Annotated in this window: 208 protein-coding genes, 1 tRNA gene and 9 pseudogenes (1 of these 218 running past the window's edge); 100 read left to right on the top strand and 118 right to left on the bottom strand. The window is 58.3% G+C overall.

Annotation, left to right across the window (positions count from 1 at the left end; all coding sequences use genetic code 11):
• The 9 genes from ACM6IQ_RS28090 to arnB form a co-directional block, all read right to left on the bottom strand.
• A partial coding sequence (locus tag ACM6IQ_RS28090) for a type VI secretion system tip protein VgrG (protein ID WP_414880375.1) occupies positions 1–1962 on the bottom strand: 1962 nt, incomplete at its 3' end.
• 292 nt (positions 1963–2254) lie between these two features.
• Complete coding sequence (locus ACM6IQ_RS28095; protein WP_017339032.1) at positions 2255–3634, bottom strand: UDP-glucose dehydrogenase family protein; 1380 nt, start codon at positions 3632–3634, stop codon at positions 2255–2257.
• Positions 3631–4032, bottom strand: a complete 402-nt coding sequence (gene arnF / locus ACM6IQ_RS28100; protein ID WP_414880376.1) for a 4-amino-4-deoxy-L-arabinose-phosphoundecaprenol flippase subunit ArnF — start codon at positions 4030–4032, stop codon at positions 3631–3633. The genes ACM6IQ_RS28095 and arnF overlap by 4 nt, the downstream gene beginning before the upstream one ends.
• On the bottom strand, positions 4029–4373 hold the full coding sequence (arnE, locus tag ACM6IQ_RS28105; protein WP_414880377.1) for a 4-amino-4-deoxy-L-arabinose-phosphoundecaprenol flippase subunit ArnE: 345 nt from the start codon (positions 4371–4373) through the stop codon (positions 4029–4031). Before arnE ends, arnF begins: the two co-directional genes overlap by 4 nt.
• Positions 4370–6019: a lipid IV(A) 4-amino-4-deoxy-L-arabinosyltransferase gene (arnT, locus tag ACM6IQ_RS28110; protein WP_414880378.1), complete on the bottom strand. Its 1650-nt coding sequence runs from the start codon at positions 6017–6019 to the stop codon at positions 4370–4372. The genes arnE and arnT overlap by 4 nt, the downstream gene beginning before the upstream one ends.
• Positions 6016–6900, bottom strand: a complete 885-nt coding sequence (gene arnD, locus ACM6IQ_RS28115; protein ID WP_414880379.1) for a 4-deoxy-4-formamido-L-arabinose-phosphoundecaprenol deformylase — start codon at positions 6898–6900, stop codon at positions 6016–6018. Before arnD ends, arnT begins: the two co-directional genes overlap by 4 nt.
• Positions 6900–8891, bottom strand: a complete 1992-nt coding sequence (arnA, locus tag ACM6IQ_RS28120) for a bifunctional UDP-4-amino-4-deoxy-L-arabinose formyltransferase/UDP-glucuronic acid oxidase ArnA (RefSeq protein ID WP_414880380.1) — start codon at positions 8889–8891, stop codon at positions 6900–6902. The genes arnD and arnA overlap by 1 nt, the downstream gene beginning before the upstream one ends.
• Positions 8888–9907 carry an undecaprenyl-phosphate 4-deoxy-4-formamido-L-arabinose transferase gene (arnC, locus tag ACM6IQ_RS28125; RefSeq protein WP_414880381.1) on the bottom strand — a complete coding sequence of 340 codons (1020 nt, stop codon included), beginning with the start codon at positions 9905–9907 and terminating at the stop codon, positions 8888–8890. Before arnC ends, arnA begins: the two co-directional genes overlap by 4 nt.
• Positions 9904–11052 (bottom strand): UDP-4-amino-4-deoxy-L-arabinose aminotransferase, encoded by a 1149-nt coding sequence (gene arnB / locus ACM6IQ_RS28130; RefSeq protein ID WP_414880382.1) that lies wholly within the window; start codon positions 11050–11052, stop codon positions 9904–9906. Before arnB ends, arnC begins: the two co-directional genes overlap by 4 nt.
• A 404-nt stretch (positions 11053–11456) precedes the next feature.
• Between arnB and xerC the strand changes: the two genes are divergently transcribed.
• The gene (gene xerC / locus ACM6IQ_RS28135; protein ID WP_414880383.1) at positions 11457–12347 is read left to right on the top strand and encodes a site-specific integrase; all 891 of its coding nucleotides are present in this window, start codon (positions 11457–11459) and stop codon (positions 12345–12347) included.
• On the opposite strand, the gene ACM6IQ_RS28140 is transcribed toward xerC, so the two are convergent.
• The 10 genes from ACM6IQ_RS28140 to ACM6IQ_RS28185 form a co-directional block, all read right to left on the bottom strand.
• Positions 12344–13414, bottom strand: coding sequence for an ABC transporter ATP-binding protein (locus ACM6IQ_RS28140; protein WP_017339023.1), 1071 nt, complete (start codon positions 13412–13414; stop codon positions 12344–12346). The genes xerC and ACM6IQ_RS28140 overlap by 4 nt on opposite strands.
• Positions 13411–15009, bottom strand: coding sequence for an ABC transporter permease (locus tag ACM6IQ_RS28145; protein WP_031318954.1), 1599 nt, complete (start codon positions 15007–15009; stop codon positions 13411–13413). The genes ACM6IQ_RS28140 and ACM6IQ_RS28145 overlap by 4 nt, the downstream gene beginning before the upstream one ends.
• Before the next feature lie 3 nt (positions 15010–15012).
• A complete protein-coding gene (locus ACM6IQ_RS28150) occupies positions 15013–16026 on the bottom strand; it encodes an iron ABC transporter substrate-binding protein (protein WP_414880384.1) in 1014 nt (337 codons plus the stop codon).
• Between the two features lie 140 nt (positions 16027–16166).
• Complete coding sequence (locus tag ACM6IQ_RS28155) at positions 16167–16727, bottom strand: membrane integrity-associated transporter subunit PqiC (protein WP_017339020.1); 561 nt, start codon at positions 16725–16727, stop codon at positions 16167–16169.
• An 18-nt stretch (positions 16728–16745) separates the two neighbouring features.
• Positions 16746–18401: an intermembrane transport protein PqiB gene (locus ACM6IQ_RS28160; protein WP_017339019.1), complete on the bottom strand. Its 1656-nt coding sequence runs from the start codon at positions 18399–18401 to the stop codon at positions 16746–16748.
• Positions 18382–19032, bottom strand: a complete 651-nt coding sequence (locus ACM6IQ_RS28165; RefSeq protein WP_017339018.1) for a paraquat-inducible protein A — start codon at positions 19030–19032, stop codon at positions 18382–18384. The genes ACM6IQ_RS28160 and ACM6IQ_RS28165 overlap by 20 nt, the downstream gene beginning before the upstream one ends.
• Positions 19029–19625, bottom strand: a complete 597-nt coding sequence (locus ACM6IQ_RS28170) for a paraquat-inducible protein A (RefSeq protein WP_017339017.1) — start codon at positions 19623–19625, stop codon at positions 19029–19031. Before ACM6IQ_RS28170 ends, ACM6IQ_RS28165 begins: the two co-directional genes overlap by 4 nt.
• A 267-nt stretch (positions 19626–19892) precedes the next feature.
• Positions 19893–21194, bottom strand: coding sequence for an NAD(P)/FAD-dependent oxidoreductase (locus ACM6IQ_RS28175; RefSeq protein WP_414880385.1), 1302 nt, complete (start codon positions 21192–21194; stop codon positions 19893–19895).
• Positions 21191–22279: a polyamine ABC transporter substrate-binding protein gene (locus ACM6IQ_RS28180; RefSeq protein ID WP_017339015.1), complete on the bottom strand. Its 1089-nt coding sequence runs from the start codon at positions 22277–22279 to the stop codon at positions 21191–21193. The genes ACM6IQ_RS28175 and ACM6IQ_RS28180 overlap by 4 nt, the downstream gene beginning before the upstream one ends.
• A gap of 155 nt (positions 22280–22434) precedes the next feature.
• Complete coding sequence (locus tag ACM6IQ_RS28185; RefSeq protein ID WP_017339014.1) at positions 22435–23793, bottom strand: glutamine synthetase family protein; 1359 nt, start codon at positions 23791–23793, stop codon at positions 22435–22437.
• Between the two features lie 161 nt (positions 23794–23954).
• Between ACM6IQ_RS28185 and ACM6IQ_RS28190 the strand changes: the two genes are divergently transcribed.
• Both ACM6IQ_RS28190 and ACM6IQ_RS28195 read left to right on the top strand, forming a co-directional pair.
• Positions 23955–24866: a helix-turn-helix domain-containing protein gene (locus ACM6IQ_RS28190; protein WP_414880386.1), complete on the top strand. Its 912-nt coding sequence runs from the start codon at positions 23955–23957 to the stop codon at positions 24864–24866.
• 63 nt (positions 24867–24929) lie between these two features.
• A complete protein-coding gene (locus ACM6IQ_RS28195) occupies positions 24930–25382 on the top strand; it encodes a YMGG-like glycine zipper-containing protein (protein WP_031318953.1) in 453 nt (150 codons plus the stop codon).
• On the opposite strand, the gene ACM6IQ_RS28200 is transcribed toward ACM6IQ_RS28195, so the two are convergent.
• The 4 genes from ACM6IQ_RS28200 to ACM6IQ_RS28215 all read right to left on the bottom strand — a co-directional run bounded on the left by ACM6IQ_RS28200 (position 25367) and on the right by ACM6IQ_RS28215 (position 30330).
• Positions 25367–26392, bottom strand: a complete 1026-nt coding sequence (locus ACM6IQ_RS28200; RefSeq protein WP_414880387.1) for a DUF2955 domain-containing protein — start codon at positions 26390–26392, stop codon at positions 25367–25369. The genes ACM6IQ_RS28195 and ACM6IQ_RS28200 overlap by 16 nt on opposite strands.
• Positions 26382–27506, bottom strand: coding sequence for an HlyD family secretion protein (locus tag ACM6IQ_RS28205; RefSeq protein ID WP_414880388.1), 1125 nt, complete (start codon positions 27504–27506; stop codon positions 26382–26384). The genes ACM6IQ_RS28200 and ACM6IQ_RS28205 overlap by 11 nt, the downstream gene beginning before the upstream one ends.
• Complete coding sequence (locus tag ACM6IQ_RS28210; protein WP_414880389.1) at positions 27499–29025, bottom strand: efflux transporter outer membrane subunit; 1527 nt, start codon at positions 29023–29025, stop codon at positions 27499–27501. The genes ACM6IQ_RS28205 and ACM6IQ_RS28210 overlap by 8 nt, the downstream gene beginning before the upstream one ends.
• Before the next feature lie 435 nt (positions 29026–29460).
• Positions 29461–30330 (bottom strand): NmrA family NAD(P)-binding protein, encoded by an 870-nt coding sequence (locus ACM6IQ_RS28215; protein ID WP_414880390.1) that lies wholly within the window; start codon positions 30328–30330, stop codon positions 29461–29463.
• A gap of 114 nt (positions 30331–30444) precedes the next feature.
• Here ACM6IQ_RS28215 and ACM6IQ_RS28220 point away from each other — a divergent pair, with 114 nt between their 5' ends.
• The gene (locus ACM6IQ_RS28220; RefSeq protein WP_031318951.1) at positions 30445–31365 is read left to right on the top strand and encodes a LysR family transcriptional regulator; all 921 of its coding nucleotides are present in this window, start codon (positions 30445–30447) and stop codon (positions 31363–31365) included.
• A gap of 89 nt (positions 31366–31454) precedes the next feature.
• Here the strand turns inward: ACM6IQ_RS28220 and ACM6IQ_RS28225 are convergent, their stop codons facing one another.
• From ACM6IQ_RS28225 to ACM6IQ_RS28250, 6 genes are all read right to left on the bottom strand, one after another.
• A complete protein-coding gene (locus ACM6IQ_RS28225; RefSeq protein WP_017339005.1) occupies positions 31455–31994 on the bottom strand; it encodes a cytochrome P460 family protein in 540 nt (179 codons plus the stop codon).
• A 135-nt stretch (positions 31995–32129) separates the two neighbouring features.
• A complete protein-coding gene (locus ACM6IQ_RS28230) occupies positions 32130–32906 on the bottom strand; it encodes an alpha/beta fold hydrolase (RefSeq protein ID WP_414880502.1) in 777 nt (258 codons plus the stop codon).
• Between the two features lie 468 nt (positions 32907–33374).
• Positions 33375–33623 (bottom strand): DUF2790 domain-containing protein, encoded by a 249-nt coding sequence (locus tag ACM6IQ_RS28235; protein WP_017339003.1) that lies wholly within the window; start codon positions 33621–33623, stop codon positions 33375–33377.
• A gap of 86 nt (positions 33624–33709) precedes the next feature.
• On the bottom strand, positions 33710–34177 hold the full coding sequence (gene cynS, locus ACM6IQ_RS28240) for a cyanase (RefSeq protein WP_017339002.1): 468 nt from the start codon (positions 34175–34177) through the stop codon (positions 33710–33712).
• A 471-nt stretch (positions 34178–34648) separates the two neighbouring features.
• A complete protein-coding gene (locus ACM6IQ_RS28245) occupies positions 34649–35299 on the bottom strand; it encodes a response regulator transcription factor (RefSeq protein WP_414880391.1) in 651 nt (216 codons plus the stop codon).
• A 317-nt stretch (positions 35300–35616) separates the two neighbouring features.
• Complete coding sequence (locus ACM6IQ_RS28250; RefSeq protein WP_031318950.1) at positions 35617–36513, bottom strand: AraC family transcriptional regulator; 897 nt, start codon at positions 36511–36513, stop codon at positions 35617–35619.
• A 111-nt stretch (positions 36514–36624) separates the two neighbouring features.
• Between ACM6IQ_RS28250 and ACM6IQ_RS28255 the strand changes: the two genes are divergently transcribed.
• The 12 genes from ACM6IQ_RS28255 to ACM6IQ_RS28310 all read left to right on the top strand — a co-directional run bounded on the left by ACM6IQ_RS28255 (position 36625) and on the right by ACM6IQ_RS28310 (position 47870).
• On the top strand, positions 36625–36966 hold the full coding sequence (locus tag ACM6IQ_RS28255) for a carboxymuconolactone decarboxylase family protein (protein ID WP_017338998.1): 342 nt from the start codon (positions 36625–36627) through the stop codon (positions 36964–36966).
• A 173-nt stretch (positions 36967–37139) separates the two neighbouring features.
• Entirely contained in the window at positions 37140–37715 is a 576-nt protein-coding gene (gene rclC, locus ACM6IQ_RS28260; protein WP_017338996.1) for a reactive chlorine resistance membrane protein RclC, read from the top strand.
• A complete protein-coding gene (locus ACM6IQ_RS28265; RefSeq protein WP_414880392.1) occupies positions 37712–37969 on the top strand; it encodes a DUF2790 domain-containing protein in 258 nt (85 codons plus the stop codon). The genes rclC and ACM6IQ_RS28265 overlap by 4 nt, the downstream gene beginning before the upstream one ends.
• Before the next feature lie 293 nt (positions 37970–38262).
• On the top strand, positions 38263–38496 hold the full coding sequence (locus ACM6IQ_RS28270; RefSeq protein WP_414880393.1) for a hypothetical protein: 234 nt from the start codon (positions 38263–38265) through the stop codon (positions 38494–38496).
• A gap of 46 nt (positions 38497–38542) precedes the next feature.
• Positions 38543–39904: a glutathione-disulfide reductase gene (gene gorA / locus ACM6IQ_RS28275; RefSeq protein WP_414880394.1), complete on the top strand. Its 1362-nt coding sequence runs from the start codon at positions 38543–38545 to the stop codon at positions 39902–39904.
• A 333-nt stretch (positions 39905–40237) separates the two neighbouring features.
• Positions 40238–41155 carry a transcriptional regulator CynR gene (gene cynR / locus ACM6IQ_RS28280; RefSeq protein WP_414880395.1) on the top strand — a complete coding sequence of 306 codons (918 nt, stop codon included), beginning with the start codon at positions 40238–40240 and terminating at the stop codon, positions 41153–41155.
• Between the two features lie 107 nt (positions 41156–41262).
• Entirely contained in the window at positions 41263–41892 is a 630-nt protein-coding gene (locus ACM6IQ_RS28285) for a glutathione S-transferase family protein (RefSeq protein WP_017338991.1), read from the top strand.
• 204 nt (positions 41893–42096) lie between these two features.
• Positions 42097–43017 carry a LysR substrate-binding domain-containing protein gene (locus ACM6IQ_RS28290; RefSeq protein WP_017338990.1) on the top strand — a complete coding sequence of 307 codons (921 nt, stop codon included), beginning with the start codon at positions 42097–42099 and terminating at the stop codon, positions 43015–43017.
• A complete protein-coding gene (locus tag ACM6IQ_RS28295; RefSeq protein ID WP_414880396.1) occupies positions 43017–43928 on the top strand; it encodes a LysR family transcriptional regulator in 912 nt (303 codons plus the stop codon). Before ACM6IQ_RS28290 ends, ACM6IQ_RS28295 begins: the two co-directional genes overlap by 1 nt.
• A 270-nt stretch (positions 43929–44198) precedes the next feature.
• Positions 44199–44822 carry a DJ-1/PfpI family protein gene (locus ACM6IQ_RS28300; RefSeq protein ID WP_414880397.1) on the top strand — a complete coding sequence of 208 codons (624 nt, stop codon included), beginning with the start codon at positions 44199–44201 and terminating at the stop codon, positions 44820–44822.
• Between the two features lie 100 nt (positions 44823–44922).
• Positions 44923–45603: a glutathione S-transferase family protein gene (locus tag ACM6IQ_RS28305; RefSeq protein WP_017338986.1), complete on the top strand. Its 681-nt coding sequence runs from the start codon at positions 44923–44925 to the stop codon at positions 45601–45603.
• Between the two features lie 194 nt (positions 45604–45797).
• Positions 45798–47870 (top strand): pyridoxamine 5'-phosphate oxidase family protein, encoded by a 2073-nt coding sequence (locus ACM6IQ_RS28310; RefSeq protein ID WP_414880398.1) that lies wholly within the window; start codon positions 45798–45800, stop codon positions 47868–47870.
• 17 nt (positions 47871–47887) lie between these two features.
• On the opposite strand, the gene grxC is transcribed toward ACM6IQ_RS28310, so the two are convergent.
• From grxC to cynS (ACM6IQ_RS28330), 4 genes are all read right to left on the bottom strand, one after another.
• Complete coding sequence (gene grxC / locus ACM6IQ_RS28315; protein ID WP_414880399.1) at positions 47888–48151, bottom strand: glutaredoxin 3; 264 nt, start codon at positions 48149–48151, stop codon at positions 47888–47890.
• Positions 48152–48181: 30 nt separating this feature from the next.
• Positions 48182–48844, bottom strand: a complete 663-nt coding sequence (locus tag ACM6IQ_RS28320) for a carbonic anhydrase (RefSeq protein WP_414880400.1) — start codon at positions 48842–48844, stop codon at positions 48182–48184.
• 38 nt (positions 48845–48882) lie between these two features.
• Positions 48883–49131 carry a DUF2790 domain-containing protein gene (locus ACM6IQ_RS28325; protein ID WP_017338982.1) on the bottom strand — a complete coding sequence of 83 codons (249 nt, stop codon included), beginning with the start codon at positions 49129–49131 and terminating at the stop codon, positions 48883–48885.
• A gap of 104 nt (positions 49132–49235) precedes the next feature.
• Positions 49236–49703, bottom strand: coding sequence for a cyanase (cynS, locus tag ACM6IQ_RS28330; RefSeq protein WP_017338981.1), 468 nt, complete (start codon positions 49701–49703; stop codon positions 49236–49238).
• A 151-nt stretch (positions 49704–49854) separates the two neighbouring features.
• Between cynS (ACM6IQ_RS28330) and ACM6IQ_RS28335 the strand changes: the two genes are divergently transcribed.
• Entirely contained in the window at positions 49855–50397 is a 543-nt protein-coding gene (locus ACM6IQ_RS28335; RefSeq protein ID WP_414880401.1) for a hypothetical protein, read from the top strand.
• Between the two features lie 210 nt (positions 50398–50607).
• Here ACM6IQ_RS28335 and ACM6IQ_RS28340 read toward each other — a convergent pair whose 3' ends face one another.
• The 8 genes and pseudogenes from ACM6IQ_RS28340 to ACM6IQ_RS28375 form a co-directional block, all read right to left on the bottom strand.
• Complete coding sequence (locus tag ACM6IQ_RS28340; protein WP_017338979.1) at positions 50608–51084, bottom strand: DUF1348 family protein; 477 nt, start codon at positions 51082–51084, stop codon at positions 50608–50610.
• A 68-nt stretch (positions 51085–51152) separates the two neighbouring features.
• A complete protein-coding gene (locus ACM6IQ_RS28345) occupies positions 51153–51785 on the bottom strand; it encodes a carbonic anhydrase (RefSeq protein WP_414880402.1) in 633 nt (210 codons plus the stop codon).
• A gap of 230 nt (positions 51786–52015) precedes the next feature.
• A complete protein-coding gene (locus ACM6IQ_RS28350) occupies positions 52016–52963 on the bottom strand; it encodes a LysR substrate-binding domain-containing protein (protein WP_414880403.1) in 948 nt (315 codons plus the stop codon).
• A gap of 359 nt (positions 52964–53322) precedes the next feature.
• Entirely contained in the window at positions 53323–53715 is a 393-nt protein-coding gene (locus ACM6IQ_RS28355) for a response regulator transcription factor (protein ID WP_414880404.1), read from the bottom strand.
• Between the two features lie 113 nt (positions 53716–53828).
• Entirely contained in the window at positions 53829–54470 is a 642-nt protein-coding gene (locus ACM6IQ_RS28360) for a response regulator transcription factor (RefSeq protein ID WP_414880405.1), read from the bottom strand.
• Complete coding sequence (locus ACM6IQ_RS28365; RefSeq protein ID WP_414880406.1) at positions 54467–56305, bottom strand: ATP-binding protein; 1839 nt, start codon at positions 56303–56305, stop codon at positions 54467–54469. The genes ACM6IQ_RS28360 and ACM6IQ_RS28365 overlap by 4 nt, the downstream gene beginning before the upstream one ends.
• Before the next feature lie 189 nt (positions 56306–56494).
• Positions 56495–57094, bottom strand: a complete 600-nt coding sequence (locus tag ACM6IQ_RS28370; protein ID WP_414880407.1) for a lecithin retinol acyltransferase family protein — start codon at positions 57092–57094, stop codon at positions 56495–56497.
• A 305-nt stretch (positions 57095–57399) separates the two neighbouring features.
• A pseudogene (locus ACM6IQ_RS28375) lies at positions 57400–57585 on the bottom strand (LysE family translocator); the annotation flags it as partial.
• 6 nt (positions 57586–57591) lie between these two features.
• On the opposite strand from ACM6IQ_RS28375, the gene ACM6IQ_RS28380 reads away from it, so the two are divergent.
• The 11 genes from ACM6IQ_RS28380 (at position 57592) to ACM6IQ_RS28430 (ending at position 69946) form a co-directional block, all read left to right on the top strand.
• Positions 57592–57789: a hypothetical protein gene (locus ACM6IQ_RS28380; RefSeq protein WP_414880513.1), complete on the top strand. Its 198-nt coding sequence runs from the start codon at positions 57592–57594 to the stop codon at positions 57787–57789.
• Positions 57790–57907: 118 nt separating this feature from the next.
• Positions 57908–58351, top strand: coding sequence for a CopD family copper resistance protein (locus tag ACM6IQ_RS28385; RefSeq protein WP_414880408.1), 444 nt, complete (start codon positions 57908–57910; stop codon positions 58349–58351).
• Between the two features lie 117 nt (positions 58352–58468).
• A complete protein-coding gene (locus ACM6IQ_RS28390; protein WP_414880409.1) occupies positions 58469–59815 on the top strand; it encodes a coproporphyrinogen III oxidase in 1347 nt (448 codons plus the stop codon).
• Between the two features lie 22 nt (positions 59816–59837).
• Positions 59838–61226, top strand: coding sequence for an oxygen-independent coproporphyrinogen III oxidase (hemN, locus tag ACM6IQ_RS28395; RefSeq protein ID WP_414880410.1), 1389 nt, complete (start codon positions 59838–59840; stop codon positions 61224–61226).
• A 110-nt stretch (positions 61227–61336) separates the two neighbouring features.
• The gene (gene nosR, locus ACM6IQ_RS28400; protein ID WP_414880411.1) at positions 61337–63517 is read left to right on the top strand and encodes a transcriptional regulator NosR; all 2181 of its coding nucleotides are present in this window, start codon (positions 61337–61339) and stop codon (positions 63515–63517) included.
• Positions 63518–63573: 56 nt separating this feature from the next.
• Positions 63574–65493: a TAT-dependent nitrous-oxide reductase gene (gene nosZ, locus ACM6IQ_RS28405; protein ID WP_414880412.1), complete on the top strand. Its 1920-nt coding sequence runs from the start codon at positions 63574–63576 to the stop codon at positions 65491–65493.
• A gap of 27 nt (positions 65494–65520) precedes the next feature.
• Positions 65521–66810 carry a nitrous oxide reductase family maturation protein NosD gene (locus ACM6IQ_RS28410; protein WP_414880413.1) on the top strand — a complete coding sequence of 430 codons (1290 nt, stop codon included), beginning with the start codon at positions 65521–65523 and terminating at the stop codon, positions 66808–66810.
• Positions 66807–67730, top strand: coding sequence for an ABC transporter ATP-binding protein (locus ACM6IQ_RS28415; protein ID WP_414880414.1), 924 nt, complete (start codon positions 66807–66809; stop codon positions 67728–67730). Before ACM6IQ_RS28410 ends, ACM6IQ_RS28415 begins: the two co-directional genes overlap by 4 nt.
• The gene (locus ACM6IQ_RS28420) at positions 67727–68557 is read left to right on the top strand and encodes an ABC transporter permease (RefSeq protein ID WP_414880415.1); all 831 of its coding nucleotides are present in this window, start codon (positions 67727–67729) and stop codon (positions 68555–68557) included. The genes ACM6IQ_RS28415 and ACM6IQ_RS28420 overlap by 4 nt, the downstream gene beginning before the upstream one ends.
• A 33-nt stretch (positions 68558–68590) precedes the next feature.
• Positions 68591–69094 carry a nitrous oxide reductase accessory protein NosL gene (locus ACM6IQ_RS28425; RefSeq protein ID WP_414880416.1) on the top strand — a complete coding sequence of 168 codons (504 nt, stop codon included), beginning with the start codon at positions 68591–68593 and terminating at the stop codon, positions 69092–69094.
• A 108-nt stretch (positions 69095–69202) separates the two neighbouring features.
• Positions 69203–69946, top strand: a complete 744-nt coding sequence (locus ACM6IQ_RS28430; RefSeq protein WP_414880417.1) for an SDR family NAD(P)-dependent oxidoreductase — start codon at positions 69203–69205, stop codon at positions 69944–69946.
• Positions 69947–70130: 184 nt separating this feature from the next.
• Here ACM6IQ_RS28430 and ACM6IQ_RS28435 read toward each other — a convergent pair whose 3' ends face one another.
• From ACM6IQ_RS28435 to ACM6IQ_RS28485, 11 genes are all read right to left on the bottom strand, one after another.
• Positions 70131–71624 (bottom strand): cytochrome D1 domain-containing protein, encoded by a 1494-nt coding sequence (locus ACM6IQ_RS28435; protein ID WP_414880418.1) that lies wholly within the window; start codon positions 71622–71624, stop codon positions 70131–70133.
• Complete coding sequence (gene cobA / locus ACM6IQ_RS28440; RefSeq protein WP_017338902.1) at positions 71621–72460, bottom strand: uroporphyrinogen-III C-methyltransferase; 840 nt, start codon at positions 72458–72460, stop codon at positions 71621–71623. The genes ACM6IQ_RS28435 and cobA overlap by 4 nt, the downstream gene beginning before the upstream one ends.
• A gap of 70 nt (positions 72461–72530) precedes the next feature.
• Positions 72531–73709, bottom strand: a complete 1179-nt coding sequence (gene nirJ / locus ACM6IQ_RS28445; RefSeq protein ID WP_414880419.1) for a heme d1 biosynthesis radical SAM protein NirJ — start codon at positions 73707–73709, stop codon at positions 72531–72533.
• A 26-nt stretch (positions 73710–73735) separates the two neighbouring features.
• Entirely contained in the window at positions 73736–74239 is a 504-nt protein-coding gene (locus ACM6IQ_RS28450) for a nitrite reductase (RefSeq protein WP_414880420.1), read from the bottom strand.
• A complete protein-coding gene (locus tag ACM6IQ_RS28455; protein ID WP_010460162.1) occupies positions 74214–74657 on the bottom strand; it encodes an Lrp/AsnC family transcriptional regulator in 444 nt (147 codons plus the stop codon). Before ACM6IQ_RS28455 ends, ACM6IQ_RS28450 begins: the two co-directional genes overlap by 26 nt.
• Positions 74650–75165: an AsnC family protein gene (locus tag ACM6IQ_RS28460; protein ID WP_414880421.1), complete on the bottom strand. Its 516-nt coding sequence runs from the start codon at positions 75163–75165 to the stop codon at positions 74650–74652. Before ACM6IQ_RS28460 ends, ACM6IQ_RS28455 begins: the two co-directional genes overlap by 8 nt.
• Positions 75162–75620 carry an Lrp/AsnC family transcriptional regulator gene (locus ACM6IQ_RS28465; RefSeq protein ID WP_414880422.1) on the bottom strand — a complete coding sequence of 153 codons (459 nt, stop codon included), beginning with the start codon at positions 75618–75620 and terminating at the stop codon, positions 75162–75164. The genes ACM6IQ_RS28460 and ACM6IQ_RS28465 overlap by 4 nt, the downstream gene beginning before the upstream one ends.
• A 1-nt stretch (position 75621) precedes the next feature.
• Complete coding sequence (locus ACM6IQ_RS28470) at positions 75622–76800, bottom strand: cytochrome D1 domain-containing protein (RefSeq protein ID WP_414880423.1); 1179 nt, start codon at positions 76798–76800, stop codon at positions 75622–75624.
• Positions 76797–77120 carry a c-type cytochrome gene (locus ACM6IQ_RS28475; protein ID WP_017338897.1) on the bottom strand — a complete coding sequence of 108 codons (324 nt, stop codon included), beginning with the start codon at positions 77118–77120 and terminating at the stop codon, positions 76797–76799. Before ACM6IQ_RS28475 ends, ACM6IQ_RS28470 begins: the two co-directional genes overlap by 4 nt.
• A gap of 19 nt (positions 77121–77139) precedes the next feature.
• Positions 77140–77454, bottom strand: coding sequence for a c-type cytochrome (locus tag ACM6IQ_RS28480; RefSeq protein WP_102593701.1), 315 nt, complete (start codon positions 77452–77454; stop codon positions 77140–77142).
• Between the two features lie 24 nt (positions 77455–77478).
• Positions 77479–79170 carry a cytochrome D1 domain-containing protein gene (locus ACM6IQ_RS28485; RefSeq protein ID WP_414880424.1) on the bottom strand — a complete coding sequence of 564 codons (1692 nt, stop codon included), beginning with the start codon at positions 79168–79170 and terminating at the stop codon, positions 77479–77481.
• A gap of 199 nt (positions 79171–79369) precedes the next feature.
• On the opposite strand from ACM6IQ_RS28485, the gene ACM6IQ_RS28490 reads away from it, so the two are divergent.
• The 6 genes from ACM6IQ_RS28490 (at position 79370) to ACM6IQ_RS28515 (ending at position 84947) form a co-directional block, all read left to right on the top strand.
• Entirely contained in the window at positions 79370–80161 is a 792-nt protein-coding gene (locus tag ACM6IQ_RS28490; RefSeq protein ID WP_414880425.1) for a CbbQ/NirQ/NorQ/GpvN family protein, read from the top strand.
• The gene (locus tag ACM6IQ_RS28495; protein WP_414880426.1) at positions 80145–80732 is read left to right on the top strand and encodes a cytochrome c oxidase subunit 3 family protein; all 588 of its coding nucleotides are present in this window, start codon (positions 80145–80147) and stop codon (positions 80730–80732) included. Before ACM6IQ_RS28490 ends, ACM6IQ_RS28495 begins: the two co-directional genes overlap by 17 nt.
• 10 nt (positions 80733–80742) lie before the next feature.
• Complete coding sequence (locus ACM6IQ_RS28500) at positions 80743–81000, top strand: cytochrome C oxidase subunit IV family protein (RefSeq protein WP_031318934.1); 258 nt, start codon at positions 80743–80745, stop codon at positions 80998–81000.
• A 155-nt stretch (positions 81001–81155) separates the two neighbouring features.
• A complete protein-coding gene (locus ACM6IQ_RS28505; protein WP_414880503.1) occupies positions 81156–81596 on the top strand; it encodes a c-type cytochrome in 441 nt (146 codons plus the stop codon).
• A 3-nt stretch (positions 81597–81599) separates the two neighbouring features.
• Positions 81600–83027 carry a cbb3-type cytochrome c oxidase subunit I gene (locus ACM6IQ_RS28510; protein WP_414880427.1) on the top strand — a complete coding sequence of 476 codons (1428 nt, stop codon included), beginning with the start codon at positions 81600–81602 and terminating at the stop codon, positions 83025–83027.
• 78 nt (positions 83028–83105) lie between these two features.
• Entirely contained in the window at positions 83106–84947 is a 1842-nt protein-coding gene (locus ACM6IQ_RS28515) for a nitric oxide reductase activation protein NorD (RefSeq protein WP_414880428.1), read from the top strand.
• 15 nt (positions 84948–84962) lie between these two features.
• Here ACM6IQ_RS28515 and ACM6IQ_RS28520 read toward each other — a convergent pair whose 3' ends face one another.
• Together ACM6IQ_RS28520 and ACM6IQ_RS28525 are read right to left on the bottom strand one after the other, a co-directional pair.
• The gene (locus ACM6IQ_RS28520) at positions 84963–85163 is read right to left on the bottom strand and encodes a hypothetical protein (protein WP_017338889.1); all 201 of its coding nucleotides are present in this window, start codon (positions 85161–85163) and stop codon (positions 84963–84965) included.
• Positions 85160–85843 (bottom strand): Crp/Fnr family transcriptional regulator, encoded by a 684-nt coding sequence (locus tag ACM6IQ_RS28525; protein ID WP_059182808.1) that lies wholly within the window; start codon positions 85841–85843, stop codon positions 85160–85162. Before ACM6IQ_RS28525 ends, ACM6IQ_RS28520 begins: the two co-directional genes overlap by 4 nt.
• Positions 85844–86327: 484 nt before the next feature.
• On the opposite strand from ACM6IQ_RS28525, the gene ACM6IQ_RS28530 reads away from it, so the two are divergent.
• Together ACM6IQ_RS28530 and ACM6IQ_RS28535 are read left to right on the top strand one after the other, a co-directional pair.
• Entirely contained in the window at positions 86328–87518 is a 1191-nt protein-coding gene (locus tag ACM6IQ_RS28530) for an NnrS family protein (RefSeq protein ID WP_414880429.1), read from the top strand.
• A gap of 28 nt (positions 87519–87546) precedes the next feature.
• Entirely contained in the window at positions 87547–87984 is a 438-nt protein-coding gene (locus tag ACM6IQ_RS28535) for a CopD family copper resistance protein (protein WP_145307128.1), read from the top strand.
• A gap of 135 nt (positions 87985–88119) precedes the next feature.
• On the opposite strand, the gene ytfE is transcribed toward ACM6IQ_RS28535, so the two are convergent.
• Complete coding sequence (ytfE, locus tag ACM6IQ_RS28540) at positions 88120–88794, bottom strand: iron-sulfur cluster repair protein YtfE (protein WP_017338886.1); 675 nt, start codon at positions 88792–88794, stop codon at positions 88120–88122.
• 155 nt (positions 88795–88949) lie between these two features.
• Here ytfE and norR point away from each other — a divergent pair, with 155 nt between their 5' ends.
• The 7 genes from norR (at position 88950) to ubiT (ending at position 95725) form a co-directional block, all read left to right on the top strand.
• Positions 88950–90479, top strand: coding sequence for a nitric oxide reductase transcriptional regulator NorR (gene norR / locus ACM6IQ_RS28545; RefSeq protein ID WP_414880430.1), 1530 nt, complete (start codon positions 88950–88952; stop codon positions 90477–90479).
• A gap of 88 nt (positions 90480–90567) precedes the next feature.
• Positions 90568–91215 carry a pyridoxamine 5'-phosphate oxidase gene (gene pdxH / locus ACM6IQ_RS28550; protein WP_414880431.1) on the top strand — a complete coding sequence of 216 codons (648 nt, stop codon included), beginning with the start codon at positions 90568–90570 and terminating at the stop codon, positions 91213–91215.
• A 243-nt stretch (positions 91216–91458) separates the two neighbouring features.
• Complete coding sequence (moaB, locus tag ACM6IQ_RS28555; protein ID WP_017338883.1) at positions 91459–92013, top strand: molybdenum cofactor biosynthesis protein B; 555 nt, start codon at positions 91459–91461, stop codon at positions 92011–92013.
• Positions 92010–93245, top strand: coding sequence for a gephyrin-like molybdotransferase Glp (gene glp, locus ACM6IQ_RS28560; RefSeq protein WP_017338882.1), 1236 nt, complete (start codon positions 92010–92012; stop codon positions 93243–93245). The genes moaB and glp overlap by 4 nt, the downstream gene beginning before the upstream one ends.
• Positions 93246–93367: 122 nt before the next feature.
• Positions 93368–94363: a ubiquinone anaerobic biosynthesis protein UbiU gene (gene ubiU, locus ACM6IQ_RS28565; protein ID WP_414880432.1), complete on the top strand. Its 996-nt coding sequence runs from the start codon at positions 93368–93370 to the stop codon at positions 94361–94363.
• A gap of 10 nt (positions 94364–94373) precedes the next feature.
• Positions 94374–95261 (top strand): U32 family peptidase, encoded by an 888-nt coding sequence (locus ACM6IQ_RS28570; RefSeq protein ID WP_414880433.1) that lies wholly within the window; start codon positions 94374–94376, stop codon positions 95259–95261.
• A complete protein-coding gene (ubiT, locus tag ACM6IQ_RS28575) occupies positions 95258–95725 on the top strand; it encodes a ubiquinone anaerobic biosynthesis accessory factor UbiT (RefSeq protein WP_414880434.1) in 468 nt (155 codons plus the stop codon). The genes ACM6IQ_RS28570 and ubiT overlap by 4 nt, the downstream gene beginning before the upstream one ends.
• Before the next feature lie 75 nt (positions 95726–95800).
• Here ubiT and ACM6IQ_RS28580 read toward each other — a convergent pair whose 3' ends face one another.
• The 4 genes from ACM6IQ_RS28580 to ACM6IQ_RS28595 form a co-directional block, all read right to left on the bottom strand.
• Positions 95801–96226: a putative zinc-binding protein gene (locus ACM6IQ_RS28580; protein WP_017338878.1), complete on the bottom strand. Its 426-nt coding sequence runs from the start codon at positions 96224–96226 to the stop codon at positions 95801–95803.
• A 74-nt stretch (positions 96227–96300) separates the two neighbouring features.
• Positions 96301–96975, bottom strand: a complete 675-nt coding sequence (locus tag ACM6IQ_RS28585) for a Crp/Fnr family transcriptional regulator (protein WP_414880435.1) — start codon at positions 96973–96975, stop codon at positions 96301–96303.
• A gap of 86 nt (positions 96976–97061) precedes the next feature.
• Positions 97062–97709, bottom strand: coding sequence for a two-component system response regulator NarL (gene narL, locus ACM6IQ_RS28590; protein WP_414880436.1), 648 nt, complete (start codon positions 97707–97709; stop codon positions 97062–97064).
• The gene (locus ACM6IQ_RS28595; RefSeq protein WP_414880437.1) at positions 97706–99508 is read right to left on the bottom strand and encodes a HAMP domain-containing protein; all 1803 of its coding nucleotides are present in this window, start codon (positions 99506–99508) and stop codon (positions 97706–97708) included. Before ACM6IQ_RS28595 ends, narL begins: the two co-directional genes overlap by 4 nt.
• Positions 99509–99812: 304 nt before the next feature.
• Here ACM6IQ_RS28595 and ACM6IQ_RS28600 point away from each other — a divergent pair, with 304 nt between their 5' ends.
• The 13 genes and pseudogenes from ACM6IQ_RS28600 (at position 99813) to ACM6IQ_RS28660 (ending at position 116178) form a co-directional block, all read left to right on the top strand.
• Positions 99813–101117: an MFS transporter gene (locus tag ACM6IQ_RS28600; RefSeq protein ID WP_017338875.1), complete on the top strand. Its 1305-nt coding sequence runs from the start codon at positions 99813–99815 to the stop codon at positions 101115–101117.
• Entirely contained in the window at positions 101095–102492 is a 1398-nt protein-coding gene (locus ACM6IQ_RS28605; protein ID WP_414880438.1) for a NarK family nitrate/nitrite MFS transporter, read from the top strand. The genes ACM6IQ_RS28600 and ACM6IQ_RS28605 overlap by 23 nt, the downstream gene beginning before the upstream one ends.
• A gap of 69 nt (positions 102493–102561) precedes the next feature.
• Positions 102562–106335, top strand: coding sequence for a nitrate reductase subunit alpha (locus tag ACM6IQ_RS28610; RefSeq protein WP_414880439.1), 3774 nt, complete (start codon positions 102562–102564; stop codon positions 106333–106335).
• Between the two features lies 1 nt (position 106336).
• On the top strand, positions 106337–107875 hold the full coding sequence (narH, locus tag ACM6IQ_RS28615; RefSeq protein ID WP_010460230.1) for a nitrate reductase subunit beta: 1539 nt from the start codon (positions 106337–106339) through the stop codon (positions 107873–107875).
• A gap of 2 nt (positions 107876–107877) precedes the next feature.
• Positions 107878–108633, top strand: a complete 756-nt coding sequence (gene narJ, locus ACM6IQ_RS28620; RefSeq protein WP_017338872.1) for a nitrate reductase molybdenum cofactor assembly chaperone — start codon at positions 107878–107880, stop codon at positions 108631–108633.
• On the top strand, positions 108626–109306 hold the full coding sequence (gene narI / locus ACM6IQ_RS28625; protein WP_017338871.1) for a respiratory nitrate reductase subunit gamma: 681 nt from the start codon (positions 108626–108628) through the stop codon (positions 109304–109306). The genes narJ and narI overlap by 8 nt, the downstream gene beginning before the upstream one ends.
• Before the next feature lie 10 nt (positions 109307–109316).
• Entirely contained in the window at positions 109317–110276 is a 960-nt protein-coding gene (locus ACM6IQ_RS28630) for a peptidylprolyl isomerase (RefSeq protein WP_414880440.1), read from the top strand.
• A 25-nt stretch (positions 110277–110301) separates the two neighbouring features.
• Positions 110302–111294, top strand: coding sequence for a GTP 3',8-cyclase MoaA (gene moaA, locus ACM6IQ_RS28635; RefSeq protein ID WP_414880441.1), 993 nt, complete (start codon positions 110302–110304; stop codon positions 111292–111294).
• A 263-nt stretch (positions 111295–111557) separates the two neighbouring features.
• Entirely contained in the window at positions 111558–113573 is a 2016-nt protein-coding gene (locus ACM6IQ_RS28640; RefSeq protein ID WP_017338868.1) for a ribonucleoside triphosphate reductase, read from the top strand.
• Between the two features lie 32 nt (positions 113574–113605).
• Entirely contained in the window at positions 113606–113773 is a 168-nt protein-coding gene (nrdD, locus tag ACM6IQ_RS28645; RefSeq protein ID WP_017338867.1) for an anaerobic ribonucleoside-triphosphate reductase, read from the top strand.
• Between the two features lie 23 nt (positions 113774–113796).
• Positions 113797–114465 carry an anaerobic ribonucleoside-triphosphate reductase activating protein gene (locus ACM6IQ_RS28650; protein ID WP_414880442.1) on the top strand — a complete coding sequence of 223 codons (669 nt, stop codon included), beginning with the start codon at positions 113797–113799 and terminating at the stop codon, positions 114463–114465.
• A gap of 93 nt (positions 114466–114558) precedes the next feature.
• A pseudogene (locus tag ACM6IQ_RS28655) lies at positions 114559–115086 on the top strand (MCP four helix bundle domain-containing protein); the annotation flags it as partial.
• Positions 115087–115473: 387 nt separating this feature from the next.
• Positions 115474–116178, top strand: a complete 705-nt coding sequence (locus tag ACM6IQ_RS28660) for a methyl-accepting chemotaxis protein (RefSeq protein ID WP_370655155.1) — start codon at positions 115474–115476, stop codon at positions 116176–116178.
• A gap of 33 nt (positions 116179–116211) precedes the next feature.
• Here ACM6IQ_RS28660 and ACM6IQ_RS28665 read toward each other — a convergent pair whose 3' ends face one another.
• From ACM6IQ_RS28665 to ACM6IQ_RS28685, 5 genes are all read right to left on the bottom strand, one after another.
• Entirely contained in the window at positions 116212–117591 is a 1380-nt protein-coding gene (locus ACM6IQ_RS28665; protein ID WP_414880443.1) for a 4Fe-4S binding protein, read from the bottom strand.
• Positions 117579–118433, bottom strand: a complete 855-nt coding sequence (locus ACM6IQ_RS28670) for an FTR1 family iron permease (RefSeq protein WP_031318930.1) — start codon at positions 118431–118433, stop codon at positions 117579–117581. The genes ACM6IQ_RS28665 and ACM6IQ_RS28670 overlap by 13 nt, the downstream gene beginning before the upstream one ends.
• Before the next feature lie 22 nt (positions 118434–118455).
• Positions 118456–118788, bottom strand: a complete 333-nt coding sequence (locus ACM6IQ_RS28675; protein ID WP_017338862.1) for a cupredoxin domain-containing protein — start codon at positions 118786–118788, stop codon at positions 118456–118458.
• Positions 118789–119319, bottom strand: a complete 531-nt coding sequence (locus tag ACM6IQ_RS28680; RefSeq protein ID WP_017338861.1) for an iron transporter — start codon at positions 119317–119319, stop codon at positions 118789–118791.
• An 87-nt stretch (positions 119320–119406) separates the two neighbouring features.
• Positions 119407–119745 carry a hypothetical protein gene (locus ACM6IQ_RS28685; RefSeq protein WP_017338860.1) on the bottom strand — a complete coding sequence of 113 codons (339 nt, stop codon included), beginning with the start codon at positions 119743–119745 and terminating at the stop codon, positions 119407–119409.
• 157 nt (positions 119746–119902) lie between these two features.
• Between ACM6IQ_RS28685 and ACM6IQ_RS28690 the strand changes: the two genes are divergently transcribed.
• Positions 119903–120157, top strand: coding sequence for a DUF3079 domain-containing protein (locus ACM6IQ_RS28690; RefSeq protein WP_017338859.1), 255 nt, complete (start codon positions 119903–119905; stop codon positions 120155–120157).
• Positions 120158–120412: 255 nt separating this feature from the next.
• On the opposite strand, the pseudogene ACM6IQ_RS28695 reads toward ACM6IQ_RS28690, so the two are convergent.
• Positions 120413–120691 (bottom strand): annotated as a pseudogene (locus ACM6IQ_RS28695) (tryptophan-rich sensory protein); the annotation flags it as partial.
• Positions 120692–120774: 83 nt separating this feature from the next.
• On the opposite strand from ACM6IQ_RS28695, the gene ACM6IQ_RS28700 reads away from it, so the two are divergent.
• Entirely contained in the window at positions 120775–121554 is a 780-nt protein-coding gene (locus ACM6IQ_RS28700; RefSeq protein WP_414880444.1) for an SDR family NAD(P)-dependent oxidoreductase, read from the top strand.
• A gap of 429 nt (positions 121555–121983) precedes the next feature.
• On the opposite strand, the gene ACM6IQ_RS28705 is transcribed toward ACM6IQ_RS28700, so the two are convergent.
• From ACM6IQ_RS28705 to ACM6IQ_RS28720, 4 genes and pseudogenes are all read right to left on the bottom strand, one after another.
• Positions 121984–122436 (bottom strand): PAS domain-containing protein, encoded by a 453-nt coding sequence (locus ACM6IQ_RS28705; RefSeq protein ID WP_017338856.1) that lies wholly within the window; start codon positions 122434–122436, stop codon positions 121984–121986.
• A gap of 72 nt (positions 122437–122508) precedes the next feature.
• Positions 122509–122689: pseudogene (locus ACM6IQ_RS28710) on the bottom strand (alkene reductase); the annotation flags it as partial.
• A gap of 207 nt (positions 122690–122896) precedes the next feature.
• The gene (gene uraH / locus ACM6IQ_RS28715; RefSeq protein ID WP_017338855.1) at positions 122897–123307 is read right to left on the bottom strand and encodes a hydroxyisourate hydrolase; all 411 of its coding nucleotides are present in this window, start codon (positions 123305–123307) and stop codon (positions 122897–122899) included.
• Between the two features lie 10 nt (positions 123308–123317).
• Complete coding sequence (locus ACM6IQ_RS28720) at positions 123318–123821, bottom strand: GlcG/HbpS family heme-binding protein (protein ID WP_414880504.1); 504 nt, start codon at positions 123819–123821, stop codon at positions 123318–123320.
• A gap of 150 nt (positions 123822–123971) precedes the next feature.
• Here ACM6IQ_RS28720 and ACM6IQ_RS28725 point away from each other — a divergent pair, with 150 nt between their 5' ends.
• From ACM6IQ_RS28725 to ACM6IQ_RS28735, 3 genes are all read left to right on the top strand, one after another.
• Positions 123972–124643, top strand: coding sequence for a heavy metal response regulator transcription factor (locus ACM6IQ_RS28725; RefSeq protein WP_017338853.1), 672 nt, complete (start codon positions 123972–123974; stop codon positions 124641–124643).
• A complete protein-coding gene (locus tag ACM6IQ_RS28730; protein ID WP_031318923.1) occupies positions 124640–126010 on the top strand; it encodes a heavy metal sensor histidine kinase in 1371 nt (456 codons plus the stop codon). Before ACM6IQ_RS28725 ends, ACM6IQ_RS28730 begins: the two co-directional genes overlap by 4 nt.
• A gap of 309 nt (positions 126011–126319) precedes the next feature.
• The gene (locus ACM6IQ_RS28735) at positions 126320–127864 is read left to right on the top strand and encodes a diguanylate cyclase domain-containing protein (protein WP_414880505.1); all 1545 of its coding nucleotides are present in this window, start codon (positions 126320–126322) and stop codon (positions 127862–127864) included.
• 653 nt (positions 127865–128517) lie between these two features.
• On the opposite strand, the gene ACM6IQ_RS28740 is transcribed toward ACM6IQ_RS28735, so the two are convergent.
• The 9 genes and pseudogenes from ACM6IQ_RS28740 to ACM6IQ_RS28780 form a co-directional block, all read right to left on the bottom strand.
• On the bottom strand, positions 128518–129495 hold the full coding sequence (locus ACM6IQ_RS28740) for a DMT family transporter (protein WP_017338849.1): 978 nt from the start codon (positions 129493–129495) through the stop codon (positions 128518–128520).
• Positions 129492–130064 carry a TetR/AcrR family transcriptional regulator gene (locus tag ACM6IQ_RS28745; RefSeq protein ID WP_017338848.1) on the bottom strand — a complete coding sequence of 191 codons (573 nt, stop codon included), beginning with the start codon at positions 130062–130064 and terminating at the stop codon, positions 129492–129494. The genes ACM6IQ_RS28740 and ACM6IQ_RS28745 overlap by 4 nt, the downstream gene beginning before the upstream one ends.
• A gap of 204 nt (positions 130065–130268) precedes the next feature.
• Positions 130269–130409 (bottom strand): DUF2256 domain-containing protein, encoded by a 141-nt coding sequence (locus ACM6IQ_RS28750; RefSeq protein WP_080995142.1) that lies wholly within the window; start codon positions 130407–130409, stop codon positions 130269–130271.
• Positions 130406–131944: a cryptochrome/photolyase family protein gene (locus tag ACM6IQ_RS28755; RefSeq protein ID WP_414880445.1), complete on the bottom strand. Its 1539-nt coding sequence runs from the start codon at positions 131942–131944 to the stop codon at positions 130406–130408. Before ACM6IQ_RS28755 ends, ACM6IQ_RS28750 begins: the two co-directional genes overlap by 4 nt.
• Positions 131945–131969: 25 nt before the next feature.
• On the bottom strand, positions 131970–132275 hold the full coding sequence (locus ACM6IQ_RS28760) for a DUF6482 family protein (protein WP_017338846.1): 306 nt from the start codon (positions 132273–132275) through the stop codon (positions 131970–131972).
• A gap of 14 nt (positions 132276–132289) precedes the next feature.
• Entirely contained in the window at positions 132290–133000 is a 711-nt protein-coding gene (locus ACM6IQ_RS28765; RefSeq protein WP_017338845.1) for an SDR family oxidoreductase, read from the bottom strand.
• Positions 133001–133035: 35 nt separating this feature from the next.
• Complete coding sequence (gene folE / locus ACM6IQ_RS28770) at positions 133036–133596, bottom strand: GTP cyclohydrolase I FolE (protein WP_414880446.1); 561 nt, start codon at positions 133594–133596, stop codon at positions 133036–133038.
• Positions 133597–133741: 145 nt separating this feature from the next.
• Entirely contained in the window at positions 133742–134206 is a 465-nt protein-coding gene (locus ACM6IQ_RS28775; protein ID WP_414880447.1) for a thiol-disulfide oxidoreductase DCC family protein, read from the bottom strand.
• 67 nt (positions 134207–134273) lie between these two features.
• Positions 134274–134801 (bottom strand): annotated as a pseudogene (locus tag ACM6IQ_RS28780) (methyl-accepting chemotaxis protein); the annotation flags it as partial.
• 1932 nt (positions 134802–136733) lie between these two features.
• Between ACM6IQ_RS28780 and ACM6IQ_RS28785 the strand changes: the two are divergent.
• Both ACM6IQ_RS28785 and ACM6IQ_RS28790 read left to right on the top strand, forming a co-directional pair.
• Positions 136734–137198, top strand: a complete 465-nt coding sequence (locus tag ACM6IQ_RS28785) for a DUF3429 domain-containing protein (RefSeq protein ID WP_414880448.1) — start codon at positions 136734–136736, stop codon at positions 137196–137198.
• Positions 137195–138514: an ABC1 kinase family protein gene (locus ACM6IQ_RS28790; RefSeq protein WP_414880449.1), complete on the top strand. Its 1320-nt coding sequence runs from the start codon at positions 137195–137197 to the stop codon at positions 138512–138514. The genes ACM6IQ_RS28785 and ACM6IQ_RS28790 overlap by 4 nt, the downstream gene beginning before the upstream one ends.
• Before the next feature lie 250 nt (positions 138515–138764).
• On the opposite strand, the gene ACM6IQ_RS28795 is transcribed toward ACM6IQ_RS28790, so the two are convergent.
• On the bottom strand, positions 138765–139007 hold the full coding sequence (locus tag ACM6IQ_RS28795) for an AbrB/MazE/SpoVT family DNA-binding domain-containing protein (RefSeq protein ID WP_414880506.1): 243 nt from the start codon (positions 139005–139007) through the stop codon (positions 138765–138767).
• A complete protein-coding gene (locus tag ACM6IQ_RS28800; protein ID WP_414880450.1) occupies positions 139000–140823 on the bottom strand; it encodes an NAD(P)/FAD-dependent oxidoreductase in 1824 nt (607 codons plus the stop codon). The genes ACM6IQ_RS28795 and ACM6IQ_RS28800 overlap by 8 nt, the downstream gene beginning before the upstream one ends.
• Before the next feature lie 243 nt (positions 140824–141066).
• On the opposite strand from ACM6IQ_RS28800, the gene ACM6IQ_RS28805 reads away from it, so the two are divergent.
• From ACM6IQ_RS28805 to ACM6IQ_RS28820, 4 genes and pseudogenes are all read left to right on the top strand, one after another.
• The gene (locus tag ACM6IQ_RS28805) at positions 141067–142962 is read left to right on the top strand and encodes a sigma-54-dependent Fis family transcriptional regulator (RefSeq protein WP_017338838.1); all 1896 of its coding nucleotides are present in this window, start codon (positions 141067–141069) and stop codon (positions 142960–142962) included.
• Between the two features lie 370 nt (positions 142963–143332).
• Positions 143333–143548, top strand: a complete 216-nt coding sequence (locus ACM6IQ_RS28810) for a hypothetical protein (protein WP_017338837.1) — start codon at positions 143333–143335, stop codon at positions 143546–143548.
• A 63-nt stretch (positions 143549–143611) separates the two neighbouring features.
• A pseudogene (locus ACM6IQ_RS28815) lies at positions 143612–143704 on the top strand (LysE family translocator); the annotation flags it as partial.
• A 501-nt stretch (positions 143705–144205) separates the two neighbouring features.
• The gene (locus ACM6IQ_RS28820) at positions 144206–144460 is read left to right on the top strand and encodes a hypothetical protein (RefSeq protein WP_414880451.1); all 255 of its coding nucleotides are present in this window, start codon (positions 144206–144208) and stop codon (positions 144458–144460) included.
• Between the two features lie 348 nt (positions 144461–144808).
• On the opposite strand, the pseudogene ACM6IQ_RS28825 reads toward ACM6IQ_RS28820, so the two are convergent.
• Positions 144809–144940: pseudogene (locus tag ACM6IQ_RS28825) on the bottom strand (AraC family transcriptional regulator); the annotation flags it as partial.
• A 131-nt stretch (positions 144941–145071) separates the two neighbouring features.
• The gene (locus tag ACM6IQ_RS28830; RefSeq protein WP_017338835.1) at positions 145072–146061 is read right to left on the bottom strand and encodes an isopenicillin N synthase family dioxygenase; all 990 of its coding nucleotides are present in this window, start codon (positions 146059–146061) and stop codon (positions 145072–145074) included.
• Positions 146062–146232: 171 nt separating this feature from the next.
• On the opposite strand from ACM6IQ_RS28830, the gene ACM6IQ_RS28835 reads away from it, so the two are divergent.
• Entirely contained in the window at positions 146233–148269 is a 2037-nt protein-coding gene (locus tag ACM6IQ_RS28835) for an FAD-dependent oxidoreductase (RefSeq protein ID WP_414880507.1), read from the top strand.
• A 53-nt stretch (positions 148270–148322) separates the two neighbouring features.
• Here the strand turns inward: ACM6IQ_RS28835 and ACM6IQ_RS28840 are convergent, their stop codons facing one another.
• Both ACM6IQ_RS28840 and ACM6IQ_RS28845 read right to left on the bottom strand, forming a co-directional pair.
• On the bottom strand, positions 148323–149099 hold the full coding sequence (locus ACM6IQ_RS28840; RefSeq protein ID WP_414880508.1) for a pyrroline-5-carboxylate reductase family protein: 777 nt from the start codon (positions 149097–149099) through the stop codon (positions 148323–148325).
• On the bottom strand, positions 149089–149796 hold the full coding sequence (locus ACM6IQ_RS28845; RefSeq protein WP_017338832.1) for a TetR/AcrR family transcriptional regulator: 708 nt from the start codon (positions 149794–149796) through the stop codon (positions 149089–149091). Before ACM6IQ_RS28845 ends, ACM6IQ_RS28840 begins: the two co-directional genes overlap by 11 nt.
• A gap of 292 nt (positions 149797–150088) precedes the next feature.
• Here ACM6IQ_RS28845 and ACM6IQ_RS28850 point away from each other — a divergent pair, with 292 nt between their 5' ends.
• Together ACM6IQ_RS28850 and ACM6IQ_RS28855 are read left to right on the top strand one after the other, a co-directional pair.
• Positions 150089–150856 (top strand): SDR family NAD(P)-dependent oxidoreductase, encoded by a 768-nt coding sequence (locus tag ACM6IQ_RS28850; RefSeq protein ID WP_414880452.1) that lies wholly within the window; start codon positions 150089–150091, stop codon positions 150854–150856.
• Positions 150857–150868: 12 nt separating this feature from the next.
• Positions 150869–151624 carry an SDR family NAD(P)-dependent oxidoreductase gene (locus ACM6IQ_RS28855; protein ID WP_017338830.1) on the top strand — a complete coding sequence of 252 codons (756 nt, stop codon included), beginning with the start codon at positions 150869–150871 and terminating at the stop codon, positions 151622–151624.
• 107 nt (positions 151625–151731) lie between these two features.
• On the opposite strand, the gene ACM6IQ_RS28860 is transcribed toward ACM6IQ_RS28855, so the two are convergent.
• The 4 genes from ACM6IQ_RS28860 to ACM6IQ_RS28875 form a co-directional block, all read right to left on the bottom strand.
• Positions 151732–152646, bottom strand: a complete 915-nt coding sequence (locus ACM6IQ_RS28860; RefSeq protein WP_414880453.1) for a DMT family transporter — start codon at positions 152644–152646, stop codon at positions 151732–151734.
• Between the two features lie 69 nt (positions 152647–152715).
• Positions 152716–154062, bottom strand: coding sequence for an NAD(P)/FAD-dependent oxidoreductase (locus ACM6IQ_RS28865; RefSeq protein WP_414880454.1), 1347 nt, complete (start codon positions 154060–154062; stop codon positions 152716–152718).
• Positions 154059–155576: an aldehyde dehydrogenase gene (locus ACM6IQ_RS28870; protein ID WP_414880455.1), complete on the bottom strand. Its 1518-nt coding sequence runs from the start codon at positions 155574–155576 to the stop codon at positions 154059–154061. The genes ACM6IQ_RS28865 and ACM6IQ_RS28870 overlap by 4 nt, the downstream gene beginning before the upstream one ends.
• On the bottom strand, positions 155569–156480 hold the full coding sequence (locus ACM6IQ_RS28875) for a dihydrodipicolinate synthase family protein (RefSeq protein WP_031318920.1): 912 nt from the start codon (positions 156478–156480) through the stop codon (positions 155569–155571). The genes ACM6IQ_RS28870 and ACM6IQ_RS28875 overlap by 8 nt, the downstream gene beginning before the upstream one ends.
• Positions 156481–157225: 745 nt before the next feature.
• Between ACM6IQ_RS28875 and ACM6IQ_RS28880 the strand changes: the two genes are divergently transcribed.
• A complete protein-coding gene (locus ACM6IQ_RS28880) occupies positions 157226–158461 on the top strand; it encodes an aromatic ring-hydroxylating oxygenase subunit alpha (protein ID WP_017338825.1) in 1236 nt (411 codons plus the stop codon).
• A gap of 132 nt (positions 158462–158593) precedes the next feature.
• Here the strand turns inward: ACM6IQ_RS28880 and ACM6IQ_RS28885 are convergent, their stop codons facing one another.
• Positions 158594–159547: a LysR family transcriptional regulator gene (locus ACM6IQ_RS28885; RefSeq protein ID WP_031318919.1), complete on the bottom strand. Its 954-nt coding sequence runs from the start codon at positions 159545–159547 to the stop codon at positions 158594–158596.
• Positions 159548–159995: 448 nt separating this feature from the next.
• On the opposite strand from ACM6IQ_RS28885, the gene ACM6IQ_RS28890 reads away from it, so the two are divergent.
• The 6 genes from ACM6IQ_RS28890 to ACM6IQ_RS28915 all read left to right on the top strand — a co-directional run bounded on the left by ACM6IQ_RS28890 (position 159996) and on the right by ACM6IQ_RS28915 (position 166924).
• Complete coding sequence (locus tag ACM6IQ_RS28890) at positions 159996–161033, top strand: quaternary amine ABC transporter ATP-binding protein (RefSeq protein ID WP_017338823.1); 1038 nt, start codon at positions 159996–159998, stop codon at positions 161031–161033.
• 8 nt (positions 161034–161041) lie between these two features.
• Positions 161042–162046, top strand: a complete 1005-nt coding sequence (gene proW / locus ACM6IQ_RS28895; protein WP_274521491.1) for a glycine betaine/L-proline ABC transporter permease ProW — start codon at positions 161042–161044, stop codon at positions 162044–162046.
• A 66-nt stretch (positions 162047–162112) separates the two neighbouring features.
• A complete protein-coding gene (gene proX / locus ACM6IQ_RS28900) occupies positions 162113–163156 on the top strand; it encodes a glycine betaine/L-proline ABC transporter substrate-binding protein ProX (RefSeq protein WP_080995141.1) in 1044 nt (347 codons plus the stop codon).
• Between the two features lie 87 nt (positions 163157–163243).
• Positions 163244–164593 (top strand): MmgE/PrpD family protein, encoded by a 1350-nt coding sequence (locus ACM6IQ_RS28905; protein ID WP_017338820.1) that lies wholly within the window; start codon positions 163244–163246, stop codon positions 164591–164593.
• 48 nt (positions 164594–164641) lie between these two features.
• Entirely contained in the window at positions 164642–165676 is a 1035-nt protein-coding gene (locus ACM6IQ_RS28910; RefSeq protein WP_414880456.1) for a GlxA family transcriptional regulator, read from the top strand.
• 96 nt (positions 165677–165772) lie between these two features.
• Positions 165773–166924 carry an MFS transporter gene (locus tag ACM6IQ_RS28915; protein ID WP_414880457.1) on the top strand — a complete coding sequence of 384 codons (1152 nt, stop codon included), beginning with the start codon at positions 165773–165775 and terminating at the stop codon, positions 166922–166924.
• Between the two features lie 55 nt (positions 166925–166979).
• On the opposite strand, the gene ACM6IQ_RS28920 is transcribed toward ACM6IQ_RS28915, so the two are convergent.
• Positions 166980–167642 carry a dTMP kinase gene (locus ACM6IQ_RS28920; protein WP_017338817.1) on the bottom strand — a complete coding sequence of 221 codons (663 nt, stop codon included), beginning with the start codon at positions 167640–167642 and terminating at the stop codon, positions 166980–166982.
• A gap of 444 nt (positions 167643–168086) precedes the next feature.
• On the opposite strand from ACM6IQ_RS28920, the gene ACM6IQ_RS28925 reads away from it, so the two are divergent.
• From ACM6IQ_RS28925 to ACM6IQ_RS28935, 3 genes are read left to right on the top strand one after another with little or no spacing between them, the layout of a single operon-like run.
• Positions 168087–169385, top strand: coding sequence for a sialidase family protein (locus ACM6IQ_RS28925; protein ID WP_414880509.1), 1299 nt, complete (start codon positions 168087–168089; stop codon positions 169383–169385).
• Complete coding sequence (locus tag ACM6IQ_RS28930; RefSeq protein WP_414880458.1) at positions 169382–169996, top strand: hypothetical protein; 615 nt, start codon at positions 169382–169384, stop codon at positions 169994–169996. Before ACM6IQ_RS28925 ends, ACM6IQ_RS28930 begins: the two co-directional genes overlap by 4 nt.
• 32 nt (positions 169997–170028) lie before the next feature.
• The gene (locus ACM6IQ_RS28935) at positions 170029–172065 is read left to right on the top strand and encodes an LTA synthase family protein (RefSeq protein WP_414880459.1); all 2037 of its coding nucleotides are present in this window, start codon (positions 170029–170031) and stop codon (positions 172063–172065) included.
• A 72-nt stretch (positions 172066–172137) separates the two neighbouring features.
• Here the strand turns inward: ACM6IQ_RS28935 and ACM6IQ_RS28940 are convergent, their stop codons facing one another.
• On the bottom strand, positions 172138–173925 hold the full coding sequence (locus ACM6IQ_RS28940; protein ID WP_414880460.1) for a SulP family inorganic anion transporter: 1788 nt from the start codon (positions 173923–173925) through the stop codon (positions 172138–172140).
• 213 nt (positions 173926–174138) lie between these two features.
• Between ACM6IQ_RS28940 and ACM6IQ_RS28945 the strand changes: the two genes are divergently transcribed.
• Positions 174139–175764: a methyl-accepting chemotaxis protein gene (locus ACM6IQ_RS28945; RefSeq protein ID WP_414880461.1), complete on the top strand. Its 1626-nt coding sequence runs from the start codon at positions 174139–174141 to the stop codon at positions 175762–175764.
• A 161-nt stretch (positions 175765–175925) separates the two neighbouring features.
• Here ACM6IQ_RS28945 and ACM6IQ_RS28950 read toward each other — a convergent pair whose 3' ends face one another.
• From ACM6IQ_RS28950 to ACM6IQ_RS28970, 5 genes are all read right to left on the bottom strand, one after another.
• On the bottom strand, positions 175926–176390 hold the full coding sequence (locus tag ACM6IQ_RS28950) for a MaoC family dehydratase (RefSeq protein WP_017338811.1): 465 nt from the start codon (positions 176388–176390) through the stop codon (positions 175926–175928).
• 21 nt (positions 176391–176411) lie between these two features.
• The gene (locus ACM6IQ_RS28955; RefSeq protein ID WP_414880462.1) at positions 176412–176576 is read right to left on the bottom strand and encodes a hypothetical protein; all 165 of its coding nucleotides are present in this window, start codon (positions 176574–176576) and stop codon (positions 176412–176414) included.
• Between the two features lie 147 nt (positions 176577–176723).
• Positions 176724–177806, bottom strand: a complete 1083-nt coding sequence (locus tag ACM6IQ_RS28960; protein WP_414880463.1) for an AI-2E family transporter — start codon at positions 177804–177806, stop codon at positions 176724–176726.
• A 75-nt stretch (positions 177807–177881) separates the two neighbouring features.
• Positions 177882–178517, bottom strand: coding sequence for a response regulator transcription factor (locus tag ACM6IQ_RS28965; RefSeq protein ID WP_414880464.1), 636 nt, complete (start codon positions 178515–178517; stop codon positions 177882–177884).
• Between the two features lie 4 nt (positions 178518–178521).
• Positions 178522–180798 carry a PAS domain S-box protein gene (locus ACM6IQ_RS28970; RefSeq protein ID WP_414880465.1) on the bottom strand — a complete coding sequence of 759 codons (2277 nt, stop codon included), beginning with the start codon at positions 180796–180798 and terminating at the stop codon, positions 178522–178524.
• Between the two features lie 230 nt (positions 180799–181028).
• Between ACM6IQ_RS28970 and ACM6IQ_RS28975 the strand changes: the two genes are divergently transcribed.
• The 5 genes from ACM6IQ_RS28975 (at position 181029) to ACM6IQ_RS28995 (ending at position 187994) form a co-directional block, all read left to right on the top strand.
• Positions 181029–182651, top strand: coding sequence for an acyl-CoA synthetase (locus tag ACM6IQ_RS28975; RefSeq protein WP_017338806.1), 1623 nt, complete (start codon positions 181029–181031; stop codon positions 182649–182651).
• A 126-nt stretch (positions 182652–182777) separates the two neighbouring features.
• Positions 182778–183104, top strand: coding sequence for a DUF485 domain-containing protein (locus ACM6IQ_RS28980; RefSeq protein WP_031318916.1), 327 nt, complete (start codon positions 182778–182780; stop codon positions 183102–183104).
• The gene (locus ACM6IQ_RS28985) at positions 183104–184765 is read left to right on the top strand and encodes a cation acetate symporter (RefSeq protein WP_414880466.1); all 1662 of its coding nucleotides are present in this window, start codon (positions 183104–183106) and stop codon (positions 184763–184765) included. Before ACM6IQ_RS28980 ends, ACM6IQ_RS28985 begins: the two co-directional genes overlap by 1 nt.
• Positions 184766–184825: 60 nt before the next feature.
• The gene (locus ACM6IQ_RS28990; protein ID WP_414880467.1) at positions 184826–186598 is read left to right on the top strand and encodes an acyl-CoA dehydrogenase C-terminal domain-containing protein; all 1773 of its coding nucleotides are present in this window, start codon (positions 184826–184828) and stop codon (positions 186596–186598) included.
• Positions 186599–186725: 127 nt separating this feature from the next.
• Positions 186726–187994 carry an OprD family porin gene (locus tag ACM6IQ_RS28995; protein WP_414880468.1) on the top strand — a complete coding sequence of 423 codons (1269 nt, stop codon included), beginning with the start codon at positions 186726–186728 and terminating at the stop codon, positions 187992–187994.
• Between the two features lie 72 nt (positions 187995–188066).
• On the opposite strand, the gene ACM6IQ_RS29000 is transcribed toward ACM6IQ_RS28995, so the two are convergent.
• The 3 genes and pseudogenes from ACM6IQ_RS29000 to tssI all read right to left on the bottom strand — a co-directional run.
• Positions 188067–188915 (bottom strand): hypothetical protein, encoded by an 849-nt coding sequence (locus ACM6IQ_RS29000; RefSeq protein WP_414880469.1) that lies wholly within the window; start codon positions 188913–188915, stop codon positions 188067–188069.
• Positions 188916–189180: 265 nt separating this feature from the next.
• On the bottom strand, positions 189181–189705 hold the full coding sequence (locus tag ACM6IQ_RS29005) for a hypothetical protein (protein WP_414880470.1): 525 nt from the start codon (positions 189703–189705) through the stop codon (positions 189181–189183).
• Between the two features lie 173 nt (positions 189706–189878).
• A pseudogene (gene tssI, locus ACM6IQ_RS29010) lies at positions 189879–190643 on the bottom strand (type VI secretion system tip protein TssI/VgrG); the annotation flags it as partial.
• A 446-nt stretch (positions 190644–191089) separates the two neighbouring features.
• Between tssI and phaR the strand changes: the two are divergent.
• Positions 191090–191611 carry a polyhydroxyalkanoate synthesis repressor PhaR gene (gene phaR, locus ACM6IQ_RS29015; protein ID WP_414880471.1) on the top strand — a complete coding sequence of 174 codons (522 nt, stop codon included), beginning with the start codon at positions 191090–191092 and terminating at the stop codon, positions 191609–191611.
• Between the two features lie 38 nt (positions 191612–191649).
• Here phaR and phaP read toward each other — a convergent pair whose 3' ends face one another.
• Positions 191650–192219, bottom strand: a complete 570-nt coding sequence (gene phaP / locus ACM6IQ_RS29020) for a TIGR01841 family phasin (RefSeq protein WP_017338800.1) — start codon at positions 192217–192219, stop codon at positions 191650–191652.
• Between the two features lie 242 nt (positions 192220–192461).
• Here phaP and ACM6IQ_RS29025 point away from each other — a divergent pair, with 242 nt between their 5' ends.
• Positions 192462–194846, top strand: coding sequence for a DUF3141 domain-containing protein (locus ACM6IQ_RS29025; RefSeq protein WP_414880472.1), 2385 nt, complete (start codon positions 192462–192464; stop codon positions 194844–194846).
• A 151-nt stretch (positions 194847–194997) separates the two neighbouring features.
• Here the strand turns inward: ACM6IQ_RS29025 and ACM6IQ_RS29030 are convergent, their stop codons facing one another.
• Entirely contained in the window at positions 194998–196035 is a 1038-nt protein-coding gene (locus ACM6IQ_RS29030; RefSeq protein WP_017338798.1) for an AraC family transcriptional regulator, read from the bottom strand.
• Positions 196036–196316: 281 nt separating this feature from the next.
• Here ACM6IQ_RS29030 and phbB point away from each other — a divergent pair, with 281 nt between their 5' ends.
• The 5 genes from phbB (at position 196317) to ACM6IQ_RS29055 (ending at position 202291) form a co-directional block, all read left to right on the top strand.
• Positions 196317–197063, top strand: coding sequence for an acetoacetyl-CoA reductase (gene phbB, locus ACM6IQ_RS29035; protein ID WP_017338797.1), 747 nt, complete (start codon positions 196317–196319; stop codon positions 197061–197063).
• Positions 197064–197120: 57 nt separating this feature from the next.
• The gene (locus tag ACM6IQ_RS29040) at positions 197121–198299 is read left to right on the top strand and encodes an acetyl-CoA C-acetyltransferase (RefSeq protein ID WP_414880473.1); all 1179 of its coding nucleotides are present in this window, start codon (positions 197121–197123) and stop codon (positions 198297–198299) included.
• 99 nt (positions 198300–198398) lie between these two features.
• Positions 198399–200102: a class I poly(R)-hydroxyalkanoic acid synthase gene (phaC, locus tag ACM6IQ_RS29045; RefSeq protein WP_414880474.1), complete on the top strand. Its 1704-nt coding sequence runs from the start codon at positions 198399–198401 to the stop codon at positions 200100–200102.
• Positions 200103–200249: 147 nt separating this feature from the next.
• On the top strand, positions 200250–200903 hold the full coding sequence (locus tag ACM6IQ_RS29050; RefSeq protein WP_017338794.1) for a hydrolase: 654 nt from the start codon (positions 200250–200252) through the stop codon (positions 200901–200903).
• Positions 200904–200968: 65 nt separating this feature from the next.
• Entirely contained in the window at positions 200969–202291 is a 1323-nt protein-coding gene (locus ACM6IQ_RS29055) for an OprD family porin (protein WP_414880475.1), read from the top strand.
• A gap of 8 nt (positions 202292–202299) precedes the next feature.
• On the opposite strand, the gene ACM6IQ_RS29060 is transcribed toward ACM6IQ_RS29055, so the two are convergent.
• From ACM6IQ_RS29060 to fdnG, 7 genes are all read right to left on the bottom strand, one after another.
• Positions 202300–202395 (bottom strand) — tRNA-Sec (locus ACM6IQ_RS29060).
• 6 nt (positions 202396–202401) lie between these two features.
• On the bottom strand, positions 202402–204309 hold the full coding sequence (selB, locus tag ACM6IQ_RS29065; protein ID WP_414880510.1) for a selenocysteine-specific translation elongation factor: 1908 nt from the start codon (positions 204307–204309) through the stop codon (positions 202402–202404).
• Positions 204306–205727 carry an L-seryl-tRNA(Sec) selenium transferase gene (selA, locus tag ACM6IQ_RS29070; RefSeq protein WP_414880476.1) on the bottom strand — a complete coding sequence of 474 codons (1422 nt, stop codon included), beginning with the start codon at positions 205725–205727 and terminating at the stop codon, positions 204306–204308. The genes selB and selA overlap by 4 nt, the downstream gene beginning before the upstream one ends.
• A 502-nt stretch (positions 205728–206229) precedes the next feature.
• Complete coding sequence (fdhE, locus tag ACM6IQ_RS29075; RefSeq protein WP_414880477.1) at positions 206230–207156, bottom strand: formate dehydrogenase accessory protein FdhE; 927 nt, start codon at positions 207154–207156, stop codon at positions 206230–206232.
• Between the two features lie 5 nt (positions 207157–207161).
• On the bottom strand, positions 207162–207815 hold the full coding sequence (locus ACM6IQ_RS29080; protein ID WP_414880478.1) for a formate dehydrogenase subunit gamma: 654 nt from the start codon (positions 207813–207815) through the stop codon (positions 207162–207164).
• Positions 207812–208747 carry a formate dehydrogenase subunit beta gene (gene fdxH, locus ACM6IQ_RS29085; protein WP_017338788.1) on the bottom strand — a complete coding sequence of 312 codons (936 nt, stop codon included), beginning with the start codon at positions 208745–208747 and terminating at the stop codon, positions 207812–207814. The genes ACM6IQ_RS29080 and fdxH overlap by 4 nt, the downstream gene beginning before the upstream one ends.
• A complete protein-coding gene (gene fdnG / locus ACM6IQ_RS29090; RefSeq protein WP_414880479.1) occupies positions 208748–211813 on the bottom strand; it encodes a formate dehydrogenase-N subunit alpha in 3066 nt (1021 codons plus the stop codon).
• 384 nt (positions 211814–212197) lie between these two features.
• Here fdnG and ACM6IQ_RS29095 point away from each other — a divergent pair, with 384 nt between their 5' ends.
• Both ACM6IQ_RS29095 and ACM6IQ_RS29100 read left to right on the top strand, forming a co-directional pair.
• Positions 212198–213352 carry a MalY/PatB family protein gene (locus ACM6IQ_RS29095; RefSeq protein ID WP_414880480.1) on the top strand — a complete coding sequence of 385 codons (1155 nt, stop codon included), beginning with the start codon at positions 212198–212200 and terminating at the stop codon, positions 213350–213352.
• A 231-nt stretch (positions 213353–213583) separates the two neighbouring features.
• Positions 213584–214441 (top strand): SDR family oxidoreductase, encoded by an 858-nt coding sequence (locus ACM6IQ_RS29100; RefSeq protein ID WP_017338784.1) that lies wholly within the window; start codon positions 213584–213586, stop codon positions 214439–214441.
• 194 nt (positions 214442–214635) lie between these two features.
• Here the strand turns inward: ACM6IQ_RS29100 and ACM6IQ_RS29105 are convergent, their stop codons facing one another.
• Positions 214636–215157, bottom strand: coding sequence for a CinA family protein (locus ACM6IQ_RS29105; protein ID WP_414880481.1), 522 nt, complete (start codon positions 215155–215157; stop codon positions 214636–214638).
• A 171-nt stretch (positions 215158–215328) separates the two neighbouring features.
• Between ACM6IQ_RS29105 and ACM6IQ_RS29110 the strand changes: the two genes are divergently transcribed.
• Positions 215329–215940, top strand: coding sequence for a Yip1 family protein (locus ACM6IQ_RS29110; protein ID WP_017338782.1), 612 nt, complete (start codon positions 215329–215331; stop codon positions 215938–215940).
• A gap of 46 nt (positions 215941–215986) precedes the next feature.
• Entirely contained in the window at positions 215987–217330 is a 1344-nt protein-coding gene (locus tag ACM6IQ_RS29115; RefSeq protein ID WP_414880482.1) for a cation:proton antiporter, read from the top strand.
• A gap of 148 nt (positions 217331–217478) precedes the next feature.
• Here the strand turns inward: ACM6IQ_RS29115 and ACM6IQ_RS29120 are convergent.
• A pseudogene (locus ACM6IQ_RS29120) lies at positions 217479–217553 on the bottom strand (hypothetical protein); the annotation flags it as partial.
• 351 nt (positions 217554–217904) lie between these two features.
• Between ACM6IQ_RS29120 and ACM6IQ_RS29125 the strand changes: the two are divergent.
• Positions 217905–218381, top strand: coding sequence for a hemerythrin domain-containing protein (locus tag ACM6IQ_RS29125; RefSeq protein ID WP_017338779.1), 477 nt, complete (start codon positions 217905–217907; stop codon positions 218379–218381).
• 57 nt (positions 218382–218438) lie between these two features.
• Here ACM6IQ_RS29125 and ACM6IQ_RS29130 read toward each other — a convergent pair whose 3' ends face one another.
• Positions 218439–218975: a hypothetical protein gene (locus tag ACM6IQ_RS29130; RefSeq protein ID WP_017338778.1), complete on the bottom strand. Its 537-nt coding sequence runs from the start codon at positions 218973–218975 to the stop codon at positions 218439–218441.
• Positions 218976–219058: 83 nt separating this feature from the next.
• On the opposite strand from ACM6IQ_RS29130, the gene ACM6IQ_RS29135 reads away from it, so the two are divergent.
• Positions 219059–219304 carry a hypothetical protein gene (locus ACM6IQ_RS29135; protein WP_414880483.1) on the top strand — a complete coding sequence of 82 codons (246 nt, stop codon included), beginning with the start codon at positions 219059–219061 and terminating at the stop codon, positions 219302–219304.
• 1 nt (position 219305) lies between these two features.
• Here the strand turns inward: ACM6IQ_RS29135 and ACM6IQ_RS29140 are convergent, their stop codons facing one another.
• From ACM6IQ_RS29140 to ACM6IQ_RS29155, 4 genes are all read right to left on the bottom strand, one after another.
• Entirely contained in the window at positions 219306–221225 is a 1920-nt protein-coding gene (locus ACM6IQ_RS29140; protein ID WP_414880484.1) for a PAS domain S-box protein, read from the bottom strand.
• A gap of 87 nt (positions 221226–221312) precedes the next feature.
• Positions 221313–222221 (bottom strand): zeta toxin family protein, encoded by a 909-nt coding sequence (locus tag ACM6IQ_RS29145; RefSeq protein WP_414880485.1) that lies wholly within the window; start codon positions 222219–222221, stop codon positions 221313–221315.
• A 128-nt stretch (positions 222222–222349) separates the two neighbouring features.
• Entirely contained in the window at positions 222350–224629 is a 2280-nt protein-coding gene (locus tag ACM6IQ_RS29150) for an ATP-dependent DNA helicase (RefSeq protein ID WP_414880486.1), read from the bottom strand.
• Positions 224626–226278: a VRR-NUC domain-containing protein gene (locus ACM6IQ_RS29155; RefSeq protein ID WP_414880487.1), complete on the bottom strand. Its 1653-nt coding sequence runs from the start codon at positions 226276–226278 to the stop codon at positions 224626–224628. The genes ACM6IQ_RS29150 and ACM6IQ_RS29155 overlap by 4 nt, the downstream gene beginning before the upstream one ends.
• A gap of 221 nt (positions 226279–226499) precedes the next feature.
• On the opposite strand from ACM6IQ_RS29155, the gene ACM6IQ_RS29160 reads away from it, so the two are divergent.
• A complete protein-coding gene (locus tag ACM6IQ_RS29160; protein WP_017338772.1) occupies positions 226500–226724 on the top strand; it encodes a YgdI/YgdR family lipoprotein in 225 nt (74 codons plus the stop codon).
• Positions 226725–226788: 64 nt separating this feature from the next.
• Here ACM6IQ_RS29160 and ACM6IQ_RS29165 read toward each other — a convergent pair whose 3' ends face one another.
• The 3 genes from ACM6IQ_RS29165 to ACM6IQ_RS29175 all read right to left on the bottom strand — a co-directional run.
• Positions 226789–228636, bottom strand: a complete 1848-nt coding sequence (locus ACM6IQ_RS29165; RefSeq protein ID WP_414880488.1) for a polyurethanase — start codon at positions 228634–228636, stop codon at positions 226789–226791.
• An 81-nt stretch (positions 228637–228717) separates the two neighbouring features.
• Complete coding sequence (locus tag ACM6IQ_RS29170; RefSeq protein ID WP_414880489.1) at positions 228718–230094, bottom strand: TolC family outer membrane protein; 1377 nt, start codon at positions 230092–230094, stop codon at positions 228718–228720.
• A gap of 2 nt (positions 230095–230096) precedes the next feature.
• Positions 230097–230108: the final stretch of an HlyD family type I secretion periplasmic adaptor subunit gene (locus tag ACM6IQ_RS29175; protein ID WP_414880490.1), read on the bottom strand. Its footprint extends 1323 nt past the window's final position; 12 of the gene's 1335 nt are visible here — the last part of the coding sequence; its start codon lies beyond the right edge, outside the window — the gene reads right to left on this strand; its stop codon occupies positions 230097–230099.

The following is a 230108-nucleotide window of genomic DNA, read 5'->3' on the forward strand; positions in this document are numbered from 1 at the left end:
ACGGGTTGAAATCAATGCATGGCGTTGTTGGGCCGCATCAAACGTCACTTTCAGCAACGGCAAGGCGCCCGGCATCAGAGGCTCCGCTGGCAAGCTCACGGGTGGGGCGCCGCCCACCAGAATCGGCACGCTGCTGAAAATGCCCTCCGGTCCCAACACCAGCCATTGACCGCCACCCATGATCGCGAGGTGCGTCCCGCCATTGATGACGACTTGTTGCACCGCACTGAAGTGAAGCTGTTGCATCGCACTGAGGCGTTGATTCGCGACGCGCACATGTCGATCCCCCAGGACCAGCAGGTGGTCGTCCTGCTTGAGTTCGGTCAGGCGGGTGCCGTGGGTTAAATGGCGTTCCTCGCCACGCAGGTCGTGGCTGGTAGTTCCTCCGACCACCACGTTGCGCTGGTTGTCGACTTGAATGCGCTCATCGTTCAGAACGTGCTGCACGAAATCGCGTTGGGCACGCAGGGCAATTTCCTCGGCGCCTTTTCTGTCCTCGATGCGCAGCTCGTTGTAACCACCACCGCCAGGACTGCTCTGGCTGCGGAAAATGCTGCGGGTCTGTTCCGCGGGCAAATCCAGTGGCACCGGAGTCGAGGCGTTGGGCAGACAGCACAAGACGTAGGGTTTGTCCGGATCGCCGTCGGTAAAACCTACCTGCACCTCCATTCCGACGCGCGGGATCTGCACGCTGCCGTAACGGTCATGAGCCCAACCTGTGGCGACTCGCAGCCAGCAGCTCGATTGTTCGTTTTGCTGACCGTCGCGGTCCCACAGCAGCTGGACTTTCACTCGACCGTACTGATCGCAATAAATCTCTTCACCGGGCGGGCCGGTAACGACGGCGTGCTGATTGCCGGACATACGGGGCTTGGGGTGGTCAAGCGCTGGCCGAAATATCACGTCCCACGGTGTGGCGACGAAGTGATTACGGTAACCCTGGCTGAAACCGTCCTGCGCGCGGGTGTCGGTCATCGCCTCTTCCAGCACTTGGGGTTGCAAGCCGACATGCTCGACCTGCGTCAACAACCACAGGCCATTGCGCTCAGGGCATGGATGCTCGGTCATCTCGACAAAGTGACCGCTGCGCAGGGCGCTTTGGTCACTGCGTCCATTGGCCAGCTGGTAATCGGCGCGGTGGCGCTCCAGTGCCAGATTGGTCAGCTGTTTACCGCGCTCACGATGGATGAATTGCCCGGGGAACGCATAGTCCTCAAGGTGCGGCACCAGCGGTTTTTTAGACTCGCTGTCGAGTTGCACGCGTGGTTTTTCGAAATCGTAATCGCGACGGCTGACATGGGTCGGGCGGGTATTCAGTTTTAGCTTGAATTGGTCGATCACTGGCGCTTGCGCAACCATGCCACTGGCTTGCCTGTAGGCGGTTGACCGTTCTGGTTTCGAAAAACTGGTTTGATCGTCGCCGAACACCAGCACATGCCCCTCGGCGCTGTGCTCGAAGTGAAAGTGCAGACCTTCTTCCTCGCACAACCTTTGCAGGAAATGCAGGTCCGTCTCGTACTGCACGCAATACAGCCGGGGTCGGTACTCGGCATTCAGCTGGAAGCGCCAGGTATCAGCCTGCATTCCTTGATCTTTCAGCACCTTTGCAATGATTTGCGGCACGCTGAGGTTTTGAAAAATGCGCTGGTTGTGGCAATGGGAGAGATAGCTGAGGTGCGGCACCAGGGTCATCTGGTAGCGGGTCAGGCGCTTGCCTGAATCACCTTCGGCAACTGCATGGATTTGCCCGTGGATGCCGGCACCGTCAGCTCCGAAGCGCAAAAAAGCCGAGCGATGATGAAGCGACTTGATGTCCAGGTCGTGGCGTTCGCCGACCAGTTCGAGATTGACTTCGTAGGGTTGATTCAGCGCTTCCCTGGCGCGGAATTCGAGTACCTGAAGGTCACGGGGAAAACCTTGAATGTCGAGGGTGAAAACGACGGGTTTAACGGCGCTGAACATCCACATTTCCTTGTGTCTATTTCAAGACTCGGGACTTTGCGTGGATCGGCTCATTGATGAATGTCAGACGAATCGCTATTTGGCGTAGGGCGAGTCCGTTAAGTTGGAATCTACGGTCAGGTGCGGACCACTGACACATGGTTGTAGGAGGGGGCTGTAGGGCGGGCGCGGGACTGCGCTGTATCGAGGGCGTAAAACGCAGGATGCGTCTGACAAACCCCGGTACTGAACAACACCAGTGCCAGCAGCCCTACCCCTAGGGACTGCTGACAAATGCTCGGCGAGTTAACGATCAAGCGACATCGGAAGCCACCGGCCATTGCTGATACGGAATCGGCAGCTTGCGCGAGTCGCCGCGCCCCATCGGGAAGTACATGAATCCGTTGCGCGCCAGGCGATCGGCGTCGTACAGGTTGCGTCCGTCAAAAATCACCGGGGCTTTGAGCCGTTGCTGGATCAGGTTGAAATCCGGTGCCTTGAACTGCTGCCACTCGGTGCAGATGATCAACGCATCGGCGCCGGCGAGCACCGATTCCGGGGTGCCCATGAGCATCAGCTTTGCTTCGTCGGGGTACAAATGCTGGGTTTCCTGCATCGCTTCCGGATCGAACGCGCGCACGCTGGCGCCGGCGGCCCACAGCGATTCGAGCAGCACGCGACTTGGTGCGTCGCGCATGTCATCGGTGTTGGGTTTGAACGCGAGGCCCCACACGGCGAACGTCTTGCCGCGCAGATCGCCCTTGTAGAACGCGTTGATGCGTTCGAACAGCTTGTGTTTCTGCCGCTGGTTGATTGCTTCCACCGCTTGCAGCAGGTCACTGGAGCAATGCGCTTCTTCGGCGCTGTGGATCAGGGCGCGCATGTCTTTGGGAAAACACGAACCGCCGTAACCGCAGCCGGGGTAGATGAAGTGATAGCCGATGCGCGAATCCGCGCCGATGCCCAGGCGCACCGATTCGATGTCGGCGCCAAGGTGCTCGGCCAGTTCAGCGATCTGGTTGATGAAGCTGATCTTGGTTGCGAGCATGCAGTTGGCCGCGTATTTGGTCAGTTCGGCACTGCGCAGGTCCATGAACATGATCCGGTCATGGTTGCGGTTGAACGGTGCGTAAAGATCGCGCATGACGTCGCGCACCTCATCGCTTTCGCAGCCGATGACGATACGGTCCGGGCGCCGGCAATCGGCCACGGCCGAGCCTTCTTTCAGAAACTCCGGGTTGGAGACGATCTCGAACTGCAACAACCGCCCGACCTTGATCAGGCACTTGTCGATGTGTGCGCGCAAGGTATCGCCGGTGCCCACGGGAACGGTGGATTTCTCCACCAGAATCACCGGGTGTTCGCGATGACGGGCCACCGCTTCGCCCACCGACAGTACGTAGCGCAGGTCCGCCGAGCCATCGTCCCGGGACGGCGTGCCCACCGCGATGAACAGCACCTGGCCGTGTTGCACGGCGAACTTTTCATCGGTGGTGAACTGCAGTCGCCTGGCGTCGAGGCTTTCGCGCACCAGGCTGGCGAGCCCCGGTTCGAAAATGCTCACGTGGCCCTGTTGCAGCAACTCGACTTTTTTCTCGTCGATGTCCATGCAGACCACGTCGTGGCCGACTTCTGCCAGCACAGCGGCCTGCACCAGGCCCACGTAACCGCTACCAAACACACTGATTTTCATAGGTCACTCCTGAGGTTGGACGCATGAGCAGGTCGAGAGTTGATGGTGATGACGCCGAGGATGACCAGGGCCACCCCGAGGCTTTTGGAAAGGCTGAATTCTTCGTTGAACGCCGGCAGCGCCACGGCGAGCAGGTACACCAGCGCGTAGCTGATGCTCAACAGCGAGTAAGCCCGGCCCAGTGGCACATCGCGCAGGGCGGCGAGCCAGCTGAACATCGACAGGGCATAGGCGAGGATGGCGACCAGCACCACGACCACAGCGGTCGGATCAATCGGGGCTGTCTGCCAGTGTTCCGGTGACGGCAGGCGCGTCATGCTCCAGCGCATGCCCAGCTGCGCGGCGCTGCCCAGCAGCACGCTGCCGAGGGCGAAGGTGAGGCCACGGCGCAGGCTCATGTGTGCAGTCCCAGCAAAATCACGCCGCCCATCACCAGCGCCACGCCCAACCAGTGACGGCGGTCGATGGGTTCGTGGAAGACGAAGCGGGCGATCAGGGTAATCAGCACGAAATTCAGACTCAGCATCGGGTACGCGACGCCGACTTCAAGGCGTTGCAACACCAGCAGCCACACCAGCAAGCCCGCGCCCAACGCTGCGATTGCCAGCCACAACCATGGCGAGCGCAGTTTGTCGCCCCAAGCCGATGACCGGCCGCGCCAGTGCTCCACGGCGTATTTCTGGGCGATCTGGCCCAGACCGGTGAGCAGGCAGGCTGCCAACACCAGCAACAGGCTCATGACGCACCCTGAGGAAAAATCAGAATCACAAGGTTGCCTTGTTCATAGCGTTTGCCATCCTTGGGCAAGTGTTCGATTTCACGCAGCTCGTCCTCCCCTTTGACCCGCATCAGCACGCCCACCGAACCGTTCCGGCGAGCGTCGCGCATCCACTGCAGCACGCGATCGGGGTCGACGCGCTGCTGCGCGCCGTCAGGATAAGCGAGGCCATATTTCAATTCGCCTATCGTGTTGTACAACGCCACGTCCGGGCGTTTCAGGCGCCAGGCCAGGGCCGAAGCGGCGCCCAGATCGTTGCTCAGCAGCGTTTCGGCCTGGCCGAGTTCCTGTGCATGCTCGAGGACGAACTGGTCGGGCATCTTGTTGGCCACCACCGCTTCGGGCATCGCCGCCGGTAGAACACCGATCAGCAACAGACTGCCGAAGGCCGGCGCCGCCCAGCATTGCAACGGTCGGAACGCTTGCAGCAGGTTGGCCATGATCCAGCCGATCAGGCCTATAAACACGAGCACGAGGCTGTGCAGTTCGTGGTCGTACAGGGGGCTTTTCAGTTGCAGATAGACAAGGGCGAGCAGGGTGGTCAGGCCCAGAAGGAGGTTGAGCAAGCCATTGATGCCCAACGCCAGGCCTTGCTCCAGCCGCAGGCGATCCGCCAGTGCGTTGCCCAGCAACAAGGCCAGGGGCAACAGGCACGGCAGGATGTAGGTCGGCAACTTGCCGTTGCTCAGGCTGAAAAACAGCATCGGCATCAGCAACCACAGCAGCAGAAAGCCGATGCTGGCCTGACCGCGGGTTTGCCACGCCTGCTTCAGTGCCGACGGCAATAACGCGGCCCACGGCAGACTGAACGCCACCAGCATTGGCAGGTAGAACCACCACGGCGCGTCATGCTGCGCATCGTCACCGGCGAAACGGCGGATGTGTTCGTGCCAGAAGAAGAACCGCCAGTAATCGGGCTCCTGCGCATGCACCGCCAAGGCCCATGGCAGGCTCACGGCGATGGCCACGGCTATCGCCACCGCGCCGTAGCGCAACAACTCGCGCCAGCGTCTTTGCCAGATCATCCACGGCAGTGCGATCAGTACCGGCAACAGCCAGGCCAGAAATCCCTTGGTCAGGAACCCCATGCCACACGCCAGGCCCAGCAACGCCCAACCGATCAGGCGCCGGCCACGGCTGACGCTGTCCAGGGCAAACCACAAAGCCACCAGGCTCAGGTTGACCCAAAAGGTAAATTGCGGATCGAGGTTGGCGTAACCCGCTTGCCCGGCCACCACGGTAAAACTCATGTACAGCAGCGCGCAGGCAAAACTCTTGCGCGGCTCGTTCCAGAGCCGGCGGGCAATCAGGTAACACAGCATCACGCTGAGCCCGGTGCTGAGGGCCGAAACGAAACGCACGCCGAACAGGTTGTTGCCAAACACCGCCTGACTGAGGGCGATCATCCAGTAACCGGCCACCGGTTTTTCGAAGTAGCGCAGGCCCATGAAATGCGGCGAAACCCAGTCGCCGCTCAAGAGCATGCCCTGGCTGATTTGCGCGTAGCGGGTTTCGTCCGGAATCCACAAACCGTGGCTGCCCATCGGCAGCAGATAAGCCAACAGACAAAGGCCCAGCAACAACGGCAATGCCCAGCGTTTGCTCATACGCCTTGCACTCCCAGCCAGCCTTCGCGACCGTCGAGCGCGCCGCGCACCACCCGGCCACCGGGCAAGGTGTCCAGTGTTTCGGGCAGCAAATCACCCAAAGGCTGAAAACGGATATCGCGCTGACGCGCATCGGCCAGCAGTTGACGGAAATCGTGGGCCATCAGAATCCCTTCCACTTCGGCGTGGACCGTGTAGACGTTGAGGTTTTGCGCCGTGAATCGTTCAAGAATGAACCCGTTGAAATCCTCGGCCGTGACGGCCGGGCCGACCACTTCATCGAAGGTGGGCAGGTCCACCGGGATCTGGGGCACGCCCAGACCACCATCGGCCAATGTCGGCCGGAACAGACTGCGGCCACGACAATCGCTGTTGTAGCGAAAACCGAAACCCTGCTTGGCTTCGATCACACGCTCGTCCGCCCGCCAACCCGCCGCCGCCGAGCAGTCGATTTTTTGTCCGAGGATGTCGCTCAGCGTGTCCACGCCCTGACGTATCTGCTCGATCAGCTGTGCGTCGCTCCAGCGTCCGACATTGGCCTGCCAGCCGTGGTGATCCCAGGCATGCAGACCGACTTCATGCCCGGCCGCCCGGGTTTGCCGCATCAAATGCCCGAGATCGCGGCCGATCGGCTTGCCCGGCCACGCGGTGCCGGCCAGCAGAATGTCCCAGCCGTACAGTCCGGCGGCGTTGGAGCGCAGCATCTTCCAGAGAAACTGCGGGCGGATCAGGCGCCACAGGTGCCGCCCCATGTTGTCCGGCCCGACGCTGAAAAAAAACGTCGCTTTGACCTGGGCCTCATCAAGCATTTCCAGCAATCGCGGCACGCCCTCACGAGTGCCTCGGTAGGTGTCGACATCAATCCGGAGGCCCGCTTTCATCAAACGTTGTCCGCGATTTCGAGCAGGGCTTCACGCAAGAAGAAATCCAGCGTGTTGCCGATGGTTTCACTCATCTCCACGGTCGGCGTCCAGTCCAGCAAGCGCTTGGCGTTGTCGATGCTCGGTTTGCGGTGGGACACGTCCTGGTAACCCGCACCGTAGAACGCCTTGCTTTCGACGTCGCGGAACCCGGCGAATGGCGGGAAATTGTGGCGCAGCGGGTGCGCTTCGAACTGACGCAGCAGCTCTTCGCCCAACTGGCGGATGCTCGCTTCGTTGTCCGGGTTGCCGATGTTGATGATCTGGCCGTTGCAGGCATCGTTGCGGTTGTCGATGATCCGCGCCAGCGCTTCCACGCCGTCGGCAATGTCAGTGAAGCAGCGTTTTTGCTCACCGCCGTCGAACAGGCGAATCGGCGTGCCTTCCACCAGATTGAGGATCAGTTGCGTGATCGCTCGGGAGCTGCCGATGCGAGCCGAGTCCAGACGGTCGAGGCGCGGCCCCATCCAGTTGAAGGGGCGGAACAGGGTGAAGTTCAGGCCTTTCTGGCCATAAGCCCAGATCACCCGGTCGAGCAGTTGCTTGGAAGTCGAGTAGATCCAGCGTTGCTTGTTGATCGGCCCGACCACCAGGCTGGATGTGTCCTCGTCGAATTTGTCGTCCTGGCACATGCCATAGACTTCCGACGTCGACGGGAAGATCACCCGCTTGTGGTATTTGACGCAGTAGCGAACCAGCTTGAGGTTTTCTTCGAAATCCAGCTCGAACACGCGCAGCGGGTTGCGGGTGTACTCGATGGGCGTGGCGATCGCGACCAGCGGCAGGATCACGTCGCACTTCTTGATGTGGTACTCGATCCACTCGGAATGGATGCTGATATCGCCTTCGACGAAATGGAAATTCGGATGGCTGCGCAAACGCGAGATGGCATCGGAGCCGATGTCGAGTCCGTACACCTCGTAGCGGTCATCGCGCAGCAAACGCTCGGACAAGTGATTGCCGATGAAACCGTTGACGCCGAGGATCAGCACGCGTGTGCGGCGTGGCGTGCGTGCGGATTCGGCACCTCGCAGCACGGAACCGTCGACCAGACCGAGTTCGCCGGCCAGTTGCGGCCCGCTCAGGTACAAGCCGTTTTCGTTGCGCTGACCGGCGCTGATCAGCAGCGAATCTTCGCCGCAAGCGATGCGCAATGGATCGACGCTGATGACCCGCCCCGGCATCTGGCCTTCGTTGCCCTTGACCACTTCGGCGCTCCAGACAACCAGCTTGTGTTCGCCCACCGCGCAGAACGCGCCGGGATAAGGTTGGGTGACGGCGCGCACCAGGTTGAACAGTTCTTCTGCCGGTTTTTGCCAGATCAGTTTGCCGTCGGCGGGCGTGCGGCGACCGAACGTCGTGGCCTGGGATTCGTCTTGCGGCGTTTCACTGACCTTGCCGGCGAGCAACGCGGGCAAGGTGTCGCGTAACAGGTCGGTAGCGGCCCCGCGCAGTTTGCCGTGCAGGCTCAGCGCGGTGTCGCTGCGCTCGATTCCAACCTTCTTCTGGGCGAGGATGGCACCGGCATCGGCGCGCTTGACCATGCGGTGCAGGGTCACGCCGGTTTCGCTTTCGCCGTTGACCAGCACCCAATTGGCCGGAGCACGACCGCGATAGCGTGGCAGCAACGAACCGTGCAGGTTGAATGCGCCTTTGCGTGCGGTGGCCAGCAGCGGTTCGCTCAGCAGCTGGCGGTAGTAGAACGAGAACAGGTAATCGGGGTTGAGCTGGCTGATGCGCTCGATCCACAGCGGATGGTTGACGTCTTCCGGGGCGTGCACCGCAATGCCCCGGCGTGCGCACAGTTGTGCAACGGAGGCGTAGAAAGCGTTCTCCTTGGGATCATCGGCGTGGGTGAACACGGCAGCAATCTCATAACCGCTGTCGAGCAGGGTTTCGATACCGGTACAGCCAATATCGTGATAGGCGAAAACAACTGCTTTTGCGCTCATGAGAGAACCTGATCTGAAGAAGTGGAATTGAGGCCGTCAACGGTGATGACGGGAACGGGTGTGGCGGGCTGGCTGCGAAGGACTTTTTCGATGAAAAACCGCGGACGCGCACGGACATCGCTGTACATGCGCCCCAGGTATTCGCCCAACAGGCCCATGCCGATGAACTGGCCGCCGGTGAACACGAACAGCACGGCGAACAGCACGAACATCCCGTCACCGGCCCAACTGGCGCCGAACACCAGCCGCAAGACAATCAGCACGGTGGCAAACGCCACGCCGAGCCCGGCCATGGCGAAGCCGACAATGCTCAACAACCGCAACGGCGTGGTGGTCATGCAAGTGATCAGGTCGAACATCAGGTTGATCAGGCGCATGGGGCTGTACTTCGATTCGCCGTGTTCGCGCTCGGCGTGAGTCACCAGGATTTCCGTGGTGTGCCGGGCGAAGCTGTTGGCGAGGATAGGGATGAAGGTGCTGCGCTCGCGGCAGGCGAGCATCGCGTCGACAATCGATCGACGATAGGCGCGGAGCATGCAGCCGTAATCACTCATGGCGACGCCGGTGGAACGCTGCACGGCGAGGTTGATCAGCTTCGAGGGCCAACGGCGCAGGGCCGAATCCTGACGGTTGCTACGTACCGTGGCGACCACGTCATAGCCAAGCTCAGCCTGGGCCACCAGGCGAGGAATCTCTTCGGGCGGGTTTTGCAGATCGGCATCTAGGGTGATGACGACATCGCCCTTGCACTGCTCGAAACCGGCCATGATTGCCGCGTGCTGGCCGTAATTGCGGTTGAGAATGACCGCCACCACCGGGCTGCAATCGCGACTGGCGGCCTCTTCGAGGATCTGCGCGGAATTGTCGCGGCTGCCGTCGTCGACCAACACGATTTCGTAGTCGTGGTGCAGTTGCTGGCACGCCGCTTCGGTGCGCCTGAGCAATTCGGGCAGGCTGTCCTTCTCGTTGTAGACCGGGATGACGATCGACACGCAACGGATCGGGTAAGGTTTCACAGGCGTGTGTCCAGTGTGAGTTCGATGGCGCTGACGACACGGTCGACGTCCTCGGTGGTCATGTCGGGGAACAACGGGATCGAGCACAGGCGTGCCGAGTTCCATTCGGTGTTGGGCAGGTAGATGTTGGGGAAGCGCTGGCGGTACCAGGTGTGCAAGTGGGTGGCGATGAAGTGGATGCCGGTGCCGATGTTCCGCGCCTGCAGGGCGTGCATGAACGCTTCACGGTCGAGTCCGCAGCGCTCGGCATCGATGCGCAGGATGAACAGGTGCCAGGCGTGCTGCTGCGGGTAAACCGGAATCGCCAGCGGTTGCACCGGCGAGCCTTCCAGACGCTGCAAATAGCGTCTGGCCAGCGCGGAACGCTTGGCATTGATCTCATCCAGGCGTTCCAGTTGCACCAGGGCGATGGCGGCATTGATGTCGGCCAGGTTGTATTTGAACCCCGGTTCGATCACCTGGGCCTGGGGTTTGCGGCCGTGGGTCATGCGGTCATAGGCATCGACGCCGAGCCCGTGAAACTTGAGCATGCGCACCCGGTTGGCCAGCGCCTCATCGTCGCTGACGAACATCGCACCCTCGGCGCAGGTCATGTTCTTGATCGCGTGGAACGAGAAGATCGCCGTGCCTTTCGCGCCGACGTGACGGTTTTTGTAGAAGGTGCCCGCCGCATGGGCAGCATCTTCGATCACCGGGATGCCGTGTTTGTCGGCCAAGGCGTAAAGCGCATCGAGATCGAATGCCGCGCCGGCGTAGTGCACCGGAATGATTGCCCGAGTGCGTGGGGTGATGGCCGCTTCGATGTGTTCGACGCTGCTCATCAGCGTGTCGCGGTCGACGTCGACAAACACCGGCGTCGCGCCCAGCAGGCAGATCATGTTGGCGGTGGAAACCCAGGTCTGGGATGGCGTGATGACTTCGTCGCCGGGTCCGATGCCCAAGGCCAATAACGTGACATGCATGGCGCCGGTGGCCGAGGACAACGCCACGGCATGGCGGCAGCCAACATAGTTGGCGAAGTGTTCTTCGAGTTGCTGGTTTTTCGGCCCGGTAGTGATCCACCCGGAGCGCAATACTTGCTCTAAGGCGGCTATTTCTTCATCGCCGATACTGGGGCGGGAGAAGGGGAGAAAAGCCTCACTCATGGAAAACCTCGGGGCGTAAGCCGTCCTTCGGGGGAAGTACCGAAATAAACGGGATTTCAATGGTTTAGTGACCTGTCGGGCACGAGCCTTATTTGACTTTTGCAGCCATGGCCGGCAGGTTGGGAGCCTATCGAGGCCCACCGGGTAGAGACGAGGTTAGGCCGGTTTTTGTGAAAGGAACATCAAAAAACGGCGATGGAATCGTTTATCTGAACGTTATTAAGCCAATGTTCAGGCTTCTGCCGTTCATCGCGCTCTTTAGTAGAAAAGTCCTGCAGAAGTGTCCCGCTTTATATGAAGAATGTTTCAATCCTTAGTTGTTTTATTGATCTGTTTCCACTCAAGGCCGTTTTGTTTTGATTGACTTACCTGTTACTGATTCAACTGCTGCAAAGACCAATCCGATGCCCCTGTATCTGGCGCGACTGGCGCCGTCCAGCCAACTGACCATGCGTTATGTGTTGCAGGACGCCGCCGACCGCCTGGGCTTCGAAGACATGAATGTCGAGGAGATTCCCTGGCACCAGTTGCAGCCCGAGGATGTGATCGCGCTGGTGGCGGCGTTGCGCGCGGACGGCTACGCGCCCAACACGTCTTCGCTGTACGTCAACGCCGTGCGCGGGGTGATGAATGAAGCGTGGCGCATGAGCCTGATCAGCCAGGAACACTTGCTGAAGATGCGCTCGGTCAAGGGCATTGGCGGCACACGGTTGTCCCAGGGACGCAATCTGCGCCGCTCGCTGATCCAGGAAATGATGGCAGTCTGTGCTGCCGATCCACGGCCACAAGGCCTGCGGGACGCGGCGATCATCGGGATTCTGTACGGTTCGGGCATGCGCAAATCAGAGTCGGTGAACCTCGACCTCGATCAGGTGGATTTCACCGAACGCAGCCTGCGGGTGACCGCCAAAGGCAACAAACAGCTGATCAAATACGCACCGGCCTGGGCGTTCGCCAAACTGGATGCCTGGCTGGAGCTACGACGCTCGCAACTCAAGGAAGGCGAGGTGGATGATGCGTTCCTGTTCAATCGCATCCGCCGCGGCAGCCACATCACCCGTGAGCGCATCACCAAACACGCGATCTATTACATCGCCCGGCAACGCGGCGCGCAGGTCGGGGTGAAAATCATGCCCCATGACTTTCGGCGCTCGTTCATTACCCGGGTGATCGAGGAACATGACTTGTCGATTGCGCAGAAACTTGCCCATCACAGCAATATCCAGACGACAGCCAACTACGACGTGCGCGATGACAATGAGCGGCGGCGGGCGATAGACCGCTTCGACCTTTAAGATTCACTCAACACATGGGCGTGGCCGATGGTCGAGACGTGAACCGCACTGCCGGTCGGTGGCGCGTACAGGCCCGAACTGCGCACCATCAATGACCGACCGGGCAGGTCGGTGGATGACAGAGGTTCCAGTTCCACGGTCAATGTGCAGGTATTGCCGCTGAAATCGCGCTCGGTCACCACGGCTCGACAACCGGCGGTCTCGACCGAGCTGGAAACGATACCGACCAGTTGCAACTGCTCGGGCCGCAGCATGATCTGCGCACAGTGGTTGTTGCGATGATTGTTGACCGGGATCCGCCCGAGATCGCAATGCGCCCAGCCGGCTTCGATCCGGGCCGGCATGACCACGGCATCGCCGAGGAACATTGCGGTTTGTTCGTCACCGGGATAGCGGTAAAGGTCCAGCGGATGACCGGACTGCACCACACGCCCCTCACGCATGACCGCAAGCTGATCGGCAAACGACAGCGCTTCACTCTGGTCATGGGTGACCAGAATGGTGGTGACACCGGCGTCCGCCAGCAACCGCGCCACCAGTTTGCGCATGGCGGCGCGCAAGCCGGTATCGAGCGCGGAAAATGGCTCGTCCAGCAACATCAGGCGCGGCTGTTGCGCCAGCGCTCGCGCCAGTGCCACACGTTGTTGTTGGCCGCCGGAAAGCTCATGGGGCCAACGATTGGCCATGCTGGAATCCAGTGCCACGCTGTCCATCAGTTCGGCAATACGCTCGTGTTTGATGGCGCCCTTGGTCGACAGGCCGAAACCGATGTTGGCGGCCACGGTCATGTGCGGAAACAGGGCGCCGTCCTGCGGGACATAACCGATCTGACGTTGATGCGCCGGGACTTCGTGGGTGTCGTCCACCAACGTCTGGCCATTGAACGTCAGGCGGCCCGAGTCCGGAAACTCGAAACCGGCGATCATGCGCAGCAAGGTGGTTTTACCCGAACCGGAAGGCCCGACGATCACCGTGCGGCTACCCGTGGGCACCGTCAGGCTGATGTTTTCCAGGGCGCGATGCGCGCCATAGGATTTGCAGATCGAATGCAGTTCAAGAGCGTTCATCGGCCAGCCGTTCGTTTGGATTGGTGATAGAGGAGCCCGGTCAACGGAAGTGACAGCAGGATCATCAGCAAGGCATAAGGCGCAGCGGCGGCGTAGTCGATCTCGCTGGTCAACGCCCAGAACCCGGTCGCCAGCGTGCGCGTGCCGTTCGGGGCGAGCAGCAGGGTGGCGGTCAATTCATTGGTGATCGCCAGGAACACCAGCGCGGCACCCGCAGCAGCACCGGGCGCGGCGAGGCGCAGGGTAATCAACCACAACGCACGACCGGGAGAGCGACCGAGACTGCGGGCGATGTTCTCCAGCTCAACCGGCGCCTGAGCGATGCCCGCCCGCAAACTCACCAGCGCACGGGGTAAAAACATCAGCAGGTACGCAAGCAACACGGTAATCGTGGTCTGATAAATCGGCCGGGCGAAATGCACCGTGACCGTCACCAACGCCAGGGCGACCACAATGCCCGGCAACGAACTGGTGATGTAGTTGCAGCTTTCGAGGATCCGTTGCAGCCGACCCGGCGAGCGGATCGACAGCCACGCAATCGGAATCGCCGCGCAGGTGGTGAGGGCCGCGCCGGCAACCCCAAGCAGCAGCGTCTGTTGCAGTGCCGGCATCAGCTCGGCCATCTGCCAGACCTGCGAGCCACCGGCGATCAGCCACTTGCCCAAGGTGATCAACGGCACCCCGAGCGCGAGGGCGCAGGTCACCAACAGCAAGGTCAGCGCGAGAACGGTCGGCAACTTTTTCAGGCGTACGACCTGCTGTTCGCGGGCGCTCCCGGAACCGACGCGGGCATACCGCGCATTGCCACGCGCCGCCGATTCGACGGTCAGCATCGCCAGGCAACACAGCGCGAGCACACCCGCCAGCATGTTCGCGGCTGGCCCGTTGAAGGTGGATTTGAACTGATCGAAGATCGCTGTGGTGAAGGTGTCGAAGCGGATCATCGCGTACAGGCCGTATTCGGCGAGCAGGTGCAGCCCGACCAACAAGGCGCCGCCGCAAATGGCCAGACGCAGCTGCGGCAGCACCACGCGAAAAAACACCGCCCAAGGTTTGAGCCCCATCGATTGCGCGACATCTTCGATGGCCGGATCGAGGCGACGCAACGTCGCCGCAATCGGCAAGTAGAGGAACGGGAAGTAGGCGATGACCGACACCAGAACCCCGGCAAACAGCCCGTGAATCGGCGGCACCAGACTGACCCAGGCATAGCTGTGAACGAATGCCGGGACCGCCAGCGGCGCGGTCGCCAGCAACGACCACCAGCGCCGCCCCGGCAGATCGCTGCGCTCGGTCAGCCAGGCGAGTGTCACGCCCAGCGCGACGCACAGGGGAATCGTGATCAGCACCAGCAATACGGTGTTGATGAACAGCTCGCCGACCCGTGGCCGAAACACCAGTGCGAGCAAGGTTGTCCAGCCGGTTTGCACGGACACGCCGATGACAAAAGCGATTGGCAGCAGCGCCAGCAGCGAAACCAGCACCGACAAACCGATCACCCATGCACCGCCGCGACCCACGAACACTCCGCGAGAGCGGCGGCGCAAATGTGCGGGTATCGCCTCAGCGACGACCGCCGGTAATGTTTCAGGCATCAATTAGAGCAGTCCGGCCTGTGTCATCAGCTCAACGGCTTTTTTGCTGTCGAGTTTCGAGGCGTCGACTTTCGGCGCGTCGAGCTGCTGCAGGGGCACCAGTTTTGGGTTGGATTGCGCGTTCTTGCCGACCGCGTATTCAAACGAATTGCCGGTCTTGAGGATGGCCTGGCCATCCTTGCCGGTGATCCATTTCAGAAACGCCTGGGCCTGTTCCTTATGTTGGCTGGACGCCAGGACGCCGCCACCGGAAATGCTGACAAACGTGCCCGGGTCCTGATGTTTGAAGTAATGCAGGGCAGTGTCCTTGCTGTTTTCGCCGGTCCGGGCCTGATCACCGAAGCGGTAATAGTGGTAAATCACACCGCTGTCGATCTGCCCGGCATTCACTGCTTTCAACACGGAGCTGTTGCCCCGATACGCGGTGAAGTTGGTTTTCATCCCCTTGAGCCACTCGAGAGTGGCGGCTTCGCCCTTGAGTTCCAGCACCGCGGCGACAATGGCCTGGAAGTCCGCGCCGGCCGGTGACGCCGCCCAGCGACCTTTCCATTTCGGATCGGCGAGATCCATCAGTGACTTTGGCAACTCGGCTTCGGGCAGTTTGCCCGGGTTATAGACAAACACAGTCGAGCGCGCGGCGATGCCCACCCACTTGCCATGCGCCGGACGGTAGGCCGCGTCGACTTGTTCCAGAGTGGTTGGCGCTACGGGCGTAAACAGCCCCGCGTTATCCACCAGCACCATGGCCGGGGAGTTTTCGGTCAGAAACACGTCAGCCGGGGAGGCTGCGCCTTCCTGCACGATCTGATTGCCCATTTCCGTGTCGTCGCCATTGCGCACTGTGACCTTGATTCCGGTTTCCTTGGTAAAGCCCTCGATCCAGGCTTTGGTCAGGCTTTCATGCTGGGCGTTGTAGACCACGATACCGTCGGCATCGGCTGAGTAAACGTGACCTGCACCGAACAGGGCGGCGGCCAGCAAGGCGGCTTTCAGGAAAGAGGGGACAGGGCGATTCATGCAGTGGCGGCTCCGTGATTTTAAGATTCGTGCACGCTGGACAGACCGTTGGGTCGTCAATGATTGTAGGTCAATACGAATCATTTGCAGGTTTGAGACGGTGCCAAATGTAAGGGGATGAATGAGAAAAAAACGTCAATTCATTGCGATGCCGGACACCCTTTTTTCGATCCGGCTGCCGCCTGGCTGATCAACGCGGCCAGGCGTTTGACGTTGTTCTGCTGGGCAAGGACCAAGTCGTCGATGGACGGCCCTGAAGGTGTTTGCAACGTACTTCGGCAGCTGACCAGCGTGGTATCGCCTTCGCCGGGACTGCGCAGGCGCCATTTGACGTCCATCAGCGCGTATTGACCGGGAACCGAATCAAAGCGCTGAACCTCCACGCGCACCGACACTTTGCGCTGGGGATTGCTGTTGGCCAGTTGATCGGCCAAGGCGCTGCGCAACTCATCCACCAGGCTCGCAGCCCACCACTCGGTCTCTAGAATCGCCAGGCCACTGTTGCCCTGACGAATGACGATCTGCGGACGATCGACCTGCGGCGGCACGCTGAGGCCTTCGATCAGGATTTCCCCGCCGTTGGCGCGCGCCGTCCCGCTCAGTTGCGCCGGCGTCAGGGTATGGAACTGGATCGGCTCACTGCGGCACGCGGCGAGCAGCAATAGCGCAGTGACCAACGTCATCTTCAGCGAGGAAACCATGGGTGTTGCTCCTGTTGGTCAGTTGCGCGGCGGTGCCTTCAAGTCCATCGGCGCGGCGTTATCGGGGCGACCGCGAATCAGCGATTCCGGATGCCGGCCCAGGTAATCCGAGAGCTCACGCAAGGAGCGCGACATGCGTCCGAGTTCCTCCAGGGTCTGGGTCAATTGCTCGCGTTGCGGCGAGTCCTCGGCAAGTGTCGAGCTGGCCGATTGCAGGGTCTTGCTGACGTCCGCCAGGGTGGTTTGCACGCCGGGCAAGGTCTTGGCGTTGAATTGCGCGAGGCCTTTGCGCAGCTCGACGAGGTTGCTGTCGAGGTTGCCGGCAATGCGTCCGATGGGCAGATCGTTGATTTTGTTGACCATGCTTTCGAGTTTTTCCTGCAACTGTTCAAGGCTGCCGGGAATGGTCGGGATGGACACAGGCCGAGCGGTTGGATCGAACACGACTTTCTCGGCCTTAGGGTAGAAGTCGAGCGCTATATAGAGCTGACCGGTCAACAGGTTGCCGCTTCGGGCTTGAGCCCGCAGGCCGTTTTCGATGAAGGAGCCCATAAGCCTGACACCGGCGGCTTCGTCATTGGGGTCGTGCTTCAACGCCTCAAGCATTTTGGCGTGAGCCTGACCGAGCCGTTGCGGGTAGATAACGATGCCGACGTTGACCGGAAAGCTGCGCTTTTTTGCATCGAAATCCAGATTGACCGACACCACTGTGCCGAACTCGATGCCAAGGAATTCCACCGGCGCACCGACCTTCAGCCCACGCAATGCCTGGTCGAAACGCAAACTCAGGTATTGCGCCTTGCCGCTGGGCGGGGCGAGGGCGGTTTGCTGGTCTTCGAAGAGCTCGAAGGCTTTTTCCTCGGTGGCCGGTTTATCGTTGGGGCTGTACTCCGGGGCGCGGAAGGCGATGCCGCCCACCAATATGGCGGACAGCGACTCGGTCTTCACTGCAAAACCGTTGGCGCCGACATTCACATCAATCCCGCTGGCGTTCCAGAAACGGGTGTTTTCGGTGACGAAGGCATCGTTGGGTGAGTGAATGAAGACTTCGATGTTCACCCCTTTGCCGTCGGCATCCAGGGTGTAAGCGACGACTTGGCCGACCGGAATCTTGCGGTAGTAAACCGGCGAGCCGATGTCCAGTGAACCCAGGTCCGGGGTGTTCAGCATGAAGCGCTTGCCCGGCTCGCCATAAGTGATCGGCGGCGGATTTTCCAGGCCTTTGAAGTTCTTCGACCGCGCATTGGCCTGGCCAATGTCGGCGCCAATGTAGTCCCCGGACAGCAGCGTATCGATACCTGACACGCCGCCCGCGCCGATTCGGGGCCGCACCACCCAGAATTGCGAGTCTTCGCGGGTGAAACTTTCCGCCTGCTTGGCCAGTTTGATGGTGGCGTTGACGCTTTTCTGGTCGTTGCTCAGTTCTACCTCGGAGACTTGCCCGATCACCACGTTACGGTATTTGACCTCGGTCTTGTTGGCGGTCAGGCCGCTGCCGGTCTTGAATGTGACGGTGATGGTCGGTCCTTCCTGCAGGATGCTGTGCACCACCAGCGAAATACCTACCAGCACCGCGATAATCGGGACTATCCATACCAAGGACACGCTGAAACGACGGGTCTTGATCGGGGCCTGCCCGGGAGCTTGCGGCCCGTCAGTGGCTTGCGACTTCATCCATGACCTCCTCGTGATTCGAATGGTGTTGGTCCCAGATCAAACGCGGGTCAAAACTCATGGCCGAGAGCATGGTGAACACCACGACCAGGCCAAAGAAGAGAATGCCCACGCGGGGTTCGATATCGGCCAGGGCTTGAAACTTGACCAGTGAAGCCACCAGGGCCACCACGATCACGTCGAGCATCGACCAATAACCGATGAGCTCGACGAAGCGGTACATTTTCGACCGCTCCTTGCGCGCCCATTGGCTGTCGCGCTGAACGGTCACCAGCAGGAGCGTCAGAGCGACGAATTTGACGCCCGGCACCGCGATACTGGCGATGAAAATGATCAGGGCAATGTCCCAGGCGCCGTGCTGCCAGAAATCCAGCACACCGCCCATGATGGTGCTGTCGGCGCCGGCGCCAACCATTTTGGTGTTCATCACCGGCAACACATTGGCCGGGATGTAAAACACCAGCGAAGTCAGCAGGTAGGCCCAGGTGCGGGTCAGTGCGTTGGGCTTGCGCCGATGCAGCGGTGCACCGCAACGCTCGCATTCTTGGGGTTCGCCGGTCATGTCACAGGCCAGGCCGCAGCTGTGGCAAAGGCACAGGTTGAGTTCGCTCGCGACCGGAGGCGTGGTCATAAAACATCCCACAGTTCACGTATATCGCGCCCGGCAATGCGGATCATCATCAGGCTGAGAATGGCCAGGGCGAACAGTCCGATGCCGGGCAGCACGTCGAGCAACCCGGCGAGCTTGATCACCGCGACCATCGCCCCCAGCAGGCAGACTTCCAGCATGCTCCAGGGCCGCAGGGTTTCCAGCCAGCGCATGCAGAATCTGAAACCCGGTGAGCGACGGGAGGTGAGGGCGAAGCTCAAGACCCAGATCAACAGCAGCAACTGGAAAATCGGCGCAATGATCATGGAAATGGCGGCCACCAGGGCGATGAAGGTAATCGGGCCCAGCGTCAGGGCCATTATGGAATCCCACAGCGTTGCGCTGTTTTTCAAGCCTTTAAGGCTGATGCTCATCACCGGATAGAAATTGGCGAAAATCCACAGCATCAATGCCGTCACGGTCAACGCCAGCCGCTGCTCCACCGTCAGGCCGTTATAACGCTGAAGCACACCACCGCAGCGCGTACACAGGGTTTTCTGATGTTTGGCGAGCGTGACTTTTTGATACACGCAGTCGCAGTGCTCGCAGATGATCAGTTGGTCAGTCGTAGCCATAGGCCGCACTCGCCAGGACACAGGAAAGTCAGAGCACCTCCTCAATATAGAAGTGCGTTGCGAATGAGCAAATCGAAAGGCAATTTGGCGAGTCAACGGAGGGCGAAGATCGACATTTGTGGCGAGGGGATTTATCCCCGTTCGGCGGCGAAGCCGTCGCTAAACCTGCTTCCGGGGGTTACCTGAAAGAATGCAGGGGGCCGTTTCGCGACCCAACGGGGATAAATACCCTCGCCACAGGTTTTGTGTGAGGTCTGTGCTCCGGTTTCAGCCGAGGATTTCACGCAGCCGATACCAGAACATACCGAGAGCCAGCAACGGCGAACGCAGCATCGGGCCACCGGGAAAGGTCATGTGCGGCACGGCGCTGAACACGTCGAAGCCTTGGCTGTGCCCGGCATGAATCACTTCGCCCAGCAGTTTTGCGCACCAGTGAGTCACGTTCAGCCCGTGGCCGGAGTAACCCTGGGCATAAAACACGTTCGGGTGCTGGCGCAAGCGCCCGACCTGCGGAAAGCGGTTGGCCGTGATGCCAATCTTGCCGCCCCACTGATAATCAATGCGCACATCGGCCAGTTGCGGGAACACCTTGAGCATTTGCGGGCGCATGTAAGCGGCGATGTCTGCAGGATCGCGACCGGAATAATGACAGGCACCGCCGAACAGCAAGCGCCGGTCCGCCGAGAGCCGGTAGTAATCCAGGCCGACTTTCTGGTCGCACAGCGCCAGGTTCTGCGGGATCAATTGCGCGGCAACCTCAGGCGCCAATGGTTCTGTGGCGATGATGTAGCTGCCCGCCGGCAGCACCTTGCCGCTGAGTTTCGGTTCCAGTTCGTCCAGATGCGCATTGCACGCCAGCACCAGACTGCCGGCACGCACCGTGCCGCCGGCACAACGAACCTGCACCGTGCTGCCATGGATCAGTTCCAGCACCGGGCTCTGCTCGAAGATCTGCACCCCGAGCGATTGCGCCAGCCGCGCTTCGCCCAGCACCAGGTTCAGCGGGTGCAAGTGCCCCGAGCCCATGTCGACCAGGCCACCGGCATACACGCCCGAATTGACCACTTGTTCTCGGATCTGCTCCGGCCCGACCAGCCGGGTTTCATGGGCGTAACCCGACTCGGCCAGGCTTTCCCGTTCAGCCTTGAACGCCGTGAATTGCGCCTGGGTGTTCGCCAGTTCGCAAAAACCCCAGCGCAGGTCGCAATCAATATTGTGCTCACGGATGCGCTTGCCCACGAGTTCCACCGATTCGATCCCGGCGCGCTCAAGGTAGCGAACGCCTTCGTGACCGACATGCTTGGTGAATCCACTGACGTCATGCCCGATGCCGCGAATCAGCTGCCCCCCGTTGCGCCCGCTGGCGCCCCAGCCGATCCGTCGGGCCTCCAGCAGAATCACCGAGAGCCCACGCTGCGCCAGTTCGATGGCGGTGTTGACCCCGGTAAACCCGCCGCCGATCACGCAGACATCAGCCACAAGGTCTTTGGTCAAGGCGGGGAACGGCGCCAGCGCATTGGCCGACGCGGCGTAATAGGAGCGCGCATGTTCGTTGCTGTACGGGTTCATTTGTTGGACTTCACTTTGCTCCAGGAACGGGTCATCAAACGCATGATGGTCTGGGGCGGGGTGGTCGAGATGTAGAGTTTGTCGAGCACGGTCTGAGGGGGGTAAACCTCGGGATTGTTGACCAGTTCAGCGTCCATGTACTGCTTGGCGGCAGGGTTCGGGTTGGCGTAACCGACCGAGGCGCTGACGTTGGCGATGACTTGCGGGTCCAGCAGGTAATTGATGAAGGCGTGAGCCTCTTTCGGGTTGCTGGCATCGGCGGGAATCGCCAGCAAATCGAACCACAGATTACTGCCTTCCTTGGGGATCGCGTAAGCGATGTTCACGCCGTTCCTGGCCTCCTTGGCGCGGTTGGCGGCCTGGAACACATCACCCGAGTAACCGAAGGCCACGCAGATGTCGCCGTTGGCCAGGTCCGACACGTACTTGGACGAGTGGAAGTAGGTGATGTAAGGGCGGATGCTCAACAGCTTGGCTTCGGCTTTCTTGAAGTCTTCCGGGTTCTCGCTGCGTGGGTCCATGCCCATGTAGTTGAGGATGGCGGGGAACACTTCGTCCGCCGAGTCCATCATCGACACGCCGCACTGACTGAGTTTCTTGATGTTTTCCGGCTCGAACAATACGGCCCAGGAGTCGATGTGATCGATGCCCAGCACTTGTTTGACCTTGTCGACGTTGTAACCGATGCCGTTGGTGCCCCACAGATACGGCACGGAGTGTTCGTTGCCCGGGTCGTTCTTCTCCAGCAGTGCCAGCAGTTTCGGGTCGAGGTTCTTGAAGTTCGGCAACTGCGCGCGATCCAGTTTGAGGAACGCGCCGGCCTTAACCTGGCGGGCGAGGAAGTGGTTGGACGGCACCACCACGTCATACCCGGTACGGCCGGCGAGCAGTTTGCCCTCAAGGGTTTCGTTGGAATCGAAGACGTCGTAGATCACCTTGATCCCGGTTTTCGCCTGGAAGTCGGCGAGGGTGGTTTCGCCGATGTAATCGGTCCAGTTGTAGACGCTGACGGTCGGCTGGGCCTGTGCAACGGAGCTGACCAGCATGGCCAGCGCGACCGGGACCACGGATTTCAATAGACGCATATCGACACCTCTTGGAATTATTGGGTTATTCAGGTGTTTCGCTATTCCTGTGGGAGCCTGCCTGCTGGCGATTGCGGTGGGCCAATCGATACAGAGGTTGGCTGTGCCGACGCCATCGCGAGCAGGCTCACTCCCACAGGAGATGTGTGCAGGGCTCAGACGCTGAGCAACAAAAACTCCCGCTCCCACGAACTGATCACTCGCTTGAAGTTCTCGTGCTCCGCGCGCTTGACCGCGACATAACCGCGGACAAACTTGTCACCCAGATAACGCCCGATGGTTTCGCATTCTTCCATCTGCGTCAGCGCGTCTTCGATGGTGATCGGCAAACGCAGGTTGCGTCGCTCATAGGCCCGGCCCTGCACCGCAGCGCTTGGCTCGATGCGCTCGACCATGCCGAGGTAGCCGCACAACAGGCTGGCAGCGATGGCCAGGTACGGGTTGGCATCCGCGCCCGGCAAGCGGTTTTCCACGCGCATCGCCTCGGGGCTGGAGGTCGGCACACGCAGGCCCACGGTGCGGTTCTCCTCGCCCCATTCGACGTTCACCGGTGCGGAGGTGTCGGGCAGGAAGCGGCGGAACGAGTTCACGTTGGGCGCAAACATCGGCAGTACTTTGGGGATGTATTTCTGCAGGCCGCCAATGTAGTGCAGGAACAGCTCGCTCATCTGCCCGTCGGCATTGGCGAAGATCGGCTGACCGGTGGCGATGTCCACCACACTCTGGTGGATGTGCATGGCGCTGCCCGGCTCATCGCCGATCGGCTTGGCCATGAACGTCGCCGCGACGTTGTGCTTGAGCGCCGCTTCGCGCATGGTGCGTTTGAACACGGTGATCTGGTCGGCCAGGTCCAGCGCGTCGCCGTGACGGAAGTTGATTTCCATCTGCGCCGGGCCGTCTTCGTGGATCAGCGTGTCGAGGTCCAGGCCCTGCAATTCGCACCAGTCGTAGACGTCTTCAAACAGTGGGTCGAATTCGTTGGCCGCGTCGATGGAAAACGACTGGCGACCGCTTTCCGCCCGGCCCGAACGGCCCAGCGGCGCCTTGAGCGGCAAGTCCGGGTCTTCGCAACGCTGGGTCAGGTAGAACTCCATTTCCGGCGCGACAATCGGTTTCCAGCCCTTATCGGTGTACAGCTGCAGGACTTTCTTCAGCACGTTGCGCGGCGACAGTTCGATCGGGTTGCCAAATTTGTCGAAGGTGTCATGGATCACGATCGCGGTAGGCTCGATGGCCCATGGGATCACGTAGACCGCGTCTGAAACGGGCTTGCACACCATGTCGATGTCGGCCGGGTCGAGCAGGTCGTAGTAGATGTCGTCGTCGACAAAGTCCCCGGTTACCGTTTGCAACAGCACACTTTCCGGCAGGCGCATGCCTCGCTCATGCAGGAACTTGTTGGTGGGTGCAATCTTGCCGCGTGCAATGCCGGTCAGGTCACTGACGACACACTCGACTTCGGTAATCTTGTGATCTTTCAGCCACGTGAGCAGCTGATCGAAAGGGACATTCATAAAGACCTCGTTATTGGTTTTATTAACGCCGGGGAGGGTGGTTTCATCCGCCACACACTTCCCCTGGGACGCGTTGACGACTATCTTGGGCGAGCCTTGACGTTCCATCTATCCACTTTCAGCAGCACCAAAACGCACCAAACGAGTGCGTAAGGTCACCCATGACTACGTGCAATCCATTACAGGTCCAAGCGTTCAACACCGCCGATGTCGCCGAGCAAATCCGCGCCACGCCGGGATGGGTCCAGCATTACCAGCAGATGTCGCCGGGGCATTTTGCCGGGCGGGTGCGGTATCTGGACCTGCAAGGCGTAGAGATCTACGAGGAACACATGAACACTCGGGTCGAACAGAATTTCAGTGCGCCTGAGGGTTCACTGGCGTTCTGTTTCGATCGCAGCGACAACGCGCTGTACGTGTTGAATGAAGAAAGCCGCAACATCTGGATCACGCCGGAGAACTATCAGGAAATTGCCGTGGTGTTCGGGCCTGAGTTCGTTCAACGGCACGGGCTGAATGTCGCCAGGCTCGAAGGGCTGTTCATGGCACCGTTGAACTCGGAGCAGAACGCGCTGTTCAGTCGCTGGTTGAGCGGAACCTTGACCCGTCTGGCGCAGACCCTCGATCCGCCGAGCAAAGAGGCGTTGACCCAGCAGTTGCTGGAAGACTGTCTGTACATCCTCGACAACGCGTGTGTGTGCCTGGACCGCGGTGGTTTGCAGCGTCGCGCCGAAGAGCGGGCGGTGATGAAGCGTATCGGCGAATGGGCGGCCGATTCCCCGGAAGAAACCTTGAATTTGCTGGAACTGTCCCAGGTCGCCGGGGTGTCGCTGCGTCAGTTGCAGCACGCCTTCAAGGCGTACACCGGCATGACGCCGACCCATTGGCTGCGCCTGCGCCGCCTCAACAGCGCCCACCGCGAACTGCTCAGTCGCTCGCCCACGGAAACCACTGTGGCCGAAGTGGCGATGCAATGGTCGTTCTGGCATTTGGGTCGGTTTTCCAGCAGTTATCGCGCGCTGTTCAAAGAGCTGCCGAGTGAAACGCTCAAGCGTGCTGGCCGTCAGTCATAAGTCGGGGGAGGGCGCGCGGGAGTGATCTACACTCTGGAGGCTGAGGACACCTCGGAGGTCATCATGAACAGCTTGTCTTCCCTTGGTCTGTGTGTCGCGCTGTCGATTGCCGCCACGCAGGCATGGGCCGAAACGGTGGTCCCGTTGAAGGGCCAGACGTCGCAACAAACCCAACTGGACATCGAGGCCTGCCACAACATCGCCGCGGGTCAGACTTCGACGCCGCCGCCTGCATCCGGTGGCCGCCTGAAAGGAGCGGCTGTCGGTGCCGCTGCCGGCGCCACTGGAGCTCAGGTTCGCGGTCGCCAGCACGATGAGTTTTATGACCGTGTGGATGACGATGTGAAGCAGGATTATCGGCAGAACCGGGCCAAAGAGACGGCGGCCGCCGGTGCGGTGGTGGGGGGATCGCGTCAACGCCAGGAACGCCGGGCGCAACAGAAAACCGCCGCTTCCACCAGTTCGACGGCCTACACCAGTTGCCTGCAAGGAAAGGGGTATCAGGTTAATCCCTGAACGCGTTTTGGCGGTCGCTGATCCAGCAGATAAACCATCAGGCACGCATACAGAGTCACCAGGATAAACAGCCCCATTCGCACGGCAAATGCAGTGTAGACGTCCTTGCCCGCGAGACTGTCCTGCACCGACTGACCGAGCAGGATGATCATGGTGATGAGGCTGTTGAGCCAGAACCCCGGGCTCAACCGGGTCGGGCTCAGGGCGTACAACTTGCGCGCCAGGATCAGACCGAACAGCAGCATCCACAGGAAAAACATCCACAGGTGCACAAACAGGCTCAGCGCACTCCAGAACAGCACCGCCAGCACGCCGGCCAGCAGGGTCGAACCGACGAGTTCGCGACCGGCATTTCGGGCCGTGGTGGAACTCTGCTGGCCCAGGCCGACTGCCTTCAGAATGATCGGCAGGTAGCTCGCCGGATCGATCATTGCCAGCAAAAACGCTGGCAACACGATCAGGGTTGCACGCAGCGCAACCCGGCTGACTTCTTCCTCCGGTAACAGCGGCGCAGGGGGTGGCGACGGCGCGTTGGGCGGGTCGGGAAACAGCCAGTGACTCACCGCCACCATCAAAACGGCGAGGAGTAATCCTTTGACCAGGGCGCCAATAACCATCGCCGCGAGGTCGAACTCGGCGACACCGGCTGAAGAAATCATGGTCAGGCCGATCACCAGGAACGTGACGATCAGGTTGTTGCCGCCGCGCAATCCAAAACGAAAAACCAGGAACAGACAGACGCCGACCAGCAGCACGCCACTGACCGGGTAATAACGCAGAACCGGAATCAACAACAGGCCGACTCCGGTGGTCAACATTGCAACGACGGCCAGAACAATTCCGGCCTTGAACGGCAATGGCCGGTTGACGGTGGCGAGGAGCAACAACGCAAGCACCGGCGCGATAAAGGGAATCGGCAAGCCCAAACCGAAACTCCCGGCGAGACACAACGCAGTGCCCGTGGCCAGGCGCAGTACACGTTGAGCCCTGGGTGTGCGTTTAGTAGGCATAGGACAGCCAGCTCATCAGACCAAAAAACAGACGACCGAGCGGGTTCAATGGATTGCCTTGGGTAGGAAAGGCCATGACTTCAGCCTGGCCGCCGGCACGCATCGCACGGCTGTCGCGCAGCCGCGCTTTGGATTCCTCGGAAAACTCAATGATCACGGGGAAGCGCTGGGCTGGACGCAGCCAGTCGCGGCTGTTCTGTACATTGGGCAAAGTACCGGGTGCCGGCGTCTGACCGACACTGACGCCGTAACCGACGCTGCGCACGCGCCCGTCGAACACTTCGCCCGGCAGCGCATCCAGAACAATCGCCACTGGCGTATCGACCCTGACCCGACCGAGGTTGTTCTCGGTCATGTCAGCACTGATCCACACATCGTGGATGGCGATCAGGGTCATCACCGGACTGCCGACGGCGGCGAACTGCCCGGCATCGGTGCGCAGGTCGGTGATCAAGCCTGCCGACCGTGCGCGAATCTGCGTGTTGGCCAGGTCCAGTTCGGCTTTCGACAACGCCGTCGCGGCACTGCGCAGCAGAGCGTTATCTTCCTCACTGCCACCTTCCTGCTCCCGCGCACGCTGGACTTCGGCACGGGCGGCGGCGACCTGGCTGACGGCTTGTTCGCGATTGGCCCGAGACACTTCGAGCAGCCGTACGGAAATGGTTCCGGGGTCATCGCGATACAGCCCCTCAAGGCGCTGATTGTCCTGGCGCGCCTTGAGTTCGTTGGCCTGGGCGGCGCGCAGATTGGCTTGTGCCGAGGCAATGCCGGCGGTGCTGGCGCCGATTTGTCGGCGTGTCGATTCGAGGTCTGCGCGTGCGCGGTCGACGGCGATCTGATACGGCTGGGGATCCACCTCGAACAGAACGTCTCCGGCCTTGACGTCCTGGTTGTTGCGCACGTTGACGCGAATGACCCGGCCGGCCACTTCAGCCGCCACCGGAATGACAAAGGCGCCTACCCGGGCCTGTTGGGTGTAAGGCGTGAACCGGTCCGCCGACAAATACCAGGCCAGGCTCAGGACGATGACCAGCAACACCCATTTGATGCCTTTCTTCGCCGGATCGGCGGGCGGCTCGGGTGCCTTGGGGGAGGGCGGTGCGGCTTCACTCATGGTCTTTTACCTTGTTGGCTTGTGCAGCTGAAGGCTCATCCAGCAGATCGCCCCAGTCCGTACGTTGCTCCATTTGCCGGCGGGTCGCCGCATCGATTTTCGGCAGCGCGCTATACCAGCCACCGCCCAGGGCTTTGTACAGGGCAATCACATTGCTCACGGCATTGCTGCGGCTGACCAGGTAATTGTCCTGTTGCTCCAGCAAGGCGCGTTGCGCATCCAGCACCCGTTGGAAGTCCGAATAACCTTCACGATATTGCGCGTTGGCCAGCACCAGCGAGCGCTTGGCGGAGACTTCCGCCTCACGCAGGATACGTTCGCGCTCCAGGGATTTGATCAATCCGCTGGCGGCATCATCGGCCTCGCGCGCCGCCTGGCGAACCTTGTCGCGGTAGGCTTCGATCAACTGCTGCAACCGCGCATCCTGGATACGCACGTTGTTGCTGATCTGGCCATGGTCGAAGAGGTTCCAGCGCAGGCTGGGGCCGCCGATGAAGTCCAGGCTTCTGGAGGTGCCGTTCAGCGTGTCGGCCGACCAGACGATGCTGCCGAGCAAAGTCAACGACGGGTAGAACTCGGTTTCGGCCACACCGATCAGCGCCGACTGGGCTGCGACGTTGAGTTCGGCCGCGCGCACATCAGGTCGGCGCAGCAGGAGGTTGGCGGGCACATCCTGCAGCACTGCGCGGTCTACCAGCGGGATCAGTCCTTCATTCTCAAGCAACTGTGACAGTGCACCGGGTGGCTGACCGACCAGCACAGCCAGCGCATTGCGGATACGCAGCACCTGGTCTTCAAAGTTGGGAATGGTGCTCAGGGTGCCCAGGTACTGAGTCTTGGCCTGTTGCAGGTCGAGCTCGGCTTGCTGGCCGCTGTTGAACAGCTTTTCGGTGATCTCGAAATTACGCTTTTGTTGTTTGGCGTTTTCCTTCGCCACACGCAAACGCGCCTCGGTGGTGCGCAACGAAAAGTAGGTGTCCGCCACTTGGGCACGCAGCAGGACGAGCACGTCTTCGTAGTTGGCCTGTGCGGCGAAGTAACCGGCATCGGCGGATTCGATGGCACGGCTGAAGCGACCCCAGAAATCCAGCTCCCAGCCAATGTCGAACCCGGCGCTGTGTTGCCAGAAATGGCTGTCCTGCGGATTGCTTCCGCCGGATTGCCTGCGGTTGAAGTACAGACTGTCGACGTTGGCTTGCTGCAATTGCGGGTAGCGCCCGCTTTGAGCGATGCCCAGTTGGGCACGGGCCTCCATCACTCGCAGACCGGCGATTTTCAGATCCGAATTTTGGGCGTCCGCCTCGGCGATCAAACGATCGAGCACCGGATCGCCGAAGACTTGCCACCACTGCCGCAGATCAGGATGCAGGTTGCGCTGGCTGGATTGCTCAAGGGCAGGGGAGCTCCAGTGGTCAATCCAGGCTGGCTTCGGTGACTGAAAATCCGGCCCGAGGCGCACGCAACCACTCAAGCCCAGTACACCCAGCAGGAGCAGTTGGCTTGATCGCGTCAAATGCATGCACGTTTTCCGGTCCATTAAGTTCACAAGAGCATAGACGCCCTGATGATCAGCCGACTGCTAAGCTTTCACGCGGCATCACATTCAATATGACTCGTCAAAAAGGAACGGCAGCCATGAATGCACCGCATGCCGCTGGATGGCGCTTCAAACCGGGCATCGCGATCATAGATCTGATGCTCGGCTCATGGCTGATGGCTCATGGCTGATGGCTGATGGCTGATGGCTGATGGCTGATGGTGCCCATCGTGGCGGCAGCGGCAACAGGCAAAAGCTCTGTGCGGAGTTTTCCGAGCATTCGGCATTGATTGAACAACTGACAATAGAATGAGGGCTGAGGGGAGTATTGTGGGTTGAGACGGCAGTTCACCCGCCTCAACACGCAGCCTCCCACCAAGACGCTATGCAGCATGGGAAGGAACGAAGAACAAATAGTTAGAGAGAGAAAGCGACCCGTAGCATACCCTCAAGATCTTTCGGCTTGCGTCCCAACAGTTTTTCAAGCGTATGACTGCTCTGGTCGAAAGCGCCTTTATCAATGGCGTTACCCCAGCCGCTGAGGAATTTCGCGACCGAGGTTGGCCAGCCGTCAGCCTCCCGAGCGGCGATGAATGCTTGAGCGGAAATGGGTTGGTATTCAATCGGCTTCCCCGTCAGTCGAGCCAACCCGTTAGCGATGTCCTGGAATGACCACGTCTGTCCCGCATTCAGCAGGCAAGTGCGGTTTTCATACCCCGTTTCGGTTAACAGTGCGGCACCGGCCTCTGCCAGCTCGGCAAAAGTGGCGAAGCTGGCTCGACCTTGACCTGCTGGGGCACTGAAGTCTTCTTTTGCCGCATCGGCGCCGGTGAGGAAGGGCAAATCGTCGGCGTATAGGGGATGTTGAACAATCGTGTACGTGAGGCCCGACCTCTTGAGCAATCGTTCGGTAGCGATATCGCTTTCAGTCACGCCTTCAATAGGAGCCAGCTCATCGTTGACCCGTTGAATACTGGTGTAAACCACATGGCGAACACCGGCCCGGCCGGCAGCAACGATCACGTTTTTATGCTGGGCAAGACGATCACTGAAGGCTACGGCTGACACCATGTAGATTTTTTCGACGCCTTCGAATGCCGCCACCAACGAATCGTAATCGGTGTAATCCCCGTAGCGCACTTCTATACCCAGTGCAGCCAGGGGCGCGGCTTTTTCAATATCACGTGCCATTGCCACAACATCGGATGCCGGGATTTTTTGTACCAGTGAATGCAAGACAGCATTGCCCAATCTGCCTGTCGCGCCAGTAACGAGAAATTTTGCCATGATGCTTTGCTTCCAATCTTGATAACCAGGAGGAAGCCCATCATGACCAAAGCATAAAAGATAAATTAGTCTTCAATAGGTAGAATCAGCTTCAACCAAAAGTTGGAGATGATCGTGGAAACTCTAGGTAATCTAGAATCCTTCGCCCGTGCCGCGGAAGCCAGCAGCTTTTCCGAAGCCGCACGGCGCATGGGCATTTCCGCAGCCGCTGTCAGTAAGAATGTGGCGCGCCTTGAAGCCAATCTGGGTACGCGGTTGTTCCACCGCAGCACGCGAAGTATCACCCTCACCGAAGCGGGAGAGTTGTTTTACCAACAGGTCGCAGAAGGCCTGGAAACCCTCCAGGGGGCTATCAATCAGATAAGCGAAGCCAGAGAAGTCCCCGCAGGACGATTGCGGGTCAATTTGTCACCATCTTTGGCTTACGATTATGTATTGCCATTGCTCAAGACCTTCATGCAGCGTTACCCCGCGGTGGTGCCAGATTGGCATTTAGAAATACGACGCGTGGATTTGATAGGTGAAGGGTTTGATGTCGCTATCGGTGGCGGCATGGAATTGTCACCTGGCGTTGTGGCACGAGAACTCGCCAAACTTCATCTCGTGGCTGTCGCTGCTCCGTCATGGCTGGAAGGCAAGCCGCTGCCCACTACGCCCAGCGAGTTGCAGGGGGTTGATGGCATCGTAATGCGTTCGACCAACTCAGGGCGTTTGCTGAACTGGACGCTTCGTGATGCTGGGGAAGGGCGGTTCGACCTCAATCTCAAACCCGCAGCCATCATGAACGACCCGGAAGCGCTGTGTAGCTGTGCTGTGATGGGGCTAGGTGTCGCACTGCTGCCCTTGGATCGCGCCTGGCCTCGCTTGCAACGCGGTGAGCTGATTCGATTATTGCCAGATTGGTATGTCGATCTGGGCGTGGTCTCGGTTTACTACTCTTCCAAAAAATCTTTGCCGGCCAAAACACGGGTGTTCGTCGATTTTCTGTTGGAGCATTTTCGAGAATCGCTCTGCCAACACTTCCGTGCCGATTGAGGCCTACGGCGATTGAGCCAGCATAACTGAAGCAATACTCGCATCGGTGGGCACCCGTCCAGTGACGGTTGTTCACCAGCGACGGCCAGTTATTCGGAATACTTTGTGAATATCAGGTCCGTCGCAGTGGGCAATTTCGTATGGCAAGCGAAGCAGCCATTGACGATCTTTTCACTGGGATTGGGCTTGCCGTTTTCAAACTGCCCGTAACCCCATCCGCCTGTATTGGCGTAACGCTTAGAGTCTTTGACTTCGATCTGGACGTTCGTGGGCTCGCCCGCGATGAAAGATTGGTCCCGACCAAACACAGCGTTGTTTTGCGCGGAGGATTCATATTGATAAGCGAGTCGAGCGATGACAGTGCCATCTGGAAATGGCCGTGTCCCATCCCTGAACGCTTTCATGGCGACATCATTTCCCAGAATGACACGGATGTCAGGTTTATCACCTTCTTCATGAGCAATGCTGACAAATTGCCAGTTCCGGTAGCCCGGTGGGAGTGTCACCCCAAACACTGGCGACCCCTCTGCGGCCGTACCGGGGGTTGAATCAGCGTTTGCAACAATAGAGAAAGCTAGCCCGCAAAGAATACTGGCGGTCGCGGTCAGAACGAGCAATTTGGAAGTCATCACAAATTCTCCAACGATGAGTGTACGCAGTTTCGTCGACGACCTTGTCGAAGGTCTGCAAGTGCATCCGGCCTTTCGGCCAGATGCTGATTGAACGAGTGCCACGACCGTTCCATTGACGGTTGCAGGCAATCGTCATTTGGCAGTGGCAGCCGCTTCAATCAGGCTGGCAACGACCTTCGGATTGGACACCATCACGACATGGGACGCGCCTTTGACCGCGACGGTCTGTCTGGCATGCGCTCGTTCAGCCATGAACGCCTGGGCTTGCGCGGGGATGTTCTTGTCCTTGTCACCGTAAACGAACCATGAAGGAATGGTTTTCCACGCTGGCTCGCTCGACTTTTCGTTGAGCGCCTCTGCGGTCACAGGGCGTTGGGTCGCAGCCATGACCTTGGCGTCGGCGTTCGACACATCCGCGGCGAACTGATCGTGAAACTTGTCCTGTTGGATGTAGAGGTCTTTACCACCGTCGGCCAATTCAACCGGTGGCGCCAAGGTTGGGCCAAGTGTGTTGCCTGGGAAGCGACCCGCCAGGTCTGCGGTGGACTCACCTGCCTCGGGCGCAATAGCAGCGACGTAAACCAAGGCTTTGACGTTGGCATTTCCATAGGCAGCTTCGCTGATGACCGGACCGCCATAAGAGTGCCCGACCAAGACGATTGGAGTCTTGATGCTCGCTAACACATCCGCGACAGACTGTGCGTCACCCTTGAGCGAGCGAAGAGGGTTGGAGGCCGCGATTACCGGATATCCATCCTTTTCCAGAATTCTTACCACACCGTTCCAACTGCTGGAGTCGGCGAAGGCTCCGTGCACCAACACAACGGTTGGTTTGATCGGAGCGGCCAATGCAGCGGTCGAACTGATCATTGTTGCTGCGAGCGCAAGCCCTGCAAATAACTGTTTCATCGAATGTTCCTGTGTATAGAAGATTGACGCAGTCAGGTAAATTTGAAACGGGTGCAGAACTGTCTGCGCCTTCATGGGGAGGGCGTTGGCGCAACGTCTATGGAGCGTTTCAGACACTTTTTTGCGCCATCCAGAAGTCCACGGATCTTCGAGCACAGACAGCTATACCTGTAACGAATCGATCGACTGCGCGGATCATGGTCTGCTTCTATCAATTGCGTGAGAACGACCAAAAAGAACAATCTAATATTTCACTGGGTGAAACAGCCGAAGTTTAAGCGCTGAAAGGCTATTGCCCTCTTACTGGCCTGGCGCTTTCGCCAGAGTGATCTTTTCTTGTATCACGCAGCAACGCGGGTATGGCGAGCAGGTAATGCGCAGGTCGTTGGGTGTGCTAGCAGTGACTTTTCAAAAAAACGCCAATGAGGTGTTTTTTATTTTCATTATCCTCGCGTTCCTATGGTTACCTCAATTCGTGCATCCGGTGCCAATGACGCGGTATTCCAGGATGTGTACTTCACCGTCAGAGTCGTTGTATGTCATCCGCACTGGTGTGGGTCCGCAGACATCAGCTGCCAGTGAGGTTTTGACCACGTTAGCAATGTCTAGATGCATTCCATATTTATATATGTCAACTGTTGGATCTGCGTTGGCTTCTTGTGTGTATGTCGATAATGAGGCCGTAACGGACAAGACGAAAAACAGGAATTTAGTCATGAAAGTGATCTCCGGTTTAATGGATGTGAGCTCGTTGAGAGGGCTTTAATTGGCCCGCACGTCGGCCTGTTGTGCCTGTTATACCGTCAGAAAGGACGTAGCGGCAGGAACTTGCCGTCAAGGGTAATCACTGCACGGTGGCCACCCTCTGGATCTTCAACTTTCTGCATATTCAGCTTGAAGTTGATTGCGCTGATAATGCCGTCGCCGAACTGCTCGTGAACCAGCGCTTTCAGCGTCGTTCCGTAGATCTGGATCATCTCGTAGAAACGGTAGATGGTTGGATCACTAGGGACCCCTGACAAACTTCCACGCAGTGGAATGATTTGCAGTAAAGCCACGCTCTCGGAGTTCAGGCCCAGTTTTTGGCCGATGATTCTGGCTGCGTCAGCTGGCAGCGGTTGCTGACCCAAGAGGGCTGCAGTAACGTAAGCCAGGCCCAGCCCGGTACCGTTTGACAGGTCCTGCCATGACAGGTTTCTGCTGGCTTTGGCTTGCAGGATTTCGGTCGTCAATGCAATGCTGACTTCGTTATAAACGTGTGACTGTGTCATGGCGTTTCTCCAGTCGAGATAATGTAACGGATGATATTGATTGGTGTTGTTTTAGAAGTCGGTAATCATTGTCAAAACTGTTGGTAGTGTCTGAGCCTCCATTCAAGTTCGCCGAATTGATCTGTATGCATTGGGACTGATTGCTTTTGTCACTGGTGTCTGCTCGTTCGGTGTTTTCGTTTGCTTGAACACAGGATAGGACTGTCGCAGCCGATAAGCACTTCGACATAAGGTCGAATTTTTTAGCGCGTGAGTGGTAGCGGCTAATACTTGAGTATTAATGGCGGACGGCGAGATTTTGATTTTTTAATTGCTGGACAATTTGTCGGCGTTCAGCTGGGCGAGATTTGTGAGTATGAGTGGGAGTAATAAGAGAGGGGGCGGACGGTGGGGCAGGTGCATAGAGGCATTTGCCTGGCACTCCAAGAGCGTATTGCTTCCAAGTACACAGTACTTACGCCTTAAATTGATTCAGTGCTTACCTCCTATCCCTAGCGATTCAGCCATTCGTACCAGATCAGCAAACGACTTCGCCTTCATTTTTTTCATCGCGTTCCCGCGGTGAATTTTGACAGTGACTTCACTGATACAGATCTCGCCGGCGATCTGTTTATTCATCAGACCCTTCACGGCATAAGCCATGACTTCGCGTTCCCGGGCAGTCAGTGACTGGTAACAGGCATGCAATCCAGCATCCTCCTTGGCCAGTTCACGGCGCTTTGTATCTGTCCTGAGTGCAGCCGATACTGCGTCCAGAAGGTCCTGGTCGCGAAACGGTTTGACCAGGAAGTCCAGGGCGCCAGCCTTCATCGCTTTAACAGACATCGCGATGTCGCCATGCCCGGAAATGAAGATGATGGGCAACTTATTCGCTGACTCAAGCAAATCTCGCTGGACATCCAGGCCACTGGACCCTTGTAGGCGGACATCCAGCACCAGGCAGCACGGTGTTTGAGGGTCGGGGCGGCGAATGAATTCGGCCGCGGAGGCGAACGTCTCGACCCGCACATCCATCGAGCGGAAAAGACTGCTCAATGCGATGCGCACGGACTCATCATCATCAACAACGAAGACTATTGGTCCGTTATCCAGAGGCGAATCAGAGAGAGAATCTCGACTCACATGTGCTCCTCCCAGGTAGGTAACGACAAGTGGAAAGCGGCGGTGTCTCCTCGCTCAGAACCTCCCTATGGTCAAAGGCTCGAGCACAAGGCGGGAAGCCTTGCTGTGGCATCTGTGATTGACTGCAAGTCATTGATGAGCAAATGGCTGATCACCTGGCGCCATTGGATGCGGCCTCCCTACGACTTCGACACCAGCGCAATCATATCTAAGGTCTAGCACAATCCTGTTGCCAGGGCGGCGCGAACAGGCATACGGCCGGGGGAGGTTTCCTTGAAGATCGTGACCGCCGTGTCGCCGATGGACCTGCCGTAGAATTAAATCCCGCGACGCAGTTTCCCTGGCGCCTCGCCGTAAAACTCCTTGAATTTCTTGCTGAAGGCCGATTGCGATTGGTACCCGACCTGTACGGCAATATCGCTCAGCCCCAGATGGGAATGGCTCAGCAGGTTGAACGCCATTTCCATACGGACCTGAGTCAACAGCACCCAGGGTGACGCGCCAGCCACACGTGCAAATGCGCGCAGGAACGTTGCGCGGGACATGCTCGCCATTTCCGCCAGCCCTTCAACGGTCCACTCGAATGCAGGGTCGGCCAGCATCGCCTGCCAGGCGCGTCCGAGGCGTTTGTCGCTGAGCAAGGCCAATGAGCCAGTGGTCTGGCCATCGCTTGCCAGGTGCGCTCGCAGGATTAAGGTGAACAGCGCCTGGGATAGCGCGTCGAGCATGAATCTGGAGCAGACCTGGTCGCCATCCGCTTCGCCACGCAGCATCTCCACCAGCGCAAGTAGCTGCCCACTGGCGGTGGGCGGGATGACCAGATACTCGGGCAGCGCAGCGAAGAGCAGTGACGTGCGATTGAAGTGAAACCCGCCACAGAGCATGTCGAAATCGCGACTGGCCCCGCCAATACGATGCATCGGCACGACACCACCTTCGCTAACGTACGGCACGGTCGGCGCTACGGTTTTGCCTGTGCTGTGCATGACATGCGGCACGCCCCGTGGAAGCAGCAAAATGTCCCCGGTCTTCATGGAAACACGCTCGCCATCAGGAAAATATACCTGGCACTCTCCGGCCAACACGATGTGATAGGGCGCCTTGCCCAAGGCTTCCTGCTCATGCTCGCGAGCCCAATCCCCCTCGAACTGGCAGCGCAAATCCAGGCTGCCGCGCACGTTGGCCAAGCTGATGAGTTTATCGATTGAATTCATTTTGAGTCTTTCGCAATAAAAGCTGAGCCGATCGAACAAACCTGAATCGCGCCACTGGAGAAAACTGAGTGTGTCGAAACAGTACACTCAACCTGCTCAGGAATTTACGCTATGTTCAATAATTGGTCCGAATTATTGCCCACTATCCAGAAAGCCTTCGGCGCACTGGGCAAGAGCAACCCCAAGATGGTCAAAGCCTACATGGCACTCGGTGAAGCCGCTGCCGAAAACGATGTGCTTGATGTCAAGACACGCGAGTTGATCTCGATCGCCGTCGCTGTCACTACTCGTTGCGATGGTTGTATCGCCGCACATACGAACTCAGCGATCAAGGCAGGCGCGAGCCGCGAAGAGGTGGCTGCGACCCTGGCCACGGCTATCTCGATGAACGCGGGCGCTGCTTACATCTATTCGCTACGCACGCTCGAAGCGTTTGATGCGCTGAAAAACTAGCCTGACATCGCGTCCAAGCAGCCTCGGTACTACAAAGTGCCGAGGTTTTTTTACGTCATTGAAACGTGAAGGTCACGTTGAGACGATCAAGCAACAACTTGAGCATGACGAACAAAAGCACTGGTCTCAAAACCAGCAGACTGACTCCACATTCAATGTTCTGGAGAAGTCCCATGCTCACCTCATTTACAACCTGGTTACGGTTCCTCAGCAAAGTGGACACCTTTGGCGCTTCGCTCATGCGACTGGCAATCGGCATCGTTTTCCTGTGGATCGGCGCGCTCAAATTCGTCCCATACGAGGCCGATAGCATCACACCGTTTGTGGCCAACAGTCCCTTCATGTCGTTCTTCTACGAACACCCCCAAGAGTACAAGGCTCACCTGACACATGAAGGTGAACTGAACGTGGAGAAGCGCGCGTGGCAGACAGGCAACAACACTTACGGATTCTCGACGGGGTTGGGCATTGTCGAACTCCTGATTGGCTTGTTGGTGCTGTCCAACCCGATCTCACGACGCACCGGCTTGCTCGGTGGTGCGCTGGCCTTCGGTACGCCGCTGGTGACTTTGAGCTTTCTGATCACTACGCCCGAAGCCTGGGTGGGGGCTCTGGGCGATGCTCAACACGGTTTTCCCTACCTGTCCGGTGGCGGTCGCCTGGTGCTCAAAGACGTACTGATGCTGGCCGGCTCTCTTGCCGTGATGGCCGACTCCGCTCGCAATCTGCTGCGGGAAAGTCACGCATGAACCGCTTATTGGAGAACTTTTCCAAACCGGTGATAGCTCTGACGTTTGCCATTGTTTCCAGCAGCATCGTGGCAGCACCGGCTGAGGAGGTTGCACGGACCGGAATGCCCCTTGATATCGTCAAAACCATCAGCATCACCGATGTCAGTAATGCCTGCGGAATCGTCCCCGTGGAACTGACGTATGACGATTCCCAGGGCCAGCGTCACACCGTGACGTATCAAGTCTGGGGATCGGCGTGCAGCGGCGGCTAAGCGACCCTGACAACACGCGATAAGCCCCCGTGTCTTTCCAGCGACCTCATAGTCGGATGGTCGCTGGAAAGAGGGATTAGCGTGGAATTTGTGACTGTCAATGACCTCGCATAAGACGCTGACGGCAGCCTGATCAGTATGTTCAGAACAACGCCTCGCAGGATTGTTTCACTCAGCACAATTAAGTCATGACATCCCTGCTGGTTCTCTAATTGCCCATACATGGTGAGACTGAACGCAGAAGCAATTGACCCAATTCGGGTGAATGCAGTGTCCATCCAGGGAGCCCCCACATGATTGATGTCGCTCATTCCTGCGACGGTAACCCTTGGCTGGATACTCCGGTCATGGTCGTTACCGAATACGAAGGCGGCTTTTTGCTGCCCCAATTGATGGGAGCGCTGGCTAGCGAATTCATAGCGGCTCCTGTCACGTACAGATCCGGCACGCGTCAGAACAAGGCTTCGGTCCTGGAACGGTGCGGCTCGATGTTGCGTGCATTGAAACTTCGTTTTTCTCCCCTTTAACGATATTTGGCAGCACATGTGTTGTGCGACCTTGCAGAGAATTGAGATGACCTACGACTTTGATTTGTTTGTGATTGGCGCTGGTTCCGGCGGTGTCCGTGCAGCGCGTTTTGCCGCGGGATTCGGCGCGAAAGTGGCAGTTGCCGAGAGTCGTTACCTCGGTGGTACATGCGTTAATGTCGGCTGTGTGCCGAAGAAATTCCTGGTCTACGGATCGCATTTTGCCGACGACTTCGAACAGGCCGAGGGCTTTGGCTGGACGGCCGGCAAGGCGCAATTCGACTGGCAAAAATTGATCTCCAACAAGAACCGAGAGATCGAACGACTCAATGGTATTTATCGCAAACTGCTGATCAACAGCGGCGTAACGTTACTCGAAGGCCATGCACGACTGACCGACGCGCATCATGTGGAAATCAATGGACAGCGTTTCAGCGCCGAACGCATTTTGATTGCAACTGGCGGCTGGCCACACATTCCGGAAATTCCAGGTCGCGAGCATGCCATCACTTCGAATGAAGCCTTCTTTCTGGAGCAACTGCCCAAGCGAGTACTGGTGGTGGGCGGCGGTTACATCGCCGTCGAATTCGCCGGCATCTTCAATGGCCTTGGTGCCGACACCAGCCTTCTGTATCGCGGTGATCTGTTCCTGCGTGGGTTTGATAAGGCGGTTCGCACGCACCTGGTGCAGGAGCTGACCAAGCGCGGACTGCAATTGGAATTCAACACCGATATCGTCCGGATCGATAAACAGCCTGACGGAAGTCTACTGGCGACACTCAACGACGGTCGTCAACTGGAGACCGACAGCATTTTCTACGCCACTGGCCGGCGGCCGATGCTCGACAATCTGGGCCTGGAAAATACCCGCGTCGAACTCAATGAGAAGGGTTACATAGACGTCAATGACAACTTTGAAACCCGCGAACCATCGATCCTGGCGTTGGGTGATGTGATTGGACGGGTGCAACTGACCCCTGTTGCAACGGCGGAAGGCATGGCGGTCGCTCGTCGATTGTTCAAGCCTGAAGAATATCGTCCAGTAGATTACCGCCACATTCCCACTGCTGTGTTCAGCCAGCCCAACATCGGAACCGTTGGGCTGACTGAGGAACAGGCGCTGGAGAATGGCCAGAATGTGATCGTTTTCGAAAGCCGATTCAAGCCGATGAAACTGACCCTCACGGACTCGTCCGAGCAGACGTTGATGAAGCTGGTGGTGGATGCCGTTACTGATCGGGTCTTGGGCGCGCACATGGTGGGGCCCGACGCCGGAGACATCATCCAGGGGCTGGCCATCGCGTTGAAAGCGGGTGCGACCAAGCGTCTGTTCGATGAAACCATCGGTGTACACCCGACCTCGGCAGAAGAATTTGTGACCCTGCGTACACCTGTCTCTGGGAGATGACAGCAAACGGCCAATTCAAATAGTCTTTCACGGCATGTGCTTACTTATCGATGACGCCGGACGCAACGACGGAACGTCACCCTCAAAAAGCTTGGACCTGAGATTCAAAATCCCTCTATGACGTTTTTACACATCCTCGATAGAGGTTGTGTAAAAGCGCTTTTGTACGACTGGTGTCCAGTTAGCTGTTCGCGTCGCACATCAATTCGCCGGAATAACCTTTGGCATTCCTGGTGTTGCCTGGGTATGAGCAATGTCCTGGTGGTTGCTCGATAGCGTCCAGGACCGATATACAATGCCACGCATAAGCACGGCCTATAGAGGGGGAATCCCATGCTGCTACGACACTTGCGCTATTTGTTGGCTGTCGCCGATAACGCCGGCTTCACCCGCGCCGCCGAGGCGCTGCATGTTTCCCAGCCGACCTTGTCGCAACAGATCCGACAGTTGGAAGAGACCCTTGGCGTTGTGTTGTTCGACCGGACCTCGCGCACGGTAAAACCTACCGATGCGGGGCAGGCTTACATCGAATGTGCACGTCGCGTATTGGTTGAGTTGGAAGCTGGCAAGCGCGCGTTGCACGATGTGAAGGATCTGTCCCGCGGTACCCTGCGCCTGGCCATGACACCGACGTTCATGGCGTACCTGGTAGGACCGTTGATGCGCGACTACATGGCTCTCTATCCAAATATCCACCTGGAGATCTTTGAACTCTCCATGGCCGATATCGAAACCGGCCTGGCGGATGACTCACTGGATATCGCCATTGCGTTTGATGAGGTGAGAAACCCGGACATCGAAACGATCCCGGCTTTTATAGAAACCCTGGGGCTGGTGGTGGGGCGGGATCATCCGTTATACGACTGCAAGAAACCGTTGACCGCCGAGCAGGTCGCTCAACTGGACTTTGCGTTGCTGACGCCCGACTTCGCCACCCGCATCTGTATTGACGAGTACTTCGCCAAGACGCAGATCACACCCAAGGTGGTGATCGAGGTCAATTCGGTAAATACCTTGCTGGAAGTCATGCGGCACACGGCGGTCGCCACTATTCTTCCGGAGCCTATCGCTACCCAGGACCGAGCCCTGCGCAGGATCGCGCTGCTGGACAAGGGGCCACGGCGCGGAGCCGCGCTGTTACGGCGTAAAAACAACTATCACAGCGCGGCGTCAGTGGCCTTTATGGACTTGATGCTGGGAGTGTCGGGAGGGGAAGCAGGGTCGGAAAAAAATGATTATTACATGCAATGAAATGCTGGATTGTAATTGCTGGTCATTCCGCTGTTTACGAGAGGAGGGGAAGATAACTCCATCGACGCGATCACCGGGTCGAAGTCTAACAACTATCGGAGCACGTCATGTCTCAGCAAGCGATCAAACTCTATCGTCACCCTTTGTCTGGCCACTCACATCGGGTCGAACTGATGCTGTCCCTGCTGGGACTGCCAACCGAACTGGTTTTCGTGGATCTGATGAAGGGCGCGCACAAAGCGCCTGACTTCCTGGCGCTCAACCGCTTCGGCCAAGTGCCGGTGATCGATGACAACGGCACCGTCCTGGCAGATTCCAACGCCATCGTGGTTTACCTCGCCGCCAAATATGGCAAGGGCCAATGGCTGCCAACCGATCCTTTAGAGCAAGCCAAAGTTCAACGCTGGTTGTCGGTGGCCGCCGGTCAAATCAGTTCGGGGCCTGCCGCCGCACGATTGATCACGGTGTTTGGTGCCGGTCTTGACGCCGAAGATACAATCAAACGCTCTCATTCCCTGCTTAAGGTCATGGAAGAAGAGTTGGGTCAGAGCACATTCCTGGCCGGCGACAAGCCGACCGTCGCCGATGTTGCTGCCTACACTTACGTGTCCCACGCGCCGGAAGGTAACGTGGCGCTGACTGACTACCCGAATGTCCGTGCCTGGTTGAGCAGCATCGAAGGTTTGCCGAACTTCGTTGGCATGCAACGTACTGCTGTAGGCTTGCAAGAGGCTTGACTCGATTCTGAAGGAGCTTGCCGGGAAAACAATTCCGGCCAGCTCCTTTTCATTTGTTTCGCGGTTTTCCCAGGACGCTTTACGTAAATGCAGCCAGCCCGACGGCGCGTGCGAAAGTCGCTGTAGCCGACGATACTGGCAATCAGGTCTTACCGCGCAAGCGGCCAGATACCTCGCTGTCCTCTCATCAAGACAGGGGCGACTATGGATCGTTTTCAAGAAATGCAGATATTCATGGCCGTGGCCGAGGAAGAAGGCTTTGCCGCCGCCGCCCGGCTGTTGAATATCTCTCCCCCCAGCGTGACCCGTGCCATTGCCGCGATGGAGGAGCGAATCGGCACACAGCTCCTTTCTCGAACCACTCGCAGCCTGCATCTTACCGAAGCGGGTCAACGCTATCTCGAGGATTGTCGGCGTATCCTCAGTGATATCGACGAGGCGGAGGAGGCGGCTGCCGGGAGTTACTCGATACCGTGCGGGCATTTGACCGTGACCGCGTCGGTGCTGTTTGGCGAGTTGTACATCGCGCCGCTACTGGCCGACTACGTGGACCAGTTTCCTTCGGTGCACCTCAATGCCTTGCTGGTGGATCGTGTCGTGAACATGACGGACGAGGGTATCGATGTGGCCATACGCATCGGCCACTTGCATGAGACTAATCAGCACGCCATCAAAGTTGGCGAAGTACGTCAGGTGATCTGCGGTACTCCCGATTATTTCGAACGCCACGGCAGGCCGCGTCATCCCGGTGAACTCAGTAACGCCAACATCGTCATGTCTTCGGCCAGCCATTTGCTGAGCGACTGGCAATTCGTCAACGACGGCAACGCCCTGAGCTTTCGATTCGAACCGCGATTGGTGGTCACCGCCAATCAGGCCGCGATCAATATCGCCAGCCTGGGCTGGGGTGTCACGCGGGTGTTGTCCTATCAGGTGGCCAACCAGGTGGCGGCTGGCGAACTGGAACTGGTGCTGGAGGACTTCGAACCACCGGCGCTGCCCATTCAAGTGGTCTACCTCAAGAGCACCCGAATTCCGGCAAAGGTTCGTACCTTCGTGGATTTTCTCGCGGATCGACTCGGCAAGGACTCGGCGCTCAAGGCTGTGGTGAAGGGTTCCAACTGATGGATCGCTACCATGAAATGCTGATGTTCGAAGCGTTATCGGAGCGTCCCAGTCTCGCTGCTGCGGCCCGTCGTCTGGATGTGTCCGGACCTACGGTCGTTCGCGCCATTGCACGGCTGGAGGAACGTCTTGGCGTGCCTCTGTTGATTCGAAGCACCCGTGGGGTGTCGCTGACCGAGGCCGGCGCCGGTTTCATGGTCGATTGTTCACGCATTCTCAGGGCCATCGAAGACGCAGAGGCTTCGGCCAAGGGCTTGCATGTACAGGCCCAAGGCAATCTCACGGTGCTGATGCCTTTGCTGTTCAGCCGTTATGTCATGACCTCGATTCTGACGGACTACATGAGCCTGTACCCGGAGGTAAAAGTCTTTGCGCAATACCATGATAGTTTTCCGAACATGAATGAAGAAGGCATCGATGTGGCGGTGCTGGTCGGCCATCTACCCAGTTCGTCATTGATCGCACGACAGGTGGGCTACGTACGCTCGATGGTATGCAGCAGCCCGGCTTATCTGGCTACTCACGGGGAGCCCAGCGAACCCGAGGAACTGCAAAATCATCGACTGGTCGCCACCCATGCTTATCGAGACCGAGTCCAGTGGGACTTCCAACACGACGGTGAGATCAATCACTTGAAAGCCCGTACACGGATCAGTTGCGCGACGGTACAGGCGGCCATAGATGCAGCAGCTTATGGCGCCGGCATTACCCGTTGCCTGAGCTATCCGTTGTATGAGTATCTGAACACTGGGCGATTGCGGCGTGTGTTGCAGCCCTATGAGTTACCGGCGCTGCCGGTGCACGTGGTGTACCGCGAAGGGCGCAAGGCCTCGATGCGGGTGCGCAGTTTTGTTGACCACATCGTCGACGGCCTGCGCGAGCATCCGGCCATGCAGCCGGATGTGCTTTGAACGCTTGCAGCGCACGCAACAGCGGAGGTCACTGCGAGCCATTACTTGGCAGTGGCAGCTGTTTCAAACAGGCAGGCAACGACTGTCGGATTGGACACCATCATCCCAAGGGACGCGTCTTTGACTACGACAGTCTTCTTCGCGTGTGCCCGCTCGGGCATTTCAGTGCGCGAAATAGTGGATTGTATTTTCTGGTCGTTCTCTACATCGCGCTTAAGGCGGAGCATAAGCACACACTCTTCCATGCTGTACCGCAGAGGCTAATGACTGATGAAACGCGTGCTTATGTTACTGGCCAACGGCGTGGAGCCCCTGGAAATGGCCGCTTTTACCGATGTGCTTGGCTGGGCCAACCTGCTGGGTGATCACCCTGTGGAACTGGTCAACGCCGGCCTTCGCAGAAAGATCGTGACCACCTTTGGCCTCATGCTCAATCCGAGTTTTTTATTGAGCGATCTGGACGTGAGCAGCTTCGATGCCCTGGCACTGCCGGGTGGTTTTGAACCGTCGGGTTTTTACGAGGAAGCCTTGAGTGAACCCTTCCTGGCGACCATCCGGCATTTCGTCGAAGCGGGTAAACCCGTCGCCAGCGTGTGCGTGTCTTCCGTATGCCTCGGCGTGGCCGGCGTGTTGCGTGACAGGAACGCTACGACCTATCACCAGGAGGGAGGCAAGCGGAAAAACCAACTGTTGGAAACCGGTGCACGCTTTGTCGATCGCCCCGTGGTTGTCGATGACCAGATCATCACGTCAAGCGGGCCGGGGACTGCCACTGAAGTTGCATTCGTACTGCTCGAAAAAATAACCAGCGTCGAAAATGCCGCTGTTATCCGCAAGAAGATGCGCTTCGCCACCCCCAGCCGTGATTGGTACGAAACGCCGCAAGTGCCCTGAAATGATCCGCCAACTCCGACGGCGTTCATGGCTGCCTTGAGCTGAGCACTGACGAGTATGTGACCTAGGTTTTCATTCTGTTGCCGAATTGGGGAACCCAATGTTCAATCTTTCCAGTGCTGTCGATTACTATTACTGGCCAACCCCCAACGGGCAGAAGGTCGCCATTTTTCTGGAGGAGTCGGAACATCCCTACGTCGCGCACCCCGTCAATATCAGCAATGGTGAGCAATTTTCCACCGAGTTCACCCGGATTTCGCCCAATCAGCGTATTCCAGCGATAGTCGACAGAGAGACTGGGGTATCGGTCTTTGAGTCAGGGGCGATTTTGTTGTACCTGGCTCAGCGTCGCGGGCAATTCATGCCCGCCGATGCGAAAGGGGCGGCTGAAGTCATGCAGTGGCTGTTCTGGCAAGCGGCGAACCTGGGGCCGATATTGGGACAGACAGTGTTCTTCCTGAATTACGCCGCTGAACATGTGCCGCTCGCCGTGTCACGGTTCAGTAAAGAGACCGAACGTTTGTATGGCGTTCTGGAGCAGCAATTGAGCGAACGGCCTTATGTCGCCGGCGAGTACTCCATTGCCGATATGGCGATCTATCCTTGGGTGCTGCAACATGACAAGCAAGGAATGACGCTCGATGGTTATCCTAACGTCGCCGCTTGGCTAGAGAAAATCAGTAAGCGTCCAGCAGTGGTTCGCGCCTACGTTAAAGGCGAGCGAATTCGTCCATCTGGTCAAACTGATCAAGACAGAAAAAAGCTATATGGGCTTCCATAGCGGGGTCGCTACCCCCCTTAGGCGATTCCGGGTTGCTCGAGTGCGTGCAGGGTCTGTATCGAGCTTCCTGAGGTTGCAAAACGCAGAGTTGATGATCACCGGCAATGGCGTATTTACCCCGCTGCCGGGGATTCAACCATTCCTCGCCGGGCGGCGGGTGAAGGACACCTGTTTACGAATGCGTAGAGGTGATCATGAGTCAGTCGGACGCGCCAGGAACAACCCCTTGGCATGCGGGTGAGCGTGAATTGCAGGAAAGCGTCGGCGTCGCCGATCAAATGGAGATATTCGGACGCAAGGTCGTGCGTGACTTCATGCCTGATCAGCATCGATTGTTTTACAACCAGTTGCCTTACCTGGTGGTGGGCGCGGTCGATGAACAAGGGATGCCTTGGGCCACGTTGATCGAAGGCCCCCCTGGCTTCATCCATTCTCCCGATCCGCGAATGCTGCAACTCGACCGCCTGCCCGCCGAGGGTGATCCGGTTCGGGCGGCCCTTAAGCAGGGCGCTGCGGTGGGACTGCTGGGTATTGACCTGAAGACCCGAAGGCGCAATCGCATGAACGGCAACATCAGTACCGCCTCGTCAGGCGGTTTTGCCGTTTCTGTGGTGCACGCTTTCGGCAACTGCCCGCAATACATCCAGTTGCGAGGCGTTGAGCCGGTCAGCCTTGGCCAAGCCTCGGCAAACGTGGCGGTCGAATGCCTCAGTGAACTGGATGAAGCCGCGAAGGCGACCATCAGCAAGGCCGATACCTTTTTCATCGCCAGCTATGTCGACCTGGATGGCGACGCAACCCGGCGCTCGGTAGACGTTTCTCACCGAGGTGGCAATTCAGGTTTCGTCAGGATAGAAAGCAACGTGCTGACGATTCCCGATTTCGCCGGCAACCTGCACTTCAACACCTTGGGTAATTTCCTGCTCAACCCGCGCGCGGGGCTGGTGTTCATCGATTTTGAAACAGGCGACATGCTGCAAGTCAGCGGGCGTACCGAGATCATCCTCGAGGGGCCGGAGATTGCCGCCTTTCAGGGGGCCGAACGGCTCTGGACGCTGACCGTGGAACAGGTGGTTCGACGTCAGGCTGTGTTGGCCCTCCGTTGGCGGTTTGAAGGTTTTTCACCTAACAGCCTGATGACGGGCAGCTGGAAGCAAGCTGAGGGCCGATTGCAAGCCGATTACCTGCGCGATCAATGGCGACCGCTGAGGGTGACGCGGATCGTTGACGAGAGCAGTTCCATTCGCTCCTTCTATTTTGAACCGGCCGATGGCGCGGGCATACCGCGGTTCGAGGCTGGTCAACATCTGCCGGTTCGCTTTTGCCTTGCTGAAGGACAGGCGCCTCTGGTCAGAACCTACAGCCTGTCGAGTGCGCCGTCGGACAGTTTTTTCCGCATCAGCGTCAAGCGTGACGGACTCATCTCGTCGCATCTGCACGACCGCGTTCAGGTAGGGGATCTGGTCGAAGCCCGCGCCCCTCAAGGGCGTTTCACGGTGCAAGCCGATGAATATCGACCGTTGGTTTTGCTGGCCGCGGGCGTGGGCGTGACCCCACTGCTGTCGATGCTGCGCGAAGTGATTTATGAAGGCGAACGCATCCGTCGCACTCGACCCACCTGGTTCATCCAAAGTGCGCGCAGCCTGGGTGAACTCGGGTTTCGCGATGAGCTTTACGAACTGGCGACTCGAGCCAAGGATAAAATTCGTGCGCTGCGCCTGCTCAGCCAGCCGGAAACTCATGCTCGCGTTGGTGAGGATTTTGAGGTGGCGGGGCGGGTGGATGTCGAACTGCTCAAGGCTTTGCTGCCCCTGGACGATTACGACTTTTACCTGTGTGGCCCTGGTGCTTTTACCCAAGCGCTTTACGACGGCCTGCGTCAGTTGCGTATTGGCGATGATCGTATTCACGCGGAGACTTTCGGTCCTTCGACCCTGGTTCGCCAACGGGATCATTTAACCCCGGCGGTCGAGCAGATACCCGCGGCAAGCAGCCCGGTCAAAGTGCTGTTTTCGGCGTCGGCGAAGGAAGCTCGTTGGGAGCCGGGTGGCGGGAGTTTACTGGAACTGGCCGAGAGCCGCGGCCTGAACCCGGACTTCAGTTGCCGGGGCGGATCGTGCGGTACATGCCGGACCCGATTGGTCAGTGGCCAAGTGCATTATCTGAACCTGCCGGCTGAGATGCCGGCCGAAGGGGAAGTACTGATTTGCTGTGCGGTGCCAGCGCAAGCCAAGGAGGGCGACGCCCCCCTGGTGCTGGAATTGTGAGCTGGCGTCATCGGTGCTCATCCCGCCATGCGCGGGTTGAGTACCAGGTCGATGCCGCCTTCGCTTTCAAGTTGAGCCAGGTCATCGAAGCCGCCAACGTGCCAGTTGCCGAAAAAGATCTGCGGGACGGTATGGCGACCGCTTCGGCTGATCATTTCGTTTTTCACGTCGACTGAGCGCACATCGATTTCCTTGTACGCCACCCCTTTGGTATCGAGCAAACGCTTGGCATTGCGGTAGTAGGGGCAGGTCGTGGTGGTGTACATAGTGACTTCAAGCATGTTGAGTACTCCTGGAAATTAGCGGCTGATTCAGGCAACAGCTTTTGCTGGACGGGCATGAACGGCAACGGTGTTCGGATGCTTGACCAGTGACTTGAAGGTCTTGTTGTCGGCGTCCAGGGCGTCGATTGAACCGGTCCCGATGTCGTAGACCCAGCCATGCAGATTCACCAGACCTTTTTCCTGAGCCAGGCGCACGCTTGGATGAGTCTGAATGTTGGCCAGTTGGGCAATGACGTTTTCACGCACCATGGAACTGACTTTGGCGCTTTCACTGGCGTGAGGACGCGATTCGTTGATGACTTTCGCCGACTCGGCATGCTGCAACCAACCGGCGACCGCAGGCAGGTGATCCATGCACTTGCACTTGGCGACAGCGGTCATGGCACCACAATCGGAATGGCCGCAGATCACGATATCAGTCACGCCCAGTACGGCGACGGCGTATTCGACGGTGGCCGACACACCGCCGGAATGGGGGCTGTGGGACGGCACGATGTTGCCAGCGTTACGGATTACGAACAGTTCGCCAGGCTCTTGCTGGGTCAACAGTTCCGGTACGACGCGGCTGTCGGAACAGGTGATGAACAAGGTGCCCGGATGTTGCGTGGTGGCCAGGTGTTTGAACAGGTCAGTGCGTTGTGGGAATGCTTCTTTTTGGAACTTCAAAAAACCTTCGATGAGCGCTTTCATGGTGTTTTACCTTTCATTGAGTATTGAGTGAGTGACCGTCAGTTGGTGCAGCCGCTACCGATCACGCTGTATTCCAGGATGTGGGTTTCACCGTGCGAATCGCGGTAAGCCATTTGCACGGCTGTCGGGCCGCAGACATCCGCCGTCGGGGTGATGTGAATGACTTTGGCGATATCCAGCTGCATGCCATACGCATATGGAATGGCCTCCGGTGCGACTACGGCTGGCTGGGCGTAGGCCGACAGCGAAGCGGTCAGTGACAGGGCAAGAAACAGAATTTTTTTCATGACGGATCCTCCATTCAAATGTGGTGATTGATCGAAAAGGGTTAAGAATTTTTTTGAAGCAGGCCCGCAAGGCTGCGGGCCGATTTACAGGTCCGGTTGCATCCTTAGAAAGGACGCAGTGGCAGGAACTTGCCGTCGAGGGTGATCACTGCACGGTGACCGCCTTCCGGATCTTCAACTTTCTGCATGTTCAACTTGAAGTTGATCGCGCTGATGATGCCGTCGCCGAACTGTTCGTGAACCAGGGCTTTCAGGGTGGTGCCATAGATCTGAATCATTTCGTAGAAGCGGTAGATGGTCGGGTCCGTTGGAACACCCGACAGGCTGCCGCGCAGTGGGATGATTTGCAGACGGGCGACCGAGTCGGCGTCCAGGTCCAGTTTGTCGCCGATCACTTTGGCTGCGGCTTCAGGCAGTGGATGCTGGCCGAGCAGGGCGGCGGTGACATAAGCCAGACCGAGGCCGGTGCCTTGGGCCACGTCTTCGAAGGACAGGTTTTTACGCGCCTTGGCGTCGAGGATTTTCGCGGTCAGCTCGAGGCTGGTGTCGTTGTAAGCGTGGGACTGTTGCATGGTGTTTCTCCTATCGGGTTTGCTTGGTGGCGGTTGCCAGGTTGGTGTTGCTTGGGTGTGAAGCAATCTTCTGCCGTTTGCTCCATAGCGTCCAAGACCGATATACAATCCTGCGCATAGGTGGTTCCTATAGATGCAGGTCGGAGTGTTGATGAACGTTAAAAACTCAGAGGCGCTGCTATTGATCCCCAACGGCTTTCCGGTGTGGATTGACGTAGCCCAGGCAAGCATTGGAGGGGTGGGCACGGCGATGCGCTTTGTGTTGCCCTTACAGGCTCACAACCTACCGTTGATGCATCGTCAGGAAACCAAACTGGTGGTGGCGCTCAAGGGCGAACTGGATATTCGTGCCGGTCGACAGCGAATCGCCTTACTTCAGGAAGGCGAGGCTATAAAACTCGCTCCCGGTATCGCTCACCGCATCCATCAGTGTGGAGCGGTGGCGAGCACTGTCGGTGCGGTGTTATGGCCAGGCGCGGTCGAACAAGCTTTTCGAGAACTTGCGTTGGCCGCCCTTGAAAAGGCTTACCAACGCAGCGACATGATTGAGATCCTCGCTCGTTACGATGTGGTCTGGACCACGCAATCCCATGACCATGATCCTGAATCGATAACGGTCCGGCCTTTCCGGGATTGGCTAAGCGATCTGCCAGAGGCATTGGCGAGGCTGTTGGCGCTGCGGTGGGGAGGGTGAAGCTTTCGCCTCGATCTGGCCGACGAGGCGAAGCTTTGTGTAAGTCGCAGAGGGGAAAGTCAAGGACAGGCGCAATCTACTTCCACAGCCGTAATTTTTTAGGGAGTAACGGCCTGCAGTCGTCTGCCTTTGACACTTACAAATTTTCGTGTGAAGAGCGCACTACTCTCCAAACCACGTTTCGCTACATCGTCTGTCGAACGCCAATGGTTACAGGCCTAGATCAGAAAGACCTGGATGATCGTCAGGGCGACGGCCTAACGGCCAACGAAATTTTCGCTCCGATTCTTTGATTGGCATGTCATTGACGCAGGCAAACCGATGAGCCATCAGTCCGTTTTCAGCAAACTCCCAATTCTCGTTTCCGTATGAGCGATACCAATGACCGGAGTCATCGTGCCATTCGTAGGCGTAACGTACCGCGATGCGGTTATCGGTAAATGCCCACAACTCTTTGATCAGTCGATAGTCCAGCTCTTTGTTCCATTTTCGGGTGAGGAATGCTGCGGCTTCAGACCTGTTTACTGCGAAGTCGACCCGATTTCGCCACTGGGTATCAGTGGTGTAAGCCAGTGAAACTTTTTCTGCATCGCGAGAGTTCCAGCCATCTTCTGCAAGCCGGACTTTAAGAATCGCCGATTCGCGATCGAAAGGGGGCAGTGGGGGACGGGTTTCAGATTCAGCCATGATTTTCACTCCGAATGTGTGGGGACATCGTGGTCGAGCAGGCAATGTGCTTAGGGAACAGGTGAGTCCTATGCCGTAGTTTCCGGGAACTCCGCCAATGGAACGAATGTGTTGGTTCTGCCATCGAGCGCGACGATGGACCCTGTTTCGATGTCGTACACCCAACCATGCAGATTCAGTTTTTTCTGTTCCAAAGCCAATCTGACGCTGGGGTGGGTTTTCAGGTTGGAGAGCTGAGCGATAACATTTTCCCGAACCATCGAGCTGACACGTTCTTTATCGGATGCGTGGGTACGGGTCGCGTTCATAACTTTTGCGGACTCTGCATAGCTCATCCAGGCTGCCACTGCCGGTAAATGATTCAATGACCTGCCACTGGAAACCGCCGTCATTGCTCCGCAATCCGAGTGACCGCAAATGACGATGTCACGGACCCCGAGTACCGCAACGGCATACTCGACAGAGGCGGTGACACCCCCCGGCTGCGGCCCATAGGAGGGAACTATGTTTCCAGCGTTGCGTATAACGAACAGCTCTCCGGGTTCTTGCTGTGTGAGCAGTTCCGGAATGACTCTACTGTCGGAGCACGTGATAAATAACGTTTCTGTATTTTGAGTGGTGGCGAGATATTTGAAAAGATCCGTTCTCTGCGGGAAAACTTCTTTTTGAAACTTTATGAAGCCTTCGATGAGTGCTTTCATGTGCAAGTACCGGCGTTAAGCCTCTGTGTGAGATTGCGATGACCAATGTTAGAAGTCTTGCTAAACATCGTCCAAGAATAAGAGGGAGTAACGATTTATCTGTTAAATAGGATAAATCTAATACTGTTGAACTTTTGTGCTGCCTGCGTATTGTTTAAGGGAGGTCGTGATTTCCTCTGCCAATTATTGAAATAATTAGCCTTGGTGGGTCTTAATTATTGACTGGAATCTTAAGCTGCTTCTTTTTTTGCACTAATTTCGATCAATCTTCCACTTTTTTCACTTAAATAATCAGTAATTCTCGAGCGTAACCAACGCTCGCCTGGATCGTTGTCCAATGTGGCGCTCCATGACATGGATAGATCGAGAGTCGGGAGACTCATCGGAACGGGGTCCGCGCGTAAACCACCTTGTCGAATCATGGCCTTGGCCACGTAATCGGGTACGACGGCCAACATCTGCGTGTCCTCAAGCAGTGTTTTAAGCGCACTGTATTGCGGAACTGCCAGGATAATCTGGCGTTGCCGCCCCAGAGATCCCAACGCCCGGTCAATGTAATCGGACGCTTCACCGTTGACCGAAACAGAGACATGTGGCCGATTACAGTACTCGTTGAGGTCCAGTAGACCCGTGAGGGTGTTGGCACTTAAAACAGTCGGCCGGATGCTGCGCAGAAATTTTCGTTTGGCATTGGCGGGGAGTTCCCGGGAGTGGCACACGCCCAGTGACACCTCGCCCGTAGCCAGTTGGTTGGCCAGCAAAGAATGGTCGGTACGGCGCACGACGAAACTGACTTGAGGCGCTTCCATACGCAGTTGGCGAAGCAGGCCCGGCAGCAAGGAGTACTCCACATCATCGGAAAGTCCAATTCTGAAGACGTTGGTACTGGTCGTGGGATCAAATTCGCTAACATTGCTCAGCGCAGCCGCCATGTTGTCCAGCGCCGGAGTCAACGTGAGTTGTATTTCAAATGCTCTGCTCGTGGGCTCCATGGTTCGACCCATCCGAATAAACAGCGGATCATCGAAAAACTGACGCAACCGATTTAAGGAAGCACTGATTGCCGATTGACAGAGAAATAATTTCTCACCGGCGCGGGTAAGATTTCGTTCGTGCATCAGCGTTTCGAAAACGATCAGAAGGCTGAAGTCGATTTTGCGAAGATCGTTTCTATTCATCGTCATCACCAAAAGGGTTGCGGCCCGTTATTGTGCTTCGGCGCGCAAAGAACGGTGTTCAAAGGACATCTGGCTCATTGCTTGTGAGCCTCTAGGCGGGCGGTAATAACCGAATCAATTAAACAGCGTTGATGGCTGATATTTAATTGAAATGCCGCTGTCGTTGGCTTGGTTGTATAGTGATTGATGATGACTTGCTTGGCACTTCTACGTAGGTTTTGTTTGTCTAGGGTGTAAGTGGTAAGGGCTAATACTTGAGTATGTAGGTGTTAGTTGAGTGGGTTAAGGCTGGGCGTCGGAAAAGAGACAGTTAATGTTGGCCGTTAAACCGCTGGGCTTTGCTGGACGCCTCGCGGTTGTCAATTTGTGACAAGGCCTGTCTCCCTATTTCTCAAGATTTGTTCAATACAGTCAATCATGACTTGTCCATCAAATGGTTTACTGAGAAAGCAGATCGCCCCTGCGGAATTTGCACGTTTGCGAACCAACTCCTCCGGGTATGCGGTGATGAAAATAATGGGGATGTCGTGCCCTTTACTGAGGAGTTCAGATTGCAGGTCCAGGCCAGTCATGCCCGGCATTTGAACGTCCGAGATCAGGCAGTCCGTGCTGTAGCTTTTGGCGCAGGCGAGAAAATCTTCGGCGCAGGAAAAAAGACTGGGTTCACAGCCCATGGAGCGCACCAGGCTACTGAGTGCTATTCGACCAGATTCGTCATCGTCGACAATGGAGATCACAGGGATTTTATTCATCGCGCAGATCCTGGCGCGATATCAATGGGTTCGAAACAGCTGAAAAGCTATCGCGCCAATTCCACTCTATTTGCCGATAGCCTTAAAAGAAATCATACACACGTATGTGTTGCTCAGCGTTTTGGTCCGATCCCCAGGGCTTGTGCCGTTCGAACCAGGTCTGCAAACGACTTTGCGTGCATTTTTTTCATCACATGCCCGCGATGGATTTTGACGGTGATTTCACTCAGATTCATTTCTCCCGCAATCTGTTTGTTCATCAGGCCCTTGGCTGCGTGGGCCATGACCTCTCGCTCCCGGGGTGTCAGCGTTTGGTAGCAGGCATGCATTTCGGCGTCCTGCTGGTCGATTTCCCGACGCTTGGCATCCCTGTGGTGAGCAGCGGCGACGGCATCCAGCAAATCCTGATCGCGGAACGGTTTGACCAGAAAATCCACGGCCCCGGCTTTCATCGCCTTGACTGACATGGCGATGTCTCCATGTCCGGAGATGAAGATGATGGGCAATGCGATCTTCGATTCCACTAACTGATGTTGGAACTCCAGGCCACTGGCGCCTTGAAGCCGTACATCGAGGACCAGACAGCTGGGCGCATCGGGATCGGGTAGTTGTAGAAATTCTGTCGGCGAGGCAAACGTCTGCACTTGGAGCCCCACCGAACGAAAGAGACTACTGAGCGCTTCGCGCATGGGGGCCTCGTCGTCAATCACAAAGACAACCGGGGCCTTATCTATGGAAGAAATATCTGCGTTCACGCAGGCTCCTCATTGCTGGAGGGGAAGGACAAGTGGAATACCGCGCCTTCACCTGCTTCACTTGTTGCCCAGATACGGCCACCGTGAGCATCAATGATCGATCGACAAATGGATAACCCCATACCCATTCCATCGGGCTTGGTGGTGTAGAAAGCGTTGAAGAGTTTAGGCATGCTTTGCGGCGAAATACCGGGGCCGTTGTCTTTGACATCAACGCACAGTTCGCCCGCATCAGAACGCCTGAGGCGCAAATGGAGTGTGCGATGTTTACCTTTGGTATTGGACATTGCCTGCACACCATTCATGATCAGATTGATGATGACCTGCTGAAGTTGGACACGGTCACCAATAATCTGGGCAACCTCAGTATCGTATTGATGGTCTAGCACAATTTTGTTCCGTCTGACCTCTCTGTCGACCAGTGCCAATGACTCTTCTATGACTTCCACGAGATCAACCGGGACGCTTTGAGGATCGGTCTTGCGTGACATTGCGCGGATACGTCGAATCACCTCGCTCGCTCGATGGGTCTCGCTCATCATCCGCTCCATTGCACTGCGCACCTCGTCGATGTCTGGCACCTCGCGATTCAACCAACGCAAACCGGCAGTGCCATTGGTGGTTACGGCCGCCAATGGCTGGTTGACTTCATGTGCTATCGATGCGGCCAGTTCACCCAACGTTGTGATTCGGGTCACGTGAGCCAATTCTGTCTGCGAGCGGTGGAGCGCTTCCTCAGACATTTTTGCATCGGTGACGTCCATCAGTGCTCCGATGTATTCAAAATTCCCGGCGGCATCCTGGACGGGATGAGCCAGCATTTGCACATGCTTGATCCGCCCGTCAGTCATCAAAAGCCGGTAGTCCACCTTGATGTGAGGCTCTTTCTGATAGGCGTGCTTGATTGATACTTTGACCACGTCCAGATCATCTGGATGGGTTTTTTTCAGGACGCTGGACAGCAGTGGTTCCTCGTCGTCGCCGAACTCGAATATCCGCCGAGCCTCGTCGGACCAATACATCTCGCCGCTTGGGATTTTCAGACCAATGCTCCCGGTCTGACTCAGCCATTGAGCACCGGCCAGAAACGCTTCGCTGCGTCGCAGGGCATTGATGGCCCTTTTTTGCTCGGTGATGTCGTTGTGAGTGGCCAAAACCGCTTTTGGTTGATTGCTCTCGTCCCGTGACAGGGAGCAACGACTTACAACCGTCACGGGTGTTCCGTCACGACGGTGTTCCACAACTTCGCCTTCCCATCGGCCGGTTTCAATCAGCGAGTTCATCACGTGCTCCCAGGTGAGCGTCAGCTGAGGCCGCAGGAGCTTTCGAAAATCCTGACCAATAGCTTGTGCTTTTGACCAGCCATACAAGGCTTCGGCGCCCGGGCTCCACGTGGTGATGATGCCATTCATGTCTCGAACGATGATGGCGTCGTGGGTTTGCGCGAGCATCCGCACCTGCTCCTGCAACTCGTCATTGGCCGCTTTGTTTTTCAGTGCCAGTAAAGTGGTGATACCGATCGCGGACAGGCTGACCAGGCAACGGGCGAACGCGGAGCTATTGAAGTCGCTGCCATGGGAAATAAAAAACGCAGCCAACGTCAATCCAAAGCAGGAGAGCGAAACGCCAATTACACCTTTCCGGGAAAACAGGTTCACCGACATCAAAATCACGGCGACGTAGAGCACCGCAATGGCGATATGGATGGAAGTGAGTGTGTCGATGATGAAGATGGCGGCTGAAAGCGTGGCGGCGCCAAATCTCTGGAGGTGCATATGAAGGGTAGGGGGGGCGGGATTTTCTACAGCTACCGTCGGTTCAATTGAGATTTTCATATCAATCAATAGGCCTGCTGGGAACGCATTTCGTTACGGGTGATTGCAGTGAACACCCCTGGCGAAATTGCAGCAAGCAAAACCCATATCCGAAAGCAAAGCGTTTTGGTTCGTGCCGGGAAACGACGTCGCTCCCGCGTTTCTATGAGTGAAGACAGCTAACATAAAGTTGGGGAAGCGTACGACAAACTAAGCTATCAAACCTGTCTTCGACGAGAAAAGTATGCGCACCAAGCGGAAAGGGCGATGGAGGTACTCGGTAACTTGTGCGCTGTAGCTATTGCCGTTAATACACCAATTGCAAAAGTGTTCGCAGTTGTTTGACAGTATTTTGTACTGTGATTCACCGACTCTCGACATGGCCCGCACAATGATCTCGTCGCTGGAAAAAGCGCACTGCTCCTGATCTACCCAGATGGAACTGCCGTTGCCGAAGCGATCCAGGTCAGTGACTTCGATAGGGCCGGCTTGCAGCGATGCACTCAATCCTGAGTAATGAGCGACCTTGCCATCGCCAAGGTAGATGCCGTGATGAACATAGAACTTGCGCGGACTCATCAGGTGCGATCCGGGGCTCAGGCGATCAGCGTCGCGGACTATGAAGGCTGCATGCTTTGAGTCTGCTTCCCATGGTGTTGGCGCACTGTTAACGCTGCAGACACGGGAACCGTTTTCAAAAAACGGGTCATTCACGCTTGATTCACATTCCATATTGACGACTACCGAGTTCAAACAGATCGAACCCAGGGAGGATACAATGCCAATTGTTTTCATCAGTAGCTTGTTCACGATGAAGTCCTCTGGAACCTTTGAAAGTAGAGTAACTTTCCAGAGGGAAATAAGCAGTCGTGCATAGGTTTGTAGCCGATAGTCACTGTATATGGGCGTCTCATACTTCAGTATTATTCCGGGCGCCAATCGAGTTCTATCCGAATCGATGACTCATCCGAGAGCCTCTCGCTCTGGTTGAGCCCACCTGACCGAAAGGGTTGTATCAAGCGCTCCAGTTATTAAGGCGGCGATTTCGCGCCGGTTCCGACGCGAATGGGCGAACACCACAGTCGCCAATGAAACAGCTCTTCAATAATTGGGATTCAGGCTTGCTTTACCAGTGCCAGCCTTACGGAGAATCCTATGAGAAGAGTACCGAACAGCCATTGCTGAATACGTTGCGCCAGCGCGCTTCGTTCAAGCCAGCGGCCTACCCATGCGCTGGCGGTTGCAAAAATACTATCGAACAGAAGCCCTGTAATTACGAGGACGATACGTAACGCGGCAAATGCAACTTGCTCAACTATGTATGGATGGTGAGCTATCCCTCGCAGGTTCACCTGATCACCGGTATGTCGATCCGGGACACATTGCTGGCGGGTGTGATCTCGGTAGGGGTGTCACTGGTGCTGTTGCCTTTTGCCGGGAAACTTGCTGACCGACTCGGTCGCCGGCCGGTTCTGATCGGATTCGCCGTCGATGAAGTGCGGTGAGTGTGGGTTTTGTGGCTTTCTTGATCGATGTCAACCACATGGAGCCGACGGCTCAGTAGTCTCCAGAGATCGACATACCCGTGCGTAACGGGTTGCCTTGACTCAAGGCGACACCTCCATGATCTATCCGCTGATTCTGACGTTGCATCTGTTTGCCGCCCTGATCTTTATCGGTACGGTGTTCTTCGAAGTTCTGTTCCTTGAAAGTATCCGCAAACAGCTACCCACCAGGGTCATGTTGCTGGTGGAGGAAGGCATCGGCCGGCGAGCGCGCTCGCTGATGCCGTGGGTGCTGCTGGTATTGTTCGGTGCGGGGCTCGGCATGGTCTGGCTGCGCTACCTGCCAGTCCTTGCCTCACCATTGGCTTCATCGTTCGGCACCTTGCTGGCCTTGAAAGTCGCGGTGGCCGTGAGCGTACTGCTGCACTTCCTGGTGGCCATGTTTTTGTTCAAACGTGGCCGAATGAGTTCGCGGTACCTGCAGTTCATCCACGGCAGCCTGTTTTGTCACATGGTCGTTATCGTGCTGCTGGCCAAGGGAATGTTTTATCTGACCTGGTGATCGGCTTTGACGGGTGGTCTGTTCTTCCAAGACGTTGCCTTGTGCTTGATGCAAATCAAGGCGTATTGATCGTTGAACCCCGACACTGATGACCCGCAGCCAGTGTCGGAGACCTTCATGCTCGATTTCTTTCACAACCCCGGCGAGCTGGTCGCCCGGTGCGATCAGGGCGTGCTCGACCCCAACTGTCATGCCGACACGCAAAAATTCCATGAGGGTATCGGATCACTGGATCTGCTTCGCGCGTTGCGCGTCAGCCGCCAGAAGCGACGTCCGCTGTCCCTGAACGTGCAGCTACCCTCCAGCCTCAAGCTTGCCTTTTGTTCCCCTCGTGATAGCGCCGACGAGCACCAGGGTATTGAGCAGTACCTCCAGCATCTGGAGCAGGAGATCGACCTCGTCGGTTGCCACCTGGATGCGCAGCAACGGGTGGAACAGTTTCATCTGGGCGGCGCAACACTCACCACTGCTCACATAGGGCGGCTGATGAGTCATCTGCGTCGCCGTTTCAACTTTCTCTTACATGATTGCGGCGACTACAGCGTCGAGGTGGACCTTTATCAAACCGATTGGGCGACCATGGGCGTGCTGCGCGACCAGGGGTTCAATCATGTCAGCATCGGTGTACCGGATTTCGACAGCGACTGTGAGAGGTCGGTGGCCTGCTACCAGAACCCGGCGCCGATCCAGTCGCTCATGGACGCGGCGCGGACCTTTGGTTTTCGATCCATCAACGTCGATCTGGGTTTTGGCCATGCCTGGCAGACGCCAGACAGTTTTGCGTTGAAGCTGGCGAGCATTATCAAGCTGGAGCCAGACCGGCTGATGGTGTTCGATTATGCCCGGCCACCACGACGCTATCGTCCGGTGCTCGGTGATAAAGTCAGAGAGCAGTGCAGCCAGGTCGATAAAGGTGCGATGCGCCAGATCTGCTTTGATCAACTGCTTTGCGCGGGTTATCACTACATCGGTATGGGGCAGTTTGTCCGGCCCGATGATGATTTGGCAGTCGCTCAGGAGCGAGGCCGGTTGCGCCGTACCTGTGAGGGTTTCTCCCGTCACGGCTATTGCGATCATGTTGGATTCGGTTTGGGTGCCATTAGCCAGATCGACGATTTGTACACGCAAAACACCGACGAGATTGAACGCTATCAGCAGCAACTGGACAGGCAGCAATTGCCGACGTGTCGAGGCTGGCGCTTCGAGGCGGGGGAGCAAATCAGGCAAATGGTCATGGAGCGACTGGCGTGTGATCTGGAACTGGATATACGCGCCATCGAAAGACGTTATGGGCTGGTTTTTTCCAGGTATTTCTCGTCGGTCTGGCCGTTGCTGGAGCAATTGAGTCGTGAGGGGTTGATTGAGTTGTCAGGCCGCTTCATCAGCATTCTCCCTGCCGGTCGGCCGGAAGTGGATGCCATCTGCAACCTGTTTGAAAAGGATGTGGGCGGTGCGAGGTGTTAACCCATTTGCGAGTTGATTGATCATGAAGCCTTCCTTTGATTTCAATCGCGCCCTGGTCGAAAAGTATGATCGCCCGGGGCCGCGCTACACTTCTTACCCAACCGCGCCACAGTTCCATCAGGCCTTTGCCGTTGACGACTATCAGCGTGCCGCCCGCGAGAGCAACCAGGCGAGCGCGTCGAAACCGCTGTCGGTGTATATCCACATTCCGTTTTGCAAAAGTCTTTGTTACTACTGCGCCTGCAACAAAATCATTACCCAGAAAACCCATCGCGCCGTCGAGTACCTTCGGTACCTCAAGCTTGAGATTGCGATGCAGGCGGCCTTGTTCGATAGCACCCGTAAACTCACGCAATTGCACCTGGGCGGCGGCACGCCGACTTATTTAACCAGTGAACAACTCGCGGACCTGATGGATTGCCTGCACCAGGCGTTCAACATGGATGACAGCGATGACCATGAATTTTCCATCGAAGTCGACCCGCGCACCATCAGCACCGAGCAGATCCAGTCGCTGCGCCAGTTGGGCTTCAATCGCCTGAGCTTCGGTGTTCAGGATTTCGACCCCGACGTGCAGGCCGCGGTCAATCGCCAGCAAAGTGAAGAGCAGATTTATGCGCTGGTTGCTGCGGCACGCGAGGCGCAATTCAAGTCGATCAGCGTCGATCTGATCTATGGCCTGCCGTTGCAAACCGTGCAGAGTTTCGACGTCACCCTCAGCAAGATCATCGCGCTACGTCCGGACCGGATTGCCGCCTACAGCTACGCGCACCTGCCGGAAATGGTTCGCGCACAACGGTTGATTCGTCCCGCCGACATGCCGCCGCCGGAGCGCAAGCTGGAATTGCTTGAACTGACCATCCGCCGTCTGACCGCGGCCGGTTACGTCTATATCGGCATGGATCATTTCGCCCTGCCGGACGACGAGCTGTCGCTGGCCCGCGCCAATGGCACCCTGCAGCGTAACTTTCAGGGCTACTCCACCCACGCCGACTGCGACTTGATAGGCCTCGGCGTGTCCTCGATCGGCAAGGTCGGCGACAGCTACAGCCAGAGCGTCAAGGAGCTGTCTCAGTACTACGCGCGTCTGGACCAAGGCCTGCTACCGGTGCATCGCGGTTACCGCTTGAGCGCAGACGACTTGCTGCGCCGCGAAGTGATCAGCGACCTGATGTGCCACGGCCGTATTACGTTTAACCGCTATGAAATGCGTCATGACATTCTCTTCACCGAGTACTTTGCCGATGCCTTGGCCCAACTGGAGGAACATGTTCGCGACGGACTGCTGCAGATCCACTGCGACGAACTGGTGCTGTTACCACAGGGGCACTTGATGATGCGCAGTGCCGCGATGGCGTTTGACGCCTATCTGGGTAGTGAGCAAAAAGGCCTGTTTTCACGCACGGTTTGAGTCAATGGCGCCTGTCCTCATGGGCTAATTTCTCAAGTTGATTTCAATCAAGGGCAGGGGGCGCAACGCTCCCTAACATGACCGAAAGCCCTTTTGAAATCAGCGAGCCCATGACAATCCATCCGCCTTCGATACACGGCAACCTGCGCGCCTGGGGCGTCGGGCTGGTGGTCATGCTAATGCTGATGCTCGCCACCTTTGAGGCGGTGCAAGCCAAGCAATACGGCGACATCGAGCAGCAGCGCATCGAGAAAACCTTCCCTCAGACCGATTCCGTTTCCGCCCCCGAAGGCCGGTTCAAGGTGCGCACGCTGTCCGCCGCCGGCAAGGTGCTCGGCTATGTGTTCCAGAGTCTGGACGTGGTGGACATCCCTGCCTACTCGGGCAAGCCGATCAATACCCAGGTGATCCTCGACACTGCAGGTGCGATTCAGGATGCCTATGTGCTGGAGCACCATGAGCCCATTCTGCTGATCGGCATTCCTGAGGCAAAACTTCACGGCTTCAGCGCCAGGTACAAGGGCATCAAGGTCAGCCAGCGGGTGGTCGTCGGCCATTCCAGCGACCCGAAGGCCGTCACCGTCGATGCGATTGCCGGGGCTACCGTCACGGCGATGGTGGTCAACGAGGTCATCATGCGCGCCGCCCACGACGTGGCCGTATCGCTCAAGCTGATCGAGGACACGGGCGGTGTGGCACGCATGCCTGCCACCGTGCGCCAGGACTTTTTCGAACCCGCCACCTGGGAACAACTGACCGGCAACGGCGCCATCCGCCGCTTGAACCTGACCCGTGGCCAGGTCGACGCCGCCTTCAAGGGCACCGACGCCGAAGGCGTGGAAAACGCCGCCGCCGATCAGGTGGATGAGACCTTTATCGAGCTCTACACCGCCGACCTGAATCCGCCGACCATCGGCCGTGCACTGCTGGGCGACAATCAATATCGCTTACTTATGCAGGACCTCAAGCCCGGCGAGCAGGCCATTGTGGTGCTGGGTCGTGGGCTTTTTTCCTATAAAGGCTCGGGGTATGTGCGCGGCGGGATTTTCGATCGGGTGCAATTGCGCCAGTTCGGCAACGTCATCAGTTTTCGCGACATGGACCATCAGCGGCTCTCCGACGTCTTTGCCAGCGGCATGCCGGAATTCACCGAAATGTCGATTTTCATTGTGCGCGAGCCGGCCCGGTTCGACCCGGGATCGCCCTGGTCCCTGGAATTGCTGGTGCGTCGTCAAACCGGGCCGCTCAGTAGCACCTTCAGCAGCTTCGAACTGCCTTATCAACTGCCCGAGCCGTACCTTGAGCGGCCACTGCCCAGCGTCGAAGAATTGGCCGCCCTCGAGGAAGCCGGTCGGCCGATGTGGTTGACCATCTGGTACCAGAAAACCTTTCAGATCACCGTGCTCGGCAGCGCATTACTGCTGCTGATGGCGATCCTGTTCCTGCAGGACTCCTTCACGCGTCGGCCACGTTTTCTGCACTGGCTGCGCCGAGGTTACCTGGTCTTTACCGTGGTGTTTCTCGGCTGGTATGCGCTGGGGCAACTGTCGGTGGTCAATGTGCTGACCTTCGCCCATGCGCTGTTCGATCACTTTCGCTGGGAGCTGTTTCTCACCGACCCGCTGATCTTCATGCTCTGGGTCTTCGCCGCCGCGAGCATTCTGCTGTGGGGGCGGGGCGTATTCTGCGGCTGGTTATGCCCGTTCGGTGCCTTGCAGGAGCTGATCAACGAAGCCGCGCGCAAGCTGAGAATCCCCCAATACGAATTGCCTTTCGCGGTGCATGAACGGCTGTGGGCCATCAAATACATCATTTTGCTGCTGCTGTTCGGCCTCTCCCTTGAGTCGATGTCCACCGCCGAATTGTTCGCCGAGGTGGAACCGTTCAAGACCGCTGTAACCCTCAGGTTCGACCGCCAGTGGTGGTTCGTCCTCTACGCGGTGGCACTGCTGGTCATCAACCTCTTCACCCGCAAAGTCTATTGCCGCTACATCTGCCCGTTGGGAGCCGCGCTGGCGATTCCGAGCAAATTTCGCCTGTTCGACTGGCTCAAACGTCGCAAGGACTGTGGCACACCCTGCCAGCTGTGCGCCAAGGAGTGCGAGATCCAGGCGATTCATCCCGATGGCCGAATCAATGCCAACGAGTGCCACTACTGCCTCGATTGCCAGATGACTTACCACAACGACAACAAGTGTCCGCCGCTGATCAACAAGCGCAAGAAGCGCGGCAAACCGGCACCCATCGCTGTGCAACTGATACCTGTCGTGGAAGTGAGCGCTCTGGAATGAACCCCGCGAGCACCTGTGCGCAGTGACCGTTTTTATCCCTTCAAGGAATACACCTTATGAACGACACAGAATCCAAAAAAGCCACTGAAGTGCCGGAATCGACCGGCCTCAGTCGTCGCGGTTTCCTGGGCACCAGCGCGGTGACCGGCGCGGTACTGGCCGGTGCCACGGCCATCGGTGGCGCGGTGTTTACCCGTGAGACCTGGGCGGCAGCGGCCAAGGATGCGCAACTGAAAACCCACGTAGGGCCGGGCGAACTGGACCAGTACTACGGTTTCTGGAGTGGCGGTCATCAGGGTGAAGTGCGGATCATGGGCATTCCGTCGATGCGCGAGCTGTTGCGTGTACCGGTGTTCAACGTCGACTCCGCCACTGGCTGGGGCCTGACCAACGAAAGCAAACGGATCATGGGCGACAGCGCGCATTTCCAGAATGGCGACTGCCACCACCCGCATTTGTCCATGACTGACGGCAAGTACGATGGCAAATACCTGTTCATCAATGACAAGGCCAACAGCCGTGTTGCGCGTATCCGTCTGGACATCATGAAGTGCGACAAGATGCTCACCGTGCCCAATGTGCAGGCCGTTCACGGGCTGCGCCTGCAAAAAGTGCCGCACACAAAATACGTGTTCGCCAATGCTGAATTCGTGATTCCACACCCCAATGACGGCAGCACCTTCGACCTGCAGGACAAGAATAGCTACACGATGTTCAACGCCATCGATGCCGAGAAAATGGAGATGGCCTTCCAGGTCATTGTCGATGGCAACCTGGACAACACCGACGCCGACTACACCGGCAAATACGCGGCGTCCACCTGCTACAACTCGGAGAAGGCCTACGACCTGGGCGGCATGATGCGCAACGAGCGCGACTGGGTGGTGGTGTTCAACATCCCGCGCATCGAAGCGGCGATCAAGGCTGGCAAGTTCATCACCCTGGACGGCTCGAAAGTGCCGGTGGTCGACGGTCGTAAAAACGAAGGCAAGGACAGCACGTTCACCCGCTACATCCCGGTGCCGAAGAACCCCCACGGCATCAATATGACGCCCGATGGCAAGTACTTCATTGCCGCGGGCAAACTTTCGCCCACCTGCACGATCATCGCCACCGCGAAGCTGGATGATCTGTTCGACGACAAATTGAAGGACCCGCGCGATGCGGTGGTCGGCGAACCGGAACTGGGGCTGGGCCCGCTTCACACCACCTACGACGGCCGCGGCAATGCCTATACCACGCTGTTTATCGACAGCCAGGTGGTGAAGTGGAACGTCGAGGAGGCCATTCGCGCGTACACCGGCGAGAAGGTCAACTACATCAAGCAAAAACTCGACGTGCAATACCAGCCAGGCCACAACCATGCGTCGCTGACCGAAACCAGTGAGGCCGACGGCCAATGGCTGATGGTGCTCAGCAAATTTTCCAAGGATCGCTTCCTGCCGACCGGCCCGCTGCACCCGGAAAACGATCAACTGATCGATATCTCCGGCGAGGAAATGAAACTGGTGCATGACGGCCCGGCCTTCGCCGAACCCCACGACTGCGTCATGGCCCGCCGCGACCAGATCAAGACCAAGAAGATCTGGGACCGCAACGACCCGTTTTTCGCCGAGACGGTGGCGATCGCCGCCAAAGACGGGATCAAGCTGGAGACCGACAACAAGGTCATCCGCGACGGCAACAAAGTCCGCGTCTACATGACCTCGATGGCCCCGGCCTACGGTTTGCCGGAGTTCACCGTCAAACAAGGCAACGAGGTCACGGTGACCATCACCAACATTGACCAGATTGAAGACGTGACCCACGGCTTCGTGATGACCAACCATGGCGTGAGCATGGAAATCAGCCCGCAGCAGACCTCGTCGATCACCTTCATCGCCGACAAGGCCGGCCTGCACTGGTACTACTGCAGCTGGTTCTGCCATGCACTGCACATGGAAATGGTCGGCCGCATGAAGGTCGAGAAGGCCTGACCGTTGCCCATCGACAGGAGCGAAGCAATGACTGATAGCAAGGGAAACCCGGTGACGGTCATGGCATTTGCGCTCCTGCTGATGTCCGGCAGCGCGCTGGCGGTGCAACCCATCACCTCGTTGCCGCTGCGGGTGGACGCCAATCAACGCTGGCACCTGCCGGCGGGGGAATACCGGGGCTCGTTCAGTGTCGATCAACCGATGCAGATTCTCTGCGAGCCCGGCGCGGTATTTCAGGGGGAGGGGCAGGGCAACGGTGTGATCATCAGCGCGCCGGATGTCGCCATCGAAGGCTGCACCTTTCTAAACTGGGGACACGACCTCACCGCCATGAATGCGGCGCTGTTCATCCAGCCCAAAGCCCATGGTGCGGTGATCAAAGGCAATCGGCTGCAGGGCAAGGGCTTCGGTATCTGGGTCGACGGCACTCAGGATGTGAGCCTGATCGACAACCGTATTCAGGGTGATCCGGCGATGCGTTCGCAAGATCGCGGCAACGGCATTCATCTGTATGCGGTGCGTGGCGCCAAGGTCATTGGCAACCAGGTGCGCGACACCCGCGATGGCATCTACATCGACACCTCCAACGGCAACCTGCTGCAGGGCAATACCCTGGAAGACCTGCGCTATGGCGTGCATTACATGTTCGCCAACGATAACCAACTGATCGGCAACACCACCCGCCGCACCCGCACTGGCTACGCCTTGATGCAAAGCCGCAAGCTCACGGTGATCGGCAATCGCTCCGAACAGGATCAGAACTACGGGATCCTGATGAACTACATCACTTACTCAACCTTGCGTGACAACTTCGTCACTGACGTGCGCGACGGCTCGACCGGCGACAGCATGATCAGCGGCGCCGAGGGCAAGGCGCTGTTCATCTATAACTCGCTGTTCAACAGCATCGAACACAACCACTTCGAGCGCAGCGCCGTGGGCATCCATCTCACCGCCGGCTCGGAAGACAACCGCATCGCCGACAACGCGTTTGTCGGCAACCAGCGACAGGTCAAGTACGTCGCCACCCGCTTGCAGGAATGGTCGGTGGATGGCCGTGGTAACTACTGGAGCGATTACCTGGGCTGGGACCGCAACAACGACGGCCTCGGCGATATCGCCTACGAACCCAATGACAACGTCGACCGCCTGCTCTGGCTGTACCCGCAGGTGCGGCTGCTGATGAACAGCCCTGGGATCGAGTTGCTGCGCTGGGTGCAACGGGCCTTTCCGGTGACGAAATCGCCGGGGGTGCTGGACAGCCATCCGCTGATGAAATCATCCACTCAACCCCTGACCCAGGAGCCCAACTCATGAACGTCATCGACATCGAAGGCGTCAGCCAGCGCTATGGGCATGCCACCGTGTTGCATCAGCTCAACCTCAGCCTGGCGGAAGGTGAAGTGCTGGGTTTGTTCGGGCATAACGGCGCGGGCAAGACCACCAGCATGAAACTGGTGCTGGGCCTGCTCCAGCCCAGCGAAGGGCAGGTCCGGGTGTTCGGTCGCTTGCCCTGCGATCCCCACGTGCGACGCCTGCTCGGTTATCTGCCGGAGAACGTGACGTTTTACCCGCAGCTGAGCGGTGTTGAAACCTTGCGCCATTTCGCGCGACTCAAAGGCGCCGCGTCCGCCCAAGTGGACGCACTGCTGGAGGAAGTCGGCCTGGCCGGTGCGGCGCATCGACGGGTCAAAACCTACTCGAAAGGCATGCGCCAACGCCTGGGACTGGCACAAGCGCTGCTCGGCGAACCGCGTTTGTTGTTGCTCGACGAACCGACGGTCGGCCTCGATCCTATTGCGACCCAGGACCTGTATCGGTTGCTTGATCGCCTGCGCAGCCAAGGCACCAGCATCATTCTGTGTTCCCACGTCTTGCCCGGTGTCGAGGCGCACATCAACCGCGCCGCGATTCTGACCCAGGGACGTCTGCTGGCGCTGGGCAGTCTACGCAGTTTGCGCGAGGAAGCCGGGTTGCCGACGCTGATTCGCGCCAACGGCCTCAAGCACGCCGGGCCCTTGCAGCAACGCTGGAACAACGCCGGGCACCTCACCGAGCGGTGGGGCGTCGAAGGTCTTGAAGTGGCCGCGCTCAATGGCAGCAAGCTCGGGCTGTTGCGCCAGCTGCTCAATGAAGACGAACCGGCCGACGTGGAAATCCATCAACCGTCGCTGGAAGATATTTACCGCTACTACATGAGCCGGGCCAGTGCGACGCCAATCGGGGAGACCGTATGAACGCTGTCTGGAACATGGCCCGCAAGGAATTCAGTGACGGTTTGCGCAATCGCTGGTTGTTGGCAATCAGTGTGTTGTTCGCGGTGCTGGCCATCGGCATCGCCTGGCTGGGCGCGGCGGCCTCCGGGCAATTGGGTTTTACCTCGGTGCCAGCCACCATTGCCAGCCTCGCCAGTCTGGCAACGTTTTTGATGCCGTTGATTGCGTTGCTGTTGGCTTATGACGCCATCGTCGGCGAGGACGAGAGCGGCACGTTGCTGCTGTTGCTGACGTACCCCATGGGTCGCGGGCAGATTCTGCTCGGCAAGTTTGTCGGCCACGGATTGATCCTGGCGCTGGCGACGCTGATCGGTTTCGGCTGCGCCATGCTGGCCATCGCGGTGCTGGTGGACGATATCCAGCTGAGCCTGCTGCTCTGGGCGTTTGGCCGGTTCATGGCGTCGTCGACGTTATTGGGCTGGGGGTTTCTGGGGTTGGCCTATGTGCTGAGCAGTGCGTCGGCCGAGAAATCCACGGCGGCCGGGCTGGCGCTGGGCGTGTGGTTCTTCTTCGTGCTGGTGTTCGATCTGGCTTTGCTGGCGCTGTTGGTGCTCAGCGAAGGGCAGTTCAACCCGAAAGTGCTGCCCTGGTTGCTTCTGCTCAACCCCGCTGACATCTATCGCCTGATCAACCTCTCCGGCTTTGAGCCCGGCGCCAGTACCGCGGGTGTGCTGACGCTGGGCAGCGATTTGCCGATGCCGGGCTCGATGCTCTGGCTATGCCTGTCGCTGTGGGTGGCGGTGCCATTGGGCTCGGCCTGGCTGTTGTTTCGTCGCCGGGCGACATGAATTTCCACTTTGATGGTTTTGGAGTAGTTGACGATGAGTACGTTTTATCTGACGACGATGCGTGCGGTGGCGGGACTGATGATGTGCCTCCTGCTGACGGCCTGTGACAACCCAGTGCAAGCCACTTACAGCGACGCCGCCGCAGCCTTTCATCCCAGTGATGAATGCCATGTCTGCGGGATGATTATCGACGGATTCCCCGGGCCCAAGGGCGAAGTGGTCGAGCGGGCCGGGGTCAGGAAGTTCTGTTCCACGGCGGAAATGATCGGCTGGTGGTTGCAGCCGGAAAACCATCGTGGCGATGCAAAACTGTATGTCCATGACATGGGCCGCAGCCCGTGGAACGCGCCGAATGACGCCCACCTGATCGATGCCAAAGACGCCTTCTACGTGGTCGGCACCCAACTCAAAGGCGCCATGGGCGTGGTGCTGGCGTCGTTCTCAAGTCGCGAGGCCGCTGAAAAACTTGCCGCTGAACAGGGCGGTCGCTTGCTGCGCTTCAGCGAGATCACTCCGGCACTGCTGCAGCAACGCTAACGTCGTTTAAAAAGCCTGATCGCCGTCAAGTCGTTTTTTCGTCTCCTGCTCAAAGATAGGGCTCGCTACGTCCCCAGTGCTGGCATCCGTGATGCCCAGGAGAAAATGATGAAAACCGAGTTTCAAGATCGTTTGGCGGTGGTCACGGGTGCCAGCTCCGGGATCGGCCTGGCGCTGTGCGCCGCCCTGTTACCCCGTGGCGTCAAGGTGCTGGCGATGTCACGGAGCCTCGGTGAATTGCCGGCCTTGCAGCAGATCTACGGCGAGCGGTTGCAATGGTTTGCCGGGGACGTCACAAGTCAGCAAGACCTGAGCGAACTGGCCGAGCGCGCTGCGGCGATGGGCCCCGTGGACTATTTGGTGCCTAACGCGGGTGTCGCCGAGATGGCCGACAGCCTGGATATGCAGGCCTTCCAGCGTCAGTGGGCGGTCAACGGCGCTGGGGCTTTGAACACCCTGGCGGCGTTACGCGGTGAATTGGCGAGCCCGGCTTCGGTAGTGTTTGTCGGGAGCTTCCTGACCGGCTCGAGCTTTCCAGGGTTGGCCGCTTGCATTGCCAGCAAGGCTGCGCTCGCGGCTCAGGCACGCACGCTGGCGGTGGAGTTCGCGAATTTTGATGTGCGCATCAATCTGGTCTCGCCGGGACCGACGGCTACCTCGATGTGGGATCACTTGGGGTTGAGCGATGGGGAGCTTGACGATGTTGCCGACACGCTTGGTAAACGTCTGTTGCCGGGGCATTTTCTTGATGCGGCGGCGGTGGCCAATGTGATTGTTTTTCAACTGTCGCAGGGCGCTCGGGGTGTTTACGGTCAGGACTGGACAGTCGATAACGGATACACCTTGGGTTAAAGGGCGAAGACAAACCTGTGGCGAGGGAGCTTGCTCCCGCTCGGCTGCGTAGCAGTCGTAAAACCAGCGCCTGCGTTTAATCTGAATGTACCCAGTGACGGTTTGTAGGGGCGCTGCGCGCCCCAGCGGGAGCAAGCTCCCTCGCCACAAGTGCGATGTATATTTCGGTATTGGGGCACAAGGCCTAATGCGAAGTCCCCTCGGCAAACTCAATCTTGTTCCCCACGTTGTACTTGCCCGAAGGCTTGTTCATCGGAATGCGTTTGATCTCCTGCAAGGTGTTGCTGTCGTAGACGATCAGCGCGCCATCGATGGCCCAGATGCTCAGCAGCAAGTAGCGGCCGTCGCGAGTGAACTCAACATGAGCGGCGGTTTTGCCGGGTATCGGGCGCAGTGTGTGGGCGATTTCCAGGGTCTGTTTGTCGATCAGGTGGATCGCATCGTTGTCGGGCCCGAAGAACACGTCAGTCCAGGCGTACCGCGAGTTGACATGACTGCGCATGAAGAAGCCCGGCCCCAGGGTCGGGATTTCCTTGATCAGTTTCCAGGTCTTGAAGTCGATGACCGAGATCAGCCCCTTGCTGATATTCGGTGTGGCGAACACCCATTCACCGTTGCGTTTCCAATAGGTCCCCGACCCCAAATGCGGCATGCCTGGCAGCGGTATGTCGGTGACCACCTTGCCGCTGTCGAGGTCGATGACCTGGCCGCCCTGGGCCTTGCGCGACGTGGCCAGCAGCTGTTTGTAGTCCGGCGAAAAGGAAAAGTCATCGAGAAAATCCCCGGCAGGAATCCGCCGGGGTTCGAAATCCTGTGTGCCCGCCCAGGACAGCTCCCAGACTTCCTTCACGTCCTTGAGTGCAACGATGAAACTGTCGCGCGGCGGGGCGGAGTAAACCGCGCTGACCCGTGACGCGGTACCGTTCTGACCGATGGTCGGGATGGTTTTGACCAGCGACAGATCGCGGGCATCGAGCACCACCAGGTTGCCGGGCAAATAGTTGCCCACCAGCACCCAGCGTCCATCCTTGCTCACCGCCAGGTTGCGGGTGTTAAGGCCGGCGCGGACCTCGGCGATCAGCTTCAGGTTGTGCAAGTCATACAGACTGATCCAGCCGTCACGGGAGGCGAAGTAGACGAAGCGCCCGTCGGGCGAGAACTTCGGTCCGCCGTGCACGGCGAAGTGCGAAGCGAACCGCGCGAGCACCTCAAAGCGGTCACCGTCGAGGATGTCGATGTGATGGTCGCCAGCCTCTACCACCACAAACAGGTTCAGCGGGTCGGCGCCGTGCTGGGGCGTGGAGGGCAGTTTGCTCAGGTCCGCGAGCATCGAGTAACTGCCGAGAATGTCGTCATTGCTCCAGGTGGGCGGGGTGGCAGGCGGTTGCTGAAGGTAATCCACCAGCGCGTCGACCTGCGCGGGGCTGAACACGTTGGCATAGCCGGTCATCTGGCTCGCGGGGCGACCGTTTTGAATCACGCTGCGGATTTCATCAGGTTTGATCCGGCTGAGACTCTCCGGCAACAACGCCGGCCCTGCGCCGCCGAGACGGTTGATACCGTGACAGCTCTGGCAATGCTGCTGATAGAGTTGCGCCGCGTGTTCAAGTACCGGCACTGCTGCGCCGGCCTGGGCCGCACTGACCCCTAACAGGTGGGCAAGGACGATGCGCCTCATATCGCCACCTTGGCGCGACGTAGCAGGGCTTGGGTCGGGTAGAGTCGCGCCGGGTATTCCAGCTGTTCTGCATCAAACATATCGACCACTGAGCCGATTACCGTCAGTGTCGGAATGCCCGGTGGACAATCCAGCGCGAGGGTCGGCAATTGGTGCAGCTTGCCGCGGGCGACGTGCTGGTCGGGTCGCGTGCCGTTGCTGATCAGCGCCGCCGGTGTGTCGGCCGACAGCCCGGCTTCGATCAAGCGTTGAGCGATGATCCCCAGGTTCGACAAGCCCATGTAAAACACCAGCGTCTGGCTACTGTCGGCGAGGCTGCTCCAGGGCAGCGACAACTCGCCATCGCGTTGCAAATGGCCGGTGATGAACCGGCAGGAATTGACCAGGTCGCGGTGGGTCAACGGTATGCCTGCATAGGCGCTGCAGCCGGAAGCAGCGGTGATTCCCGGCACCACCTGGCAATCAATGCCGCGTTGTAGCAGGTACTCCAGCTCCTCGGCACCGCGTCCGAAAATGAACGGGTCGCCGCCCTTGAGCCGGACCACGCGTTGCCCTTGATCGGCGAGGTCGGCCAGCAGTTCGTTGATCTGTTCCTGGGGCAGGCTGTGGCAACCGCTGGCCTTGCCGACGTAATGACGGGCGCAGGCGAGGGGAATCAGGGTCAGCAGTTCGGGGCTGATCAGCCGGTCGTACACCACGGCGTCGGCCTGCATCAACAGGCTCCAGGCGCGCAGGGTCAGCAGGCGTGGGTCGCCGGGTCCGGCGCCGACCAGGGCAACTTCGCCCGGCCGGAACGGCGACTCAAGTGTGGCCGGTATCGCAATCGATGGAGGCATGGGACGTCCTTGGTGCTTCATCAGGTTGGCCGGCCCCAGCCTTTGTCAGGTGGTTGGCCGGACGGGCTATTCAGTGGGTGATGCAAGGGATGTTCGTTGACGGTGTAACACCGATTTCGTCATCGCTGAGGTGGCAGCCGGGGTCCTGGCCCCACAGATCTCCCTCGGCCCAGGCACGCGTGCGGGTGTTGCCGTTGCAGATGGGCAACCAGCGGCATTGCGCGCAACGACCACCGACGGCGCGGGGATGCTCACGCAGGCGCAACAGCAGGGCATCCGGCTGATCCAGCCACAACGTGCGGAACGGCGTGCGCCGGACATTGCCCACCGAGTGCTGCCACCAGTAGGTGTCCGGGTGCACTTCGCCGGTGTTGTCGATATTGGCGATGCCGCTGCCGGAGGCGTTGCCACCCCAGGCGCGGAGCATGTTTTCCAGGCGTGGGTAATGCTCGGGAATACGAAGGGCTGCCCATTGCAGCAGCAGAATGGCATCGGCATCGTTGTTACCGCTGACAAAATCGCTGTCGCGCCTCTGTTGGATGTCTTCCCAGGCTCGCTCAAAGATCAACGTCATGGCCTCGCGGCTCATCTGCTGGTGCGCGTCGAGTTTGCGACTGCGTTTACCGCGACCGCTGTAGTTGAGGTGCGACAGATAAAACTTCTGCACGTCGTACTCGCGCATCAGCGCCAGTAATTGGGGTAACTGCGGATGGTTTTCCTGGGTCAGGGTAGTGCGCAGCCCGACGCGAATGCCTTGTTCGCGACAGAGCCGGATCGCCTGCATGGAGCGGGCGAAGCTGCCCTTGAGTTGGCGGAAGGCGTCATGGGTGGCTTCCAGGCCATCGATACTGATGCCGATGTAATCGAAATTCGCTGCCCCGATCTGCGTAATGTTCTGCTCATCGATCAGCGTGCCGTTGGTGGACAAGGCCACAAAGAAACCCTTGGTGCGGGCATAGGCGCTGAGCACAAACAGATCCTCGCGCAACAGCGGTTCGCCACCGGAAAGAATCAACACCTTCACCCCGGCATCGTGCAAATCGTCGATCACGGTCAGCGCGGCGGCAGTATCCAGTTCGTCGCGAAAGACACTGTCGGCCGAGGTCGCGTAGCAATGTTTGCAGGTCAGGTTGCAGCGCCTGAGCAGGTTCCAGATCACCACCGGCGCCCGGTTACTGCCCGGTGGACTGGTTCTGGGTGCAGGCGCCTGGCCTGCCAGCGCACGCAAGTATTGGCTGATCCTCAACATGCAACTCTCCTTGAGTCAGGGCGTGTTCAGTGCGAAGCGACAGGTAATCGCAAGCCGGTTTTCTTCAGGATGCGGCTGCTCACCAGCATCTCGTCGGCAACACAGGCCTCGCCCAACAAATAGCGCAGGTGCTCGCGGTAGCTGTTGATCTCATCGCGGCTGCGGCCATGCACCATGGCGAACAGGTTGTAGCGCCATCCGGTTCGGCGCGGGCGGCGATAGCAATGGCTGACGAAAGGCTGCGCGCCGATCAGCGCGCCGAGGCGCGTTATGTCGGTGTCGCGCACATCCCAGACCGTCATGCCGTTGTGGCGATAGCCCAGTCGGTAGTGATTGGGTACGGCGGCAATGCGCCGAATCGCGCCCTCGGCCTGCAAGCGCTTAAGCAGGTCCAGGGTGGATTCGACGCTTAATTCCAGTTGTTCGGCGAGCCACGCCCACGGGTCATCCAGTAACGGCAGACCGGCCTGGGTCAACGCAATCAGACGCTGGGCGAGGGTGTCTTCAGACCGGGAAATACAGACCGACATGGTAAGTCTCCTCTTTAGGCAGGTTGAGCAGGGGCAGGCCGGTCAGGGTTTCGATGCGCTGCAGCGTCTCGGCGATGCCTTCTTCGGTCGCGCAGCCAAGCACGAACCACATGTTCCAGGCGTGTTCGCGTCGGTAGTTGTGCGCCACTTCCGGCAGGCCATTGAGCTGTTCGGCGACGTCATCGAAACGTTCTTCCGGCACCGCCAACGCGGCGAGGGTGAAGGCGCCGCCCAGCCGTTCAATGTCGAACATCGGGCCGAAGCGTGTGAGCACGCCATCAGCGAGCAGGGTGTGCAACCGGTCGAGCAGTTCAGTGCTGCTGCTCTGCAGTTCGGCCGCCAATACCCGCCAGGGGTGGCGCACCAGCGGCAAGCCCAATTGCAAACGGTTGATCAGTCGGCGGTCGAGGTCATCCATGGGTGGCTGCTCCGGTGCGCGAGGGCGCAAAGCGGCCGCCGCACTGTTTGAAGACCTGGGTGCTGAACAGTAATTGATGGGGCAAGTCGCTCAGTAGATGCTCCTCCAGCAGCGCCTGGATCTGCGCCTCCACCTGATCACGTTGCCGCCCGTGCACCATGCAAAACAGGTTGTACCGCCACTGCGGCAGGCGCCGGGGCCGCTGATAGCAGAGGTTGATGCCGGGCGCTCGCCCCAGGCGCTGGCCGACTTCGTCAATCAGCGCATCGGGAATATCCAGCACCAGCATGGCGTTGGCGGTAAAGCCCAGCGCGCGATGGTGCAGCACCAGGCCGATACGGCGAAACAGCCCTTGCTCGCTCCACTGGCGCATTTGTTCGAGTACCTGGTTTTCGTCAGCGTTGAGCCGTTCGGCGAGAGCCTGATACGGGCGCGACACCAGTGGCAACCCGCCCTCGAGTTGCCGGCGCAGCGCCAATGCTTGTTTGGGGTTCAATCCTGGTGTCATGAGTTTTCTCCCAGGGAAAAGCCCAGGTCGATGCGGTAGGCGGTCAACATCGGCAGGTCCAGCGGCATGAGGCCGGTGTCGTCCTCCAGTTCCTTGAGCACGCGGTCGATGTGTTGGCGATCAGGGGCGGTCAGCACAAACCACAGGTTGTAAAAATGTTCCCGTGCGTAGTTGTGATTGACCTCCGGGTACTGACTGACGCGATCGGCCACCTGTTGCAGGCGGTCGGCGGGCACGGCGAGGGCGGCGAGGGTGCTGGCCCCGGCACGGCTGTGTTCAAACACCGGGCCGATGCGTGAAAGGGTGCCGGCCTGATCCATTTCTTCCAGGCAGGCCATCACCTGGGACTCGCGGCAACCGAGAATCCTGGCCATCTCCTTGTACGGTGACGGACACAGCGGCATGCCGTGCTGAAAGCGGTCGATGAGTTGGCGACTGAGCAGCTCAAGGTTCATTTCAATACCCCATTTTCTGCGCACGACTGCTGAAGAAGATGCCGCTCGGTGCTCTGGCGGGCAGGGTGCTCAGCAGCTCCAGTCGGTACGGATCCCAGATCTGGACTTGATCACCGTCGCGTAATGACAGCCACAATTGGTCGCCGCGTGCGGTGAATTCCATGTGCAGCACCGCTGGCCCGGGGCGCAGATCGGCGACCACGGCGTGGGTTTCGGTGTCGATGACCTGAACCCGATCGTTGTCCGGGTAGGCGAAATTGACCCACAGCTGCCGACCGTCCGGGCGCGACGTGACGAACACCGGTTGGCCGGCCACTGGAATCACGGCGGTCTGCTGCCAGGTGCGTGAATCCATCACCAACACCTGATGCCGTCCGACGGCGGGCACGAAGGCCTGGTTATCGGCGACGGCCCAGCCTTCCAGGTGCGGCATCTTGTAGACCGGGAGTTTCGCCTGACCGCGTCCGTAATCGCCGAGTACTCGCTGCACGCCGCGTTCTGGATGCCAGAGGTCGAGTTGGGCCATGCCGTCTTCACCGAACAGGCCGGCCATGTAATAGCGTCCGTCCGGGGTGATCAAGGCATCGTAGGGTTGCTCACCAATGCCGGTGAAACGGCTGATTTGTGGTGTGCTGCCCTGACTGAAATCGGCGGTCCAGATCTCGCCGGTATCGAACAGGCTGAACACGAAACGTTGCCCCGGCGCGTCGACCAGGCCGACTACCCGTGAGCGTTTGCTGCCATCGACCAGGGGCGTGGCTGGAATATCGGCCACCAGTTGCAGGGTGTCGGCATCAAAGACCTTGACCCCGCCGGGCACGTAGTTGGACACGGCGATCAGCTTGCCGTCCTGACTGATGGCGCCACCAATGCTGTTGCCACCCTGGATGACGCGATGGTCGATACGCCAGGTCAGCAAGTCGATTTTGCTCAACCCGCCGTCGCGCCCGAACACATAGGCATAGCGCTGGTCACGGGAGAACACCACCGAGGCATGGGACAGGTCGCCAAAACCCTCGAGCCGGGCCAGCGCGGTGTGGGTGTCGCTTTCGATGATTTGTACGCTTGCGGTGGCGCGCTCCACGACCAGTCCCAAGTCGCCGGTGCCACGCAATGGTGTCTGAACGCAAGCGGACAACAACAGCCCGGTCGCCGCTGACAGCAGGATTGAACGGATCATGGTGCGGGATATCCCTGGAGAAGTAGATCGACCAGCCAACGGATGTCGCCGGGGCTGAGCAGCGGAGCCCAACCGGGCATCGCGGTGCCGGGCCGGCCTTGGGTGACGGTGGCAATCAGGCTGTCCCTGGATTTGCCGGCCAGTGCTGCGCGCGTCAGTTCGGGGCCAAGCCCGCCAGTCAGGTGCAGTCCATGGCAGGCGCCGCAGTCCTGGGTCAGCAAGTGTTCGAGTTGTGCCTGACGCTGGGCGTCCGGCGCCGCAACCGCGGTTGCGCAAATGAGGAGGAGGGCCGCCAGAATCACAGCGTGTCGATACACCATCAAGACGCCCTCCTGGCGGTTATTTGAGTGTCAGTACCCAAGTCGCGAGCGTTTTCGCTTCTTCTTCAGTCACCGGGTTGGCCGGCATGGGCATCGGCCCCCAGTTGCCTTGTGTACCGTTCTTGATGTGGCTCGCGAGGGTGTCCACGGCTCCGGGTACGCCAGCGTTCTTGGCCGCTACGTCCTTGAGCGCAGGGCCGACAATCTTGGCGTCGATGGAATGACAGGCTGCGCAGGGTTTGCTCTTGAACAGCTCCAGCGCGTCTTGGGCCATGGCCGGTTGCACACTCAGCGCGGCGGTCAGGGCGAACAGTGAAAACAGAGTATTTTTCATGGTGTTTCCTTGCATTGATGGAGCTCAATAGATGTCGTGTTGGGTGTTGTAGACGTTGAACTTCCCGGTGGGTGTGATCAGTCGTTTGTCCTTGATGACTGACTTGAGCTTCAGTGTTTTGTCGTCGATCACCACCAGCGCCGACTCGTCTGCCTGGCCACTCCACACGGAGAACCAGACTTCATCGCCGGCCTTGTTGTATTCCGGTTGCACGACGCGCATGGCGCCTTGCTTGATGCCCGCGTATTCAGCGATGGGCAGCACGGTGTAGCCGGCGTCGAGTTTGTCGAGGTTGAACACCGCCACTGACTGACTGAGTTTTGTATCCGGGTTGAGGGTGGTATCGACGTACAGATGACGGGAGTTGGGATGGGTTTTGATGAACAGCGATCCACCGCCCTGACCCTTGAGCGAGGCGACCTGCTTCCAGGCGTATTGCGGGTGTTTGGTCGGGTCGGTGCCGATCAGCGAGATGCCATCATCACCCAGATGGCTGGTGGCCCAGACTGGGCCATAGGTCGGGTGATTAAAGTTGGCGCCGCGACCCGGGTGAGGGGTTTTGCCGACGTCCACCAGAGCGGCCAACTTGCGCTCCTTGGAGTCGATCACGGCGACCTTGTTGGAGTTGTTGGCGGCGGTCATGAAGTAGCGGTGCGTGCTGTCCCAACCGCCGTCATGCAGGAAAGGCGCGGCGTCGATGTAGGTGACGGTGAGGTTTTTGATGTCCTGGTAATTGACCAGCATCACCTTGCCGGTTTCCTTGACGTTGACGATGAACTCCGGCCATTCGTGGGAGGCGATGATCGCCGCGACCCGAGGCTCCGGGTGATATTCCTGTTTGTCGACGGTCATGCCGCGGGTCGAAACGATCTGCTTCGGCTCCAGGGTTTCGCCATCCATGATGGTGAATTGCGGCGGCCAATAAGAGCCGGCGATGGTGTATCTGTCTTCGTAGCCTTTGAACTTTGAGGTCTCGACCGAGCGTGCCTCGATGCCCACTTTGACTTCGGCGACCTTGGTCGGCTCCACCGGCCACAGGTCGATCATGTCGATCCGGGCGTCTCGGCCAATCACCAACAGGTAGCGACCCGAAGCAGAAATGCGCGAGATGTGCACCGCGTAACCGGTCTCTATCAGCTTGACGATCTTCTTGCTGTCACCGTCGATCAGGGCGATCTTGCCGTCATCGCGCAACGTCACCGAAAACAGGTTCGGCAGGTTGAGTTTGCTCAGCTGCTTCTTCGGACGATCTTCGGGTTTGACCAACACTTTCCAGGTTTTCAGCGTCTCGGTCATGCCCCATTCCGGTGGCGTCGGCGGCGTGTGCTGAATGAACTTGGCCATGACCGTGATCTGATCCTTGGTCAGCGCATTGGACGTCCCCCAGTTCGGCATGCCCGCCGGCGACCCATAGGTAATCAAGGCCTCCAGGTACGGCTGCCCGCGGTTCTGGGTAATGTCCGGCGTCAGCGGTTTGCCCGTGGCCCCTTTGCGCAAAACGCCGTGGCAGCCTGCGCAGCGCTGGAAGTAGATTTCCTTGGATGAGTCGAACTCGGCCTGGCTCATGTCGGGAGCGCCGGCGGTTTTGACCATGGGCGAATTGGCCGCAGCGGCGGCGGGCTCGTCAGCGCTGGCGGCATGGCTCACCGCCAGGGCCAGTGACGAACACAATGTGGCGAGGGTCAGGGCAAACATTTTTCTGTTGCTGATCAGCATTCCATTTCTCCTCAGGCAAGACCTTTGCGATGTGCTGAAACGGCAGCGCAGAACGCAGGTTCTTAGTGCCGTGCAAGGCTATGCCCGAGCAGGCCAATGTTCGCTTGACGACGATCAAGTTTGCCGGCCATCTCACTTGCCAGGTTGTCGCAGGGGCCCGTAGCGTGTTCCTTGAATCCGCTTTTGGAACAGACAGCCCATGGACCGTAACCAGTCTTGCGAACCCTTCTATCAACCGCTCAATAATGAGGAGGCGCTGTTCGAGCAAGCCTGGCGACACGGCATGCCGGTGCTGATCAAAGGCCCGACGGGATGCGGCAAGACCCGCTTTGTCCAGCACATGGCCCATCGGCTGAAACTGCCGCTGTACACCGTGGCTTGCCATGACGATCTGAGCGCGGCCGACCTGATCGGCCGCCACCTGATCGGTGCCCAGGGCACCTGGTGGCAGGACGGACCGCTGACCCGGGCGGTGCGTGAAGGCGGCATCTGTTACCTCGACGAAGTGGTCGAGGCGCGTCAGGACACCGTGGTGGTGTTGCATCCATTGGCCGATGATCGTCGTGAACTGTTCCTGGAACGCACCGGCGAAGTGCTGAAGGCGCCGCCGTCCTTCATGCTGGTGGTCTCCTACAACCCCGGTTACCAGAACCTGCTCAAAGGCATGAAACCCAGCACCCGCCAACGTTTCGTGGCGATGCGTTTCGGCTATCCACCGGTGGCTGACGAAGAACGTATCGTGGCCCGGGAAGCCCAGGTGGACAACGCGCTGGCGACGCAAGTGGTGCGGTTGGGCCAGGCGCTGCGCCGGCTCGATCAACATGATCTGGAAGAGGTCGCCTCAACGCGGCTGCTGATCTTTACCGCGCGCATGATCCGTTCCGGCATGACCCCGCGTGAGGCCTGCATGGCCTGCCTGGCCGAGCCGCTGAGTGATGATCCGCTGACCGTTGCGGCGCTGATGGACGTGGTTGATGTCCACTTCGGTTGAGTCCAGCGGTGTGGCGCCCAGGCATTTGCCGGGCGATCTGGCGATGTGGTTTTTCATTCTGGTCGAGCTGTCGGTGTTCGCCATCCTGATCCTGGCGTTCGCCGTCACCCAAGCGATCAAGCCGCAGATGTTCAGTGAAAGCCGCCTGTTGCTGAACACCTCAACCGGGTTGGCGATGACCCTGAGTCTGCTCACTGCGGGGCTGTTCGCCGCGCTGGCGCAGGAGCAAGTCAGGCGCTCACGGCCGCGTCACGGTGCGGGCTTCCTGCTGATGGCGTTACTCGCCGCCAGTGTCTACGTGGTGCTGAAACTCACGGAATACCGGCACTTGCTGGCCTCGGGGCTGGGCATTGAGCACAACACCTTTTTCACCCTCTACTGGATCCTCACCGGTTTTCATTTTCTCCACGTACTGCTCGGCATGGTCATTCTCGGGTGGCTCGCGGAGCGCTGTCGCCGTGGCCTGTACAACGCCGCCAACCGCAGCGGGCTTGAATCGGGTGTGCTGTATTGGCACATGGTCGATCTGATCTGGGTGGTGCTGTTTCCGCTGGTCTACGTGCTGAGTTGACGAGGTTCTCATGTCTGTTTCCAGGGTATTGCTCGTCTGTTGGGCGGCGCTTGCCACGTTAAGTGTGTGCACGGTGGCGTTGGCCCACGTTGGCTCGACATCGCTGCTGTCGATGGCCATCTTGCTGGTGGCGGTGGGCAAGGCGTGGCTGATCACCGATGGCTTCATGGAGATGCGCCACGCGCCGCGACTGTGGCGCCGGTTGATGTTGAGCTGGGCGCTGGTGTTGGCGACGGTGATCGGGATGACACTGATGTCGTTCCGCTGAAGGAATACTCATGTGGGAGCGGGCTTGCTCGCTCCCATTCGATTTGCGTTGTCAGTAATACCCGACCCAAACCATCTGTCTTTCTTGATCGCCATCAAGCATGTTTCAACCCTTCGCTTCCTATCATGGACGGGCCAAGCAAAGAGGAAGCGACCATGTCAGAGACCTTCACCAAAGGCATGGCCAGGAATATCTATTTCGGGGGAAGCATCTTCTTCTTCCTGATATTCCTGGCCTTGACCTATCACACGGAACAGGCCTTTCCGGCCCGCAGCAATGAGGCGCAGCTCACCGAATCCGTGGTGCGCGGAAAGTTGGTCTGGGAGCAAAACAATTGCATCGGCTGCCACACGCTGCTGGGCGAGGGCGCCTACTTTGCGCCTGAGCTGGGCAACGTGTTCCAGCGGCGCGGTGGGGACGCGGGCTTCAAACCCTTTCTGCATGCCTGGATGAAAATGCAGCCACTGGGCGTACCCGGCCGGCGCGCGATGCCGCAGTTCAAGTTGAGTGACCAGGAGGTGGATGACATCGCAGAGTTCCTCAAATGGAGCTCGAACATCAACACCAATGGCTGGCCGCCAAACAAGGAGGGCTAAGCGATGAGCATTGCTAATCCGCATCTGAAATTTGCCTCGCAAGCCGTGGCCAAACCTTACTTCGTGTTCGCCCTGATGCTATTTCTCGGGCAGGTACTGTTCGGATTGATCATGGGCCTGCAATACGTGATAGGGGACTTTCTGTTCCCGATCATTCCCTTCAACGTGGCGCGGATGGTGCACACCAACCTGCTGATCGTCTGGCTGCTGTTCGGGTTCATGGGCGCTGCCTATTACCTGATTCCGGAAGAGGCCGACCGCGAACTGCACAGTCCCAAGCTGGCGATCATCCTGTTCTGGGTCTTCGCCGCCGCGGGTGTGCTGACGATCCTGGGCTATCTGCTGGTGCCCTATGCCGGCCTGGCCAGGCTGACCCACAACGAACTGCTGCCGACCATGGGCCGGGAGTTCCTGGAGCAACCGACCATCACCAAGATGGGCATTGTGGTGGTGTGCCTGGGCTTCCTCTACAACATCGGCATGACCCTGCTCAAAGGTCGCAAGACCACCGTCAGCATGGTGATGATGACCGGGTTGATCGGGCTCGCGGTGTTCTTCCTGTTCTCCTTCTATAACCCCGGCAACCTGGCCCGCGACAAGTTCTACTGGTGGTGGGTGGTGCATCTTTGGGTGGAAGGCGTGTGGGAACTGATCATGGGTTCGATGCTCGCGTTTGTCCTGATCAAGATCACCGGGGTAGACCGGGAAGTCGTGGAGAAATGGCTGTATGTGATCATCGCCATGGCGCTGATTACCGGGATCATCGGCACCGGTCACCACTTCTTCTGGATCGGTGCGCCTGAGGTCTGGTTGTGGGTCGGTTCAATCTTCTCGGCACTCGAACCGCTGCCGTTCCTGGCCATGGTGATCTTCGCCTTCAGCATGGTGAAGAACCGCCGCCGGCAACACCCGAACCGCGCCGCCACCCTGTGGGCCAAGGGAACCGTCGTCACAGCGTTCTTCGGTGCTGGCGTCTGGGGCTTTTTACATACCTTGGCACCGGTCAACTTCTACACCCACGGTTCGCAACTGACGGCGGCGCACGGCCACCTGGCTTTCTACGGTGCTTACGCGATGATCGTGATGACCTTGATCAGCTACGCCATGCCACGACTGCGCGGGTTGGGTGAAGCAGGCGATGAGCGCTCGCAGACCTTCGAAATCTGGGGCTTCTGGTTGATGACCCTGTCGATGGTGATGATCACGCTGTTCCTCACCGCAGCCGGTGTCGTTCAGGTCTACCTGCAACGCTGGCAGGTCGATGGTGTCGCGTTGCCCTTTATGGCCACGGTCGAACATCTGCAGGTGCTGTTCTGGGCCCGTTTTGGCGCCGGTCTTGGTTTCCTTGCGGGACTGCTCTGTTACCTGTTCAGCTTCAAACAACGTGGCCGCGCAGCCTTGCGCGCCCCGGCGGCCGTGGTGCCTTCATGAGTCGCTGTCAAGGCTAGAAAAGGTCGGCCCGGCTGATACAGCGGGCCGTTTTTTTGCTTTACAAAAAGGGCAATGATCATGGCCTTTACCGTCGAACTGGAAGAGTGGGTCGGCAGCGTCTGGCATCGCTTCATCACCCGGCGCGCCAGCCCGGACTTCCCCGAAGCACGCGTCGAACTGGCCAGCCAGCAACGTCCGCTGGCGCTGCTGTTTCGCGCCATGGGCGGCGCCAGTGGCATCGGTGTCGAAGCCGCCAGCGACCGCGATCTGCTGTTGCGGCGCAACGTGTTGCAGCAGATCGCCGGCACCTGCAAGCAAGTGCCCCTGGCGTGGTGCGATGCGAGCAACCTTCGTCTGCCGTCGAGCCTCGCGGTGTTTCCCGAAGTCGCGCTGAACGAAGAACTCTATCGTTGGCTCGCCTTGCTGGCGGCACAGGCCGGCCAGATGCGGCACTGGGGCCGGGACAATCAACGCTGGACGCAACTGCTGTTAGGGCGTTATCCCGCGTTGCGTGCCAGGTACAAACGTCTGGTCGATTCTCACCTGCAATTGCGCCCGGATCCGGCCACATTGAGTAGCGGCGAAGCGGCCCTGGAACGGGCGTTATGCCAGGCGCTGCGCGAGCCCGGCAGTGTCGAACATTTTCCCCGCAGCGAACGGGCCGCGTGGCCGTTGCCGCTGTGGTTGTACCCGCCGCAAAACCTCGCGAGCCCTCAGGCTGCCGACCTGGGGGAGGAATCCGAAGAATCGTTGACGACCCCGCCCGGTGAGCAAAAGGGCGCAAGCAAACGCGCCAAGCGGATCGATGAAAGCACCCGCGATGGCGGGTTGTTGATCGTGCGTCTGGAGAACCTGTTCAGCTGGACCGAACACGTGGACCTGGATCGCTGGTCGGACGACAGCGAGGACCCGGACGCGGCCAAAGTCGCCGAGGACCTCGACGAGTTGAGCCTGTCGCGCACCCGACTGCGCAAGGGCGGCGGCCTCAAGCTGCACCTGGATTTACCGCCGGCCGATGTCGACGATATTCCCCTGGGCGAGGGCATCAAGTTGCCGGAGTGGGACTATCGCAAACAGCAGATGCAAGACGCCTTCGTCAATCTGCAAATGATGGTGCCCCGGGACTGCGAGGCGCAGCCACTGCCGCTACGCCTGAAAGCTTCGGCGCACCGTCTGCGGCGCCAGTTCGAGCACCTGCGCAATGACCGCCAATGGTTACGCCAGCAACCCCAAGGGTCTGAACTGGATATGCAGGCCTGGCTGGATTTTCACGTTGAACGCGAGCATGGCCAGTGTGCGGAACGCGGTTTGTTCATGGAACAACGGCAGACACGCCGTGACCTGGCGTGCCTGTTGCTGGCCGATGTGTCGATGTCCACCGACGCGCACCTGAACGATGAGCATCGGGTGATTGATGTCATCCGCGACAGCTTGCTGCTGTTCGGTGAGACCCTGTCGGTGCTCGGTGATGATTTCGCCCTGTACGGGTTTTCCTCGTTGCGCCGTCATCAAGTGCGGATGCAGGAACTCAAGTCTTTCACCCAGCGTTATGACGACAACACCCGCGGTCGTATTCAAGGGCTCAAACCGGGTTATTACACGCGCATGGGCGCCGCCATCCGCCAGGCCACTCAACTGCTGGGCGAGAGCAAGCGCCGCAGCAAACTGTTGCTGCTGCTCACGGATGGCAAACCAAACGATCTGGACTTGTACGAGGGACGTTACGGCGTTGAAGACACCCGCGAAGCGGTGCTGGAGGCGCGGCGCAAGGGGTTGACGCCGTTCTGCATCACGATTGATCGCGAGGCCGGGGAATACCTGCCTTACATGTTCGGCGCCAATGGCTACACCTTGATCCGTCAGCCCGAGCAATTACCCCTGCGATTGCCGCAGCTGTACCGCCAGTTGACCCAACCTTGAGGGGGGCACGCAGCATCAACTGCTGCCGCGTGGCAGCCAGAAAAACATCGCCACGCAGAAGATCGTCAGGCCAATGCAGAACCACGTGAATCGGCGCAGCCGACGTTGCGCCGCGTGTGCGGCCAATACCGGCAGGGGCATGCCGCACTGGAGGCACTCGGTTTCTTGTGCGGGGTTGGCGCGTTGGCAATACAAACAGACGGGCAGGGCACTCACTCGAACTGTTCCAGGCGCAGACGATCGAGAATGGCGATCTGGCGGCCGTCCTGGGTGATGATGTTTTCATCGATCAGGCGACGGATGATCCGCGAAAAGGTTTCCGGCTGGATCGACAGGTGCCCGGCAATCAGTTGCTTGGCCATTGGCAGTTCGAATTGGCTGCCAACGGTTTGCTGGCGCACCAGTTGCGTCAGCAGATAACGCACGACCCGGTGGGTGGCGTTTTTCAGTGACAGGGTTTCGATTTCGTTGACCCGTTGATGCAAGCGAACGCACAGCTTGCCGAGCAGCGCAAAGGTCAGTCGGCTGTTACTTTGCAGCAGGCGCATATAGGTGTTGTTGGATAACCGATAGAGCTGAGTGGGGCAGATCGCTTCGGCCGAGGCCACATAGTTCGGGGTGTCCATCAGCATCATCGCTTCGGCGAAGGTTTGCCGGTCACCAATGACCTCAAACACTTTCTCCTGCCCGTCCGGCGTCAGGCGATAGATTTTCACCGCGCCGGCAATCACGAAATAGAACGAGTCTGCCGGCTCGCCCTGACGGAACAACGGTTCGCCTTTGTCGATGCTCAGCAAATGGCTGGTACTCATCAACTCATCCAGCTGTTCTTCGTTCAACGGCTCGAACAAGTGGTGACTGCGCAGAATCTGGTGATGGACGCGATGAAGCACCATAAGAATTCATCCTGAGGTTTGAGGAGGGGATGGCGATCAAGTCAAACGAGGCCCAGCGAGACACCGCTGGCCAACGCCAGCACCGAGGTCAGCACAACAAACCAGGCCAATGGCTGGATGACTTTTTTCATGACGACTCCTGGGGATCGAGAAGGATCAGGTTTTCCTTGATTTCTGAACCATTGAGCAAGACGCGGGCCATGCCTGGAGTCCGTTGTTTACTGGGGTTGTCAGATGGGAGGGTAGAAATGACCACCATGTTTAGGGTTCAAATAACCCTTTAATGGTCATTTCTACCCTTGGGTTGGTCCCGCAGGGGGCAGGTCCTCTCACCACAGCGGGCGAATGAACATCAGGGCACGGCCCTTGCACACTTGATCTGCGACAAAGGCAATTAATCGTCAATACCCGATGATTGCCCCCGGACTTGCCTCGACGCGTGTGGGTTGGCGTCAGGTCAGCAGCAAGGTAAAGGAGTAGCTTTATGCAAGTGCTTGACCGCCGTAAAGCGATGGCTATCGCGCCGCTGTTGCGTTTGGCCTTTCGGCCATTTTTCCTCGCCGGCTGCCTGCTGGCGGTGCTGGTCATTCCGCTCTGGCTGTTCGCCTTCAGTGGTGAGCTTTCCGGCTGGCAGCCGGCGGGTGGCTGGCTGGGCTGGCATCGACACGAATTACTGTTCGGATTCGGCTTGGCGATCATCGCCGGCTTTCTGCTGACGGCGGTGCAGACCTGGACCGGTCGCCCCGGCATCAGCGGGCAACCACTGGCCATGCTGGCGCTGCTGTGGTTGTTGGCGCGCGTGGCCTGGCTGGTCAATGCACCGTTGCCGGTGCTCGCGGTGCTGGAGCTGGCGTTCCCGCTGGCGGTGGCTGCGCTCATGGGATTCACCTTGTGGAAGGTGCGGCAGAAACGTAACTACCCCATTGCGGTGGTGTTGCTGCTGTTAGCGGCGGCCGATGGGTTGTCCCTGTATGGTCTGGTCGAAGGTCATGAAGGCTGGCAGCGTCAAGGCGTGTTGACGGGTCTGTGGCTGGTGGCGGCAATGATGGGTTTGATCGGTGGGCGCGTCATTCCGTTCTTCATCCAGCGCGGCCTCGGCAAGGTCGAGGGCGTTACCCCTTGGCCGTGGCTGGATTGGCTGCTGCTGATTGGCTCACCGCTGGTGGCGTTGCTCTATGCCGCTGGACCTGCGCTTGCCCCCGATTTCTGGGTGGGCCTGTTGTTCGCTGTGTTGGCCGCAGGGCATCTGGTGCGCCTGGTGCGCTGGCATGATCGCGCCCTCTGGCATGTGCCGTTGTTGTGGTCGTTGTACCTGGCTTATGCCTGGTTGGCGGTGGCCTGTCTCGGGATGGCGCTGTGGCATTTTGGTGTGCCGATCAATCCGAGTCTGGCGGTGCATTGCCTGTCCATTGGCGCCATGGGTGGCCTGGTGCTGGCGATGATTGCACGGGTCAGCCTGGGGCATACCGGCCGCGCGCTGGAGCCGCCGTCGGGCATGACCCTGGCGTTCATTCTGCTCAACCTGGCCTGTCTGAGCCGGGTCGTGTTGATCCTGTTTTTCCCCTTTCCGGCGTTGTGGCTGGCCGGTCTGTGTTGGGTGCTGGCGTTTGCGCTATACGCCTGGCGCTATGGGCCGATGCTGTTGCAGTCCCGGGTGGACGGCCATCCGGGCTAAGCACGCTAACTGATGGAGGCTGCCGGTGATGTATCCCTTTTTACTGGTCACCCACTTGCTGGCGGCGATTGCCTTCATCGGCACACTGTTTTTCGAGGTGGTGATCTGGCACAACGCCCGCCAGCAGGTGGCGGTTAGCGCGCAAACGAGCGCCGATCAAGCGATTGCAGTGCGTTCGCGCAAGGTGCTGCATGGCGTGGTGTTGCTGTTGTATGGCGCCGGTATCAGCCTGGCGTGGCAACACCGGGGTGTATTGAGTCAGCCGCTGGCGAGCAGTTTTGGTACGTTGCTGAGTCTGAAGATCATCCTGGCCCTGAGCATCATCGGCCATTACTTTCTGCTGGCGTACTGGCTGAAAAGCGCATGCCTGACCACGACCCGCGCCACGTGGATTCGCCGCAGCATCCTCGGGCACATGGTGTTGATCGTGATCCTGGCCAAGGCCATGTTCTATTGGCACGGTTGATTGCGCTGGAGAACCGGTAACCCTGTAACGGTGCCATTCGCGAGCCGGCTCGTTCCTACATTGGGATACCGTTCCCTGTGAGAGCGAGCCGGCTCGCGAAAGCTGTGTCACTGGTTTTGTATGACCCGCAATCGATCAATGGCGAGGTTTAAGTGCGTTGACGAACAACACGTTGTTTTCCAGATGGATGTGTTGCATCAAGTCATCACGGAACTCCAGCAGCCCGCGATACAGGGCACGCCAGGTATTACAGGCATCGGCCGGCGGGGTGATGTTGTTGGTCAGCGCAAGCAGCCTTTCCAATGCTTCGCCATGTTGATCATGTTCAAAGCGCAGCACCTGGATCGGCGGTGCGGCCTGAGGGCCGATGCCTTGTTGCAGCATCGGGAAGAGCACTTGTTCTTCCTTGAGCATGTGGCCTTCAAGTTCTTGTTGCATGTCGGTCAAGAGATCGGCCAGGCCGTTGGGGCAGCTGCTGCGGGCACCATGGACCTGTTCGACGCGGCGGGCCAGACGAATCAGTTCCGGCAGTTGTTCGCGATGGCGGGCGTGGTAGCGCGCCAGAAGATGGGCGATCAACAGCTCCGAGGGTTCGTTGCGCCAGTCGTGCTGGGTTTCGCCGGTGTCTTGCAGCCGGTGCAGCGCATCGGCAATCAGGGCCGGATCGAGGCCTTTGCCAGCGGCCGCTTCAAGCAGGCTTTTATGCCCGCCACAACAGAAGTCCAGTTTAAAGGTGTGAAAAATCCGTGTGGCGCCGGGAATGTCGCACGCCAGTTGGCCGAGGCTTTGTTCCAATAGAGTCAGGCTCATCAGGGGTTCCTTGTTTGGATTTCAACGGTTCCCCAAGCTCATTGCACCCGGCATGCCATATTTAACGCATTGAAAAATATGGCTTAATTTTTAGTTGTGGTGATAGACACCCGGACGCTTTAGGGTGAATCCAACCATAGAGGGTAATAACTACCATGCTGCGTGAAAGCCTGGCGGCCGACCTGATTGTCGAGTTGCCGAATGCTGTGCGGTTGCAACGTTTGGTCCAGACCCTGCGCGAGTACTTCAACAGTGGCGCCGTGGGATTGCTGCGTCTGGATGACGACAGCCTCAGGCCGGTGGCGACGGTGGGGCTGGTGCATGAAGCGTTGGGCCGCCGGTTTGTCATCGCTCAGCATCCGCGGCTGGCGGCGATCATGGCGTCGCGCGAACCCACCTGGTTCGAGCCCGACAGTCGGCTGCCGGATCCCTATGATGGCTTGCTCGACAATCACGCCGGCGAACCGATGCCAGTGCATGACTGCATGGGCGTGAGCCTGTATGTGGAAGGTCGGATCTGGGGGGCGATCACCCTCGATGCGCTGCATGCCGGGACCTTCGACAGCCGTGCGCGGGAAGAACTCAAGCGCTGCACCTTGCAGATCGAAGCCGCCGTGCGAGTCACCCGACTGGAACAGGAAAACCGCAGCCTGCGCTTGTCCCGCAGCGATATTCAAGACGTACGCAGACCGGCGGACGAAGGCGAGATCCTCGGGCAAAGTGAAGTGCTGCACCAGTTGCTCAATGAACTGGATGTGCTGGCCGATTCCGAGCTGCCGGTGTTGCTGCTGGGCGAGACCGGCGTCGGCAAAGAGCTGTTCGCCCGGCGCTTGCATCGTCTGTCGGGTCGCAGTCATAAGCCGCTGGTGCAGGTCAACTGCGCGGCTTTGCCGGAGTCTCTGGCGGAAAGTGAATTGTTCGGCCATGTCAAAGGCGCGTTTTCCGGCGCCACCAGTGACCGTGCCGGGCGTTTCGATGCGGCCAACGGCGGCACGCTGTTTCTCGATGAAGTGGGTGAATTGCCATTGGCTGTGCAGGCGAAACTGCTGCGCACCCTGCAGAACGGCGAGATCCAGCGCCTCGGCGCCGACAAGCCGTTGCACGTGGATGTGCGCATCATCGCCGCGACTAACCGGCACCTGCCGGACAGCATCCGCGATGGCTTGTTTCGGGCGGATCTGTATCACCGGCTCTCGGTCTATCCGGTGCCGATTCCGCCGTTGCGCGAGCGGGGTAACGATGTGTTGATGCTGGCCGGGCACTTCCTTGAGCTGAATCGGGCGCGGCTTGGCTTGCGCGGTTTGCGTCTGTCGCCGGCCGCCGAGCGCGCGCTGCTGACTTACAGCTGGCCGGGCAACGTGCGCGAGCTGGAACATGTGATCAGCCGAGCCGCGTTGAAGACGCTCAGCCGCGGCACGAGTCGCACCCTGATCATGACGCTGGAACCCGAGATTCTGGACCTCGACAGTGCCATGGGCGGGCAGGGCGTGGTCGTCGAAAGTCCTCTGGACGAAACGGCTGACGCGCCGTTCCAGCCCTTGGGGGAAGCGGTCGACGATTACCAGCGCAAGAAAATTCTCCAGGCCTTGAGCCTGTCCGGGGATAACTGGGCCAGCGCCGCGCGGATCCTGGAAATCGATCCCAGCAACCTGCACAAACTGGCGCGGCGGTTACGCCTCAAGTAAGGCTGGGCATGCTCAGTGTTGATGGTGATCAAGGTGCTGTTGCGCGAAGTCTCGCACGCTGGGCAGAACCTTTTCGGAGATCACCCTCATGCCGCTTTCCCTGGCACAGATGCGCCGCAACTACACCCTTTTTGGCCTGCAAGACGAGGCGGCGCTGGACGACCCGCTGGCCATGTTCCGACAGTGGATGCAACTGGCCCGCGACACCGAGCGCGCGCCTGTCGAAGCCAACAGCATGGTGTTGGCGACCGTCGACAGTGAAGGTCGCCCGCACTGTCGGGTCCTGCTGCTCAAGGGCTTTAGTGATGAAGGCTTCACGTTTTTCGGTCATTACCAGAGCGACAAGGGGCAGCAATTGGCTGCTAATCCGTATGCTGCGATGACCTTTTTTTGGCCGGGGCTGGAGCGTCAGGTGCGGATCGAGGGGCAAGTGTCCAGGCTCGCCCCGACGCTGTCGGATGCGTACTTCGATTCCCGCTCACAGGACAGTCGCCTGGGCGCCTGGGCCTCACCGCAAAGCCGACCATTGGCCAATCGGGCCGAGCTTGAGTCGCTGTTGATACAAACCACCCAACGGTTTGCCGGCCAGGCCGTGCCGCGGCCCGAGCACTGGGGCGGCTACTGCTTGCAGCCTGATCGCCTGGAATTCTGGCAAGGCCGTGCCGACCGCTTGCATGACCGTCTCGATTACCGGTTGCGCGATGGCGTATGGCAACGGAACCGCTTGGCACCTTGAACCCGCAGAACGCGCAGCGATGGAGAACAATGTGGGAGCGAGCCTGCTCGCGATAGCAGTGGGTCAGTCGACATCAATATTGCCTGACAAGCCGCTATCGCGAGCAGGCTCGCTCCCACAGGTATCGTGTGGCCTACACGTTCTTCATATGTCCCTGTAGAGGTACCTCCTTGGAGGAATAGGCTCATCGGGAATTCCAGTTCAGGCTTTGCCCCATACCCTCATTTACGGGAAGGCTTGGATATGGCCCATCTGGCGCAACGCACGTTTGAACCCCTGAACATTGCCGTGCTGACCATCAGCGATACGCGCACCTTTGACACTGACACCTCGGGGCAGACCCTCACGGATTTGCTGCAAACGGCCGGGCATGTACTGATCGATCGTGGTCTGGTCAAGGACGACATTTATCAGATCCGCGCCAAGGTTTCCCACTGGATCGCCGACCCCAAGGTGCAGGTGGTATTGATGACCGGCGGCACCGGTTTCACCGCGCGCGACAACACACCACAAGCGGTCTTGCCGTTGCTGGACAAACACGTGGAAGGCTTCGGTGAACTGTTCCGTCAGGTGTCCCTTGCGGAAATCGGCATGTCCAGCCTGCAATCCCGGGCATTGGCAGGGATGAGCAATGGCGTGCTGGTGTGCTGCGTTCCGGGTTCGCCGGGCGCGTGTCGAACGGCCTGGAACCAGATCCTGCTCGAACAGCTGGACAGCCGCACCGGCCCATGCAATTTCGCCCCCCATTTGAAACCGCAAGGGCAACGGGGCGTCGACGCCTGCGAGACCCGCTCATGACCGGCCGGGTGTGTGACCTTGGTCACTTGATGCCGGTGGACGAGGCCATCAATCGTTTGCTGGACCAGGCTCCGCCGCCGCCCCTGGCGCAAAAGATCGACCTGGATCAAGCCTTGGGTCGGGTGCTGGCGGCGGACATTCATTCCCCCGTCAACCTGCCGGCCTGGGACAACAGCGCCATGGACGGTTATGCCCTCAGGGCCGCTGACCTGCCACCGGAGGGTGGCTGGTTGTTGATTGGCGGACGAATCGCAGCGGGGGATTCGGCGTGCTCACCGTTGCTCGCGCAGCAAGCAGTGCAGATTTTTACCGGTGCACCATTACCTGCAGGCGCCGACACCGTGGTGCCGCAAGAGCGTTGTCGGATCGAGGGCAAGCGCGTGTGGTTCCCGCCCGTCAATACTGGCGATCACGTGCGCAAAGAAGGTGAGGAGGTTCGCCGGGGCGACCTGTTAATCCAGGCCGGCAAACGTCTGCGTGCGCAAGAAGTGGGATTGCTGGCTGGCGCTGGTATCGGGCGGGTCGAGGTCTATCGACCGTTGCAGGTGTGCTTGCTCAGCAGTGGCAACGAACTGCGTGAGCCGGGTGATTCATTGGCGCCCGGGCAGATTTACAACAGCAATCGCTACTGCCTCGCCGCGTTGTTGAGCGGTTGGGGGGTCGAGGTGCATGACTATGGCGTCATGGCCGACGAGTTGGCCGCCAGCCGGCATGCGTTAAGCCTGGCGTCTTCGGAATGCGACCTGTTGTTGAGTTCGGGGGGCGTCTCGGTGGGTGAGGAAGATCACCTCAAACAAGCGATCGAGGAACTCGGCAGCCTGGATTTCTGGCGGCTGGCCATTCAGCCGGGCAAGCCGCTGGCCTTCGGCGAAGTCGCCGGCAAACCCTGGATCGGCATGCCGGGCAATCCTTCGGCGGCGCTGATTACCGCGTTGGTGGTGGTGCGCCCGTTCCTGCTCAGGGCCCAGGGCGTCAGCGATGTGTTGCCGGCGCCACTGGCCGTGCCCGCCGGGTTCGATTGGTTGCAGCGCAACAAACGTCGGCAGTACCTGCGGGCACGGCTGACACCCGGTGCTGATGGTCAGTTGAGCGTGGAGCTGCACCCCCAGCAAAGCTCGGCGATGTTGACCGCCGCGTGCTGGGCCGATGGCCTGGCGGTGATCGAGTGCGAGCAGCAAGTGCTCAAGCACGACAACGTGATGTTCCTGTCCTTCGCCGACCTGATGCATTGATCGCAATTGATTGCCGTCAAGGCTGTGCCTGCCGGTCTCGCTAGACTGGCAGCGCCTTTTTCGATCGCTGTACCACAGGCATCGAGGGAGGGTTCAGACGCGTTTCCCCATGAGGATTACCCATGCAACTGGTCTGCCCGGCAGGCAACCTGCCTGCGCTAAAAGCGGCGGTGCGCCAAGGCGCCGATGCCGTTTATGTCGGTTTTCGCGATGACACCAATGCCCGGCATTTTGCAGGGCTGAACATGGACGACAAACAATTCGACGCGGCGGTCGCCCACATGCGTCAGCATCAACGAAAACTCTATGTCGCGGTCAACACCTACCCGCAACCCAAGGGCTGGGAACGCTGGCAGCGCGCGGTTGATCGCGCCGCCGATTTTGGCGTGGATGCGCTGATCGCCGCCGACCCCGGCGTACTCAACTACGCCAGCCAGCGGCATCCGCAACTGGCGCTGCACCTGTCGGTGCAGGGCTCGGCGACCCATGCCGCGGCCCTGGAGTTTTATGCGCAACGCTACGGAATTCGTCGCGCGGTACTGCCTCGGGTGTTGTCGTTGGCCCAGGTGCGTCAGGTCGCTGCGAGTAGCCCGGTGCCCATCGAAGTCTTTGGCTTCGGCAGCTTGTGCATCATGGCTGAAGGGCGTTGCCATCTTTCTTCGTACATTACCGGTGAGTCGCCGAACCTCTGTGGCGTCTGTTCGCCGGCCAAAGCGGTGCGCTGGAGCGAAGACGCCGACGGCTTGAGCGCACGGCTCAGTGAAGTGCTGATCGACCGTTACACCCCTGAGGAACCCGCCGGATATCCGACCTTGTGCAAAGGCCGTTTCCTGGTCGGCGGCAAACGCTTTCATGCGCTGGAAGAACCCACCAGCCTCGACACCCTGGACTTGCTGCCGGAATTGACGGCCATCGGCGTCGAGGCGGTCAAAATCGAGGGCCGGCAACGCAGCCCGGCGTATGTCGAACAAGTCACCCGTGTCTGGCGTGCGGCGCTGGATGCCCATCGTGGCTCGCCGGGCAGTTTTCGGGTCAAGGAGGAATGGCGCCGGGTGTTGGCCGGTTTGTCCGAAGGCAGCCAGACCACTTTGGGTGCTTACCATCGATCATGGCAATGAGGGAGGCGACATGAAGCTCAGCCTTGGACCGGTCCTGTTTTATTGGGACAAAGCGCAACTCAGCAACTTTTACGCCGAGATGTCGGCCTTGCCCCTGGATGTGATTTATCTGGGGGAAACCGTGTGCTCGAAACGCCGGTCATTTTCATTGGATCAATGGTTGGGGCTGGGGCGCGAGTTACAAGAATGCAGCCAGGCACAACTGGTTCTCTCCAGCCTGACGCTTATCGAAGCGGCCTCCGAACTCTCTAGCCTGCGGCGGCTCTGCGACAACGGCCAACTGTTGGTGGAAGCCAACGACATGGGCGCGGTGCAGTTTCTGGCCGAGCGCAAGTTGCCGTTCGTGGGCGGTCCTGCGCTGAATGTGTACAACGGGCATACGCTCACGCAACTGCTGGACGGCGGGATGACCCGTTGGGTGCCGCCCGTGGAGTGTTCGGCGACGCTGATTAGCGATGTGCTCGATCAGGTGCGGGAACTGGGTCGAGAGGTCCCGGAAGTCGAAGTCTTTGCTTACGGGCATTTGCCGTTGGCCTATTCCGCACGCTGCTTCACCGCGCGGGCGGAAAACCGGCCCAAGGACGACTGCCAGTTTTGCTGCATCAACTACCCCGACGGCCTGCCGCTGACCAGTCAGGAAGGGCAGGCACTGTTCACCATTAACGGCATTCAAACGATGTCGGCCGAGGTGACCAATCTCCTGGCAGATTACGCGGGGCTGGTGGCCTGCGGCGCTGATTTGTTGCGACTGAGCCCTCGTTATCAAGGCATGGCGCAGGTCATTGCCGCCTATCAACGGGTTCGTCTGGGCGAGACACCGCCGGTGTTCGTCGACGGTTGTAACGGTTACTGGCATGGCCAGGCCGGCATGTTGCGCGTCGAGGAGGTCGGCCTGTGAATCGGAAGAAGTGGCTGCTCAAAGGCGCCGACCGGTTGTTGCCGTTGGTGCGCCGGGTGCCTTTTGCCGTGCAACGTCTGGCGTTGCAGCAGGCGCTCAATCGCTGCCTCGCGGATCCGTTGCGCGACGGCGAGTTTGAAGTGTTGCGTGGGCGCTGGTTGTGCTTGCGGATTCCGGACCTGGGGTTGTCCTGGTTTCTTACGCTGACCCGTGAAGGGTTGCGAATTGCTGAACGCGCCAACGCGCATGTGACCATCAGTGGTAACTGGCGTGAGTTTTTACTACTGGCCAGCCGTCAGGAGGATCCGGATACGTTGTTCTTTCGCAGGCGTTTGGTGATTGAGGGGGATACGGAGTTGGGGCTGGCGCTGAAGAACCTGATCGACAGCCTCGATCCCGATGTGTTGCCTGTGTGGCTGTGGCGCAATCTGGAGCGGGCAGGGAAGGGGTTGGCGGCGCAGTAGAACCTGCAAACGCCGGTCAAAATGTGAGAGCGGGCCTGCTCGCGAAGGCGTGTCAGTCAACATCAATGTTGAATATCAGTCCGCCTTCGCGAGCAAGCCCGCGCCCACATTAGAATGTATTTGTTCCACAGACTGGCGGGCATCACTGGCAATCAACTGTTTGATCCCTTCAAACAACTCATCCCCCTGCGCCTCCGTACAGTCCTCGCCAAAGCGTTTGCGCAACCCGTAATGGCTAAGAATCAAATGCACATCCGCGTGCAAACCATGCTGCTTCAGGCAGTTTTCGACGCATTGCAACGGACAACCATCCAAAGCAAAAATCCGCCGTCCCGAGCGTGCCTTGTTGACCAACGCCGCCACGTGCCCGCCGACCCCGACGATGCAGGACATTTCCGCCAGTCCGCTGCGATCAAGCCGCACGGCCAGGGTATTGGCCAGTTGGGCAACGTTGGAGCAGCCTGAGCAGGAGTAAATCAGGGGCAAGGTTGAACGGGACATGAGCGCTCTCCATGGATGGACATCTTCAGTGTGCAAGAGCGGTGGCATTGCGCATTGACGGCGGTCAATTACGACTATTGGAAGGCCGCGAGATCCTCTTCGGCGAGGATGCTGATGTTGCGGCGTTCCATCGCGATCAGGCCGCTGTCCACCAGGCGGTGCAAGATCCGCGAAAAGGTTTCCGGCTGAATGCCCAGCTTCGAGGCCACCAGGCGTTTGGACACCTGCAACACAATCAAACCGCTGACCGGGTTGCGTTCCTGAAACAGGAAGTTGATCACCCGGCGGCTCGCACTGGCCATGGTCAAGGTGTCGATGTCGCGCAGACGCAGGTGCAGGTGGACGCTCATGCTCGCCAGGATCGCCAGGCAGACTTTCGGCTGATCTTCCAGGGCATTGCGGTAGTGGTTGCCCTCGATACTCACCAGTACGCTGTCTTTCAGCGCCGTGGCGCTGACCGGGTAGAGACGGGCCTGGCTGAACAGTAAAGCTTCGGCAAAGGTCTGGCCCGGCTGGATGATCTCCACCAGATTCTCCTGGCCTTCGCCGGTCAGCCGATACAACTTGATCTGGCCGCTGACCAGCAGGAAGAAACGCTTGGCCGGATCCCCTTGGTGCATGAGTGTGCTGTGACAACTCAGGCGCTTGAGCATCGCCAGGCCGCAGACTTCCTCGAAGATTTTCTCCGGAAGTTGGCTGAACAGATGATGACGGCGCAACGTTAAAACGATGGAAGGGTGGATCAGCATGGCGTACCTCCGCTGACGCTCATAGTAGAGAGTGTCGGCCGGATGACCTATGCCTCTGCCGGTCTACCTCCAAAGAGGCATACCCGTCATCCGGCATTGCGCAGATGCTCCATGGCCCATACCGCGGCCTCGACCCGCGAGCGCAAGCCGAGTTTGTGCAGCAGGTTTTTCACATGAACCTTGACCGTCCCTTCAGTGATGCCGAGCTTGTGCCCGATGACTTTGTTGCTGAAGCCGCTGGCGATGGTTTTCAGCACCTGACGTTCACGCTCGGTCAGTTCCACCACGGTCTGGCGCTGGGGTGAGCGCAGTGCCTGGGCCATGACCTGGGTCAGCCCCGGGCTGATCACCAATTCGCCGTTCAAGGCATTGCGGATGTACTGAATCAACAGTTCGGGCTCCATGTCCTTGAGCAGGTAGCCGTCGGCATCCAGACGCAGCGCGTCGCGAATATCGTCTTCGGCATCCGAGACCGTAAACAGCAGCACCTTGCCGTTGTAGTGCATCGCCCGTAACTGGCGGAGGGTTTCAATGCCATTCATCACCGGCATGTTGTTATCGAGCAATACCAGATCCGGTTGCAGCGGCTCGATCAGTCCGAGCGCTTCTTCGCCGTTGCTGGCTTCACCGACGATCAGGAAATCATTTTCGAGTTCGAGCATCTGGCGGATGCCGTGACGCATCATCGGATGGTCATCGACCAGCAGGATGGTGTGTTGCAGGGACGGGTTCATGTGACGCTACCTTCTGTTTTTTGTCCCAGAAACTCCGGTTGGAATTCCAGTTGGACACGGGTGCCTTGCGGCTCCCTGGAGACGATTTCGAGTTGACCGCGCAAGCTGCGGGCCCGCTCATCCATGATTTTCAGGCCGTGATGCTCGCGTTGGTCGACGTTGCCGCTGAAGCCACGCCCGTCGTCTTCGACGATCAGCCTCACGGTTTCACCGTCCTGACGCAGTTGCAGCCAGGCGTTTTGCGCGTGGGCGTGACGCAGGCAATTGGAGAGTGCCTCGCGGGTGATCTGCAGAATGTGGATTTGTTCGCTGGCCGATAATTGAAAGGCCAGCGCGTCGACGTGCAGGTGCACCTGGCACTCCCCGCGACGGGAGAATTCTTCGGCGGTGTCCTTGAGCTCCTGCACCAGCCCCGCATCGTGAATCTGCAAGCGAAAGGTGGTCAGCAACTCGCGTAACTGGCGATAGGCATTGTTCAGCCCTTCGCGCAGTTCGGCGGTGACGTTCTCCAGGGTCTCGACCGGTTCGCCACGACGCATCAGGGTCTGCAGGCGGCTGACTTGCAGCTTCATGTAGGACAGGGCCTGGGCCAGTGAGTCGTGGAGCTCGCGGGCAATGATGGTGCGTTCGTCGAGCAACAGCAGGCGATGATCCTGTTCCCGTTGCCGCTTGAGCGAGAGCGAGGTGCCGATCAGGTTGGCCAGGGCCTGGATCAGTTGGGTTTCCCAGGCTTGCGTCGGGTGTCCATCGACAAAATGCGCCTTGAGCTCACCCAGTTCGCTGCCCTGGTTGCTGATGCTGAAGGTTTGCGGGCTGGCTTTATGGTGCTTCTGGCACGTGGCGCAATCGCTGCTGGCGCAGACTTCGCGGATGTTGGCGCCATGCAGGGCGAGCAACTGTTGGGCCGGTGCCTGCAATTGACCTTGCAGGCACAGCGACAGGCGCAAGCCGGGCAGGCGTTGCTGGAAGCGCCGGATCAACTCATCCAAACCTTCGGCATTGGCCAGGCGTGTAGCCAGGCTTCGACTGCTTTGGTACAGCAATTCAAGGGCCGCATTGGCTTGTTGCAGGTTCAGGGTTTTCTGCTGGACCTGACTCTCAAGGGTGCGATGCGAGTCTTCGATCGTCTCGGCCATGGCGTTGAAACTCATGGCCAATTGGCCCAATTCGTCCTGGGACTGATGGTTGACCCGCACCTTGAAATCGCCACGACGAAAACGCTGGGTCGCGTCCACCAACTCTTTCAGGGGCGTGACCACGCCATATTGCAGTTCGTAAAGCCCAAGCAGCAGGACGATCATCGTGGTGAACAGCGCCAAGCCCTGGATAACTTGTTGCCAGCCTTGCTTCTGTTCGCTTTGGCGCTGTAACAAGTCGACGAAATGGTTCAGTTGCTCAACGAAGGGCAGGGCCTGGAGCTGAAAATAGGCGGCATCACCGCGCTCCAGTGCCGGACGCAAATCCTCGTTCCATTGTTGCTGGATTTGCCCGTAGCTGATCTGCAGCGCGGTGGTCGGGCCATCTTCCAGCACGGCTTTGAGTGACTGGCTGTTTAGACGGGTTTGCAGGCTGTCGGTGATGGCGAGGATTTCTTCACCGGTTGCCCCTGCGGCCAGTTTCCAGCTCAGGTGGTAGGTCTCCATGCGCACAGAGCCTGCGGTGTTGATGGCAGCCGCATCACCCTGGCTGAACCAGGCGATCAGTCCGGCACTCAACGAACTGGCAAGGGCGAGCACGGCGATCAGGATCACGGCCAGCCCGGCGCGAGCGGGCAGGGAGCTGCGCAACCAGCGCATCATCAGCGCAGGTCCCGGACAATTTCAGGAAAACAGAGCATGTGGAACCCCAGGTCAGGGTTTTGCCGCCGATCCCGGGCGCGCTACCTCTAAAGAGTTGTCGACTGATCCTTGTCAGCAAAAACCGTGGCGAAAAACCTTAAGACACTGATAAACAAACGGTTTCAGGGTTCTTCTGTACTACCTCCTTAGAGGTAGACCCCGCAAGCATAGGCCTATGCCCCCATGGGCTTCGTTGACGTAGGTCAAGTTTTTGCGGGGTTGGCCTCTCTAGTCTGCCGCCATGGCTAACTGACTGGAGAGCATTGTGACCGAACCCCGTGTACGACAAGGCCTGGTGCTGGGCATGAGCACATTGGCCTTCACTGTCTGCTTCATGGTCTGGATGATGTTTGCCGTGCTCGGGGTGCCGATCAAGGACCTTCTCCAGCTCAACGAAACCCAGTTCGGCCTGCTGGCCGCGACGCCGGTGCTGACCGGTTCGCTGGTGCGTCTGCCACTGGGGCTGCTGACCGACCGCTTTGGTGGGCGCAGCGTGTTCTTCCTGCTGATGCTGGCCTGCGTCGCGCCGCTGTACCTGATCAGTCACGCCACCGCCTATTGGCAGTTCCTGGTGCTGGGCTTGTTCGTCGGCCTGGCCGGCGGCTCGTTCTCGGTGGGGATTGCCTACGTCGCCAAATGGTTCGACAAGGAGAATCAGGGCTTCGCCATGGGCATCTTCGGCGCCGGTAACGCCGGAGCCGCGGTGACCAAGTTTCTGGCCCCGGCATTGATCGCTGCCGGCAGTTGGCAGTTGGTGCCGAAAGTTTTCAGCGCGATTCTATTTATCACCGCGCTGTTGTTCTGGTTCCTCAGCGCCGAGAACAAAAACCACCGCAGCGCTTCGGGCGCCACGTTGCGTGAGCAATTGAGTTCGCTGAAGGACCCGGCCGTGTGGCGCTACTGCCAGTACTACTCGATCGTCTTCGGTGGTTATGTCGCCCTGGCGCTGTGGATGACCAAATACTACGTGCAGGAATACGGTTTCAGCCTGCAAAGCGCGGCGCTGCTGGCGGCCTGTTTTTCCCTGCCCGGTGGCGTGCTGCGTGCGGTCGGTGGCTGGATGTCGGATCGCTGGGGTGCGCAAAGCGTGACCTGGTGGGTGTTGTGGATCAGCTGGATCTGCCTGTTCCTGCTCTCGTATCCCCAGACCCAACTGCAAGTGCAAACGATCAACGGCCCGGTGGATTTTCACATCGGCCTCAACCCCGCGCTGTTCACCGTACTGCTGTTCGTCATGGGCATCGCCTTCGCGTTCGGCAAGGCCTCGGTCTTCAAATACATCGCCAATGACTACCCGAAAAACATGGGTGCGGTGTCCGGCATCGTCGGCCTCGCCGGTGGCCTGGGCGGCTTCGTGTTGCCAATCCTGTTCGGCGCCCTGGTGGACCTCACCGGCGTGCGCTCTTCCTGCTTCATGTTGATGTACGGCGTGGTCTGGGTCTCCCTCACCTGGATGTACTTCAGCGAAATACGCAAAAGCCCGGTGCTGGGTAAAGCGCCGCTGCTGACACCGTCCCCGATTTCCAGCATTGCCCTAGGAGAAGAACATGTCCGTTCTGCAAAAGCCTGACAAAGGCCCGGTCATTCATGACTGGCGCCCCGAGGACCCCGCGTTCTGGGGAAGTAGCGGCAAACAGACCGCCACGCGCAACTTGTGGATTTCCATTCCTGCGTTGCTGCTGGCCTTTGCGGTGTGGATGGTCTGGAGCACGGTGATCGTGCGTTTGAACGCCATCGGTTTCTCCTTCACCACCGACCAGCTGTTCTGGCTGGCGGCGTTGCCGGGGCTGTCCGGGGCGACCTTGCGGGTCTTCTATTCCTTTATGGTGCCGATCTTCGGTGGCCGTCGCTGGACCGCCCTGAGCACCGCGTCGCTGTTGCTGCCATCGATCTGGATGGGCTTCGCCGTGCAGGACCCGAGCACCTCCTACAGCGTGTTCGTGTTGATTGCGTTGCTCTGCGGTTTTGGTGGCGGCAACTTCGCGTCGAGCATGTCCAACATCAGTTTCTTCTATCCGAAGTCGCAGCAGGGCACGGCCCTTGGCCTCAACGCGGGGCTGGGTAACCTGGGCGTCTCGGTGATGCAGTTCTGTGTGCCGCTGGTGATTACCTTCGGTGTGTTCGGTTTCATGGGCGGCTCGCCGCAAGCACTGCCGGACGGCGGCCAGTTGTGGTTGCAGAACGCCGGCTTCATCTGGGTGCCGTTTATTGTCCTGGTGACCGTGCTGGCCTGGTTTGGCATGAATGATCTGTCCAGTGCACGGGCCTCGTTCAGCGAACAGGCGGTGATCTTCAAACGCAAACACAACTGGCTGATGTGCTGGTTGTACCTGGCGACCTTCGGTTCGTTCATCGGTTTCTCCGCCGCGTTTCCGCTGCTGATCAAAACCTCGTTCCCTGACGTCATTGCCTTGAAGTTCGCTTTCCTCGGCCCGTTGGTGGGTGCGCTGGTGCGTCCATTGGGCGGCTGGCTGGCGGACAAGCTCGGCGGTGCGAAGGTGACCTTGTGGAACTTCGTGCTGATGATCGTGATGGTCTTCGGTGTTCTGCACTTTCTGCCGCAAAGCGGCCAGGGCGGTAACTTCTACGGCTTCCTCGGTATGTTCATGCTGCTGTTCATCACCACCGGCGTCGGCAACGGTTCCACCTTCCGCATGATCCCGGTGATCTTCCGCACCCAGCATGAAAAAGCCTCGGCCGGCAAACCAGCCGCCGTGCGCGAACAAGCGCTCAAGGATGCCGGCAAAGAATCAGCTGCGGTCCTGGGCTTCAGTTCGGCCATGGGCGCCTTCGGCGCGTTCTTTATTCCCAAATCCTTCGGCACTTCGATGGCCCAGACCGGCGGCCCGGAGATGGCCTTCTACATGTTCGTCGGCTTTTACCTGAGCTGCATCGTGGTGACCTGGTGGTGGTACGCGCGCAAAGGCGCCGCGACACCCTGCTGAGCCGAGCTGCATCCAACCATTGCGTGGGCGGGGCACAGACCCCGCGACAAAGCCTGAGAGGACTACACCGTGAGTCATTTACTGGATCAATTGCGGTTTTTCAACCGCAAGCAAAACGAGTTTTCCGACGGTCATGGCGAGACCCGCAAAGAGTCGCGTGACTGGGAGAACGTCTACCGTTCGCGCTGGCAGTACGACAAGATCGTGCGTTCCACCCACGGGGTGAACTGCACCGGTTCCTGCTCGTGGAAAATCTACGTCAAGAACGGCCTGATCACCTGGGAAACCCAGCAGACCGACTACCCGCGTACCCGTAACGATCTGCCGAACCATGAGCCCCGTGGCTGTCCGCGTGGTGCCAGTTACAGCTGGTACATCTACAGCGCCAACCGGCTCAAGTACCCGAAAATCCGCAAGCCATTGCTCAAGCTCTGGCGCGATGCGCGGCAGACCATGGCGCCAGTGGAAGCCTGGGCCAGCATCGTCGAGGACAAGGCCAAGGCCGACTCCTATAAAAGCAAGCGTGGCATGGGTGGCTTCATCCGCTCCAACTGGGAGGAAGTCAACGAGATCATTGCCGCGGCCAACGTCTATACGATCAAGCAATACGGCCCGGACCGGATCGTCGGCTTCTCGCCGATCCCGGCCATGTCGATGGTCAGCTATGCCGCAGGCTCGCGTTACCTGTCGCTGATCGGTGGCGCCTGTCTGAGCTTCTACGACTGGTACTGCGACTTGCCGCCGGCCTCGCCGATGGTCTGGGGCGAACAGACCGACGTGCCGGAATCGGCCGACTGGTACAACTCCAACTACATCATTGCCTGGGGCTCCAACGTCCCGCAAACCCGTACCCCGGACGCGCACTTCTTTACCGAAGTCCGCTACAAGGGCACCAAGACCGTGGCGATCACCCCGGACTACTCGGAAGTCGCCAAGCTCACCGACCTGTGGCTGAACCCTAAGCAAGGCACTGACGCGGCGCTGGCGCAGGCGTTCAACCATGTGATCTTCAAAGAATTCCACCTGGACAAACCGAGCGCCTATTTCACCGACTACGCCAAGCGTTTCACCGATCTGCCGGTGCTGGTGCTGCTCAAGCAAATGGTCGACAAGGCACCGGGCGCCGGTTATCAGCCGGACCGTTTCCTGCGCGCCAGCGACCTGACCGACAACCTCGGCCAGGAAAACAACCCGGAATGGAAAACCATCGCCCTCGACGTCAGCGGCGAACTGGTTTCGCCTCAGGGTTCCATCGGTTATCGCTGGGGCGAGAAGGGCAAGTGGAACATCCTGCCTCGTGAAGGTGGCGAAGGCCGTGAGATCGATCTGAAACTGAGCCTGATTGGCGGTGACGTTGCCGAAGTGGCGTTCCCGTATTTTGCCGGCGAGTCCCACGAGCACTTCCAGCACGTGGCCGGCGATGCCGTGCAATACCGCCGCGTGCCGGTTCACAGCGTGGTGCTGGCGGACGGCAGCGTGGCCAAAGTCGCCACCGTGTTCGACCTGTCGGCTGCCAACCTGGCCATTGATCGCGGCCTCGGTGGCGATAATGTGGCCAAGGACTACGACGACGCTTCTGTACCGGGTACGCCGGCGTGGCAGGAGCAGATCACTGGCGTCAGCCGTGAGAAAGCCATCCAGATTGCCCGTGAGTTCGCCGATAACGCCGACAAGACCAAGGGTCGCTCGATGATCATCGTCGGCGCGGCGATGAACCACTGGTACCACATGGACATGAACTACCGCGGGCTGATCAACATGCTCATGCTCTGCGGGTGTGTCGGCCAGACCGGTGGCGGTTGGGCGCACTACGTAGGCCAGGAAAAACTCCGTCCGCAATGCGGCTGGCTGCCCCTGGCATTCGGCCTGGACTGGAACCGTCCGCCTCGCCAAATGAACGGCACCAGCTTCTTCTACGCCCACAGCTCGCAATGGCGTCACGAGAAAATGAGCATGCACGACGTGCTCTCGCCATTGGCCGATAAATCAAAATTCCCCGAGCATGCCCTGGACTACAACATCCGCGCCGAACGCGCCGGCTGGTTGCCCAGCGCACCGCAACTCAACACTAACCCTTTGCACATTTGCCGTGACGCGGCGGCGGCCGGCATGGACCCGAAAGACTACGTGGTCAAGTCGCTGCAGGACGGTTCGCTGCGCTTCTCCTGCGAACAGCCGGACAGCCCGGTCAACTTCCCGCGCAACATGTTCATCTGGCGTTCCAACCTGCTGGGCTCCTCGGGCAAGGGCCACGAGTACATGCTCAAGTACCTGCTCGGCACCAAAAACGGGGTGATGAACGAAGACATCGGCCAGGTCGGCGATTGCAAACCTGAAGAAGCCGAATGGGTGGATGAGGGCGCCATCGGCAAGCTTGATCTGGTCACTACGCTGGACTTCCGCATGTCCTCGACCTGTGTCTATTCCGACATCGTGTTGCCGACCGCGACCTGGTACGAAAAAGACGACATGAACACCTCGGACATGCACCCGTTCATTCACCCGTTGTCGGCAGCGATCGACCCGGCGTGGGAATCGCGTTCCGACTGGGAAATCTACAAAGGCATCGCCAAGGCGTTTTCCAGCATGTCCGAAGGGCATCTGGGCGTTGAAAAGGATCTGGTGACCATCCCGCTGATGCACGACAGCGTCGGCGAACTGGCCCAGCCGTTTGGCGGCACCGACTGGAAAAGCGCCGGCGTGGCACCGGTGCCAGGCAAAAACGCACCGAATCTGCACGTGGTGGAGCGTGACTACCCGAACATCTACAAACAGTTCTCATCTCTCGGGCCATTGCTGGAAAAACACGGCAACGGCGGCAAGGGCATCAACTGGAACACCGAAGACGAAGTGAAATTCCTCGGTGAACTCAATCACAAAGAAGGCGATGCCGGTATCAGTCACGGCCGTCCGAAAATCGACACGGCCATTGATGCCGCTGAAGTGATTCTGTCCCTGGCGCCGGAAACCAACGGCCAGGTTGCGGTCAAGGCCTGGGCCGCGCTCTCGGAATTTACCGGCATCGATCACAGCCACCTGGCGCTGTCCAAGGCCCACGAGGCGATTCGTTTTCGCGACATTCAGGCACAGCCGCGCAAGATCATATCCAGCCCGACCTGGTCGGGCCTCGAAGACGATCACGTCAGCTACAACGCCGGCTACACCAACGTTCACGAAGGGATCCCGTGGCGCACCATCACCGGTCGCCAGCAGTTTTACCAGGATCACCCGTGGATGCAGGCGTTCGGCGAGCAACTGATGAGTTATCGCCCGCCGGTCAACACCCGCACCATCGAAGGGGTGAAAGGCAAGCGCAGCAACGGCCACAAGGAAATCGTCCTGAACTGGATCACCCCACACCAGAAATGGGGCATTCACAGCACCTACAGCGACAACCTGCTGATGCTGACCCTCAGCCGTGGCGGGCCGATTGTCTGGCTCTCGGAGAACGACGCGAAAAGCGCCGGCATCGAGGACAACGACTGGATCGAGTGCTTCAACGTCAACGGTGCACTGACCGCCCGGGCGGTGGTCAGCCAGCGCGTCAAGGACGGCATGGTGATGATGTATCACGCACAGGAACGGATCGTGAACGTGCCAGGTTCGGAAACCACCAAGACCCGTGGCGGCCACCACAACTCGGTCACCCGCGTCGTGCTCAAACCGACCCACATGATCGGCGGCTATGCCCAACAGGCCTACGGTTTCAACTATTACGGCACGGTCGGTTGCAACCGCGATGAATTCGTCGTGGTGCGCAAAATGTCCAAAGTCGACTGGCTCGATGGTTCAAGTGGCGATGACCTGCCACGTCCGCTGCCGACCGATATTGAGGAGAACTGAGATGAAGATTCGCTCACAAATCGGCATGGTTCTGAACCTGGACAAATGCATCGGTTGCCACACCTGTTCGATCACTTGCAAAAACGTCTGGACCAGCCGCGAAGGCATGGAATACGCCTGGTTCAACAACGTCGAATCAAAACCCGGGATCGGCTACCCGAAAGAATGGGAAAACCAGGACAAGTGGAAGGGCGGCTGGATCCGCAACGCCAACGGCACGATCAACCCGCGCATCGGCGGTAAATTCCGCGTGTTGGCGAACATTTTCGCCAACCCGGACCTGCCGAGCCTCGACGACTACTACGAACCGTTCGACTTCGATTACCAGCACCTGCACACCGCGCCGCTGGGCGAGCATCAACCCACCGCGCGTCCGCGTTCGCTGATCTCCGGCAAGCGCATGGAAAAAATCGAGTGGGGCCCGAACTGGGAAGAAATCCTCGGCACCGAATTCGCCAAACGTCGCAAGGACAAGAACTTCGACAAGATTCAGGCGGACATTTACGGCGAGTACGAAAACACGTTCATGATGTATTTGCCGCGCCTGTGCGAGCACTGCCTCAACCCGACGTGCGCGGCGTCGTGCCCGAGCGGTGCGATCTACAAGCGTGAAGAAGACGGCATCGTCCTGATCGACCAGGAAAAATGCCGTGGCTGGCGGATGTGCATCAGCGGCTGCCCGTACAAGAAGATCTATTTCAACTGGAAAAGCGGTAAGTCCGAGAAATGCATCTTCTGCTACCCGCGTATCGAAGCCGGGATGCCGACCGTTTGCGCGGAAACCTGCGTCGGGCGCATCCGCTACCTCGGCGTGCTGCTGTATGACGCCGACCGCATCAGCGAAGTGGCGAGCACCGCCAATGAGCAGGACCTGTACGAGAAACAACTGGAGATCTTCCTCGATCCGAACGATCCGGCAGTGATTCGTCAGGCCCTGGCCGATGGCGTACCGCAATCGGTGATCGATTCCGCTCAGCGTTCGCCGGTCTACAAAATGGCCGTGGACTGGAAACTCGCGCTGCCGCTGCACCCGGAATACCGCACCTTGCCGATGGTCTGGTACGTGCCGCCACTGTCGCCGATCCAGAACGCTGCCACTGCCGGCACCGTCGGCATGAACGGGGTGATCCCGGATGTCGACAGCCTGCGTATTCCCCTGAAGTACCTGGCGAACCTGCTGACGGCGGGTGATGAAAAGCCGGTCAAGCGTGCGCTTAAACGTTTGCTGGCGATGCGCGCCTACAAACGTTCCGAGCAAGTCGACGGCGTGCAGGACCTGCAGGTGCTGGCGGATGTCGGCCTGAGTGTGGCCCAGGTCGAGGAGATGTATCGCTACCTGGCAATCGCCAACTACGAAGACCGCTTTGTGGTACCGAGCGCCCACCGTGAAGACGCTATGAGCGACGCCTTTGCCGAGCGCTCCGGTTGCGGTTTCAGCTTTGGTAGCGGCTGCAGCGGCAGCTCCGACACCAACATGTTCGGTGCGAAGAAAGCCAACCGCCGCGACATCCTGAAAACCGTCCAGTTGTGGGAGGAATGAGCATGCAAATTCTCAAAGTGATTTCGCTGCTGCTCGATTACCCGACCGAGACACTGATTGGCGGTCGCGACGAACTCGAGCAAGCGATCATCCAGTCACGGGAAATCAGCCCGAAGCAACGGGGTGCGTTGTTCGAATTGTTGGAGTTGATCTGCGCCAATGACCTGATGGATGGGCAGGAACACTACGGTGCGCTGTTCGGTCGAGGCCGCTCGCTGTCGCTGCTCTTGTTCGAGCACGTGCATGGCGAATCCCGCGATCGCGGCCAGGCGATGGTCGACATGATGGCGCAATACGAAGAAGCCGGTTTTGCCATCGGCGTCAAAGAGCTGCCCGATTACATCCCGCTGTACCTGGAGTTCCTGTCCACCCGCGAAGACATCGAGGCCCGGGAGGGCCTGGCGGATGTTTCGCACTTGCTGGCCTTGCTCGCCGCACGTCTGGAAGAGCGCGAAAGCGCCTATGCCAGCTGCTTCCGGGCGCTGCTGCAAATTGCCGGGGCCGAGCCGCATCAAGCGGTGGCCGACCTGCGGGCGCAGGTGGCGGCGGAGCCGCGCGACGACTCCCTGGAAGCCCTCGACAAGATCTGGGAAGAGGAGGCCGTGGACTTTCTCCAGGCCGAACAGCAGGACCGTTGCAGTGGACTGCCAAGCGCACCGGGCAAGGCCCGGGAAGAAAGCGCGGTGCCGTTGCACTGGGTGGATTTTCAGCATGAAGGGTTGGCCGCCGTGCCGGCCAAGGAGGTAGGCAATGTCTAAATGGAACCTGTTGTTGTTCGGGGTCTATCCCTACGTCGCCCTGGCGATTTGCCTGATTGGCAGCTGGGCGCGTTTTGATCTGTCGCAGTACACCTGGAAGGCCGGCTCGAGCCAGATGCTCAATCAGCGCGGCATGCGCGTGGCGAGCAACTTCTTCCACATCGGTGTGTTGTTCGTACTGGCCGGACACTTTGTCGGCCTGCTGACCCCTGCGTCGGTTTATCACCACGTGATCAGCACTGAGAACAAGCAGTTGCTGGCGATGGTGTCCGGTGGCTTCTTTGGTCTGTTGTGCCTGATTGGCTTGCTGATGCTGGTCAATCGGCGGCTGACCGATCCACGGGTCCGCGCCACGTCCAGCCCCTCGGACATTCTGATTCTGCTGGTGCTGCTGGCGCAGTTGCTGCTGGGGCTGCTGACGATCGTTGCGTCCACCGCGCATATGGACGGCTCGGTGATGGTGATGCTCGCCGATTGGGCACAGAACACCGTGTTGTTGCGTCCGGTGGAAGCAGCGGCGGCCATCGCGCCGGTTGGGCTGATCTACAAGCTGCATGTGTTTCTCGGTTTGACCCTGTTTGTGCTGTTCCCCTTCACCCGTCTCGTACACATGATCAGCGCACCGATCTGGTACCTGGGGCGCCGTTATCAAATCGTTCGTCAGAAGTACTGAGGAGACAATCATGTCAGGTGGATGCGGATGTGGTGGCGGTAATGGGGGCGGCGGTGGCTGCGGTTCTTCAAAAAAAGCGGAGGCCGTTCTCGACATGGCGCCGGTCGCAGAGGCGCAGTTCGAAGCGCTGCCGGTTGAGCCCGCAGGGGCCGATGACGCCCCGGCGCAGTTGATCGCCAGCAGTGAACAGGAGTGGCCGATCATCAGCGTCAACGAGGTGTCGATTACGCCGGAAGCGATGGCCCAGGAGCTGCAATATCACCCGGCCGAAAGCCGCGAAGAAGCGGTGTACTTGGCCGCCCGGGCACTGGTGATCCGCGAGTTGTTGCAGCAGCGCATTGCCGAACTCGGCGTATCGATGGAGATCGGTGCTGGCGAGAACGAAGAAGAAGCGGCCACTCGCTTGTTGCTCGAACGTGAGGTGAAGGTGCCGCAGTGCGACGAGGAGTCGAGTCTGCGTTACTACGAAAACAATCGCGGGCGCTTCCACAGTGCTCCGTTGCTTGCGGTGCGGCACATCCTGCTCGAATGTGCGCCGGACGATGTCGAGGCGCGCAGCCTTGCGCATGTTCAGGCGGAAATCCTGCTGCAACGTCTGGATGAATTCCCCGGCACTTTCGCCGAACTGGCGGTGAACTATTCGGCCTGCCCGTCGAAGGCCCAGGGTGGTTCTTTGGGGCAGATCAGTAAGGGCCAGACCGTGCCTGAACTGGAACGTCAGTTGTTCACTCTGGCACCGGGCCTGGCCAGCAAACCGCTGGAAAGTCGCTACGGCTGGCATGTGGTCAGTGTCGATCAGCGGATCGAAGGCATGCCGTTGCCCTATGAAGTGGTGTCGACGGCGATTCGCACGCAGTTGCAGCAAGGCGTCTGGCAAAAAGCCCTGGTGCAATACCTGCAAACCCTGATCGGTGCGGCGGATATTCGCGGTATCCATCTGCAGGGCGCCGACTCACCGCTGGTGCAGTGAGCATCAAGGTAAACCGGGAGATGTGATGAACGCTGTAATGCAGGATGGCTTTGGACGGCAGATTGATTATCTGCGGATGTCGGTGACGGACCGCTGTGATTTTCGCTGTGTGTATTGCATGGCGAAAAACATGACCTTCCTGCCGCGTCAGCAGGTGCTCACCCTTGAAGAGTTGCAGCGTTTGGCAACGCTGTTCGTTGGCCTGGGTGTACGCAAGATTCGCCTGACCGGCGGCGAGCCGCTGATTCGTCCGGGCATTGTCGAACTTTGTCGCAACATCGCCGCGTTGCCCGGTTTGCGCGAATTGGTGATGACCAGCAACGGCTCGCAGCTGGGCCGTCTGGCCCGGCCGTTGGTCGATGCCGGGGTGAAGCGGATGAACATCAGCCTCGATAGTCTGGACAGGCAGAAGTTTCGCGCGATCACCCGCATTGGCGATCTCGATCAAGTGCTCAACGGCATTGAGGCAGCACGGGACGCGGGGTTCGAGCGGATCAAACTCAACTGCGTGGTGATGAAGGGCCGCAACTTTGATGAAGTCCCGGCGTTGGTGCAGTACGCCATCGACCAGCGCATCGATATCAGTTTCATCGAGGAAATGCCCTTGGGCGATGTCGGGCGTTCCCGGGGTGAATCGTTTTGTTCCAGCGACGAGGTTCGGTCGCTGATCGCCAGCCAGCATCGGTTACTCGACAGCACTGAAAACAGCGGCGGACCGGCACGCTATGTGCGACTGGAACGCCATCCGGAGACCCGGATCGGTTTCATCTCACCCAACAGCCACAACTTCTGCGGCAGCTGCAACCGGGTACGGATGACCGTTGAAGGGAAGCTGTTGCTGTGTTTGGGGCAGGACGATGCCCTGGATTTAAAAGGATTGCTGCGGCGTTATCCGCTGGATGATCAGCCCGTGATCAATGCTGTGCAGAAGGCCTTGCGCGGCAAGCCGTTGCGCCACGATTTCAGCCCCGAAGGGGAGGTGCAGATTGTACGGTTCATGAACATGAGTGGCGGTTGAGCTGATCTGTAAAACACAGCAAATCAATGTGCGAGCGAGCCTGCTCGCGATAGCGGTAGAACAATCGACATCAATGTTGAGCGTGCTGCAGTCATCGCGAGCAGGCTCGCTCCCACATTAGATTTTCTTCTGCCGTCATCGGACGTTTTTTCGCCGGGAAATCTTGATGTCGATCAATTGCAGATCAGCCCTTTGTCCGTAGTCTTCACTGCATGTTGTGTTTATTTATCTATAAACATCTATATGTAGTATCTGGAGGCCAAATGCAAAGCACGCTGATCGCAGTAGGATGTAACCGCTTGCACAAACGCGATGGCAGTCAGGTCGCCTTCGATGCCGACAAAATCCGTCAGGCATTGATCGCCGCCGGCAAGGCGACGGGGGAGTACGCCGAGGTTGAGGTCGAAGGCTTGCTCAACGCGGTATTGGCCAGGCTCGAAGGTTTGCCAAGACTCCATGTCGAGCAAATCCAGGACCGCGTTGAACGGGTGTTGATGGACGCCGGATATTTCCTCGCCATGCGTGCCTACATCGTCTACCGCGAACAGCACGGGCGCTTGCGCCGCGACCGCCGGACCATGGTCGAGGTGGCGACTTCGATGAACGAATACCTGGACCGTGAAGACTGGCGGGTCCAGGCCAACGCCAATCAGGGGTATTCACTGGGCGGACTGGTGTTGAACGTGTCGGGCAAGGTCACTGCCAACTACTGGCTGGACGAGGTGTACAGCGAGGCCATAGGCCAGGCCCACCGTGAGGCGGATTTGCATGTGCACGACCTCGACATGCTCGCCGGTTACTGCGCCGGCTGGTCGCTGCGCACCCTGTTGCACGAAGGGCTCAACGGTGTGCCGGGGCGTGTCGAAGCCGGTCCGCCAAAGCACTTGAGCAGTGCCTTGGGGCAGATGGTGAATTTTCTCGGCACCCTGCAAAACGAATGGGCCGGCGCCCAGGCATTCAGCTCGTTCGACACCTATCTGGCGCCCTATGTGCGCAAGGATCAACTGAGTTTTCAGGAAGTGCGCCAGGCGATCCAGGAGTTCATCTACAACCTCAACGTACCGTCACGCTGGGGCACGCAGACGCCATTTACCAACCTGACCTTCGACTGGGTTTGCCCCCAGGATTTGCGTGAGCAGATACCCGTCATCGGCGGTGAAGAAATGCCGTTTGCCTATGGTGACCTGCAAGCCGAAATGGAGCTGCTCAACCGCGCTTACATCGAAGTGATGCAGGCCGGCGACGCGAAAGGGCGGGTGTTCACCTTTCCGATCCCGACCTACAACATCACCCATGACTTTCCGTGGGACAGTGAAAACGCCGATCGTCTGTTCGAGATGACCGCGCGGTACGGCCTGCCGTATTTCCAGAACTTCCTCAATTCTGACCTGCAACCCAATCAGGTGCGCTCGATGTGCTGCCGTTTGCAGCTGGATGTGCGCGAGTTGCTCAAGCGTGGTGGCGGCTTGTTCGGCTCAGCGGAACAGACCGGGTCGCTCGGCGTTGTCACCATCAACTGCGCTCGGCTGGGCTATGTGTTCAAGGGTGATACCAGCGGTTTGCTGCAGCGCCTGGACACACTGATGGAACTGGCGATGGAAAGCCTGGAGGTCAAGCGCAAGGTGATTCAGCACCACATGGATGCCGGTTTGTACCCGTACACCAAGCGATACCTCGGAACCCTGCGCAACCATTTTTCCACCATCGGCCTCAACGGCATGCATGAAATGCTGCGCAATTTCACCGGCGACGAGGAGGGCATGCACACCGAGCAGGGCCGCCAGTTCGCTTTGAAGATGCTCGATCATGTGCGCGCCACGTTGCTGCGGTTCCAGGAAGAAACCGGCCACATGTACAACCTTGAAGCGACGCCGGCCGAGGGCACGACTTACCGCTTCGCCAAGGAAGACCTCAAGCGTTACCCCGGCATTCTCCAGGCCGGCAGCGTGCAGGCGCCGTATTACACCAACTCCTCCCAACTGCCCGTGGGCTACACCGAAGACCCCTTCGAGGCGTTGGAACTTCAGGACGAACTGCAATGCAAATACACCGGCGGTACCGTCTTGCATCTGTACATGGCCGAGCGGATTTCCTCGACCGAGGCGTGCAAGCAACTGGTGCGCAAAGCCCTTGGCCGCTTCCGCCTGCCGTACCTGACCGTGACCCCGACGTTCTCCATCTGCCCGGTGCACGGCTACCTCGATGGCGAGCATGAGTTCTGCCCCAAATGCGACGAGGTCTTGCTGCTGCAAGAACAGAAGCTCGGCACCGTTCATTGATTTCGATCCACTCAACCGCAAGGAGCTTCACCATGACTGCATCGCAAACACTGCCCCAGGCTCAACGTCAACGCTGCGAAGTCTGGACCCGGGTGATGGGCTATCACCGCCCTGTGTCGGCGTTCAATCCAGGCAAACAGTCGGAGCACCGCGAGCGGGTGCACTTCACTGAAAGCGCGGCACTGGCCGGGCGCCAGTGAGTCGAACGCTACGGGTCGGGGGCATGGTGCCCCTGACCACTATCGACTATCCGGGACAGCTCGCCTGCGTGCTTTTTTGCCAGGGTTGCGCCTGGCGTTGTCGTTACTGCCATAACCCGCAGTTGATCCCGCCTCGTGGCACAGACGAAGTGGATTGGCGGCGGGTGCTGGCGTTTCTGAAACGGCGTCAGGACCTGCTCGATGCGGTGGTGTTCAGTGGCGGTGAGCCGACCCTGCAGGACGGTTTGCTCGGCGCCATGGAGGAGGTGCGGGCGATGGGATTTCGTATCGGTTTGCACAGCGCCGGCATCAAACCCGCGGCGTTCGCCAAGGCACTGGTCGGGGCCGATTGGGTCGGTTTCGATGTCAAGGCGTTGCCCGAGGATTGCCAGGCGATCACCCGGGTCGAAGGCAGCGGAACGGCCAACTGGCGCAGCCTTGAGCATCTGCTGGCCAGCGGTGTCGACTACGAATGTCGCACCACCGTGCATTGGCATCTGTTTGAACCGGTGCGTCTGCTGATCCTCGCCAAGCGCTTGAGCGAACTCGGCGTCAAACGCTTCGCCGTGCAGTTGGTCCGCACCGAGCGGATGTTCGATCCGCTGCTGCCGAGTGTTTCGGCACAAGCCTTGCTACCTGACTTATGGGAAACCATGCGCGAGCTGTTTCCCGCTTTCGTGTTACGGGGGTAACCGTGGCTGCGAATCAACGTTTAACGGTGACATCCATCATTAGGTTTTCAAATGCGCTGCCAATCGGCAGGTATCAAACAGGGAGCATTTGATATGGCCAAATTAACGACAGCACAACGTATCGTCATCGGCTTTGCCATCGCGCCGTTGGCGCTGATGGGCATGGCGTTTTATGCGTTGCACGATCTGGCAACGCTCAAGGAACAGGCGGTAGTAATCGTCAAGCAGGACTGGCCGAAGATCGATCCGATCATGGTCATCGCCACCGGCGTGCGTGATAACGCCAGGAACACCCGGGATCTACTGATCGATAAAGATAATCAGCAGGTGCAGCAGTCAATCGACGCTACCAAGAAACGGATTACCAAGGCACTCGATACGCTTGAACCATTGTTCTATTTGCCAGAGGGCAAAACCGCTTATGCCGCGTTGAAGAAGAATCGTGAAGCCTACGTGGCGGCGTTCACTCAAGTGCAGGTGTTGATCCGGCAAGGGGCTTTCGATGACGCCATGGCACAGCTGAAACAAAAGGTCGTGCCGGCCGAACGCGAGGTTTATGGCAGCCTGGATCAGTTGATGGCGCTGCAAGGCAAAATATTCGCCGACCGGGAGCAGTCGGCGCAGGCACTGTACAGCGATGCCCGGCGCAATATGCTCGGGTTGTTTTTGTTCTGTGTGGCGCTGGTCATCGCCGCGGCGGTGATCGTCACGCGCAGTGTGACCCGTCCATTGGGCGGCGAGCCGGATGATGCCGCACGGTTTTTAAGTCAGATCGCTCAAGGCGACCTGACGATTCAGGTACCCGTGAACTCAAGTGCCGGCGGCAGCGTGATGATGAACATGCATCAGATGCAGCAAAGTCTGAATGCCATGGTCAGGCACATCGCGATGTCGGTGGACCAGGTGGCCAGTTCCTCCGAAGAGCTGAGTGCGGTCAGCAGCCAGACCAGCAGCAACCTGCAATTGCAAGGGCTGGAGATCGAGCAGGCGGCCACCGCCGTGAACCAGATGACCGCGGCGGTCGATGAAGTGGCGCGCAATGCGGTCAGCACCTCCGAGGCCTCGCGGCAGTCCGAGCAAACCGCGCAACGCGGGCGTGAACAGGTTCAGGAAACCGTGGTTTCAATCGGCGCACTGGCCGATGGGGTCACCGACACCTCACAGCGCATCGAGCAACTGGCGGGCCGGGTGCAGGACATCAGCAAGGTGCTGGACGTGATTCGCAGCATCGCCGAGCAGACCAATTTGCTGGCCCTTAACGCGGCCATTGAAGCGGCTCGTGCCGGTGATGCCGGACGCGGTTTTGCCGTGGTCGCCGATGAAGTACGCGCCCTGGCGCATCGCACTCAAGAGTCCACCCAGGAAATCGAGCAGATGATCGGCAACATTCGTCTCGATACCGGGCATGCGGTGACGGCCATGCAAAGCAGCAGCAACCTGGTGCGGGCCACCCTGGAAGTGGCGCAACGGTCGGGCGATGCATTGGATGAAATCACCCGGTCGATCTCGCAGATCAACGAGCGCAACATGATGATTGCCAGCGCTACGGAGGAGCAGGCATTGGTGGCGCGTGAGGTGGATCGCAATCTGATGGGGATTCGCAACTTGTCAGAGCAGGTCTTGCTGGGTGCCCAACATACTCACACCGCAGGTCACGATTTGGCGCAGATGGCCGGGGCGCTGCACCAGACGGTGGCGCGTTTTAAAGTCTAGGTAATTCGGGTTGGTGGTTGTGGATGAGGGCGCTCAGGACCAGCCCCAGAACTGCAACCACCAGTCGAACCCTACCAAGCCGATGGCGAGTAGCAGGCAAGTGCTGCCAGCACAGCGACGAACCTGGGAAAGGCCTTCGCGGTCCAGCCGTTTCCAACCCAGCAACAGGCTCCACCCCATCGCGGCCATTAACAGACAAGCCCTGGCCGGTTGTACCCACTCCAGTAGCAGACCTTCATAGCGCAGCAATTTCACCGTTGTGGCCGACAGCCCGAGAAACAATCCCGCACCACCCAAGGGCGTGAGTGTCAGCGCCAGGGGCCAATACAGTGCAGGATCTTGCGCCAGTCGAGCCGTCAGGCGCAGAAGGATCATCAACGCTGTGCCCAACACCATCGAACTCAAACTCAAGTAAGCGACGATGCTGAAACCGTCGAGCCAGCTGAAGCTGTCGTTGAGCTGCGGGTAATGGGTCAGCAGCCACCAGGGCGCGTTGTCCTCAAGGGCCCAGAGTTGGTCGTGTTCGACCAGCCATTGGGCGAGGGTTTGTTTAAGGGCAACGAACCATGGACTGACCGTCCACTGAAACGCACCCATGGCCAGACCGATAACGCCGAACAGCAATAAGCGCGCGTCCCACGGTGAAAGCGTCTGCGCCGTCGCACGAAGAATCTCTTGGTTGCTGGAGCGCGCGATCAGCTGAACCGAGCCGCGTTGTCCGCTGCAACGTCCGCAGGCATGGCAGTCACTGGCGCCTCGCATACGACGGATATCGAGCAAGGGCGCGCAGTTGGGCGGCGGCAGGCGTGGCACGGCGTTTTCCATCCAGCGTTGTTCGTCGACCTGAAAATGCACGGGCGCCAGTCGGGCGAGCAGGGCGAAGACGCCGCTGACCGGGCACAGGTAACGGCACCAGACCCGCTTGCCCCGGGCGAACAGCAACCCGACGACGACCGCGGCGACGGTCGAACCGCCAAGAATCAACAGCGCCGCCAGGGCGTAGTCATAGACGCTGATCAACTGGCCGTAGAGGGTTGTCAGGCAGAACGCCAGGGTTGGCCAGCCACCCCAGCGCAACCAGCGCGGCACACCCAAACCTTTGCCGTAATGGCTGGCCCATTCGCTGAGTGAACCTTCCGGACAGAGAACGCCACACCAGAGTCGTCCGAACAGCACGATCGACAACAGCACGAACGGCCACCATATGCCCCAGAAAAAAAACTGCGCGAACAGGGTCAGGTTATCGAACAGCCGTGCCTGGCTGTCCGGCAGCGGCAACACCGCCGGGATCACCAACAGCAATGCATAGAACAGAACAACGGCCCACTGCACGGCACGGATGACGGGCGCGTGACGACGCATGCCGTCGCCCAGGCGCTGCAGCCATTGATTGCGGCAACTCAGCTCAGGCATGGGACTTTTTCCACAGCACGCTGGCGCAGCCAACCGCCGACGGTCAGCCAATAACCGGCCAGCACCAGTAACGTCATGCCGCTGGGCGTCGCACGATAACCGGCAAAACCGGCAAGAAAACCACCCAGTCCATGGCTGTCGCTGAGCAAGGCACTGCTGTCCCAAAGCGCATCACCAACGAGGCTGTACATCACCTCCGGTAAATCCATGGCGAGTAATTGGCCGCCAATTCGCTCGGTACCGCTGACCAGCAACGCCGCGCCGAGTACCAGCAAAACAGCTTCGCTGATGGCAAAGAATCGCTGCCACGAGATGAACCGGCGACTGCTGTGCAGCAGGGCAATGGTCAGCGCCGACAGCACCAATCCCATTGCGCCGCCGACGGCAAACAAACCGAGCTGCGGACCTCGCAACTGAGCACCGGAGCCATAGAGAAAGACTACCGTTTCACTGCCTTCGCGGCTGACGGCGAGCAGGGCCAGCAGTAACAGACCCGCGCCACCTTGCCGAGCCAGGTGGCTATCGGCGTGTCGTTGCAAATCGTGCTTGAGCGTGCGCCCGTGGCGGTGCATCCAGCCGACCATTTGCACGATCAGCAGGCTGGCCACCAGCGCAAGTGCAGCCTGGAACCATTCACTGGCTGAACCGCTCATGGCCTCACCGGCAAACAGAATCAACACCGCCAGCAGGCCCGAAAGCATCAACCCCAGCACGACGCCTGCCCACAAGTACTTCGCCAGTCGATCACCCTGATGCTGCTGACTGACCCAGGCCTGGAGAATGCCGATCACCAGCAGCGCCTCGACGCTTTCGCGCCAGACAATGAACATTGATTGATTCATGAAAACTCCGTGTTTGAACGGCTTATTTCGCGAGGATGCCGCCCTCGGGCAGTTGTGGATTGAACTCGTCGAAGAAGGGGTAGTGGCCGGGCCTGAGCGGGTGAATGACCACGAAGGTTGTCACGCCCGGCGACAGTACTTTTTCAACCCGCAATGGCGTGCTCTCGAATTCGGCTGGGCCTTGGCCGATATTTTTCAGGATGATCTTGAAGCGCTGACCGGCCGGAACCTCCAACAGGGCAGGAGTGAAGTGGCCATCGCGCAGGCTGAGTTCATAGCTGGGTAATTCGGCATAGGCCGTGAACGGCGCCACTGCTCCGGCAAGCATCAGCCAGGCAATCTCCAGGCGCTTCATTCAATAGCCGCCTTTTTTACCAATGCCGGCGTAGATGAACTCGTAGTGCAATTCGCAGCGTTCAAACCAGGGGGCTACGCCGGTTTCCTTATCGGTATGACGGCCAAGGGACCCATGACCGCCGGGTGGCAGGACGGTGAAGGTCAGCTGATATTTGCCTGGGCCGAGCAGCTTTACATTGTCGCCATAGTGCGGGCCGTCATTGGCGACCATGGCGTGGAAATCGCCTTTGAGTTCGTTCTCGCTGCCCTGTTTTTTCAGATTGAACGAGACATTGAGGTAAGGCACGAAACTGCCTTCCTGAAAGCCCTGTCGATTGTCCGCCGTGGCGCGAATGTCGGCTTCCAGATGCACATCGGAATCCGCGGTGGCCCGCATCATTCCGGCAGGTGCCATCTCGATTGGCTGCAAATACACCGCCCCGACTTCCAGCCCAGGACACAACTGTGGCTCACCGATCGGGTATTCCTTGGCGTGAGCCAGCGGTGTGAGCAAGAGCAGGGCAAGCGAAAGCGACAAGGGGGTACGCATAATTTCTTCCTGGGCATTGACGAGTAGGAGCCCGAGTCTAGGAAGCTTTGCTGCGAACAATAATGATTGGCATCAAGTTTCGAGCAATTAAACCGATGGCACATCACTCTGGCGAAATCGCTGGGCGCGCTCGACGGTGTGGGTCATCTGTTCGGCTGCGTGAATGGTCAGCGGATGCTGGGTAAAACCGGGTCTGGGGGATATGTAGGTGGCCATCTCCCGAGCAACGGCGAGCTGATGTTCCGAGCCAGTGGCCAGCAGGGCGATGACCAGGTTTTCAAGGGCAATCACTCGGACACGCAGATGAACCAGTTCGGCGTTCGTCAAGGCGGGCGGAGCGGTAAACGTTTTGTCATCGAGAGATGTTGCGGCATCTTGATCGTTCCAAGTTGATAGGCCGCTTGAGAAAGGATTTTTATTGAGCATGAGAGACGTCTCCAAGTCTATTAAAGCGTTAGCTTAGCCCCGGGATTGCGAAGGAGGTGAGCGCAGTCGCCCGATGTCGATTCTTGATGCGTATCAAGGCTGACTTTGTGTAAGGGCTGTAGGTTGGAGGAACGCCTCCCAAAGACCGGAGATCGGCATGGCTAAGAACTTCCCTATCAACCCCAAACACCCCGAACGGATCTGTTGGGGGTGCGACCGGTATTGTCCGGCGAAGTCCCTAGCCTGTGGCAATGGCTCCGACCGTACGATGCATCCGGCCGAACTTTTCGGCGAGGATTGGCACCTGCCTGGTGACTGGGGTATCGAGAAGCTCATCACAACTGACAAACCGACATATGATGCAGCGGACACCTCATTGATATCCGAAAAGACCCCATCTGGATCTACCTGACACCAATATCTGAACAGTAGGCGAGGCTCGATATTTCCGAAATATTGATCCACGATGCTCGCGGGGGGCACGGCCAATTTAGGTTCTGGCCATTGCTGGGCTAAAACACCTAATGGTTCGCCAGATGAATAAACAACCCATGGCATCCGCTTTGATGATGCTGGCGTCTACGGCAAAGCCTTCACCTTTGACCAAACCTGCGTCCATGCAACCACGCAGCACTTCATTGAATAGCCAGCCTATCGGGATTGAGCATCAGCACTTATTGCTTAAGGTAGAAAGATTCAACGCCGCTGCGATATAAAGCCAAACAAGGTAAGGAAACAGGATCAAGACAGTAATCACGTCAAACTGCGATGCCATCACCACCATCGCATCGGCCACAACCCAGAGTAGCTTCAGGATCACCATGCCGGCGAAAATGTGGTGAGCGCCTAAAGACACCAGTGTCCATAGCGTATTAAGGGCAATCTGCTCCGCTCATAAAGCCAGCACCGCCTGACTTCCAGGAACCAATGTCAACCGGTACCCGGCCTGATCACAAATTCCCGAATCACCGGCGTTCATCGGCTGTTTTGCTATCGTGCATTAAATTTGTGATTACAAAGAGATAAGAAATGGCGATTCCAATGTGGCAAGGTCAAGTCGCTCTGGTCAGCGGTGCGGGCAGTGAAAGTGGTATTGGTCTGGCGATCGCCCGACGCTTGGGCCGCGAAGGCGTGCGAGTCTTGATCACTGCCAGCAGTGCGCGGATCCAGCAACGTGTCGCCGAGTTGCAGGCTGAGGGTATAGACGCTCGGGCGATGACAGCCGACCTGACTGACGAATTGCAGGTCAAGAAGCTGACCGATTGGGCTTATGAGCAGTTCGGTCATATCGACATTTTGGTCAATAACGCCGGTATGGCTATGGTCGGCAGCCCGGAACCCTTCGTTCAAGTGGCTGACATGGATTTGGCGACCTGGAATCTATCTCTGGCGCGCAATCTGACCAGCGCTTTTTTGCTGACTCGTGCGGTGTTACCTGGGATGAAGACGCGCGGTTACGGACGCATCGTCCACATCAGTTCGACGTCAGGTACACGCGGCAGCAATCCAGGTGAGGCGGCTTATAGTGCGGCAAAAGCAGCGATGGTCGGGATGAATATGGGCCTGGCGCTGGAAGTCGGTAAACGGGGCATCACCGTCAATAGCGTTGCCCCAGGCTGGATTGATACGGGGGCATTGACAGAGGAAGAAAGCCGCGCCGGTACCTACACTCCAATCGGCCGCGCCGGTCGTCCAGAAGAGGTTGCCGCTGCAGTGGCGTTTTTGGCGTCTCCGGAAGCCAGCTATATCACCGGTGAAGTGCTGGTGGTGGATGGCGGTAATTGTCTGATCGAAAACAAGGCGCCTTGACGCTAGCTTGGACTGCTGTCTTGTAGTGAGCCTACTATTTAGCGAAGAAATCAAACGCGCAGATGCTGGCTGGCCTTAAGCCCGATGCTAGTTACGCCAGTGTTGAAATAGTGACTCGGATTGAGCGATTACTTTCAGGAGCTTTTATACCAGAACATCCGTGCAGCCCAGCCATCCTTACGCACCACGTCTTGTCTGTCGATGACGTATGGCATAGGTATACGCCAAACTTGGCGAAAGGCCAGGCCATTGGCATATCGCCGGATAGCTGGAATGGGTCATGACCTTGTGCACCATCTGATTACGATTACGGCTGTGTACGAGTTCTAGCGGATCATTGCGAGTGAGAACTCACCAGTCCCTGGTTCAGAAACAGGGACGTTTTTACGAGTGGATACTGGATCGTTAACCCATCAAGTGCGGATCCATCTAGGCTTTAGATTGAAATTGAGCCAGTTGAGTCTTCAGTTGTGCGACCTCAGCTTCCAGTTCACGCACTCGTTCCTTGGCCTCAACTTCGACGCTGACGTCCTTCTGGATACCGATGAAGTAGGTGAGTTGATCGGTGTCGTTGAACACTGGGGTGATCGACAGTTCGTTCCAGAAGGCGCTGCCGTCCTTGCGATAGTTGCGAATGACTTGGCGGCAGGGGAGCATGTTCCTTATCGCCTCGCGAATTACTGTCAAACCAGCTTGATTACGGTCGTCACCCTGCAGGAAGCGGCAGTCCTGGTACAGGATGTCGTCAACGCTGTACCCCGTAAGGCGCTGAAAGGCGGGGTTGGCATAGATCAGGATGTTTTCGTCGCCTTCCTGCTCTGCTACCACGATGCCGTCGTTGGATGCTTCAACCACCAGTTTCAGCAGTTCTGCGTCGATCATTTTCAGAGCCCCAGTGAGTGACATCTCATTTTTAGCGGTTACCCGCCATACACGGAGTAATCAGTATAACGTACGGCCAAAAGCGACAAGGTCGGCCAGTCCTGAATCCAGCAACTGCGTAGCGCTTTGTGCACTGTAACGACTGGCGTAGATGATCAGCCCCGCTGAAAGTACTACGGAATCCGCGACGGAACGATTCCGGCATCCGTGGTGCATTATCCCAGTCCGCTGCGGCGATGGAGAGGTATCTCAGGGGGGGATGAGTGGCCCGCTATTCGTGTTCAAGGATCAGAAAGGTGCTGTCACCGGCATCACCTCCTGTAACGTGAGCCAAGCCTGAGGAGTGAGCGTGGTCATCGCTGAAGGTTTTGATGCCGAAAAGTTAAGCGACAGTGCCGCCCTTTTGATTAGGGGCGGCTGTCTTCACCTTCGGACGGTATCCATTGGTATCGCTTAACGATCAATTTCCTCGGTATGTGGAGAAACCGTAAGGGCTCAGAAGCAACGGGATGTGATAGTGAGGTACGGTACCGTCCACCTCAAAAATGACGGGTACCTCCGGAAAGAAACTGGACGTTTTGTGCGACTTGAACCACTCGCCAGTCTTGAAGGTGACACGGTAGGTACCTTTCTCCAGACCCCGACCTTCCGGATACAGCCCGGTGATACGACCTTGCTCGTTGGTTTTCGCGCTGTTGAGCATGTCCCAGTCTTTCCCATCCTGTTTTTCCAACGTGACATTGACTCCAGGGGAGGGCAGGCCATCCTGCAAATTGAGTACATGCACGCTCAATGGATTCGTTGCCGCTGATGCAAAAGCTGAAAGGGCACTCAATACAGCGCCAGCGAAGAAACTCTTCAATACAGTCATGGTGATGTCCTTAGTTTTTAACGGCAGGTAAAACTTTGTTGATAGCGACCTCTGCACAACCTTCATCGTTTGCAGCGCCGCCTGCACCGGCCACCCCGATGGCGCCGATGACCTGACCATCGAATTTCAATGGCACGCCTCCACCGAGCAATAACAACTCATCGAGGGTGTTAAGGTTTTCAGCATCTGGATTAGCGCGAGCGCGCTCAGCTAACAACCGCGTCGAAGTCTTGGTCGACAGGGCGGTATAGGCTTTGCGTTGCGCGGCTAACGTGTTGTGCGGGCCGACATTGTCATCGCGTTGCACGGCAACCAGATTGCCGCCACGGTCGACAACTGCGGCAACGGCTGTGCGGCCATCGGCGTGACAGGCGGTCAGCGCGGCCGTTAGCAAATCGTTGGCCATTGCAAGTGACACGTCCTGGCGCTGCGCAACCTGATCCGGAGCTGCAACGGCGAACGCAGAGTTCATTGCGAGTGTGATCAGCAATGAAGTCGATAGGCTTGTACGCATGCTGTTCCCTTGGTTGGTTGAGTCTGTCTGGGTCATTGCCAGACATCATGACCAGCTCGCTCCGTCAGAATGATTACCTCCTGATTACCAATATGTAATGTGAGAAATCAGCGAAGCGGGCTAGCCTGTGCGCCAGTCCTGGAGGAAAAAATGCGTATCCTGGTGGTTGAAGATGAAACGAAAATGGCGGATTACCTGCGCAAAGCCCTGACTGAATCGGGCTATTCGGTAGAGATCGCTCTTGACGGCCTTGATGGCCAGCATTTGGCACAGGAGAGTGAGTTCGATCTGATCATTCTGGATGTCATGTTGCCGGGGTTGGATGGCTGGCAATTGCTTCAAATCATCCGGCGTAAGTGCCAGACCCCGGTACTGTTTCTTACCGCACGTGATTCGGTTGATGATCGGGTCAAAGGGCTGGAGTTGGGGGCTGATGATTATCTGGTGAAACCCTTTTCTTATGCCGAGTTGTTGGCACGCGTACGCACTTTGCTGCGCCGTGGTCCGCCTCGCGAGGTGGAGCATTTTGTGGCTGGTGACCTTAGTCTGGACTTGTTGCGACGCAGGGTAACGCGCAGCGGCGAGCGCCTCACCCTGACCAACAAGGAGTTCGCCCTACTGCACTTGCTGCTTAGTCGTGAAGGGGAGGTGCTCTCGCGTTCGCTGATTGCCTCACAGATTTGGCAAATGAACTTTGACAGTGACACTAATGTGGTCGATGTCGCCATCCGCCGACTGCGGGCCAAGGTTGATGATCCTTACCCGCTGAAGTTGATACACACAGTCCGTGGTATCGGTTACATGCTCGAGGTGCAATCCTGAATCTATATCCGCGCACTCTGAGCCTGCGCCTGGCCATCATGTTCGCACTGGTCAGCGTGCTATTACTGGGCTCCATTGGCTTTTATCTTTATCAATCGTTACAGCGAGAGATTGCATGGCGCGACGACCAGGCCCTGCTGGGACGCCTGGAGCGAATGCAAGCATTGATCAGCGATAGCGACAGCATCGAGCAACTGCGAGGTCGGCCCAAGCTCTACGAAAACATGTTGGGCAATCGCGACAGTCTGCTATGGATTGTCGATGACACCGGCAAGGTGTTGATCGAAATCAACCCGGTGGGTATGACCTTTCCAAAGTTGCCGGCTGCCCACCAGGCGCGCCTTGTTGAGGATCACTCTTCCGAGCCTGTGCGGCTTGCCTGGCAGGATGTCATGCAGGGTGATCGCGGCTTGACCCTGATCGCTGGCAAGTTGTTGGGTGAGCGCGAGCAGATGCTGGGGGTTTACCGACTCAGGCTTTGGCTGGCCATGTCAGTCGGAGCGCTATTGGCTTTTGCATTCGGTTGGTGGGTTAGTCAACGAGGCCTGCACCCTGTGCGCCTGCTGGCCAATCGCGCTGCCGCAATCGATGTGCAGCATCTGCATCTGCGGCTGGATGAGTTCAGTGAGCTGAATGAGCTCAAACCGCTCTGTAATGCCCTCAACCAGATGCTTGCACGTCTTGAGGACGGATTCGCCCAGCTTTCACGTTTCTCGGAAGACCTCGCCCATGAGATGCGAACCCCACTAGGCAACCTGATGGGACATACCCAACAAACCCTGAGGCGCAGTCGCTCTATAGAGGACTATCAGAACCTGCTGGTTTCCAATCAGGAAGAGTATGAAAGGTTGGCCCGCATGATCGACAGCATGCTGTTTCTCGCTCGCACCGAGCAGCCAAACGCTTGCGTAAAATTCGAGCAAGTCAACCTGCACGATCTGATCGAGCAGCTCTGTGAGTATTTCGAAGGGGTAGCGCAAGAACGAGATGTACAGCTGATAAACCAGACCCAGGATCAATTGCTGGGTGATCCAGGCTTGATCCGTCGAGCACTTGCTAACTTACTGGCGAATGCGCTGCGCTACGCAACTCCTACCTCTGCAGTGACGATCAGCAGCAGGGTTTTGGAGCACCGTCTCGACATCACGGTGCACAACCACGGCGAGCCGATTGCGGCAGAACATCTTCCACGATTGTTTGAGCGCTTTTACCGGTGTGACCCATCACGTAATCAACCCGACGATTCCGGTGGTCTGGGATTGGCCATCGTTCGTTCGATTATGCAACTGCATGGCGGTTGTATAACCGTTGACAGCACTGACGCAGGTACGAGCTTTCACTTGGAGTTTCCCCTTATAAACGCCTGAGCTCGAACCGAAGTTATTGCACACGACACAGCGAATGCTGGCAAATTGCCCTATAGTGAGTTTCGTTGCAGTGGTGAACATCTAGGAAGCAGCAAATGGGGCTCGAAAATTTTTCTTTCGATCACATGCGAAAGGGGTAGTCGCAGTGCAGAGCAGAAATCGTATCGGAACTGATTCCTTTGGAATTGTTTTCAATGCTCAGCGACCTTCAAATCGGCATTTATCGGTCGTTCACCCGCGATCTCTTTTAGCTTCAACGGTGCTTGCCAAGGCTCGGCTCTCGCTCTGCGCCTTGGAAAAGTTAAAGTGATGCTTACTAGGCGGCGCAGCTCCCTGGTAGGTTTCATTATTCTTGCTGTCGGTCTGGTTGGTTTTTCGGCCATGTTGCTACTGAAGTCAGAGACCCAAAGCAGGGAAACGCGTTTCTCGGAATACGTTCAGAATATTTCCGGCGTCGTGCGAAATCAGCTTGATACCAATGAAGCTGTATTGGCAGGTTTCTCAGCATTTCTCCAAGCCGTGGATCAGAGCGATACTGAAGCTGCGGCCCGTTATGCGGCAGCCGTTTTATCAGCTTACCCTCATATTTACATGCTCGAGGCTGCTAGGGCAGTACCCATCGCCGAACAGGCTGCGTTTGAAGATCTGTTGCGCCGTACCTGGCGGCCAGACTTTGAACTCAAAGACTTCCCGAGCCTCACCCAGCAACCTGCCCAAAATCAGGTGTATCTCAGCGAGACTTGGCCGGTGTTGTTCATGTACCCGTTACTCCCTGAATCCAGTTCGATCTATGGCGTCAGATTAGAAACCGTGGCCTATCTCTCCTATGCGCTGGCTCGGACCCACAATAATCAGAAGCCCGTTGTATCACCCGTTTTTACAATGTATGAGGGTGGCAACGCATACATTCTGATGCAGTCAGTCATTCGGCCTGAACAGTCGCGAGAGAACACCCGCCCCAATTTTTTTGGCAGCACGATGGTGTCTTTGCTATTGATCAAAACGGGCGCGCTACTGGATGCAGTGAATAATGCAAACCTGGATCCCCTGGTTCACATCAGTGCAGTCCTGAAAACCGCTGCTGGGACTGAAAGCAGTGTGTTTTCAACACAGGTTCAACAAGCAAGTTTTCTAGATCGCCTCTTCTTGCCGCAATTGGCTGACCGAGTCGAGATCCGCAGTACATCGCAGCCAATGACGTTGGTCTTCGAGCGGCAACTCCGTGTCGGGGATGTCCTCACCAAAGAAATGTTGATGATACTTTTTGTCCTCGCCGGGGCACTGGTGTTGATGCCGATGGTATTGATTCGGCATTTCAAGGCGTTAGAAAGGGCTGAAGTTGAGCACCAGCGCTCGGCCTACCTCGCAACACATGACGTGCTCACGCAACTGCCTAACCGTTACTTGTTCGCCGAACGTTTTGCCCAGGCCTTCTCGGATTGGGAGGCTAAAGGGATTCCGTTTGCTGTGCTTTTGATCGACTTGGATCATTTTAAGGAAATCAACGACAAGTACGGCCATGAAGTAGGCGACCAGGTTCTGCGAGCGGTCGCACACCGCATGCTTCAAGCCACCCGCTCATGTGACACCGTTGCCCGGTACGGTGGCGACGAATTCGTGATGCTGATCTCTAAACTATCTGACCCCGAGAGTGCTGAGTCGCAGGCATTGAGGGTGTTCGACACCATCGCGCAGACAGTCGTGACAAGTGCAGGAGAGCTATCGGTATCGTGCAGTGTCGGAGTTTCGCTGTGTCCTATTCATGGCCAGAATCTCGACACATTGCTTAAAGCGGCGGATCAGGCCATGTATGGAGTCAAGCAACTTGGTCGGAGGGGTGTAGGGATGACGTAATCCCCTGCTGCATGAGACTTGTGCCGTTTTGAATGGACAAGCGGGTCAAAGACTAAGCGACTTATGAGTTACATCACGCTGATGAGGCTCGGCATTCAGGAGCGAACAAACAGCCTCCGCATCCGTCCTGATTTTGAAGACACCGTGCTTGCTAGCTGAGCCTCCTTCGACGAGATCAACGACTCTGTATCGCTTAGCGCCATCTTCCATGCCGGTGGTCTCGATGACTCTGAATCTTGGGTGCATGGTGCGTTCCCTGCTGAAGATTGGTGCCCTACAAGTACCGGCAAAAGGAGACCACTTCAAGAACGGGACGGACTGAAGCTGAGACAATTTATTACGGTGCACCATGCTTCTCATCGCATGAAGCACGGTTAGCAGTAGGTAGCGTGTTGAGCCATTTTTCCTATAGTCGATGCTTCGGGCCAGCAGGGCCCGGCTATTCAAGAGGATCATCGAGTCCTACGGATTCTTTCATCCCATAATATTCGTATCTACGGTTAAGGGGGCAGATGAGGAAGCAAGCGACCTCGACATAATCGCTTCGATACCATCAGACATGGAAGGAAAATGAATAACAGTCTTGAGTTTCGGACGCTGACTTGTTGGCTCGTAACGCACTTTTTTAAAATGCCCATACCGGCGCAGTCGAATTAGTTTTGGCCAAGGTCAGTTATCCCGCCACGCGTCGCGAGGCGTGTTTGCCTGCGATAAAAGGCGTGAATTGCCCATACCACTCCTACCAGTAGCAACCCTGTCCCAAGCGCTTCCATAGGAGAGGGCCAGCGTTGGTTGATCAGCAGGCCCATCGTAGTAGCATAAATGGTTCCGCTGGCGATCAATTGCCCGCTGAGCGCCAGAGGTAGACGTCGAGTTGCAATCGACCATGCCCAGGCACCTGCAAGGGTGGCCCCTAACCCCTGAATCAACCCACAGACTATTAGCGCCTGAGTACCTGCTAACCCGCTCGGATGGCTAGCGAAGTGGGACAGGTTCAAGTGCAGACCAACGGGTATGAACGCCAGCATCTCGACGCTGCACATGAAGATCAGCATGGCTGACCACAACATGGGTGACATGCTTGGACGCTGAGCCAAAGCACTTTCATTTAACAATCCAAAGCCAGTCCAAAATCCAATTGCCATTAACGATGCGAGCAGCCCCAGCAATATCGAATGGGTCGGGAGCACCACCTTTGCGGCGCTAAAATCAAACACGCTCAAGTTGACCAAACTTATGCCCAATGCCGCCACCAGCAGCGGCCCGGCAATGGCGCGCCAGGGTACGCTGGAGCTTCGCATGTTGCCGGCAATCGCGAGCACAATCGGTACTGACCCCATCATTACCGGAGGGATCACCGGCCCAGCTGCCAAGACCGCAGTGGTGATCAGGAAGAAGTAGCCGATGTATCCCAAGAAGCCCAGCAGTGCGGCACAGGCCCAGTCGCTCAGTCGCAACTGCCGAACTTCGCAGCGGTAAACAAACAGCACAAGCAGGCTACCTAAACCGGCAAAGGAATAGCTCACCACAGCCAGATCAAAAAGGCTGTAATCGCCGACCAACCCCGGAAAGATGTAGAGCAGCGACCAGGAAAAAGTGGCGGCAATGGCCGCTAATAGGCCTAGGGTCATACGTGATGCTCCTGTTGGGCCTGCTTCCGGATCCAGCAATGAGCTACGTGTCGGGCAGTGTCGAATACCCGCACGTCCTGGCCCATGGTGCCGCTGACAAAACTGCCCTCCAGTAAGATAAACAGCCCCTCAGCAACTACGTCAGGGTCACTTATACCGGCGCTCACGGCCAAGGCATTAAGATTGTCGCGTATCCCTTGCTTATGCCTGCTGACTGCTAAATGTACAGGGTGGCTAAACTGGGGGAATTCAGCCGCACTGTTGACGAACAGGCACCCGCGTTCGCTGTCTTGTAAAAGAAAACGTTGATACAAATCGAAAAAAGCGAGCATGCCACTGACCGGGTCAGGATGCCCTGCCAAGGTGCGCGCTACCTCTTCACGCCAGCGTCGGTCACGCTCCTCAAGGCAAGCCACTATCAGCGCATCCTTGGAGGGGAAATGGCTGTAGAGCGTCATCTTGGTAACACCCGCCATCGCGGCGATGGCCATCACACCAGTAATGTGTATACCTTGCGACAGAAACAGCTTCAACGCTGAGTCAATCAAGCGTTCACGGGTATTGTCCAATTTAAGGCACTCCGGCGTAGGGACGGAGCTAACTATACTGACCGGTAAGATTGGGGTGCATCCAAATACGACCTGAATCATGGCCGCTACGACGCAGACCGCAGTATGCAAAAGCAGCAGTAAATCGCAGGATTTGGCCAGCCAGGACGTTCGTTACGCTAGCTAAACGCAGCCTGCACCCGAGTGGTTAACGCATACGCTCTCTCACCATTCAATGCTCCTGCGCCGTTGGCAACGCTCCGAGCAGTAGCGCACCTCAGCCCAGCAGCGCGCCCATTTCTTGCGCCAGGCGAAAGGCAATCCGCAGACCGCACAGGTTTTGATCGGTAGTTCACTCTTCTTCAAAACGACTCCCCGACATCTAGTTTGGCGAGCAGTTTCTGGCCACGATCCCAGAGTGCTTGCTGCTTGGATTCAGTCATACGATCGAGGTTTTTATAGACCATGCCCATGCGCTGATTGCTGCGCAGAAGGTCGCCATGACGTATTAGAAAATGCCAGTAAAGCGAATTGAAAGGGCAGGCGTCGTCCGTCGTGCTTTCACTGACTTTGTACGCACAATTACGGCAGTAGTCAGACATGCGCTTTATATATTGGCCACTGGCGCAGTAAGGCTTAGAGCCCAGGTAACCACCATCGGCATGCATGACCATGCCCAATGTATTGGGTAGCTCGACCCAGTCGAATGCGTCCATGTAGATCGCCAGGTACCAGTCGCAAATCTGGGACGGAGCGATGCCGGCCAGCAGTGCAAAGTTGCCGGTCACCATCAGCCGCTGGATGTGGTGGGCATAGGCATGTTTCAAACTTTGGCCGATCGCCTGGCCCATGCAGTTCATCTTGGTGTCGCCAGTCCAATAGAACTCTGGAAGCGGCCTGCTGTTGCCAAACAGATTGCCGCCGGCGTAGTCGGGCATTTTCAGCCAGTACACGCCGCGTACATATTCACGCCAGCCAATGAGTTGACGGATAAAGCCTTCGGCTGCGTTTAATGGAATGCTGTGCGCCCAGTAAGCAGCCTCGACGTCGCTGCACAATTGACGTAGATCCAACAGGCCAATATTCAGTGCGGCGCTGATCCGCGCATGGAACAGAAAAGGTTCATCACTGGCCATCGCATCTTGGTAGTCGCCGAAAGCAGCGAGGCTCCAATCGAGGAAGTAATCCCACAACGCTTGGGCATCGGCGTGGGTTACCGGGTAATCAAAAGTGTCGAGTGCGCCATAGTGGCTGGAGAAGTTTTTTGCGACCAGCTCAAGCACTTCCTGGGTGATTGCATCGGCTGAAAATCGCACTGGCGAGGGAGCTCTCACGCCTTTGGGCAGTGCCTTGCGGTTATCGGCATCAAAGTTCCAGGCGCCGCCGACCGGGCTGCCGTCGCCGTTGAGCAACAGACCACTCTTGCGTCGCATCTCACGGTAGAAGAACTCCATGCGCAGCTGCTTTTTGCCTTCGGCCCAGGACGCAAACTCGAGTCGGGTGCAGAGAAAACGGGTATCGGTATGCCACTGGATCGCCAAGCCACAATCTTTCAGCGACTGCTCCAGGCGCCAGTCACCGCATTCTGTCAGGTGCAGCTCATCCGGTTGCAGCAGTGATTGCCAGCGCCGTAACTCTTCCGGTACCGATCCGCTATTTTGCGGATCATCGAGCGTGACGTATTGCACGCGGATGCCACGCTGCTGCAACGCCTCAGCAAAATGGCGCATCGCACTGAAGATCAGTGCGATTTTTTGCGGGTGATGGGGCACATGGCTGGCTTCCTCCATCACTTCGACCAGCAAAACCGTATCGCGCTCGCTGTCCAGCCCCTTCAATGAGGCCAGGTCAAAAGACAACTGGTCGCCCAAGACCAGGCATAGTCGGTGAGTCTTGTTCATTCGAAAGAGTCCAACGGAAGATGACTCACCAAGGCGCAGTCAGCGAGAATGGAATGCGTAACGGCTCAATGCGCCCTTCACGTGAGCCGCACATCTCGTCATGGACGCACTGCTGCACAAGCACGCAGGGGAAAGGCGGCACAAACTGCAACAACTCACGCAGGTGATTGATGGAGCGAAGGCGCATAGGCTTTGCTTCGTCGTCCAGCAGTGTGAACTGGCCGTGATCCAGCCCGACTCGCGCCAGATAAAAACCGCCTTCCAGAGACAGCAGCTCCAACTCTCGTACTTCGCCATTCGCGGCCCGTTCGGTCAACGCTTGCAGATTCAAGGTTCACTCCCTGCCTACCACGGTAGGCGTTCTCCGTTATAAGCAAAGAAATTGCCGCTGTCGGCAGGCGCCAAGCGGTCAATCAGTGATAACAATTCGCGGGCAACGAGGCTTGCAGGCCTGGCGGCAGAAGCGCCTTTAAAGGGCTGGGACAGGCCCGAAATGACCGTGCCTGGATGAAGACTCAGCAAACGGGTCTGAGGGCGTGTTCGTGCCAGTTCAATCGCAGCCGTTTTAATCAACATGTTCAACGCTGCCTTGGAGGCGCGATAGGCATACCAGCCGCCCAGACGGTTATCGCCAATACTGCCGACCTTGGCGGAGAGCACCGCCATTGCGCCGCGAGGGTCTAGCAAGGGTAGAAAGTGACGCAAAACCAGCGCAGGCCCGAGCGCGTTGACTTGGAATATCGCCTGAAGCGCATCAGCTTCAATAGAGGTGTAACTTTTTTCAGGCTTGATGTCTTCGCGATGTAGCAGACCGGCAGCATGCAAAATCAACTGATACGGGGCTTCTTCGGCTAATTCGGCGGCTGCGCTGGCGATACTGTCTGGCTTTTCCAGATCCAATCCTGGAGCACTATTGCGCCCCAGCTCACGAACAACCGAGCATCTTGGATCTTCGTTGAGCAACTCACAAAACGCCGCGCCGAGCGCTCCACTGGCTCCTATCACCAAGGCACGGTAGCCGTAGCCGAGTGAGTTCATCTCAAAGGAACTGTTCATTTCGCCTCTCCCACGCCTTGTGCGGATTTGGGGCCTTAGCTGCGTCGCCCAATCAGTTGCAGGAACTCGAGACGCGTAGCGGATGACTCGCGAAAGGCCCCCAGCATCACTGAGGTCGTCATCACAGAGTTTTGCTTTTCCACGCCCCGCATCATCATGCACATGTGCTTTGCCTCAATGACCACGGCCACGCCGGCCGCATCGGTGATGTGATGGATGGCATCAGCAATTTGTTTTGTGAGGTTTTCCTGGATCTGTAAGCGGCGGGCGAACATATCGACGACTCGGGCGACCTTTGATAGACCCAGTACCCTTCCTGTGGGGATGTACGCGACATGAGCCTTGCCGATGAAGGGCAGCAGGTGATGCTCACACAATGAATACAGTTCGATATCGCGCACGATGACCATTTCATCGTTTTGCGATTCGAACAGGGCACCGTTGGTCACGTCTTCCAGACTCATCGTGTAGCCGTTGCAAAGGTATTGCATCGCTTTGGCTGCGCGCTTGGGCGTGTCCAGCAGTCCTTCACGCTCAGGGTTCTCGCCTACAGCGATGAGAATTTCACGGTAATGCTTGGCTATTGATGGGTTCATTTTGATTCCTCGCAGCCATGCTGTGCTTAAAGAGGCGGCAATCCTTGGCAGTAGGGGAGTGCCTGCTGCGCACCAGATAACAAGGAGTTCGCCAGATCATCTGTTGCTCAGGTTCTGCGTCGGCCCGATGGGAAAGCGAAGTTTTCTAGGTCTGTTTTGTTTTCAAAGTGGGCTGCTCGTCTGGTGCGGGTTTTGACTCCGGCCCACCGCAACGGTCATCGACACAGCGACGGCGGCCATCAGGGTGAGGAAGCCACGCCAAATGGGGGCATAAGCGGCAGAAGAGGCGATAACCTAAAGCAAGCAGCGGTCGGGTGGCACGCCATGTCAATGGCGCAGCCCAAAACCCCAAGCCCGCGGCTCGCCAGCTCCACAAGGTGGCGTCCAGACCGGTTACCCAGCGGCCATCGGCGAAACGGGCGTGCAGCGAGGACTGCATTTGCTCGAACGTGAACCCGAGTACCTTGGCGTCGAACGCTCCGCTGCTGATGTCAATAAATAGCAGTCGACTCTCTGCGGCGTGTCGATTCAGGATCTTGATTTCGCGCGCACACAGCGGACATTGACCGTCAAAGTACAGCGTCAGTGGCCAATCCTTTTTATTGTACATTTTCAGCCGCCATGTATAGGTTTTGCACAAGATATGCTGAAAGAAAAGGACTGACAATGGGCCCGCCCTAAGCCAAGTTGAAAAATGCGACCTTCTGGGTAAGACGATCCGCAAGCTGCGCTAACTCCTGGCTGGCCGTTGCAACTTCACGAGAGCCCGTTGCTGATTGCACCGTTGAGCTATGGATGCGCGTGATATTTTGCGCAACGTCTTCGGCCACTACGCTTTGCTGGATAGATGCGCTGGCGATTTGGGCATTCATGTGGTTTATGGCGCCGACTTGCTGGCTGATTTTAGATAGCGCCGTCTGGGCGTTGCGGGTTTGCGCAACGGTGTGGCTTACCAGTTCGCAACTATTACGCATGGTTTGTGCAGCCGTTTCGGTACCGCTCTGCAGTGTGCCTATCATTTCTCGAATTTCCCGCGTCGACTCCTGAGTGCGATTAGCTAGAGAGCGCACTTCATCGGCCACAACTGCAAACCCTCTGCCATGCTCACCTGCTCGGGCCGCTTCGATGGCTGCGTTCAGCGCCAACAGGTTAGTTTGCGTTGCAATTGAATTGATTACCTCGATCACTATTTCAATCTCTTCGCTACGCTTGGACACCTGTTCTACCGTATGGGTGGTTTCAACCAGTGTGTTCGCTAATTGTTCGATAGCGAGAGTGGTGTCCGCAACGACGCGATTACCGCTTACAACTTCCGCATCGGCTAGACGCGTTGCGTCCGCTGCTTGAGATGCATAACCTGAAACTTCATTGACCGTTGCCGCCATTTGCGTAATTGCAGTTGCCACCTGTTCGGCTTCGCGGTTCTGCAGGCTGATTTGATTGTTATTGGTGGACGATGTGGTCAATAGTTGCCTAGATGAATTGTTGACCTCTTGGGCCGCAATGCGTACTTCACTAATGGTATCAGCCAAACGGCTTAGGGCAGTTTTCAGGACGCCCATCACGCTGTTCGGATAATCGGTAACAATGATTTGTTGCAAGTCACCTGCCGCCAATCGCTGGATAGCCTGTGCAACCAGAGTCGGCTCAGCACCCAGCGTTGACTTGACGAAGCGAATAATTGAGATCGCCAGGATAATGCTCAGCAGCAGCGCTATCCCGGTGGCCATGAGCATCAGTCCTCGAAACTCACTAGCGGTGGCTTGTACCGCACTGAGTTGGCTTTTGATCGAGGCTTCTTCATAGTCAATCAATGCATTCACGCGTTTCAACCACTCACTGTATTCACCGGAGGTTTGGCGCAGCAGCAAAGCCTGTGCACCTGAAATATCTCCGGCGCGACGCAAAGCAATTACCGACTTGGTGGAAGCTAGCGTTTGCTTTTCAATATCTTTAATCGCCAGTAACAGCTGTTGCTCCTGCAATGTTACCCCTGCAGTTGCAAATAGCTGATCCATTGGCATGGCTGAATCGGAGTAGGCCTGTTCTAGATTGATAACTTCATTGAGGTGGACGGTTAAGTCTTTATCACTATCCACCAACACTGCGTCCCGAATAGCAATGGCTCGGTTGTGTACACTCCCGCGAAAATTAATAGCGTAACGTTGAATCTTGGCCGCATTTTCGCTTACGTGTTCCAGGGTGGAGTCGATAAAGCCCACACGTTGGATGCCCACGGCGGTGATTAGTATGAGCAGCGACACAATTACGGCGAAACCAAGGCCTATGCGCGAGGCTAGTGTGATGGAGTTTTTCATCGGCTGAACTCTTAGATAGACCCTGTACGGGCAAGACGTGGTGGTTCTGTTTTGCTGTCCGTGTTAAGGGCTACTTGTCTCTACCGCCCATTTGAAAGTGACGAGAGCCCGGCGAGGTACGAGCGTGAGCCGCTGGTGATAGCTGACTGATGGCAGAGTGACACAGATTGCAGAAAACCTATACACAAAGTTATTTTTGTATAGGTATTATCGCTTCTCTCAAGGTCGAGCCACGGCAGTCACAGTCTGGTTTCGGTGATGCACCAGGATGGCGAGCGGATCGGTTCGTAAAAGCTAGGTGGCCCGATGAAGGACCGGGATTCGTCAGCGAGAGCCCGGGCTCGTATGCTTAAAACCGATGGTGAAACGACCAGACATCTCCGAAAATTTGTAGTCGTGATTTTCGTGTTCTAGCGCCTGTTCATCTCATACAGCGTCGCCAGCCACATCGCGTCATGACTTACTGCAAGCAATCTTGGACGACCAGGCAAAGCACTGCTGGCGCGGTTTTCCTATTGATTTTGGTTTCAAGAATCTGTTGATTGCATTGGCACGTTTTAAAAACCCGCTCACGAAGAACTGAAGGCTGGAAGGGTTCTAAGGTGCTGTCGACTTGGTAAATGCAGGCACTGAGCATGATCTCAAGGATGCGAAGCGCCTCATATGGCGTCGCCTGATTGCCCGAAAAGCAATGGGGCAATGACCTAATTCTACAAAGCGACTCATTACGTTGACCTCAGCTTCGGATCGCCATCAATCTCGCCCAAGCGGGGCTTTTGGGCCTACAGTCTTGAGTGTCGCTCACTGCAAGGAATACAAATGAACGCGTTGCCTTCAACCTCTCTGCCAAAGCACGTCAGCCTGCTGGGTTATGGCGGTCTGTTGCCGTTTATTTTTCTGGCGCTGCTGATCCCGTTCTCTCTCGACTATCGGCCGTTGTTTGCGATGGCGCTTGTTAACTATGGCGCAGTCATCCTGAGCTTCGTCGGCGCCTTACACTGGGGCTTCGCCATGACAGTGAAAGACATGAGCGCCGAGCAGGGCAGCGACCGGTTCATCTGGAGTGTCATTCCTGCGCTTATTGCTTGGATTGCCACGTCACTGCCAATGCCATTGGGTTGCTTGCTGCTGGTCATCGGCTTTGTTGTCCACCTTCGGCAGGACAGGCAGCTGTTGCGGGTTACGAGCTTGCCCGCCTGGTACCTGCCGATGCGATTACGGCTTACCCTCGTGGCGAGCGTCTGCTTGCTGCTTGCCGCGATCGTTGAGGCGCTTCATTCATGAAGCCTCGTGTGCCCGGCTCGTTGCCCGTGCCTGGCAGCCGCTTATCGCGGTTGATGCGTTTAGGCAGTTTGGCCTCGGGCGTCGCGGGCGGCATGCTAGCCGAAGGCGCTCGGCAGTGGGTTCAGGGCAAACGTCCGGCGCTCAGCGAACTGCTGTTGACGTCGGGCAATGTGCATCGGGTGGTCGAGCAGCTGTCGCAACTGCGTGGCGCCGCCATGAAGATTGGGCAGTTGTTATCGATGGATGCAGGTGATCTGTTGCCGCGCGAGTTCAGCGAAATCCTTTCTCGTCTGCGTTGCGACGCTCATCCTATGCCCATGAGCCAGTTGGTGGCAGTCCTTAACGAAAGCTGGGGCAAGGGCTGGGAAGGGCGCTTCGAACGGTTTTCCTTCACGCCATTGGCGGCAGCGTCCATCGGCCAGGTTCATGTTGCGAAAGGAAAGGACGGCCAACGCCTGGCGATCAAGGTGCAATACCCTGGCGTGCGCGAGAGTATTTCCAGCGATGTGGATAACGTTGCTTCCTTGCTGCGCATGTCCGGGATGCTGCCTAAGGGCATGGACGTCGGCCCATTGCTCCAAGAGGCCAAGCGTCAGCTACAGGATGAAGCGGACTACATGAAAGAAACCGATCACTTACAGCGCTTTGATCAACTGTTGGCGGACAGTCCTGACTTTCTGGTTCCTCGTGCGTATGCCCAGTTCAGCACGCCGAATATTTTGGTGATGTCCTTCGTTGACGGGGTAGCGGTGGAGTCACTAGAGCACGCGCCCCAAGCAGAGCGCGACCGGATCATCATGTTGCTATTCGGCCTGTTTCTGCGCGAGGTGTTCGAGTTCCAGTGCGTGCAGACCGACCCTAACTTTGCCAATTACCGTTATCAGCAAGGCTCAGGACGGATGGTGTTGTTGGACTTCGGCGCCACGCGACTTTATGACCGCAACACTACCGAGGCTTATCGCCGCTTGTTGATTGGAGGCCTGCATGAAGACCGTGCCGCCATCACCAATGCCGCGCTGGACGTCGGCTACTTTCAGCCTGAAACGCTGCCCAAACACCGAGCGGTACTCACTGATCTCATTACACAGGCCTGCGAGCCACTGAGGCATCAAGGTGCCTATGACTTTGCGACGTCTGACCTGGCCGTACGCCTACGTGATACCGGTTGGGAACTAGGTGCCGACCGCGACTTCTGGCACACGCCACCTGTGGATGTGCTGTTTCTGCATCGCAAGGTGGTAGGTTTGTACCTGTTGGCCGCGAAGCTGAAGGCGCGGGTGAATGTCCGGAGGCTGTTCGAGCCTTACGTGATTTGAGCGCTTTATGGACGGTAAATGCTCGCCTTGGGTACCGCTACCGTTTAACCATGCCTTTGCATAATTCTAGGCCCGCAAGTATCTGATCTCTGATTCAATTGGCGATTTGCTGGGCTGCGGAGCTATAGCTACATCGGCTATCGCTCATTCGGGCTTAAGCCCGGCTCGACCCAAAGTCTTCATATTCCCTGAGCGGTTCACTCCGCAGTTGGCCGACCACGATTGATTCGCGAAGCGCATTGCAGCTGTCTCATTTCTCCTGGGCGTTACCAAGCTGCCTGCTATTCCATGCTTCCGTGAACTCGTCTATCCGATCCGTGATTTGAGGCTTTTTTGATAGGACAAGGCAGCGCATGTTGCCAACAAATTCGTCTATCAAATACACAGCGTCGCCGACATCCAGTTCGTGCTCCCGCGGCGCTTCGTCCCGAATCCGTCCGGGGCATTGTGGAGAGGCGCCCAACCACGGCTGAGCGCCATTTGACTCAGCCAGTGTGGTGACTCTCGGCAAGGCCGTAGACGGACGTGTTGATGCCTTGGAAGCGCGCTTTTAACTGCAGCGCCAGATACAGCGAATAATGCCGTGACTGATGCAGGTTGCCACCGTGAAACCAGAGGTTTTCTTGCTGTGTTGGCTTCCACATGTTCCGCAGTTCGCCCTCGTATGGGCCAGGGTCATTCGTGGTTCCGGAACCCAGGCCCCAGCAGCGACCGACCTTGTCAGCGACTTCTTGGGAAATCAGCTTCGCGGCCCAACCATTCATTGAGCCATAGCCTGTGGCGTAGACGATCAGGTCTGCTGGTAGCCGGCTGCCATCGTTGAGCACGACGGCATCCGCTTCGATGCGTTCGACACCCAGGCCAGGAGCACTCTTGAGCTTGATCGTGCCGTTGGCGATCAGTTCGGAGGCGCCGACGTCGATGTAGTAACCAGAACCACGGCGTACGTACTTCATGAAAAGGCCAGACTCGTCGTCACCGAAATCCAGCATGAACCCGGCCTTGGCCAAGCGCTCGTAAAAGTCCTTGTCACGCTCCTTGATCGCTTCGAAGATTGGTTGATGAAAGCTTGGCATTACCTTGTAGGGGATCGAGGCGAACAGCATGTCGGCCTTGTCGGTGGTCAAACCCGACTCCAAGGCATCTTCGGAGTAGAGCCCCCCGAAGACGAGATCCATTAAGCTGTCAGAGCGCACGATGTGAGTACTTGAGCGTTGCACCATGGTCACCTCCGCACCGTTCTCCACAAGGTCGGCGCAGATATCGTGAGCCGAATTGTTCGCACCGATTACTACCGCGCGCTTGCCGCTCCAGGCGTTTCCGCCGGGATGGCGGCTGGAATGATGCTGCTGGCCATTGAAAGCCTCGGCACCCGGATAAGTGGGAACATTGGGTACGCCAGACATGCCGGTGGCGAGGATTAACTGGGTAGGCTGTAAAGTCACACGCTCGCCATCGCGCTGCACTTCAACCTTCCAAGTGCCACTTTGCTCGTCAAAGTTGGCACTTACGCATTCGGTACGCGGCCAATAATTGAGCTCCATGACTTTGGTGTACATTTCCAGCCAGTCGCCAATCTGGTCTTTTGGGGTGAAGACTGGCCAGTGATCGGGGAAGGGCAGGTAAGGCATATGGTCGTACCAGACAGGGTCGTGCAGGCACAGCGACTTGTAGCGACCGCGCCACTGATCTCCAGGACGCTCGGCTTTGTCGACGATCAAAGTTGGCACGCCCATTCGCTTGAGCCGCGCAGCGAGCCCCAGCCCACCTTGGCCGCCACCAACGATCAGGCAGTAAGGTTGGGTGGTGATGCCTAGCGAAGCTTCTTCATCTTGGCGACGCTCTAACCAGTTGCGTTTGTCGGTGTGGGTGTGACCATGACTTGCACCCATTGGACGACGGCGGCCACTGGGTTCTTCAAAGCCTTTGAGCTCGCGCATGGCTGTCAACAGCGTCCAGCACACACCGTCTTTTAGGCGAACGTAGCCTTTACCTCGCGCCGCTTCGGTTTCCAGGCTGATCCAACCTTCGAGCACACCGTCATTCAGCGTCGCTTCACCTTCCAGTTTCCATCGCTCAGGACGAGTCTGGTCGAGGCGTGCTTCGAGCATGTCTCGGATGGCAGGCTTGCCTTCGAGGGTCACCAGGTTCCAGCTGAAAAGTAGCAGGTCACGCCAGTGACACTCTTCGGCAAACAGTTCCAGTACGCCGTCCACATCATGTTGGGCGAGACGCTCGCCGAGGTTTTCGACCCAAGCCGCGAGTTGAGCAGTTGGCGTGTGCAGAGGTGTTTCAACAGCGATGTTCATTGGGCTTCTCCGATCTTGTTGTTTTTGTACAACTTGCCCCTGAGCAAGGCTCGGGCCACCTTCGCGAAAGCCCCATTGCAGAGCGGCTGCTGCGGTGTTGCTCAGCCTTGGATTCGGAGATCTGTCACGATTCTGGAAATGGTGGATGACAGAGTGTCACTCGGTGCAAAAAGCGCTGGTTCCGGTCTTTTCATATAAGCTGCAAACAGACCCGTGTCCTGACCGTAACGGAGAACAAGAACAATGAAGCCGGCCTTGATCAACGCCCATGCACAACAAGTGCTGCAAGCCGTGCAGGGCACTCACGCCACCCATGGCCCTATTGCTGACTTGGCCATCACACGATCCTGGCGCCGGTGCCTGGATCAATATCAGCTCGATCCTGCCAGTCGCCGCGCACCTAACGTGGTTGAGCATCCACGCTTGCAGGATCACCGCGCGCCACTGGAACACATCATCGCTGTGGCGCACTGGCAGATGAGCAACTTGCACCAACAGCTCGGACGTGATGGCCACGTGGTGCTACTCACCGATGCTCGCGGTGTGGCGATCGACAGTGTGTTTAACGAATCCGAACGAGCCGAATTTCAGCGTTCCGGATTATGGCTCGGTTCGATATGGAGCGAGGATTGCGAGGGTACCAACGGTGTCGGCACCTGCTTGGTCGAGCGACAGCATGTCACTATCCGTCGTGATCAACATTTCCGTGGCAAGCATGCCGGCTTAACCTGTTCGGCCAGCCCGATATTTGATGCGAACGGAGAGCTGCTCGCCGTTCTTAACCTCTCTTCTGTGCGAGAGGAACAAGGTCTTCAGCAGCACTTCAAAGCAATGGCATTGACCAACCTGACGGCCCATATGATCGAGAGCTGTTATTTCCTGGGGCATGATCCGCAGCGATACTTGCTGCGCTTCCACCCGGAGTCCGGCTACGTCGGGCTGTTGGGGGAGGGGTTGCTCAGTTTTGACGAGAGCGCTTGTATCTGTTCAGTCAATCATGCGGCGCTCGAGCTGCTGGGCCTCAGCCGTGAGCAGGTGGTTGGGCAATCTCTGACGATGCTGCTGGAGACACCTCTCGATCAGGTGATGAGTCAGGCCAGCTCGCAGCCAAGTGTCTGCTGGCCAATGCGGCTGCTGGACGGACGCCTGCTCTATGGACAGTTGCGAGAACCCTTACGCAAGGTGCCTTTAGTCACTCCTGCAATCCCCAAAATTAACGACGTGCATGTGTGCCTGGAAGACCCGCGCCTGCAACGCGGCTTTGCTCGCGCATTGCGTGTTTTGGAGCGTGACGTTCCGGTGTTTTTACAGGGCGAAACCGGTACCGGCAAAGAGGCTTTTGCTGCGGCGCTGCATCGCGCCAGCTCCAGAGCGAGCCAGCCGTTTGTGGCGATAAATTGCGCGGCCATTCCAGAAGCGCTGATCGAGAGCGAGCTGTTCGGCTATCGCGGTGGCAGCTTCACCGGCGCACGCAAGGACGGAATGATCGGTAAGCTGGAACAGGCCCATGGCGGCATACTATTTCTTGATGAGATCGCCGATATGCCACTGGCTTTACAGACTCGCCTGCTGCGCGTGTTGGAAGAGCGTCAGGTGGTGCCCTTAGGCGGCGCGACGGCACGTCCGCTCGATGTTCGCCTCATCAGTGCCAGCCACCAGGATCTACACGTCTGCGTGGCCGAAGGGCGCTTGCGCGAGGATCTGTTCTACCGCATTGCGGGGTTCGCCGTGCACCTTCCACCGCTGCGCGAACGATCAGACAAGGGGCTTTTACTCGACCTATTGCTGCGCGATGAGGGGGCAGGGGGCAGAATTCGGCTAGAGCCTGGCGTCAGAGAGCGTCTGCTGACGCAGCCTTGGCCGGGCAACGTCCGGCAGCTGCGTACGTGCCTGCGCACACTGGTAGCGTTGGCGTTGGAAGGGCGTGTGACCCTGGATGATTTGGAGGAGTTGCTGCCGGTAGTGCCAGCGACAATTGCGCTGGCAGAAAATCCGCTGGGCGTATCCGAGCGGCAGACACTGCTCACATTGATTGAGGCGGAACACTGGCATATCGCCCACGTTGCTGCTCGCTTGGGGATCAGCCGCAATACGCTCTATCGCAAATTGCGCCACCACGGTATTTCACGACCCGGTTGAATGCAGAATGACATCGTCGCGTTCCCTGTCTCTGTGGACCTGGACTGAGGGTAGATACGACATGTGTTCTCGACCTAATCGGTTGACCGGAGAGGGAAGGGCTCGCTTGAGCTTCGTTACGTGCCTCATTCAGCGGTAGCACCTGATGTTGATTGTTGTGATCGCTCATTCGGGCAAGGCCCGGCTTAATGGTAGCGATTTAGCTACATCACGGGATGGCGCGACAAGCGTAATTGACACCTCACAGGGCACCCCTCCAGCTAGCGCCAAATGAGCCGGAGCCGGTGATTAAAGCCAGTTCGTGCAGCTGAAATATCGATGAAACATTCTGGTCATATGATTCGCGTCACTGAAATCCAGGGAGTTGGAGATGAATCAACCATCAAGAAGCATGCGCAAACTGCTCGACTCCGTCGCCACTAACAATGAGGTAGCGGCGCTCGATATGATGCGCGCAGTAGAGCAGCTTCAAGACGAAGTGCTACGTCAACGGTTGCTCAACATGATTCACCGACTCAACCAGGACGCTATTGACTTACGAATGGCGCGTGACGATATCCAAGGCGGAGCCATAAAGCTCGCGTGATTGGGCTTGGTGACGTTTCTTAGTCTGTATGCCGCACTGGTCTCTTGGGCAAGTGCGTGATGACCCGAGCTATCCCAGTGGGTCCGCTGGGTAGTTGAGTCGACGTTCATCTGCTTCGGAGCAGCCATCCTGACTATTCGTCGACAGGCTGCATAAGAGGAGGGCGGCGAGGTACCGAATACCGCAGCACGGGCGCCAAAACATCACCACTGATTTGATGAAGCGCCTGCCTCTTTTAAGCCAGGGTAATCATCGAGCGCAAGGCTAGATTCACCATCGTCCTTCAAGTGGTTATTCACCAGCAGCTCGACCGTTTCAAACAGTACGGAGCTTGTTCTTTTTCTGACGCCGAGGCTGGTTGATTGCTAATATAACTAAACTAAAGAACCATTTAGCATAGTTATAACTTAATCGTATTAAATACCAGCAGAAGCAGAAGGCTGTAACTCTCATTTCTCCAGTTTCCCGCCCGCGAAACTCCCGCCGTGGTTGAGTTTCGCTAGGTACTTGATCAGATCCTTTTCCTCGTAGTCATTGAATTGTCCGCGCAAAGCTCATTTAGCCTGGCCTCGCTCAGGCCCAAGACGGCTGCTGCATTTGTAATTCCGCCTGTTGAGCGGTTTAGCACGTGGCTGAACTTTCCCCGAGCCCGTTCACTTGCAAGCTGACTCAGCCGATTATCAGGCTGTCTATCGAGAAGGCAATAGCTGGGATGGAGCTGGATATGTTGCGGCAAGTGCTGAGGAGTTTTTGTTCACGAGTTGCGTTCGTTGGTTGTCTGACGAAGACTTTGTCCGGTTCTCCAAAGAGCTTCCAGCTAGCTTTGAAGGGGCTGTTCTGACACATCAAGGGCTGAACCTGGTGAGCGGCAATCCTGCTTCGTTGACCCGTGAACATTACATCAACGATTGACCGTAGGCTGAATTGAGCGTGGTCGGGGGCTTTCAGCACATTGAAAGGCGCGTCTCTTGGCCCCCAGGCTCTTATCCGAAGGTGCGCATAATGTATATTATGTTAAACCATGTGTTAGGACGGAACTTCTACCAAAGGGCTCTTTAGAGTTACCAATCCCCAAACTCATTCCCCACGGATCCAGTCATCAACGCTCAAACCGTCTGATCACCCACCCCGGGCAGCTTCGGCGACGCGTTCGTTGACAGGCGCCCAGAGCAATCGTCAACCGACTACTCCCTGCGGCGACGAATCATCCCTTCAATTCTAATCGCAGGTTTACGATGGCGATGACCGACATCATGGAATTCGCGACTGAGCTGCGTAGCTTTCGTAAGCAACCTTAAAGGCCGCTCTGGAGACATCCTGATGTTCATTGAGCATCAAGCGACGCGCCTCGTTTAACCGCAGCCATTTCCGATACTGCAGCGGTCTCATCGCGATGAATATCTCTTGAAAAACCACAAGGCTCACCAAGGTGAGTCTTGTGGTCCCAGTGGAACAATCGTCTCACAGCTGCAATGATAATTTTTGAACTCTTAAATAAGGCATTCGCACAGCTTAAAGCGCGATCATGCCTTTTCGACTTCTTGCAGATGCGCATAGCTATCAACGAAACGCTTAAACTTGTGTTTGCCACACGTGTAGGCTTCGTACTTCGCGGGCAAAGTCTCACTGACACAGGTTGGTACAGGCTCAACAACCGCATCGAAATCCAAATCAATAAAGAAAGGTATTGAATAACGCTCTAGACCGCTGGTATTTATGACGCGATGCATTGTCGAGGTATAGCGATCGTTGGTGAGTGTTTGAACCAGATCACCAATGTTGACAATAAAAGTGCCTTCAACTGGAGGGGCGGTAACCCACTCCCCTGCCCGGTTCCTGACTTGCAAACCGCCAACTGCGTCTTGAGACAGGACAGTCAAGAAACCGTAGTCCGTATGCGCCCCGATACCAATCTCTTCCTGGGAGATCCTTCCGATCTGGGGCGGGTAGTGCAAAATTCGCTGAATAGTGATGGGCTTGCGTTGAAGATGTTCAAAGTAATCTTGTGGCAGCCCCAAACTCAGCGCTATCCCGCCGATGAGTTTTCTTGCGAGCGCCAATACAGCGGAGTGATACGCTTCGGCAACCTTCTCGAATTGCGGCAGTGCCGACGGCATTTGATTAGGGCCAAAAAAGGGAGAGACCTCGTCGTAATGAGCTCCGCAATCAAAGCACTCTTTGAAATCGCGGGTATTAGCCGGATCGACGTTCTCCGCATACATCGGTATATAACCACGTAGCGTGAGCCCGGAGTTTACGACATTGAGTTTGTTTTTCTCCTCATAAGGAAGTTCGAAAAATCTTTTGGTTAACGTGTACATCTCATCGATGAGTTGCTGGTCAATGCCATGGTTTTTTATATAAAAGAACCCCACCTTTTCGCAGGCATCACCTATTTGGGTTGCCACCGTCAGCGGATTGTTGCCGTGTATGAGCGACGATATATCGATGACTGGAATTTCAGTGAAAGCTGTCTGTTTACTAGCCAGCCGAATATCAAATAACTCTGTCACGTGCCCTCTCCTATCCAAACAAGTCGGTCTTGGTTTTGACGGATGTTAATCCTGGATTTTTTGGCACGCAAGCAAAATGTACACCTGTGTCACCAAGCGTTGACACAGGTGTACATTTGTCCTAATTTCAAGTGGCCAAGCCTGATGAAGCCCACTTTGGAGCGCACCACGATGTCCAGCGATCCCTTGCTGCAACCCTATAAAATCAAGAATCTGACCCTCAGAAACCGGATCATGACCACCTCTCATGAACCGGCCTACCCTGTGGACGGCATGCCCAAGGATCTCTATCGCGCCTACCACGTGGAGCGCGCCAAGGCCGGTGTCGCCCTGACCATGACTGCCGGCTCCGCTGCCGTATCCCGAGACAGTCCGCCGGTGTTCAACAATGTGCTCGCCTACAAGGACGAAGTAGTCGGATGGTTGAAGGACCTGACCGATGAATGCCACGAACATGGCGCGGCAGTGATGATCCAGTTGACTCACCTGGGCCGTCGCACCCGCTGGGACAAGGCCGACTGGTTACCGGTGGTGTCGCCGTCACACCGTCGCGAGGCTTCGCACCGCTCCTTCCCGAAGAAAATGGAGGAATGGGACATCGAGCGGATCATCAAGGACTATGTAGACGCCGCGGAACGCATGAAGGCCGCAGGCCTCGATGGTCTGGAACTCCAGGCTTACGGGCATTTGATGGACCAGTTCTGGTCGCCGTTGACCAATGACCTCGACGGCCCTTACGGCGGCTCGCTGGAAAACCGCATGCGTTTTACCTTCGACGTCTTGCGTGGCATACGTCAGCGGGTAGGCGAAGACTTTCTACTGGGAGTTCGTTACACCGGTGATGAAGAATTGCCCGGTGGTTTCACTGCCAGCGAGGGCATGCAGGTTTCTCACATGCTCAAGGACAGCGGACTGGTCGACTTCCTGAATGTCGTGCGTGGTCACATCGATACAGACGCCGGCCTGACTGATGTCATCCCGATCCAGGGTATGCGCAACTCACCCCATCTCGACTTCGCTGGCGAGATCCGCTCCTCGACAGGCTTTCCGACCTTTCACGCGGCGAAGATTCCTGACGTGGCCACCGCGCGCTACGCGATCGCCTCGGGCAAAGTGGACATGGTGGGCATGACCCGCGCGCACATGACCGATCCGCACATCGTGCGCAAAATCATCGAGAAGCGCGAAGAAGACATTCGCCCGTGCGTGGGCGCCAACTATTGCCTGGATCGCATCTATCAGGGCGGCGCGGCCTACTGCATTCACAACGCAGCGACGGGTCGGGAAACCACCATGCCACATGACATTCCCAAATCCGCCGTCAAGCGCAAGGTTCTGGTGGTCGGTACCGGCCCTGCCGGGCTGGAAGCGGCGCGGGTCGCCGGTGAGCGCGGCCATGAGGTAACAGTGCTTGAGGCGGCTGACCAACCAGGCGGGCAGATTCGTCTGACGGCGTTGAGCGAACGTCGTCGTGAGATGATCAGCATCATTGATTGGCGCATGGCGCAATGCGAGCGGCTGGGGGTGAAGTTCCACTTCAACACCTGGGCCGAAGCCGACACTGTGCAAGCCTTCGAGCCCGACGTGGTCATCGTTGCGACCGGCGGCCTGCCTGATACCGAGGTGCTGCGCAAAGGCAACGAACTCGTGGTTTCAACCTGGGACATCATTTCCGGCGACATCAAGCCCGGTCGCAACGTACTGATCTTCGACGATGCTGGCGACCATGCTGCCCTGCAGGCTGCCGAGGTCATCGCGCAAAGCGGTGCGAAAGTCGAAATCGTCACCCCCGACCGCTCGTTTGCACCTGAAGTCATGGCTATGAATCTGGTGCCATACATGCGAAGCCTGCAGGACCTGGACGTCACCTTCACCGTCACCTACCGGGTCGATACCGTGGAAAAACGTGATGGCGGGCTCGTTGCAACCTTTGGCAGCGATTACGGAAAGGTCCACAAGCAGCGTGTGGTCGATCAGGTTGTCGTCAACCACGGCACCCTTCCCCTGGACGATTTGTACTTCGACCTGCGTCCTCTCTCCACCAATGGCGGCGCGGTAGAGCAGCATGACCTGATCGCCGGCACGGCACAGAACATCGTCACCAATCCTGAAGGGCGCTTCCAGCTGTTCCGGATCGGCGACGCCGTGTCTGCTCGCAACACCCACGCAGCCATCTACGACGCTTTGCGCCTGGTGAAAGAAATCTAAGTCCAAAAGTGAAGGCCCTTCAGCGGGCCTTCACTGTATGTCCCCTGCCCCAGCTACATTCCCCGCCGCGCAACCTCAGCGCCAGCCTTTACTGCTCGCCCCACAATGGATTCGATATCCTGATCGGCCATCGACTGCAGCGCTGCGGCCGTCACGCCACGATAAGCCATCAACGACTCGATCATTTGCCGCGGATCGCGGCGGGCAAGCATCTGGCCGCCCCCCACTACTACGCCTTGTGCAGCCCGCTGCGCGATAGCAGGGGGAATTCCCGCAGCCACCGCCTGATTAGTCAGTGCCATTTGCAAAATTGCCGGAAAGGCCGGCCCAGTCCCGGACAACGCGCTGAGGTAATCAATGCAGTCTTCATCAGGCACTTCGTCCGCCGAGCCTACGCACTCGAACAGTCGCTGCATCCAGTTACGATCGCGCTCAAAAAGGTTTCCGACACAGTACCAGGGCGTGTACGACTGTCTGATTTCCACGGCCGCATTCGGCATGGCCCGCACTATTACATCCGCACCGGTGGCCGCGCTGATGGCTGCCGCCGGAACGCCGGCCATCAGAGAAATCACTCGCTTGCCGCGGGCGTTGATCTGCAGTTCACGAAACTGCTCCGGCCGGATGGACAGCACGACAATATCGCTGAGGTCCACCAACTGTTGATTGTCGTACAGCAGCTTCACACCAGGCTCGAAGGTACTGATGCCGGAGCGGTTCGAGATCAACAAATGGTCAGGCTTGATGAAACCGTTATCAAGGAGCGCCTCGGCAATTGCACGCCCGAGCCAGCCGGTGCCGCCAATGATGCCCAGCGTTCTATTCTCCATCGGCAGTGGATTCCTCGAATGTCTCGACCAAGGGGACGAAAACGCCGGGTTCTTTTTCTGCGTAGCCGAACTTTCCATAAAAGCGGTCCAGCTCGCGCCTCTTTGGTACTTTGCCGGTAAACACGCTCACGTACTGAGGAATCCGTCTGAATCGAACGACAATATCTTCATTGGTTTTCATGGAGATGTAGCCGATCTGCGTGAGGTAGATCGTCCTGGCCCGAACGTCAGCCCCCTCGGCGTCGTAGCCAAACCGTCGGAACATCGCGGCCAGGGCATTCATCCGTGCTTCATCGGCCAGAGCGATTTCAGCTTTGACTTCGTCCGATTGCAGCGCCCAGCTGCGCACGGCAAATTCGAACTGTGAATCGAACAGCTCGGGGTTCACCCAGCACTCGAAGACGTTGAGAATCGCTTCGGAAATACTTTCCGCATAACTCTCACATTGGCTGACCATACCGCCGGTGTTCTTGTCCCGCCATCGAGCGAGAAGCGCCGCCAGCAGCTGTTCCCGATCTTCATAGAACCAATAGAAGCTGGTGCGAGACAAATTCAAGCGTTTGGCCAGCGGCATCACCCGCACAGCCTCCACTCCCGACTCTTTAAGAGCATCGTAGGCGGCATCCAGCCAACCATCGACGGAGCCTCGCCAGCCTGCATCCTGCGCTTTGGTTTTCGCCCTTCCTGTCTGTGACATTCGGGTTGCACCTTCATTTAAGAATTCTTCCCCACTGTACACCTCAGGGGCCGTGGCGTACACGGCATGTACAGCTGTGTACATTTTTTAGACGATGATTCGCATTCGATCTCACAACGGACTGCCTCATTGAATACCGCCCGAGCCGGACGACGGGTCACTGTTGATCACCAGCGGATTCCAACTTTTAGATAACAAAAAGTTATCTTTGCCCCTATAAAAAAGTTGCTGGACGATTAGAACCGATGAAACCAAATAATGGCTCTACCGAAAAAAATAATAGGTAGGTGTCATGAAGTTTAATAATAAAGTGGTCATCATCACCGGCGCTGCCGGGGGCGTCGGACAGGCGTTAGCATTATTGTTCGCCCGAGAAGGCGCAAAGCTTGTGTTATCTGATCTTGATGAAGCCGGTTGCAAATCTATTTCCGCCAAAGTCCGTGACCTGGGCGCTGAAGTGCATTACGTGGCTGGCGACTTACGCCGTAAGGAATATTGCGAGGCGATTGTCCAAACTGCCGTCGATATCTTTTCGGGAATCGACATCGTATTGAACAATGCCGGCATTATTCCCCGTGGCACGATTGAGGAAACGACTGACGACATGTGGTTTGACGCCATGGGCGTAAACCTGAATGCAGTGTTCTTCATCTGCCGTGCCGCGATACCTCAAATGAAAAATCGCCCGGGCGCCGCAATCGTCAACACATCATCTGTCTGGGGCATTTATCCCGGTCCAGCCCATGTGGCGTATTGCACAAGCAAAGGGGCCGTCGCGGCTTTAACCAAGAATCTGGGCCGCGATTGCGCCCCTTTGGGCATCCGTGTCAACGCCGTGTGCCCGCACGAAATCAATACCCCGATGATACGCAGCGGCTTTGAGCGTCGAGGCCTGGATCCGGACAAAGCCGTGCAAGAACTGAACAAGAGCGTGCCATTAGGCCGCATCGCCGAGCCTGAAGACATTGCGGATGTCATCGCATTTCTGGCGTCCGACGAGGCCAGGTACATCGCCGGTGAAACGGTAGAAGTCACAGGCGCAAAGCCGGTATCCGGCTAAGGAGAGGTTGCGATGCTCAACGGTAAAAATGTGGTGGTGACCGGGGGCGGCAGAGGGATTGGCCGCGGCATCACCGAACAATTGCTGGAGGCAGGCGCTTCTGTGTTGATCGCTCAGCGCCAGGCACTGGACGCCGACTTGCAAAATCACCCTCAAGTCTATTTCGTCGAGGCTGATCTCGCTTCGATGGAGACACCGAGTTTGATTGCTCAGGTCGCCCAGGAGCAGCTTGGCGGAGTCGATGTATTGGTTAACAACGCCGGGTTCATGTTCGAAAAGTCCATCGATGATATGACCGAGCAGGACTGGGATCGCATGATGGCTGTCAATCTGCGAGCGCCAGCATTCCTGTGCAAGGCGTTGGTGCCTCAGATGCGTCAGCGAGGCGGTGGCAGCATCATCAACATCGGGTCGATCGAAGGGTTAGGCGCCAACCCTGAACATGCCGCGTACTGTGCCTCCAAGGCGGGTATCCATGGGCTGACCCGAGCCTTGGCAATCGATCTCGGCCGAGATGGCATTCGCTGCAATGCCATTGCTCCGGGATGGATAAATTCCGAGTTGAGTGATGCATACCTTTCCGCTCAAGCCGATCCGCGTGCGGCGCGCCAGGCACTCCTGCGCCTTCACCCGGTCGGGCGTACCGGATTACCGGCGGATGTGGGCGGGACAGTCGTTTTCCTGGCCTCCGAATCGTCGGCCTTCATCACCGGGCAGGTGCTGGTGGTGGATGGGGGGCGAACGGCAAAACTGCCACTGCCGTTTTGATCGAAGCAGACTGACCGGCGACGGCGGAAGGCACTTGCCCTCCTCCGTTGCAGGTTGCCGGAACCAGACGGCCTCCAGAGGATTAAGTTGAACGCTGTATTACCTGTTCACGTCTTCGCTTTGATCGCATACAAACCACCGATAATCACCAACGCTGCGCCAACAAACACCCAGGTATCAGGGCGCTCGGCAAAAACGATGACACCAATCAGCGTGGCGAATACCAGAAGCGCATAGTTGAAAGGCTGCAAGCTAGAAGCGGTTGCGTATTTCAATGCTTGAATGAAGAGAATCTGTGCGACTACTCCCGTCAATGCCAGTAACCCCATCAAGAGGCCCTGGACTGGAGTCGGAGAAACCCATGCCGGCAGCCCTGCAAATGTGACCGTCAGGGCACCCACACACGCCATAAAAAGCATGTTCGTAGCAAGGGAGTCGTGCAGGCTAATCCGGCGGGTAAGTACGTTGAACACCGCGAATGCCAAAGCAGCCACCAGCGGAATCAGCGCCGCGAGTTCAAAGACGCCTGCGCCTGGCCGGAGGATGATCAGTGTGCCGGTGAACCCTATCGCGGCAGCAACCCAGCGTCGAAGGCCGATGAACTCCCCAAGCAACGCTCCCGCCAACGCCAGTGTCATCAGCGGAAATACCGCGTATATCGCGTGCATTTCCGCCAGGCCCAAATATCGTAGCCCCGCCGCGAACAGTATGGTTTCGCCCACGGCCAGCAACGCTCGAAGGATTTGGAGCCAGGGATGCTTACTGCGAAACGACGCCTTTACCCTACCTTGGTAGGCGGCATATCCGAGAGCAAAAACGACAAACACCCAATAACGCACCATGACCAATTGGGCGACCGGGAAGTCTTTGACCAGCACCTTGGTTATGCCGTCCTGGCTCGCAAAGATCAGCATTGAAAGCAGGCATAAAAATATCCCGAGCTGGGGCCTTGTGACCCCAGGAGTGGCGATAACGGTGGGCGTCGTTAAGTGCGCGGTGTTGTTTGTTCGGTCGCTCTTCAATCAAGTTTTCCTTCGTAGATCGTTCCGATCAGACTTTGAAGTCGGTCAATAGCCGACAACTTGAGTTCGTTAGCCTTCTCGCCCGGCCCAAAACTCATGCCAGCGAATAACCGAACTGACGCCCAGCTTCGTTATTATCCGGGGTGGTAGCTTGCTGGGGCCAGGTGCGTGACTGAAGCTATCAAGAAACTCCGAACGCGTACCCGATGCCAACTCCGCAGCCATCACACCTGCCAGGGTGCTTTTCACAGTACCCAGTCCGTTTTCGCAGCAAGCCGAATACAGGTTTTCTTCAATCTCGCCAAATGCGGCCGCGCTGTTTCGACTCAGGCACAGACGGCCGGCCCAACTGAATTCCAACGCAGTGGATTTCAATTCGGGAAAGCGCGCATCCAAGGAATGTCGCTGTTCTTTGGCCACCGCAGCTACCCGCTCGGGAGTGACCTGAATACTCGGGTCATAGGTGAACTTTGTCCGGATGACGATACGCGATTGACCGTCTGAAGAGATCTTGCGAACGGTCGCGCCCATTGGATCCGCCGGCAACAACGCCCACCTGGCCTTGCCCGGCACCTCTTTGCTGAATACATCATCACTGTAAGCGGCCGTCATGGACGCGTAAGTGAAGACGTGCAACAGGCGGCCTTGATAATGGCCAAAGTCTTCGATGTGCCCGTTAACGCCCAGAATGACCTTGGGCGCGTACACGGTCCCGTTATCAGAACGAGCGCTCCAGCCACTTCCCTGCTTGGTCAATTCAATAATCGGAGAGCGTTCGAACAGCGTGATTTTCCCTTCGAGCCCTGCTGCCAGGTCCCTGATGTATTGCGCGGGTTGAATCATCACTGCGCCGGGGGTGTAGATTCCGCCGTGGTAATAGGTGGACCCGGTGATTTCGCGCATGTGCGCGGCATCAAACATCTCGAACTTCTCGCCAATGCGTTCAAGGGATTGAGCGTAATTGACGTTCAGCTTCAATCCCCGTTCAGTGGCGGCCGCGTTGATCTTCCCGGAAGGGTCGAACGTGTCGGCAGACATGCCGTACTCCCGCGCGGCGGCAGCGGCAAAAGCAATCGCAAAGCGGTTCTGCGCAATTTCCAGCGCCGTTGCAGACTCACTCGCCACGGAGTATTCCCCGGACGACAGACTGTGCGGCACATCAATCATGAAACCCGAGTTTCTGCCCGCCGGCCCCTTGGCGACTTCATGAGCATCGATCACAACAATGCTGTCACCCGGGTGCAGCTGTGAAAGTCTGCGAGCGGCGGACAGGCCGGCAAAGCCGGCACCGATGATCAGCCAATCCGCCGTCACGTTTCCATCAAGCATGCGGACAGGCGCAGTGCGTGCGGAAATCGCCTCCCAACCCGAAACCCCGGTGTCTACCGGCAGGCGCTTGATGGTATGGGTGCTCATTTTTCGGTCTCTTCATCCGACCGATCAGACACATCGATCCAGATGGTTTTGATTTCGGTGTACTGGTCATGGGCAAAAATGGATTTGTCCCGACCGCCGAAGCCCGACTCCTTGTAGCCACCGAAGGGGGTCGATGCGTCGCCCTCACCAAAGCAATTCACGGTGACGATGCCCGCGCGAATTTCCCGCGACAACTTGATTGCCCGCCGCAGGCTGCCGGTGTAAACAGAGGCCGCCAGGCCGTAGACCGTGTCATTGGCCAGCGCAATGGCCTCGGAGATCGTGTTGAAGGTGGTGACCGAAAGAATCGGGCCGAAGATCTCCTCCTGGAACAGCCGATTGTCTCGACCAACACCGTCAATCACCGTCGGCTCTACAAAGGCACCGTCTTTGGTTGCGCCACCGTAAACCACCTCAAGCTTTCCGGCGGCGGCGTGCTCAAGGTAGGACTTCACTTTGGCAAAATGCTCAGGGCTGACCAGCGACCCTACGCGGTTTTCCGGATCCAGTGGGTCACCCATCTTCCATTCGCGAATGTAGGCGCCCATGCGCTCCAGCAGTTCGTCTTTCACGGACGCGTGGACGATCAGGCGCGAGGTTGCGGAGCAGTTTTCTCCCATGTTCCAGAACGCGCCATTGACCACGTGCTGGGCGACGAGATCCAGGTCTTGGGCATCGTCCATCACCACAGCCGGATTTTTTCCGCCGCACTCAAGGACGATGCGTTTCAGGTTCGAATCGGCGGCGTAATGCAGGAAGCGGCGGCCGGTCGCGGTGGAGCCGGTGAAGCTGACCATGTCGACATCGTTATGCAAACCGATCGGCTCACCGACGTCTTTGCCCGTACCGGTGACAATGTTGAGTACACCAGCGGGAACACCGGCTTCAAACGCCAGCTGCGCGACGCGCAACGTGGTCAGCGAGGTTTGTTCAGCAGGCTTGACGATCACCGAACAGCCCGCGGCGAGCGCCGGGCCGATTTTCCAGGCCAGCATCAGCAGCGGGAAGTTCCAGGGCAATACGCAGCCCACCACGCCGATCGGCTCCCGGACCACCATGGTCAGCGCGTCGCTGCCCACCGGGGCGGTGTTGTCATAAATCTTGTCGATCAGTTCTGCGTGCCAGCGGATCGTGTGGATGGTGTCCGGAATGTCGACCAACTGACATTCACTGACGGGTTTGCCGCTATCGAGACTTTCGAGGACGGCCAGTTCGTATTGATGGCTTTCAAGCAGGTTTGCAAACTTCAACAGAACCGCTTTGCGCTCTCGAGGAGAAACAGATCTCCAGCGTCCATCTTCAAAGGCCTCCTTGGCATTGCTCACCGCGAAGTCGACATCATCGGACGAACACGCTGCGACGTCGGTCAAAAAGTCACCGGTCGCCGGATTGTTCGTGGCGAAGGTTTTGCCGGACATTGCGGGCTTGAATGCGCCATTGATGAACGCCCTGGATGGCAACGAAATGTCTTTGGCCAGAGCGGCGTATTCGGCCTTGCTCAGTAGATCACCCATGGCTGGCTCCCGAAGAAACATTGGCTACGTTACGTTTGAGTTCAGTAATGACCGACGCGAAATTCTGCTTTTCGTCCGCTTCAAGGGGCTGCAATGGCAGGCGCACGTTACCGACTTTCAATCCGGCCACTTCGCAGCCGTACTTGATCGACTGCACGAACTTGCCGCCGTCCAGGGCATTCATCAGCGGCATCATTGCCGACATGATCTGACGGCCTTTGTCGAAGTTCTTTTCGATCACGCAGGCTTCATAAAGCGCCACGTGTTCCCTGGGCAGGAAGTTGGAACCTGCACACACCCAACTACGGGCACCCCAGGCAAAAAACTCGAGGGCCTGGTCGTCCCATCCGCAGGACAAGGCGATGTTGGGGAACTGCCGGGCCAGCATATGCACTTGGCCCATGTCGCCGGAACTTTCCTTGATGGCGACGACGTTTTTCGACTGGCTGACACGCGTGAAATATTCTTCATCCATCGAAACGCACATGCGCCCCGGATAGTTGTAAAGCATGATTGGCAGGTCGGCGGCGCGATCAATGGTCAATGCGTGAATCGCGTTCTCTTGGGAGGTCGGCAGCGCATACGGCGGGCTGGTGACGAGAATGGCGTCCGCTTTGATCGATTTGGCATCCTTGGCGTACTGAACCGCGTCTTCGGTACGGATTGCCCCGGTACTGACGATCAGTTGCACCCGAGTGCCGATCACATCTTTGGCGTAGGCCGCTAACTCGGTACGTTCTTCCGACGTCTGCGCATAATATTCGCCGGTCGACCCGCCAATAATAATGCCGTGCACCTTCGCCTCAATCAGCGACTCCAAGACTTCCGAATACACGTTCCAGTCAATCTCCCCATCAGAGTTATAAGGAGTTACTGCTGGCGTATAAATACCTTCAAATTTCAAGATAAATGCTCCGAATGCGAGTTAGGTGGAAGATCAACGAGCGCGTTAGCCTGGATGCCTTTAGGCGCGATAAAAATCTTCATGTTTTCACGGGACGGATGCCCAGGCTCAAACATGAGATCAATTGCGGCACTTTGCTTAACTGTTGAATCCAGACTGGCATGGGCCAAGAAGGTGGTCAATAGAGTGTATTTCTCGCGCCTACAGTTCCAGATGGTTGCTTCACCCGCCCTTGAAAATATATTTTTCTTTTATTTCAGTGGCTTGAAATTTCATCACCGCGGCCGCGACCTCAATCGATAACATTTGTTTATGCATTGATAAGAGTAAATGTTTCTTGTTGATGCATGATTACCGTCGTAGCCTTACAACAGCGATATTCTACCGACTAATTGGATAAGTGAATTTCGCGAGCATTCGCTCCATTAGTTAGAGTCTGTTTGCTCAGGCTTGAATAAGGTGCTGTAGAAATGTTGCTATTGACGCAAACATCGGCATTACGGAATTGTCTGCCGTAATAAGGATTCGATCGAGATGAGTGCACGGATGGCACCACCATCCAAGAAGGCACATTTTTCGTAAAACGCTTCCTGGACGTGGCAAAACGTTCCGGATCGCGGCTAGCAGCAGCACGGTTTGATGGGCTTGCATCCACAGACGGTACTGCGAACTCAGGACCGTTTGGCCTCACCTCGCTGAGCAGGCTGAATGTGTCGCCCCCTTGGTATTTTGGAGTGTGTTGACCGTGAGCACTAAATCGGCAGTTTCAAATCTAATCGCGCAGCGCAAGCCTGACCACGCGCTGCCAGGTGCCCTTTATAGCGATCCCGACGTTTACAGGCAGGATCTGCAACAGATCTGGCACAAAAGCTGGATCTTCGCCGGGCACACATTTGAGCTGGAGAAATCGGGTCAATACATGTCGCTGCAAATCGGCGATTACCCGGTCGCTATCGTGCGCGGCGCAGACAAGCAGATCCGTGCCTTCCACAACGCCTGTCGTCATCGCGGTTCCAAGGTGTGCCCGGAAGCAAGCGGCAAGGTCGCCAAGCTGGTGTGCCCTTACCACAAATGGACATTCGAACTGGATGGCCGCCTGCTGTTCGCCGGGAACATGGGGGAAGATTTCGACAAGTCTCAGCATGGGTTGAAGTCCGTGCATTGTGAGGTCGTCGAAACGTACATCTACGTGTGCGTAGCAGATGTCGCCCCAGACTTTTCGTCGTTCAGAAAATCCGTCACCCCTTTCGTTGCACCTCATAACCTGGACGACTGCAAAGTCGCGTTTGAGTCGAACATCATCGAGAAAGGCAACTGGAAACTGGTGTTCGAGAACAACCGTGAGTGCTACCACTGCGATTTTACTCACCCGGAATTAATGCATTCATTCGTGGACAACCCATCCGTGGGCGGCGCCGGCGGCGATGAAGATCTCGAACTCAAGGAGCACTGGGATCGCTGCGAGGCGGCCGGTCTGCCTAGCCGATTGGTCATGGATGATGAAGGTCGTTTCCGAATGACGCGCATTCCCCTGTTTTCCGGGGCCGTCAGCTACACAATGGATGGCAAGCCTGCGGTCGCTGGCCGGTTGGACACCACCGGTGAGGCCAACATCGGTGCGCTGCTTTATTTCAACTACCCATCAACCTGGAACCACTTTCTGGGCGATCACGCGCTGAGCTTCCGCGTTCTGCCCATCGGTCCGGGCGAGACGTTGGTCACTACAAAATGGCTCGTCAAGAAGGACGCGCAGGAAGGTGTCGACTACGACATCGATCGCCTGACCAAGGTTTGGCTTGCCACCAATGACCAGGACCGCACCTTGGTTGAAGGTGCACAGGTGGGTGTCAGCTCTCCAGCTTTCGAGCCAGGTCCGTTGTCGGTGGCCAGCGAAATTGGTGTGTGCCAGTTTGATGACTGGTACTGCAAAACGATGCTTGAGCAGCTCAATGACACGATCCCGTTAAGATCTGTCGGCTAAGTGCAGCACTGCCGGTGGTGAGAACCACGAATGATCACCACCGGTATCTTGATTCACACCTTCAATCCCCTCTCCTCTCCGCCACCCCAGTGACTGCTCAGCCGCTGGCCGTGTTCCTTTCTTCCAGACAGCTCAGGAAAACTGAGCGAGAATCCAGTCGCGTAGCCGGCAACAGGCATCGTCATTGATCCGGTCTTCACGAAATGTCAGGTAGTGCTGACTTTCATGAAGAACCACTTCCTCTTCGATCGGCCGAATCAGCGTGCCGTTTTCGATCAGGGTTGCCACCAGGTGATTCCATCCGAGGGCTACGCCCTGATGGGTCAACACCATGCTGATGACCAGGTTGTAGTCGTTGGCGTTGAAAACATGAGGGCTGTCGTGGGGGCGTTTCTCGATATCAACATCGTGATAAGCCAGCCAGACGCCCCAGTCAACGTGCTCCGCTACCTGGGATCTGCCATAGGGGCTGAGGTTGAGCAGAACCCCGTCGCGTAATCCTTCCAGGCTGGACAGCTCAGGGTGCTCCTCTTTGTAACGAGGTGTGCACACCGGGTAGATGACGTCGTGAAACAACGGATAACTGCGGTAGCCATCCTGAATTCTGGCCATTTTGGTGATGAAGATGTCCGGAGTAACACCCGGCTCCATCGACAAAAAGTTTTGAGTGGTGACCAGATTGAGGTCGATGTCTGCGTTCCTGGTAAAAAAACCCGGCAACTTCGCTGCGAGCCAGAGGGCCGAAAACGCGGGAGAACAGCAAAGCGTCAACGTACGCTTGCCCGCATTGTTGGTACGAATGCGCTCCGCCGCCTGGGAAATATTGACGAAAGATAGCTGTGCCGCATCAAAAAAGATGGACCCGGCTTCCGTCAACTCGACTGCTCGCCCCACCCTCTTGAAGAGATCCACCCCAAGGTACGCCTCAAGCTCCCGAATCTGACGGCTGATGGCCGCTTGAGTAACGCACAGCGCTTCAGCCGCACGCGTAAAGCTCTGATATTTGGCGGCGGCTACGAATGACTTCACTGCTTTCAGAGACGGCATTTTCAGCAGCGTCATGTCTGGATCGATGTGCTTAACCATAACCTAGAGTATTGAATATCCGGTTCGGGGCCGTTTGGAGGGCCGTGAGCGATGAGTTCGGCGAGAAGGTTCCATCTAGAGCCTACGCTGGAGCGTAGCCGAAACAGAGGGGCTAAGACAGCGCCAGCGGCAGTCGCCTTCGCAACTAGCATCATCGCAGTCGCAAATTGACATATTTAAATGATTGATAACATGACGTTATTGATTGGCTGGAAGAAATGTTGTTAGACGCTGACTCTATAAGGTAATAACTTGGGTCTCAAGGCACTGATTAATTCAGCACCGATAAAACAAGAATAATAAACATCACATAATTAAGAGGATGGTCACAATGACTAACTCGCAACCTTTCTCCCAGCTTGACTGCCCCCATAAGCACCGTTTTCACTGATCAAGATACGTATATCCAAATTCTTGATCTTACGTCGTATTTGCAGCAGGAGGGGTTATGAGTCTTGGTGACGAGATACTCTCGGTAAAAAACATTTACAAAGTCTTTGGTGCTCAGCCAAAGCTCGCGATGGAGATGCTGGCTCGCGGTGCTGATAAAAGTGAAATTTTCAGCAAAACAGGTCAAGTCGTTGGCGTTTTTGATGCCAGTTTCTCCGTAAAACGTGGAGAGATTTTCGTCATCATGGGGCTTTCCGGTTCCGGGAAGTCGACGATGGTCCGGTTGTTCAATCGACTGATCGAGCCCACCTCCGGAACCATCCATCTCAATGGCCAGGAAATCACCGGCCTGTCGGATGCCGATCTCCTCAGCGTTCGTCGCAAAGACATGAGCATGGTGTTTCAATCGTTTGCCCTGATGCCCCACATGAGTGTGATCGACAACGTTGCTTTCGGCCTGGAAATCTCGGGCGTCGAGGAAAGTGAGCGGCATAAACGTGCGCTCGAAGCACTCAAGCAGGTGGGGCTCGATGGCCACGCCTACAGCTATCCGCACCAACTGTCCGGCGGTATGCAACAGCGGGTAGGCCTGGCCCGAGCGCTGGCCAACGACCCCGCCATCCTGCTGATGGACGAAGCCTTCTCCGCACTCGACCCGTTGATTCGCCACGAAATGCAGGGTGAACTGATCCGCCTGCAGGCAGAACAGCATCGCACCATCATCTTCATCTCCCATGACATTGAAGAGGCGATTCGCATCGGCCATCGCATTGCGATCATGGAGGGTGGCCAGGTTGTACAGATCGGTACCCCGCAAGCGCTGCTTTGCAATCCCGCGAACGATTACGTCAGAGCTTTCTTCAAAGGCTTTGATGCCTCGAAGATCCTCAAGGCTGGCGATGTTGCCAAGATCTGCGCAGAGCATCCGTACGCCATGGATCAATCCACGCCAACGCTGCGCGACGATGTACTCCTGCAGGACGTCTTTCACATTGTGGCTGATGCCGTTAATCCAGTGGCTGTGCTGGATCGCCAGGGTGTGTTCAAAGGCACGATCTCCAAGAGCCTGCTGCTTCAAACAATGAGCCGACATTAATAGTCACTATTTGCTGGCTTGCCAGGCTCGGATACTCAGGTGATGACATGAACGAATTCAGTTTTCTAGACCCGTTTCAATCCATCAATGTTCCTTTGGGCCAATGGGTAGAAGTTGCCCTGAATTATCTGGTTCATAATTTTCGCGAAGTATTCCGTTCAATAAGATGGCCAATCGACCAGGTACTTAATGGTATTCAGTTCGGATTGTTGGCTATTCCTCCGTCAATATTCATTATTTTTGCGACGCTCCTGGGCTGGCAGGTAGGAGGGAGAAAGATTGGAATCCTCTGTTTCGTCACCCTGACCCTCTTGGGAGTGATCGGCGTATGGAGTGACGCCATGGTCACCCTCGCCCTGGTGCTCACTTCACTGTTCTTCTGTGCAGCTATCGGCATACCACTGGGTGTCCTGTGTGCCCGGAGTGACCGGCTGGAGATGCTGCTGCGGCCGGTACTCGATGCCATGCAAACACTACCTGCATTTGTCTACCTGGTACCCGTGGTGATGCTGTTTGGTATAGGCAACGTACCGGGGGTGCTGGTCACGATCATCTTTTCGGTAGCACCACTGGTCAGGCTTACCAATCTGGGAATTCGACAGGTACCGGAAGACAAGATTGAGGCGGCCCGGGCTTTCGGATGCACCCCTCGCCAGATGCTGAGGCGGGTCCAGTTGCCTTTGGCTGCACCGACGATCATGGCCGGTCTGAATCAGGCATTAATGCTGTCACTTTCCATGGTGGTGATCGCATCAATGATTTCGGTGGGTGGCTTGGGGATGATGGTTCTTCGCGGGATTGGCCGCCTTGATATGGGCTTGGCAACCGTCGGTGGACTGGGCCTGGTACTGCTGGCGATTTTCCTCGACCGCCTGACCCAGGCAATGGGCGAACGCAGTAACAGGGCAACCAAAGGCGAGCACTGGTACCAGACCGGTCCTGCGGGTGTCGTTTACCGTCTGAAGAGAAAGAACACCATTACAAAGATAGAAGTGAGTCCCAAAGAAAGTTAATTCGCTTAGCGGCGCGTTGTGAACCAAAAGAAATGCCAACTTCTTAACCAGCCAAGGTAGACGATAATGAACTTCACAACCTTCGGAATAAAACAGAAATTCATTCATTCTGTGGCGCTTTTAGTGTTAGCGGTATCACCTGTGTTCGCATCGGCCGCCTCGGCGCAGGAGCCCGGAAAAGGGGTCTCCATCACCCCGATCTTTCCGTCAATCGCCGAGGAGCGGTTTCGCGGAGAAATTGCAATGGCGGGCCTCAAGGAATTGGGTTACGACGTTGAAACGCCAAAGGAAACCGAGTACTCAACCATGATGGTTGCGATTGCCAATGGTGACGCGGATTTCTCCGTGCATCTGTGGGAGGAACTGCACAAATCCTTCTACGAGAAGGCTGGCGGCGATGAGGTGATGGTGAAAACCGGCGCTATCATGCCGGGCGTGTTGCAGGGCTACATGATTGACAAAAAAACGGCCGATGAGCACCACATCACCTCGCTCGCGGATTTGCAGAAACCGGAAATTGCCAAACTGTTCGATGCCAATGGTGACGGTAAAGCCGACCTCACGGGTTGCAACCCGGGTTGGGGCTGTGAGCTCATCATTGCGCACCAGATGAAAGCCTATGACTTGACGAAGACCGTTTCCAATAACCAGGGCTCCTATTTCGCATTGATGGCGGACACCATCGCTCGTTATAAACAAGGTAAGCCGATTCTCTATTACACCTGGGTACCTCAGTGGATCTCCGGTGTTCTGGTCGAAGGTAAAGATGTTGTGTGGTTGACCGTGCCGCGTACGGATCTTCCAGGTGGCAAAAACGATACCAACACGACCTTCGATGGTAAAAACCTTGGGTTCGCAGTAGACAGTGTCAGAGCGGTCATCAATAAAGAGTTCGCCGAGAAAAATCCGGCCGCCGTGAAGTTCCTGTCTGAAATGCAGATCACTACCGACGATGAAAGCGCGCAAAATCTCAAAATGCACAATGGTGAGAAAAGTGCAGCCGACATTACTCGTCACGCCAAAGAATGGATCGCGGCCCATCGCGCGAAATATGACACCTGGCTGGCAGACGCACGCGCTGCGGCGAATACCGCCACCGCCAAAAACTAGTCCCTTCATTTAAATCTGCATAAAAGGTTGCCCTCCCCCGGGCAACTTTTTCATCTGTTTCGGTGTTCATCATTCAGGAATCATGAAATGCAGTTGTATTCATTCGTCCAGAACTTCAGTTACAAGGACGCTCCCCTGCATACACGCGAGTTGGTTAAAACCTGCCTGCTCGACATCATTGGTGTGGCCGCCGGAGCTCGCAACAATCAAACCAGCGTGATGCTCAAAACCTACGCTGACACCCATTACTCCGCCAACAAGCTGTCCAGCCGCCTCTGGTTCGACGGCAGAGCCGTACATCCATTGGGTGCCGCGTATGCGGGCGGTTTCTGCGTTGATAGCCTGGATGCACATGAAGGTCACTTCACCTCCAAGGGGCATGCGGGTGCGACCGTGGTCCCGGCCATCGTTGCATTGGTCGACGCCTGTCGCAGTCAAGGCAAGGACATCAGCGGCGAAGAATTTCTCAGCGCACTGTGCATCGGTTACGAGACCGCGTTACGGGCGGGCCAGGCATTGATGGCCACCGCCCCTGAATATCATGCCTCAGGTGCTTTTTCCGGGATCGGGGTCGTTTGTGCTGGCGCCCGCTTGCTGAAGCTTGATGAAACGACGTTCCGTCATGCGCTCGGTATCGCGGAATACTTCGGCCCGAGGTGCCCGATGATGCGCCTGGTGAGCTTCCCGACGATGTTGCGTGATGCCCACGGCGCCGGGGCGTATGCCGGACTGAACGCACTATTGATGGCACAGGTAGGTGTCACAGGCGCTCCAGCCGCCACCGTTGAACCTTTGGAAATTTCCACTTTCTGGCAGGACATCGGAACCCGCTGGGAGATCGACGAACAATATTTCAAACCGTGGCCGGTCTGTCGCTGGGCGCAACCGGCGCTCACGGCCATGACTGATTTGATGCGAGCACACCCGGTCATCACTGCAGCGTTGATCGAGACCATTGATGTGGAAACTTTCCACGAGTCTGTGTGCCTGCAGGGGCATTTTCCAAAGAATGCGGACGAGGCCCAATATGCGCTGGCGTTCCCCCTGGCTGCCCTGATCGTTCGCGGGAAGCTGGGGCCTGAAGAGGTCACCGGGGATTCCATTCACGCGCCAGACATCTTGAGTATCAGCGAGAAAATAACCCTCCATGAGGCGCCAGACCTGTCCGCCAGGTTCCCGGAGGAAATTCTGTCCCGCGTCACGGTTACCCTGAAAGACGGCACGCGCCTTACGAGCCCGACCGCAACGGCCAAGGGCGACCCCGGCAACCCTATGTCGAGTGACGAACTTATCGCCAAATACCATTTACTCGCTGATGACAGCTTGGGGACAACACTCAGCAATGCCATCAAGCACAGTGTTGAAGCATTGCCCGGCAGTGGTGACTGCCAATCATTCTTTGAGTTGTTGTTGTCCGCTCCAAAAACCGCTGCCTAGATTGCACAACGGTTTCATGGCTATTCGTTCAGGTTTCAAAGAGGATTTATGCCCTTCGTATTCGAGAGCGTGCTCAAAGACAAGAACAGGGGCTACTCCTGTACGGCGCAGAAACCAGTAAAGCCGCAGGCGGTGACTCGTGTAGCTTTCGTACTGATGAACAACTTCTCGATGATGTCATTTACCGGCGCTATCGATGCGCTGGTGACTGCCAACCTGATCAGCGATACACCGGCGTTTGAAGTGTTGACTGTCGGCATCAGGGGCCGTCTGGTGATGAGCGATCTGGGAATTGCGATTTCAGCAGACCTGGAGCTATTACAACTATCGGATCGCATCGATGTTCTCATCGTCGCCGGTGGGTTGCGAGTGAAGCTGATCAGCGACCCGTTATTACGGCGCAAGCTGCGTAACGCCGCCTCCCTCGGCGCGACCATGGGCGGTTTGTGGAACGGGGCATTTTTCCTGGCAGAAGCTCAACTCATGGACGGCGTCGAGTGTGCCTTCCATCCCGATGGTCGAGCGATGATGGAGGATGTTTTCCCCAAGGTGCTGGTCTCACGTCGAACGCACGTCATCGATCGCAACCGCATCACGTGCGCCGGCGCCAGCAGCTCGTTACGCATGATGCTGGAGCTCATCACCGCTAAACAAGGCGTGTCGCTGACCCATGCTGTCGAGGAAATACTCAGTTGCGATCAAACCTCTGAAGTCTCCGGGATATCGACTGTCATGGTTGACTCAGACCCCACCTTGCCCCAAACCCTGAAGCTCGCTTTAGAACTGATGCAAAAGAATATCGAAGAACCGCTATCGATCGACGAGCTGGCTGAGTGTGTGAATATTTCCCGAAGACAACTGGAACGTCGCTTCTGCCGTTTCGTGGGCGCCACGCCCACACGCTACTACCTTGAACTGAGATTGACTCGGGCGCGGCAGCTTATTCTGCAGAGCAATCGGCCTATCACCGATATCGCGATTGCGACCGGCTTTTGTAGTTTCGCCAACTTCCATATGCGCTTTCGGGACTTCTTTGGCGTGGCGCCAAGCAGTTATAGAGCGACGTATGAGCGCAGGCGCTAGGTTTTCCGAAAATCGGGCCCGCAAAAAAACCTGAATCCGCGCTGTCCAGGCCGAGCAAACGATGGCTAGCATCATCGATAAGGAATACCGAGAATTATGAATGCGCCATCCCCGGTATTGGTCCCCACGGCTAACCACCGCGAGCGGATGTCTACACGCATCGCCTTCCTGATCGCGGGCTTACTCATGTCCGCATGGGCGCCTATGGTCCCATTGGTCAAAGCCCGTGCGGGCCTGGACGATGGTGGCCTGGGGTTGCTGCTGCTTGGCTTGGGTGGTGGATCCATTGTGGCCATGCCCTTCGCGGGCTATCTCACTGCACACTATGGATGCCGCCCGGTCGTAATCTGGGCGACGATTGTCTTGTGCGCCGTTTTTCCGCTGTTGAGCATCGTGGCGTGGCTGCCTGGCCTGGTCATCGCTGTCGTTATTTTCGGGGCCAGCATGGGCATGCTGGATTGCGCCATGAACATACAGTCCGTCATCGTCGAGAAAAACAGCGGGCAGGCACTTCAGTCCGGCTTCCATGGCCTTTACAGCGTTGGAGGCATATTGGGCGCCGGGGCGATGACGGCTCTGCTGACCTTGGGCCTGCATCCGCTGATTGCTGTGCTCTGCATCGTTGCCACCGTTTTGGGAGCGCTCTACAAGGCAGCGCCTGCTTTTCTGACTTATGGCACTGAACGGGGTGGGCCATTGTTCGCGGTGCCCAGGGGTATCGTGCTGTTTTTAGGGGCGCTCTGTTTCATCGTCTTCCTCACTGAAGGTGCGATACTCGACTGGAGCGCAGTTTTCCTTGTCTCGACCCGAGGGTTAGAGCCAAGCATGGCCGGCTTGGGCTATGCCTCCTTCGCGGCGGCCATGACGGTGGGCCGCCTGACAGGGGATGCCATCGTCAGCAAACTGGGCGGCGTGCGCGTCGTTGCGCTTGGCGGACTCTGCGCGGCCGCAGGCATGCTCGTATCGCTTGGTATCGATGGCTGGGCCGCGTCCCTGATTGGCTACGCGCTGGTCGGTGCCGGATGCTCGAACATTGTCCCTGTGCTCTTTACTGCTGTAGGCCGCCAGCAACGCATGCCACAGGCGGTAGCCATCCCCGCTGTCATCTCGATGGGCTACGCTGGGATTCTGGTAGGACCCGTATTTATCGGGGCAGTCGCCCATCTGAGCACTTTGTCATTCGCTCTTGGCTGCGTGAGTGTGCTGCTGGTTTTTGTCAGTGCTACGGCTCGGTTGCTTCGCAATTAGCCGGATTTTTTCAGGCGCCACTTCGGCATAGGCCATTGCGAATCGAGCTCATCCTTCAGAAAGGGTCACGCGACAACTCGATGGATGTATCACTTGGGCAATCCCTGCGACGAAGCACTTTATAGATCTCGGAAACCACCTGCATCGTTGCGTCTTCGATCGATCCTTCGTTACGGCACAACACCCAGCCGTGATCGGCAATTGCTCGCTCGAACGCCTCTGTACAAGCGACATGTTCTTCCAGCTTATGAATCACGGTACTGCCCAGCCCGCGCCCTCGTGCCGCCGCCCTCGCCCACGAAATGTCAGGAGTGGTGACGACCCCGACATGCAGGTCTGGCACTCGCACGTTTCGGTCAATGTTCAACTGTAGAATTTCTGCAAACGGGACTAACCGGCGAAACGCCGCATCTGACGGGTACCACCGATCGATCAGGATGATGCTGTCTGGTGGCTGTTTAGTCAGCACGTGCCGGGAAATCCAGGTACGGCTATCCGCAAAGCGCTCACAAACCCTCAACTCCAGATCCCGAGTGGGATTTCTGACGAGCTTGTTAACGAGGGTCATTGTTTCCCCCCTATAGGGATCGCTTTTTTTCTCGCAAAGTCGGATCACCTTTTTGTTGTCGGCCCTCAGTACTTTCGTCACGGCTTCCAACAGTGTGGTTTTGCCGGCTCCCTTGGGCCCATCCAGAGAAACAAACAGCGGACGATTCATTCTTCACATAACGATTGAGATTCGGTTTTTTTGCCCGGTTCGTTCGCTGGAAGCGCTTGGCGCGACTACGCGAATCGAGTGGAGGGACCTTATGAACGGACTTTGATGAACACTCTAACTTGGTTTCTGGCTAACGGGTCTCAAAACTGCCAATGCTCAAGCTTGATCGGCTCATCGAGCACATTCCTGACCTTCGGCCGCAGAGGGGACACCTTTGCCATGACGCCATGACGCCATGACGCCATCCGCCGTCCAGTTCAGGAATACGATTAACGGTCCGATACCCAATCTCGGTTGTAACCTATTGATAGATATAGGCTCTGGACTACGCATCCGCGCTACAATTATTTGCTTACAAAATAGCAGCTCGCAAAACATCGAACCTGTAACTACAAGTGATAGGTTGAGCGGCCTGAATTGGCCATGAGATGCACAGCCTTAATCATGCGCATCCACCTACCCACCCTCCCTGCCTTCGGGGCCTATTTAGCCCTTTCCTGCCTGTTTTCGGTCGCATGGTTCACCCATCCTGCTCCTGTGCACTCATCCTTCGCCTTGATGAGTCCCGTAAGAGCGGTGACTGATCAAGTTGCCAAGCCCATCTATACCAGTCGTTTTGCCTCATCCGGCCTGGTGGACTTCGTGCATTCCTCGGCGGTAACCGCCTTGCCTGACGGCAGTCTGATGTCGGTCTGGTTCGCGGGTACCCGCGAAGGCGCATCCGACGTTCAGGTGCGCTCTGCCCGCTTCGACGCGGTAACTGGCGAATGGGGGGCGGAACAGGTATTGGCGACGCGGGATTCGACCCAACAGGGCACAGGAAAATACATCCGCAAACTGGGCAACCCGGTCATTGCGCTCGCACCGGACAACCGCCTCTGGCTGTTCTACGTGTCGGTGTCCATGGGGGGCTGGGCCGGTAGTGCGGTCAATGTGATGGTCTCTGACGATTATGGTCGCCAGTGGTCCGCGCCGCGCCAATTGATCACCTCGCCCTTTCTGAATATCAGCACCCTGGTACGTTCCGCCCCGGTGTTTCATGCCGACGGTTCCATCGGCTTGCCGGTCTATCACGAATTTCTGGGCAAGTTTGCCGAGTACCTGTACCTGAGCGCAGACGGTGATGTGATCGATAAATTCCGCATCAGCCATGGCAACAACTCATTGCAACCCACGGTCGTTCCGCTGGATGGACAGCGCGGTATCGCCTTGTTGCGCTATGCCGGAAACACCCATCACCGTGTGCTGGCGGCCCGCACTGAAGACGCCGGGCAATCCTGGAGCGATCCTTATCCGCTCGACCCCTCCAATCCGAACTCCTCGTTGGCCGCCATCGCAACGCCCGAACACGGGTTGCTGGTGGCGCTCAATGATTTGCAGGAGGGCCGCTTCAAACTGAGTCTTTATGGTACCGACGCAAAAATGGACGATTGGCGCTCGCTGCGGGATCTCGACAAATCACCCGATCCGGAGGGCGATACGTTTTCACCCGAGGCGTACAAGGAAATCATCGGCAGAGAGTTTCGCGGATCCAGTGGCGCACTTCGCCAACCGCTGGAGGCGCAGTTCCTGAACAACCTCGACACCCGGGTCTGTAAGGCGCAAGGCTGCAGTTTCGAATATGAATACCCGTACTTCATCCGAAGTCCCGACGGTATGTATCACCTGGTTTATTCCTGGAACAACACTTTCATCAAGCACGTCACCTTCAACGATGCATGGTTGTCGGAGCGTGCCAAATGATCAACCTGTGGCAAGCCCATATCAGCTTCACCCTGATCATCTTTCTGTTGCTGCCTTCCTTCGGTTTAAAGACGACCGCGAGGATCACGCTGTTGATCGCCTTGCTGGCAGCCAGCTTCATACCGCTGGGTGGTTTGTCGTTGGCTGCGTACTTGCGCAGCCACATTGATGACCTGGCGGTCACGACATTGGTGTTCATGGCGTGGGGGTGTTTGCGGCGACTGGGTTTCCTGTCGTCTGCGCAGCAAAGCACGACCAGCGTATTGATCATCTTCGCTGCGATGGCGCTGGTGCTCTACCCGGCAACGCTGGGGTTGAGTTATCTGGACCCTTACCGGTTTGGCTTCAGCCCGCGTCCGTTGCTGATCTTCGTCGCACTGCTCACGGCAGGTCTGTTTTACCTGCGCAGTTACCTGGCCGTCGTGATGCTCGCGAGTGCGACCCTGGCCTTCATCGTCGGGGTAAAACCTTCGCATAACTATTGGGATTACCTGGTTGATCCGCTGCTGGGCCTGTATTGCTGCGCGGCACTGCTGATGCAGGCGGTGCGCTGGTCGTATGACAGGTTGAGCACGCTGCGTGGCTCAGTGAAAGAGTCCGGATCCGTTTGAGATTCAACGACATTTTTAACAGGGGAACAGGGATGGGTTGGCTGCAATCAAGACGTTTGCATTATTGGTTAGGCGCAACAGCCATTGTATTTGTGCTGTTTGCATTGCTACGGGTGGTGTTCTTTTTCGGTTTTTCCGGTTTCGACGCCAAAGCATTGAGCGACGACCATGCAGTCCTGGAAACGCTGGGCATCGGCTTTCGTTTCGATCTGCGCCTGGCCATCCTGGTCATGTTGCCACTGGCGTTGCTGGCCTGGATTCCGCGTTGGAATCTCGTCAGCAGCCGCCTGCTTCGCCAATTGGCACGCGTGTATGTGCCAGTCGCCATGGGCGCCCTGCTGCTGATCTATATCGTCGATTTTGGCCATTACGCCTACCTGGGCGTGAGGATCAACGCCACCGTGCTGCGCTTCATCGAAGATGCGCAAATATCCCGAGACATGGTCTGGCAAACCTACCCGGTCATCTGGATTTCATTGGGGTGGCTGGCAACAGTTGCATTGGTGACGCTGGCCCTGGTGCGCCTGGAACGCGTGACACTGGACCGCCCACGCAAAGCCATTCACCCGCTCTCCGCCACCTGGGGTGGTGCGTTGATGGTCGTGTTGGTGCTGTTGGGCATTTTGGGGCGTGTCGAGAACATGAACCTTGAAAACCCTGTCCCGTTGCGCTGGAGCGACGCGTTCTTCTCTGGCAATAACCAGGTCGCTGCGCTGGGTCTGAACCCGGTGATTTTCCTCTATGACACGGTCAAGGTCGGCCAGTCGCGCTATGACGAAGCGCAGGTGCGTGAACACTACGCCGTGATTGCCAAGTACCTGGGGGTCGACCAGCCCGACCCGCAAACCCTGAATTTCGTCCGTCATCAAGCGCCACAACCCTACAAAGTATCCAGCACACGGCCGCCGAACGTGATGTTTGTGATGCTTGAGTCGCTGGGCACGAGTGCCGTCGGGGCCTATGGCAACCCGATCAATCCGACGCCCAATATCGATCGCCTGGCCACTCAGAGCTGGTTCTTCGAGCACTTCTACGTACCGGTCACCGGGACCGCAAAAACCGTTTGGGCCAGCATCAGCGGGGTTCCAGACGTCACTCGGCAGGAAACCGCGACGCGTAATCCGCTGATCACCAAACAGCACACATTGATCAATGCCTTCACCGGTTACGAGAAGATCTACACCATTGGCGGCAACTCCGGTTGGGCCAACATGAACGCCTTGATCCGGCAAAGTATCGACGGGGTTCGTTTGCTTGAGGAGCGGGACTGGGAATCCCCGGTCGTGGATGTCTGGGGGATTTCTGATCTGGATCTGTTCAAGGAAACCGACAAGATCCTGCAGGCATTGCCCAGGGACAAACCGTTCTTTGCCTATGTGCAGACGGCCGGCAACCATCGCCCCTTTACGATTCCCAAGAGTAATGACGGATTCGAGGTCAAGCACCCTACCCTGGCGGAAGTTCAGGCCGCAGGATCGCGCAGTGTCGAGCAGTACAACGCCGTGCGCTTGCTGGACTTCAACATCGGGCGCTTGATGGAAATCGCCAAGGAAGGTGGCTACTACGACAACACCATTTTCGTGCTGTTTGGCGACCACAACACCCGTATCGCCCAGATCCCTTTCCTGGCACCGGCTTATGAGCAACTGGGTCTGGAAAGCAACGCGGTGCCCATGATCATCCATGCACCGGGCCTGCTCGGCACGCGGACCGTCAAGGAAGCCGTCGGCCTGGTGGACTTGCTGCCAACCGTGGCCGGCATGGCCGGCCTCGAGTTTCGCAACAGCGGCCTGGGGCGTGATATCCAGCAGCCTGCGCCAGAGGGTGAACGCGTGGTGCCACTGGTGCTGCGTGAAGGTACGTTCCCGTTGATTGCGGGCGTCACGCAACACTACATGGTGCAGATGCAGCACGATGGCAGCTCGCCGACGTTGCACGACCTGGCCTCACCGACGCCGCTGGACAACGTGGCCCGGCAAAACCCTGGAGAGTTCGAGCGCCTGGTGCAGCTGACCCGCGGCTTGCATGAAACTTCAAGGTTGATGCTGTACCAGAACGTGCGTAAGTAACCGGGATCGCCAGCCCGATTACGTCGGGGCCGGACTATCGCACCGGCCCCGATAGCGTGCACGCACGATCATTTACTCGCGATCCTCGCCCTGCCCTTCCTTCCCGTCCTCCGAATGGACCTTGAGGTAGCTGTTGACCGCGACGCCTAATGTCGGAAAGAACGCAGCTTCACCAAACCGCTCGAAAAGCCCGAAGCGCTTCAGCTTGTCTTTGACGGGGTCCTTCATCTCCGCCACGCAGAGCGTGATGCCAGCTGCGTTCAAGGTTTCATCCAGTTCGGCCAGCATGTCGGCGGAAGTCACATCCACGCTGGTGACCGGCTCCGCTGCTACCACCAGCCAACGAACCGGCGTGGGCGATGTCGCCACGGCGTCCAGCACTCGGTCATGGAACAGTTCTGCGTTGGCAAAAAACAACGGGGCATCCCAGCGAAACAGCACCAGACCGGGAATAAGATTCGCCTGCGGATAACGCGTGATGTCGTGATAGCCCTGGACGCCTTTGGCGCGCCCCAAGACCGCAGAATACGGGCGCCAGGCATCCCATAGAAACTCGATCACCGCTACGACGATGGCCAGGCCAATGCCTTCGATGGCGCCGAATACGGCCACACCTGCCGTACAAACGATCGATAACCAGAACTCCCAGCGCTGGATACGATAAATCCGTCGCAAGTCGGTGATTTCGATCAGGCCGATCGCCGATGCGATGACCACCGCCGCCAGTGCGCTGGTGGGCAGGTTCTTCAGCAAATCCGGGGCAAACACCAGCAATAAAGCAACAGCCAGTGCTCCCACCACGCCGGCAAGTTGTGTTCGGGCGCCCGCAGCCTCGGCCACGGGAGTCCGTGAAGAACTGCTGCTGATCGGAAAGCCCTGGAACAAACCGCTGGCAAGGTTGGCGACGCCGAGTCCTACCATCTCCTGGTTTGGGTCGACATAGGTCTGGGTTCGCGCCGCATAGACACGCGAGAGCACACTGGTGTCGGCGAACGAGACAAGCGCAACGGCGCACCCCCCGATCAGCACAGGAACGATATCGGCACTGCTGATCCAGGGGATGGCAAACCCCGGCAGGCCTTGGGGCAGAGAACCGAGGACCGCCACATCGTAGGATGCAAGATCCAGCACGCCAACGGCAACGGTGGCTCCTGCCACGGCGATCAGAATCCCCGGCACGCGTTTTTTGTCCTTGAGCAACAAGATGACCGCCATGGTGGCCGCGCCGATCATGAAGGTGGTCCAGTTGGTTTTTCCATCCATCACCGAGGTGGCAATGGCCCACAGGTTGCGCAACGGTCCGTCGGTTTCGATCGAAAAGCCGAAAAGCCTGGGTAGTTGGCTGATCAATACCGTCAGTGCAATGCCGTTCATGTAGCCATAGCGGATCGGTTTGGAAAGCAGCTCGGTGACGAAACCCAGCCGCGCTATACCCGCCAGGATGCACACGGTCCCCGAGACGATCGCCATCATGCCGGCAAGGGCAATCGCGCGATGCGGGTCGCCGCCGGACAACGGCAGTACTACCGCGAGAATGACGGCAGCCAATGAGGAATCGGGCCCCAGCACCAGGATTCGGCTCGGGCCAAACAACGCATAAGCGAGCAATGGAACAATGGTCGCGTAAAGGCCATAAATGCCGGGCACCCCCGATGCCACCGCGTAGGCGATACCGACGGGCACCAGCATGGTAGTGAGCACGAGTCCGGCCACAATGTCGTGCTGCAGCCATGCCATCTTATAGCGACCCAACGTCTGCAGCCCCGGCAGCCAACGGCGCCAGGTGGTTTGATCGCCAGTGTGCTTGCGTGTAATCCGACCCGGTTCAGGACCGGGAGGCAGAGCATCCGAATCGCTCATGGGACTTTAGCCCTCAGGGTTAACAAATCGCGTGCGGCAGGTGTGGAACAAGCTCGAGACTTAGGGTGTTCAAACGTCGCAAATTCATAAATGTACGCCGGTCAAACGATGTTCTTCTCCTGAGCCTCAGCGGATGATGTCAATGTGCCCTCATTGCAACTGATGCTGACCTTCTCGATCTCTATCGCTTAGCTGACTCAGGAATTATGGACTATGGAAAGCTGGAAGATCAGGACTCACCTGCTTGTGCTCACCAGCACTTTGCTGCTGGGTCTATTGTGTGTCGGCGGGCTCGGACTCTTGGGAATGCAATCCGCTGTACACAGTCTGGAAACCGTGTATCTCGATCGAGTCGTGCCCCTGCGCGACTTGAAAAAAATCGCTGACCTGTACGCCGTGGACATCGTCGATGCCACCCACAAGGCACGTAATGGAAACTTTACCTACGCTGAATCATTGACCCGGATAGAGCAAGCGCAGAGGGAAATCGATCAGACGTGGCAAGCATACAAATCGACAACACTGATTCCCGCAGAAACCCGTTTAATCGCGCAAATCAATCCGCTAATGGAAGCCACCCACGGGCCATTGCAAAACTTGCAAGGCATGCTGCGCCAGAACGACAACGCCGGGCTTGCACGTTTCGCAACAGAGCAGTTGTATCCACTGATCGATCCCTTGTCAGCCAAGTTTTCCGAGTTGATCGAGGTTCAGCTGGTGGAGGCCAAGAACCAGTTCGAGCTGAACCAGATCGCCTATACCTCCAGTCTCCGGTTCAGCCTGTTGATTCTGGCATTGGCGCTGATCGCGGGCGTGGCCTACACGTTTTTGTTCTCCCGACTGTTGAGTCGCCAGCTCGGTGCCGAACCGGCAGAACTTGCCGTCATCAGTTCGAACATCGCCCAGGGGCAACTGGCCGCTACACAGTTTGATCTCCAACAGCAGTCGACGGGGGTGCTGCACTCCGTCCAGGCGATGCGCCACAGCTTGAGCGACATGATCGGCAAGATCAGCCAGGCCTCCGAGCAGATCGAGAGTGCCACACTGCAACTGTCTGCAACGTCCGAACAAGGATTGAGCAGCGCCGCCCTGCAAAGCGAGACAGCTTCCTCCATGGCGGCCACAGTAGAAGAGCTTTCCGTCAGCATCACACACATTGCCGACAATGCCCGACAGGCACAGAGCACCGCGCAGAAAGCGGGCGAAATCACCAGCGAAGGCATGGAGGTCATGCAAGCATCCATCCAGGAAATGGATCAGATTGCCGATCTGGTTGCACAAAGCTCATCTGACATCGATCAACTGGCGGTTCAGTCTAACGACATCAGTCTGATTGTCGGGGTGATTCGGGGCATCGCCGAACAGACCAATCTCCTGGCCCTCAATGCCGCCATCGAAGCGGCACGCGCGGGCGAACAAGGTCGCGGCTTCGCCGTGGTCGCCGATGAAGTGCGCAGCCTGGCCGCACGCACAGCCCAATCCACCACGGAAATCGTGGCCTTGGTCAACGCCATACAAAACGGCATGGTCAAAGCCAAAGACAGCATGGCCGCTGGCTGTGAGCGCGTGACCCATGGCCAGAAACTGGTCGAAAGCGCGGGCCTTTCCATGGGCAGGATCAAGGGTGCACTGGACGAATCCCTTGCGGCCGTCAGTTTCATTTCGTTGTCGCTCCAGGAACAACGCGCCGCCAGTGAACAGGTCGCCTGCAACGTCGAAAGAGTGGCGCAAAGTGTGGAAGAGAACGCCACAGCCCAAGGCGGGATCGTTCGAACGACCCAGGAACTCAAGGCAATGTCCGACGGACTGGGCGTTATTTTGCAGCGGTTCAGTTTCTGAAAGACCTGACCCCCGTCAAACCATCAACGGCAGTTTGATGGCTATGACGGGGGCGGTAATGAGCATTTTCCAAGGTCTTGTATTTGCTTGACCCGTGTCGTTAGCTTCCCGGATTACTGACTGACCGGTAAATGCAACTGCCAATCCTTCGGAGTGCCACTTCAATCCTCTGCCGGTCTTCTGAACACCAGCAACTTCCCGGTGGCGCGCTGTACCACCTTGTCGTTCTGGTTCAACGTTTCCATGAACAGCGTCACCACGCCCCGATCCGGTTTGGTGGCGGACGGTTCGATGGCCTGCACGGTGCTGAACAGGCGCAGCACGTCGTCCGGATAAGTCGGCGTCGGCCAACTCAGCTCGATGCCCAGGCCAATGATGCCGTCCGCCAGAGGCACGCTGGCCACCAGCATTTTCATGGTCAGGGCGGCGGTGTTCCAGCCGCTCGCTGCCAGGCCGCCGAACAGGCTCAACCCGGCCTCTTCGGCGCTCAGGTGAAAGGGTTGCGGGTCGTACTCGCGAGCAAAGGCCAGCATCGCTTCCCGGTGGACGCGAACAGGGTCGCTTTCAAATTCCTGACCCAGGCTCAGGTCATCGAGGTAGAGTTTTTCCCAGGAATGCGCGGTCATGATTCATTCCTCCGCAATGCATTACGAATAGTCGATGTCGGCTTCGACATAGCCATGAACGTACTGGGCGGCAGGCAGGCCACCGCTGACCTCCACGTTGTAGTCGTGTCGACGTAGCAGAAAGTCTTTACCGAAGTAGAAATCCTGCACCGCGCAATGCGTGGCGATGTTCTCGGGAAAGGTCACCCGCAAGCGTCGCCTGAGTCAGCCCTTTCATTGCCCAGAGCGAGCCACCGGTCACGAGGGTGGCGCTTACGTGGCTGAAGCCGTTCCAGCGCTCCAGCCCTCCGTGGGCGGTCAGTACCTGATTCAGCAGATCATCACCCTGCGCATTCATGCTTGCGGCCCTGGCCGATCCCGTACCCATTGCCAGAATAATTGATACGCGACCGCCAGCACTACCGGGCCGATGAACAGCCCGAGAATCCCGCCAGTGACCATGCCACCCAGGGCGCCGATCAGAATCACCGGCATCGGCACATCGACACCGCGCCCCAGCAGCAAGGGCTTGAGTACGTTATCCACCAGGCCGGCAACGAAGACATAGATTGCAAAGACAATCGTCGCCGTGCTGGCACCTTCCGTGGCGAACACAAAGGCAATCACGGGGAGCGTTATCAAGGTTGCCGGCAACTGCATGATTCCGAGCAGCAGCACCCCCAGTGCGAGCAACCCGGCACCGGGAACCCCCTTGAACACGAAACCCAGGCCTACCAGCAGCATCTGGATGAAGGCGATGCCGACCACCCCCAGTGCGACCGCACGAATCGTTGCGGTGCAAAGCCCGGCGATCTTCGCCCCTTTTTCCGGGCCGATGATGCGGGAGGCTATCTGGACCGAGCTGCGGTAACCGTTTTCACCATAGGCCATGAAGATCCCGGCGATGATCAAGGCGAAAATGAACATCAGGAAACCCATGCCGACACCGGCGAGTTTGCCCAACAGGGTGAGGCTGATGCCTTTGATTTGCGGAATGTACTTCTCTGTCAGGCTCGGAAGATCGGTGTAAGCCTGTAGCCAAAGGGCCGACAGTGGCTTGCCCACCAATGGCCATTCGGCGACTGAATCGGCGGGCGGCGGAATGTGGAAACCACCGTTCTTGATCACGCTGATGGCGTGCTCGACCGAGTCGGCAATCGAGATGCCCATCAGATAGATCGGCACCATCAGGATAAGGATGGCGACCAGTATGATCAGCGTCGCAATGCGCCCTTCCTTTTGCCCCAGCGGCCCCTTCAGCCGCTCTTGCAGTGGGTAAAGGGTGATCGCCAGGATCAGCGACCACAGCATCAGGTCGCGGAACGGGCTGAAGATCTGGAAGCAGAACAGCACCAGAACGGCGATCAGCCCGGCCCGGATAAACACATCGAGCAGCGTGCGCGTCAGCTTTGTTTCGGATAAGGACGTGGGTTCCATGGCAGCCTCCCTGATCACTGCAACGGTACAGGATCGGTTAGCCCAGCATAGACGTTCGGTGGAAAACGCGAGGGTTCAACGCAGTTTCAATGGATCAACCAGTCCGGCGGCAATGGCCATGCCGACCAGGTCCGGCAGGGTATTGGCCTGCATGCGCTTCATCACGCGTGAGCGGTAGAGGTCGACCGTTTTCGCGCTGACCTCCAATTGTTCGGCGATTTCCCGGGTGGTGTAACCCTGCACCAGCGGCAGCAAGACGTCCCGCTCCCGTGGGGTCAGCGTGAGCAAGCGCGCCTGCAATGCTTCATGCCCTTGATTGCCCGAACGGTGGGTCGCGCAATTGCTGAGGGCCTGTTGCACGCTGTCCAGCAGCAATTGTTCGTTGTAGGGCTTTTCTATGAAGTCGTGAGCGCCAGCCTTGAACGCACGCACCACGATCGGGACATCGGCGTGACCGCTGACGAAGATGATCGGCAAATTCAGTTCGCGCAAACGCATTTCTTCCTGCACGTTCAAGCCGCCCATGCCAGGCATGCGCACATCCAGCAGGACACAGGCCGCCAGACTGGCGTCGCAGGCATTGAGGAACTCGACGCCACTGGTGAACGGCAACGCCTTGAGGCCGACCGACTCCAATAACCAGACCGTCGAATCGAGCATGCCTTGATCGTCATCGACCACATACACCACGTGCTCCGCCACACCTGCCATTGCATTATTCCTGTTGTTGTTTTGTTGGGCCGGCAAGCGGCAAGCGACAGCACATCAGCAGCCCGACCGGTTGGCGCCGGGCCTGCAATTCGCCGCCGAAACCTTCAATGATGCTGCGACTCATGGACAAGCCGAGCCCCAGGCCATCGGCCTTGCTGGTATAGAACGGGGTAAAGATCTGCTCCAGTTCCGGCTCGCTCACGCCAGGGCCCTGGTCTTGCACATTGATGTCCACACTGGCAGCACTGCCCTGCCCCGCCGTCATCACGATCAACGAAGGCTGGCCGGGATTTTGTTCGCGGTTGGCATCGATGGCATTGCGCAGCAGATTGAGCAGGACTTGTTCCAGCAACACCCGGTCGGCATAAACCGGCGGCAGATTATCCGGCAGTCGATCCTCGATTGTCACTTGGCAATTGCTCGCCTCCCAGTCGCACAAACGCACGGCTTCGCGGGCGACATCGGTGACATTCAGCGCCTGCATGCGACGCTGGCCTTTGCGCAAAAATGCCCGCAGACGTCGGATCACTTCCGAAGCATGAGTGGCGTGGTGGGTGATGCGCTCCAGGCCTTGTGCCACCCGGGCGGCGGCCTGGGGATTGGAATCCACGGTCTGCAAATAGCGCTGGCTGGCATTGGCGTAATTGACCACGGCGGCCAGCGGCTGGTTGATTTCGTGAGCGATACCCGAAGCCAGTTCACCGAGGGTGACCAGGCGCGCGGTGTGCGCCAGTTCATCCTGATGGCGACGTTGTTGCACTTCGCGCAATTCACGTTCGGTCATGTCCCGAGCGACCAGGGAATAGTAACGCTCGCCACCTGCTGAACGGTGCGCCAACAGCACCAGCGACACTGGCACCGACGCGCCGCCACCCGGTGGTTGCAAACGCGCATCGGTGCTCCAGACGCCGTCGCGTTCGGCGCCGCTCCAGCCGTCACGTTGCAGGCGTGTCAGGTCAGCGCTGGCGAACAGTTCAGCCAGGGTCGGCATCGGCTGTTGCTCGCCAATCCCGAGAATGCGTCGTGCCGCCGGGTTGAGGTAGGTAACTTGCCCTTCGGGGGCGATAAACAGCACCGGGTCAATGTTGGCCTCGACGACTTCGGCCAGGCGCCGTTTGTTCTCTTCGGCCTGCACCCGGGCGGTAATGTCCCGGGACACGCTGACCACCTCGACCACCGTGCCAGTGTAGGTTTCACGAATCGCCCGGCTGGCGGTTTCGAACCACAGGTAATGCCCGTCCCGATGGCGAATGCGGTACGTCATCGTGTGATAACCATCCTGCTCAAGCGCATCGCGGGCGCGCTGCATCAGGCTGGCCAGTTCCTGGCCATGGAACAGGCCCTGGGCCATTTTTCCGCGCAATTCTTCCGGCCAGTAACCGAGCAATGTCCAGGAGGCGGGCGAGGCATCGAGAAAACAGCCGTCCGGTGTGTGCCGGGAAATCAGGTCGGTGGTGTTCTCGATGATCAACCGGTACAGCCGCCGGGCCTGGGCCGCTTCGCGTTCGGCCAGCACTTGCGTGGTGGCGTCGCGACAACGGGCGAGCACGCGGTTGTCCTGGGGATCGGGAATGAACGTCCAGATCAGGATCTGTGCCTCGAACTGCGCTTCGACCCCTTCAATGGCCCGTTGCTGGTCCAGACACGCGCGTACCAGCACCCGATGATTGACCGGCAGAAATCCCAGCACGTCGGTCAGCGGCTTTTCGGCCAGTAACGCCAGCAACGCCGCGTTGAATTCCTGCGGCCGCCCCTGCGCATCGAGTAACAGGCTCGGCTGTGGATCGTGGCCCAACAACGGCGAGCCGCGCAGCATGCCGTTGACGCTACTGAGCAAGGTCGTCAGCAAATCCTGCACCCAACCCAGCCAATCGAAACTCACGCCCTCGCACACTTCCACCAGCAACAGGCCCGCCTGCCCAGGCGTCAACGCCAGATCAAATACCTGACCATGGCTGATCGCGGCGCGGCGCAGTCGGCCGGCCAACCAGCAATCCAGTCGCCGTACTTGCGCGAGATCAAGGCGCCCCGCTTCCAGCAGCCGATCGAACAACAACTGATCGCTGGCCTGCGACGGGTCGCCCTGGCCCGGTGGAAAATGCTGGGCCGCGCCTTCGTGGCTGTAGATCCGCGCCTGGGGTTGCCAGCTCAGGTAAACCGCGCGACGCACCTCGGGGCAATCCTGCAACGCACGGCACAACGCATCGGCCCGGGCGGCCAGAGAAACGCCCTCGCGCTGCAGGCGCAACCAGCTGTGCAATCGAACGGGAGTCAGGGTCATCACGGGTCCGCTTGGTGGGGGAAGCCAAGGATATACCGGCCTTGGCGATATGACTGCAGTCATTTAGATCAGCAAGAATCAAATATAGTATATGTACTATAAGCTATAGGTTGTACTTCCATATTTGTGGTGGATTGTTATATAAAGCAGGCCGGACATAAAAGGTGACCTCAGCGGCTACGCTGAAGGGCCACCGATAGAGCTAACAATCAGCCACCGAGTACCCGCACATGTCGATCTATGAACAGGGGCTAAGCCCTTCGGCTGTCAATCACATCGCCCTGTCTCCGCTCAGTTTTCTTGAGCGTACGGCCAACGTTTACCCAGACTACCCCGCCGTCATCCACGGCTCCATTCGCCGTACCTGGGCGCAGACCTACACCCGTTGCCGACGCCTGGCCTCGGCGCTGGCCGGTCGCGGCATCGGCAAGAACGACACCGTGGCGGTGATGCTGCCCAACATCCCCGAAATGCTCGAAGTGCATTTTGGCGTACCGATGATCGGCGCCGTGCTCAACCCGCTCAACGTACGCCTGGATGCCGAAGCCATTGCCTTCATGCTCCAGCACGGCGAGGCCAAGGTGCTGATCACCGACCGCGAGTTCCATAATGTGATTCATGCCGCCATCGGCATGCTGGATCACCCGCCGCTGGTGATCGACGTCAACGACCCGGAGTACGGCGAAGGTCAGGCCGTCAGCGATCTGGACTATGAAGCCCTGCTGGCCGAGGGCGATCCGGCATTCGCCTGGCAATGGCCAGTGGACGAGTGGCAGGCCATCTCGCTGAACTACACCTCCGGCACCACCGGCAATCCGAAAGGCGTGGTCTATCACCACCGCGGCGCTTATCTGAATGCCTTGGGCAACCAGATGACCTGGGCCATGGGCAATCACCCGGTGTACCTCTGGACCCTGCCGATGTTCCATTGCAACGGCTGGTGCTACCCGTGGACCATCACTGCGCTGGCCGGTGTGCATGTGTTCCTGCGCCGGGTCGATCCACAGAAAATCCTCACGCTGATCCGTGAACACCAGATCACCCATCTGTGCGGCGCGCCAATCGTGCTCAATGCGCTGGTCAACATGCCGGAATCGGCGAAGGCCGCCATCGATCACCCGGTCAACGCCATGGTCGCCGGTGCTGCACCGCCGGCCAAAGTCATTGGCGCCGTGGAAGAAATGGGCATCAAGGTCACCCACGTCTACGGCCTGACCGAAACCTATGGCCCGGTGACGCTGTGCGCCTGGCATTCCGAATGGGATGAACTGCCGCTGGAAGAACGGGCGCAGATCAAATCCCGCCAGGGTGTGCGCTACCCGACGCTCGAAGGCGTGATGGTCGGCGACTCGAAGACGCTGGAGCCGACCCCGCGCGACGGTCAGACCATCGGCGAAGTGTTCATGCGCGGTAACACCGTGATGAAGGGCTACCTGAAAAACCCGACGGCCACCGCTGAAGCGTTCGAGGGTGGCTGGTTCCATACCGGCGACCTGGCGGTGTGTCATCCCGACGGTTATGTCGAAATCAAGGATCGCCTCAAAGACATCATCATTTCCGGTGGCGAGAACATTTCCACCATCGAACTCGAAGGCGTGCTCTACCGCCATCCAGGTGTGATGGAGGCCGCAGTAGTCGCCCGTCCCGATGAAAAATGGGGCGAAACGCCCTGCGCCTTCATCACCTTGAAGGCTGATCACCAGGACGTTCGCGAAGCCGACATCATCGGTTTCTGCCGCGAACACCTCGCCGGTTTCAAAGTCCCGCGCACGGTGATTTTCACCCTGTTGCCGAAGACCTCCACCGGCAAGATCCAGAAGTACGTGCTGCGCGACAGGGCCAAGGCTCTCTAACCCTCACCCACGTTTCACCTATCAGGCGGCAGGTGCCTTACCTGCCGCTTCGGGCTCGTGCACGCCGGATTCGGCCTGCACGGCCGGCCACCTCACACCGATAACAACAACAATGTGGAGCGCACCATGATCGACATCCATGCAACCGATACCCAACGCTGTGAACGTATTCGGACCAACCCGAAATTCCTTCAATTGGTCAGCAGCCGTTCGCGCCTGGCCTGGTCGTTGAGTGCTGCCGTGCTGGGCACTTATTACCTGTTCATGCTCGTGGTGGCGTTTGCCCCGCAGTGGCTGCACGCACCGCTTGGCGAGCATCGGATGTTGACCCTGGGCATGCCGGTTGGCGCGGCGATCATCATTTTTTCCTGGCTGTTGACAGGCTGGTATGTCTACAGCGCCAACACGCGCTTCGACGCGCTGGGCGCCGCCATTCTTGAGGAGAGCAAGTGATGCGTAAACTCATCCTCGCCGCAGCGTGCCTGTTGCCGGCTTCCGCTGTGCTCGCCGCACCTGCGTTGGGCACCATAGAAAAACAACCGCTGAACCTGCATGCCATCGGCATGTTCTTCCTGTTCGTCCTCGGCACGCTGGCGATCACCTGGTGGGCTGCACGCCAGACCAAATCCACGTCTGACTTCTACACCGCCGGCGGTGGTATCACCGGGTTTCAAAACGGCCTGGCGATTGCCGGTGACTACATGTCCGCCGCCACATTGCTGGGGCTGTCCAGCCTGGTGTTCGCCAAGGGGTACGACGGTTTCATCTACACCATCGGCTTCTTTGTCGGCTGGCCGATCATCACCTTCCTGATGGCCGAACGCTTGCGCAATCTGGGGCGCTACACCTTTGCCGACATCGTTTCCTATCGTCTGGACCAGAACAAAGTACGGATCTTCGCCGCGTTCGGTTCGTTGACGGTGGTGTGCTGCTACCTGATCGTGCAGATGGTCGGTGCCGGCCAGTTGATCAAATTGCTGTTCGGTCTCGACTACCCGGTAGCCGTGATGATCGTCGGCGCGTTGATGCTGGTGTATGTGATTTTCGGCGGGATGATCGCCACCACCTGGGTACAGATCATCAAAGCCGTGCTGCTGCTGGCCGGCGGTACGACCCTCGCGGTCATGGCCATGTCGCAGTTCGGCTTCAGCTACGAAACCCTCGCCACCAAAGCGGTCGAGGCGCATGCCAGCGGCTGGAACATCATGGGCCCCGGTTCAATGCTCGCCGACCCGATCAACACCGCTTCGATGTCCCTCGGACTGGTGTTTGGTATCGCCGGCCTGCCGCACATCCTGATGCGTTTCTTCACTGTGCCCAACGCCAAGGAAGCGCGTAAATCGGTGTTCTACGCCACAGGGTTCATCGGCTTCTTCTTCCTGGTGGTGTGCACCCTGGGCTTCGCCGCGATGGTGATCATCGGTACCGATCCGCAGTACTACGTCAACGGCGAAGTCGGCGGTGCCTTGATCGGCGGCGGCAACATGGTCGCGATGCATCTGGCCAAAGCGGTGGGCGGCAACCTGTTCTTCGGGTTCCTCTCGGCCGTGGCCTTCGCCACCATTCTTGCAGTGGTCTCCGGGTTGGCCCTGGCCGGTGCTTCGGCGATTTCCCACGATCTTTACGCCACCGTGTTCAAGAAAGGCAAAGCCACCCAGAAACAGGAAATGCGCGTGACCCGCATGGCCACCGTGGGCCTGGGCGTCATCGCGATTCTGCTGGGCATTCTGTTCGAGAAGATGAACGTCGCGTTCCTGGTGGGCCTGACCTTTGGCATCGCCGCCTCGACCAACTTCCCGGTACTGATCATGGCCATGTACTGGAAAGGCCTGACCACCAAAGGCGCGATCATCGGCGGTTTCGCCGGCCTGATCTGCGCCCTGGTGCTGGTGATCCTGTCCCCGGCCGTGTGGGTGACCGTGCTCGGTCATGCTCACGCGATTTTCCCTTACGACCACCCGGCGCTGTTCTCCATGCCGTTGGCGTTCCTGGTGATCGTCGTCGTGTCCCGCCTCGACCGCAGCGTGCGGGCCGACAAGGAACGCGATGCCTACGCCGACCAGTTCGTGCGCGCCCAGACCGGTCTTGGTGCTGCCGCCGCTTCCAGTCATTGATTGAAAGGCACGGCGCCCGGTTGCGGCGCCGTGCACAACCGTCCTGTCGAGGTTCACGTTATGCCCGAATTCAAAGCCCCTCTGCGCGACCTGCGCTTCGTCCTGCATGAAGTGTTCGACGCCCCTGCCCTGTGGGCGCGCCTGCCTGCCTTGGCTGACAACATCGATGCCGACATCGCCGACGCAATCCTTGAGGAAGCGGGGAAAGTCACCGCGCACCTGATTGCACCCTTGAACCGCAGCGGCGACGAAGAAGGCGCGCAGTGGCATGAAGGCCAGGTCACGACGCCGATCGGCTTCAAACAGGCTTATGCGACTTACATCGAAGGTGGCTGGGTCGGTTTGTCCGGTAACGCCGAATACGGCGGCATGGGCATGCCGAAGATGCTGGCGGTGCAGTTTGAAGAGATGCTTTACGGCGCTAATTCAAGCTTCGCGTTGTACTCGGCATTGAGCTCCGGTGCCTGCCTGGCACTGGATGCCCACGCCAGCGACAGCTTGAAAGAGCTGTACCTGCCGCCGATGTACGAAGGTCGCTGGGCCGGTTCCATGTGCCTGACCGAAGCCCATGCCGGTACCGACCTGGGGCTCATCCGCACCCGCGCCGAACCTCGGGCCGACGGAAGTTACAGCGTCACCGGCAGCAAGATCTTCATCACCGGTGGCGATCAGGACCTGACCGAAAACATCATCCACCTGGTGCTGGCCAAACTGCCCGACGCACCGGCGGGGCCAAAAGGCATCTCGCTGTTTGTGGTGCCCAAAGTGCTGGTCAATGCCGACGGTTCCCTCGGTGACGCCAACGCCGTGAGTTGCGGTTCGATCGAACGCAAGATGGGCATCAAGGCCTCGGCCACTTGCGTGATGAATTTCGACGGTGCCAGCGGCTGGCTGGTGGGCGAAGCCAACAAAGGCCTCGCGGCGATGTTCACCATGATGAACTACGAACGCCTGTCCATCGGCATTCAGGGCATTGGCTGCGCCGAAGCGTCCTACCAGAGCGCCGTGGCCTACGCCCGTGAACGTATCCAGAGCCGCGCCCCGACCGGCGCCATGGCCCCGGACAAAGTCGCCGATCCGATCATCGTTCACCCCGACGTGCGCCGCATGCTGCTCAGCATGAAAGCCATGACCGAAGGTGGCCGCGCGTTCGCCAGTTATGTCGGACAGCAGCTCGATCTGGCGAAATTTTCCGATGACGCGCAAGAACGCGACACCGCGCAAACCCTGGTCGCCCTGCTGACACCGATTGCCAAGGCCTTCTTCACCGACACCGGTCTGGAAAGCTGCATCAACGGCCAGCAAGTGTTCGGCGGCCATGGCTACATCCGCGAATGGGGCCAGGAACAATTGGTCCGCGACGTGCGCATCGCCCAGATCTACGAAGGCACCAACGGCATCCAGGCGCTGGACCTGCTCGGGCGCAAGGTGCTGGCTGACAACGGTGCCGCGCTGCGTCAGTTCACCGGAGAGATTCGCCATTTTGCCCACCAGCCTGACGCGCCCTACTCCGCGCAACTGTTCGATGCCGTGCAGCGCCTGGAAGACCTCAGCGACTGGTTACAGGACCGGGCGGCGACCAACCGCAACGAAGTTGGCGCCGCTTCCGTGGAATACCTGCACCTGTTCGGTTATGTCGCTTACGCCTGGCTGTGGGCGCGCATGGCACAGGTGGCCCAGCAAAAACGCGGCGAAGACGAAGGGTTCTACGGGGCGAAGATCGCCACCGCCGACTTCTACATCCACCGCTTGCTGCCGCGCATTTTGAGCCTCGAGCAGTCGATTCGCGCCGGCAGCGCCTCGTTGTTCGGTCTGAGTGCCGAGCAGTTCTAACGATTGAACCGCACGCGGCGCCACGCTCCTCTCTTTTCGGTGTCCGCGTTTTTTATTGATAAGCCCTCGCCCGGTTGGCGAGGGTCGCACAAGCCGTCATTCCATAATAAAAACAAAGGGGCTTCACATGGATCGCAACACCCGCATTCTCGCTACCCGACTGTTGCTGGCCGGTGGCGTCATCAGCCTCTCGGCCCCCGCCGCTGCTGACTTTATCAAGGACAGCAAGGCCAGCCTCGAGCTGCGTAACTTCTACTTCAACCGTGATTACCGTCAGGCCAACGCGGCGCAATCGAAACAGGAGGAATGGGCGCAGGGTTTCCTGCTGCGCTACGAATCCGGCTTTACCGAGGGGATGATCGGGTTTGGTTTCGATACGATCGGCCTGCTGGGCGTCAAACTCGACTCCAGCCCGGATCGCGCCGGTTCCGGTGTGCTCCAGCGTCATCGCGATACGCGCAAAGGCGCTCAGGACGAGTACGGTGAACTGGGCCTGACCGCCAAAGTGCGCGCCTCGAAAAGCACGCTGAAACTCGGCACGCTGCTGCCCAAGCTGCCGACGGTGCTGGCTAACGATTCACGGTTGTTGCCGCAAACCTTCAAGGGCGGTCAGTTGACCTCCCTGGAAATCGAAGGCCTGAGCGTGGATGCCGGTCGACTGACGCAGGTCAACCAGCGCGACTCCTCGGACTACGAGGACATGGGCATCACCCGTACCGGCGCCAAGGGCATCACCAGCCGCCATCTGGATAGCGACAGCTTCGATTTCGCCAGCCTCAACTACAAATGGACCAGTAACCTCGCCACCGGCTACAGCTACGGTCACCTCGACAATTTCTACAGCCAGCACCTGGTCAACCTGACCTATGTGTTGCCGGTCACCACCGGCCAGTCGTTGAAGACCGACCTGCGCTTCGCCCGCTCCACCGATGATGGCGGCAGCAATGTCGATAACAACGCCATCGGTGCGATGTTCACTTACAGCCTCGGCGGGCATGCGTTCGGCCTGGGTTATCAGGGCATGAGTGGCGACACCGGGTATGCCTACGTCAATGGCACCGATGCGTTCCTGGTGAACTTCGTGCAGATCGGCGACTTCGCCAGCAAGGACGAAAAATCCTGGCAGGCCCGTTACGACTACAACTTTGCCGCCCTCGGAATGCCCGGCCTGACGTTCATGACCCGCTATATCACCGGTGACAATATCGACCTGGGCGGCAACCGCCCGGAAGGCAAGGAATGGGAGCGTGATACCGATATCGGGTATGTCGTGCAAAGCGGGCCGTTGAAGAACGTCGGGGTAAAATGGCGTAATGCGACCGTTCGCTCGACCAATTTCGGCAGCGATCTTGATGAAAACCGTTTGATTGTCAGCTACACGTTGCCGATCTGGTAAGCATGCCTGGTAGTTACAAGGGGGCCTATTGGTCGCGCTGAGCTTGATATCGGGTAGCACCGAAAAAACAGCTCATGCGCGACGTTTGTCGGTCGGATTCAATCGCTGCACCTCCGCAAAGATCTCGGTGATCGGGCGTCGCGGTTGGCGTTTATGCAGGGCGCGGACCTGATCGCTCATCCTGAGCAAATCTTCACTCGGTTTCGCCCATTGTTCCTTCGGCAACGGCTCGGACCACTGGCGCATCACTTCGGGCATGGCCTGCGGGGCCATTTTCTGGAGGCGGCGGATTTCCCATTCGGTCAGGTGATTGGGAATCGTCCACAGGGTCATGACGTGGTACAGGTACCAGAAGAAGCCAGATACCCGACCCCGTTGGTCGTCGCGGATTTGCTGATGCATGCGTGCGCGAGCGTTGTGGAAGGTGTGCAGGCCTTCGTGGGGGGGATCGTCGGGGCCTTGCAGGTCTTGCGGGTCCTGAATGGATTTGAGGTCGTGGATTTCGAATTCCATGTAACCGCGGATGGCTTCCCAGTGGCTGATGGCGAGGGAAAGACCGAAGCAGGGAAATTCGACACTGGTCAGGGTTTCGCCGTGCTGGAAACCGATGCCCATGCCGTATTGGCGGTGGATGCCGTATTGGGTCGCGCCTTGGGCTTCGATGACCCAGGCGGAGAGGGATTCCCAGGGGGCGAAGAGCGGTTCGGTGGCGCCTTCGGGCATGAAGCAGACTTCGCGGCGTTGGCGGTTGAAGCGAGTGGGGATGATGGCGGCGCGTTTGTTGTGGTTGTGGCGCCAGACGCCGAGGCCGATGAGTAGGGTTACAAAGCCGGTTACCAAGGCAAGTCCATAAGTTTCATGGAAGATCCCCTCTATGGCGTGAGAAATATCGTCCCACCCCATGCCGAATACGAAAAACATGAAGCCGCCGATTAGCGGAAATAGAAATGCAATCGAGAAGGCACCACTGAATGGTAAGCCTAGAGTCATCTGCCACATAAAGACTTGCGGTGATCCCAGCCCGAAGTCCATGTACACCTCATTCAGTTCCCCGATATGCGGACCGTGCGGCGGCAGCGCTGTCGGTAATGGCAACGGCGCAAGATAGGTAGTCTTCCCACTGGGAAACGGTTCCACATCTCCTGCTTTTCGGGGCTGCTCAAGGTGCGGCACAGGCAGGGCGCTATCAAGGTTGGTGGGCATGGTCGGCCAACTCCAGCAAATGGGTTTCAACCCGCAACAGCGGCGGATGCTCGGTAACGGATTGAGTGGCCAACACCGGAAAGTGGCCTTCACCCCGAGGATTCAGGTGAATGACCCGAATGCGAGAAACCCACACGCCCTTGGCATTCAGGGTCTGGATACAGACTGCCAACTCCAGTGTTTCGGAGGCCGGAGTAAATTCGGAGTCTGGGTCCACGGGATACTGCAGGCACAGCACCAGCCGGTCAGGTCCTGCTTGCACGATGCGCAGGTTATCCGTGATTTCCTCGCTGATGACGTCCTTGCGCTCTCGCGGTACACCACGACTGTGGAGGGGAGCGGAAAGACGGTGGGCGCCAATCCCCAGACGATGAGTCGGTTGACCGTTCAGAGGCGGTTGAAAATCGTTGAGCTTGAGTCCTGGCAACACCAGATGAATGTCTTTGGGCCTGGCCTTTAACAGCAGGTCTTTCAGCCAGGAGTCATGCTTGTTCGGACCCAGTTGCACATACGGAGCGTGAAGCAAATAAGCCAGATAACTTTGATATTCATCAAGGGTATGGTCGCCGCGATGATCCGTATCCAGACTCCAGGGCGTGGTTATCAGCCATTTATCATGAGCGCTAAGGTTGTGGCGGTTGTACAGCCAGGTTCCGCCAAATTCCAATACGGTGAACAGGGTGGGAAACCATAATCCTCAAGGTGCGGTAGCAGCGGGTTTTTGGCCTCGCTTTCCAGTTTCAGGCGCGGCTTCTCGAAGTCGTAGTCACGACGGCTGACGTGGGTCGGTCGGGTTTCCAGCCGCAGTTTGAAACGGTCGACCACCGGCACTTCGGCGACCATGCCACTGCCTGGTCTGTACGCGGTTGACTGGGAGGGTTTCGCAAAGCTCGTTTGATCGTCGCCGAACACCAGCACATGCCCGTCGGGGCTGTGCTCGAAATGAAAGTGCAGACCTTCTTCCTCGCACAACCTTTGGAGGAAATGCAGCCCGGTCTCGTACTGAACGCAATACAGCCGTGGTCGGTACTCGGCGTTCAACTGGAAGCGCCAGGTATCGGGCTGCATTCCTTGGTCTTTCAGCACGCTGGCGATGATTTTCGGCACGCTCAGGTGTTGAAAAATACGCTGGTTGTGGCAGTGGGTGAGGTAGGCGAGCTGGGGCACCAGGGTCATCTGATAGCGGGTCAGGCGTTTGCCTGAATCGCCTTGGGCGATTTGATGGACCTGCCCGTGAATACCGGCGTCGTCAGGATCAAAGCGCAGAAAAGCCGGGCGATGCAGCAGAGACTCGAGGTCCAGGTCGGGGCGTTCGCTGACCAGTTCGAGTTTGACTTTGTAGGGTTGATTCAGCGCTTCCCTGACGTGGAATTCGAGTACCTGAAGGTCGTGGGAAAAACCTTCAATGTCGAGTTTGAAAACGACTTGCCTGGCATCGCTGAGCATCCACATGTCCCTGTGTCTGTTATAGGCACGGGACTTTGCGTGGATCTACCCATTGGCGCAGTCAGACGGTTCGATACTTAGCGTAGGACGATTCCGTTAAGCCGATTGGTTGTCAAAAGTACTGGCTATTTGGCCAGTCTTCTTCACTTGGGGCTCATCGCTGTAAGAGTGTTCTGTAGGAGTAAAGCGAGACCACGTTGCCTCGCGCCGTTGCCGTAATGGCCTTTTTTCATTCCTGAGATGAGCGGCATCACAATAAAAAGCTTCTAAGAACGCGGGCTTACTCCCACGCAGGACTTGTGACCAATTAAGAACTTCTGCTCGCGAAAGCCGCCTCAGAAGCACTATGGAAATGGACCTGCCCGCCCTCCCCTGAAACCATCCCGCGGCAGTGATCATAGTAGGTTAAGATGCCTGAAAACCAGGCTCGCCACGAGACGCCCCGCATGCCAGATAACAGTCGGAACACCCCCCGCCTGATCAAGAAGTATCCCAATCGCCGACTGTATGACACCCACACCAGCAGTCACCTGACCCTGGCGGACATACGCCAGTTGGTCGTCGACAAGATTGCGTTTCAGGTGGTCGATGCCAAGTCTGGCGAGGATCTGACGCGCAGCATCCTGCTGCAAGTGATTCTGGAAGCCGAAAGCGGCGGTGAGCCGATATTCACCAGCGACATGCTGATGGGGATTATCCAGTTCTACGGTCCATATCAGGGTGTACTGGGCAGCTACCTGGACAAAAGTATCCAGACCGTCATCGACATCCAGTCCCAGACCGGCGCGCAATCGTCCGAAGCGTGGAGCGACTTCATGCACCAACAGGCGCCGGTCATGCAGGACCTGATGCGCCAGTATGTCGACCAGTCCAAGGCCTTGTACCTCAATACCCAGAACCTGTTCGGCATGTTTGGCGCCAAGCCCGGCACCGATAACGGGCCGAAAAAAAATGGCGATGGGGAATAAACCCATCGCCATTTCTTGTGCCGCCGGCCTGATTTGACTTACTTGTTACCGCTGGTGGTCTTGGCGCTGGCTTCTGGCGCCGCTTTGGCGGCAGCGGCAGTGGCGGCGTCAAAATTGCTCTGAGCCACATCGGAAGCCTGTTTCACGGCTTTCTGTGCGCTTTCAAACACCGTACCGGCATTCGCCAGGCCCGACTTGAATGCAGCCACTACAGGCTCGGAGCCGGCCGGTGCATGCTTGCTGATCGACTCAACAAACTCATTCACCTGCTGGGTACCAGCCTCGACCTGACTCGACGTCAGTTTGGCGATGTCCGACTGCGTACCCACGATCAGCGCCTGAACCTGACGATTGAACTCGGCCAGGCGCTCGCTTTGCGCGCTCGGCTGGGTGAACGATGCCTGCAAGTCAGCAAAGCCTTGGGCATCGCGCACGGCGAGCAATTTGCGAACGCCTTCGAAATGTTCTTCGGTGGAGTCGCGCAGTGCCTTGAACTGCAGCTGGCTCAGCTGTTCAACGCTGGCGAACACTTTGCCGCTGATTTGTTGCAGCAGGTCGAGGTTGGCTTTCTGAGCGGTTTGCAGATTTTCCGGGTTGAAAAAAGACATGCTTGGATCTCCTGGTACGGGAAGGCCCGGATGGGCCTGAGGACGCGATAGCGATCCTGCCAGTCATCGCGCCGGATTGATATTGCAGTGCACAAAACCATTTGGCAATGGCTATTTTGTGCGGCGCACAATAAAGTTCGCTTCCTCGACTGATATTCCCTATACACTCGTGAAAATCGAATGGCCGGCTTGGCTTCTATTAGTCAGGGCAACATTCCCACGCATGGCGTCAGGAGTTCACGATGGGTCAGGAAGAAAATATTGCGCTGCAAGATGAAGGGCTTTCAGCCCCGTCCGGGTTGTTCGAGCACCTGAACCATCTCCAGCGCCTCAACACCCTCAACGTTCTCGACGCCGTGCAACAGCGCCAGGCCAAAACCTACGCGCCTTCCAGCCTTGGGCTACTCACCCAGCCGAACGCCGCTGACTGGCAGGAATACCTCACCGACCTGGGCCAACGCAGCGTGCTGTTCTGGGACACCTTGCGTCAGCGTGGCGACAACACCCTGGCCCACGAACGCGCCGGGTATCCGCTGCTGCTCAAGTTCGATCATGAAACCCTGATCGCCGGCGAAGACCTGCTTCGCCCGGTCAACTACTCGTTGCTGCAGATCCTCGCAGGGCCAGGGCAACGGCTCGACAGCAAAAAACAGCCGGTGATCATCATTGACCCACGCGGCGGTCACGGCTCGGGGATTGGCGGTTTCAAGCAGGATTCAGTCATCGGCGAAAGCCTGCGCGCCGGCCATCCGACCTACTTCATCTCGTTCAGCCATTCGCCATGCCCCGGGCAGACCCTGGCGGACATCGTTGAAGCCCAGGCGCGGTTCCTCGAAGAAGTCAGCGCGCGACATCCCGCCAGCGCAAAACCCGTGGTGATCGGCAACTGCCAGGCCGGCTGGGCATTGATGGGCCTGGCGGCGACCCGCCCGGAACTGCCAGGACTGATCATCGTCAATGGTGCACCTTTGTCGTACTGGGCCGGCGTCAACGGGCGCAATCCGATGCGCTACACCGGCGGTTTGCTGGGTGGCGGCTGGATGGCGCGCCTGGGCAGCGACCTGGGCAATGACCGTTTCGACGGCACCTGGCTGGTGAGCAATTTCGAAAGCCTCGACCCGGCCAACACCTGGTGGGGCAAGTACTACCACCTGTTCAGCGAAGTCGACAGCGAAGCCCCGCGCTTTCTGGACTTCGAACGCTGGTGGGGCAGCCCGACCCTGCTCAATGGCGAAGAGATCGAAATGATTGTCGACGACCTGTTCATCGGCAATCAGCTGTCCGGCGGCCTCGGGCGCAAGAGCAGCGGGCTCGACCTTAAACGCATCGAAGTGCCGGTGGTAGTGTTCTGCTCCTATGGCGACAACATCACCTCGCCACAACAGGCGCTGGACTGGATCACCGACGTCTATCCCAGCGATCTCGCCCTGCAAAATGCCGGTCGCACAATCGTTTACCTGCGGCACGCGAGCATCGGTCACCTGGGCATCTTCGTGTCGGGTGAAGTGGCGCGGCGTGAACACCGTGAGTTGCTGGGCGCGGTCGACGCGATCAATGAGTTGCCGGGCGGACTCTATGAAATGCTCATCGATGACCTGCCGGAAAACTCGGATACGCCGTACGCCGTGCGTTTCGAGCGAAGGCGTATCGCCGACATCCACGGTAAAGTGCAGCCGCCCCGTGACGACGATCGCGAGTTCGCACTGGTCGAACGTGCCTCTGATTTCAACAACACGCTTTATGACGGATTTGTACGGCCGTGGTTGCGTCAGTTGATCAACGAGCCGACCGCCGAACTGATGCGCAAGGCCCACCCGTTTCACCAGCAACAGGTGATGTGGAACAGTATGAACCCGGCGCTCTGGTGGCTGGCGGGCAGTGCCGCTCAAGTGAACAAGGAGCGACATCCCGCCAGCCCGTCCAATCCGTTGCTGGCCTGGCAGGAACTGTTTTCCAACCAGATACAGGACGCCTTGAACGACTATCGGGACCTGCGTGATGCCGCTCAGGAGATGAGTTTTTATGGCGTGTATGGCGTCCTCAATAGCCTCGCCGGCAATACTCCGGGGCGAGATCTCCAGGCGCATGCCAGGCAGCATGATAAAGCCCTGACCGAACGCCTTCAGGACGCCCTGCCCCTTGGTGGTTTGATGGAAGCCTTGATCCGGATCCTGTTCCTGTTGGGCCGCGACGGCGATGAACCGGGCAAGCAAAGCGTCGAGAAACTGATCCTGCAACTGCAAGTACTGCTGCAGGACTACAGCGCCGAGCCGCTGGACCTGCGTGAAACCCTTCGCCTGCAAAAACTGCTGGTTGCCACCCACCCTCAGGAAAGCCTGGACAGCCTGCCCCTGATGCTGGGTGCGGTCGAAGAACGCCAACAAGTGCTGGCGGCTGTCGCCAATTTGCTGCCGGAACTGCAGACCAACGGTGCGGACAACCCGTTCTGGTGCGAGCTGCACACGCTGCTCGATGTGCCGCTGCCGGGGTTCAGCCTGACCCGCTCACCCGGCGAAGCCGATCCGGTTCCAGTGGTTAGCCCTGAACCGATCGCGCCAGTAACGCCGGCAAAAACGCACAAACCCGCAAAGGGCAAAAAAGGCGCGAAGAAACCTCCCGCACCCTGATGAGCAACCTGTGGGAGCGGGCCTGTGTGTGTGTGTGGCGAGGGAGCTTGCTCCCGCTGGGTCGCGAAGCGGCCCCAAAATCCTTGCGACTGCTTCGCAGCCGAGCGGGAGCAAGCTCCCTCGCCACACAACCCCGCTCCCGCAGGGAAAGTCACACCGGCGCGGCTTCCTCGATCTCAAACGATTCATCGGACCGGTACTGCCCCGGTGTCATGCCGAACCAGCGGCTGCAGGCTTTGTTGAAGCTGCTGTGATCATGAAAACCAAGGAGATACGCGACATGCTTCATGTTGAAGTGAGAATGACGCAGGTAGAAATCCGCCAGTTGTCGACGCACCGCGTTCAGCACGTCCCTGAATTGTGTCCCTTCCTTTTCCAGCGCACGTTGCAGTGTTCGTTTGCTGATGTTCAACGCCGCCGCGATCGATTCCATGTCGCACTGCCCCTGCCCCTGACTCAAGCGCTCGGTAATCAGCGCGCGAATCCGGCCGACAATGCAAAAACCGAACAGCAGGTCCAGCTGCGCCTCGGCGAAGCTGTCATGCAGCACCGCCAACGCTTCGTTGGCCATGCTCAAAGGCCGCATCAGCTCCTCCCGGTCAAACAAAATGCTGTCGTAAGCCGCGTCGAACTGCAGATTGCAGCCAAACAGCCGCTGATGCTCGGAGATGTCTTCGGGCTCGGGATAAGTGAACTCAACGCTCAAGGGTTGCGGTGCGTTGCCGCCCGACAGCTTGCGACAGAAACCCAGCAATGATGCCAGCCCGGCATCGGTGTATTGCCGCGGCTTGACCGACCCCTGCTGTTGATGGTCGAGCCCGGACAGACGGTAATGTTGCTGTTCCGAAGTAAAGAAAAGGCTGAACCCGGTGCCAATCAACGGACTGAAACGGACCAGGCGTTCAAGGGCTTTTTTCAGATTCAGGCTGGACATCATGGTGTAGCCCACGATCTGAAAGCTGCCGGGGTGGAAACTGCCATAGGCCCGTAGGCCAATGTCCGGATCGCCCGAGGCCTCAGCGGCCAGTTCCCAGAGTCGATAGATGGCCTTTCGCTCGCAAAACGCTCCGGGTTTATTGGCGAGATCAATGTCTAGTCCAGCCTCCCGACACAGACTGGCAACATCCAGTCCTTGAGCCGAGAGCGTATTTACCAGCACGCTGGCATAGCCTGAACTCATTTTATACATGGCGTCCTCAATGACCTGTGGAACCGGACATCCTGTCCGGAGCCATGACTGATCTGCGATGAATCAAAATTCTAACGGGTGATGTCGTTGCCAATATTGATCCCAGTATAGGTAGTCCTCACCTTTAGCCACTGTTTCAGGCCATTCGTCGCATCGAAGTCGCCAAACCGCGCATGGCACCGTTGGACACCACACCGTCACCTCCCAACACTTCCGCATCCCTTGCCAATACCGAACAATCGCCCATCTTGCAGCGCAAAAACAAAAAAGGATTGGAGCTTATGAAGTCGCTTGGTCGTATTGCGTTGGTCACGGGTGGTATGGGTGGGATTGGCACGGCCATAAGCCAGCGCCTGTACAAAGAAGGATTCAAGGTCATCGTCGGTTGCAGCGCCGATTCCGCCCGCAAGAACGACTGGATTGCCACCCAGCTGGCAGCGGGTTACCAGTTCGAGTGCATCTACGGCGACATCACCGACTGGGAGTCGACGCGCAAGGCTTTCGAGACGGCCCACGAACAATTCGGAGCGGTGGACGTGCTGGTCAACAACGCCGGCATTACCCGCGATGCGTCCTTTCGCAAACTGACCCCCGAAGACTGGAACGCGGTGATCGGCACCAACCTCAGCGGCCTGTTCAACACCACCAAACAGGTGATCGAAGGCATGCTGGCCAAGGGCTGGGGACGGGTCATCAACATTTCTTCGATCAACGGTCAACGCGGCCAGTTCGGCCAGACCAATTACAGCGCGGCCAAAGCCGGCATCCACGGTTTCACCATGGCACTGGCGCGGGAAGTGTCCGGCAAGGGCGTGACCGTCAACACCGTCTCGCCGGGTTACATCCAGACCAGCATGACCGCCGCCATCCGCCCGGACATCCTCGACACCATGATTGCGGCCACCCCGGTCGGGCGCCTCGGCCAACCCGAAGAAATCGCTTCGATCGTGGCCTGGCTGGCTTCCGATGAATCGGGCTACAGCACCGGCGCCGACTTCTCGGTGAACGGCGGCATGAACATGCAGTAGACCGATCAGGGCACGGACGCCCTGCTCCCGCAGGACAAAATTTTAATGAGGTCATGCATGAACGAAGTCGTAATCGTTGCCGCTACTCGTACCGCCGTTGGCAGTTTTCAGGGTGCCTTGTCCGCGATTCCAGCCACCGAGCTGGGTGCCACAGTGATTCGCCGTCTGCTGGAAGAAACCGGTCTGGACGGCGCGCAGATCGATGAAGTGATCCTCGGCCAGGTCCTCACCGCAGGCTCGGGACAAAACCCGGCACGCCAGACGGCGATCAAGGCCGGCCTGCCCTTTACTACCCCGGCCCTGACCCTGAACAAGGTCTGCGGCTCGGGCCTCAAGGCCGTGCAACTGGCTGTTCAAGCGATCCGTTGCGGCGACGCCGAACTGGTGATTGCCGGCGGCCAGGAAAACATGAGCCTGGCGCCCTATGTGCTGCCCAAGGCACGCACCGGGCTGCGTCTGGGTCATGCGCAATTGCAAGACAGCGTGATTCAGGACGGTTTGTGGGACGTTTTCAACGACTACCACATGGGCATCACCGCTGAAAATCTGGCCACGCGGTACAGCCTCACCCGCGAAGACCAGGACGCCTTCGCCGCCGCCTCGCAACAGAAAGCGGCTGCCGCCATCGAAGCAGGCTACTTCAAGCGTGAAATCACGCCGATCCTGATCCCTCAGCGCAAGGGCGATCCGCTGGTGTTCGATACGGATGAACAACCGCGCCCGGGCAGCACGCTGCAAGCCTTGAGCAATCTGAAACCGGCGTTCCAGAAAGACGGCAGCGTGACCGCCGGCAACTCGTCGACCCTCAACGATGGCGCCGCCGTGTTGCTGCTGGCCAGCGCCACCACGGCCCTGGCCCTCGGCTTGCCGGTGCTGGCACGCATCAAGGCTTACGCCAGCGCAGGCGTCGACCCGTCGATCATGGGCATCGGCCCGGTTCCGGCCACCCGTCTGGTGCTGGAGAAAGCCGGCTGGAGCCTGGACGACCTCGACCTGATCGAAGCCAACGAAGCGTTCGCCGCGCAATCACTGGCAGTTGGCAAGGAACTGGGCTGGGACACCCGCAAGGTCAACGTCAACGGTGGCGCGATTGCGCTGGGCCATCCGATCGGCGCGTCGGGCGCGCGGATTCTGGTGTCGCTGGTGCACGAATTGATTCGCCGTGACGGCAAAAAGGGCCTGGCCACGTTGTGCATTGGCGGCGGCCAAGGCGTCAGTCTGGTCATCGAACGATAAGAAGAAACACAGGACTGCTTGCTTGACTGCTGACGCGGTGCCGAATTCCGGCACCGCGGTTTTTTTCTGCCCGGTTTACTGATGTGGGCAAGGAGTTCCATGGACAATAACGCGCACACCTTCAATACCTTCTGGTCCGGCCAGGTTCCGTTCATTGCCTCCTTTGCAGTGCAACAATTACGTTTATGGGTCAGCACCAATCCGTGGTTTACCGGGCAGGAATACAACGAGTGGTTCGACTTGCCGCGCGACACCCTGGACAGCCTCCAGTCGGACTATCAGCAGCAATGGGCGGACCTTGGGCACCGGCTGATGAGCGGCCAGCCCTTCACCTTTGAGGATCGACGTTTTGCCAGTGGCAACTGGCGCGAGCCGCTGTTCGGCTCCCTCGCCGCGTTTTACCTGCTGAACGCCGGGTTCCTGCTCAAACTGCTCGACAAACTTCCGATCAAAGACAAGAAACCCCGCCAGCGCCTGCTGTACCTCGTAGAGCAAGCCATCGCCGCGGGCGCGCCGAGCAATTTTCTGGTCAGCAATCCCGATGCTCTGCAGCGGGCCGCGGACACTCAAGGCGCCAGCCTGCTCACGGGCCTGTTGCACCTGGCCAGCGACCTGCAGGAAGGCAAGATGCGCCAGTGCGACAGCGGCGCCTTCAAGGTCGGCGTCGACCTGGCCAGCACGCCCGGCGAAGTGGTATTCGAGAACGACCTCTTCCAGTTGATTCAGTACTACCCGCAAAGCGACACCCAATATCGGCGACCGGTATTCATCGTCCCGCCGTCGATCAACAAGTACTACATCCTTGACCTGCGCCCGGACAACTCGATGGTTCGCCACCTGTTGCAACAAGGTCATCCAGTGTTTCTGATGTCGTGGCGCAACTTCGATCAGGCACATGCAGGCACCACGTGGGACGACCTGATCGAAACCGGCATCATCAAAGGTCTGCAAGTGACCCGTGAAATCAGCGGCGAGCAACGGCCTAATTGCGTCGGTTTCTGCATCGGCGGCACGCTGCTGAGCACCGCGCTGGCGGTGCTGGCGGCCCGCGGTGATCGCGAAATCGGCAGCGTGAGCCTGTTGACCACGTTCCTGGACTACCTCGACACCGGCCCTATCGACATCTTCGTCGACGAGCAACTGGTGGCTTACCGCGAGCGCACCATCGGTGGCGTTGACGGCCCCATCGGCCTGTTCAAGGGCGAGGACATGGGCAACACCTTCTCGCTGTTGCGCCCCAATGATTTGTGGTGGAACTACAACGTCGACAAGTACCTCAAGGGCCAGAAGCCGATCCCTCTCGATTTGCTGTTCTGGAACAACGACAGCACCAACCTTCCCGGCCCGATGTATTGCTGGTATTTGCGCCACACCTATTTGCAGAACGATCTGAAATCCGGCGAGCTGGACTGCTGCGGCGCCAGGCTCGATCTGCGCGCCATCGACGCGCCGGCGTACATCCTCGCTACCCATGACGATCACATCGTGCCTTGGCGAAGCGCCTACGCCAGCACCGAACTGCTGTCCGGCACCAAACGCTTCGTACTGGGCGCTTCGGGGCATATCGCCGGGGTCATCAACCCGCCCGCCAAGGAGAAGCGCCATTACTGGACCAATAACCGGGTCACGAAAAACCCCGATACCTGGTTCAAGAATGCCGAGCAACATCCCGGCAGCTGGTGGAACGACTGGTTCGCCTGGCTCGCCGAACACGGCGGCGAACGCCAGCCTTCGGCGCCGCACAGCGGCAATGCGCAGTATCCTGCACTTGAATCGGCCCCCGGTCGGTACGTGATGCAATGATGGACTGTCCCGTGCGATAGCTTTTATTGCGCGGGGCGGCGCGGTGATCCCGCCCCGCAAGAAAGTCAAAACACAGCACACCGGTTCAATATCCCCGAATGAATTTACGCAACCATGGCCTCCTCACTCACCCGTAAGGACCTCGCCATGGCTATCGCAAAAGCAGTTCCCGGCAAAACCCTGCTGACCCCGACCGACCACACACTGATCATGATCGACCACCAGTCGCAGATGTCCTTTGCGACCAAGTCGATCGACGCCGTGACCCTGCGCAACAACGCCGCGCTGGTGGCCAAGGCTGCACGTGGCTTCAAGGTCTCGACCATCCTCACCACGGTTGCCGAGAAGAGCTTCTCAGGCCCGATCTTCGACGAAATCAAATCGGTATTCCCGGAACACAACGTCATCGACCGTACCAGCATGAACACCTGGGAAGACGAACGCATCGCCGTCGAAGTCAACAAGATCGGCAAACAGAAAATCGTCCTCGCCGGCCTGTGGACCTCCGTGTGCATCGTCGGCCCGGCGCTGTCGGCCATCGACCAGGGTTTCGAGGTCTATGTGATTGCCGATGCCTGTGGCGACGTCAGCACCGAAGCTCATGAAATGGCCATGCAGCGCATGATCCAGATCGGCGCGCGGCCGATGACCTCGCTGCAATACCTGCTTGAACTGCAGCGCGACTGGGCACGTACCGAGACCTATGACGAAACCGTAAAAACCTCGATTGCCAACGGTGGTTCCTACGGTCTGGGGCTGATTTACGCCAAGACCATGTTCGGGGCTTCGGAAGGCCACTAAGCGGTTTCCTTTTAATAGCAAGCGACTGTGGACATTCCGCAGTCGCTGGTGCGTGGTCATTGACGATGAAGTTTCGCAAGCAAGATCTTCGCGCCGGGTTGCCCTTCTGGTTATCGATGCTGTTCGCCGGAACAGCCCTGGCTGATGAACCCGCACAAGGGTTTCTGGACGGCGCGACGCTTGACGTGCTCAGCCGCAACTTTTACCTCAATAGCGATTACCGATCCCCTTCGCCGACAGGCAAAAGCTATAAAGCGGAATGGGCTCAAGGCTTTATCGGCGCTTTTGAATCCGGTTTCACACCCGGTACGCTTGGGTTTGGCCTGGATGCTCATGCCTTTGTGGGATTGAAACTGGATGGCGGCAAGGGGCATTCCGGGACCGGATTGCTGCCCGTAAATGATGACGGTCGTAGCGAAGGCAACTACTCCAGTGGCGGTGGCGCGCTGAAAATCAGAGCCTCCCGAACCACCTTGGCCTTCGGTGAAATGATGGTCGAAACCCCGGTATTCGACACCGCGGACAAACGCCTGCAACCGGAGTACGCCACAGGCTTGCTGCTGAACAGCCGCGAAATCGACGACCTGAATCTGGTGGCCGGTCATTTCACGGCGTTCAAGAACCAGGACAGTTCGTCGGGCAAAGGCGACTTCTATGGCTATGGCGCCAACACAGAGGCTGGCGGCATTACATTTCTCGGCACCGACCTGTTCACCCAACGCCCCGTCGGCGGTGCGCTTTACGCCTCCGAACTCAGCGACACCTGGCGTCAGTATTACGCCAACCTGCACCTGAAGCAGCCCGGGGTATTCCTCGACGCCAATCTCTACCATACGCAGGACACCGGCAAAGCGCTGGCCGGCGCCATCGATAACACCGCGTTCAGTCTCTCGGGCAAGTACACCGTCGCTGCACATGCCTTCACGCTGGCGTATCAAAAAATCACGGGCGACACGCCATTCGATTTTGTCGGCGGCGATTCGATCTACCTGGCCAACTCGATCAAGTACGCCGACTTCAACGGCGCCAATGAACGCTCATGGCAGGCACGTTACGACCTCGATTTGGGCACCTTAGGGATTCCCGGCCTGAATTTCATGACGCGTTACGTCATGGGCAGCCAGATCGACGGCACCCATGCGCCCAAGGGCGGCGCCTACAACCCTTTTGATGAGTCCGTCGGTGACTACATGCCGCAACAAGGCGATGGCGGCCGGCATTGGGAGCGCGACATAGACCTGCGCTACGTCGTGCAGTCCGGCACGGCCAAAGGATTGTCCCTGCAATTGTCCCATGTGTCCCATCGAGCCAACACCGCCCAGGCAGGCGATGACATCGACCGGGTGTACGTGGTCATCCAGTACCCGCTGAACTTCGGGCATCTGTGAAGGGAAATTGGCGGAAGGCAGCCGGAGTCGAACCTGCCCGGGAACGGATGCCGTCCCCAACCGGGTTTGAAGCCCGGCCGCGCCACCGGGCGCGATTGCCTTCCTTGAAGTCAGTTTTCTGCTCGTTGCGCCAGGGCATTGTCGAGGCGGATATGACGTTTGTCGCCAAAGCGTCGGGTCAGGCCCAGCCGGTCGAAGTATTCGAGAATCTGGATACTGCGCTTGCGCCCCAGGCCCACCGCATCGCGAAACGCCGTGACTTGAATCACCTCGTTTTGCGCCGCCAGTTGCAAGAGCATAGCCGCCATACGACGCAGCATTGCGTCTGTATAAAACAGGTCGCGGACCACTTGATGCACCAGGCTCAGGCGCGCCATCTTGCGCAGCAGCAAGCGCACCGTCACCTCATCGAAACCCAGGTCACGCACCCACGGGGGATCGAATCCGGCCTGTTCGAACAACGGTTGCAAGTGTTGCCACAGGGCTTCGTCCTCCGCGCTCAAGCGTACTTGATGACCGGGCAAGTGCAGCCACGGTCCGCTGGCAGCGAGAGTGCCAGCGGCCAGCAGTTCGTCGATCAGGCTGACGAACGTCGCACGGTCCAGCGCCGTGCCGGCGAACCGGCGCAGGCGATCCCGGTCCGGGCCCATTTGATCCGGTTCCAGTTGATGAAAGCGCGCCAGATGTTCCAGCAGCAATGCTTTTTGCGTTTCCCAGCGCAGTGTGCGGAACAACAGTTGTCCCTGGCGCGTATCGATCAGGCGGACATCCTCGGGTAAATGCCAGGTGCTGCGCGGGCGGTTGAACTGACGTTCCAGACGCTGCGGGTCTAGCCCGGTGTCGCTGTTGGCCAGCAACGCCGGCAAGACCTCTTCCAGATGTGTCGTCGAGGCCAGCGCCTGCAATTGCGCCAGTCGCTCTGGGCTTCGGCGCTGTCGCGATGGCGCGAACGGGTCCAGCACCCGGCCACCGCCGAGGGTGCGCTGAGCGCTTTGGTCACGCAGGATCAAAGGGTCGTCGTGCACCGCCTGCACGGGGGCATTGAGCAGGAGTTGCGCGAACATGCGCTCACCCGGCGCCAGGCTGGAACCCTCCAGTAACGCCACTCGCCCCGTTACGTCCTGAGTCCCGAGGTGCACGTGCACAGGCTGAAAATGTTCGAACGTCCTGGCTTCGCTGATCAACAGATGCAGGTCGATGTCCAGCCGCTGGGTCGGCGCATACAGCCACTCGGCCAGCAGCCAGTGCCCTCGGTGAATCTGCTCCAGTGACAGGCGCTCGGCGCTCAGGTTCAACGCCACTCGCTGGCCCGCCGTGGCGCTGTCGGCTGCCTGATTCTGCGCATGCAGGCCACGCACCCGCACCGGTTTGCCCTGTGGACCGAGCGATAGTGTGTCGCCGACCGCCACCTGCCCGGACAACGCCGTGCCGGTCACCACAATTCCCGCACCAGCGACGCTGAAAGCCCGATCAATTGCCAGGCGAAATCCGCCGAGGGTATGGCGCTGGAGCACTTCTTTTTGCGCATCCAGCAAGGCCTGGCGCAGCGTTTCGATACCCTCGCCGGTCGTGTTCGACAGCGCAATCTGTGGCGCGCCGGCATAAGGACCGGGCGCGAGCAACGCGGCGATCTGTTCGCGCACGGCCTGCACTCTAAAAGTATCGACCCGGTCGCATTTGGTGATCGCAATCAGCGCCCGGGGAATGCCTAACAGTTCGACGATGGCCAGGTGTTCCCGGGTCTGGGGCATGACGCCGTCATCAGCGGCCACCACCAGCAGCGCCAGATCAATGCCTTGCGCTCCAGCCAGCATGTTGTGGGTGAAGCGTTCATGACCGGGCACGTCGATAAAACCGGTCAGGGCCGCGCCGGGTTCGAGCGCCGAATACAGATAACCGAGGTCGATGGTCATGCCTCGGTCACGCTCTTCCCGGCGACGGTCGCCCGCCTGACCGGTCAAGGCCTGCAGCAAGGACGTCTTGCCGTGATCGATGTGCCCTGCGGTGCCGACGATCACCCGGTCACCTGCAGTTGATCGAGCTGCGCCAGCCATGCCGGCTCGTCGTCCAGTTGCCGCAGATCCAGCCACAGCGCGTCATCATCGAGGCGACCGAGCACGGGAATGGCCAGTTTTCTGAACGCAGCCTCCAGCTCAAGCAACCGCCGACCGCGCAGGCGCTTGCTGACCTCCGGTCGCAGGCACAGTGCCGCGCTCGGCAGGCGCGCCACGGGTTGGCTGCCACTGCCGATCATGCCCAGCGATGGCACTGCGCTGACGCGCCAGCCCTCGCCCAACACCCTGGCCAGCGATGGTTGCAGTCGCTCGGCCTGGGCGAAGATGTCTGTCTGCGGGCGGATGAGTAGACGCAAACTCGGCAGGCGTTCCGCCAGGCGATCCGGATCGCGGTAAAGACCCAGCACGGCTTCGAGGGCGGCCAGGGTCAGTTTGTCGACGCGCAACGCCCTTTTCAGGGGGTTCTTCTTGATCTTCACGATCAGGTCTTTGCGACCCACGATCAGCCCGGCCTGCGGGCCACCGAGCAGTTTGTCGCCGCTGAAGGTAACAATGTCTGCACCGTCGAGCAGTGCCTGGCGCACCGTCAGTTCGGCGGGCAAGCCCCAGCGAGTCAAGTCCAGCAGGCTGCCGCTGCCGAGGTCTTCGAGCAGCGGCAAACCGTGTTTGTGCGCCAGCTCCGCCAATTCGGCAGTTGGCACGCTCGTGGTGAAGCCTTGAATGCTGTAGTTGCTGGCATGCACGCGCATCACCAATCCACTGCGCGGGCCGATGGCGGCTTCGTAATCCCTGGCGTGGGTGCGATTGGTGGTGCCGACTTCATGCAGCTTCACCCCGGCCCGGGCCATGATGTCGGGAATGCGGAACGCACCGCCGATTTCGATCAGTTCGCCCCGGGAAATGATCCCTTCCTTGCGCGCGCCCAGGCTGTTGAGCGTCAGCAGCACGGCGGCGGCGTTATTGTTGACCACGGTGACCGCTTCGGCACCGGTCAGTTCGCGGATCAGGCCTTCGATCAGGTCGTCGCGGTCGCCGCGCTTGCCGCTGTGCAGGTCGAATTCCAGGTTGAGCGGATAGCGGGCGGCCATCTGCACCGCGTCAATCGCTTCCTGCGGCAGTAACGCGCGACCAAGGTTGGTGTGCAGCACGGTGCCGGTGAGATTGAATACGCGACGGACATGGCTGCGATGCTGACGGGCAAGGCGTTCGCCAGCCCTGCCCGCCAACGTGTCGGGGGTGATTTCGATGGCGTCGAGTTGCCCTGAAATGACCGGTTCACGCAGGTCATCCAGCAGTTGCCGTAAACTGCCCAGCAGCGCTTCGCGCCCATAGCGCTCGGACAGTGGCTGGCATGCCGGATGGCGCAGCAAACTGTCGATGGAAGGCAATCGCAAGGCCGGGTTGGCGGATCTGGAGGGCATCAGGGGCTCCCGTAAACGGCTGACCGCCTGAGTGTAGTCGCTGGGACTCTTTGCGAGCGGGCTCGCTCCCGCAATGAATTTGCGTATGCCTGACGCTCGTACGATGGCGACCTGACAGCCGACCTTTTTTTTGGACTGAGCGCAGAACCTGCGCTCGGCCTTACGACGGGGCAGATCAAGATCAAAAGCAAAAGCGAGGCAGCCTGATAGCCGGCGTGAAGTTTGTCAGGATCATTGGTGGGAAACACCCGTGTCATGCCCGCCAACAATCCCCTGTGGGAGCTAGCCTGCTAGCGATGATCGTTAACGATAACGCGGGCGATCTGAATCAACGCGGTGGGTTTACACCGCTAGCTCCCACAGGAGATCGGGTTCCGAACGAACGGGGCAAAAACGCTTGGTTAGTTGGCGCTTTTCCAAGTAACCCGCTGTAAGAGCGGAACCATCGGCGGCCGTTACCGAAGAAATGGAGATGTCCCCGAGAGGCCCCTGCAAGAAAGCTTCAATCCCCCCCAGGCGCAAACAAAAGATTCGGCGCCACCCGCTGATACCCTTCCTGCTCCAGGCGCATGTCCAGCATCAGACTGGTCAAATCCCCCGACAGCGCTTCAGCATCAGCATCATTTTCCAGATACAACAATTTCAGATAACTGCGACAACCGGGACAAACCTCGGCGCGCAACGGCGCCTGATTGGCAGCATGGCGATCATCATCAAGACTGACATATTCCAGACCCTTGCTCTGCTCGCAATACACGCATTTGACCCGCACCACATGCCATTCACAGGCACACAGCGAACACACCAGATAGCGCAAGCCGTTGTGCTTGCCGCGATGCCGAATCACCCCGGCCATCGCCGGAGAACCGCAGGCCGGACACTGGCTGAGACTGTCGCCGGGTTTCAAGGCCAGATCAGGCGTGCTCAGTAACCAATGGCTCCAGGCAGCCTGCAACGCGGCGCCCAGAAATGGCACCAACTCCGCCGGCAGCAACGCAAACTGGCCGCTGACCAAAGCAATTGCCCAGGCTTTGAGTTGGCCGACGCTGGCATTTCGCAAACGGGTTAGCGCGCTCTCGACTTCCATTTGCGACGGTGGCCGATAACGCTGCAACAGCGCATGCAGCCAAGGCAACCAACCGTCCTCGCGTACCAGACCGTCGGCAGCAAACGGCGGCAAGCCATGCTGCTGGCAAGCCCGCAGACGTTCGGGGTCCGGCAACGTAGCGACGGGGGGATCGTCCATCAACTGCTGCTGAACACCACACAGGCCTGCCACCAGAAGCAGGTAATTGGCCAAAGGATGCCCCTCAGCCAACCGTTCCAGTCGCTGTGCTCGCAACGCGAACAGGTTGTTCGGCGGCAAGTGCAGGAACGGCGGAGAACTCGCCGCCGCTTCAATCTCGCCAGGCTGAAGAATTGTCGCCAAGGGGCTTATCCTTTTTTGCTGGCCGGCCGTTCGGGGTGTTCATCGCGCGTGACTTCCCGGTACCAGAGCTCATGGTGTTTCCTTGCCCAGGCACGGCTGACCCAGCCATGCACCATGGCGCTGACCGAGCCCTTGATCCAGATACCGGCGTAGATGTGCACGATGATGCTCAACACCAATACAAATCCCGCCAAGGCATGCAGCAACATCGCCCAGCGAATCGAGGTGATGCCGAAATACTCGCTGAAATATGCCCGCCAGATCACCAGCCCGCTGAACAGCAGCACGAGCATGCACAGCAGCAAGGTCCAGAACAGCAACTTCTGCCCCGGGTTGTACTTGCCGATCGGCGGCACGCCCTCCTCCTCGTTCTGGATCACTCGCCCGACGCGGCGCAGCCACAAGCGGTCATTGCTGATAAAGAAGTTCGCCCGAAAGAACTGAATCACCAGCCCCAGGAACAGCACGAACATCACCACACCCATGAACGGATGCAGGATGCGCGTCCATGGCCCGCCGCCGAACAGGTGACTGAGCCAGAACAACGCTGGATGAAACAACGCCAGCCCCGACAACGCCGCCATGAAGAAAAAGATCGCCACCAGCCAGTGATTGGTGCGCTGGTTCGAGGTGTAGCGCAGGATCTGTCTGCGGATCATGGTCTGTCCTCCCCGCGCGGATCGAAGGTGTGCACCGCCGGATCGACTTCATGCACCGCAGGGTCTTTGAGGACCGGAAGTTCGTCTTCCTCGACGATCTGCGGGCCAACGCGCACGTAGTGGAAGAACCCGGCCAACACCGCCAGCCCCATGGCCAGCAAGCCCAAGGGTTTGCTCACGCCTTTCCACAATTCCACCAGCGGACTGATCGTCGGGCTATTCGGCAGACCGGCATAGAGCACCGGCGTGTCGGCGTGATGCAACACATACATGACGTGCGTGCCGCCCACGCCCTCGGGATCGTACAGCCCGGCGTTGGCGAAGCCGCGGCTCTTGAGATCGACGATGCGTTCGGCGGCGTGTTCCTTCATGTCGTCCTTGGTGCCGAACACAATCGCCCCGGTCGGACAGGTTTTCACGCAGGCCGGTTCCAGGCCTACAGCGACCCGGTCCGAGCACAATGTGCACTTGTAGGCCTTGTGATCCTTTTGCGAGATCCGCGGGATGTTGAACGGGCAGCCGGTGATGCAATAACCGCAGCCGATGCAGTGGTCCTGATCGAAATCGACGATACCGTTGGCGTGCTTGATAATCGCCCCCGGACTCGGGCACGCCGCCAGGCAGCCTGGCTCGGCGCAATGCATGCAGCCGTCCTTGCGGATCAGCCATTCGAGGTTGCCAGCGTCGGTTTCGTGCTCGGTGAAGCGCATCAGGGTCCAGGTTTCCGCGCTCAAGTCCTGGGGATTGTCGTAGGTGCCGAGGTTGTGACCGACGTCGTCGCGCAGCTCGTTCCATTCCGAACAGGCGACCTGGCAGGCCTTGCAGCCGATGCACTTGGTGGTGTCGATCAGCTTGGCCACTTCCTCCTGATTGCGCACTGACGGCGAAACCGTCGTGGTGGCCGAGCGGGCAATGATGTCTTGGCTGGCCATTCAGACTTTCTCCACGTTGACCAGGAATGACTTGGATTCCGGGGTCTGGGTGTTGCCATCGCCGAGGAACGGCACCAGGGTATTGGTCAGGTAACCGTGACGCGTGAGCCCGGTAAATCCCCAGTGCAACGGGATGCCGATCTGGTGCACCACCTGATTGTTGACCTGCAGCGGGCGTATCCGCTTGGTCACCACCGCCACCGCTTCGATATGCCCGCGTTTGCTGCTGACCCGCACCCGGTCACCGGCAACGATGCCTTTTTCCTTGGCCAGCACCTCGCCGATCTCGACGAACTGCTCCGGCTGGGAAATGGCGTTGAGCTTGCAATGCTTGCTCCAGAAGTGGAAATGCTCGGTCAGCCGGTAGCTGGTGGCGGCGTACGGGTAATCCTTGGCCACGCCGAGGGAATCCCATACCGAATCGAAGATCCGCGCCGCCGGGTTACTGGTGGCTTTCTTGTTTTCCGGGTGCAGCGGGTTGATGCCAATGGGCGTCTCGAACGGCTCGTAGTGTTCCGGGAACGGGCCTTCGTTCATCTTGTCGACGGCAAAGAACCGCGCCACGCCTTCGGGGTTCATGATGAACGGATTCATCCCGGCTTCCGGTGGCGAGTCGGCCTTGAAGTCCGGCACGTCGGTGCCGCCCCAGACTTTACCGTTCCACCACACCAGGCGTTTTTTCTCGTCCCACGGTTTGCCTAGCGGGTCGGAGGAGGCGCGGTTGTAGAGAATCCGCCGGTTCGCCGGCCAGGCCCAGGCCCAGCCCTGGTGCTGTTTCATGCCATACGGATCGCTGTTGTCGCGCCGGGCCATCTGGTTGCCGGCCTCGGTCCAGCTGCCGCAAAAGATCCAGCAGCCTGACGCGGTGCTGCCGTCGTCCTTGAGTTGACCAAAGCCGGCCAGTTGCGCCTTGCCCTTGATCGCCACACCCGTCGCATCGGTGAAGTCGGTGGTGGCGTAGCCGTTGATCTCCCTGGCCAGCTCTTCCGGCGCCGGTTCGTCGGCAATCCTGTAGGACCACGACAGTTTGAGGATCGGGTCGGGATAAGTGCCGCCATGGGCTTGATAGCGTTGACGCAGGCGCAGGAACAGCTCGCTCATGATCTGCACGTCGGTGCGCGCTTCGCCAGGGCCGTCGGCGCCTTTCCAGTGCCATTGCAGCCAGCGACTGCTGTTGACCAGAGAGCCGTCTTCCTCGGCGAAACAGGTGGTAGGCAGGCGAATCACTTCGGTCTGGATGCCGGCGGTTTCCACATCGTTATACGGCCCGACGTTGCGCCAGAATTCCGAGGTCTCGGTGGACAGCGGGTCCATCACCACCAGCCATTTCAACCTGGCCAGCGCCGCCATCACCCGGTTTTTGTCGGGCAACGCGGCAATCGGGTTGAAGCCCTGGCACATGTAACCGTTGACCTTGCCCTGCCCCATCAGGTCGAACACTTTGAGGATGTCGTAGTTGGGGATGTCGAGTTTCGGCAAATAGTCGTACGCCCAATTGTTCTCGGCCGTAGCGTTGCCGGCGTACCAGGCTTTCATCAGGCTGACGTGGAATTTGCTGTAGTTCTGCCAGTAGGACAGCTGCCCCGGCCGCAATGGTTTTTGCGTGCGTTTGGTGATGTAGGCGTTGTAGTCCTGCTCCGCGTCCTGCGGCAACGTCAGATAGCCCGGCAGCGCATTGGACAGCAGCCCGAGGTCCGTCAACCCCTGGATATTGGAGTGCCCGCGCAAGGCATTGACGCCCCCGCCCGGCATGCCGACGTTGCCCAGCAGCAACTGCACCATGGCGGCGCTGCGAATGATTTGCGAACCGATCGAGTGCTGCGTCCAGCCCAGGGCATAGAGGATCGTCATGGTCTTGCCCGGTTGCGAGCAGGTGGCGATCTCTTCCCAGATCTTTTGCATGGCGTCCACGGGCATGCCGCAAATCTGACTGGCCAGCTCGATGTTGTAGCGGCTGTAATGCTGCTTCATCAATTGATAGACGCAGTGCGGGTCTTGCAGGGTCGGGTCGACCTTGACGAAGCCGTCTTCACCGAGTTCATAACCCCAGCCGGACTTGTCGGTGTACGCGCGTTTGGTCACGTCGTACCCGCTGAAGATTCCATCCTCGAAGCCATACCCGGCTTTGACGATGAACGATACGTCGGTGTAGTTACGCACGTACTCGTGCTGGATCTTGTCCTCGGTCAGCAGGTAATTGATCAGCCCGCCCATGAAGGCGATGTCGGTGCCGGTGCGAATCGGCGCGTAATAGTCGGCCACGGATGCAGTGCGGGTGAATCGCGGGTCGACCACGATCAGCCGCGCGGCATTGTGCGCCTTGGCTTCGGTCACCCATTTGAAACCGCATGGGTGCGCTTCTGCTGCGTTGCCGCCCATCACCAGGATCAGATTCGCGTTGGCGATATCGGTCCAGGTATTGGTCATGGCACCACGGCCGTACGTCGGGGCAAGACTTGCCACCGTCGGGCCGTGTCAGACACGCGCCTGGTTATCAAACCCCAGCATGCCGAGACTGCGAATGACCTTGTGGGTGATGTAACCCGCTTCGTTGGACGCCGTCGAAGCCGCAAGAAAACCAGTGGTCAGCCAGCGGTTCACCGTTTGGCCCTGGGCGTTTTTCTCGATGAAGTTGGCGTCGCGGTCGGCCTTCATCAGGTCGGCGACGCGATCCAGCGCTTCATCCCAGGAAATGCGCGTCCACTCCGTGCTGCCCGGCTTGCGCACCTGCGGATATTGCAGGCGGCCGGGGCTGTGAATGAAATCCAGCAGCCCCGCGCCTTTCGGGCACAGCGTGCCGCGATTGACCGGATGGTCGGCATCGCCTTCGATGTGGATGATGTTTTGCGCGACATTCTTGGCGGCATCGCCCTGGCTGTACATGATCAAGCCGCAGCCTACCGAGCAATACGGGCAGGTGTTGCGGGTTTCATGGGTGTGGGCGAGCTTGAAGTGGCGCACCTGCTCGGCGAAGGCCGGCGCCGGGGCCATGCCCAGCGCGCCCAGGCTCGAGCCTGCAAGGCCGATACCGGCGACCTTGAAGAACTGACGACGGTTGAGATCCATCGTGCACTCCTGATCAGGTGAAGACCCGGTACTTGTGCCGGGTTTTTCGGGGCAATCACGGCGGCGGCAGCGTAGCTACCGACACTTCAAACTCTAGACAATGCAGTCGAAGACTGTGTGAAAACCGACCGCCGGCCCAGGTTTTTCCCCCGTGGGAGAGCCTTTGTGGCGAGGAGTTTATCCCCGTTGGGCTGCGAAGCAGCCCCCTGCATTCTTTCGGTCATACCGGGTTGACAGGATCTACGACGGCTTCGCCGCCGAACGGGGATAAATCCCCTCGCCACAAAACACCTCACCACAAATCCCCTCTCCGCACGGCTCGCTCCCACAGGGGCTTGGCCTTATCATGTCTGCCGAATTAATCCCGGCCTTTATGAGATGAGCATGACTTTCGATTTTGATCAGGTGTTCGACCGCCACAACACCGGCAGCACCAAGTGGAGCCGCTACCCGGCCGAGGTTCTGCCGATGTGGGTCGCCGACATGGACTTCGCCGCGCCGCCGGTGATTATCCAGGCCCTGCAAAAACGTCTGGAGCATCCATTGCTCGGCTACAGCGTGGCGCAGGACGACTTGCGCGACGCCATCGTTGCCGACCTCTGGAACAAATACACCTGGCGCGTCGAGCCGCAGGAACTGATTTTCCTGCCGGGTGTGGAGTCGGGTTTCAACATGGCCCTGAACGCACTGGTGCAACCGCAACAGAACGTCGTGGTCCAGGTTCCGAACTACCCGCCGCTGCGGCATGCCCCCGGCCATTGGGGCCTGAACAAGGTTGAACTGAATTTCGACACACAGGCTGACGGCACCTACATCACGCCGCTCGATACCTTGCGCCAGTCGCTGGCCGGTGGCGGCGCGTTGCTACTGAGCAATCCGCACAACCCGCTGGGCAAGGCGTTCCCACGGAACGAACTGCAAGCGGTGGCAGACATCTGCCGCGAACAGGACGCCTGGATCATCTCCGACGAAATCCACGCCGAACTGTGCTTCGACGGGCGCAAACATGTTCCCACCGCGTCGTTGAGCCCTGAAATCGCCCGGCGCACCATTACGCTGATGTCGGCGAGCAAGGCCTACAACATCGCCGGCCTGAAGACCTCGTTCATGATCATTCAGGACCGGGCTTTGCGTGAGCGAGTCAACCACGCCCGTTGCGGCATGGTCGATAGCGTCAACCCGCTGGGTATGGAAGCGACACGCGTGGCTTATACCGAAGCCGGGCCGTGGCTGACCGAGCTGGTGGGTTACCTGCAAGCCAACCGCGATTACCTGGTCGATGCCGTTCGCACCCGGCTGCCGGGCGTCACCATGAACGTACCGCAGAGCACTTATCTGGCGTGGCTCGATTGCTCGGCGCTGGGTCTGGATAATCCGCAGCAATTCTTCCTTGAACAGGCGAAGGTCGGGCTCAGCCCAGGCCTGGATTTTGGCGATGACTGCAAACAGTTCGTCCGCCTGAATTTCGGTTGTCCGCGCGCGATGCTGGAAGAAGGGATTGCGCGGATGGAGCGCAGCCTGATCAATCTCAAGGCCTGATTCCATCTGAAGGTAAAGACAATCCCCCCCGTGGGAGCTAGCCTGCTAGCGATGGCGGAGTGTCAGTCGACATAGACGCTGACTGATCCGACGCCATCGCTAGCAGGCTAGCTCCCGCAGGAGGTCGGGTTGATTTGAAGGTTTCAGCAACCGTCCGAAATCCAACCGAACTCAAGACAAAAGAGCGGGGTCCACCCTTTGACTCTTCTGCCTTGAGAACGGAGATTTCCGATGACTGACTATCCAAAACCACCTTTCAAGAAGCAGGGCCAGCCGGTCCCCGGCTCCCAGAAGAAAATGGACCCGTATCCGGATTGTGGCGAGCAGAGCTACAAAGGCTCCGGCCGCCTGGACGGCAAAATTGCCCTGATCACCGGAGCCGACAGCGGGATCGGCCGCGCAGTCGCGATCGCCTTCGCCCGTGAAGGCGCGGACGTCGCCGTGGCCTACCTCAACGAACATGAAGATGCGCAGGAAACCGCGCGCTGGGTCGAACAGGCCGGGCGTCAGTGCGTGTTGCTGCCCGGCGACATCGCGCACAAAGCGCAATGCCAGGCGCTGGTCGACAAAACCGTCGAGCGTTTTGGCCGTATCGACATTCTGGTCAACAACGCCGCGTTCCAGATGACCCACGAAAACTTCGAGGACATCCCGGACGAAGAATGGGTGATGACCTTCGACGTCAACATCACCGCCATCTTCCGGATCTGCCAGGCGGCGCTGAAGCACATGAAACCCGGCAGTTCGATCATCAACACCAGCTCGGTCAATTCGGACATGCCCAAGCCGACGCTCCTTCCCTACGCCACGACCAAGGGCGCGATTGCCAATTTCACAGCCGGCCTGGCGCAAATGCTGGGGCCGAAAAACATCCGGGTGAACTGCGTGGCGCCGGGGCCCATCTGGACACCGTTGATCGTCTCGACCATGCCGGATGAGGAAGTGCAGAATTTTGGCGGGCAGACACCCCTGGGACGGCCGGGACAACCGGTAGAAGTGGCGCCGATTTATGTGCTGCTGGCGTCGGATGAGGCCAGCTACATCACCGGTCAGCGCTATGGGATTACCGGTGGCAAACCGATGCTTTGAAGGAACAACATGGTGCTTGCTCGCGCTTGAGTGCGCTGCGCTTACAAAAATGGCATTGGATGTCGGATTTGGGGGCTGCTTCGCAGCCCAGCGGGAGCAAGCTCCCTCGCCACACAAGCGGCTCAGGGCGCGACAGCTCGGCATCAATCGCAATCAACGTGACGATGACCGGCATCGAATTGGTCAGGGAACACTCATCGCTCACGACTTTCTCCTGCCCCTCGCTCACCGGCCAACGCACGCCGATGGAAGTCCGGCAGCAGCTTCAAGGCATGTTCTGCGGCCATCAGTTGCACCTGAGTCCGAGTGCCGAAAAACCGCTCCTGCTGACTGAAGACGCTGCGCCCATGACGGGTCTGATAGGCCCAGGCAAAACAAATGGTGCCGGCCGGTATGCCATCGACGTCTTCCGGACCAAGGATGCCGGTGGTCGCCACGGCAACATTGGCGGTGCTGTCGCGCAGTGCCCCTTCTGCCATTTCCCGGGCGACTTCACAACTGGTCAGGTTGAACGTTTCGATCGTCGAAGGGCTGACGTTGAGCAAACGTTGTTTCGCTTCGGGGGAATAGACCACGTAGCCGCTCTCGATCAACTCACCGCTGTGCGGCACCTCCGCCAGAAGCGTGACGATTTTTCCGGCGGTACAGGACTCTGCAGTGGTCAGCAGCAAATCGTTCTGACGCAAATACTCGACCACGGAGTGGCTGACGCTCATGGCAATTCTCCCGACAGAGAGCTGCTCGGTTGACCTTCCCCGCGAGCAAACATTCCCTCTATCGGAACACTCCACGGCGGCGGCCAGAAAAAGTGAACCCCTGACAATGCGCGCCCCTCAATACGTTTAGGGGACCCTGTCACGGGGCCGCCCCCCGATCAGGAGGTCGTCATGTCCGCACCTATCGTCAAACTGTTTACCCAACCGAATTTCGCGTGGACGGATATCCGCAAGGAAGAGGAAGCCCACCCGCGCCACTACCTCGCTCATTTGTTGCTGCTCGCCTTGATCCCTGCCGTGTGCCTGTTTATCGGGACCACCTACGTCGGATGGAGCCTGGCCGAAAACGAAACGGTGAAGCTCAGCAGCAGTAGCGCGCTGCAATTATGCGTGCTGCTTTACGTGACCATTGTCGCCGGCGTGGCGCTGATGGGGCTGTTCATACGCTGGATGTCCCGTACGTTCGATGCCCGGCCGACGGTCAACCAGTGCATCGGTTTTGCCGCGTATACCGTCACCCCGTTTTTCCTTGCAGGCTTTGCCGGTCTGTACCCGAGTCGTTGGCTGGCGATCGCCGTGCTCGGGGCGGCCTCGATCTACTCGACGTTTTTGCTGTTTGTCGGCATGCCGACCTTCATGCACGAACGCAAGGAACAGGGCTTGCTGAATGCCGCCTGCGTGTGGGGTGTCGGGTTGTTGGTGCTAGTCACTGTCCTGGTGGAAATGATCCTGGTGTGGTTCAACGTACTGACACCTGAATACCTGCGCGCGACTGTCGGTTGATCGCCCACGGCCCAACATCGCAACACCTGTCCAGCGAGTACAGCGCATGAGCTTCATTCTCTGGGTGGCGGTATTGGGTGCGGTGCTGCTGACACTGGCGTTGACGTCGTCGTACCTGCGCTGGATGCCGGTGACCACCTCGGCGGTGTGCCTGATGCTGGGGATCGCTATCGGGCCGGCAGCACTCGGCCTGTTGAAGCTGGACATGAACGACGCCTCGACCTGGATGGAGCACCTGACGGAAGTCGCGGTGCTCTTTTCGTTGTTTGTGTGCGGCCTGAAATTGCGCTCGCCCTTCAAGGACAAAAACTGGCGCATCGCCGTGGGACTGGCTGGCCCGGTGATGGTGTTGACCATTACCGGCGTGTCGCTGCTGCTGCACTACGGTTTCGAATTGTCCTGGGGCGCGGCCGTGTTGATTGGGTCGATACTGGCACCCACCGACCCGGTTCTCGCCGCGCTGGTGCAAGTCAACGACGCCCGGGATGACGACAGTGTGCGATTCGGCCTCTCCGGTGAAGCGGGGCTCAACGACGGTATTGCCTTTCCGTTCGTGATCCTCGGGTTGCTGTTGTTGCAGCACGACGGCAACCCCGGCTGGCTGGGCGACTGGGCGTTGCGCAGCCTGCTTTGGGCCGTCCCTGCCGGCTTGCTCACGGGGTATGCGATGGGGCGCGGCATTGGTCGCCTGACGTTGGTACTGCGGATCAAAAATGACGACAGTACTCTTTCCCCCAACGACTACCTGGCCCTCGCGCTGATCGCCCTGGCGTACGTCGCTGCCGAATCGATTCATGGCTACGGCTTTTTGTCCGTGTTCGCCGCGGGCCTGGGGCTCCGCCATGTGGAAGTCCAATCCACCGGCGACGACGAACTGCCCGCCGAGCATCGAGTTCAGCCGGTGGTCGGCCATCAGAATGTCGAACCGCACCAGGCCGTTCATGGCGACACCGAAGGTCTTGAAGACACGCAGGTCGCCGCCGGTATCATGATGGGCGACATGCTCGCCTTCGGCGGTCTGGTCGAACGCGCCATGGAAGTGTTTCTAGTGACGCTGCTTGGTGTCGTGCTGATTGGGCACTGGGACTGGCGAGCGCTGCTGATCGGCGGCGTGTTGTTTTGCCTGATCCGGCCGCTGAGCGTCGCCGCCCTGCCCTGGCGTGGATTGCTGGACGGGCGCCAGCGCCTGTTGATCGGCTGGTTCGGCATTCGCGGCATCGGTAGCCTGTATTACCTTTTCTATGCCCTTAACCATGGGCTCGCGCCTTCAATCGCAGCTATTTGCACTGACCTCACGTTGTCGGTGGTTGCGCTGAGCATCCTCATCCATGGCATCAGCACGCAACCGATGCTGGCGTGGTACGAGCATCGCAAAAAACAAAAGACTTGAGCTAAAGCGAGCAGTCGGAGCAAACCGGTGTGGCTAGGGAGCTTGCTCCCTCGACACATAAACCCGCGTTCACAACGGGGCGAATCTAGAGTGCCGGTATCGGGGTGGTTTCCAGGTTCTCGGTCAGCGGTACATCACTGGAACCGGGTTGCTCGGCACCGAGCATTTTTGCGCAGGCCGCACTCAACAAACCCACCGGTCCGGCGCCATAGATCGCAATGCTTCAACCCGGGCTGCATCCTCGCTGTTCGATAAAGAAAGGCATCGGTGTCTGTATTAAGGGAGCGAGGGTTCACGGCGAGTTCAGTTGCGTGAGTGGCGAATCTGATCAGTGGTCGCACTGAAAAAACCGGGCGGATTGCGCTGTAAAAAGAAAGCCGCGAACTGCATGAGTCAAAATCCGGACTCATGCAGCCTGCATGACTACAGTTCGCCATCAGCGACTTCAAGCTATTGATTTTAAAGGTACTTGTTTCAATGGCCAGTCGGCACGACAAATGCTCCAGGACTATGAGCGACCTTCGGCCTTGAGACCGTTTGCGCTCATCCCCGTGACTATTCGAGAGAATCGACCATGAACGCCATTGACCTTTTGCAAGCCGACCATGAACGCGTAAAGGGCATCCTGACCCAACTGAGCGAAACCACTGAACGCGGAATAAAGAAACGCACCGAGCTGCTGGCCAAGCTTGAAATGGAGATCACTATACATACCCGTCTCGAAGAGGAAGTCTTGTACCCCGCGTATAAAAAAGCGGGCGGCAAGGAACAGGACGTCATGTATTACGAAGCCAAGGAAGAACACCGCACCGTTGACTCGCTGGTGCTGCCTGACTTGAAAGTCACCGATCCGTCCTCTGTGGAGTTCGCCGGCCGCGTGAAAGTGGTCAAGGAGCTGTTGGAACACCACATCGAAGAGGAAGAAACGGAAATGTTTCCTCAGGCCAAAAAACTGCTGGGCAAAGCCACCCTCGAAGAATTGGGGGCGCAAATGGAGAGTCTTAAGGCTCAGTACAAGAAAGAAATGAGTGCAGCCAATCTGGCAGCCTGATCAAAGTGACAGGCAAAAAAAGGCCCGACGCTTGCCGGGCCTTTTTACTTTTGCGTCTTATGCGCCAGGATTGGTCACTTGGATAAAAACCGCGTAACTGCCCAGCAATACCCAGAACGTGGCAAAAATCCAGGGTGTGCGCACCGAGAACAACAGCGACTTGCGATAGCCCTTGTGGGAGGACTCCATTTCGCTGAACAACGGCGACTCGTCGTAAGCGAGTCCCATCAGGGGTTCGCTGCGCAGCAGTTCACTCTGCTTGAAGTGCCAGTGATCGATGATGTCATACGCCGCGCGAATGCCCGGCCAGGCGTTGAGTGAACTGAGCAGCCCCAGCAGCGCCAGAAACGGCGGCACCACCAGGGTGAAGAGTTTGCCCCACTCGGGATTAAGGTTGGACATGCACGATGCGAAGGCAATCACCAGAAACGATTGCGCCGCGAGGTAGGCATCGGTGCGATTGGCCAGAATGCTGGTTTCGTACTGGATTTCCCGGCGGTAGAAATCCAGACGTTCCTTGGGCGAGCCGAACATCTTGGCGTTGTGTTCGGTCAAGGCTTCTTCGGCTGGGGTTTCAGTCAGTATTCTTGGCAAGGGAGTCACACACAGAATGGAAAACCTTTAGAAGAAACGCCTACTGACAAGTTCAGCTGGATTGAAACTGCAAGGGGTCTGCAATGGACGATCTTGATTGGGTGCAATGGCCAGCAATGCTGGTCACGGTGCTGGCGGCCTGGCTGATCGGTTCACGAAACCCCAGGCGCCGGGTCTGGGGGTTCATCTGTTTTATCCTCAGCAACATTTTATGGGTGATCTGGGGCTATCACACTCAGGCCTACGCGTTAATCGTGTTGCAATTTTGCCTGTGTGCCATGAACTTGCGCGGGTTCAAAAAGAACGCAGGCTCCGCGACCGGACAATGAGTCATTTCATCGTCGAGGCAATGACCTCCACCAGATTCAGCTGAGTAAATGGTTTCGACAGGCGCGGGAGTCTGGTCGCAAAGCCTTCCAGCCGCTCCGCGTAACCCGTGGCGAGGATGATCGGCAGGTCCGGTTTGACGCTTCGGATTGCCTGCGCCAGTTGCGCGCCATCCATTTGTGGCATGGCCATGTCGGTAATGACCAGATCGATGGTCTGCTCGCTGTCGAACACCTTCAGCGCTTGAGCCCCGGAGACTGCACTGATCACCCGATGCCCCAAATCTTCGAGCAACAGGCAAGTACTGGTCAGCACCAGATTGTCGTCGTCCACCACCAGCACGCACAGGCGCGGCACCGGCAGCGCGGCGTCCTCCTGGGCAGGCTTGGCAGCCAAACCGTTTGTGGCGACGGGTATCCACAGTTCGGCCGTGGTTCCCTTGTCCTCTTGGCTTTTCAGAATGAATCGCCCGCCCAATTGTTCGATGAAGCCATGCACCATCGACAATCCCAGCCCCGTGCCTTTGCCCACCCCCTTGGTGGTGAAGAACGGGTCCATCGCCGTGGAAAGAGTGGCGTCATCCATGCCCTCCCCCGTATCAACGACGCTCAGGCAGACATAGCGGCCTGACTTTGGCGCGAGCGAAGAGTGATCCCCGGCCTCTTCAGACTTGGCGCTGATCAGGATTTTCCCGCCGTGGGGCATTGCATCCCGGGCGTTGGTCACCAGGTTCAGGACCGCCAGTTCGAGCTGGTTGACGTCGGCCAGCACAGGTTCGAGCGCTTGCGAAAAGCGGGTTTCGAGCACCACGGAAGGCCCGAGGGAACTGCGCAACAGTCCGGTAATGCCCTCCACCAACATCGGGATGTCGACAGGCTCGGTCTTCAGTTCCTGGCGCCTGGCAAAGGCCAGCATGCGTTGGGTCAGCGAAACTCCGCGCTGGGCACCCTGAGTGGCGTTGTCCAGCAACCGGGTGATTTTCGGATCGTCCCCCACGCGCTTGCGGACGATTTCCAGATTGCCGAGGATCACTGTCAGCAGGTTATTGAAGTCATGGGCAATGCCTCCGCTGAGTTGCCCGATGGCCTGCATCTTTTGCGCCTGAAAGAGCGCCTCGCGGGTTTGTTCCAGGGCTTGCTGGGCGTGGGTCGCTTCGGTGATATCACGGGTGATCTTGGCGAAACCGAGCAACGTGCCGGTTTCGCCCCAGATCGGATCGACCACGACATGCGCCAGGAACCGTGTGCCGTCCTTGCGCAGCCGCCAGCCCTTGTTTTCGAATCGCCCCTCACGTACCGCAATGTCCAGCGTGCGCTTCGGTTCGCCGGCTTCGCGATCTTCCGGGGTGTAGAACATCGAAAAATGCTGGCCGATGACTTCTTCGGGCAGGTACCCCTTGATGCGCTGGGCACCAGGGTTCCAGTTGGTCAGGCGTCCATCGGCGTCGAGCATGTAGATGGCGTAGTCCGTGACGCTTTGAACCAGTAGCCGGAACTGCTGCTCGCTTTGTTTGAGGACTTCTTCGGCCATCTTGCGGTCGGTCAGGTCCCGGGTGATCTTGGCAAATCCCAACAAGGTGCCCGCCGCATCGAAAATCGGATCGATCACTACATGGCACCAGAAATGCGTACCGTCCTTGCGAACCCGCCAGCCTTCGCCCTCGAACCGCCCCTCGCGGATCGCCGTGTCCAGCGCCCGTTGGGGCATTCCTTTGAGGCGATCCTCTTCGGTGTAGAAACGCGAGAAATGCTGGCCGAGAATCTCGGCTTCCTCATACCCCTTGAAGCGCTTGGCGCCAGCATTCCAGCTGGTAATGATGCCGTCGGGATCAATCATGTAGATCGCGTAGTCAATCACCGCGTCGATCAACAGGCGAAAACGCCCGTCCTCGATGGTGCTGGCCTTGGTTCGATCTTCGCTCATTGAGCCCTCACGTCAGGAATGTTTTTTGGAGTATGGGACAAATCAGGATGGTACGAAGCCGGCAATAAGACGCTTGCCTCCCCGAAGCTATCGATACACGTACCTGACGAGGTAGGCGTACAAGTCGTTATAGACAAATTGTGGGACGTCCGCGGCATGGGTAGAGGCTTTGAGCAATGCCAAATGGCATTCTTTAATTATTTCGTTGCGATCGTTTCTTGCGAAGACGAGGTTCTGAATAATGTTGGAGTAGATGCTATAGGTAAAATTCATCCCGGTAGTCGTTGTGGTGACGGAACCATCATTGTTTTTGATATAGGCGCTATGTGCACGAAGGATACGTTCGTTCAACGCTCCGAATCCACGCTCATAGACAAACATTTGCGAACCGCTGACCGCTTTTGCCGCCGTTTCGAAGGCCAGGATGATCGCTTGCGAAAGGCCTGTGCTGATATCCAGCTTCTCCGCCGTGAGAAATCTTTCCAGGTCCTGCACTTCCAGGCTCTTTAGCCCCCGTTTAATGCTCGATACATGAGCGAATTCTTGAGTGCAGCCAACAATGTGAGTCTCGAACTGATACCCGGCAGCGGTCGCCAACGGCGGAAAGGCAGCGAAATCCAGGCTGTCGAAGGCGCTTTCCATGATGATGTTGTATTTACTGTCGAACGCCTGCGCAAAGATCTTTGCGCAGACTTCCCGAACAAACTCCTCAGTGTGCTCGTAAGCATGCAAAACGCCCTTTTTGATTATCTGCGCGTACTGAGGGTGCTTTTTCCTGTACTCGGTCAGGTACAGGCGCACGTAGTTTTTATAGCGGCCAGTAGGCAGCAGGCTCTTTTCCAGCAAGTACGTTTTGCCTGACGCCTCGATCCCAGCCACGACCAGCATTTTGGGTACAGCTTCGACGGTGATACCGCTGAAAATCGTCGCGATGATTTCATCGAATGCCTGCGTGACCTGGTCGGGGGTGTACTCATACATTTTTGCTTCTGACATGCCTTGATTTCCTTATCAAAGTCGGGCTTGAAAGTGATGGCTTGCCGAATCAATAAAGCGTGTACTCACCCATTGTTCAAACGGTGAGAGCTTTCAAGGTATGTCGATGTTTTTTTGGGTAAAAGTTCCTACTCGACAGAGAGCAAAATCGACGGGGCAACCGACCACCAGCGCGGCAGCAGCTGTTTGACCTTGCTGTCGCCAAAGCGATCATCGATCAACATCACCACCCCTTGATCCTGTTGGGTACGGATGACGCGTCCTGCTGCCTGAACGACTTTCTGCACGCCGGGAAACAGGTAGGTGTAGTCATAACCGGCTCCGAAAATCGCCGCCATACGATGTTTCAGCTGTTCATTGACCGGGTTGAGTTGCGCCAGTCCGAGGGTGGCGATAAAGGCGCCGATCAACCGGGCACCGGGCAAGTCGATGCCTTCACCAAACGCCCCGCCCAGCACCGCGAAGCCGATGCCCTGGCTGTGCGCGGTGAACTGATCGAGGAAGTCTTGACGCTGCCCTTCCCCCATGCCTCGGGATTGCGACCAGAGATTGATGTGTGGATGTGTCTCGGCCAGCAACTGCGCCACTTGCTGCAAGTAATCGAAGCTGCTGAAAAACGCCAGGTAGTTTCCGGGGCATTGGGTGAACTGCCTGGCGATCAGTTCGACGATCGGCGCCAGAGAAGACTGTCGATGGACAAACCGCGTGGAAATCTGGCTGACGATATGGACCTTCAACTGGTCAGCGTGAAACGGTGATTCGACGTCGATCCAGACTGTGCTCGCGGGCGTCCCGAGCAAATCGGCATAGTAATGACGAGGGCTCAACGTCGCGGAAAACAGCACGGTACTGCGTGCCGCCGTCAGGCGGGGTCGGATGAAACCGGCGGGAACCACGTTGCGCAGGCACAATTGCGACAGGTTGCGTTTGCGGTCAAGGTCGCGTTTGCTGATGTCGAACAGGAACTGTTCATCGAAAAGCTCGGCGACGCGACAGAACTGCAGCATGTCGAAATAGAAATTCTGCAAAGCGCTGTCCAGGCCCTGGGGATGATCATTGAGATAGTCGCCGATGCTCGCGCTGCATGACGACAATGCCTGTAGCAGTTTTTCCGGGGGTTTGTCGTAGGCCTGGTATGGCGCGAGTTGCAGGTTATGCAGGGCGTTCCATTCACGATTGACCCGTTGCAAGGCTTTCTTCAATGGCTCGGGAGCGGTTTTGCGCACACCGTTGAGCGTCGACTGGTCAAGGCTGGCGCTGTACATCTGCCGCCCGCGCTCCACCAGATTGTGGGCTTCGTCCACCAGTACCGCGACTTTCCAGTTGTTGGCCTGGGCCAGCCCGAACAGCAGCGCGCTGAAATCGAAATAGTAGTTGTAGTCAGCGACCACCACGTCGGCCCAACGGGCCATTTCCTGGCTCAGGTAGTAAGGACAGACACTGTGTTTCAGGGCGACGTCGCGCAAGGTGTTCTGATTCAACAGTGACAGCTCGCTGGCGGCCTGGCGCGCAGCCGGCAACCGATCATAGAAACCCTGGGCCAACGGGCAGGATTCGCCGTGGCAGGCCTTGTCCGGATGCTCGCAGGCCTTGTCCCGGGCAATCATTTCCAGAACACGCAACGGTGGCGCAGTCGCGCTGTCGAGAATGACCTGCGTCGCATCGAGCGCCAGTTTGCGCCCGGGGGTTTTCGCCGTGAGGAAAAACACCTTGTCCAGCTGCTGCGGCGCCAAGGCCTTGAGCATTGGAAACAGCGTGCCGACGGTCTTGCCGATACCTGTCGGCGCCTGGGCCATCAGGCAACGGCCGGTGCTGACGGCCTTGAACACGGACTCCGCCAGATGCCGTTGCCCCGGACGAAAATCGGCATGGGGAAATGCCAGTTGCTGAGCCGCGCCGTTGCGTGCTTCGCGATGGGCCATCTCCTGTTCAGCCCAGCGCAGGAACAGCTGGCAATGATGCTCGAAAAACCCCTTCAGTTCTTCAGCGCTGAACGCTTCGACCAGACAGGTTTCCTTTTCGCTGACGATGTCGAAGTACACCAGCGCCAGGTTGATCTGCGCCAGATCCAGTTTCTGACACATCAACCAGCCGTAGACCTTGGCCTGCGCCCAGTGCAGCTGACGGTGGTTGGTCGGTTGTTTGCTCAGGTCACCGCGGTAGGTTTTCACTTCTTCCAGGCAGTTTTGCACCGGATCGTAGCCGTCCGCCCTGCCCTTGACCTTCAACGTTTGATACTGGCCTTCAAGCGCGACTTCACCCTGATATCCGTCGCTGCGCCGGGACGCCACCGTCCGGTGGCCGACGATGCCTTCCAGCGCAGTCGGCGAGGGTGTGAAGCGCAGGTCGAGGTCGCCGACCTTGGCGGTGAACTCACACAACGCCCGCACTGCGATGCTGTAGCTCAAGCGCTCTGCTCCGCCCATTGCACGTAGCAGACGGCAATCGGCATCTGGTGTTCATGGCAGAACTCGAGCCAGCGCAACTGGTTGTCTTGCAGGCGATCGCCAGGGCCTTTGACTTCGATCATGCGATAGGTCTTGTGCTGCGGCCAGAACTGAATCAGGTCCGGCATGCCGGCGCGGTTGGCCTTTATGTCCAGCAGTAAACGGTTGAACCAGTGTTTGAGGTGCTCGGCCGGCAGACAATCAAGCGCCTGGTCGAGCAGGTTTTCGGTTAACGCGCCCCAGAACACAAACGGCGATTGCACGCCCCACTTGGCGGCATACCGTTCCCGGATCGTCTGGAGGTAACGCCCGTCATCGAGCTCGGCGAGGCAGGCCTTGAACAGATCGGCGCGTCGTGCATGGAAGTCTTCATTAAGCAGATCCACCGGCCCACGCTGGAACGGGTGGAAAAACGCCCCGGGCAAGGGCGCGAAGATCGCCGGCCAGCACAGCAACCCGAACAGCGAGTTGATCAGGCTGTTTTCGACGTAGTGCACCGGTGCCGAATCCTCCGCCAGATGCGCCTGTACGTAGAACTCCACCGATAGCGCGGGATCGACTCTGGGCAGTTGCAGCTCCAGGCGCAGCATTTCCCTTGGGGACGAACGTTTTGCTGGCGGCCCGCCAAGCTTGCGCCGCAGCCGGGGCAATACGCGCAGCAGTTGCTGTTGTTCGGCAGCGCTTTCCGGCGATTGGCCAGCCACTGTGGCCAGTTCCATGGCCAGTTGATACTCGCCACAGCGCTCCAGCACACGAATCAACCGCGCCCTCGCACCGGGCCACGCGCAGTTGCGGTAAATCCCCAGCGCATTGGCAAAATCCGCCACGCGCTCGCAGTGCTGACCGATCTGGAACAACAGCTTGCCGCGCCGTTTCTGCAACCAGGGATTGGTGAGTGTCAGCCCGTTGATCTGCTCGACAATCCCCGCCACCGCCTCGCCCGCTTCCAATCGCTGCTGGCATTCGTGAAGGAAGAAACAGGCATCCACGTCCTCGCGACTGCGCAAGCCTCGGGATTCCGCGCAGAACTCGACTTTTTCGTAGGTAAAGATGCCGAGGTCGGCCAGTACGAACTCCGACCAGTCCTGATAAAGATTGCCGAAGAACATCAGGCGCAGACGATCACACAGACCCATGATGGTCAGGCTGAACAACCGGTCTTCCAGGGGGGCGCACCATTGGCTAAAACTGAGTGCTTCGGGAAATCGCTCGCTCAGGGGCGGGAGCCACTCGGTCTTTTTGCCTTTGGGCTGATCAATGACGGTGCCGAAGCACTGTACGATTTCCGCCTTGAGCAATACGTCGAATAGCGTTTCGAGTGACAGCGGCGCCTGCTCATCGATCCAGCCCAGTTCCAGTAATGGCCCGGCGGCGCTGGCGATGTCGCCAATCTCGAGGTAATGCAGTTTGCCGGCCCGGAAATGAATCCCCTTGCGCATCACCATCCGTACCAGCAGCGCCCTGGACTCGCGGGGCAACCGGTTGAATTCACGGATGAAGGTTTGCTCCTCGACCGTCAGCACATCGGCATAGCGGTGCTCAAGCCAATCAAGCACTTGCGTGAAGTTGTTCAAGTAATAGAACGGATCGTCGAGCGGATTCTGGGTCACAGGAAAACAGAGCCATGGGGAGCGAATACTGGTTATGCGTACAGATACCAGCAACGCCCTGTCCGGTGCAAACGGAAAAGGATAAGCGGCGGCGTGATCGGGATTATTTCGACTGCCTGTCGAACTTTCCCGCGATCCATCGTACCAACCGCGTTAGAGGTACAGTGAAGATTGAAGGATTCGCAGCAGTCGCGCTGTTTTTTGGAGGATGAGAGGTGGTTATGAATATCAAGACTCTGGGTTTGCCCCTGGCTATGGCGGCGCTGCTGGCCCTTGCTGGTTGCTCGACGCCAACGGTAGTGACACTGCAGAACGGCACCCAGTATTTGACCAAGGACATGCCGAAAGCCAATAACACGGAAGGTTTTTACGAATTTGAAGATATTTCCGGGACGAAAGTGAAGGTCAAGGTTGATGAAGTGGCTACGGTTCGCAAGGAAGACTGAAGACCGCGTTATCGTTCATCGCGGGCAAGCCCGCGATGTGTCCCTTGCAGACGTCACATCAGCTTCAGGCAATAACAACACCGCCCAGGCTATCCAGCCCCACCCCGACCAACGTCACAGAATCACCGCCAAACGTTAGCACCGTATCGTTCCCGACCACCGTGGCATGAGCCCGGTAATCATCATCCGGCGCCACCCCCTGAACCCCGAGAAACACCAGTTTGTCATTCGCCTGATAACCCAACACCCGGTCATGGCCAAACGCGCCACTGAACAGGAACGTGTCGCTCCCGCCGCCCGATTCCATCAGGTCATTCCCCGCGCCGCCGACAAACACGTCGTTGCCTTGACCACCGATCAAATGGTCGTTGCCGTCCAGGCCAAACAACCAATCACCACTCACGTGAGCCTTTAGCGTATCGGCGCCCGCTCCGCCCTTCAGCGTCGAGGCGTATTGAGTCAGGTTGTTTCCCACCGCCAAACCGTTGGCCGTAACGCTGTGGCTCACGTCATCCTTGAACAGTCCCCAGAGAAACCCCGGCTCCCTGGTGGTAATGCTGCCAATGTCGCGGGTGATATTGATACCGCCCTGCCCATCGCGGATATACAGGTTGCCGGCGCCGTCATTGGCGAAATCGAAGTTTTTCACCGACTGCTGCAAGTCCAGCACATTGTTGCCCTTGCCACCCAGCACAATGTTGTAGCCACCACCGTCGCGGAAGGTGTCATTGCCATCGCGGCCTTCCAGGTAGTCGTTGCCCTTGCCGCCCTGGATCAGGTCGTTGCCGTCGCTGCCGATGATGAAGGTGCTGCCCTTATGGGTCTCGGCGTTGCGATTGAGGTCCTGGACCCAGGTGTTGCTGCTCGCCGGATCGGACAGGTTGGCGACAATAATGGTCGAGTCCTTGCTGGTCAGTTCATAGAACTTCGACTCGATCAGCCGGGCCATGCCATCGCCATAACCCGTGGGCAGGTGAGAAATCCAGGTCGGGATATTGAGGATGGAAAACGGCAGCACATTCCACGCCGTCGAGGCGTAATGATCGTTGAAGCTGACGATGTTGTTGGTCGCCGAGTCCTGATGAGCATCGTGCACGCCCACTGAAGACAGATTGAAGGATGAGCCGTCGAGCGCGCGGAATACCGGGTCGTTCTCATAACCGACGTTGAGCACTTTATCGGTGCTGCTTTGGGTCGGTGAGGCGTAGGCAATGTAGTTGGAGTCCTTGTAGAACCCGGCCCAGTTGTCGTTGCTCAGGTCCGCCAGGCTGTTGACCGCCAGACCGCCGAGGCTGTGGCCGCTGACCAGCACATCCTTGCCCGACAAGCCGTTGGCACGGGCCAATGCCGCGACATCGCCCAGCAAGTCGCCAAACGCTTCGCCCACGTAGTTCTTCGCGTAATCCTTCGGCCCCAATGCGGCGAGCAGATCGTTGATCACGTCGGCGACCGAGTCACTGATCAGGCTTTCCCGAGGACCACTGGTGCCGCGAAAGGCGATGCCGATTTCGCTGAGATGGCCCAGGGCGTCGTACTTGCCGAGGATTTCGACCTGGGCGCTGGTGAATCCGGCCTTCTCACCGAAGAAGGTTCCGCGGGCATCGACCTTGCCGTCATAACCCAATTGAGTCGCGGTAATGGGCGTCCAGCCAGCCTTCTGCACCGCGTCGAGCGCGGCTTTTTCCGAATCCGGATTCCATGGCACGCCGGGGATTACGCCTTGGGAGTCGGTGCCGCCAATCAGTGCGGTGACCAGCGTTGCCGGCAAACCGGGGCCAAAGCCGTGGTGTTGGTAACCGGTGGCAAAGCCGTTATCGAGGTTGTGATAGGAGTACAGCGTGATCGCCATGGCGTCGGTGAACAACGCCTTTGAATCTGCCGTGCCGAAGTTTTTGTAGTCGTACACACCCATGGTAAAGCCTCTCTTGTTGTTGGAATGCTGTACCGCTGTGCCCTCGCCACAGGTTTCCCTGACTCAAGACTCTGCACTGCTCTAGATATCCTTGCGGCGTGACGGCGGGCCTTGCCCAAACGCCTCGTCAACTTTGGCCAGGTCTTGCTCGCTCAGGGTTCCGGCGTAGTAATGCAACTTGATCCAGGCCATCAAATAGTCGTACCGCGTTTGGGCCAGGTCGCGGCGTGTGGTGTAGAGCTGTTGTTCGGCATTGAGCGCATCGAGGTTGACCCGTTCACCGCCAAGGATGCTCTGCTTCGTCGAGACCACCAGTGCTTCAGCGGACGCCAGGGCTTTCTGGTAGGCCCGCAACTTGCTCACCCCCGACTGGCACGCGCTGAACTGCCGGCGCAGTTCGATCAGTGTCTGCCGGGTCTGACCATCAAGCTGGAACTGCGCCTGCTCCATGGCGCGGCTGGCCTGGCGTGTCGAGGCGGAAACCCCACCGCCGGCATACAGCGGCACGTTGACCTCGATGCCGATGGTGTTGGTGTCGTAGCGCTGGTTGTAAGTGTTGCCGCTTTCCGATTCGTTCTGCCGCACCGAGGCGTAGGCACTGACTTTCGGCAGGTGCCCGGCGCGATTGCGTTCGACTTCGTAGCGCGCCACTTCCACGGCCTGGCGCTGCGACGCCAGGTTCGGGTTATTCGCCACGGCCATCTCGTGCCAGGTGTCGTATCGGGCGGGTTGCAGGGTGAAGGTCTGAAAGTCGTGATCAAGCGGTGCCAGATCGGCGATGTCGATGGCCGGCGCACCGATCAGCGCACCGAGTTCTCGCAAGGACGCATCCTGCTCGTTGCGCGCCTCGATTTCCTCGGCGGTCGCCAGTTCGTAACGGGATTCGGCCTCGAGAATATCGGTGCGCGTGCCCTCACCCTGGCGGAACATGTGTTCGTTCTGCTGGAACTGTTGTTCGAAGGCTTTCTTTTTCGCCAGTGCAATGTCGATCTGGTCTTGGGCGAACAGCGCCTGGGTATAGTTTTCCAGCACGCGTACCAACAATTCCTGGCTCTTGCCGCGAAAGGCTTCATCGGCGAACAGCGATTGCGCTACGCCTTTTCGGTACGCCGCATAGGCTTCGTAATCGATCAACGGCTGTTGCAGCGTCAAGGTCGAGCCATAACTGCTGTAGTTGCGATCATCGCGCTGATTTTGTCCGCGCTCGTTGAGGTAGGTGACCTTGGAAGTGTTGCGGCCCTTGTTGTAGGTGTAACCCAGGTGTGGCAACAGCCCGGCGCGGCCGATGGCGCGGTTTTCCAGGCCGGCATCGCGTTCCTTGATGGCGCCGAGAAACACCGGATCATTGCGCAACGCTTGTTCGTAGATGTCGAACGGGCCCATGGCCATTGAAGCGTTGCAGGTCAGCAACGCGAGACTCGCGGCGAAGAACGAAAGCTTATTCATACAGCGGAACATCCTTATTCCTCGGT

The sequence above is a fragment of the Pseudomonas sp. IT-P100 genome, assembly GCF_949767185.1.
Classification (GTDB): Bacteria; Pseudomonadota; Gammaproteobacteria; order Pseudomonadales; family Pseudomonadaceae; genus Aquipseudomonas; species Aquipseudomonas fluorescens_B.

What these genes read in the sequence shown, in the direction of transcription:
- ACM6IQ_RS28095 (WP_017339032.1), bottom strand. Translation starts at nt 3,634, where the DNA reads ATGAAAATCAGTGTGTTTGGTAGCGGTTACGTGGGCCTGGTGCAGGCC.
- arnF (WP_414880376.1), bottom strand. Translation starts at nt 4,032, where the DNA reads ATGAGCCTGCGCCGTGGCCTCACCTTCGCCCTCGGCAGCGTGCTGCTG.
- arnE (WP_414880377.1), bottom strand. Translation starts at nt 4,373, where the DNA reads ATGAGCCTGTTGCTGGTGTTGGCAGCCTGCCTGCTCACCGGTCTGGGC.
- arnT (WP_414880378.1), bottom strand. Translation starts at nt 6,019, where the DNA reads ATGAGCAAACGCTGGGCATTGCCGTTGTTGCTGGGCCTTTGTCTGTTG.
- arnD (WP_414880379.1), bottom strand. Translation starts at nt 6,900, where the DNA reads ATGAAAGCGGGCCTCCGGATTGATGTCGACACCTACCGAGGCACTCGT.
- arnA (WP_414880380.1), bottom strand. Translation starts at nt 8,891, where the DNA reads ATGAGCGCAAAAGCAGTTGTTTTCGCCTATCACGATATTGGCTGTACC.
- arnB (WP_414880382.1), bottom strand. Translation starts at nt 11,052, where the DNA reads ATGAGTGAGGCTTTTCTCCCCTTCTCCCGCCCCAGTATCGGCGATGAA.
- xerC (WP_414880383.1), top strand. Translation starts at nt 11,457, where the DNA reads ATGCCCCTGTATCTGGCGCGACTGGCGCCGTCCAGCCAACTGACCATG.
- ACM6IQ_RS28140 (WP_017339023.1), bottom strand. Translation starts at nt 13,414, where the DNA reads ATGAACGCTCTTGAACTGCATTCGATCTGCAAATCCTATGGCGCGCAT.
- ACM6IQ_RS28145 (WP_031318954.1), bottom strand. Translation starts at nt 15,009, where the DNA reads ATGCCTGAAACATTACCGGCGGTCGTCGCTGAGGCGATACCCGCACAT.
- ACM6IQ_RS28150 (WP_414880384.1), bottom strand. Translation starts at nt 16,026, where the DNA reads ATGAATCGCCCTGTCCCCTCTTTCCTGAAAGCCGCCTTGCTGGCCGCC.
- ACM6IQ_RS28155 (WP_017339020.1), bottom strand. Translation starts at nt 16,727, where the DNA reads ATGGTTTCCTCGCTGAAGATGACGTTGGTCACTGCGCTATTGCTGCTC.
- ACM6IQ_RS28160 (WP_017339019.1), bottom strand. Translation starts at nt 18,401, where the DNA reads ATGAAGTCGCAAGCCACTGACGGGCCGCAAGCTCCCGGGCAGGCCCCG.
- ACM6IQ_RS28165 (WP_017339018.1), bottom strand. Translation starts at nt 19,032, where the DNA reads ATGACCACGCCTCCGGTCGCGAGCGAACTCAACCTGTGCCTTTGCCAC.
- ACM6IQ_RS28170 (WP_017339017.1), bottom strand. Translation starts at nt 19,625, where the DNA reads ATGGCTACGACTGACCAACTGATCATCTGCGAGCACTGCGACTGCGTG.
- ACM6IQ_RS28175 (WP_414880385.1), bottom strand. Translation starts at nt 21,194, where the DNA reads ATGAACCCGTACAGCAACGAACATGCGCGCTCCTATTACGCCGCGTCG.
- ACM6IQ_RS28180 (WP_017339015.1), bottom strand. Translation starts at nt 22,279, where the DNA reads ATGCGTCTATTGAAATCCGTGGTCCCGGTCGCGCTGGCCATGCTGGTC.
- ACM6IQ_RS28185 (WP_017339014.1), bottom strand. Translation starts at nt 23,793, where the DNA reads ATGAATGTCCCTTTCGATCAGCTGCTCACGTGGCTGAAAGATCACAAG.
- ACM6IQ_RS28190 (WP_414880386.1), top strand. Translation starts at nt 23,955, where the DNA reads ATGACTACGTGCAATCCATTACAGGTCCAAGCGTTCAACACCGCCGAT.
- ACM6IQ_RS28195 (WP_031318953.1), top strand. Translation starts at nt 24,930, where the DNA reads ATGAACAGCTTGTCTTCCCTTGGTCTGTGTGTCGCGCTGTCGATTGCC.
- ACM6IQ_RS28200 (WP_414880387.1), bottom strand. Translation starts at nt 26,392, where the DNA reads ATGCCTACTAAACGCACACCCAGGGCTCAACGTGTACTGCGCCTGGCC.
- ACM6IQ_RS28205 (WP_414880388.1), bottom strand. Translation starts at nt 27,506, where the DNA reads ATGAGTGAAGCCGCACCGCCCTCCCCCAAGGCACCCGAGCCGCCCGCC.
- ACM6IQ_RS28210 (WP_414880389.1), bottom strand. Translation starts at nt 29,025, where the DNA reads ATGCATTTGACGCGATCAAGCCAACTGCTCCTGCTGGGTGTACTGGGC.
- ACM6IQ_RS28215 (WP_414880390.1), bottom strand. Translation starts at nt 30,330, where the DNA reads ATGGCAAAATTTCTCGTTACTGGCGCGACAGGCAGATTGGGCAATGCT.
- ACM6IQ_RS28225 (WP_017339005.1), bottom strand. Translation starts at nt 31,994, where the DNA reads ATGACTTCCAAATTGCTCGTTCTGACCGCGACCGCCAGTATTCTTTGC.
- ACM6IQ_RS28230 (WP_414880502.1), bottom strand. Translation starts at nt 32,906, where the DNA reads ATGAAACAGTTATTTGCAGGGCTTGCGCTCGCAGCAACAATGATCAGT.
- ACM6IQ_RS28235 (WP_017339003.1), bottom strand. Translation starts at nt 33,623, where the DNA reads ATGACTAAATTCCTGTTTTTCGTCTTGTCCGTTACGGCCTCATTATCG.
- cynS (WP_017339002.1), bottom strand. Translation starts at nt 34,177, where the DNA reads ATGACACAGTCACACGTTTATAACGAAGTCAGCATTGCATTGACGACC.
- ACM6IQ_RS28250 (WP_031318950.1), bottom strand. Translation starts at nt 36,513, where the DNA reads ATGAATTCAATCGATAAACTCATCAGCTTGGCCAACGTGCGCGGCAGC.
- ACM6IQ_RS28255 (WP_017338998.1), top strand. Translation starts at nt 36,625, where the DNA reads ATGTTCAATAATTGGTCCGAATTATTGCCCACTATCCAGAAAGCCTTC.
- rclC (WP_017338996.1), top strand. Translation starts at nt 37,140, where the DNA reads ATGCTCACCTCATTTACAACCTGGTTACGGTTCCTCAGCAAAGTGGAC.
- ACM6IQ_RS28265 (WP_414880392.1), top strand. Translation starts at nt 37,712, where the DNA reads ATGAACCGCTTATTGGAGAACTTTTCCAAACCGGTGATAGCTCTGACG.
- ACM6IQ_RS28270 (WP_414880393.1), top strand. Translation starts at nt 38,263, where the DNA reads ATGATTGATGTCGCTCATTCCTGCGACGGTAACCCTTGGCTGGATACT.
- gorA (WP_414880394.1), top strand. Translation starts at nt 38,543, where the DNA reads ATGACCTACGACTTTGATTTGTTTGTGATTGGCGCTGGTTCCGGCGGT.
- cynR (WP_414880395.1), top strand. Translation starts at nt 40,238, where the DNA reads ATGCTGCTACGACACTTGCGCTATTTGTTGGCTGTCGCCGATAACGCC.
- ACM6IQ_RS28285 (WP_017338991.1), top strand. Translation starts at nt 41,263, where the DNA reads ATGTCTCAGCAAGCGATCAAACTCTATCGTCACCCTTTGTCTGGCCAC.
- ACM6IQ_RS28290 (WP_017338990.1), top strand. Translation starts at nt 42,097, where the DNA reads ATGGATCGTTTTCAAGAAATGCAGATATTCATGGCCGTGGCCGAGGAA.
- ACM6IQ_RS28295 (WP_414880396.1), top strand. Translation starts at nt 43,017, where the DNA reads ATGGATCGCTACCATGAAATGCTGATGTTCGAAGCGTTATCGGAGCGT.
- ACM6IQ_RS28300 (WP_414880397.1), top strand. Translation starts at nt 44,199, where the DNA reads ATGAAACGCGTGCTTATGTTACTGGCCAACGGCGTGGAGCCCCTGGAA.
- ACM6IQ_RS28305 (WP_017338986.1), top strand. Translation starts at nt 44,923, where the DNA reads ATGTTCAATCTTTCCAGTGCTGTCGATTACTATTACTGGCCAACCCCC.
- ACM6IQ_RS28310 (WP_414880398.1), top strand. Translation starts at nt 45,798, where the DNA reads ATGAGTCAGTCGGACGCGCCAGGAACAACCCCTTGGCATGCGGGTGAG.
- grxC (WP_414880399.1), bottom strand. Translation starts at nt 48,151, where the DNA reads ATGCTTGAAGTCACTATGTACACCACCACGACCTGCCCCTACTACCGC.
- ACM6IQ_RS28320 (WP_414880400.1), bottom strand. Translation starts at nt 48,844, where the DNA reads ATGAAAGCGCTCATCGAAGGTTTTTTGAAGTTCCAAAAAGAAGCATTC.
- ACM6IQ_RS28325 (WP_017338982.1), bottom strand. Translation starts at nt 49,131, where the DNA reads ATGAAAAAAATTCTGTTTCTTGCCCTGTCACTGACCGCTTCGCTGTCG.
- cynS (WP_017338981.1), bottom strand. Translation starts at nt 49,703, where the DNA reads ATGCAACAGTCCCACGCTTACAACGACACCAGCCTCGAGCTGACCGCG.
- ACM6IQ_RS28335 (WP_414880401.1), top strand. Translation starts at nt 49,855, where the DNA reads ATGAACGTTAAAAACTCAGAGGCGCTGCTATTGATCCCCAACGGCTTT.
- ACM6IQ_RS28340 (WP_017338979.1), bottom strand. Translation starts at nt 51,084, where the DNA reads ATGGCTGAATCTGAAACCCGTCCCCCACTGCCCCCTTTCGATCGCGAA.
- ACM6IQ_RS28345 (WP_414880402.1), bottom strand. Translation starts at nt 51,785, where the DNA reads ATGAAAGCACTCATCGAAGGCTTCATAAAGTTTCAAAAAGAAGTTTTC.
- ACM6IQ_RS28350 (WP_414880403.1), bottom strand. Translation starts at nt 52,963, where the DNA reads ATGAATAGAAACGATCTTCGCAAAATCGACTTCAGCCTTCTGATCGTT.
- ACM6IQ_RS28355 (WP_414880404.1), bottom strand. Translation starts at nt 53,715, where the DNA reads ATGAATAAAATCCCTGTGATCTCCATTGTCGACGATGACGAATCTGGT.
- ACM6IQ_RS28365 (WP_414880406.1), bottom strand. Translation starts at nt 56,305, where the DNA reads ATGAAAATCTCAATTGAACCGACGGTAGCTGTAGAAAATCCCGCCCCC.
- ACM6IQ_RS28385 (WP_414880408.1), top strand. Translation starts at nt 57,908, where the DNA reads ATGATCTATCCGCTGATTCTGACGTTGCATCTGTTTGCCGCCCTGATC.
- ACM6IQ_RS28390 (WP_414880409.1), top strand. Translation starts at nt 58,469, where the DNA reads ATGCTCGATTTCTTTCACAACCCCGGCGAGCTGGTCGCCCGGTGCGAT.
- hemN (WP_414880410.1), top strand. Translation starts at nt 59,838, where the DNA reads ATGAAGCCTTCCTTTGATTTCAATCGCGCCCTGGTCGAAAAGTATGAT.
- nosR (WP_414880411.1), top strand. Translation starts at nt 61,337, where the DNA reads ATGACAATCCATCCGCCTTCGATACACGGCAACCTGCGCGCCTGGGGC.
- nosZ (WP_414880412.1), top strand. Translation starts at nt 63,574, where the DNA reads ATGAACGACACAGAATCCAAAAAAGCCACTGAAGTGCCGGAATCGACC.
- ACM6IQ_RS28410 (WP_414880413.1), top strand. Translation starts at nt 65,521, where the DNA reads ATGACTGATAGCAAGGGAAACCCGGTGACGGTCATGGCATTTGCGCTC.
- ACM6IQ_RS28415 (WP_414880414.1), top strand. Translation starts at nt 66,807, where the DNA reads ATGAACGTCATCGACATCGAAGGCGTCAGCCAGCGCTATGGGCATGCC.
- ACM6IQ_RS28420 (WP_414880415.1), top strand. Translation starts at nt 67,727, where the DNA reads ATGAACGCTGTCTGGAACATGGCCCGCAAGGAATTCAGTGACGGTTTG.
- ACM6IQ_RS28425 (WP_414880416.1), top strand. Translation starts at nt 68,591, where the DNA reads ATGAGTACGTTTTATCTGACGACGATGCGTGCGGTGGCGGGACTGATG.
- ACM6IQ_RS28430 (WP_414880417.1), top strand. Translation starts at nt 69,203, where the DNA reads ATGAAAACCGAGTTTCAAGATCGTTTGGCGGTGGTCACGGGTGCCAGC.
- ACM6IQ_RS28435 (WP_414880418.1), bottom strand. Translation starts at nt 71,624, where the DNA reads ATGAGGCGCATCGTCCTTGCCCACCTGTTAGGGGTCAGTGCGGCCCAG.
- cobA (WP_017338902.1), bottom strand. Translation starts at nt 72,460, where the DNA reads ATGCCTCCATCGATTGCGATACCGGCCACACTTGAGTCGCCGTTCCGG.
- nirJ (WP_414880419.1), bottom strand. Translation starts at nt 73,709, where the DNA reads ATGTTGAGGATCAGCCAATACTTGCGTGCGCTGGCAGGCCAGGCGCCT.
- ACM6IQ_RS28450 (WP_414880420.1), bottom strand. Translation starts at nt 74,239, where the DNA reads ATGTCGGTCTGTATTTCCCGGTCTGAAGACACCCTCGCCCAGCGTCTG.
- ACM6IQ_RS28455 (WP_010460162.1), bottom strand. Translation starts at nt 74,657, where the DNA reads ATGGATGACCTCGACCGCCGACTGATCAACCGTTTGCAATTGGGCTTG.
- ACM6IQ_RS28460 (WP_414880421.1), bottom strand. Translation starts at nt 75,165, where the DNA reads ATGACACCAGGATTGAACCCCAAACAAGCATTGGCGCTGCGCCGGCAA.
- ACM6IQ_RS28465 (WP_414880422.1), bottom strand. Translation starts at nt 75,620, where the DNA reads ATGAACCTTGAGCTGCTCAGTCGCCAACTCATCGACCGCTTTCAGCAC.
- ACM6IQ_RS28470 (WP_414880423.1), bottom strand. Translation starts at nt 76,800, where the DNA reads ATGATCCGTTCAATCCTGCTGTCAGCGGCGACCGGGCTGTTGTTGTCC.
- ACM6IQ_RS28475 (WP_017338897.1), bottom strand. Translation starts at nt 77,120, where the DNA reads ATGGTGTATCGACACGCTGTGATTCTGGCGGCCCTCCTCCTCATTTGC.
- ACM6IQ_RS28480 (WP_102593701.1), bottom strand. Translation starts at nt 77,454, where the DNA reads ATGAAAAATACTCTGTTTTCACTGTTCGCCCTGACCGCCGCGCTGAGT.
- ACM6IQ_RS28485 (WP_414880424.1), bottom strand. Translation starts at nt 79,170, where the DNA reads ATGCTGATCAGCAACAGAAAAATGTTTGCCCTGACCCTCGCCACATTG.
- ACM6IQ_RS28490 (WP_414880425.1), top strand. Translation starts at nt 79,370, where the DNA reads ATGGACCGTAACCAGTCTTGCGAACCCTTCTATCAACCGCTCAATAAT.
- ACM6IQ_RS28495 (WP_414880426.1), top strand. Translation starts at nt 80,145, where the DNA reads ATGTCCACTTCGGTTGAGTCCAGCGGTGTGGCGCCCAGGCATTTGCCG.
- ACM6IQ_RS28500 (WP_031318934.1), top strand. Translation starts at nt 80,743, where the DNA reads ATGTCTGTTTCCAGGGTATTGCTCGTCTGTTGGGCGGCGCTTGCCACG.
- ACM6IQ_RS28505 (WP_414880503.1), top strand. Translation starts at nt 81,156, where the DNA reads ATGTCAGAGACCTTCACCAAAGGCATGGCCAGGAATATCTATTTCGGG.
- ACM6IQ_RS28510 (WP_414880427.1), top strand. Translation starts at nt 81,600, where the DNA reads ATGAGCATTGCTAATCCGCATCTGAAATTTGCCTCGCAAGCCGTGGCC.
- ACM6IQ_RS28515 (WP_414880428.1), top strand. Translation starts at nt 83,106, where the DNA reads ATGGCCTTTACCGTCGAACTGGAAGAGTGGGTCGGCAGCGTCTGGCAT.
- ACM6IQ_RS28525 (WP_059182808.1), bottom strand. Translation starts at nt 85,843, where the DNA reads ATGGTGCTTCATCGCGTCCATCACCAGATTCTGCGCAGTCACCACTTG.
- ACM6IQ_RS28530 (WP_414880429.1), top strand. Translation starts at nt 86,328, where the DNA reads ATGCAAGTGCTTGACCGCCGTAAAGCGATGGCTATCGCGCCGCTGTTG.
- ACM6IQ_RS28535 (WP_145307128.1), top strand. Translation starts at nt 87,547, where the DNA reads ATGTATCCCTTTTTACTGGTCACCCACTTGCTGGCGGCGATTGCCTTC.
- ytfE (WP_017338886.1), bottom strand. Translation starts at nt 88,794, where the DNA reads ATGAGCCTGACTCTATTGGAACAAAGCCTCGGCCAACTGGCGTGCGAC.
- norR (WP_414880430.1), top strand. Translation starts at nt 88,950, where the DNA reads ATGCTGCGTGAAAGCCTGGCGGCCGACCTGATTGTCGAGTTGCCGAAT.
- pdxH (WP_414880431.1), top strand. Translation starts at nt 90,568, where the DNA reads ATGCCGCTTTCCCTGGCACAGATGCGCCGCAACTACACCCTTTTTGGC.
- moaB (WP_017338883.1), top strand. Translation starts at nt 91,459, where the DNA reads ATGGCCCATCTGGCGCAACGCACGTTTGAACCCCTGAACATTGCCGTG.
- glp (WP_017338882.1), top strand. Translation starts at nt 92,010, where the DNA reads ATGACCGGCCGGGTGTGTGACCTTGGTCACTTGATGCCGGTGGACGAG.
- ubiU (WP_414880432.1), top strand. Translation starts at nt 93,368, where the DNA reads ATGCAACTGGTCTGCCCGGCAGGCAACCTGCCTGCGCTAAAAGCGGCG.
- ACM6IQ_RS28570 (WP_414880433.1), top strand. Translation starts at nt 94,374, where the DNA reads ATGAAGCTCAGCCTTGGACCGGTCCTGTTTTATTGGGACAAAGCGCAA.
- ACM6IQ_RS28580 (WP_017338878.1), bottom strand. Translation starts at nt 96,226, where the DNA reads ATGTCCCGTTCAACCTTGCCCCTGATTTACTCCTGCTCAGGCTGCTCC.
- ACM6IQ_RS28585 (WP_414880435.1), bottom strand. Translation starts at nt 96,975, where the DNA reads ATGCTGATCCACCCTTCCATCGTTTTAACGTTGCGCCGTCATCATCTG.
- narL (WP_414880436.1), bottom strand. Translation starts at nt 97,709, where the DNA reads ATGAACCCGTCCCTGCAACACACCATCCTGCTGGTCGATGACCATCCG.
- ACM6IQ_RS28595 (WP_414880437.1), bottom strand. Translation starts at nt 99,508, where the DNA reads ATGATGCGCTGGTTGCGCAGCTCCCTGCCCGCTCGCGCCGGGCTGGCC.
- ACM6IQ_RS28605 (WP_414880438.1), top strand. Translation starts at nt 101,095, where the DNA reads ATGTCCGTTCTGCAAAAGCCTGACAAAGGCCCGGTCATTCATGACTGG.
- narH (WP_010460230.1), top strand. Translation starts at nt 106,337, where the DNA reads ATGAAGATTCGCTCACAAATCGGCATGGTTCTGAACCTGGACAAATGC.
- narJ (WP_017338872.1), top strand. Translation starts at nt 107,878, where the DNA reads ATGCAAATTCTCAAAGTGATTTCGCTGCTGCTCGATTACCCGACCGAG.
- narI (WP_017338871.1), top strand. Translation starts at nt 108,626, where the DNA reads ATGTCTAAATGGAACCTGTTGTTGTTCGGGGTCTATCCCTACGTCGCC.
- ACM6IQ_RS28630 (WP_414880440.1), top strand. Translation starts at nt 109,317, where the DNA reads ATGTCAGGTGGATGCGGATGTGGTGGCGGTAATGGGGGCGGCGGTGGC.
- moaA (WP_414880441.1), top strand. Translation starts at nt 110,302, where the DNA reads ATGAACGCTGTAATGCAGGATGGCTTTGGACGGCAGATTGATTATCTG.
- ACM6IQ_RS28640 (WP_017338868.1), top strand. Translation starts at nt 111,558, where the DNA reads ATGCAAAGCACGCTGATCGCAGTAGGATGTAACCGCTTGCACAAACGC.
- nrdD (WP_017338867.1), top strand. Translation starts at nt 113,606, where the DNA reads ATGACTGCATCGCAAACACTGCCCCAGGCTCAACGTCAACGCTGCGAA.
- ACM6IQ_RS28650 (WP_414880442.1), top strand. Translation starts at nt 113,797, where the DNA reads ATGGTGCCCCTGACCACTATCGACTATCCGGGACAGCTCGCCTGCGTG.
- ACM6IQ_RS28660 (WP_370655155.1), top strand. Translation starts at nt 115,474, where the DNA reads ATGACCGCGGCGGTCGATGAAGTGGCGCGCAATGCGGTCAGCACCTCC.
- ACM6IQ_RS28665 (WP_414880443.1), bottom strand. Translation starts at nt 117,591, where the DNA reads ATGCCTGAGCTGAGTTGCCGCAATCAATGGCTGCAGCGCCTGGGCGAC.
- ACM6IQ_RS28670 (WP_031318930.1), bottom strand. Translation starts at nt 118,433, where the DNA reads ATGAATCAATCAATGTTCATTGTCTGGCGCGAAAGCGTCGAGGCGCTG.
- ACM6IQ_RS28675 (WP_017338862.1), bottom strand. Translation starts at nt 118,788, where the DNA reads ATGAAGCGCCTGGAGATTGCCTGGCTGATGCTTGCCGGAGCAGTGGCG.
- ACM6IQ_RS28680 (WP_017338861.1), bottom strand. Translation starts at nt 119,319, where the DNA reads ATGCGTACCCCCTTGTCGCTTTCGCTTGCCCTGCTCTTGCTCACACCG.
- ACM6IQ_RS28685 (WP_017338860.1), bottom strand. Translation starts at nt 119,745, where the DNA reads ATGCTCAATAAAAATCCTTTCTCAAGCGGCCTATCAACTTGGAACGAT.
- ACM6IQ_RS28690 (WP_017338859.1), top strand. Translation starts at nt 119,903, where the DNA reads ATGGCTAAGAACTTCCCTATCAACCCCAAACACCCCGAACGGATCTGT.
- ACM6IQ_RS28700 (WP_414880444.1), top strand. Translation starts at nt 120,775, where the DNA reads ATGGCGATTCCAATGTGGCAAGGTCAAGTCGCTCTGGTCAGCGGTGCG.
- ACM6IQ_RS28705 (WP_017338856.1), bottom strand. Translation starts at nt 122,436, where the DNA reads ATGATCGACGCAGAACTGCTGAAACTGGTGGTTGAAGCATCCAACGAC.
- uraH (WP_017338855.1), bottom strand. Translation starts at nt 123,307, where the DNA reads ATGACTGTATTGAAGAGTTTCTTCGCTGGCGCTGTATTGAGTGCCCTT.
- ACM6IQ_RS28720 (WP_414880504.1), bottom strand. Translation starts at nt 123,821, where the DNA reads ATGCGTACAAGCCTATCGACTTCATTGCTGATCACACTCGCAATGAAC.
- ACM6IQ_RS28725 (WP_017338853.1), top strand. Translation starts at nt 123,972, where the DNA reads ATGCGTATCCTGGTGGTTGAAGATGAAACGAAAATGGCGGATTACCTG.
- ACM6IQ_RS28735 (WP_414880505.1), top strand. Translation starts at nt 126,320, where the DNA reads ATGCTTACTAGGCGGCGCAGCTCCCTGGTAGGTTTCATTATTCTTGCT.
- ACM6IQ_RS28740 (WP_017338849.1), bottom strand. Translation starts at nt 129,495, where the DNA reads ATGACCCTAGGCCTATTAGCGGCCATTGCCGCCACTTTTTCCTGGTCG.
- ACM6IQ_RS28755 (WP_414880445.1), bottom strand. Translation starts at nt 131,944, where the DNA reads ATGAACAAGACTCACCGACTATGCCTGGTCTTGGGCGACCAGTTGTCT.
- ACM6IQ_RS28765 (WP_017338845.1), bottom strand. Translation starts at nt 133,000, where the DNA reads ATGAACAGTTCCTTTGAGATGAACTCACTCGGCTACGGCTACCGTGCC.
- folE (WP_414880446.1), bottom strand. Translation starts at nt 133,596, where the DNA reads ATGAACCCATCAATAGCCAAGCATTACCGTGAAATTCTCATCGCTGTA.
- ACM6IQ_RS28775 (WP_414880447.1), bottom strand. Translation starts at nt 134,206, where the DNA reads ATGTACAATAAAAAGGATTGGCCACTGACGCTGTACTTTGACGGTCAA.
- ACM6IQ_RS28785 (WP_414880448.1), top strand. Translation starts at nt 136,734, where the DNA reads ATGAACGCGTTGCCTTCAACCTCTCTGCCAAAGCACGTCAGCCTGCTG.
- ACM6IQ_RS28790 (WP_414880449.1), top strand. Translation starts at nt 137,195, where the DNA reads ATGAAGCCTCGTGTGCCCGGCTCGTTGCCCGTGCCTGGCAGCCGCTTA.
- ACM6IQ_RS28800 (WP_414880450.1), bottom strand. Translation starts at nt 140,823, where the DNA reads ATGAACATCGCTGTTGAAACACCTCTGCACACGCCAACTGCTCAACTC.
- ACM6IQ_RS28805 (WP_017338838.1), top strand. Translation starts at nt 141,067, where the DNA reads ATGAAGCCGGCCTTGATCAACGCCCATGCACAACAAGTGCTGCAAGCC.
- ACM6IQ_RS28810 (WP_017338837.1), top strand. Translation starts at nt 143,333, where the DNA reads ATGAATCAACCATCAAGAAGCATGCGCAAACTGCTCGACTCCGTCGCC.
- ACM6IQ_RS28835 (WP_414880507.1), top strand. Translation starts at nt 146,233, where the DNA reads ATGTCCAGCGATCCCTTGCTGCAACCCTATAAAATCAAGAATCTGACC.
- ACM6IQ_RS28840 (WP_414880508.1), bottom strand. Translation starts at nt 149,099, where the DNA reads ATGGAGAATAGAACGCTGGGCATCATTGGCGGCACCGGCTGGCTCGGG.
- ACM6IQ_RS28845 (WP_017338832.1), bottom strand. Translation starts at nt 149,796, where the DNA reads ATGTCACAGACAGGAAGGGCGAAAACCAAAGCGCAGGATGCAGGCTGG.
- ACM6IQ_RS28850 (WP_414880452.1), top strand. Translation starts at nt 150,089, where the DNA reads ATGAAGTTTAATAATAAAGTGGTCATCATCACCGGCGCTGCCGGGGGC.
- ACM6IQ_RS28855 (WP_017338830.1), top strand. Translation starts at nt 150,869, where the DNA reads ATGCTCAACGGTAAAAATGTGGTGGTGACCGGGGGCGGCAGAGGGATT.
- ACM6IQ_RS28865 (WP_414880454.1), bottom strand. Translation starts at nt 154,062, where the DNA reads ATGAGCACCCATACCATCAAGCGCCTGCCGGTAGACACCGGGGTTTCG.
- ACM6IQ_RS28870 (WP_414880455.1), bottom strand. Translation starts at nt 155,576, where the DNA reads ATGGGTGATCTACTGAGCAAGGCCGAATACGCCGCTCTGGCCAAAGAC.
- ACM6IQ_RS28885 (WP_031318919.1), bottom strand. Translation starts at nt 159,547, where the DNA reads ATGGTTAAGCACATCGATCCAGACATGACGCTGCTGAAAATGCCGTCT.
- ACM6IQ_RS28890 (WP_017338823.1), top strand. Translation starts at nt 159,996, where the DNA reads ATGAGTCTTGGTGACGAGATACTCTCGGTAAAAAACATTTACAAAGTC.
- proX (WP_080995141.1), top strand. Translation starts at nt 162,113, where the DNA reads ATGAACTTCACAACCTTCGGAATAAAACAGAAATTCATTCATTCTGTG.
- ACM6IQ_RS28905 (WP_017338820.1), top strand. Translation starts at nt 163,244, where the DNA reads ATGCAGTTGTATTCATTCGTCCAGAACTTCAGTTACAAGGACGCTCCC.
- ACM6IQ_RS28910 (WP_414880456.1), top strand. Translation starts at nt 164,642, where the DNA reads ATGCCCTTCGTATTCGAGAGCGTGCTCAAAGACAAGAACAGGGGCTAC.
- ACM6IQ_RS28915 (WP_414880457.1), top strand. Translation starts at nt 165,773, where the DNA reads ATGAATGCGCCATCCCCGGTATTGGTCCCCACGGCTAACCACCGCGAG.
- ACM6IQ_RS28920 (WP_017338817.1), bottom strand. Translation starts at nt 167,642, where the DNA reads ATGAATCGTCCGCTGTTTGTTTCTCTGGATGGGCCCAAGGGAGCCGGC.
- ACM6IQ_RS28925 (WP_414880509.1), top strand. Translation starts at nt 168,087, where the DNA reads ATGCGCATCCACCTACCCACCCTCCCTGCCTTCGGGGCCTATTTAGCC.
- ACM6IQ_RS28930 (WP_414880458.1), top strand. Translation starts at nt 169,382, where the DNA reads ATGATCAACCTGTGGCAAGCCCATATCAGCTTCACCCTGATCATCTTT.
- ACM6IQ_RS28935 (WP_414880459.1), top strand. Translation starts at nt 170,029, where the DNA reads ATGGGTTGGCTGCAATCAAGACGTTTGCATTATTGGTTAGGCGCAACA.
- ACM6IQ_RS28940 (WP_414880460.1), bottom strand. Translation starts at nt 173,925, where the DNA reads ATGAGCGATTCGGATGCTCTGCCTCCCGGTCCTGAACCGGGTCGGATT.
- ACM6IQ_RS28945 (WP_414880461.1), top strand. Translation starts at nt 174,139, where the DNA reads ATGGAAAGCTGGAAGATCAGGACTCACCTGCTTGTGCTCACCAGCACT.
- ACM6IQ_RS28950 (WP_017338811.1), bottom strand. Translation starts at nt 176,390, where the DNA reads ATGACCGCGCATTCCTGGGAAAAACTCTACCTCGATGACCTGAGCCTG.
- ACM6IQ_RS28960 (WP_414880463.1), bottom strand. Translation starts at nt 177,806, where the DNA reads ATGGAACCCACGTCCTTATCCGAAACAAAGCTGACGCGCACGCTGCTC.
- ACM6IQ_RS28965 (WP_414880464.1), bottom strand. Translation starts at nt 178,517, where the DNA reads ATGGCAGGTGTGGCGGAGCACGTGGTGTATGTGGTCGATGACGATCAA.
- ACM6IQ_RS28970 (WP_414880465.1), bottom strand. Translation starts at nt 180,798, where the DNA reads ATGACCCTGACTCCCGTTCGATTGCACAGCTGGTTGCGCCTGCAGCGC.
- ACM6IQ_RS28975 (WP_017338806.1), top strand. Translation starts at nt 181,029, where the DNA reads ATGTCGATCTATGAACAGGGGCTAAGCCCTTCGGCTGTCAATCACATC.
- ACM6IQ_RS28980 (WP_031318916.1), top strand. Translation starts at nt 182,778, where the DNA reads ATGATCGACATCCATGCAACCGATACCCAACGCTGTGAACGTATTCGG.
- ACM6IQ_RS28985 (WP_414880466.1), top strand. Translation starts at nt 183,104, where the DNA reads ATGCGTAAACTCATCCTCGCCGCAGCGTGCCTGTTGCCGGCTTCCGCT.
- ACM6IQ_RS28990 (WP_414880467.1), top strand. Translation starts at nt 184,826, where the DNA reads ATGCCCGAATTCAAAGCCCCTCTGCGCGACCTGCGCTTCGTCCTGCAT.
- ACM6IQ_RS28995 (WP_414880468.1), top strand. Translation starts at nt 186,726, where the DNA reads ATGGATCGCAACACCCGCATTCTCGCTACCCGACTGTTGCTGGCCGGT.
- ACM6IQ_RS29000 (WP_414880469.1), bottom strand. Translation starts at nt 188,915, where the DNA reads ATGTTTTTCGTATTCGGCATGGGGTGGGACGATATTTCTCACGCCATA.
- phaR (WP_414880471.1), top strand. Translation starts at nt 191,090, where the DNA reads ATGCCAGATAACAGTCGGAACACCCCCCGCCTGATCAAGAAGTATCCC.
- phaP (WP_017338800.1), bottom strand. Translation starts at nt 192,219, where the DNA reads ATGTCTTTTTTCAACCCGGAAAATCTGCAAACCGCTCAGAAAGCCAAC.
- ACM6IQ_RS29025 (WP_414880472.1), top strand. Translation starts at nt 192,462, where the DNA reads ATGGGTCAGGAAGAAAATATTGCGCTGCAAGATGAAGGGCTTTCAGCC.
- ACM6IQ_RS29030 (WP_017338798.1), bottom strand. Translation starts at nt 196,035, where the DNA reads ATGTATAAAATGAGTTCAGGCTATGCCAGCGTGCTGGTAAATACGCTC.
- phbB (WP_017338797.1), top strand. Translation starts at nt 196,317, where the DNA reads ATGAAGTCGCTTGGTCGTATTGCGTTGGTCACGGGTGGTATGGGTGGG.
- ACM6IQ_RS29040 (WP_414880473.1), top strand. Translation starts at nt 197,121, where the DNA reads ATGAACGAAGTCGTAATCGTTGCCGCTACTCGTACCGCCGTTGGCAGT.
- phaC (WP_414880474.1), top strand. Translation starts at nt 198,399, where the DNA reads ATGGACAATAACGCGCACACCTTCAATACCTTCTGGTCCGGCCAGGTT.
- ACM6IQ_RS29050 (WP_017338794.1), top strand. Translation starts at nt 200,250, where the DNA reads ATGGCTATCGCAAAAGCAGTTCCCGGCAAAACCCTGCTGACCCCGACC.
- ACM6IQ_RS29055 (WP_414880475.1), top strand. Translation starts at nt 200,969, where the DNA reads ATGAAGTTTCGCAAGCAAGATCTTCGCGCCGGGTTGCCCTTCTGGTTA.
- selA (WP_414880476.1), bottom strand. Translation starts at nt 205,727, where the DNA reads ATGCCCTCCAGATCCGCCAACCCGGCCTTGCGATTGCCTTCCATCGAC.
- ACM6IQ_RS29080 (WP_414880478.1), bottom strand. Translation starts at nt 207,815, where the DNA reads ATGATCCGCAGACAGATCCTGCGCTACACCTCGAACCAGCGCACCAAT.
- fdxH (WP_017338788.1), bottom strand. Translation starts at nt 208,747, where the DNA reads ATGGCCAGCCAAGACATCATTGCCCGCTCGGCCACCACGACGGTTTCG.
- ACM6IQ_RS29095 (WP_414880480.1), top strand. Translation starts at nt 212,198, where the DNA reads ATGACTTTCGATTTTGATCAGGTGTTCGACCGCCACAACACCGGCAGC.
- ACM6IQ_RS29100 (WP_017338784.1), top strand. Translation starts at nt 213,584, where the DNA reads ATGACTGACTATCCAAAACCACCTTTCAAGAAGCAGGGCCAGCCGGTC.
- ACM6IQ_RS29105 (WP_414880481.1), bottom strand. Translation starts at nt 215,157, where the DNA reads ATGAGCGTCAGCCACTCCGTGGTCGAGTATTTGCGTCAGAACGATTTG.
- ACM6IQ_RS29110 (WP_017338782.1), top strand. Translation starts at nt 215,329, where the DNA reads ATGTCCGCACCTATCGTCAAACTGTTTACCCAACCGAATTTCGCGTGG.
- ACM6IQ_RS29115 (WP_414880482.1), top strand. Translation starts at nt 215,987, where the DNA reads ATGAGCTTCATTCTCTGGGTGGCGGTATTGGGTGCGGTGCTGCTGACA.
- ACM6IQ_RS29125 (WP_017338779.1), top strand. Translation starts at nt 217,905, where the DNA reads ATGAACGCCATTGACCTTTTGCAAGCCGACCATGAACGCGTAAAGGGC.
- ACM6IQ_RS29135 (WP_414880483.1), top strand. Translation starts at nt 219,059, where the DNA reads ATGGACGATCTTGATTGGGTGCAATGGCCAGCAATGCTGGTCACGGTG.
- ACM6IQ_RS29140 (WP_414880484.1), bottom strand. Translation starts at nt 221,225, where the DNA reads ATGAGCGAAGATCGAACCAAGGCCAGCACCATCGAGGACGGGCGTTTT.
- ACM6IQ_RS29145 (WP_414880485.1), bottom strand. Translation starts at nt 222,221, where the DNA reads ATGTCAGAAGCAAAAATGTATGAGTACACCCCCGACCAGGTCACGCAG.
- ACM6IQ_RS29160 (WP_017338772.1), top strand. Translation starts at nt 226,500, where the DNA reads ATGAATATCAAGACTCTGGGTTTGCCCCTGGCTATGGCGGCGCTGCTG.
- ACM6IQ_RS29165 (WP_414880488.1), bottom strand. Translation starts at nt 228,636, where the DNA reads ATGGGTGTGTACGACTACAAAAACTTCGGCACGGCAGATTCAAAGGCG.
- ACM6IQ_RS29170 (WP_414880489.1), bottom strand. Translation starts at nt 230,094, where the DNA reads ATGTTCCGCTGTATGAATAAGCTTTCGTTCTTCGCCGCGAGTCTCGCG.